At 69.5% G+C, this 230686-nt stretch carries 205 protein-coding genes, 5 pseudogenes and 2 riboswitches (2 of these 212 only partly in view); of the genes and pseudogenes, 104 read left to right on the forward strand and 106 right to left on the reverse strand.

Features of this window, described 5'->3' with window-relative positions; all coding sequences use genetic code 11:
• A protein-coding gene (gene ileS / locus ACFY10_RS02045; RefSeq protein WP_390663085.1) for an isoleucine--tRNA ligase crosses the window boundary here: on the forward strand, positions 1-2540 show its 3' portion. Its footprint begins 598 nt before the window's first position; the window shows 2540 of its 3138 coding nt (coding positions 599-3138); the start codon falls outside the window, past its left edge; it ends in the stop codon at positions 2538-2540.
• A 180-nt stretch (positions 2541-2720) separates the two neighbouring features.
• On the opposite strand, the gene ACFY10_RS02050 is transcribed toward ileS, so the two are convergent.
• The 16 genes from ACFY10_RS02050 to rsmH all read right to left on the reverse strand — a co-directional run bounded on the left by ACFY10_RS02050 (position 2721) and on the right by rsmH (position 20420).
• Positions 2721-3881, reverse strand: coding sequence for a DivIVA domain-containing protein (locus ACFY10_RS02050; RefSeq protein WP_390663086.1), 1161 nt, complete (start codon positions 3879-3881; stop codon positions 2721-2723).
• A 56-nt stretch (positions 3882-3937) separates the two neighbouring features.
• Positions 3938-4222, reverse strand: a complete 285-nt coding sequence (locus ACFY10_RS02055; protein ID WP_016435858.1) for a YggT family protein — start codon at positions 4220-4222, stop codon at positions 3938-3940.
• A gap of 72 nt (positions 4223-4294) precedes the next feature.
• Positions 4295-4936, reverse strand: a complete 642-nt coding sequence (locus ACFY10_RS02060) for a cell division protein SepF (protein ID WP_390663087.1) — start codon at positions 4934-4936, stop codon at positions 4295-4297.
• Between the two features lie 128 nt (positions 4937-5064).
• Positions 5065-5784, reverse strand: coding sequence for a YggS family pyridoxal phosphate-dependent enzyme (locus ACFY10_RS02065; protein WP_390663088.1), 720 nt, complete (start codon positions 5782-5784; stop codon positions 5065-5067).
• A 5-nt stretch (positions 5785-5789) separates the two neighbouring features.
• The gene (gene pgeF / locus ACFY10_RS02070) at positions 5790-6497 is read right to left on the reverse strand and encodes a peptidoglycan editing factor PgeF (protein WP_390663089.1); all 708 of its coding nucleotides are present in this window, start codon (positions 6495-6497) and stop codon (positions 5790-5792) included.
• A gap of 26 nt (positions 6498-6523) precedes the next feature.
• On the reverse strand, positions 6524-7720 hold the full coding sequence (gene ftsZ / locus ACFY10_RS02075) for a cell division protein FtsZ (RefSeq protein WP_390663090.1): 1197 nt from the start codon (positions 7718-7720) through the stop codon (positions 6524-6526).
• A 277-nt stretch (positions 7721-7997) separates the two neighbouring features.
• Positions 7998-8792 carry a cell division protein FtsQ/DivIB gene (locus ACFY10_RS02080; protein WP_390663091.1) on the reverse strand — a complete coding sequence of 265 codons (795 nt, stop codon included), beginning with the start codon at positions 8790-8792 and terminating at the stop codon, positions 7998-8000.
• A gap of 35 nt (positions 8793-8827) precedes the next feature.
• The gene (gene murG, locus ACFY10_RS02085; RefSeq protein WP_390663092.1) at positions 8828-9925 is read right to left on the reverse strand and encodes an undecaprenyldiphospho-muramoylpentapeptide beta-N-acetylglucosaminyltransferase; all 1098 of its coding nucleotides are present in this window, start codon (positions 9923-9925) and stop codon (positions 8828-8830) included.
• A 6-nt stretch (positions 9926-9931) separates the two neighbouring features.
• A complete protein-coding gene (gene ftsW / locus ACFY10_RS02090) occupies positions 9932-11293 on the reverse strand; it encodes a putative lipid II flippase FtsW (RefSeq protein ID WP_390663093.1) in 1362 nt (453 codons plus the stop codon).
• Between the two features lie 75 nt (positions 11294-11368).
• Positions 11369-12787: a UDP-N-acetylmuramoyl-L-alanine--D-glutamate ligase gene (gene murD, locus ACFY10_RS02095; RefSeq protein ID WP_390663094.1), complete on the reverse strand. Its 1419-nt coding sequence runs from the start codon at positions 12785-12787 to the stop codon at positions 11369-11371.
• Complete coding sequence (mraY, locus tag ACFY10_RS02100; protein ID WP_390664112.1) at positions 12769-13839, reverse strand: phospho-N-acetylmuramoyl-pentapeptide-transferase; 1071 nt, start codon at positions 13837-13839, stop codon at positions 12769-12771. Before mraY ends, murD begins: the two co-directional genes overlap by 19 nt.
• Positions 13839-15245 carry a UDP-N-acetylmuramoyl-tripeptide--D-alanyl-D-alanine ligase gene (murF, locus tag ACFY10_RS02105; RefSeq protein WP_390663095.1) on the reverse strand — a complete coding sequence of 469 codons (1407 nt, stop codon included), beginning with the start codon at positions 15243-15245 and terminating at the stop codon, positions 13839-13841. Before murF ends, mraY begins: the two co-directional genes overlap by 1 nt.
• Positions 15246-15249: 4 nt before the next feature.
• On the reverse strand, positions 15250-16770 hold the full coding sequence (locus tag ACFY10_RS02110; protein ID WP_390663096.1) for a UDP-N-acetylmuramoyl-L-alanyl-D-glutamate--2,6-diaminopimelate ligase: 1521 nt from the start codon (positions 16768-16770) through the stop codon (positions 15250-15252).
• Positions 16771-16931: 161 nt separating this feature from the next.
• A complete protein-coding gene (locus ACFY10_RS02115; RefSeq protein ID WP_390663097.1) occupies positions 16932-18887 on the reverse strand; it encodes a peptidoglycan D,D-transpeptidase FtsI family protein in 1956 nt (651 codons plus the stop codon).
• Between the two features lie 5 nt (positions 18888-18892).
• Entirely contained in the window at positions 18893-19405 is a 513-nt protein-coding gene (locus ACFY10_RS02120; RefSeq protein WP_390663098.1) for a septum formation initiator family protein, read from the reverse strand.
• 58 nt (positions 19406-19463) lie between these two features.
• Positions 19464-20420 carry a 16S rRNA (cytosine(1402)-N(4))-methyltransferase RsmH gene (rsmH, locus tag ACFY10_RS02125; protein WP_390663099.1) on the reverse strand — a complete coding sequence of 319 codons (957 nt, stop codon included), beginning with the start codon at positions 20418-20420 and terminating at the stop codon, positions 19464-19466.
• Between the two features lie 421 nt (positions 20421-20841).
• On the opposite strand from rsmH, the gene ACFY10_RS02130 reads away from it, so the two are divergent.
• From ACFY10_RS02130 to ACFY10_RS02145, 4 genes are all read left to right on the forward strand, one after another.
• The gene (locus ACFY10_RS02130) at positions 20842-21390 is read left to right on the forward strand and encodes a beta-class carbonic anhydrase (RefSeq protein ID WP_390663100.1); all 549 of its coding nucleotides are present in this window, start codon (positions 20842-20844) and stop codon (positions 21388-21390) included.
• 240 nt (positions 21391-21630) lie between these two features.
• Positions 21631-22671, forward strand: a complete 1041-nt coding sequence (locus tag ACFY10_RS02135; protein WP_390663101.1) for an AAA family ATPase — start codon at positions 21631-21633, stop codon at positions 22669-22671.
• Positions 22671-24044, forward strand: a complete 1374-nt coding sequence (locus tag ACFY10_RS02140) for a DUF58 domain-containing protein (protein WP_390663102.1) — start codon at positions 22671-22673, stop codon at positions 24042-24044. The genes ACFY10_RS02135 and ACFY10_RS02140 overlap by 1 nt, the downstream gene beginning before the upstream one ends.
• The gene (locus ACFY10_RS02145; protein WP_390663103.1) at positions 24041-26545 is read left to right on the forward strand and encodes a DUF3488 and DUF4129 domain-containing transglutaminase family protein; all 2505 of its coding nucleotides are present in this window, start codon (positions 24041-24043) and stop codon (positions 26543-26545) included. Before ACFY10_RS02140 ends, ACFY10_RS02145 begins: the two co-directional genes overlap by 4 nt.
• Positions 26546-26673: 128 nt before the next feature.
• Here ACFY10_RS02145 and ACFY10_RS02150 read toward each other — a convergent pair whose 3' ends face one another.
• The 3 genes from ACFY10_RS02150 to ACFY10_RS02160 form a co-directional block, all read right to left on the reverse strand.
• Positions 26674-27069, reverse strand: a complete 396-nt coding sequence (locus ACFY10_RS02150) for a DUF3040 domain-containing protein (protein WP_390663104.1) — start codon at positions 27067-27069, stop codon at positions 26674-26676.
• 277 nt (positions 27070-27346) lie between these two features.
• A complete protein-coding gene (locus ACFY10_RS02155) occupies positions 27347-28117 on the reverse strand; it encodes a methyltransferase (protein ID WP_390663105.1) in 771 nt (256 codons plus the stop codon).
• Positions 28118-28290: 173 nt separating this feature from the next.
• The gene (locus tag ACFY10_RS02160; protein ID WP_390663106.1) at positions 28291-28857 is read right to left on the reverse strand and encodes an SAV_6107 family HEPN domain-containing protein; all 567 of its coding nucleotides are present in this window, start codon (positions 28855-28857) and stop codon (positions 28291-28293) included.
• A 174-nt stretch (positions 28858-29031) separates the two neighbouring features.
• On the opposite strand from ACFY10_RS02160, the gene ACFY10_RS02165 reads away from it, so the two are divergent.
• The 4 genes from ACFY10_RS02165 to ACFY10_RS02180 all read left to right on the forward strand — a co-directional run bounded on the left by ACFY10_RS02165 (position 29032) and on the right by ACFY10_RS02180 (position 34532).
• Entirely contained in the window at positions 29032-29757 is a 726-nt protein-coding gene (locus ACFY10_RS02165; RefSeq protein ID WP_390663107.1) for an ATP-binding cassette domain-containing protein, read from the forward strand.
• Complete coding sequence (locus ACFY10_RS02170; protein ID WP_390663108.1) at positions 29729-31813, forward strand: YhgE/Pip family protein; 2085 nt, start codon at positions 29729-29731, stop codon at positions 31811-31813. Before ACFY10_RS02165 ends, ACFY10_RS02170 begins: the two co-directional genes overlap by 29 nt.
• Positions 31814-31860: 47 nt before the next feature.
• Positions 31861-32496: a TetR/AcrR family transcriptional regulator gene (locus ACFY10_RS02175; RefSeq protein WP_390663109.1), complete on the forward strand. Its 636-nt coding sequence runs from the start codon at positions 31861-31863 to the stop codon at positions 32494-32496.
• Positions 32497-32993: 497 nt separating this feature from the next.
• Positions 32994-34532, forward strand: a complete 1539-nt coding sequence (locus tag ACFY10_RS02180; protein WP_390663110.1) for a phytoene desaturase family protein — start codon at positions 32994-32996, stop codon at positions 34530-34532.
• A 21-nt stretch (positions 34533-34553) separates the two neighbouring features.
• On the opposite strand, the gene ACFY10_RS02185 is transcribed toward ACFY10_RS02180, so the two are convergent.
• From ACFY10_RS02185 to ACFY10_RS02210, 6 genes are all read right to left on the reverse strand, one after another.
• Positions 34554-35519, reverse strand: a complete 966-nt coding sequence (locus ACFY10_RS02185) for a hypothetical protein (protein WP_390663111.1) — start codon at positions 35517-35519, stop codon at positions 34554-34556.
• A gap of 56 nt (positions 35520-35575) precedes the next feature.
• Positions 35576-36499 (reverse strand): methylenetetrahydrofolate reductase [NAD(P)H], encoded by a 924-nt coding sequence (metF, locus tag ACFY10_RS02190; protein WP_390663113.1) that lies wholly within the window; start codon positions 36497-36499, stop codon positions 35576-35578.
• 191 nt (positions 36500-36690) lie between these two features.
• The gene (thiE, locus tag ACFY10_RS02195; protein WP_390663114.1) at positions 36691-37347 is read right to left on the reverse strand and encodes a thiamine phosphate synthase; all 657 of its coding nucleotides are present in this window, start codon (positions 37345-37347) and stop codon (positions 36691-36693) included.
• A 160-nt stretch (positions 37348-37507) separates the two neighbouring features.
• Positions 37508-37879: an Rv2175c family DNA-binding protein gene (locus tag ACFY10_RS02200; RefSeq protein ID WP_390663115.1), complete on the reverse strand. Its 372-nt coding sequence runs from the start codon at positions 37877-37879 to the stop codon at positions 37508-37510.
• 91 nt (positions 37880-37970) lie between these two features.
• Positions 37971-39212 (reverse strand): NAD(P)/FAD-dependent oxidoreductase, encoded by a 1242-nt coding sequence (locus ACFY10_RS02205; protein ID WP_390663116.1) that lies wholly within the window; start codon positions 39210-39212, stop codon positions 37971-37973.
• A 45-nt stretch (positions 39213-39257) separates the two neighbouring features.
• The gene (locus ACFY10_RS02210) at positions 39258-39599 is read right to left on the reverse strand and encodes a hypothetical protein (RefSeq protein ID WP_390663117.1); all 342 of its coding nucleotides are present in this window, start codon (positions 39597-39599) and stop codon (positions 39258-39260) included.
• Between the two features lie 53 nt (positions 39600-39652).
• Positions 39653-39764: riboswitch (TPP riboswitch) on the forward strand.
• Between ACFY10_RS02210 and thiO the strand changes: the two genes are divergently transcribed.
• The 6 genes from thiO (at position 39762) to ACFY10_RS02240 (ending at position 45438) form a co-directional block, all read left to right on the forward strand.
• Positions 39762-40916 carry a glycine oxidase ThiO gene (gene thiO / locus ACFY10_RS02215; RefSeq protein ID WP_390663118.1) on the forward strand — a complete coding sequence of 385 codons (1155 nt, stop codon included), beginning with the start codon at positions 39762-39764 and terminating at the stop codon, positions 40914-40916. It overlaps the preceding riboswitch by 3 nt.
• A complete protein-coding gene (thiS, locus tag ACFY10_RS02220; RefSeq protein ID WP_390663119.1) occupies positions 40913-41113 on the forward strand; it encodes a sulfur carrier protein ThiS in 201 nt (66 codons plus the stop codon). The genes thiO and thiS overlap by 4 nt, the downstream gene beginning before the upstream one ends.
• Positions 41114-41116: 3 nt before the next feature.
• Positions 41117-41911 (forward strand): thiazole synthase, encoded by a 795-nt coding sequence (locus tag ACFY10_RS02225; RefSeq protein WP_390663120.1) that lies wholly within the window; start codon positions 41117-41119, stop codon positions 41909-41911.
• A gap of 118 nt (positions 41912-42029) precedes the next feature.
• Entirely contained in the window at positions 42030-43955 is a 1926-nt protein-coding gene (gene pknB, locus ACFY10_RS02230) for a Stk1 family PASTA domain-containing Ser/Thr kinase (RefSeq protein WP_390663121.1), read from the forward strand.
• A gap of 34 nt (positions 43956-43989) precedes the next feature.
• The gene (locus tag ACFY10_RS02235) at positions 43990-44859 is read left to right on the forward strand and encodes a deoxyribonuclease IV (RefSeq protein ID WP_390663122.1); all 870 of its coding nucleotides are present in this window, start codon (positions 43990-43992) and stop codon (positions 44857-44859) included.
• A gap of 84 nt (positions 44860-44943) precedes the next feature.
• A complete protein-coding gene (locus tag ACFY10_RS02240; RefSeq protein WP_390663123.1) occupies positions 44944-45438 on the forward strand; it encodes a DUF4396 domain-containing protein in 495 nt (164 codons plus the stop codon).
• A 22-nt stretch (positions 45439-45460) separates the two neighbouring features.
• On the opposite strand, the gene ACFY10_RS02245 is transcribed toward ACFY10_RS02240, so the two are convergent.
• Positions 45461-46108 (reverse strand): sulfite oxidase-like oxidoreductase, encoded by a 648-nt coding sequence (locus ACFY10_RS02245; RefSeq protein WP_390663124.1) that lies wholly within the window; start codon positions 46106-46108, stop codon positions 45461-45463.
• Between the two features lie 174 nt (positions 46109-46282).
• Between ACFY10_RS02245 and bfr the strand changes: the two genes are divergently transcribed.
• A complete protein-coding gene (bfr, locus tag ACFY10_RS02250) occupies positions 46283-46762 on the forward strand; it encodes a bacterioferritin (protein ID WP_390663125.1) in 480 nt (159 codons plus the stop codon).
• Here bfr and ACFY10_RS02255 read toward each other — a convergent pair.
• Entirely contained in the window at positions 46759-47001 is a 243-nt protein-coding gene (locus ACFY10_RS02255; protein ID WP_390663126.1) for a bacterioferritin-associated ferredoxin, read from the reverse strand. The two genes, bfr and ACFY10_RS02255, sit on opposite strands and share 4 nt — an antisense overlap.
• Positions 47002-47166: 165 nt before the next feature.
• On the reverse strand, positions 47167-48519 hold the full coding sequence (locus ACFY10_RS02260) for a class II 3-deoxy-7-phosphoheptulonate synthase (RefSeq protein WP_390663127.1): 1353 nt from the start codon (positions 48517-48519) through the stop codon (positions 47167-47169).
• 267 nt (positions 48520-48786) lie between these two features.
• Between ACFY10_RS02260 and ACFY10_RS02265 the strand changes: the two genes are divergently transcribed.
• The 3 genes from ACFY10_RS02265 to ACFY10_RS02275 all read left to right on the forward strand — a co-directional run bounded on the left by ACFY10_RS02265 (position 48787) and on the right by ACFY10_RS02275 (position 51619).
• The gene (locus ACFY10_RS02265) at positions 48787-49557 is read left to right on the forward strand and encodes a helix-hairpin-helix domain-containing protein (protein WP_390663128.1); all 771 of its coding nucleotides are present in this window, start codon (positions 48787-48789) and stop codon (positions 49555-49557) included.
• Positions 49558-49567: 10 nt separating this feature from the next.
• Entirely contained in the window at positions 49568-49624 is a 57-nt protein-coding gene (locus ACFY10_RS02270; protein WP_078912442.1) for a trp operon leader peptide, read from the forward strand.
• Positions 49625-49729: 105 nt separating this feature from the next.
• Entirely contained in the window at positions 49730-51619 is a 1890-nt protein-coding gene (locus ACFY10_RS02275) for an anthranilate synthase family protein (RefSeq protein ID WP_390663129.1), read from the forward strand.
• On the opposite strand, the gene ACFY10_RS02280 is transcribed toward ACFY10_RS02275, so the two are convergent.
• The 5 genes from ACFY10_RS02280 to ACFY10_RS02300 all read right to left on the reverse strand — a co-directional run bounded on the left by ACFY10_RS02280 (position 51571) and on the right by ACFY10_RS02300 (position 56450).
• Positions 51571-52566: a 2-hydroxyacid dehydrogenase gene (locus ACFY10_RS02280; protein WP_390663130.1), complete on the reverse strand. Its 996-nt coding sequence runs from the start codon at positions 52564-52566 to the stop codon at positions 51571-51573. The genes ACFY10_RS02275 and ACFY10_RS02280 overlap by 49 nt on opposite strands.
• A gap of 72 nt (positions 52567-52638) precedes the next feature.
• Positions 52639-53667, reverse strand: a complete 1029-nt coding sequence (locus ACFY10_RS02285) for a 6-phosphofructokinase (protein WP_390663131.1) — start codon at positions 53665-53667, stop codon at positions 52639-52641.
• 109 nt (positions 53668-53776) lie between these two features.
• Entirely contained in the window at positions 53777-54466 is a 690-nt protein-coding gene (locus ACFY10_RS02290; RefSeq protein WP_390663132.1) for a response regulator, read from the reverse strand.
• A complete protein-coding gene (gene macS / locus ACFY10_RS02295) occupies positions 54463-55692 on the reverse strand; it encodes a MacS family sensor histidine kinase (protein ID WP_390663133.1) in 1230 nt (409 codons plus the stop codon). The genes ACFY10_RS02290 and macS overlap by 4 nt, the downstream gene beginning before the upstream one ends.
• A 26-nt stretch (positions 55693-55718) precedes the next feature.
• Positions 55719-56450, reverse strand: coding sequence for a lysophospholipid acyltransferase family protein (locus ACFY10_RS02300; protein WP_390663134.1), 732 nt, complete (start codon positions 56448-56450; stop codon positions 55719-55721).
• A gap of 155 nt (positions 56451-56605) precedes the next feature.
• On the opposite strand from ACFY10_RS02300, the gene ACFY10_RS02305 reads away from it, so the two are divergent.
• Together ACFY10_RS02305 and ACFY10_RS02310 are read left to right on the forward strand one after the other, a co-directional pair.
• Entirely contained in the window at positions 56606-57385 is a 780-nt protein-coding gene (locus ACFY10_RS02305; RefSeq protein WP_390663135.1) for an alpha/beta hydrolase, read from the forward strand.
• The gene (locus ACFY10_RS02310; protein WP_390663136.1) at positions 57378-57944 is read left to right on the forward strand and encodes a hypothetical protein; all 567 of its coding nucleotides are present in this window, start codon (positions 57378-57380) and stop codon (positions 57942-57944) included. Before ACFY10_RS02305 ends, ACFY10_RS02310 begins: the two co-directional genes overlap by 8 nt.
• Here the strand turns inward: ACFY10_RS02310 and ACFY10_RS02315 are convergent.
• The 6 genes from ACFY10_RS02315 to ACFY10_RS02340 all read right to left on the reverse strand — a co-directional run bounded on the left by ACFY10_RS02315 (position 57941) and on the right by ACFY10_RS02340 (position 63100).
• The gene (locus tag ACFY10_RS02315; RefSeq protein ID WP_390663137.1) at positions 57941-58702 is read right to left on the reverse strand and encodes an endonuclease/exonuclease/phosphatase family protein; all 762 of its coding nucleotides are present in this window, start codon (positions 58700-58702) and stop codon (positions 57941-57943) included. The two genes, ACFY10_RS02310 and ACFY10_RS02315, sit on opposite strands and share 4 nt — an antisense overlap.
• 152 nt (positions 58703-58854) lie before the next feature.
• Complete coding sequence (locus tag ACFY10_RS02320; protein ID WP_390663138.1) at positions 58855-59808, reverse strand: ROK family glucokinase; 954 nt, start codon at positions 59806-59808, stop codon at positions 58855-58857.
• A gap of 142 nt (positions 59809-59950) precedes the next feature.
• Positions 59951-60451 carry a DUF5304 domain-containing protein gene (locus tag ACFY10_RS02325; RefSeq protein ID WP_390663139.1) on the reverse strand — a complete coding sequence of 167 codons (501 nt, stop codon included), beginning with the start codon at positions 60449-60451 and terminating at the stop codon, positions 59951-59953.
• Between the two features lie 57 nt (positions 60452-60508).
• Entirely contained in the window at positions 60509-61684 is a 1176-nt protein-coding gene (locus ACFY10_RS02330) for an ArsA family ATPase (protein WP_390663140.1), read from the reverse strand.
• A 104-nt stretch (positions 61685-61788) separates the two neighbouring features.
• The gene (locus ACFY10_RS02335) at positions 61789-62232 is read right to left on the reverse strand and encodes an SRPBCC family protein (protein ID WP_390663141.1); all 444 of its coding nucleotides are present in this window, start codon (positions 62230-62232) and stop codon (positions 61789-61791) included.
• Positions 62233-62344: 112 nt separating this feature from the next.
• Complete coding sequence (locus ACFY10_RS02340; protein WP_390664113.1) at positions 62345-63100, reverse strand: metallophosphoesterase; 756 nt, start codon at positions 63098-63100, stop codon at positions 62345-62347.
• Between the two features lie 337 nt (positions 63101-63437).
• On the opposite strand from ACFY10_RS02340, the gene ACFY10_RS02345 reads away from it, so the two are divergent.
• Complete coding sequence (locus tag ACFY10_RS02345; protein WP_390663142.1) at positions 63438-65234, forward strand: AMP-dependent synthetase/ligase; 1797 nt, start codon at positions 63438-63440, stop codon at positions 65232-65234.
• A gap of 19 nt (positions 65235-65253) precedes the next feature.
• Here the strand turns inward: ACFY10_RS02345 and ACFY10_RS02350 are convergent, their stop codons facing one another.
• Both ACFY10_RS02350 and ACFY10_RS02355 read right to left on the reverse strand, forming a co-directional pair.
• Positions 65254-66840 (reverse strand): GMC oxidoreductase, encoded by a 1587-nt coding sequence (locus ACFY10_RS02350; RefSeq protein WP_390664114.1) that lies wholly within the window; start codon positions 66838-66840, stop codon positions 65254-65256.
• A gap of 222 nt (positions 66841-67062) precedes the next feature.
• On the reverse strand, positions 67063-68205 hold the full coding sequence (locus tag ACFY10_RS02355; RefSeq protein ID WP_390663143.1) for a glycosyltransferase family 4 protein: 1143 nt from the start codon (positions 68203-68205) through the stop codon (positions 67063-67065).
• A 127-nt stretch (positions 68206-68332) separates the two neighbouring features.
• Between ACFY10_RS02355 and ACFY10_RS02360 the strand changes: the two genes are divergently transcribed.
• A complete protein-coding gene (locus ACFY10_RS02360) occupies positions 68333-69568 on the forward strand; it encodes a glycosyltransferase 87 family protein (protein ID WP_390663144.1) in 1236 nt (411 codons plus the stop codon).
• Here the strand turns inward: ACFY10_RS02360 and ACFY10_RS02365 are convergent.
• A pseudogene (locus ACFY10_RS02365) lies at positions 69529-69941 on the reverse strand (MATE family efflux transporter); the annotation flags it as partial. The gene ACFY10_RS02360 and the pseudogene ACFY10_RS02365 overlap by 40 nt on opposite strands.
• Between ACFY10_RS02365 and ACFY10_RS02370 the strand changes: the two are divergent.
• Positions 69941-70202: pseudogene (locus tag ACFY10_RS02370) on the forward strand (PadR family transcriptional regulator); the annotation flags it as partial. The pseudogenes ACFY10_RS02365 and ACFY10_RS02370 overlap by 1 nt on opposite strands.
• Here the strand turns inward: ACFY10_RS02370 and ACFY10_RS02375 are convergent.
• The 5 genes from ACFY10_RS02375 to ACFY10_RS02395 all read right to left on the reverse strand — a co-directional run bounded on the left by ACFY10_RS02375 (position 70190) and on the right by ACFY10_RS02395 (position 75559).
• Positions 70190-71380 (reverse strand): hypothetical protein, encoded by a 1191-nt coding sequence (locus ACFY10_RS02375; protein WP_390663145.1) that lies wholly within the window; start codon positions 71378-71380, stop codon positions 70190-70192. The pseudogene ACFY10_RS02370 and the gene ACFY10_RS02375 overlap by 13 nt on opposite strands.
• Positions 71381-71411: 31 nt before the next feature.
• Complete coding sequence (locus ACFY10_RS02380) at positions 71412-72431, reverse strand: NlpC/P60 family protein (RefSeq protein ID WP_390663146.1); 1020 nt, start codon at positions 72429-72431, stop codon at positions 71412-71414.
• A 240-nt stretch (positions 72432-72671) separates the two neighbouring features.
• Complete coding sequence (locus ACFY10_RS02385) at positions 72672-73706, reverse strand: NlpC/P60 family protein (protein WP_390663147.1); 1035 nt, start codon at positions 73704-73706, stop codon at positions 72672-72674.
• A gap of 235 nt (positions 73707-73941) precedes the next feature.
• A complete protein-coding gene (locus tag ACFY10_RS02390; RefSeq protein ID WP_390663148.1) occupies positions 73942-75285 on the reverse strand; it encodes an NYN domain-containing protein in 1344 nt (447 codons plus the stop codon).
• Between the two features lie 34 nt (positions 75286-75319).
• On the reverse strand, positions 75320-75559 hold the full coding sequence (locus ACFY10_RS02395) for a hypothetical protein (RefSeq protein WP_009309707.1): 240 nt from the start codon (positions 75557-75559) through the stop codon (positions 75320-75322).
• Between the two features lie 165 nt (positions 75560-75724).
• On the opposite strand from ACFY10_RS02395, the gene ACFY10_RS02400 reads away from it, so the two are divergent.
• The gene (locus ACFY10_RS02400) at positions 75725-76459 is read left to right on the forward strand and encodes a rhomboid family intramembrane serine protease (RefSeq protein WP_390663149.1); all 735 of its coding nucleotides are present in this window, start codon (positions 75725-75727) and stop codon (positions 76457-76459) included.
• Positions 76456-76737, forward strand: a complete 282-nt coding sequence (locus ACFY10_RS02405) for an Lrp/AsnC family transcriptional regulator (protein WP_099928230.1) — start codon at positions 76456-76458, stop codon at positions 76735-76737. The genes ACFY10_RS02400 and ACFY10_RS02405 overlap by 4 nt, the downstream gene beginning before the upstream one ends.
• 124 nt (positions 76738-76861) lie before the next feature.
• Here ACFY10_RS02405 and ACFY10_RS02410 read toward each other — a convergent pair whose 3' ends face one another.
• From ACFY10_RS02410 to ACFY10_RS02435, 6 genes are all read right to left on the reverse strand, one after another.
• Positions 76862-78223 (reverse strand): aminotransferase class V-fold PLP-dependent enzyme, encoded by a 1362-nt coding sequence (locus tag ACFY10_RS02410; protein ID WP_390663150.1) that lies wholly within the window; start codon positions 78221-78223, stop codon positions 76862-76864.
• A gap of 164 nt (positions 78224-78387) precedes the next feature.
• Positions 78388-78504, reverse strand: a riboswitch (SAM riboswitch).
• Between the two features lie 71 nt (positions 78505-78575).
• Positions 78576-79640, reverse strand: coding sequence for an anthranilate phosphoribosyltransferase (trpD, locus tag ACFY10_RS02415; protein WP_390663151.1), 1065 nt, complete (start codon positions 79638-79640; stop codon positions 78576-78578).
• 156 nt (positions 79641-79796) lie between these two features.
• Positions 79797-81440, reverse strand: a complete 1644-nt coding sequence (locus ACFY10_RS02420; protein WP_390663152.1) for a cytochrome bc complex cytochrome b subunit — start codon at positions 81438-81440, stop codon at positions 79797-79799.
• Entirely contained in the window at positions 81437-82492 is a 1056-nt protein-coding gene (locus ACFY10_RS02425) for a Rieske 2Fe-2S domain-containing protein (RefSeq protein ID WP_390663153.1), read from the reverse strand. Before ACFY10_RS02425 ends, ACFY10_RS02420 begins: the two co-directional genes overlap by 4 nt.
• Positions 82489-83298 carry a c-type cytochrome gene (locus ACFY10_RS02430; protein WP_390663154.1) on the reverse strand — a complete coding sequence of 270 codons (810 nt, stop codon included), beginning with the start codon at positions 83296-83298 and terminating at the stop codon, positions 82489-82491. The genes ACFY10_RS02425 and ACFY10_RS02430 overlap by 4 nt, the downstream gene beginning before the upstream one ends.
• A 78-nt stretch (positions 83299-83376) precedes the next feature.
• The gene (locus tag ACFY10_RS02435) at positions 83377-83997 is read right to left on the reverse strand and encodes a heme-copper oxidase subunit III (RefSeq protein ID WP_390663155.1); all 621 of its coding nucleotides are present in this window, start codon (positions 83995-83997) and stop codon (positions 83377-83379) included.
• Positions 83998-84142: 145 nt separating this feature from the next.
• Between ACFY10_RS02435 and ACFY10_RS02440 the strand changes: the two genes are divergently transcribed.
• Positions 84143-84547: a hypothetical protein gene (locus tag ACFY10_RS02440; protein WP_390663156.1), complete on the forward strand. Its 405-nt coding sequence runs from the start codon at positions 84143-84145 to the stop codon at positions 84545-84547.
• Positions 84548-84624: 77 nt separating this feature from the next.
• Here the strand turns inward: ACFY10_RS02440 and ACFY10_RS02445 are convergent, their stop codons facing one another.
• From ACFY10_RS02445 to coxB, 4 genes are all read right to left on the reverse strand, one after another.
• The gene (locus tag ACFY10_RS02445; RefSeq protein WP_390663157.1) at positions 84625-85884 is read right to left on the reverse strand and encodes an Ig-like domain-containing protein; all 1260 of its coding nucleotides are present in this window, start codon (positions 85882-85884) and stop codon (positions 84625-84627) included.
• 132 nt (positions 85885-86016) lie between these two features.
• Positions 86017-86415 carry a cytochrome c oxidase subunit 4 gene (locus ACFY10_RS02450; protein ID WP_390663159.1) on the reverse strand — a complete coding sequence of 133 codons (399 nt, stop codon included), beginning with the start codon at positions 86413-86415 and terminating at the stop codon, positions 86017-86019.
• Entirely contained in the window at positions 86412-88145 is a 1734-nt protein-coding gene (gene ctaD, locus ACFY10_RS02455; RefSeq protein ID WP_390663160.1) for a cytochrome c oxidase subunit I, read from the reverse strand. Before ctaD ends, ACFY10_RS02450 begins: the two co-directional genes overlap by 4 nt.
• Complete coding sequence (gene coxB / locus ACFY10_RS02460; protein ID WP_390663161.1) at positions 88142-89110, reverse strand: cytochrome c oxidase subunit II; 969 nt, start codon at positions 89108-89110, stop codon at positions 88142-88144. Before coxB ends, ctaD begins: the two co-directional genes overlap by 4 nt.
• A gap of 260 nt (positions 89111-89370) precedes the next feature.
• On the opposite strand from coxB, the gene ACFY10_RS02465 reads away from it, so the two are divergent.
• Positions 89371-90747: a cysteine desulfurase/sulfurtransferase TusA family protein gene (locus ACFY10_RS02465; RefSeq protein ID WP_390663162.1), complete on the forward strand. Its 1377-nt coding sequence runs from the start codon at positions 89371-89373 to the stop codon at positions 90745-90747.
• Positions 90748-90759: 12 nt separating this feature from the next.
• On the opposite strand, the gene ACFY10_RS02470 is transcribed toward ACFY10_RS02465, so the two are convergent.
• Positions 90760-91734 carry a carbohydrate kinase family protein gene (locus ACFY10_RS02470; RefSeq protein WP_390663163.1) on the reverse strand — a complete coding sequence of 325 codons (975 nt, stop codon included), beginning with the start codon at positions 91732-91734 and terminating at the stop codon, positions 90760-90762.
• Between the two features lie 137 nt (positions 91735-91871).
• Between ACFY10_RS02470 and ACFY10_RS02475 the strand changes: the two genes are divergently transcribed.
• On the forward strand, positions 91872-92081 hold the full coding sequence (locus ACFY10_RS02475; protein WP_390663164.1) for a hypothetical protein: 210 nt from the start codon (positions 91872-91874) through the stop codon (positions 92079-92081).
• A 188-nt stretch (positions 92082-92269) separates the two neighbouring features.
• Positions 92270-94072, forward strand: coding sequence for a hypothetical protein (locus ACFY10_RS02480; protein WP_390663165.1), 1803 nt, complete (start codon positions 92270-92272; stop codon positions 94070-94072).
• A gap of 84 nt (positions 94073-94156) precedes the next feature.
• On the opposite strand, the gene ACFY10_RS02485 is transcribed toward ACFY10_RS02480, so the two are convergent.
• Complete coding sequence (locus ACFY10_RS02485) at positions 94157-94513, reverse strand: iron-sulfur cluster assembly accessory protein (RefSeq protein ID WP_030582488.1); 357 nt, start codon at positions 94511-94513, stop codon at positions 94157-94159.
• A 317-nt stretch (positions 94514-94830) separates the two neighbouring features.
• On the opposite strand from ACFY10_RS02485, the gene nadA reads away from it, so the two are divergent.
• Positions 94831-96015 (forward strand): quinolinate synthase NadA, encoded by a 1185-nt coding sequence (nadA, locus tag ACFY10_RS02490; RefSeq protein ID WP_390663166.1) that lies wholly within the window; start codon positions 94831-94833, stop codon positions 96013-96015.
• A 15-nt stretch (positions 96016-96030) separates the two neighbouring features.
• Here nadA and ACFY10_RS02495 read toward each other — a convergent pair whose 3' ends face one another.
• Positions 96031-98283: a protein kinase gene (locus ACFY10_RS02495; protein WP_390663167.1), complete on the reverse strand. Its 2253-nt coding sequence runs from the start codon at positions 98281-98283 to the stop codon at positions 96031-96033.
• A gap of 214 nt (positions 98284-98497) precedes the next feature.
• On the opposite strand from ACFY10_RS02495, the gene ACFY10_RS02500 reads away from it, so the two are divergent.
• Genes ACFY10_RS02500 through ACFY10_RS02515 form a run of 4 tightly spaced genes read left to right on the forward strand, consistent with a single transcriptional unit; the run spans position 98498 to position 104751 of the window.
• Positions 98498-98890: an SseB family protein gene (locus ACFY10_RS02500; RefSeq protein ID WP_390663168.1), complete on the forward strand. Its 393-nt coding sequence runs from the start codon at positions 98498-98500 to the stop codon at positions 98888-98890.
• Positions 98887-99519 (forward strand): hypothetical protein, encoded by a 633-nt coding sequence (locus ACFY10_RS02505; protein ID WP_390663169.1) that lies wholly within the window; start codon positions 98887-98889, stop codon positions 99517-99519. Before ACFY10_RS02500 ends, ACFY10_RS02505 begins: the two co-directional genes overlap by 4 nt.
• Positions 99519-104291: a putative T7SS-secreted protein gene (locus tag ACFY10_RS02510; RefSeq protein ID WP_390663170.1), complete on the forward strand. Its 4773-nt coding sequence runs from the start codon at positions 99519-99521 to the stop codon at positions 104289-104291. Before ACFY10_RS02505 ends, ACFY10_RS02510 begins: the two co-directional genes overlap by 1 nt.
• A 13-nt stretch (positions 104292-104304) precedes the next feature.
• On the forward strand, positions 104305-104751 hold the full coding sequence (locus tag ACFY10_RS02515) for a hypothetical protein (RefSeq protein WP_390663171.1): 447 nt from the start codon (positions 104305-104307) through the stop codon (positions 104749-104751).
• A gap of 96 nt (positions 104752-104847) precedes the next feature.
• Here the strand turns inward: ACFY10_RS02515 and ACFY10_RS02520 are convergent, their stop codons facing one another.
• The 6 genes from ACFY10_RS02520 to ACFY10_RS02545 form a co-directional block, all read right to left on the reverse strand.
• Complete coding sequence (locus ACFY10_RS02520) at positions 104848-105036, reverse strand: type II toxin-antitoxin system VapB family antitoxin (protein ID WP_390663172.1); 189 nt, start codon at positions 105034-105036, stop codon at positions 104848-104850.
• 110 nt (positions 105037-105146) lie between these two features.
• Complete coding sequence (locus ACFY10_RS02525; protein WP_390663174.1) at positions 105147-108299, reverse strand: efflux RND transporter permease subunit; 3153 nt, start codon at positions 108297-108299, stop codon at positions 105147-105149.
• Between the two features lie 164 nt (positions 108300-108463).
• Positions 108464-109144: a response regulator gene (locus ACFY10_RS02530; protein WP_390663175.1), complete on the reverse strand. Its 681-nt coding sequence runs from the start codon at positions 109142-109144 to the stop codon at positions 108464-108466.
• Positions 109141-110376 (reverse strand): sensor histidine kinase, encoded by a 1236-nt coding sequence (locus ACFY10_RS02535; RefSeq protein WP_390663176.1) that lies wholly within the window; start codon positions 110374-110376, stop codon positions 109141-109143. Before ACFY10_RS02535 ends, ACFY10_RS02530 begins: the two co-directional genes overlap by 4 nt.
• Positions 110377-110519: 143 nt before the next feature.
• A complete protein-coding gene (locus ACFY10_RS02540) occupies positions 110520-110798 on the reverse strand; it encodes a hypothetical protein (protein ID WP_390664115.1) in 279 nt (92 codons plus the stop codon).
• A gap of 41 nt (positions 110799-110839) precedes the next feature.
• Positions 110840-111604, reverse strand: a complete 765-nt coding sequence (locus tag ACFY10_RS02545) for a PspA/IM30 family protein (protein WP_390664116.1) — start codon at positions 111602-111604, stop codon at positions 110840-110842.
• A gap of 251 nt (positions 111605-111855) precedes the next feature.
• On the opposite strand from ACFY10_RS02545, the gene ACFY10_RS02550 reads away from it, so the two are divergent.
• From ACFY10_RS02550 to ACFY10_RS02560, 3 genes are all read left to right on the forward strand, one after another.
• Complete coding sequence (locus ACFY10_RS02550; protein WP_390663177.1) at positions 111856-112530, forward strand: DUF3043 domain-containing protein; 675 nt, start codon at positions 111856-111858, stop codon at positions 112528-112530.
• 83 nt (positions 112531-112613) lie between these two features.
• Positions 112614-113315: a class I SAM-dependent methyltransferase gene (locus ACFY10_RS02555; protein WP_390664117.1), complete on the forward strand. Its 702-nt coding sequence runs from the start codon at positions 112614-112616 to the stop codon at positions 113313-113315.
• A 228-nt stretch (positions 113316-113543) separates the two neighbouring features.
• Complete coding sequence (locus ACFY10_RS02560; protein ID WP_390663178.1) at positions 113544-114632, forward strand: S1C family serine protease; 1089 nt, start codon at positions 113544-113546, stop codon at positions 114630-114632.
• A 60-nt stretch (positions 114633-114692) separates the two neighbouring features.
• Here ACFY10_RS02560 and ACFY10_RS02565 read toward each other — a convergent pair whose 3' ends face one another.
• Entirely contained in the window at positions 114693-114905 is a 213-nt protein-coding gene (locus tag ACFY10_RS02565) for a hypothetical protein (protein WP_232648276.1), read from the reverse strand.
• Positions 114906-115018: 113 nt separating this feature from the next.
• On the opposite strand from ACFY10_RS02565, the gene ACFY10_RS02570 reads away from it, so the two are divergent.
• Complete coding sequence (locus ACFY10_RS02570; protein WP_390663179.1) at positions 115019-116230, forward strand: bifunctional adenosylcobinamide kinase/adenosylcobinamide-phosphate guanylyltransferase; 1212 nt, start codon at positions 115019-115021, stop codon at positions 116228-116230.
• Here the strand turns inward: ACFY10_RS02570 and ACFY10_RS02575 are convergent.
• Positions 116219-116737, reverse strand: coding sequence for a methyltransferase domain-containing protein (locus tag ACFY10_RS02575; protein ID WP_390663180.1), 519 nt, complete (start codon positions 116735-116737; stop codon positions 116219-116221). The genes ACFY10_RS02570 and ACFY10_RS02575 overlap by 12 nt on opposite strands.
• A 137-nt stretch (positions 116738-116874) precedes the next feature.
• Here ACFY10_RS02575 and cobT point away from each other — a divergent pair, with 137 nt between their 5' ends.
• From cobT to ACFY10_RS02590, 3 genes are all read left to right on the forward strand, one after another.
• A complete protein-coding gene (gene cobT / locus ACFY10_RS02580; RefSeq protein ID WP_390663181.1) occupies positions 116875-118011 on the forward strand; it encodes a nicotinate-nucleotide--dimethylbenzimidazole phosphoribosyltransferase in 1137 nt (378 codons plus the stop codon).
• An 84-nt stretch (positions 118012-118095) separates the two neighbouring features.
• Positions 118096-119832, forward strand: a complete 1737-nt coding sequence (locus ACFY10_RS02585; RefSeq protein WP_390663182.1) for a phosphatidylglycerol lysyltransferase domain-containing protein — start codon at positions 118096-118098, stop codon at positions 119830-119832.
• Between the two features lie 10 nt (positions 119833-119842).
• The gene (locus ACFY10_RS02590) at positions 119843-120544 is read left to right on the forward strand and encodes a hypothetical protein (RefSeq protein ID WP_390663183.1); all 702 of its coding nucleotides are present in this window, start codon (positions 119843-119845) and stop codon (positions 120542-120544) included.
• A gap of 185 nt (positions 120545-120729) precedes the next feature.
• Here ACFY10_RS02590 and ACFY10_RS02595 read toward each other — a convergent pair whose 3' ends face one another.
• Positions 120730-121491 carry a hypothetical protein gene (locus ACFY10_RS02595; protein WP_390663184.1) on the reverse strand — a complete coding sequence of 254 codons (762 nt, stop codon included), beginning with the start codon at positions 121489-121491 and terminating at the stop codon, positions 120730-120732.
• Positions 121492-121551: 60 nt separating this feature from the next.
• On the opposite strand from ACFY10_RS02595, the gene ACFY10_RS02600 reads away from it, so the two are divergent.
• Both ACFY10_RS02600 and ACFY10_RS02605 read left to right on the forward strand, forming a co-directional pair.
• On the forward strand, positions 121552-122346 hold the full coding sequence (locus ACFY10_RS02600; protein ID WP_390663185.1) for an adenosylcobinamide-GDP ribazoletransferase: 795 nt from the start codon (positions 121552-121554) through the stop codon (positions 122344-122346).
• Between the two features lie 46 nt (positions 122347-122392).
• Positions 122393-122998, forward strand: a complete 606-nt coding sequence (locus ACFY10_RS02605) for an RDD family protein (protein ID WP_390663186.1) — start codon at positions 122393-122395, stop codon at positions 122996-122998.
• On the opposite strand, the gene ACFY10_RS02610 is transcribed toward ACFY10_RS02605, so the two are convergent.
• Positions 122958-123737, reverse strand: coding sequence for an endo alpha-1,4 polygalactosaminidase (locus ACFY10_RS02610; RefSeq protein WP_390663187.1), 780 nt, complete (start codon positions 123735-123737; stop codon positions 122958-122960). The two genes, ACFY10_RS02605 and ACFY10_RS02610, sit on opposite strands and share 41 nt — an antisense overlap.
• Positions 123738-124023: 286 nt before the next feature.
• Between ACFY10_RS02610 and ACFY10_RS02615 the strand changes: the two genes are divergently transcribed.
• From ACFY10_RS02615 to sucB, 3 genes are all read left to right on the forward strand, one after another.
• A complete protein-coding gene (locus ACFY10_RS02615; RefSeq protein ID WP_390663188.1) occupies positions 124024-125559 on the forward strand; it encodes a leucyl aminopeptidase in 1536 nt (511 codons plus the stop codon).
• A gap of 252 nt (positions 125560-125811) precedes the next feature.
• A complete protein-coding gene (gene lpdA, locus ACFY10_RS02620) occupies positions 125812-127200 on the forward strand; it encodes a dihydrolipoyl dehydrogenase (RefSeq protein ID WP_390663189.1) in 1389 nt (462 codons plus the stop codon).
• Between the two features lie 60 nt (positions 127201-127260).
• A complete protein-coding gene (gene sucB, locus ACFY10_RS02625; RefSeq protein WP_390663190.1) occupies positions 127261-129054 on the forward strand; it encodes a 2-oxoglutarate dehydrogenase, E2 component, dihydrolipoamide succinyltransferase in 1794 nt (597 codons plus the stop codon).
• A 64-nt stretch (positions 129055-129118) separates the two neighbouring features.
• Here the strand turns inward: sucB and ACFY10_RS02630 are convergent, their stop codons facing one another.
• Positions 129119-129835, reverse strand: a complete 717-nt coding sequence (locus tag ACFY10_RS02630; RefSeq protein ID WP_390663191.1) for a hypothetical protein — start codon at positions 129833-129835, stop codon at positions 129119-129121.
• A 283-nt stretch (positions 129836-130118) separates the two neighbouring features.
• On the opposite strand from ACFY10_RS02630, the gene ACFY10_RS02635 reads away from it, so the two are divergent.
• The 6 genes from ACFY10_RS02635 (at position 130119) to ACFY10_RS02660 (ending at position 136941) form a co-directional block, all read left to right on the forward strand.
• Complete coding sequence (locus ACFY10_RS02635) at positions 130119-130742, forward strand: GntR family transcriptional regulator (protein ID WP_361256638.1); 624 nt, start codon at positions 130119-130121, stop codon at positions 130740-130742.
• Positions 130743-131011: 269 nt separating this feature from the next.
• Positions 131012-133714: a pyruvate dehydrogenase (acetyl-transferring), homodimeric type gene (gene aceE / locus ACFY10_RS02640; protein WP_390663192.1), complete on the forward strand. Its 2703-nt coding sequence runs from the start codon at positions 131012-131014 to the stop codon at positions 133712-133714.
• Between the two features lie 201 nt (positions 133715-133915).
• The gene (locus ACFY10_RS02645; RefSeq protein WP_390663193.1) at positions 133916-134746 is read left to right on the forward strand and encodes a hypothetical protein; all 831 of its coding nucleotides are present in this window, start codon (positions 133916-133918) and stop codon (positions 134744-134746) included.
• Between the two features lie 59 nt (positions 134747-134805).
• Positions 134806-135798, forward strand: coding sequence for a helix-turn-helix transcriptional regulator (locus tag ACFY10_RS02650; protein WP_390663194.1), 993 nt, complete (start codon positions 134806-134808; stop codon positions 135796-135798).
• 56 nt (positions 135799-135854) lie between these two features.
• Positions 135855-136373 carry a DUF4240 domain-containing protein gene (locus tag ACFY10_RS02655; protein ID WP_390664118.1) on the forward strand — a complete coding sequence of 173 codons (519 nt, stop codon included), beginning with the start codon at positions 135855-135857 and terminating at the stop codon, positions 136371-136373.
• A 28-nt stretch (positions 136374-136401) separates the two neighbouring features.
• Positions 136402-136941, forward strand: coding sequence for a carboxymuconolactone decarboxylase family protein (locus tag ACFY10_RS02660; protein WP_390663195.1), 540 nt, complete (start codon positions 136402-136404; stop codon positions 136939-136941).
• Between the two features lie 3 nt (positions 136942-136944).
• Here ACFY10_RS02660 and ACFY10_RS02665 read toward each other — a convergent pair whose 3' ends face one another.
• Positions 136945-137169, reverse strand: a complete 225-nt coding sequence (locus ACFY10_RS02665; RefSeq protein ID WP_390663196.1) for a hypothetical protein — start codon at positions 137167-137169, stop codon at positions 136945-136947.
• 92 nt (positions 137170-137261) lie between these two features.
• Here ACFY10_RS02665 and ACFY10_RS02670 point away from each other — a divergent pair, with 92 nt between their 5' ends.
• Positions 137262-138389 carry a lipid II:glycine glycyltransferase FemX gene (locus tag ACFY10_RS02670; RefSeq protein WP_390663197.1) on the forward strand — a complete coding sequence of 376 codons (1128 nt, stop codon included), beginning with the start codon at positions 137262-137264 and terminating at the stop codon, positions 138387-138389.
• A gap of 26 nt (positions 138390-138415) precedes the next feature.
• Here the strand turns inward: ACFY10_RS02670 and ACFY10_RS02675 are convergent, their stop codons facing one another.
• Positions 138416-139246 (reverse strand): peptidoglycan recognition protein, encoded by an 831-nt coding sequence (locus tag ACFY10_RS02675; protein WP_390663198.1) that lies wholly within the window; start codon positions 139244-139246, stop codon positions 138416-138418.
• A 200-nt stretch (positions 139247-139446) separates the two neighbouring features.
• Here ACFY10_RS02675 and ACFY10_RS02680 point away from each other — a divergent pair, with 200 nt between their 5' ends.
• Positions 139447-140631 carry a MarP family serine protease gene (locus tag ACFY10_RS02680; protein WP_390663200.1) on the forward strand — a complete coding sequence of 395 codons (1185 nt, stop codon included), beginning with the start codon at positions 139447-139449 and terminating at the stop codon, positions 140629-140631.
• Between the two features lie 6 nt (positions 140632-140637).
• On the opposite strand, the gene ACFY10_RS02685 is transcribed toward ACFY10_RS02680, so the two are convergent.
• Complete coding sequence (locus ACFY10_RS02685; RefSeq protein ID WP_390663201.1) at positions 140638-141126, reverse strand: GNAT family N-acetyltransferase; 489 nt, start codon at positions 141124-141126, stop codon at positions 140638-140640.
• A gap of 86 nt (positions 141127-141212) precedes the next feature.
• Between ACFY10_RS02685 and ACFY10_RS02690 the strand changes: the two genes are divergently transcribed.
• Positions 141213-142109, forward strand: a complete 897-nt coding sequence (locus ACFY10_RS02690) for a TIGR01777 family oxidoreductase (RefSeq protein ID WP_390663202.1) — start codon at positions 141213-141215, stop codon at positions 142107-142109.
• Positions 142110-142258: 149 nt separating this feature from the next.
• The gene (locus ACFY10_RS02695) at positions 142259-143602 is read left to right on the forward strand and encodes an NAD(P)/FAD-dependent oxidoreductase (protein WP_390663203.1); all 1344 of its coding nucleotides are present in this window, start codon (positions 142259-142261) and stop codon (positions 143600-143602) included.
• 92 nt (positions 143603-143694) lie between these two features.
• On the opposite strand, the gene ACFY10_RS02700 is transcribed toward ACFY10_RS02695, so the two are convergent.
• Entirely contained in the window at positions 143695-145131 is a 1437-nt protein-coding gene (locus ACFY10_RS02700; RefSeq protein WP_390663204.1) for a regulator, read from the reverse strand.
• 254 nt (positions 145132-145385) lie between these two features.
• Here ACFY10_RS02700 and lipB point away from each other — a divergent pair, with 254 nt between their 5' ends.
• From lipB to ACFY10_RS02720, 4 genes are all read left to right on the forward strand, one after another.
• Positions 145386-146183: a lipoyl(octanoyl) transferase LipB gene (gene lipB / locus ACFY10_RS02705; protein WP_390663205.1), complete on the forward strand. Its 798-nt coding sequence runs from the start codon at positions 145386-145388 to the stop codon at positions 146181-146183.
• A gap of 152 nt (positions 146184-146335) precedes the next feature.
• Entirely contained in the window at positions 146336-147301 is a 966-nt protein-coding gene (gene lipA / locus ACFY10_RS02710) for a lipoyl synthase (RefSeq protein WP_390663206.1), read from the forward strand.
• Between the two features lie 277 nt (positions 147302-147578).
• Positions 147579-147779, forward strand: a complete 201-nt coding sequence (locus ACFY10_RS02715; RefSeq protein ID WP_390663207.1) for a hypothetical protein — start codon at positions 147579-147581, stop codon at positions 147777-147779.
• Between the two features lie 60 nt (positions 147780-147839).
• A complete protein-coding gene (locus tag ACFY10_RS02720; protein ID WP_390663208.1) occupies positions 147840-148541 on the forward strand; it encodes a DUF4191 domain-containing protein in 702 nt (233 codons plus the stop codon).
• 66 nt (positions 148542-148607) lie between these two features.
• Here the strand turns inward: ACFY10_RS02720 and ACFY10_RS02725 are convergent, their stop codons facing one another.
• Positions 148608-149075, reverse strand: coding sequence for an RDD family protein (locus ACFY10_RS02725; protein ID WP_390663209.1), 468 nt, complete (start codon positions 149073-149075; stop codon positions 148608-148610).
• Positions 149076-149272: 197 nt separating this feature from the next.
• Here ACFY10_RS02725 and glnA point away from each other — a divergent pair, with 197 nt between their 5' ends.
• From glnA to ACFY10_RS02745, 4 genes are all read left to right on the forward strand, one after another.
• A complete protein-coding gene (glnA, locus tag ACFY10_RS02730; protein ID WP_390663210.1) occupies positions 149273-150682 on the forward strand; it encodes a type I glutamate--ammonia ligase in 1410 nt (469 codons plus the stop codon).
• A 107-nt stretch (positions 150683-150789) separates the two neighbouring features.
• Positions 150790-151053 carry a hypothetical protein gene (locus tag ACFY10_RS02735; protein WP_390663211.1) on the forward strand — a complete coding sequence of 88 codons (264 nt, stop codon included), beginning with the start codon at positions 150790-150792 and terminating at the stop codon, positions 151051-151053.
• Between the two features lie 138 nt (positions 151054-151191).
• On the forward strand, positions 151192-152109 hold the full coding sequence (gene htpX / locus ACFY10_RS02740) for a zinc metalloprotease HtpX (RefSeq protein WP_390663212.1): 918 nt from the start codon (positions 151192-151194) through the stop codon (positions 152107-152109).
• Between the two features lies 1 nt (position 152110).
• The gene (locus ACFY10_RS02745) at positions 152111-152695 is read left to right on the forward strand and encodes a hypothetical protein (protein ID WP_390663214.1); all 585 of its coding nucleotides are present in this window, start codon (positions 152111-152113) and stop codon (positions 152693-152695) included.
• Between the two features lie 31 nt (positions 152696-152726).
• Here ACFY10_RS02745 and ACFY10_RS02750 read toward each other — a convergent pair whose 3' ends face one another.
• The 6 genes from ACFY10_RS02750 to ACFY10_RS02775 all read right to left on the reverse strand — a co-directional run bounded on the left by ACFY10_RS02750 (position 152727) and on the right by ACFY10_RS02775 (position 158771).
• Positions 152727-153023: a hypothetical protein gene (locus ACFY10_RS02750; protein WP_390663215.1), complete on the reverse strand. Its 297-nt coding sequence runs from the start codon at positions 153021-153023 to the stop codon at positions 152727-152729.
• Between the two features lie 216 nt (positions 153024-153239).
• Complete coding sequence (locus tag ACFY10_RS02755) at positions 153240-153971, reverse strand: GAF and ANTAR domain-containing protein (protein WP_390663216.1); 732 nt, start codon at positions 153969-153971, stop codon at positions 153240-153242.
• A 58-nt stretch (positions 153972-154029) separates the two neighbouring features.
• Complete coding sequence (locus tag ACFY10_RS02760; RefSeq protein WP_390663217.1) at positions 154030-154893, reverse strand: ANTAR domain-containing protein; 864 nt, start codon at positions 154891-154893, stop codon at positions 154030-154032.
• Positions 154894-154917: 24 nt separating this feature from the next.
• Positions 154918-156786 (reverse strand): CheR family methyltransferase, encoded by a 1869-nt coding sequence (locus tag ACFY10_RS02765; RefSeq protein ID WP_390663218.1) that lies wholly within the window; start codon positions 156784-156786, stop codon positions 154918-154920.
• A 19-nt stretch (positions 156787-156805) separates the two neighbouring features.
• Positions 156806-157408: a chemotaxis protein CheB gene (locus ACFY10_RS02770; RefSeq protein WP_390663219.1), complete on the reverse strand. Its 603-nt coding sequence runs from the start codon at positions 157406-157408 to the stop codon at positions 156806-156808.
• Positions 157409-157430: 22 nt separating this feature from the next.
• Positions 157431-158771, reverse strand: coding sequence for a DUF2252 domain-containing protein (locus ACFY10_RS02775; RefSeq protein ID WP_390663220.1), 1341 nt, complete (start codon positions 158769-158771; stop codon positions 157431-157433).
• Positions 158772-159198: 427 nt separating this feature from the next.
• Here ACFY10_RS02775 and ACFY10_RS02780 point away from each other — a divergent pair, with 427 nt between their 5' ends.
• Positions 159199-160389 (forward strand): winged helix DNA-binding domain-containing protein, encoded by a 1191-nt coding sequence (locus ACFY10_RS02780; RefSeq protein WP_390663221.1) that lies wholly within the window; start codon positions 159199-159201, stop codon positions 160387-160389.
• A gap of 162 nt (positions 160390-160551) precedes the next feature.
• On the opposite strand, the gene ACFY10_RS02785 is transcribed toward ACFY10_RS02780, so the two are convergent.
• Positions 160552-160860 (reverse strand): hypothetical protein, encoded by a 309-nt coding sequence (locus ACFY10_RS02785; protein ID WP_390663222.1) that lies wholly within the window; start codon positions 160858-160860, stop codon positions 160552-160554.
• A 151-nt stretch (positions 160861-161011) separates the two neighbouring features.
• Here ACFY10_RS02785 and ACFY10_RS02790 point away from each other — a divergent pair, with 151 nt between their 5' ends.
• Positions 161012-161371, forward strand: a complete 360-nt coding sequence (locus tag ACFY10_RS02790; protein ID WP_390663223.1) for an arsenate reductase family protein — start codon at positions 161012-161014, stop codon at positions 161369-161371.
• A gap of 107 nt (positions 161372-161478) precedes the next feature.
• Positions 161479-162189: a hypothetical protein gene (locus ACFY10_RS02795; protein ID WP_390663225.1), complete on the forward strand. Its 711-nt coding sequence runs from the start codon at positions 161479-161481 to the stop codon at positions 162187-162189.
• Between the two features lie 3 nt (positions 162190-162192).
• Here ACFY10_RS02795 and ACFY10_RS02800 read toward each other — a convergent pair whose 3' ends face one another.
• Positions 162193-163059 (reverse strand): alpha/beta fold hydrolase, encoded by an 867-nt coding sequence (locus tag ACFY10_RS02800; protein WP_390663226.1) that lies wholly within the window; start codon positions 163057-163059, stop codon positions 162193-162195.
• Between the two features lie 91 nt (positions 163060-163150).
• On the opposite strand from ACFY10_RS02800, the gene ACFY10_RS02805 reads away from it, so the two are divergent.
• The 7 genes from ACFY10_RS02805 (at position 163151) to ACFY10_RS02835 (ending at position 170637) form a co-directional block, all read left to right on the forward strand.
• The gene (locus ACFY10_RS02805) at positions 163151-163573 is read left to right on the forward strand and encodes a MarR family transcriptional regulator (RefSeq protein ID WP_390664119.1); all 423 of its coding nucleotides are present in this window, start codon (positions 163151-163153) and stop codon (positions 163571-163573) included.
• 275 nt (positions 163574-163848) lie between these two features.
• Entirely contained in the window at positions 163849-164877 is a 1029-nt protein-coding gene (gene glnII / locus ACFY10_RS02810) for a glutamine synthetase (protein ID WP_275771617.1), read from the forward strand.
• 360 nt (positions 164878-165237) lie between these two features.
• Positions 165238-165789: a winged helix-turn-helix domain-containing protein gene (locus ACFY10_RS02815; RefSeq protein ID WP_390663227.1), complete on the forward strand. Its 552-nt coding sequence runs from the start codon at positions 165238-165240 to the stop codon at positions 165787-165789.
• Positions 165790-165913: 124 nt separating this feature from the next.
• Complete coding sequence (locus ACFY10_RS02820; protein ID WP_390663228.1) at positions 165914-166906, forward strand: SDR family oxidoreductase; 993 nt, start codon at positions 165914-165916, stop codon at positions 166904-166906.
• A 96-nt stretch (positions 166907-167002) separates the two neighbouring features.
• Positions 167003-168271, forward strand: a complete 1269-nt coding sequence (locus ACFY10_RS02825) for a sensor histidine kinase (protein ID WP_390663229.1) — start codon at positions 167003-167005, stop codon at positions 168269-168271.
• On the forward strand, positions 168256-168909 hold the full coding sequence (locus ACFY10_RS02830) for a LuxR C-terminal-related transcriptional regulator (protein ID WP_390663230.1): 654 nt from the start codon (positions 168256-168258) through the stop codon (positions 168907-168909). The genes ACFY10_RS02825 and ACFY10_RS02830 overlap by 16 nt, the downstream gene beginning before the upstream one ends.
• Positions 168910-169098: 189 nt before the next feature.
• A complete protein-coding gene (locus ACFY10_RS02835; RefSeq protein WP_390663231.1) occupies positions 169099-170637 on the forward strand; it encodes a DUF1996 domain-containing protein in 1539 nt (512 codons plus the stop codon).
• A 111-nt stretch (positions 170638-170748) separates the two neighbouring features.
• Here ACFY10_RS02835 and ACFY10_RS02840 read toward each other — a convergent pair whose 3' ends face one another.
• Positions 170749-171165 carry a hypothetical protein gene (locus ACFY10_RS02840; RefSeq protein WP_390663232.1) on the reverse strand — a complete coding sequence of 139 codons (417 nt, stop codon included), beginning with the start codon at positions 171163-171165 and terminating at the stop codon, positions 170749-170751.
• Positions 171166-171264: 99 nt separating this feature from the next.
• Here ACFY10_RS02840 and ACFY10_RS02845 point away from each other — a divergent pair, with 99 nt between their 5' ends.
• The 5 genes from ACFY10_RS02845 to ACFY10_RS02865 all read left to right on the forward strand — a co-directional run bounded on the left by ACFY10_RS02845 (position 171265) and on the right by ACFY10_RS02865 (position 176546).
• Entirely contained in the window at positions 171265-171792 is a 528-nt protein-coding gene (locus ACFY10_RS02845) for a tetratricopeptide repeat protein (protein WP_390664120.1), read from the forward strand.
• 49 nt (positions 171793-171841) lie between these two features.
• Positions 171842-173797: a hypothetical protein gene (locus ACFY10_RS02850; RefSeq protein ID WP_390663233.1), complete on the forward strand. Its 1956-nt coding sequence runs from the start codon at positions 171842-171844 to the stop codon at positions 173795-173797.
• 69 nt (positions 173798-173866) lie between these two features.
• Entirely contained in the window at positions 173867-174760 is an 894-nt protein-coding gene (locus tag ACFY10_RS02855; protein WP_390663234.1) for a metal-dependent hydrolase, read from the forward strand.
• Positions 174760-175800, forward strand: a complete 1041-nt coding sequence (locus ACFY10_RS02860) for a PDR/VanB family oxidoreductase (protein ID WP_390663235.1) — start codon at positions 174760-174762, stop codon at positions 175798-175800. The genes ACFY10_RS02855 and ACFY10_RS02860 overlap by 1 nt, the downstream gene beginning before the upstream one ends.
• A gap of 56 nt (positions 175801-175856) precedes the next feature.
• Positions 175857-176546 carry a TetR/AcrR family transcriptional regulator gene (locus ACFY10_RS02865; RefSeq protein WP_390663236.1) on the forward strand — a complete coding sequence of 230 codons (690 nt, stop codon included), beginning with the start codon at positions 175857-175859 and terminating at the stop codon, positions 176544-176546.
• 63 nt (positions 176547-176609) lie between these two features.
• On the opposite strand, the gene ACFY10_RS02870 is transcribed toward ACFY10_RS02865, so the two are convergent.
• The 3 genes from ACFY10_RS02870 to pulA form a co-directional block, all read right to left on the reverse strand.
• A complete protein-coding gene (locus ACFY10_RS02870; protein WP_390663237.1) occupies positions 176610-176969 on the reverse strand; it encodes a 5-carboxymethyl-2-hydroxymuconate Delta-isomerase in 360 nt (119 codons plus the stop codon).
• Positions 176970-177007: 38 nt separating this feature from the next.
• Positions 177008-178630 carry a SpoIIE family protein phosphatase gene (locus ACFY10_RS02875; RefSeq protein ID WP_390663238.1) on the reverse strand — a complete coding sequence of 541 codons (1623 nt, stop codon included), beginning with the start codon at positions 178628-178630 and terminating at the stop codon, positions 177008-177010.
• A gap of 72 nt (positions 178631-178702) precedes the next feature.
• Positions 178703-184114, reverse strand: a complete 5412-nt coding sequence (pulA, locus tag ACFY10_RS02880; protein WP_390663239.1) for a pullulanase-type alpha-1,6-glucosidase — start codon at positions 184112-184114, stop codon at positions 178703-178705.
• A gap of 252 nt (positions 184115-184366) precedes the next feature.
• Between pulA and ACFY10_RS02885 the strand changes: the two genes are divergently transcribed.
• The 3 genes and pseudogenes from ACFY10_RS02885 to ACFY10_RS02895 form a co-directional block, all read left to right on the forward strand.
• Complete coding sequence (locus ACFY10_RS02885) at positions 184367-186439, forward strand: carbohydrate-binding module family 20 domain-containing protein (RefSeq protein ID WP_390663241.1); 2073 nt, start codon at positions 184367-184369, stop codon at positions 186437-186439.
• 114 nt (positions 186440-186553) lie between these two features.
• A complete protein-coding gene (locus ACFY10_RS02890; RefSeq protein ID WP_390663242.1) occupies positions 186554-186904 on the forward strand; it encodes a helix-turn-helix domain-containing protein in 351 nt (116 codons plus the stop codon).
• Between the two features lie 42 nt (positions 186905-186946).
• Positions 186947-187861 (forward strand): annotated as a pseudogene (locus ACFY10_RS02895) (RNA-guided endonuclease InsQ/TnpB family protein); the annotation flags it as partial.
• 37 nt (positions 187862-187898) lie between these two features.
• On the opposite strand, the gene ACFY10_RS02900 reads toward ACFY10_RS02895, so the two are convergent.
• The 5 genes from ACFY10_RS02900 to ACFY10_RS02920 all read right to left on the reverse strand — a co-directional run bounded on the left by ACFY10_RS02900 (position 187899) and on the right by ACFY10_RS02920 (position 194598).
• The gene (locus tag ACFY10_RS02900; RefSeq protein ID WP_390663243.1) at positions 187899-189272 is read right to left on the reverse strand and encodes an alpha-amylase family protein; all 1374 of its coding nucleotides are present in this window, start codon (positions 189270-189272) and stop codon (positions 187899-187901) included.
• 123 nt (positions 189273-189395) lie between these two features.
• The gene (locus tag ACFY10_RS02905; RefSeq protein WP_390663244.1) at positions 189396-191066 is read right to left on the reverse strand and encodes a glycoside hydrolase family 13 protein; all 1671 of its coding nucleotides are present in this window, start codon (positions 191064-191066) and stop codon (positions 189396-189398) included.
• A gap of 218 nt (positions 191067-191284) precedes the next feature.
• Complete coding sequence (locus ACFY10_RS02910; RefSeq protein ID WP_390663245.1) at positions 191285-192196, reverse strand: sugar ABC transporter permease; 912 nt, start codon at positions 192194-192196, stop codon at positions 191285-191287.
• A 13-nt stretch (positions 192197-192209) separates the two neighbouring features.
• Positions 192210-193214, reverse strand: a complete 1005-nt coding sequence (locus ACFY10_RS02915; RefSeq protein ID WP_390663246.1) for a carbohydrate ABC transporter permease — start codon at positions 193212-193214, stop codon at positions 192210-192212.
• A gap of 109 nt (positions 193215-193323) precedes the next feature.
• On the reverse strand, positions 193324-194598 hold the full coding sequence (locus tag ACFY10_RS02920) for an extracellular solute-binding protein (RefSeq protein ID WP_390663247.1): 1275 nt from the start codon (positions 194596-194598) through the stop codon (positions 193324-193326).
• 393 nt (positions 194599-194991) lie between these two features.
• On the opposite strand from ACFY10_RS02920, the gene ACFY10_RS02925 reads away from it, so the two are divergent.
• Together ACFY10_RS02925 and ACFY10_RS02930 are read left to right on the forward strand one after the other, a co-directional pair.
• Complete coding sequence (locus ACFY10_RS02925) at positions 194992-196026, forward strand: LacI family DNA-binding transcriptional regulator (RefSeq protein ID WP_390663248.1); 1035 nt, start codon at positions 194992-194994, stop codon at positions 196024-196026.
• Between the two features lie 131 nt (positions 196027-196157).
• Entirely contained in the window at positions 196158-197003 is an 846-nt protein-coding gene (locus ACFY10_RS02930; RefSeq protein WP_390663249.1) for a phosphatase PAP2 family protein, read from the forward strand.
• A gap of 190 nt (positions 197004-197193) precedes the next feature.
• On the opposite strand, the gene ACFY10_RS02935 is transcribed toward ACFY10_RS02930, so the two are convergent.
• Positions 197194-200190 carry a bifunctional [glutamine synthetase] adenylyltransferase/[glutamine synthetase]-adenylyl-L-tyrosine phosphorylase gene (locus ACFY10_RS02935; RefSeq protein ID WP_390663250.1) on the reverse strand — a complete coding sequence of 999 codons (2997 nt, stop codon included), beginning with the start codon at positions 200188-200190 and terminating at the stop codon, positions 197194-197196.
• Between the two features lie 78 nt (positions 200191-200268).
• On the opposite strand from ACFY10_RS02935, the pseudogene ACFY10_RS02940 reads away from it, so the two are divergent.
• From ACFY10_RS02940 to ACFY10_RS02970, 7 genes and pseudogenes are all read left to right on the forward strand, one after another.
• Positions 200269-200352, forward strand: a pseudogene (locus ACFY10_RS02940) (pyridoxamine 5'-phosphate oxidase family protein); the annotation flags it as partial.
• A gap of 52 nt (positions 200353-200404) precedes the next feature.
• Complete coding sequence (locus ACFY10_RS02945) at positions 200405-200842, forward strand: VOC family protein (protein WP_390663251.1); 438 nt, start codon at positions 200405-200407, stop codon at positions 200840-200842.
• Positions 200843-201012: 170 nt separating this feature from the next.
• The gene (locus ACFY10_RS02950; protein WP_390663252.1) at positions 201013-201858 is read left to right on the forward strand and encodes an alkaline phosphatase family protein; all 846 of its coding nucleotides are present in this window, start codon (positions 201013-201015) and stop codon (positions 201856-201858) included.
• A 92-nt stretch (positions 201859-201950) separates the two neighbouring features.
• On the forward strand, positions 201951-202082 hold the full coding sequence (locus tag ACFY10_RS02955) for a hypothetical protein (RefSeq protein ID WP_390663253.1): 132 nt from the start codon (positions 201951-201953) through the stop codon (positions 202080-202082).
• Between the two features lie 419 nt (positions 202083-202501).
• Positions 202502-203392 (forward strand): helix-turn-helix domain-containing protein, encoded by an 891-nt coding sequence (locus ACFY10_RS02960; RefSeq protein WP_390663254.1) that lies wholly within the window; start codon positions 202502-202504, stop codon positions 203390-203392.
• A 79-nt stretch (positions 203393-203471) separates the two neighbouring features.
• Positions 203472-203741 carry a CopG family transcriptional regulator gene (locus ACFY10_RS02965; RefSeq protein ID WP_390663255.1) on the forward strand — a complete coding sequence of 90 codons (270 nt, stop codon included), beginning with the start codon at positions 203472-203474 and terminating at the stop codon, positions 203739-203741.
• Complete coding sequence (locus ACFY10_RS02970) at positions 203738-204175, forward strand: type II toxin-antitoxin system VapC family toxin (protein ID WP_390663256.1); 438 nt, start codon at positions 203738-203740, stop codon at positions 204173-204175. The genes ACFY10_RS02965 and ACFY10_RS02970 overlap by 4 nt, the downstream gene beginning before the upstream one ends.
• Before the next feature lie 292 nt (positions 204176-204467).
• On the opposite strand, the gene ACFY10_RS02975 is transcribed toward ACFY10_RS02970, so the two are convergent.
• A complete protein-coding gene (locus tag ACFY10_RS02975) occupies positions 204468-204596 on the reverse strand; it encodes a hypothetical protein (RefSeq protein ID WP_390663258.1) in 129 nt (42 codons plus the stop codon).
• Complete coding sequence (locus tag ACFY10_RS02980) at positions 204593-205255, reverse strand: hypothetical protein (protein ID WP_390663259.1); 663 nt, start codon at positions 205253-205255, stop codon at positions 204593-204595. The genes ACFY10_RS02975 and ACFY10_RS02980 overlap by 4 nt, the downstream gene beginning before the upstream one ends.
• Positions 205256-205718: 463 nt before the next feature.
• Between ACFY10_RS02980 and ACFY10_RS02985 the strand changes: the two genes are divergently transcribed.
• Positions 205719-206453: a DUF6928 family protein gene (locus ACFY10_RS02985; RefSeq protein ID WP_390663260.1), complete on the forward strand. Its 735-nt coding sequence runs from the start codon at positions 205719-205721 to the stop codon at positions 206451-206453.
• A 250-nt stretch (positions 206454-206703) separates the two neighbouring features.
• On the opposite strand, the gene ACFY10_RS02990 is transcribed toward ACFY10_RS02985, so the two are convergent.
• The gene (locus tag ACFY10_RS02990) at positions 206704-207951 is read right to left on the reverse strand and encodes an SLATT domain-containing protein (protein ID WP_390663261.1); all 1248 of its coding nucleotides are present in this window, start codon (positions 207949-207951) and stop codon (positions 206704-206706) included.
• A 955-nt stretch (positions 207952-208906) separates the two neighbouring features.
• On the opposite strand from ACFY10_RS02990, the gene ACFY10_RS02995 reads away from it, so the two are divergent.
• A complete protein-coding gene (locus ACFY10_RS02995) occupies positions 208907-210565 on the forward strand; it encodes a P-loop ATPase, Sll1717 family (RefSeq protein ID WP_390663262.1) in 1659 nt (552 codons plus the stop codon).
• 95 nt (positions 210566-210660) lie between these two features.
• On the opposite strand, the gene ACFY10_RS03000 is transcribed toward ACFY10_RS02995, so the two are convergent.
• From ACFY10_RS03000 to ACFY10_RS03020, 5 genes are all read right to left on the reverse strand, one after another.
• Complete coding sequence (locus tag ACFY10_RS03000) at positions 210661-211152, reverse strand: hypothetical protein (protein ID WP_390663263.1); 492 nt, start codon at positions 211150-211152, stop codon at positions 210661-210663.
• 10 nt (positions 211153-211162) lie between these two features.
• Positions 211163-211513: a hypothetical protein gene (locus ACFY10_RS03005; RefSeq protein WP_390663264.1), complete on the reverse strand. Its 351-nt coding sequence runs from the start codon at positions 211511-211513 to the stop codon at positions 211163-211165.
• Between the two features lie 638 nt (positions 211514-212151).
• Complete coding sequence (locus ACFY10_RS03010) at positions 212152-213174, reverse strand: SDR family oxidoreductase (protein ID WP_390663265.1); 1023 nt, start codon at positions 213172-213174, stop codon at positions 212152-212154.
• An 11-nt stretch (positions 213175-213185) separates the two neighbouring features.
• Positions 213186-213905: a DUF998 domain-containing protein gene (locus tag ACFY10_RS03015; protein WP_390663266.1), complete on the reverse strand. Its 720-nt coding sequence runs from the start codon at positions 213903-213905 to the stop codon at positions 213186-213188.
• The gene (locus ACFY10_RS03020) at positions 213902-214951 is read right to left on the reverse strand and encodes an aldo/keto reductase (protein ID WP_390663267.1); all 1050 of its coding nucleotides are present in this window, start codon (positions 214949-214951) and stop codon (positions 213902-213904) included. Before ACFY10_RS03020 ends, ACFY10_RS03015 begins: the two co-directional genes overlap by 4 nt.
• A gap of 75 nt (positions 214952-215026) precedes the next feature.
• On the opposite strand from ACFY10_RS03020, the gene ACFY10_RS03025 reads away from it, so the two are divergent.
• Complete coding sequence (locus ACFY10_RS03025; protein ID WP_390663269.1) at positions 215027-215563, forward strand: TetR/AcrR family transcriptional regulator; 537 nt, start codon at positions 215027-215029, stop codon at positions 215561-215563.
• Positions 215564-215572: 9 nt separating this feature from the next.
• Here ACFY10_RS03025 and ACFY10_RS03030 read toward each other — a convergent pair whose 3' ends face one another.
• Positions 215573-215827, reverse strand: a complete 255-nt coding sequence (locus ACFY10_RS03030; protein ID WP_390663270.1) for a hypothetical protein — start codon at positions 215825-215827, stop codon at positions 215573-215575.
• On the opposite strand from ACFY10_RS03030, the pseudogene ACFY10_RS03035 reads away from it, so the two are divergent.
• Positions 215821-216195, forward strand: a pseudogene (locus ACFY10_RS03035) (Ku protein); the annotation flags it as partial. The gene ACFY10_RS03030 and the pseudogene ACFY10_RS03035 overlap by 7 nt on opposite strands.
• A gap of 187 nt (positions 216196-216382) precedes the next feature.
• On the opposite strand, the gene ACFY10_RS03040 reads toward ACFY10_RS03035, so the two are convergent.
• On the reverse strand, positions 216383-217744 hold the full coding sequence (locus ACFY10_RS03040; protein ID WP_275771667.1) for a glutamine synthetase family protein: 1362 nt from the start codon (positions 217742-217744) through the stop codon (positions 216383-216385).
• Positions 217745-218100: 356 nt separating this feature from the next.
• On the opposite strand from ACFY10_RS03040, the gene ACFY10_RS03045 reads away from it, so the two are divergent.
• The 4 genes from ACFY10_RS03045 to ACFY10_RS03060 all read left to right on the forward strand — a co-directional run bounded on the left by ACFY10_RS03045 (position 218101) and on the right by ACFY10_RS03060 (position 223739).
• Positions 218101-218775, forward strand: a complete 675-nt coding sequence (locus ACFY10_RS03045) for a DUF3105 domain-containing protein (RefSeq protein WP_390663271.1) — start codon at positions 218101-218103, stop codon at positions 218773-218775.
• A gap of 1 nt (position 218776) precedes the next feature.
• On the forward strand, positions 218777-219409 hold the full coding sequence (locus ACFY10_RS03050) for a DUF305 domain-containing protein (protein WP_390663272.1): 633 nt from the start codon (positions 218777-218779) through the stop codon (positions 219407-219409).
• Positions 219410-219634: 225 nt separating this feature from the next.
• A complete protein-coding gene (locus ACFY10_RS03055) occupies positions 219635-221572 on the forward strand; it encodes a protease pro-enzyme activation domain-containing protein (protein WP_390663273.1) in 1938 nt (645 codons plus the stop codon).
• 127 nt (positions 221573-221699) lie between these two features.
• Entirely contained in the window at positions 221700-223739 is a 2040-nt protein-coding gene (locus tag ACFY10_RS03060; protein WP_390663274.1) for an NAD(+) synthase, read from the forward strand.
• Positions 223740-223777: 38 nt separating this feature from the next.
• Here ACFY10_RS03060 and ACFY10_RS03065 read toward each other — a convergent pair whose 3' ends face one another.
• Positions 223778-224056, reverse strand: coding sequence for a DUF397 domain-containing protein (locus tag ACFY10_RS03065; RefSeq protein WP_390663275.1), 279 nt, complete (start codon positions 224054-224056; stop codon positions 223778-223780).
• The gene (locus ACFY10_RS03070; RefSeq protein ID WP_390663276.1) at positions 224037-224888 is read right to left on the reverse strand and encodes a Scr1 family TA system antitoxin-like transcriptional regulator; all 852 of its coding nucleotides are present in this window, start codon (positions 224886-224888) and stop codon (positions 224037-224039) included. The genes ACFY10_RS03065 and ACFY10_RS03070 overlap by 20 nt, the downstream gene beginning before the upstream one ends.
• Before the next feature lie 116 nt (positions 224889-225004).
• Here ACFY10_RS03070 and ACFY10_RS03075 point away from each other — a divergent pair, with 116 nt between their 5' ends.
• The 4 genes from ACFY10_RS03075 to ACFY10_RS03090 all read left to right on the forward strand — a co-directional run.
• A complete protein-coding gene (locus ACFY10_RS03075) occupies positions 225005-225229 on the forward strand; it encodes a hypothetical protein (RefSeq protein WP_390663277.1) in 225 nt (74 codons plus the stop codon).
• Positions 225226-225585, forward strand: coding sequence for an ATP-binding protein (locus ACFY10_RS03080; protein ID WP_390663278.1), 360 nt, complete (start codon positions 225226-225228; stop codon positions 225583-225585). The genes ACFY10_RS03075 and ACFY10_RS03080 overlap by 4 nt, the downstream gene beginning before the upstream one ends.
• A gap of 422 nt (positions 225586-226007) precedes the next feature.
• Complete coding sequence (locus tag ACFY10_RS03085) at positions 226008-230429, forward strand: RICIN domain-containing protein (RefSeq protein WP_390663279.1); 4422 nt, start codon at positions 226008-226010, stop codon at positions 230427-230429.
• A gap of 76 nt (positions 230430-230505) precedes the next feature.
• Positions 230506-230686, forward strand: the start of a protein-coding gene (locus ACFY10_RS03090) for a hypothetical protein (RefSeq protein WP_390663280.1). It continues 245 nt past the right edge of the window; the window shows 181 of its 426 coding nt (coding positions 1-181); the start codon lies at positions 230506-230508; its stop codon lies off the right edge, out of view.

The raw sequence follows: 230686 nt of genomic DNA on the forward strand, positions 1-230686 counted from the left end.
AGGGCTATGAGACGGTCGTCGACCCGTCCGTGTACGTCCGTTTCCCCCTCACCTCCGGTCCGCTGGCCGGCGAAGCCGCGCTCCTGGTGTGGACGACGACCCCGTGGACGCTGGTCTCCAACACCGCCGTCGCCGCCCACCCCGAGGTCACCTACGTCGTCGCGACCGACGGCGAGGAGAAGCTCGTCGTCGCCGAACCGCTCGTAGGCAAGGCGCTCGGCGAGGGCTGGGAGACCACCGGCCAGTCCTTCACCGGCGCCGAAATGGAGCGCTGGACGTATCAACGACCGTTCGAGCTCGTCGAGTTCCCGGAACCGGCACATTTCGTCGTCAACGCCGAGTACGTCACGACCGAGGACGGTACGGGTCTGGTCCACCAGTCCCCCGCCTTCGGTGAGGACGACCTCAAGGTCTGCCGCGCCTACGGCCTGCCCGTCGTGAACCCGGTGCGCCCGGACGGCACCTTCGAGGAGGACGTCCCGCTGGTCGGCGGCGTCTTCTTCAAGAAGGCGGACGAAAAGCTCACCGAGGACCTCCAGCAGCGCGGCCTCCTCTTCAAGCACATCCCGTACGAGCACAGCTACCCGCACTGCTGGCGCTGCCACACCGCGCTCCTCTACTACGCGCAGCCGTCCTGGTACATCCGCACCACGGCCGTCAAGGACCGCCTCCTCCAGGAGAACGAGAACACCAACTGGTTCCCGGACACGGTCAAGCACGGCCGGTACGGCGACTGGCTGAACAACAACATCGACTGGGCGCTGTCCCGCAACCGCTACTGGGGCACCCCGCTGCCCATCTGGCGCTGCGAGGACGACCACCTCACCGTGGTCGGCTCCCGCGCGGAGCTCACCGAGCTGACGGGCACCGACCAGTCCGAACTCGACCCGCACCGCCCGTACATCGACGACGTCACCTTCGCGTGCCCCAAGTGCCAGAAGACGGCCACGCGCGTGCCGGAGGTCATCGACGCCTGGTACGACTCGGGTTCGATGCCGTTCGCGCAGTGGGGATACCCGTACAAGAACAAGGAGTTGTTCGAGAGCCGCTACCCGGCGCAGTTCATCTCCGAGGCCATCGACCAGACCCGCGGCTGGTTCTACACGCTGATGGCGGTCGGCACCCTGGTCTTCGACAAGTCCTCGTACGAGAACGTGGTCTGCCTCGGCCACATCCTCGCCGAGGACGGCCGCAAGATGTCCAAGCACCTGGGCAACATCCTGCAGCCGATCCCGCTGATGGACCAGCACGGCGCCGACGCGGTGCGCTGGTTCATGGCGGCCGGCGGCTCCCCGTGGGCGGCACGCCGCGTGGGCCACGGCACCATCCAGGAGGTCGTCCGCAAGACGCTCCTCACGTACTGGAACACGGTCGCCTTCCAGGCCCTGTATGCCCGCACCTCCAACTGGGCGCCCAGCGCGGCCGATCCGGCCCCGGCCGACCGCCCGGTCCTGGACCGCTGGCTGCTGTCCGAACTCCACGCCCTGACCGACCAGGTGACGCAGGCTCTGGAGGCGTACGACACCCAGCGCGCCGGCAAGCTCCTGTCGGCGTTCGTCGACGACCTCTCCAACTGGTACGTCCGCCGCTCGCGCCGCCGCTTCTGGCAGGGCGACAAGGCGGCGCTGCGCACCCTGCACGAGGTCGTCGAGACGGTCACGAAGCTGATGGCCCCGCTGACCCCGTTCATCACCGAGCGGGTCTGGCAGGACCTGATCGTGCCGGTGACCCCGGGCGCCCCGGAGTCGGTACACCTGTCCTCCTGGCCGAAGGCGGACCTGACGGCGATCGACCCCGAGCTGTCGAAGCAGATGGTCCTCGTCCGCCGTCTCGTCGAGCTGGGCCGTGCCACGCGCGCGGAGTCGGGCGTGAAGACCCGCCAGCCGCTGTCCCGTGCGCTCATCGCCGCGACCGGCTTCGCCGCCCTCGACCGTGAGCTGCACACGCAGATCACGGAAGAGCTGAACGTCACATCCCTGGCATCGCTCAGCGAGGTCGGCGGCAGCCTCGTCGACACGACCGCGAAGGCCAACTTCCGCGCCCTGGGCAAGCGGTTCGGCAAGCGCGTCCAGGACGTGGCGAAGGCCGTCGCGAACGCCGACGCGGCCGCGCTCTCCCTCGCCCTGCGCGAGGGCACGGCGTCGGTCGAGGTCGACGGCGAAACGATCACCCTCGCCCCCGACGAGGTGATCATCACGGAGACCCCGCGCGAGGGCTGGTCGGTGGCCTCCGACTCCGGTGCCACCGTCGCCCTCGACCTGGAGATCACGGAGGAGCTGCGTCAGGCGGGCCTGGCCCGTGACGCGATCCGCCTGATCCAGGAGGCCCGCAAGAACAGCGGCCTCGACGTGGCCGACCGTATTGCCCTGTGCTGGACGTCCACGGACCCGGCGGTCATCGCGGCCCTCACCGAGCACGCGGCCCTGATCGCCGACGAGGTCCTGGCCACGGACTTCAGCCAGGGCGAGGCGGACGACACCTACGGCGAGCCGTTCACCGACGAGGGCCTGTCCCTCACCTTCCGCCTGCGCAAGGCGTAAGCGAACACACCAGGGCCCGGTCTCCCCGCGAGGGAGGCCGGGCCCTTGGCTTCGGCGGGTGCTGCTGACATGGACGGCCGCCCGCCCATGGCCGTCAACACGCGTAAAAAGGGCGGGCCCCGGATCGAGATCCGGGGCCCGCCCTGAACGCTGCCGACGCCTAAGACGTACTACTGTCCGTCAGTTGTCGTCCTCGTCGATGAGGAACCCGCGCATCGGCGAGGGAGCCTGACCCATCGGCGACGGGCCCTGCGGCCGCACCGGTGCCATCGGCTGGGTCATCGCCGGGGACATCTGCTGCTGACCGCCGTAGGACGGAGCAGCGGGAGCCGGGGCGCCACCCATGGTCGGGTTGCCGCCGTACGACGGGGCGCTCGCGCCGGCCGGTGCCATGGAGGGCGCCGGGGACGGCGGAAGCGACGCGGCCGCCGGGGTACGCGGCGGGGCCAGCGAGTCGTCGGCCTGGGTCTCCAGCTGACGCAGCTGGGACTCGAGGTACGACTTCAGGCGCGTGCGGTACTCGCGCTCGAAGCCGCGCAGGTCCTCGACCTTGCGCTCCAGCGTGGCGCGGGCGGACTCCAGGGAGCCCATCGCGACGCGGTGCTTCTCCTGCGCGTCCCGCTCCAGCGCGTCGGCCTTGGCGCGGGCGTCACGCTCGAGACCCTCGGCGCGGCTGCGGGCCTCGCCGACGATCTTGTTGGCTTCGGAGCGGGCCTCGGCGATCGCCTGGTCGGCGGTCTGCTGGGCCAGCGAGAGGACACGGGCGGCGCTGTCGCCACCAGGGCCCTGACCGGGGCCGCCCATCGGACCGCCCATGGGGCCGCCCATCGGACCACCCATCTGCTGCTGCATGGGAGGCTGGCCGCCCATCGGGCCCTGACCCATGGGGCCGGGACCCATCGGACCCTGGCCCATCGGACCGGGACCCTGGGGACCACCCTGACCGCCGCCGGGACCGGCGGGCAGCTGCGGGGCACCGCTCGGCAGCTGGGGCGGACCACCCATGGGGCCACCCATCTGCTGCTGCGGCGGGCCCGATATGCCGGCGGGTACGGGAGCACCCGGACCGCGCATCCCCTGCGGAGGCATGCCCTGCTGCTGGTCCTGCGGACCGGGGCCGCCGGGACCCTCCGGGGGCTTGCGCATGTTCTGCTGGTTCTGGGCAGCAGCGCGCGTGGCCGCGGCCAGTTTGGCCCGCAGGTCCTCGTTCTCGCGGAGCAGGCGGGTCAGTTCGGCTTCGACCTCATCGAGGAAGGCATCGACCTCGTCCTCGTCATAGCCTTCTCGGAGGCGGACGGTCGTGAACTGCTTGTTCCGCACGTCCTCGGGGGTCAACGGCATCTCTTCACCTCAACGTAGTCGTCGGCATTCGGCAAGACGGTAGGTCACATCGCTCATCACAGCCGGCTCACGATCGAGATCAGGATGTAGACGATGATCATCAGTACGAAGAAGGACAGGTCGAGCGCCACGCCCCCGAGGCGCAGCGGCGGGATGAACCGCCGCAGAAGCTTGAGCGGTGGGTCGGTGACAGTGTAGGTGGCCTCCAGAACGACCACCATCGCCTTGCCGGGTTGCCATGAGCGGGCGAACTGGAAGACGTAGTCCATGACCAACCGGAAGATGAGCACGATGAGGAAGCACATCAGCGCGATGTAGATGACATCCAGGACCACGCTCATTGCTGGTGCTTCCCTCTCCCCTGTTTCCGTGCTGCTGGGTACTACTTGTACTGCTGTTTCCGGTCGTGCGTCTCAGCTCTGGTTGAAGAACCCGCCCTCTGCGATGCGGGCCTTGTCCTCCGCCGTGACATCGACGTTAGCAGGCGACAACAGGAACACCTTCTGCGTCACCCGCTCGATGCTGCCGTGAAGACCAAACACCAAACCGGCCGCAAAGTCGACAAGTCGCTTCGCGTCTGTGTCATCCATCTCAGTCAGATTCATGATCACCGGGGTGCCCTCACGGAAGTGTTCCCCGATGGTACGGGCCTCGTTGTAGGTCCGCGGGTGGAGTGTGGTGATCCGGTAAGGCTCTCGTTCCGACACGACCTTGGGCATGATCACCGGTGCGTTCTTCTCCAGGCTTGCGCGTTCTTGTGTGATGGACGCCACGGGCGCGATACGCGCCGGACGGCCGGATTCCGCGGGTAGCGAAGTGGAACGGGCCACCGGTTCGCGTGACGCGGGCGGTTGCACGATTCGCACCTCTTCGTCCCTTTGGGACTGATGTGCTACGTGGGACTGGTGGGACGGCTCGTGCCTCCGGTGGTCCCGTTCGGGTTCGGGGTCCAGTTCGGGCTCGAAGTCGTCATCGGGGTCGAATCCCCGGCCGTCGTACCCATCGTCCTCCACGAGGCCGAGGTAGACCGCCATCTTGCGCATCGCGCCGGCCATGCTCTGAGTCCTCCGCTCTGTGGTGGATCGGCTGACGACTGCCAAGTGCCCGCGATCCACGAGGTCGTTGCGCCCACCTTCGGTGGCACTGACCATATTTTCTGCTGTGGTCCGACTTCCTGGCGACGTTACCCGAGCCTGGGGCGGACTCCGAGTACCGCGGTACCGACGCGTACATGTGTCGCCCCGGCGGCCACGGCCTGTTCGAGGTCCGCACTCATTCCTGCCGAGACCATGTTCGCAGCCGGATGGGCTCGGCGCAGGTCCGTCGACAAATCCATCAACCGCTCGAACGCCGCCCGTTCGCGCCCTGCGTAGGGGCCGGTGAGCGGCGCGACGGTCATCAGACCGTCCAGCCGCAGACCCGGCGCCCGCGCGACCAGCTCGCCCAACTCTTCGATTCCGCCGGGCCCGACGCCCCCGCGCTCCCCGCGTCCGCTCTCGTCGGCATCGAGCGCGACCTGGACCAGACACCCGAGCTCGCGCTCCTGTCGCACCGCCTCCTTCGAGAGCGCCGTGACGAGCCGAGCACGGTCCACGGACTGCACCAGGCCGGCATAACCGACCACGGAACGCACCTTGTTGGTCTGCAATTGACCCACAAAATGCCAAGTCAGGGGCAGATCCGAGCAGGCCGCGGCCTTGGGTGCCGCGTCCTGGTCGCGGTTCTCGGCCACGTGTCGCACACCGAGTTCCGACAGAATCCGCACATCGCCGGCCGGATACGTCTTGGTGACCACGATCAGGGTCACCTCCTCGCGCTTGCGCCCGGCGTCCGTACAGGCGGCAGCGATACGACGCTCCACCTTCGCCAGGTTTTCGGCGAGTTCGTCCTTACGGTCCCTCATGTCCCTCAGTCCAGCCACACATATCCCGCGAGTCGCCCCGTGGTTCGATCGCGGCGGTACGAGAAGTGGTCTCCCGACTCGATCGTGCACACCGGCGACTGCTCCCAGTCGCGCACCCCGAGCCGCTCGAGCTGCGCGTGCACTCCGGCGGTCACGTCGACCGCAGGAGTGCCCCAACTCGTCTCGGCGTACGCCGCCGGCTCGACGGCGGCCACGTCGGCGCGCATCTCGTCCGGCACTTCGTAGCACCGGCCGCAGACGGCGGGTCCGGTACGGGCGACGATCCGGCCCGGCTCGGCGCCGAGTTCCGTCATGGCCCGTACGGCGGCGGGGACGACCCCGGCGACCATGCCGGGCCGCCCCGCGTGGGCCGCGGCGACGATCCCGGCGACGGGGTCGGCGAGCAGAACGGGCGTGCAGTCGGCGGTGAGGACGGCGAGGGCGAGACCCCGCTGCACCGTGACGATTGCGTCGACCTCGGGCACCGGACGATCACCCCACGGCCCGTCGACCACCGCCACGTCCGCCCCGTGCACCTGGTTCATCCAGACCACCCGAGCCGGTTCCAGGCCAAGGGACTTGGCCGCCAGCTCACGGTTGGTCCGTACGGCGTCGGGGTCGTCGCCGACGGCTCCGCCGAGGTTGAGCTCCTCGTACGGAACGGCGCTCACCCCGCCCCACCGGTCGGTGAAGGCGAAGTGCGCGCCGTTCACTGTGCTCGTTCCGGAGCGCCGTCCTATCACTTCAGGAAGTCCGGCACGTCCAGTTCCTCGGCCGCGCTGTCCGTGTAGGACCGCGACGGCGGGACCGGCGGGGTGGCGGAAATGTCGTTCGCCGGCTCCGGTGCGGGCTCCGGGTCCTCCTTCGGCGTGACGCTGCCGAGCGAGCCGAAGGACGGGCGGCTCTCGGGCTGCCGTACCGGAGTGGGCTCGTCACGGCGGGCCGAGGACGAGGACGAGCCCATGACGGTCTCCCGGCGGGCGGGAGGCTGGCCCCCGTCGAAACCGGCCGCGATCACGGTGACCCGGACCTCGTCGCCGAGGGCGTCGTCGATGACCGCGCCGAAGATGATGTTGGCCTCGGGGTGGGCGGCCTCGCTGACCAGCTGGGCCGCCTCGTTGATCTCGAACAGGCCGAGGTCGGAGCCGCCGGAGATCGAGAGCAGCACGCCCCGGGCGCCGTCGATGGACGCCTCGAGCAGCGGCGAGGAGATCGCCATCTCGGCCGCGGCCACCGCGCGGTCGTCGCCGCGGGCCGAGCCGATGCCCATGAGGGCCGAACCGGCCTCGGACATCACGGACTTGACGTCGGCGAAGTCGAGGTTGATCAGACCCGGGGTGGTGATGAGGTCGGTGATGCCCTGGACACCGGAGAGCAGGACCTGGTCGGCCGACTTGAACGCGTCCAGGACCGAGACCTGGCGGTCCGAGATGGACAGCAGCCGGTCGTTCGGAATGACGATGAGGGTGTCGACCTCTTCGCGGAGTTCGGCGATGCCGTCCTCGGCCTGGTTGGCGCGGCGCCGTCCCTCGAAGGTGAACGGGCGCGTGACCACGCCGATGGTGAGGGCGCCCAGGGAGCGGGCGATGTTGGCCACGACGGGCGCGCCGCCGGTGCCGGTGCCGCCGCCTTCACCGGCCGTCACGAAGACCATGTCGGCCCCCTTGAGGACCTCTTCGATCTCCTCGCGGTGATCCTCGGCGGCCTTACGGCCGACGGCCGGGTTGGCTCCGGCGCCGAGTCCGCGGGTGAGTTCGCGGCCGACGTCGAGCTTGACGTCGGCGTCGCTCATCAACAGCGCCTGCGCGTCGGTGTTGATGGCGATGAACTCGACGCCCTTGAGACCGACCTCGATCATCCGGTTGATGGCATTGACACCACCGCCGCCGACACCGATGACTTTGATGACTGCGAGGTAGTTCTGCGGTGCTGCCACGTCGAAGGCCTCTCGCCTCGAGTTACGTGTCGCCGCTTCGCAGAGGATGCGATCCGGCGACTGATGCCGAATGGGACGGTCCGTTACGCCGACCCGAACCCTAACGTTGAAGTTTAGGGTTACCAGTGTGACTGTTCGCTGGAGTCTTCCGAACAGGACACTAAGTCGACAAGTGGCGCACGTTCAACGAACACGCCGAACCTCCCGTTTTTCTTTTCACCCTATGTGATCAGCCATAGCGCTGCCCAACCAGGGTGCTGGCCTGCGCGGATGTGCGTCAACTCCCCGATGACGCAGGGGCGGTGGGAACCGAGACGTCGAAGTGCCGCGCATCCGGCGCCGCTTTCATGAGTGCGGTGAGCGTACGGGCCTTCGCGGCGCCCTTCTCACTGCTCCCCCAGAGGACGTTCCGGCCGTCGCCCAACTCCAGCGAGATGTCGTCGTACGAACGGACCTTGACGGTCTCGGTGTCGCGCGCGACGGCGGCCGGAATGGCACGGGCGACGAGCGCCGCCTGCGCCACCAACCGGTCCTCGCCGAAGCGCCGCAGGCTCGCGGCGGACGACTCCGAGGAGGAGGTGGTCAATTCCAGCGCGGGAATGCCTTTCGGGGCTTGGGAAACCGTGGCGAAACGGACACCCTTGCGGTCCACTTCGACGAACTTTCCACCCTTTTGCACAATCAGAACCGGAGTGCGCTCACTCACTTTCAGCCCGATTCCATGGGGCCAGGAACGGACTACGTCAACCGTGTCAATTCGGGGCAGTTTCCGGCGCAGTCTCGTCTCAATCACATGGGTGTCGACGGAAATCATCGGCGCCCCGACCGGGACTTGGGCGGCCTCGCGCACCTGCGCGGGGGTCAGCACCCGGGTACCGGAGATCGATACGCGCTCCACGCGCACCCATTGCGAGCCGTACAACAGCCAGACCGTGCCCGCTCCGAGAAGGACGAGCAGGACGGCAAGGATGATGATCGTACGAAGGCGGCGCAGCCTCAACCGCCGTGCCGGAGGCGGGCCGGACGACTCCTGCTGGCGTTCACCGCGCTCGGCGGTGGTCGGTCCGGCCACGCTTCCTGCCCTTCACCTACATGGGAAATACAGTCCTATCGGTGTGCACGCTTGGCGGCGATCGCCTCGTACACCATGCCGACGAGCAGGTCGTCGGCGTCCCGGCGGCCGAACTCGGCGGCGGCGCGGGACATCTCGTACAGCCGGTGCGGGTCGGCGAGCACGGGCAGGACGTTGCCCCGTACCCAGTCGGGCGTCAGTTCCGCGTCGTCGACCAGCAGTCCGCCGCCGGCCTTGACCACCGGCTGGGCGTTCAGCCGCTGTTCGCCGTTGCCGATGGGCAGCGGGACGTAGGCGGCCGGCAGTCCGACGGCGGAGAGTTCGGCGACGGTCATCGCGCCCGCACGGCAGAGCATCATGTCGGCCGCGGCGTACGCGAGGTCCATCCGGTCCAAGTAACTTACCGGGATATAGGGGGGCATTCCCGGCATCTGCTGTACATGCGGCAGTTCGTTCTTCGGGCCGACCGCGTGCAGGATCTGGATGCCGGCCTGCTGCAGCCAGGGTGCGACCTGCTGGACGACCTCGTTGAGGCGGCGGGCGCCCTGCGAGCCGCCCGAGACCAGCAGCGTGGGCAGGTTGGGGTCGAGGCCGAACGCCGCGCGGGCCTCGGGGCGGGTGGCAGCCCGGTCGAGGGTGGCGATGGTGCGGCGCAGCGGGATGCCGATGTAGCGGGCGTCGCGCAGCTTGCTGTCCGGGGTGGAGACGGCGACCCTGGCGGCGTAGCGCGAGCCGATCTTGTTGGCGAGGCCGGGGCGGGCGTTGGCCTCGTGGATGACGATCGGCACGCCCAGGCGCTTGGCGGCGAGGTAGCCGGGCAGCGCGACGTAGCCGCCGAAGCCGACGACCGCGTCCGCCTTGGTGCGCTCCAGGATCTGCTCGGTCGCCTTGATCGTGCCGCGCAGCCGGCCCGGGACGGTGATCAGTTCGGGGGTCGGCTTACGTGGCAGCGGTACCGCCGGGATCAGCGCGAGCTCGTAGCCCCGCTGCGGAACGAGCGTGGTCTCAAGGCCTCGCTCCGTGCCCAGGGCCGTGATCCCCACGGTGGGGTCCTGCCTGCGCAGGGCATCCGCGAGGGCGAGCGCGGGCTCGATGTGGCCGGCGGTCCCCCCACCGGCGAGTACGACATGCACCGAAATTCACCGCTCTCCGGACGAGCGCGCCGCCGAGGCACGCCGTCGCATCGTGTTCCATCTCCGAGGCCCCCGGTCCCGCACGGCGCCTCCCGCCCGCTTTCTACCAAAGCGGGATTGCCGCATGGAAAGCGCCGCCCGCGCAGCAGGCTCGTCACGCGCGAACGCGATCAGCAGCCCGATGGCGAACATGGTCGGCAGCAGGGCGGATCCTCCGTAGGAGAACAGCGGGAGGGGGACTCCGGCGATCGGCAGCAGGCCTAGCACCGCACCGATGTTGATCACGGCCTGGGCCGTGATCCAGGTGGTCACGCCTCCCGCGGCATACCTGACGAAGGGGTCCTCCGTACGTCCGGCCACGCGGATACCCGCATAGCCTAGAGCCGCGAAGAGGGCGAGCACCGACAGCGTCCCCGCCAGGCCCAGTTCCTCACCGGTGACGGCGAAGATGAAGTCCGTGTGCGCTTCCGGGAGTTGGCCCCATTTTTCCACACTCGCACCGAGCCCGGATCCGAAGATTCCGCCTGATGCGAGCGCGTAGATGCCGTGCACGGCCTGCCAGCAGTCGGCGACCCCGGACTTCGGCTCGGTGGCGCCGATGCAGGCGAGCCGGGCCATGCGGTTCGGGCTGGTCTTGATGAGGATCACACCGATGGCGGCCGCGACCGACAGCACACCGACGAACAGGCGGGTTGGCGCCCCGGCCAGCCACAGCAGGCCGAAAAGGATCGCCGTCAGGATGATCGCCGTACCCATGTCGCCGCCGAGCATGATCAGCCCGAGCAGCATGAAGGCGACCGGAACGAGCGGCACCAGCATGTGCTTCCACTGGTTGAGCAGCTTCTTGTCCTGCTTGCGGGCCAGCAGGTCCGCGCCCCACAGCACCAGCGCCAGCTTGCCGAACTCGCTGGGCTGGATCTGGAAGGAACCGCCGAGCGAGATCCAGTTCTGGTTGCCGTTGACCGACATCCCTATCCCCGGCACCTGCACCAGCGCCATCAGGAAGACCGCGCCCGCGAGGATCGGATAGGCCAGCGCCCGGTGCAGCTTCACCGGCATCACCGCGGCGATCAGCAGCAGGACACCGCCGATGACGGCGGCGAGCAGCTGCTTGCGGAAGAAGTACGAGCCCGGCAGGGACATCTGCAGCGCCGTGATCTGGGAGGCCGAGTAGACCATCACCAGACCGAGCACGGTGATCAGCAGACTCCCGCCCATGATCAGGTAGTAGGCGGTCAGCGGCCGGTCCCAGGCGCGCTTGGCGTTGAGGTAGAAGCGACGTGCGGCGTTGTCGCGGGCCGGCCTGGCTGCGGCGGGCCGCCTGACGGCCCCCTGCACGGGCGGACGTCCGGTCCGGCTACCGGGCATCGGGTCCTCCGCTGTACGGCGTCCTCGACGATCCCACGCGTCCCTCCCAAGGTCGCCCGGCTGCAGGCGGCCGGGTCAGGCGCCGAGTTCGCGGACCGCTGCTGCGAACGCGTCGCCGCGCTTGTTGTAGTTGGCGAACATGTCCATCGAGGCGCAGGCCGGGGCCAGCAGCACCGTGTCGCCTGCGGCCGCGAGCCGCTGGGCCTCCTGGACAGCCGCGAGCATCGCCCCAGTGTCGGTCCGGTCGAGGTCGACGACGGGTACTTCGGGCGCGTGTCGCGCGAGGGCTTCACGGATGAGGGCGCGGTCCTGGCCGATGAGGACGACGCCGCGAAGTCGCTTTGCCGACTTGGCGACCAGTTCGTCGAAGGTCGCGCCCTTGGCGAGCCCGCCCGCGATCCACACGATGGATTCGTACGCCGCCAACGAGGCCTCCGCCGCATGGGTGTTGGTGGCCTTGGAGTCGTCGATGTACGCGACCCCGGCCACGTCGGCCACATGCGCGATGCGGTGCGCGTCCGGGGTGAAGTTCCTGAGGCCGTCGCGTACGGCCGCGGCGGGCACCCCGAAGGCGCGCGCGAGGGCCGCCGCCGCAAGGGCATTGGCGATGTTGTGCGGGGCCGGCGGGTTGACGTCGGAGACCTCGGCGAGCTCCTGGGCGTTCTTCTGCCGGTTCTCCACGAAGGCGCGGTCGACCAGGATGCCGTCGACGACGCCGAGTTGGGAGGGTCCGGGCGTGCCGAGGGTGAAGCCGACGGCCCGGCAGCCCTCCTCGACGTCGGCCTCGCGCACCAGGTCCTCGGTGGCCTTGTCGGCGACGTTGTAGACGCAGGCGACGCGATTGCCCTCGTAGATACGGCCCTTGTCGGCGGCGTACGCCTCCATGGAGCCGTGCCAGTCGAGGTGGTCGGGTGCCAGGTTCAGGACGGCGGCGGAGTGGGCGCGCAGGGAGGGCGCCCAGTGGAGCTGGTAGCTGGACAACTCCACGGCCAGGGCGTCGTACTGCTCCTCGCCGAGTACGACGTCGAGGAGCGAGACGCCGATGTTGCCGACGGCCGCGGTGCGCAGCCCGGCGGCCTTCAGGATCGACGCCAGCATCTGGACGGTGGTGGTCTTGCCGTTGGTGCCGGTGACGGCCAGCCAGGGGGCCGCGTCGGGGCCCCGGAGCCGCCAGGCGAGCTCCACGTCCCCCCAGATCTCCAGGCCGGCCGCACGGGCCGCCGCGAACAGCGGCTTGTCCGGCTTCCAGCCGGGCGTGGTGACGACGAGCTCGGTGCCCTCCGGCAGGGTCGCACCGTCACCGAGACGCACCGTGATGCCCAGGGCCTCCAGTTCGGCGGCCTGCTCACGCGCGCGTGCGTCGTCGCCGTCGTTGACGACCGTGACGATCGCCCCGCGCGCGTGCAGCACCCTGGCCGCCGGGATACCGGAGACGCCGAGCCCGGCGACGGTGACGTGCTTGCCCTGCCAGTCGGTCACTTGTCCGCTGCCCATCCCGCGTAGAAGAGGCCCAGTCCTACGATCACGCAGATGCCCTGAATGATCCAGAAGCGGACCACGACAAGGACTTCGGACCAGCCCTTGAGTTCGAAGTGATGCTGGAGTGGCGCCATCCGGAAGACGCGCCTGCCGGTGAGGCGGAAGGAGCCGACCTGGATGACCACCGACATGGTGATGAGGACGAACAGGCCGCCCATGATGGCCACCAGCAGCTCCGTGCGGGAGAGGATGGCCAGGCCCGTGAGGACACCGCCGAGGGCGAGCGAACCGGTGTCGCCCATGAAGATCTTGGCCGGCGAGGTGTTCCACCACAGGAAGCCCAGGCAGGCGCCCATCAGTGCGGAGGCGATGACCGCGAGGTCGAGCGGGTCGCGCACCTCGTAGCAGGCGCCCGGGTTGGTGAGGGTCTGGTCGTTGGCGCAGGACTCCTGGAACTGCCAGACGCCGATGAAGGTGTAGGCACCGAAGACGAGGACGGAGGCGCCGGTCGCCAGACCGTCCAGACCGTCCGTCAGGTTCACGCCGTTCGACATCGCGAGGATCATGAACAGCGCCCAGACCACGAACAGCACCGGGCCGATCGACCAGCCGAAGTCCGTGATGAACGACAGCTTCGTCGAGGCCGGGGTGTTGCCGCGGGCGTCCTGGAACTGCAGCGCGAGCACCGCGAAGCTGATGCCGACGATCAGCTGGCCGGCCATCTTCGCCTTGGCCCTGAGGCCCAGCGAACGCCGCTTGACGATCTTGATGTAGTCGTCGAGGAAGCCGACCAGACCCATGCCGACCATCAGGCCGAGCACCAGCAGACCCGAGTAGCTGGGGGCGTAGCCGGTGATCACCTTGGAAAGGAAGTACGCGGCCACCGTCGCCAGGATGAAGGCGATGCCGCCCATGGTCGGCGTACCGCGCTTGCTGGCGTGCTCGCGCGGGCCGTCGTCCCGGATGTACTGGCCGTAGCCCTTGCGGGCCAGCAGCTTGATCAGCAGCGGGGTGCCGACCAGCGTCAGGAAGAGGCCAATGACTCCCGAGAACAGGATCTGCTTCATCATCGGGCGGCAACCTCACCCTCGGCACCGGTCTCAAGCAGCGCCTGGGCGACGCTCTCGAGGCCGACCGAACGGGACGCCTTCACGAGCACGACGTCCCCCGGGCGCAACTCGCTGCGCAACAGGTCGACCGCCGCCTGTGCGTCGGACACGTGCACCGACTCCTCACCCCACGAACCCTCGTTATATGCGCCCAGTTGCAGCCAGGACGCTTCCCTGCCCCCGACCGCGACGAGCTTGCCGACATTGAGCCGGACGGCGAGCCGTCCGACCGCGTCGTGCTCGGCGAGCGCCTCGTCCCCGAGCTCGGCCATCTTGCCGAGCACCGCCCAGGTCCGCCGCCCGTTGCCCATGGCCGCGAGCGCGCGCAGGGCGGCTCGCATGGACTCGGGGTTCGCGTTGTAGGCGTCGTTGACGATGGTCACGCCGTCCGGTCGCTCGGTGACCTCCATGCGCCAGCGGGAGAGGGAGCCCGCCTCGGAGAGCGCGGTGGCGATCTCTTCCGCGGACATGCCCAGCTCATGGGCGACGGCGGCCGCGGCGAGCGCGTTCGACACGTGGTGCTCACCGTACAGGCGCATGGTCACATCGCTTGCACCGGAGGGTGTGTGGAGCCTGAAGGCAGGCTGTCCAGTGTCCGTGAGTCGCACGTTCTCGGCGCGTACGTCCGCTTCGCCGGACTCTCCGAAAAGGATCACCTTCGCCTTCGTTCGGGATGCCATGGCCCGTACGAGGGGGTCGTCCGCGTTGAGGATCGCGGCACCGTCCTCCGGAAGGGACTCCACCAGTTCGCCCTTGGCCTGCGCAATCTGCTCGCGGCCGCCGAACTCGCCGATGTGGGCGGTGCCGACGTTGAGGACGAGGCCGATCTTCGGGGGCGTCAGGTCGGCGAGGTAGCGGATGTGGCCGATGCCGCGGGCGCCCATCTCGAGGACGAGGAACTTCGTCTCCTCGGTGGCGCTGAGCGCGGTGAGGGGCAGCCCGATCTCGTTGTTGAGCGAGCCGGGCGTGAACACCGTCGGCGCCTTGCGCTGCAGGACCTGGGCGATCAGGTCCTTGGTGCTGGTCTTGCCCGCGGAGCCGGTGAGGGCCACGAGGGTCGCACCGAGGCGTCGTACGACATGGCGGGCGAGGGCTCCGAGGGCACTCTGGACGTCCTCGACGACGATCGCGGGCACGCCGACGGGGCGCGATGCCAGTACGGCGACCGCGCCCGCTTCGACGACCTGAGCTGCGAAGTCGTGGCCGTCCACGCGTTCGCCGACGAAGGCGGCGAAGAGGCTGCCGGGCCGCACCTCGCGGGAGTCCCGGACGACCGGAGCCGTGACCTGGACGGACGGATCCGGTATGTCGTACGTCTGCCCGCCGACGACTACTGCGATCTCGGCGAGAGAGAGGGCGATCACAAGTTCATCCCTGGGTCTTCTGGATAGCTTCGCGAAGCACCTGGCGGTCGTCGAAGGGACGGACCACCCCGGCGATGTCCTGGCCCTGCTCGTGGCCCTTGCCCGCGACCAGCACGGTGTCTCCGGGCCGTGCTCGGGCGACGGCTGCGGCGATCGCGGCGGCCCGGTCCTCGAAGACCTGGACCTCGCCGCGCTCGTGTGCTGGTACGGACGCCGCGCCCTCGAGCATGGTTGCAAGGATCGCGAGGGGGTCCTCGGAGCGGGGGTTGTCGGAGGTCAGTACGGCGGTGTCGGCGAGGCGGGCCGCGGCGGCACCCATCGGCGCGCGTTTCGTCCTGTCCCGGTCGCCGCCGCAGCCGAGCACGACGTGCAGCTTGCCCTCGGTGACCTTGCGCAGGGCGCGCAGGACCGATTCGACGGCGTCGGTCTTGTGGGCGTAGTCGACGACCGCGAGATACGGCTGCCCGGCGTCCACCCGCTCCAGGCGGCCCGGCACGCCCGGCACGGCGGCGATGCCGTCGGCGGCGGTCTGCGGGTCGAGGCCCGCGGCGGCGAGGGCGACGATCGCGGCGAGGGTGTTGGCGACGTTGAACGGTCCGGCGATCGGCGACTTGGCGGCGATCCGCTCGCCCTGGGGGCCGACCACGGTGAACGTCGAGTCCATGGAGCCGATTTCGACGTCCTCCGCGCGCCAGTCGGCGTCGGGGTGGCCCTCGGCGGAGAAGGTGACGACCGCAACGGTGGCTTCCTTGGCCAGCCGGCGGCCGTACTCGTCGTCGAGGTTGACGACGCCGAGCCTGCTGCGTTTCGGGGTGAACAGCTGCGCCTTGGCCCGGAAGTAGTCCTCCATGTCGGAGTGGAACTCCATGTGTTCCGGGCTGAGGTTGGTGAAGACGGCGATGTCGAAGACGCAGGCGTCGACCCGACCGAGGACCAGCGCATGGCTGGAGACCTCCATGGCGACCGCCTCGACGCCGCGCTCGCGCATGACCGCGAACAGGGCCTGCAGATCGGTGGCTTCGGGGGTGGTGCGCTCGGACTTGATGCGCTCGTCGCCGATGCGCATCTCGACGGTGCCGATGAGACCGGTGTTGCTCTTGGTCTTCAGACCGCCCTCGACGAGATAGGCGGTGGTGGTCTTGCCGGAGGTGCCGGTGATGCCGATCTGGAGCAGATCGCGGCCGGGGTGGCCGTAGATCGTGGCCGCCAGCTCGCCCATCTGCCCACGCGGGTCGTCCGCCACCAGGACCGGCAGGCCGGTCGCGGCGGCGCGCTCGGCGCCGGTCGGGTCGGTCAGCACGGCGACCGCGCCGAGGCCGGCGGCCTGGGTGACGAAGTCGGCGCCGTGCAGGCGGGCGCCCGGGAGGGCGGCGTACAGGTCGCCGGGGCGGACGGCGCGCGAGTCATGGGTGATGCCCGTGACCTCTGCGGCACCCTCCGGCGCGGTGGCACCCAGCTGATCGGCGAGTTCCGCGAGGGGTGTGGCGGAGACCTGCACCGGCCTGGGCGGCCCCGGGTATGTCACGGATGCGCCCTTCTGGGTGGTTTGGGACTGATCAGCGTGTGGCACGGCGGTGAGCGTACCGGGCGCACCCGCTTGCGGGCGAAGTGAGGGCGCGGGCAAAGGACGGTTCCCGGGATCGGGAGTGATCATGGTCACGGAGCGTTCCTGGCTGGTTGCACTGATCAGAAGGTGACGGGCAGGTTCGCGGCCCGGGCCCCCGTGGGCGGGACCTGGAGGGTCTTCAGTGCGAACTCCATCACCTCCTTGTAGATGGGTCCGCAGATCTGGCCGCCGAAGTAACTCCCGCTCGTGGCGTTCTGGATGGCGCAGTAGACGGTGATGCGGGGGTTGTCCGCGGGTGCGAATCCGGCGAACGACGAGGTGTAGCCGCGGTACTGGCCGGTGGCCGGATCCACGCGGTTGGCCGTGCCCGTCTTGCCCGCGACCCGGTAGCCGGGGATGCGTGCCTTGTTGCCGGTTCCCTCCCGGTCGTCGACGACCGACTCCAGCATCTGGGCGAGGGTCTTCGCCGTCTTCGCGCTGACGACCCTTGTCTTCTTGGGCTTCGCGGTCGGGGTGAAGCGCCCGTCGGGTCCCTTTGTGCCGCGCACGAGTGTGGGCTGGATGCGTACGCCGCCGTTGGCGATGGTCGAGTAGACGGACGCCGCCTGCAGTGCGGAGACGGACACGCCCTGGCCGAAAGGAATCGTGTACTGCTGCGACGTCGACCACTTCTCGGGCGGCGCGAGGATGCCCTTGGTCTCGCCGGGGAGGCCGAGTCCGGTGTAGCTGCCGATGCCGAACTTGCGCAGGTACGAGTAGAGGACCTTGTTGGCCTGCGCCTGTGTCCTGCCCAGCTGGCCGGTGGCCAGGATGGTGCCGATGTTGCTGGACTTGGCGAGCACGCCGTTGAGCGTGAGGTTCCAGGTCTCGTGGTCGATGTCGTCCTTGAAGAGCCGGTCGCCGCGGTGCAGCCGGTTCGGCACGACGACATGCGTCAGCGGTGTGGCGACGTTCTCCTGCAGTACGGCGGCCATCGACATGATCTTGGCGGTGGAGCCGGGCTCGTAGGCGTCCTCGACGGCCCAGTTGTGCAGGGCGTTCGGGTTCGCCTTGGAGAGGTCGCCCGGGTCGAAGCCGGGCGCGTTGGCCATCGCCAGGATCTCGCCGGTCCGGGTGTCCTGCACTATCACGTACCCGCGGTCCGCCCCGGACTTCCTCACCTGCTCGCTGATCGCGTTCTGCGCGGCCCACTGGATGTCGCGGTCGAGGGTGAGCTCGACATCGCTGCCGGGCACCGCAGGGGTCTCGGTGGAGCCGGCGGTGGGCACCAGGCGGCCGCCGGACTGGGCGTAGCGGATCTTGCCGTCCTTGCCGGCCAGCTCCTTGTTGAGCTCCTGCTCGACGCCTCCGCCGCCCTGGCCCTGGTCGTTGACCCAGCCCAGTATCCCGGCAGCGAGGTCTCCGTTGGGGTAGATGCGCTTGCTGCTGGGGTCGGCGAAGATTCCGGCGAGGACGTTGACCGTGGACTTGTCCTTCTCCCCCTTGGCGGTGAGCGCGGTCTTCAGGTCCTTGATCTGCTTCCAGACCTGCGGGGTCTGGCGGCGGGCGAGCAGGACGTAGCGCAGCTTCTTGTTCTTGGGGCGGAGCTTCTGGACGAGAGTGTCCTGCTCCATGCCGAGGATCGGCGCGAGGAGCGCGGCCGCCTGCTCGGGTCCGTCGTCGACCTTCAGCTGTTCGCGGGTGAACATCGTGGGGTCGGCCGTGAGGTCGTAGGCGTCCACGCTGGCCGCGAGGGCCACGCCGCTGCGGTCGAGGATGCCGCCGCGCTCGGCGGTCAGGACATGGCCGACGTAGCGGTTCTGGTCGGCCTTGGCGGCGTACGCGCTCGCGTCGACGGCCTGCACCTGCAGCAGCCGTACGACGAAGGCGATCAGCACCAGGGTGAGCGCCAGGCTGACCATGCGCAGCCGGGGGCGGGGGCTGCCCAGCCGCAGGGCGCCCGGGGCCGCGGGGCGGGCCGGTGCCGGGCGGCGGGCGGGGCGGGCGCCGGGGCCCGGGCGGCGCCCGCCGGCGGCCGGGCGGTCGGGGCGCGCGGGGCCGGGCACGCGGCGGCGCGGCGGTTCCCTGTCGGACACTTCCGTCACCTGCCGGGGGTCGTGGTCGTCTGGGCGGGGGTGGCTGCCGGTGTGGGGGGCGTGCTGGGGGGCGCGGCAGGCTCCGGCGGGAGCAGGACGAGCGGCATCTGCACCGCGGACTGCTCGACGGCCCGGTTGACGGACTGCTCGCCGGCGACCGAGGGGACGCCCTTGACGACGCCGTCGGGACTCAGGAACACGGGGTCTCCGCCGGGGATCATGCCGAGCTCGCGGGCGCGCTGCTGAAGGGCCTCCGGGGCGGAGTAGGAGTCGATGTCCCGCTGGAGCCCCTGTTCCTCGTCGGTGAGGCTCTTGGTGTCCTTCTGGAGGTCGTCGAGCTTGAACGAGCCTTCGCTGAGTGCCGAATTCAGCACCAGGAGCGCGATCAGGCCACCGCCGAGGAGGAGCACGACGAGGAGGACGAAGGGGGTGCGGGCCGCCTGAGCGCGGCTTCCCGGTCCGGGGAAGAGGCGTGCGAGACGAGCGGCCCGCCCCCTCAGTTCGGGTTTCCTACTCACGGGGCCTCCAGTGAGTCCGGTTCCCCAACCCACTCACTCGCCAACTCGTTCACGCCCCTCATTCGATGGACTCCCTGATGCGCTGGGCTCCGCGCAGCCGCGCGGGCGCCGCCCGCCGGTTCTCGGCGACCTCTTCCTCGGTGGGAAGTTCGGCACCGCGCGTGAGCAGCTTGAGCCGGGGCTGGTACTGCTCGGGGACGACCGGCAGCCCGGGGGGCGCGGTGTTGGCGGCGCCGGCCGCGAACACCTGTTTGACCAGGCGGTCCTCGAGCGAGTGGTACGACAGGACGGCGATCCGTCCGCCCACGTCGAGCGCCTTCACGGCGGCGGGGATGGCCCGCTCCAGGACGGAGAGCTCGCCGTTGACCTCGATGCGCAGGGCCTGGAAGGTGCGCTTGGCCGGGTTGCCTCCGGTGCGCTTGGCGGCCTGCGGCAGCGCGTCCCGGATCAGCTCGACGAGCCGCGCGCTGTTGCCGAACGGCTCCTTCGCACGCTCGCGCACGATGGCGGCCACGATCCGCTTGGCCTGCTTCTCCTCGCCGTAGGCCCGCAGGATCCGGACGAGTTCGCCCGGCGGGTAGGTGTTGAGGACCTCGGCGGCGCTCATGCCGGTCGTCTGGTCCATGCGCATGTCGAGGGGGGCGTCCTGGGCGTAGGCGAAGCCGCGGTCGGCCTCGTCGAGCTGCATGGAGGAGACGCCGAGGTCGAACAGGACGCCCTGCACGCGCGGGGTGCCGAGCCGGTCCAGTACGTCCGGGAGCTCGTCGTAGACGGCGTGCACCAGGGTGGCTCGCTCGCCGAAGGGTGCGAGCCGCTCGCCGGACAGGCGCAGCGCCTCCTTGTCGCGGTCCAGGGCGATCAGCCGGGCCTCGGGGAACTGCGTCAGGAGGGCCTCGCTGTGGCCGCCGAGGCCGAGAGTGCAGTCGACGACCACCGCTCCCGGGCGCTGCAGGGCGGGGGCCAACAGGTCCAGGCACCGCTGGAGCATCACCGGGACGTGTCGACTCTGGCTCAAGGGGCCCTCTCAGATCCGGCGCGGGCCTACGCACCGCCGGGTCCCCGCCCGCTCGTGAAGGGGAGGCCTGCCGGCGCCAGGAGCGTCAGCCGACCGGGAGCGGGAGGAGGCCGAGCCGTACGTACGCGCCGCGCACGTGGGGAGACCGTCCGTGCGCGAGCCGGGGTCTCCGGGATTTCAGTCCAGCAGGGAGAGCCTCGCCTCCCGCTTCGCGTCACTTTAGTCCACGGTGTCTCGCGGTCAATCAACCGGCCTGCGCGTCGCGGAACAGTGTGAGTGTGAAGCGGCAAATCCGGGAAAATCACCCGTACGGCTTCACCTCCGCCACCCATGTGGGTTACCTCACAAGAGGACTGTGATGACGCTCTTCTCCCGCTCTCACACCAAGACCGGACCGCATGTGACCAGTACCGTCATAGCTATGACGACTTCTGCATCGGTACCCGCAGGACCCGAAGGCGCCATATCCGGCGGCGAGACCGTCACCGACCGCCTCGTCGAGGCGAACGAACGGTACGCCCATGCGTTCACCGACCCGGGTATGGACGCCCACCCGGTGCTGCACGTCGCCATCGTGGCCTGCATGGACGCCCGCCTCGACCTGCACGCCGCGCTCGGCCTGGAGCTCGGCGACTGCCACACCATCCGCAACGCGGGCGGCGTCGTCACCGACGACGTGATCCGCTCCCTGACCATCAGCCAGCGCGCGCTCGGCACCCGCAGCATCGTCCTCATCCACCACACCGGCTGTGGCCTGGAGACCCTCACCGAGGAATTCCGGCACGACCTGGAGATGGAGGTCGGCCAGCGTCCGGCCTGGGCGGTGGAGTCCTTCCGGGACGTCGACCAGGACGTACGGCAGTCCATGCAGCGGGTGCGGACCTCGCCGTTCCTGCTGCACACCGACGACGTGAGGGGCTTCGTCTTCGACGTGAAGACGGGTCTGCTGCGCGAGATCGACCCCGCGTGACGGCCCCCGGCCCTTCTCGTTTTTCGCAAATCCCGCGCATGCTGGAGCCCAAGCGTCGTAAAACCCGACATACCGCAGCCAGTTGTCCACAGTCGAGTGACACGAATCGGTAACGGCAGCAAGAATGCGGGGTGTGGCGTCACGCGGAACTATTCACGCGTGGTGTCCGTGTTTCGGGGTGGGCCGGTCCGCATCGCAGAGCGCGACGGCCCGGAGAAAGAACGGGCCGAGGAGGGCCGGGTGACGACCTATGACGATCGAGCGAGCCTTACAGATCTGACTGCCACTGTGGAGCGGGTCCGCAGTTCGGTGGAAGGAGTGATCGAGGGCAAGCCCGAGGTCGTACGGCTTTCGCTGACCGTACTGCTCGCCGAGGGACATCTTCTGATCGAGGATGTGCCGGGCGTGGGCAAGACCATGCTCGCCAAGGCGCTGGCGAAGTCCATCGACTGTTCGGTGCGGCGGATCCAGTTCACGCCCGACCTGCTGCCCTCGGACATCACGGGTGTGTCCATCTGGGACCAGCAACGCCGGGACTTCGAGTTCAAGCCGGGCGCGATCTTCGCGCAGATCGTGATCGGCGACGAGATCAACCGCGCCTCGCCCAAGACGCAGTCCGCGCTCCTGGAGTCGATGGAGGAGCGCCAGGTCACCATCGACGGGCAGACCTACGAGCTGCCCAGCCCCTTCATGGTGGTGGCCACCCAGAACCCGGTCGAGATGGAGGGCACCTACCCGCTGCCCGAGGCCCAGCGCGACCGCTTCATGGCCCGGGTCTCCATCGGCTACCCCAGCGCGGACGCCGAGCTGCAGATGCTCGACATCCACGGCGGGGTGAACCCGCTGGACGACCTGCAGCCGGTGGCGCACGCGCACGACATCGTGAAGCTGGTCGAGGCCGTCCGCGGCGTCCACGTCGCCGACGCGGTCCGGCGGTACGCGGTGGACCTGGTCTCCGCCACGCGCACCCACCCCGACCTCAGACTCGGCGCCTCCCCGCGCGCGACGCTGCACCTGCTGCGCGCGGCGAAGGCCTCCGCCGCCCTGAGCGGCCGGGAGTACGCCCTGCCGGACGACGTGCAGGCGCTCGCCGTCGCCGTCCTGGCCCACCGTCTGCTGCCCACCGCCCAGGCGCAGCTCAACCGCCGCACCTCGGAGCAGGTCGTGCAGGAGATCCTGCAGCGCACCCCGGTACCCGCGGCGCCCCAGCAGCAGCCGGGCTTCGGCGGCCTCGGCCGCGGCACGCCCGCGTACCCCCAGCAGCCGCCGCGGAGGCTGTGATGACCACCGGGGGAACGGGGCACCCGGACACCGGACACAACGAGAAGGGCGGCGTCCGCACCGCTCTGGCGGGCCTGACCACCCGCGGACGCTCCTTCCTGGCCGCCGGCATCGCGGCCGCCATCTGCGCCTACGTCCTGGGACAGAGCGACCTGCTGCGGGTCGGTCTGCTGCTCGCCGCGCTGCCCCTGATCTGCGCGCTGTTCCTCTACCGCACGCGCTACCGGGTGGCCGGCAGCCGCCGGCTCTCCCCCGCGCGCGTGCCCGCCGGCAGCGAGGCCCGCGTCCATCTGCGGATGGACAACGTCTCGCGGCTGCCCACGGGCCTGCTGATGCTCCAGGACCGGGTGCCCTACGTGCTCGGCCCGCGCCCCCGCTTCGTACTGGACCGGGTGGAGCCGGGCGGCCGCCGCGAGGTGTCCTACCGGGTCCGCTCCGACCTGCGCGGCCGCTACCCGCTGGGCCCGCTGCAGCTGCGCCTGACCGACCCGTTCGGGATGTGCGAGCTGACCCGGTCCTTCTCGACCTACGACACCCTGACCGTGATCCCGCGCGTGGAGGCGCTGCCTCCGGTGCGCCTCAGCGGGGAGTCGAAGGGGTACGGCGACGGGCGGCAGCGCTCGCTGGCCCTGGCCGGCGAGGACGACGTGATCCCGCGCGGATACCGCTACGGCGACGATCTGCGCCGCGTCCACTGGCGCTCCACCGCCCGCTACGGCGAGCTGATGGTGCGCCGCGAGGAGCAGCCCCAGCGCGCCCGCTGCACGGTGCTGCTCGACACCCGGGGCCTCGCCTTCCAGGGCGCGGGCCCCGACTCGGCCTTTGAATGGGCGGTCTCGGGCACGGCATCCGTCCTGGTGCACATGCTCGAACGGGGCTTTTCCGTACGGCTGTTGACCGACACCGGCAACTCGGTGCCCGGCGAGGGCGCCGACGGGTTCGCCGGCGCCAGCCAGGAGACGGCGGACGCGGCCGGGCTGATGATGGACACCCTCGCGGTGGTCGACCACTCGGACGGCGCGGGCCTGTCGCGGGCGTACGACGTGCTGCGCGGCGGGAACGAGGGGCTGCTGGTGGCCTTCTTCGGCGACCTCGACGAGGAGCAGGCGGCGGTGGTCGCCAAGATGCGGCAGCGCAGCGGAGGCGCGGTCGCCTTCCTGCTGGACAGCAACGTCTGGGTGCGGGAACCGAGCGATGTGCCCGGTCCGTCGGACAGGAGCGAGGAACGGCTGCGGATGCTGCGGGAGGCGGGCTGGACGGCCCTCAAGGTGCCGCGGGCCGCATCGCTCCCGGAACTGTGGCGTCAGGCGGACCGCGAGCGCACGGGACTCGCCGTGACGAGCGGGACGAGCGGTGAGGGGACGGGCTCATGAGCGGGCGGGCACGACTGGCGCTGTGCGCCTGGGCGGCCACCCTGATGGCGTCCTGCTCCCTGCTGCCACTGGTCTCGCCGGCGACCTGGATCCTGCAGGTGGCCGTCATGCTCGGCGTGCAGACGGGCGTGGGCGCGGCCACCCGGCGGGTGCCGCTGGCGCGGCCGCTGACGGTGGCGGCGCAGGCGCTGGTCACGCTGATGATGCTGACCCTGGTCTTCGCCCGGCAGCAGGCCCTCATAGGCATCGTCCCCGGCCCTGACGCGTTCCGTCACTTCGCGGACCTGCTGCAGCAGGGGAGCAACGACATCGCGCGGTATGCGATCCCGGCGCCTCTGGAGTCCGAGGGCATCCGGTTGATGATCCTCGGCGGGGTCATGGTGATCGGCCTCGCGGTGGACACCCTCGCGGTGACCTTCCGCAGCGCGGCCCCGGCCGGTCTGCCGCTGCTCGCGCTGTACTCCGTCGCCGCGGGGCTGTCCGAAGGCGGCGCCGACTGGCTGTGGTTCCTGGTCGCGGCGGGCGGCTATCTGATGCTGCTCCTGGCCGAGGGACGCGAGCGGCTCTCGCAGTGGGGCCGGGTCTTCGGCGGGGCGGCCCGCAGCCCGGGCGGGGAGCCCGGCGCGGTGGCGCCGGTGCGCACCGGGCGCCGTATCGGGGTGGTCGCGCTGGGTGTCGCCCTGGTGGTGCCGATAGCCCTGCCCGCGATGAACGGCGGTCTGCTGGACGCGGCGGGGAGGGGCGTGGGCGGCGGTAACGGAAGCGGCGGCACGATCTCCGCGGTGAACCCGCTGGTGTCCCTGCGCGACAGTCTGAACGTGGACGAGGACCGCCAGGTCATGTCCCTGAAGACCAACAGCAACGACATCTCCAATCTGTACCTGCGGATCGTGTCCCTGGACGACTTCGACGGCAGCACCTGGAAACCGTCCAAGCGGCACGTCACCGGCGTACCCGACAAGTTCCCGACCCCGATCGGCCTGGGCGCGGACGTCAAGCGGGCGGAGATAGAGACGCGTATCTCGGCCGCCGACTGGTACGCCCAGGACTGGCTGCCGATGCCTTACCCGCCGAGCGGCGTGGACGTCGGCGGCAAATGGCGCTACGAACCGGTGGGCATGACGCTGGTCGGCGACCACGGCGAGAACACCCGGGGGAAGACCTATCTGGTCAGGAGCCTCGATGTGCAGCCGACGGCGGAGCAGCTCGCCGACGCTCCGGAGCCGCCCGCGTCCCTGAAGCGCGACTACACCAAGCTGCCGGACTCGCTGCCCGCGGTGGTGGCCAGGACCGCCCGCAAGGTCACCGACGGTGCGACCAGCCACTACGAGCAGGCGGTCAAGCTCCAGGACTACTTCGCCCTGAACGGCGGCTTCCAGTACAGCACCCAGGTGCAGGTCGGCAGCGGCTCCCAGGCGATCGCCCGCTTCCTGAAGGACAAGCAGGGCTTCTGCGTCCACTTCTCCTTCGCGATGGCGGCGATGGCCCGCAGCCTGGGCATACCGGCCCGGGTCGCGGTGGGCTTCGCCCCGGGTACGCCGCAGGCGGACGGCTCGGTGTCGGTGGGGCTGAAGGACGCGCACGCCTGGCCCGAGCTGTACTTCGAGGGCGTGGGCTGGACCCGCTTCGAGCCGACCCCGAACCGGGGCGTGACCCCCTCGTACACGCAGTCGGACACGCCGGGCAACAGTCTCCCCGACGTGCCTCGCTCCTCGCAGTCGGCGGGTTCGTCCGCGTCGGCGGCGCCGTCGGCGAGCACGAGCTGCTCGGCGCAGCAGAAGAAGCTCGATGCATGCGCCGCCGCGCTCCCGCTGGACACGGCCAAGCCGGGCGACGGCGGCCTCCCCTGGTACAAGATCGCCGGATGGTCTCTGCTGGGGCTCCTGGCGGTCGCCGTGCCGCTGCTGCCCATGCTGTGGCGCCTGCGGCGGCGCTCGGTGCGGCTGGCCTCGGCCCAGCACGCCGTCTCCGGCCCGGCGCTGAGCCGGGAGGGCCGCAAGGCACGGAGCGCGGACGCGGGGACCACGGACGACGTCGACGTTTCGGCGCTGCCGGTCGAGGCCGATGCGCGGTACGCCGCGGAGGTGGCCGCGGGCCACGTCCTGGCCGTCTGGCGGGAACTCACCGACACGGCCTGGGACTACGGCATCGTGCCGGACGACGCACTGACCCCGCGCAAGGCGGCCGCGCGCATCGTGCGGCTCGGGCAGCTGGACCCGGCGACGGCCGAGTCGGTGCACCGGGTGGCGAGTGCGGTCGAGCAGGTGCTGTTCGCACCGGAGCCGCGGGACGTGCCCGGACTGGCCGACCAGGTGCGCAGGCTGCGGGCGGCGCTGCGGTCCAAGGTCAGCTGGACCACCCGGGTGCGGGCCGTCGTGGCGCCCCGGTCGGCGATCCGCGCGGTGTGGGACCTCACGGACCGCTGGACGGCCTTCAAGGCCCGCTGTGCCGGCCGCTGGTCGACGCTGGTACGACGGCCGACCGGGCAGCAGAGCGGCTGACGGCGCAGAGCGGCCGACCGCACCGCGCCGGTCTTCCGGGCATGTGTGAGGGGGTGACCACCCGGCGGGTGGTCACCCCCTCACTTGTGTCTGAGAGGCACCGTCCGAGATGAACGGTGGGAGAGGAACTAGTGGCCGCCCTGTTCGTCGCGGCGGCGCTGCCAGCGCTGCTCGATGCGGTCCATCACGGAGCGCTTCTGCCGTGCCTGACGGCGCGCGTGCGGGGCACCGGCTGCGGGCTGTTCGCCCGGCTTCGGGGCCTTGCGCCAGCCGGTCACGGCAAGCACGGCACACCCCAGCATGACCAGGAAGCCCACCACGCTGAGCCAGACCTGCTTGGCGACCATTCCAGCCATGAGGAGCGCGATACCCACGAGGAAGCCCGCGACCGCCTGGTAGACCCGCCGCCGGGTGTACGTACGCAGCCCGCTTCCCTCAAGCGCCGACGCGAACTTGGGATCTTCGGCGTACAGCGCTCGCTCCATCTGCTCGAGCATGCGCTGCTCGTGCTCCGAGAGCGGCACGGAGTCCTCCTCATCGTGCAGTCGCCGGGGCGACCCGGGGGGTCCCTTCAGGATAGGCAGGGAATCGCCCCCGTGAAACCCGCCCCTCTGCGCCAATTGGCCAACCGGAATCCGCCATGGACGTCCCGGCTCGTTGAAGCTTGCATTCCCCAACGGCCGACCCGTCATGCCGGACGGTCTCCCTCGATCATACGGCGCTGAACGCCCGATCGGGGGGCCTGTGGCGTACTCCATGTGCGGCCAAGTCCCTGATCAGCGGCGCACCTCAGGAGGCGGCTCAGGCCTCGGCGGCCCCCTGCGTCTCGCCGAGCACGTGGAGCTGGGTGGCCACGGAGTGGAAGGCGGGGAGTTCGGCCGCCGCCTCCTCCAGCTTCAGCAGCGCCTCCAGGGCGCCGGGCTCGGTGTCCACGAGGACGCCCGGGACGAGGTCGGCGAAGACCCGCACGCCGTGCACGGCGCCGACCCTGAGGCCCGCGCCCTCGACCAGCTCGGTGAGCTGGTCGGCGGTGAAGCGGCGCGGCACGGGGTCGCCCGCGCCCCAGCGGCCGTTCGGGTCGGCGAGGGCCTGCCTCGCCTCCTTGAAGTGGCCGGCGAGGGCGCGCGCGAGCACGGCGCCGCCGAGGCCCGCGGCGAGGAGACTGAGAACGCCCTCGGAGCGCAGGGCGGCCACGGCGTTGCGCACGCCCTCGGCCGGGTCGTCGACGTACTCCAGGACGCCGTGGCACAGCACCACGTCGTAACCGCCGCGCTCGACCACGTCGAAGAGGCCGTGGGCGTCGCCCTGGACGCCCTTCACACGGTCGGCGACGCCGGCCTCGGCAGTGCGGCGCTCCAGTGCGAACAGCGCGTTGGGGCTGGGGTCGACGACGGTGACCCGATGGCCGAGGCTGGCGACGGGCACCGCGAACTTGCCGCTGCCGCCCCCGGTGTCGAGAACGTCAAGGGACTCCCGCCCGGTGGCCTTCACCCGGCGTTCGAGGGCGTCCTGGAGGACCTCCCAGACCACGGCGGTACGGAGGGAGGCGCGGGGGCGGCTCGGGTCCGACACGGCAGTTGACTCCTCGGCGCGGCACCGCCCATTGCACGGCGGAGCGAACGGGGCGCCTCCCCTGCCGGGGTACGGGAGGGAAGGCTTCAGGCGCCCTCCACCCTATTGCCTCCACTGCCCCAGCTGGTCACCGCAAAGGCACACCCGCCGAACGTCTCGTAAGGCGGACTCGCTCATCCCGTGTCCGGGAAGCCGCGGTCGCTCTCCGCGTCGGCCTGCGGGTGGTCGGCGTCCTGGCGCGGCTGCGGCAGGACCGGCTGGAGGACGAGCATCCGCTCGACGAGGCGCAGGAACATCGCCACGTCGCGTATCAGGTCGTCGGCGTCCCGGCGGTTGGCCGCGCCCTGGATACCCGCCTCGGCCAGGGCGCGGCGCCGTGCCCCGGAGGCGAACAGCGCGCTCCACTCGGTCAGTTCGGGCGCGATTTCGGGGAGCACTTCCCAGGCGCTCCTGATGCGGGCGCGGCGTCGGGAGGTGGGCTCGGGGCGGCCTCGCGCGGCGAGCACGGCGGCGGCCGTGCGCAGGGCGGCGAGGTGGGCGGTGGCATAGCGCTCGTTGGGCGTTTCGAGGACGGCCGCCTCGTCCAGTCCGGCGCGGGCCTGGGCGAGCAGGTCGAGGGCGGCGGGCGGGGCCGTGGTCCGGCGGAGCACCGGGTGGACGTCGCTCGCCGGGCCGGTCAGTGAGGGGGCAGGGCCGGTGGCACGGCGCCGGCGGGCGGCGGCTGCGTGGTAGGTGGCCATGACGAACCTCCTGTCGTCTGCGTGACGGCATGCCCTGAAACGGGGTGCCGTATGTGCCCATCGTGCGGTATGCCACTGACAATCCGTTCTGACCTGCGCTTTTGCTTCGATCGAAGGTTCGGGATAGTTTTTGCACTGACCAGTCAGTTCAATTTCAGGGGATGGGGGGAAACCGTGCCCGGAATCGGTGTCACGGCCCGCGGCCTCGGACTCAGGGGCCCTCGCGGCTGGGCCTTCCGCGACGTCACGTTCGACGCGGAGCCCGGCGCGCTGATCGCGATCGAGGGACCGTCCGGGTCCGGCCGCACCTGCCTGCTGCTCGCGCTCACGGGACGGATGAAGCCCACCGCGGGAGCGGCCGCGGTGGGCGAGTGGAAGCTGCCCAAGCAGATGGCGGCCGTGCGCCGAGTCAGCGGGCTCGCGCACGTCGCCGGGGTCACCGACCTCGAGCCGGCCCTGACCGTGGGCGAGCATCTGCTCGAACGGGCGCTGCTGCAGCGGCGGTTCGGCGACTCGCTGCGCGCGCTGCTGCGCCCGCGTGCCGAGCGCACGGCCGAGGCCAAGCTGCGCATCGACACCGCGCTGACCGCCGCCGGGCTGGACCGGGAGGCCCTGCCCAAGGGCTCCCGGACGGTCGTACGCGATCTGGAGCGGCTGGAGGCGCTGCGGCTGTCCATCGCGCTCGCCCTGCTCGGCCGGCCCCGGCTGCTCGCCGTCGACGACACCGACCTGAAGCTCTCGGACGCCGAACGGGGCCAGGTCTGGACGCTGTTGAGGTCGATCGCCGAAGCCGGAACGACCGTCGTGGCGGTGTGCAGCGAGGCTCCGCAGGACACCGTCGTCGTGGCCACCACAGGGAAGGAGAAGGCCGATGCGCTCGCCGAAACTGGCCGCTCTTGAGCTCAGGCGCTTCCGCAGGGGCAAGCTGCCGCGAGCCGCCATGGTGGCGCTGCTGGTGCTGCCGCTGCTGTACGGCGCCCTGTACCTGTGGTCGTTCTGGGACCCGTACGGCCGCCTGGACCGCATCCCCGTGGCGCTCGTCAACGACGACAAGGGGGCGAGTGCCGACGGGAAGAAGATCGCCGCGGGCGACGCCATCACCGAGGGGCTGCGCGAGAGCGACACCTTCGACTGGCACGAGGTGAGTGCCGACGAGGCACGCGCGGGCGTGGAGGACGGCACGTACTACCTGTCGCTGACCATGCCGTCCGACTTCAGCAGGCGGATCGCGTCCAGCGCGGGCGCCTCCCCGGAGACGGGCGCGCTCCAGGTGCGTACGAACGACGCGAACAACTACATCGTCGGGCAGATCTCCCGGACGGTGTTCAGCGAGGTGCGCCAGGCCGCGTCCACGAAGGCGTCGCGATCCTTCCTGGACAAGATCTTCATCTCGTTCTCCGACATCCACGGCGCGACGGTGAAGGCCGCGAACGGCGCCGACAAGCTCAACGGCGGCATCGGGCAGGCCGAGCAGGGCTCCAAGGACCTCGCCGACGGGCTGAAGGCCGCCAAGGACGGCAGCGGCAAGCTGTCCCAGGGCCTGAAAAAGCTCGACACGGGCGCGGGCGACCTGGCGGACGGCTCGAAGCAGGTCGCCGCGGGCACGCAGACGCTCGCCGACAAGGTCAACGGGATCGACAAGAAGGCGGGCCCGTTCCTCAAGGACAACGAGAAGACCATCGGGGACACCGCCCGGCTCGTCGCCGACTCCTCGAAGGCGATCCGCGACAACCTCGACACCCTGGTCAGGACGGCCCCGGTCGCCGCCAAGGGCGCCCACGCGGCCTCCAACGCACTGAACGACGTCTACAGGGCGCGCTGCGAGGATCCCGTGCTGCCGGACCCGGCCTGCTCCGACCTGAAGAAGGCGAAGGACGCGGCCGCCGACGTGGCGACGATCGCCGACGACCTGAACACGCTGATCGGCGACCAGCACGGCGACCTGAAGAAGCTCGACAGCAACCTGGCCACTCTCCAGACGCAGGCCCAGGCGCTCGCCGACCGGGCGCCGCACCTGTCCGAGGACCTCGACGACGCCGTCTCCAAGATCAACAAGCTGAACGAGGGCGCCGGGAAGGTCGCCGCCGGCGCGCAGAAACTGCACCAGGGGCTCGGTACCGCCAAGAGCGGCGCCGGAGATCTGGACGAGGGCGTCGGCAAGCTCAAGACCGGGGCCGAGACCCTCAACGGCGGCATGTACAAGCTCGTCGACGGCTCCGGGAAGCTCGCGGGCGGACTGCACGACGGCGCCGGAAAGATTCCCGACTACGACAAACAGGATCGCAACCAGCGCACCGACGTGATGGCCGACCCCGTCAAGCTGGTCTCCAAGGACCTGCACAAGGCGCCCAACTACGGCACCGGGTTCGCCCCGTACTTCATCCCGCTTTCCCTGTGGGTGGGCGCGATGGTGGCGTACATGCTGATCCCACCGATGAACCGGCGCGCGCTCGCGACGGGCGCCCCGGCGTGGCGCATCGCGCTGGCGGGCTGGCTGCCGGTGGTGGCGATCGGCGCACTGCAGACGGTGTCCCTGATGTCGGTGCTGCACTGGGCGATCGGCCTGCAGATGACCCGGGCGGCCGGAACGGTCGGCTTCCTGTTCCTGGTGGCGGCATGCTTCGGGGCGATCGTGCAGTGGCTGAACGCACGCTTCGGCGCGGCGGGCCGGATCCTCGTCCTCGCCCTGCTGATGCTCCAGTTGACGTCCGCGGGCGGCACGTACCCCGTGCAGACCAGCCCCGGCTTCTTCAACGCGATCCATCCCTTCCTGCCGATGAGCTACATCGTGGAGGCCCTGAGGAGGCTCATCACGGGCGGCGGCCTGGGACCGGTGTGGCACGCGTGCGTGGTGCTCGTAGCGTTCACCGCGGGCGCCCTCGCGCTGACCGCGCTGTCGGCCCGCCGCCGGCAGGTGTGGACCCTGGACCGGCTGCACCCGGAGCTGAGCCTGTGAGCCCGGAGGTGACATCTCGAGGCGCGGCTCCTGTGACAATCAGGTCCATGGAAAGCAGCAGTGCCACGTCGGGCGGCAGCGCCCGACGCGAGGCCACCCGGCAGAAGCTCTACGAGGCCGCCGTCACGCTCATCGCCGAGCAGGGCTTCTCCGCCACCACGGTGGACGAGATCGCCGAGCGGGCCGGGGTCGCGAAGGGCACGGTCTACTACAACTTCGCGAGCAAGTCGGTCCTCTTCGAGGAGCTGCTGCGGCACGGCGTGGGACTCCTCGCCGCCTCCCTGCGGGAGGCGGCCGAGCGCACGGCCAGGGACGGCGGCAGCAAGGTGGACGCCCTGGACGCGATGATCCGGGCCGGTCTCGTCTTCATCGAACGCTATCCGGCCTTCACGCAGCTGTACGTGGCCGAGCTGTGGCGCACCAACAGGACCTGGCAGTCCACGCTGATGGTGGTCAGGCAGCAGGCGGTCGCGGTCGTCGAGGGCGTGCTGCGCGAGGGCGTGGCGGCAGGCGAGTTCAGCGACGAGATCGATGTGCCGCTGACCGCGTCGGCGCTGGTCGGCATGGTCCTGGTAGCCGCCCTGGACTGGCAGTCCTTCCAGCCGGAGCGCTCCCTGGACGACGTCCACGCAGCGCTGTCCCGGCTGCTCCAGGGGCGCGTCAGCGGTCGCAGCGGGAACTGAGCACAAGGGAGCTGAGCACAAGGGAGCTGAGCACATACGAAAAGCGCCGGTCCGATGTGGCCGCGTCCCCCGCGGGCCACCTCGAACCGGCGCTCCTTCGTACTCCCCCGTTGTGCTCCCCCGGTTTTCCCCCGTTGGGCCCCCGTTTCGGTCGTTCCCCCGGGTTCCCCCGTGCCTCGCTCCCGCCGACCTCGGCCGGCGGAAGGAGCGGATCCGGGGCGGCTCCGTTCCGGCGCCCCGTGTCGCCGGTGCCGGAGCCGTGCCCCTTTCCGTGTCTCCACTCTCTCGTTCGCGCAGGTCGGGCCCCATCCGCGCGCGTACTCATCTCACCCCCTAGGTACGGATACTCAGACCTGCGCACTCATGCCCAGAACACTCCGTTGCCGACTGGTTACGATCGCGTCCGTGTCCGTACTCCCCCGGGCCCGGGGTCTGCGCGTTTGTCCGGCGGACCGCCCGTGCCGTGACTGTCAGTGGCGGTCGATAAAGTCGCAGGCATGGGACGGATTGCGGTGATCGGCGCCGGGATGGGCGCGATGGCGGCCGCCGCCCGGCTGGCCGTCGCGGGCCACCGGGTGGCGGTGTACGAGCGTGCGGAGACGTACGGCGGAGCGGTGCGCCGCTTCGAGCGGGACGGGTTCGGCTTCGACACCGGTCCCGGGCTGCTGACACTGCCCGCGGTCTGGCGCGATCTGTTCATCAAGACCGGCAAGGAGCCGCTGGAGGCGTGCGTCGAGCTGATCCAGGTCGACCCGTCCTCGCGGCACGTCTTCGCGGACGGCACCGAGGTCGCCCTGCCGAACGCCTCGCGCGCGGGCGTCGTGGCCGCCCTGGACGAGGCGCTCGGGGCGGGCGCGGGCGGGCGCTGGGGCGACTTCCTGGTGCGGGCCCGCGAGGCCTGGGACCGCACCCGCCGGCCGCTGCTGGAGGAGCCCCTGTGGCCCAACTGGTCGGTGCTGGCCGACCGCGAGCCGTACCCGGCGGTCCCGCACAAGCGGCTGCTGCGCACCCGCCGCGCCGCCACGCTCGCCGAGGTCGGCGCCTGGGAGCTGCGCGACCCGCGCCTCGCGGCGCTGCTTGACGGCTACGCCCTCGCACACGGCGTCGACCCCGGCACCGCTCCGGCGAGCGCGGCCGTGCTGCCGTACATGGAGCATGCCTTCGGCACCTGGTATGTGCGGGGCGGCATACGGGAGCTGGCGCGAGCGGTGTACGAGCGGTGCCTGGCGCGGAAGGTCGAGTTCGTCTTCGGCGCGGAGGTCACCCGGGTCCTGGAGAAGGACGGTCGCGCGGCGGGCGTGGAGCTGGCTGGGGGCACCTCCCAGGCTTTCGGCACTGGGGGAGGGACGGTGGCCGAGGCGGACGCGGTCGTCGGTACGGGTCCCTGGCGGCTGGGCGGCCTCGTGCCGGGCCGGAAGCTCTACGGGGCGGAGGACGTCGAGCCCGGCGCCGAAGGTCTGCACCCGGGCAGGGTGGTGGTGTGCCTCGCGCTGCGGGGCGCGCGGGAGCCGGATGCCGTGCACCGTACGGTGGTGCACTCACCGGATGCGGCGGACGAGCTGTCCCTGTTCGGGCCCGGGGCAACGCCCGAGCGGCCCACGGTACGGATCGACCGCCCGGACGACCCGGCCCTGCGCCCCGACGAGGAGCACGAGTGCGTGGTGCTGACGGCGACGGTGCCGTCCGGGACGGGGTACGACTGGTCCGCGCCTGGGGCAGCCGATGCCTTCGCGGATCGCATGGTCGCCGCCGCCGAGCGTGCGGTGCCGGGGCTGCGTGAGCGGACCCTGTGGCGCGAGGTCCGCACACCCGTGCACACCGAGCAGGAGACGGGGGCAGAGGGCGGCGCCGTCCCGCCGCCGTCGCTGGCGTCCGCGGAGGGAACCCTGCACCCGTCCAACAGCACGGCAGTACCGGGACTGTTCACCGCCGGAGGCTGGTCGCACCCCGGCGGGGGCCTGCCGCACGCGGGCATGTCGGGCGCGCTGGTGGCCGGGCTGATCGTGGAGGGCCCGGAGTTCCGGGGTTCTCAGTGAGCGCCCCGGCCTGAGGGGCCCTCAGAAACGGTACTGCTCGTCGTATCCGTTGCCCTGAGCCTGTCCCTGCCCCTGGCTGTTGTCCTGGTAGGGGTAGGGCTGCTCCTGCGGCAGTTCGCCGCCGTAGGCCTCGTCGGTGCGCTGCTGCGGGACCCACACCCCGCCGGCCGGGGTGGTCTCGCTGCCGTAGGTGCCGGTGGCGTACTGGTCCTGGCCGTAGCCCTGCTGGCTGTACTGACCGTAGGCGTCGTAGCCGCCGCCGTAGGTCTGGGTGCCGATGTACGGGTCGGAGTAGGCGGCGTACTGCTGCTGGCCCGTGGTGTCGTACCCGTACTGCTGCTGGTTGTAGCCGGAGTAGTCGTACCCGTAGGACTGGTCGGCGCCCTGGGCGGCCGTCGCGTACTGGTCCTGGGCCTGGCCGGTGTTCGCGTAGGACTGGTCGGCGGTGGCGTATGCAGAGTCGCTGTATATGCCGTAGGAGCCGGTGTCGTCAGGCAGGGGCTGCGGCTCGTAGACCGCGGTGGTCTCAGCGGGCATCGGCTGGCCGGAGCGCGCGGGGGTGAAGACGTCGTCGCGGTCGTAGTCGTCCTCGTTGCCATAGGACAGGCCGTCGCGGTTGTAGGCGCCCTGGTCGCCGTGGCCGCCGTCACCCGGCTCGAGGTCGGAGACCTCCAGGGTCGGGTCCTGGTGGTCCGGTTCGCCGCGGCGGCGCTTGCTGACGCCCCCGATGCCCGTCCGGCTGACCGCCCAGCCGGACGCGAAGCCGCGGCGGAACGACAGCGTGACGTAGGTCTGGCCGACGGCGAACGCGGCAGCGCCGAGACCGATGACGATCACGGAGGGGATCAGCACCCCGAGCACGACGCCGAGGAAGCCGGCGAAGGCGAGCAGCCGCCAGCGCAGGCGCGCCTTGTACTGCAGCAGCACCTCGCCCAGCAGCCACAGCGCCACAATTCCGAACGCGATGTAGAGGACCGTCCAGCCCATGTACGCCCCTCTCCGAGTCGCCGCTACGCAGTGTGTCGTATACCCGTGCGGCCGGTCTAGGCCTGCGGGGGGTGGTGCAGGCCCAGGTTTTCGTAGATTTCCAGCGTCGCCGTGGAGTTGTTGAGCGTGATGAAGTGCAGTCCGGGCACTCCCTCGGCCAGCAGCCGCGCGCAGAACTCCGTGGCGAATTCGATGCCAATGGAGCGTACAGCGGTCGGATCGTCTTTTGCTGTGAGGATCCGCTCTTTCAGGGCGGAGGGGATGGCGGCGTTGCTGAGCTGCGGCAGCCGCTCCAGCATCTTCACGCTGGTCACCGGCATGACCTCGGGGATGACGGGGGTGTCGCAGCCGGCCGCGGCAACCCGGTCACGCAGCCGAAGATATGACTCCGGCTGAAAGAACATCTGTGTGATGGCGTAGTCGGCGCCGGCCCGGCACTTGTCGACGAAGTGGGCGACATCCGTGTCCCAGTCGCCGGAGCGCGGGTGCATCTCAGGGAAGGCCGCGACGCCGACGCAGAAGTCGCCCGACTCCTTGATGAGCTGGACGAGTTCGGCGGCGTAGGTCAGGCCCGTCGGGTGCGGCACCCAGTCGCCCATGGGGTCGCCGGGCGGGTCGCCGCGCACCGCGAGCATGTTGCGGATCCCGGCGTCGGCGTACTGGCCGATGATGTTGCGCAGCTCCGCGATGGAGTGGTTGACCGCGGTGAGGTGGGCGACCGGGGTGAGCGTGGTGTCGGCGGCGATCTGCTCCGTCGCCTTCACCGTGCCCGCGCGGGTGGAGCCGCCCGCCCCGTACGTCACGGAGACGAAGCTGGGGGCCACGGCCTCGACCCTGCGGAGCGCGTTCCAAAGGTTCCGTTCGCCCTTCTCCGTCTTCGGAGCCCAGAACTCGAACGAGAACGTCGTCTTGCCGGTCGCGAGCATGTCACGCACAGTGCGTGCGTGGTCAGTCCTGGTGGATGCGGTTCCGAGGGCCATACCCGCAGGTTAGTCAGGGGGCGGCGGTCCCCCAACCGGATGCGGGACATTTGCCTGATTTGTCGATTTGTTGTCCACCTATCGGACAACCAGCCGGACATTCGTCGGACAACCCGCCGGACCTCCCGTCGGACAATCCGCCTGACGCCCATCGGACAATCCGCCGGGCACAGGACCCGATCGGGCCTGCGCTACACGCTTCGCAGCCGCTTCGCGAACTCCGCCGCCGCCGCGCCCGGATCGTCGGCCTCCGTGATCGCGCGGACGACCACGACGCGGCGGGCGCCGGCCTCGAGCACCTCGTCGAGGTTGCCGAGGTCGATGCCGCCGATGGCGAACCAGGGGCGCTCGGTGCCCAGGGAGGCGGTGTACCGGACCAGGTCGAGGCCGGGTGCGTGGCGGCCGGGCTTGGTGGGGGTCGGCCAGCAGGGACCGGTGCAGAAGTAGTCGACGCCCTCCTGGACGGCGGCCGCGGCGGCCTCGGACTCGGCATGGGTGGAGCGGCCTATGAGGACGTCCTCGCCGAGGACCGCGCGGGCCGCGGGCACCGGGAGGTCGCCCTGGCCCAGATGGAGCACGTCGGCGCCGGCGGCGTGCGCGACGTCCGCGCGGTCGTTGACGGCGAGGAGCCTGCCGTGGCGGGCGCAGGCGTCGGCGAAGACCTTCAGGTGCTCCAGCTCCTCGGCCGCCTCCATGCCCTTGTCGCGCAGCTGCACGATGTCGACGCCGCCCGCCAGGACGGCGTCCAGGAACTCGGGCAGGTCGCCCTGGCGCCTGCGGGCGTCCGTGCAGAGGTAGACGCGGGCGTCGGCGAGCTCGGCGTGTGCGCTGGTGGCGGTGTCGGGCATACGAGGGTCCCCCGTGGGTGTCGTTCCTGGTCGGCGGCGTACGGGCTGCGGGCCGGCCGTGGCCGCCTGCTTCTGCGGGCCGCAGTGAACCACGGCCGCGGCCTTGCCTGCGCGGACCTCGGCCCGTACGCCGGACGGTGTTCGGTTCAGCCTGTTCGGATCAGACGGCGAGCGCCTGGGCCCGGCGCTTCACCTCCGTGCCGCGATTCTCGCTCAGGGCCTGCGCGGGGGTGCCGGGCAGGCTGTCGTCGGGAGTGAAGAGCCACTCGATCATCTCTTCGTCGGTGAAGCCGTCGTCCCGCAGGAGCGTCAAGGTGCCGGTCAGGCCCTTGACGACCTTCTGCTCGCTCCCGTCGATGAAGGCGGCGGGGACGTGCAGCGCGCGGTTCTCACCTCGGCGTACGGCGATGAGCTGGCCCTCCTTGACCAGCTGCCGCACACGCGTCACCTCGACATCGAGCATCTCTGCGATGTCGGGGAGGGTGAGCCAGGCGGGGACGAGAGCATCGATCTTTGCGTCAATCTCGGTCACGGCATCAAGCCTGCCATCCCGCACTGACAGTCGGAAGCCAGAACGGTCCGACCTGGGGTTCTACACTCCGCCGTGGCCGCCGTCCCGCGTACTACGCCGTGGCCGCCTTCATGGGCCGCGCCGGATCCGCGAGCAGCTCCGGGTCCATCGGGGTGCCCCCCTCGATCAGCCGTCTGCCCTGCGCCAGATCCCTCGGCCTGCCCACCGCCAACAGGGCGACCAGCCGGTTCTCGCGCAGCCAGCAGACCGACCAGGCGGAGCCCGAGGGGTCGCCGCGCCACAGGGTCGTGTCGGCGGAGGTGTGGTGGCCGGCGTACTGGACGAAGCGGCCGAACTGCTCGGACCAGAAGTACGGGACCGGGTCGTAGACCGCGGGGGGCTCGCCGGTGGTCTTGCCGATGATGTTCGCGGCCACCGTGCGCGGGCCCTGGAGGGCGTTGTCCCAGTGGTGGACCAGCAGGCGCTCGCCATACCTTCCCGAAGGGAAGGAGGCGCAGTCGCCGACGGCGTAGACGTCCGGTGCCGAGGTGCGCAGGTGGGCGTCGGCGACCACTTCGCGGTGCACGCCGAGCTCGATGCCGGCGCCTGCCAGCCAGGCCGTGGCGGGGCGCGCGCCGATGCCGACCACGACCGCGCCCGCGGGCAGCCGGGAGCCGTCGTCGAGGACGACCGCGCCGGGCTCGATGCGCTCCACGCGTGCGTGCGTACGGAGCTCGGCGCCCGCGTCGGCGTACCAGCCGGCCATCGGGGCGGCCACCTCGGCGGGCAGCGCGCCGGCGAGCGGCCGGTCCGCGGCCTCGACGACCGTCACCGCGCAGCCCGCCTCGCGCGCGGCGGTGGCGAACTCGGCGCCGATCCAGCCCGCGCCGACGACCACGATGTCGTGCTGCCGGGCGAGCACGGGCCGCAGCCGCTCGGCGTCGTCCAGGGTGCGCAGCAGATGCACTCCGGGCACACCCTCGGTGCCCGGCAGCGTGATCGGTTCGGCGCCGGTGGCGAGGACCAGGACGTCGTACGGCACGGGCCCGCTCTCGGTGTCCAGCTCGTGCTCGCCGGGGCGGACGCCGAGCACTTCGCGCCCCAGCTGCAGTTCGATGCCGAGCGCCTCGAAGTCGACGTCGAAGGCGGAGCCCTCGGACTTGCCGAGCAGCACCGCCTTGGACAGCGGCGGCCGGTCGTACGGCTGGTGGGGTTCGGCGCCGATCAGCGTCACGGTGCCGGTGAAGCCCTGTTCGCGCAGGGCGACCGCGGTCTGGACACCGGCCATGCCCGCACCGACGACGACCACGCGCCGCAGTGGCGACCCGCCCGTTTCCTGCGTCTGCTCGCTCACCTGATCACCATAGACAACTGACTATTTGTCAGTCAGCCGTCGTGCTCACTCAGTGACCTGCTCCACAACACTCGTTCCGCTGCCGGGCTGCGACTCCCACTGCCACGTCTCCTCCAGCCGCACCCGCCCGTCCGGCAGCTGCACGACCATCGAGACGCAGTGCCCCGAGGACGTCGTCCCGTCATGCCCCAGCTGGACGTACCGGAAGTCCAGCCGGTCACCTGACCGAGTACCCACCAGATGGCCGCGCACGACGTCGCCGCCCGCGTACTCGGCCCAGATCTCGCCGTCCTTCTCGTGGTACGCGAACCGGGTGCGCGTACCCACCTGACCTGGGGCCTGGTCGGCGACGGGAGCGAGGACGAGGCCGTCCAGCGAGCGGGGCATGGCGGAAGGCTCCCTTACAGAGGCGCGGAGGGTCGGGCTAGGGTGGCCAACGTACAAGCACTCGCGGGAGCCCGGACGCACCGGGCTGAGAGGGAGGCTGGCGGCCTCCGACCGTACGAACCTGATCCGGGTCATGCCGGCGAAGGGAGGGGCTGGACGCCCATGTCGTCACGTACGTCAGACGTCCTCGTCATCGGGGGCGGAATCATCGGCCTGGTCACGGCCTGGCGTGCCGCGCAGCGCGGTTTCGCCACGGCCGTGGTGGACCCCGAACCGGGCGGCGGGGCCGCCCAGGTGGCCGCCGGCATGCTGGCCGCGGTCACGGAGCTGCACTACGGCGAGCAGACCCTGCTCGGCCTGAACCTCGCCTCGGCCCGCCGCTACCCGGACTTCGCCGCCGAGCTCACCGACCTCACGGGTCACGACCTCGGCTACCGCCAGTGCGGCACGCTCGCCGTCGCCCTGGACGCCGACGACCGCGCCCACCTGCGCGAACTGCACGCCCTGCAGCGGGAGTCGGGCCTGGAGTCGGAGTGGCTGTCGGGCCGCGACTGCCGGCGCCTGGAGCCGATGCTCGCGCCGGGCGTGCGCGGTGGCCTCCGGGTGGACGGCGACCACCAGATCGACCCCCGGCGGCTGGCACGCGCGCTGGTGGCCGCGTGCGAACGGGCGGGCGTGGTCTTCCACCGGGTGTGGGCCGAGCGCTTCCACGTCGTACGGGAGCGGGCCGCCGGGGTCACGACCGCGGACGGCACCGAGCTGGGCGCGGGGCAGGTCGTGCTGGCCGGCGGCAGCCTCAGCGGGCGGCTCGCGGGCGTCCCGGACGAGGTGCTGCCGCCCGTGCGGCCGGTGAAGGGGCAGGTGCTGCGGCTGACCGTGCCCAAGCGGTACGCGCCGTTCCTGAACCGCACCGTGCGTGCCGTCGTCCGCGGCAGCCATGTCTACCTGGTGCCGCGCGAGAGCGGCGAGCTGGTCATCGGCGCGACCAGCGAGGAGCTGGGCTGGGACACGACGGTCACCGCGGGCGGGGTGTACGAGCTGCTGCGCGACGCGCACGAGCTGGTCCCCGGGATCACGGAACTGCCGCTGACCGAGACGCGTGCGGGACTGCGCCCCGGCTCCCCGGACAACGCACCCCTCCTCGGCCCGACACAGCTCCCCGGACTGCTGCTGGCCACCGGCCACTACCGCAACGGCGTGCTGCTCACCCCGGTCACCGGCGACGCCATGGCGCACGCCCTGGCCACCGGTGAACTCCCGGACGAGGCCCGCCCGTTCACCCCCAAGCGTTTCGCGCTCCTGGAGCAGCCCGCATGAACATCTCCGTCAACGGAGAGCCCCGGGAGTTCGCTTCCGGCACTGCTCTCGACACCGTCGTACGCGCGCTGACCCCGGCCCCCTCCGGAGTGGCCGCCGCCCTCAACGAAACCGTCGTCCCGCGCGTGCAGTGGCCGTCGACGTCCCTGAGCGAGGGGGACCGCGTCGAGGTCCTCACCGCCGTCCAAGGAGGCTGAACCATGGCCGACGACCCCTTTGTCATCGGCGGTACGTCCTTCGCGTCCCGCCTGATCATGGGCACCGGCGGCGCCCCCAGCCTCGACGTGCTGGAGCGGGCGCTGGTGGCTTCCGGCACGGAGCTGACGACGGTTGCCATGCGGCGCGTGGACCCCTCTGTGCACGGTTCCGTGCTCTCCGTCCTGGAGAAGCTCGGCATCCGCGTGCTGCCGAACACGGCGGGCTGCTTCACCGCCGGCGAGGCCGTCCTCACCGCCCGCCTCGCGCGCGAGGCGCTCGGCACCGATCTGATCAAACTCGAGGTCATCGCCGACGAGCGCACCCTGCTGCCCGACCCGATCGAACTGCTCGACGCGGCCGAGACCCTCGTCGACGACGGCTTCACCGTGCTGCCGTACACCAACGACGACCCCGTGCTGGCCCGCAAGCTGGAGGACGTCGGCTGCGCGGCGATCATGCCGCTCGGCTCGCCCATCGGCTCCGGGCTCGGCATCCGTAACCCGCACAACTTCCAGCTGATCACCGAGCACGCGCGCGTACCGGTGATCCTGGACGCGGGCGCCGGTACGGCCTCGGACGCCGCGCTCGCGATGGAGCTGGGGTGCGCGGGTGTGATGCTCGCCTCAGCGGTGACGCGGGCGCAGGAGCCGCAGCTGATGGCGGAGGCCATGAAGCACGCGGTGGACGCGGGCAGGCTCGCGTACCGGGCCGGCCGCATTCCGCGCCGCCACTTCGCGGAGGCGTCCTCGCCCCACGAGGGGCGCGCACACCTGGATCCCGAACGCCCCGCATTCTGAACGCGCGTTCGACAAGATCCGAGCGTCGGTGCGACGTCCGTCACAGCTCGGCTGCAGTACCGCCCCGATCCTGACGGATCCGGCAGCCCTGTCAGTCGCGGCTCGTACACTCACCTGCGTGGACACGACCCTTCAGGACCCACTGGTCGGGCAGGTGCTCGACGGGCGCTATCGCGTGGACGCGCGCATCGCGGTCGGCGGGATGGCCACGGTCTACCGGGCCGTGGACACCCGCCTCGACCGCGTGCTCGCGCTCAAGGTGATGCACCCCACGCTCGCGGCCGACGGCTCCTTCGTCGAGCGGTTCATCCGCGAGGCGAAGTCCGTCGCAAGGCTCGCGCACCCGAACGTGGTGCAGGTCTTCGACCAGGGCACCGACGGGTCGTACGTCTACCTGGCCATGGAGTACATCGCCGGGTGCACCCTGCGCGACGTGCTGCGCGAGCGCGGGGCACTGCAGCCGCGCGCCGCCCTGGACATCCTGGAGCCGGTGCTCGCCGCGCTCGGCGCCGCGCACCGCGCCGGGTTCGTGCACCGGGACATGAAGCCGGAGAACGTGCTGATAGGGGACGACGGCCGGGTCAAGGTCGCCGACTTCGGGCTGGTGCGGTCCGTGGACACGGTCACCAACACGACCGGAACCGTCCTCGGCACCGTCTCCTACCTCGCTCCCGAGCAGATAGAGCACGGCACGGCCGACACCCGGGTCGACGTGTACGCGTGCGGTGTCGTCCTGTACGAGATGCTGACCGGCGACCGCCCGCACAGCGGGGACTCCCCGGCCACCGTCCTCTACAAGCACATCCACGAGGACGTCCCGCCCCCGTCGGCCGCCGTGCCGGGGCTGGCGTACCCCCTGGACCGGCTGGTCGCGTCGGCGACCGCGCGCGTCCCCGACCTGCGTCCGCAGGACGCGGTGGCGCTGCTCGCGCAGGCTCGCGAGGTGCGCGCCGCGCTCGGCCAGGACCAGCTGGACGCGGTGCCGCCGCAGGCCGTCGCCGCGGACCACCGCAACATCTCCGAGGACCGTACGAGCGTGATCCCGCGCGCGCTGACCGTGCCGCGCCCGCTGCCGGTGAACGAGGACGAGGACGGGATCCACCGCACCAGCCTGCTGGAGACACCCCCGCCGCTGCCGTCGCGGCGCCGCGGCGCACGCTCCCGGCGCGGTCCGCTCGCGGTCGTCGTCGCCGTGCTGCTGATCCTCGGGGTGGGCACGGGCGTCTGGTACATCAACTCCGGCCAGTTCACCAAGGTCCCGCCGGTGCTGTCGAAGACCCAGGTCGAGGCCCGCAAGCAGCTGAGCGCCGCCGGGCTGGACCTCGGAAAGATCAAGCACGCCTACAGCGACACCGTGAAGCGGGGCACGGTCATCACCTCGGACCCCGCGCCCGGCACCCGCATCCGCGACAACTCGTCCGTGGCGCTGACCATCTCCGACGGTCCGCAGACCGTGCAGGTGCCCGACCTGCCGGGCCGGCCGCTCGCCGAGGCGAGGGCCCTGCTGAAGAAGGCCGGGCTCGAGCCGGGCATGGTCACCCGGGAGTTCAGCGACGACGTCCCCAAGGGCTCCGTGATCTCCACGGCTCCGGAGGCGGGCACCAAGCGGCACGCGGGTTCGGCGATCGCGCTGGTCGTCAGCAAGGGCAGCCCGGTGGACGTCCCGGACGTCACGGGTGAGGACCTGCAGGATGCGACGGCCGACCTGGAAGACGCCGGCCTGACGGTGAAGGTCGCCTCCGAGCGGATCAACTCCGAGTACGACAAGGGCCAGGTCGCCGCGCAGACGCCCGCGGGCGAGAGCCAGGCCGCCGACGGCGACACGGTGACGCTGACCCTGTCCAAGGGCCCGGAGATGATCGAGGTCCCGGACGTCACCGGCGACAGCGTGGACGACGCGCACAAGGCGCTCGAGGGCGCCGGCTTCAAGGTCGACGAGGACCGCGGTCTGCTCGGCCTGTTCGGCGACACCGTCAAGAACCAGTCCGTGAAGGGCGGCCAGACGGCACCCAAGGGGTCGACGATCACCATCAAGATCCGGTGACGGAGCGGGTCGTACCGCATGACACCCTGAACGGGTGAAAAGTCAGCTGTCCCGCAACCCCGTCGGCGGCCACGTCCCCGTGGCCGGTGGTCTCCACTCCGTCGGCCTGTCCTACGCCCACGACCTGAAGGCCGAGACCGTGCAGGTCTTCGTCGCCAACCCGCGCGGCTGGGCCACGCCCGCCGGCAATCCGCGGCAGGACGAGGAGTTCCGCGAGGTGTGCGCGGCCGAGTCGATCCCGGCGTACGTCCACGCCCCGTACCTGATCAACTTCGGCTCGCACACCGAGGCGACCGTGGAGAAGTCCGTGGAGTCGATGCGGCACTCCCTGCGGCGCGGGCGGGAGATCGGGGCGCTCGGCGTGGTCGTGCACACGGGCAGCGCGACGGGCGGCCGGGACCGGTCCGTGGCCCTGAAGCAGGTACGGGAGCACCTCCTGCCGCTGCTGGACGAGCTCACCCACGACGACGATCCGTTCCTGCTGCTGGAGTCGACGGCCGGGCAGGGCGCCTCGCTCTGCTCGCGGACCTGGGACTTCGGGCCGTACTTCGAGGCCCTGGACGCCCATCCGAAGCTGGGCGTCTGCCTGGACACCTGCCACATCTTCGCGGCCGGCCACGACCTGACCGGCCCGAGCGGCATGCACCAGACCCTCGATCTGCTGGTGGACACGGTCGGCGAGGGCCGGCTGAAGCTGATCCACGCCAATGACTCCAAGGACGTGGTGGGCGCGCACAAGGACCGGCACGAGAACATCGGCGCCGGCCACATCGGCGAGGACCCTTTCCGGGCGCTGATGACCCACCCCGCGACCGAGGGCGTACCGCTGATCATCGAGACGCCCGGCGGCAAGGAGGGGCACGCGGCGGACGTGGAGCGCCTGAAGAAACTGCGTGATTCATAGCCCGCCGACCCGTCCCGGAATACCCCGAGGGGGTATACGGTTCCTGCTCGGTGCAGGAACCGTTACCTGACAGTGGGGGCAGTCATGCAGCACGAGGCACAGGCAGAAGCACACACGCACGCACACGCACACCATCACCCGCCGGCCGCCACCTGGAGCATGGCCGCCCAGGCGACCCTCCACTGCCTCACCGGCTGCGCCATCGGCGAGGTGCTGGGCATGGTGATCGGCACGGCGTTCGGCTGGGCAAACGTCCCGACGACGATCCTCGCCATCGTCCTGGCGTTCTTCTTCGGCTACTCGCTCACGCTGCGCGGAGTGCTGCGGGCCGGCGTCGGCTTCCGTACGGCCTTCCGGGTGGCGCTGGCCGCCGACACCCTGTCCATCGCCGTGATGGAGCTGATCGACAACGGCGTGATCGTCCTGTGGCCGGACGCGATGGACGCCCAACTCTCCGACCTGCTCTTCTGGGGCTCACTCGCGATCTCGCTCGCGCTCGCCTTCGTGGTGACGACGCCCGTCAACAAGTGGATGATCGGACGCGGCGCGGGCCATGCGGTGGTGCACCAGTACCACTGACGTGCACGAAAGACGCCGGGAGTCAGAGCTCGGGGCCGTCCCCGGGCTCCTCCTGGTAGGAGTAGCGCTGTTCCTTCCACGGGTCGCCGACGTTGTGGTAGCCGCGTTCCTCCCAGAAGCCACGGCGGTCGGCGGTCATGTACTCCACGCCGCGCACCCACTTGGGGCCCTTCCAGGCGTACAGATGGGGCACGACGAGACGCAGCGGGAAGCCGTGTTCCGCCGTCAGCAGCTCGCCGTCCTTGTGGGTGGCGAAGATGGTCCGCTCGGACGCGAAATCCGCCAGGCGGAGGTTCGAACTGAATCCGTATTCGGCCCACACCATCACATGGGTGACCGCGGGTGCGGGCGGCGCGATCTGCAGGATCGTACGGGCCGGAATGCCGCCCCACTCGGCGCCGAGCATGCTGAACTTCGTGACGCAGTGCAGGTCGGCGACGACGGTGGTGTACGGCAGAGCCGTGAACTCCTCATGGGTCCAGCAGTGCTTCTCGCCGTCCGCGGTGGCGCCGAAGACCCTGAACTCCCAGCGCTCCGGGCGGAACTTGGGGACGGGTCCGTAATGCGTGACCGGCCAGCCGCGCTGCAGACGCTGCCCCGGGGGAAGCTCGGACTGTACTGCTCCTCCTGAATCGCGTTCTCCCGATTCACGCTCCACCGGCTGACCCATGACTCCATCCTGACAGACCTCGGACGGTGCACTTGACCAGCCCCGTCAAACCGGGGCAATCACCACTAAGCATGCACTTACTTACTAAGCGAAGACTTACTGGACGATCTTCGCCGCCGGTGCAATCATGCGGCGCAACCTGCCAGTTCCCCCCGCTTGGAAGGAGCCTCTGCGATGCAGGGCGACCCCGAGGTCATCGAATTCCTCAACGAGCAGCTCACCGGCGAGCTGACCGCGATCAACCAGTACTTTCTGCACGCGAAGATGCAGGAGAACTTCGGCTGGACGAAGCTCGCCAAGTACACGCGGCACGAGTCGTTCGACGAGATGAAGCACGCGGAGGTGCTCACCGACCGCATTCTCTTCCTGGAGGGGCTCCCGAACTACCAGCGGCTCTTCCACGTGCGCGTGGGACAGACCGTCAAGGAGATGTTCGAGGCCGACCGGCAGATCGAGGTCGAGGCGATCGACCGGCTCAAGCGCGGCATCGACGTCATGCGCACGAAGGGCGACGTCACGTCCGCGAACATCTTCGAGTCGATCCTCGAGGACGAGGAGCACCACATCGACTACCTCGACACCCAGCTGGAACTGGTCGAGAAGCTCGGCGAGGCGCTCTACATCGCGCAGCTGATCGAGCAGCCGGAGAGCTAAGCGGCTTCATCGAGGTCCGCGATCTCCGAGAGCACCGGCTTGCCCCGGTCGGCCAGTTCCCGGCGCGGGCACGCATCCCTGCCGAGCAGCGCCTGAATCCTGCGTACGCACGAACCGCAGTCCGTGCCCGCCTTGCAGGCGGACGCTATCTGGCGGGGGGTGCAGGCACCGTCCTCCGCGTGCTTCTTGACCTGCTGCTCTGTAATGCCGAAGCAACTACAGACGAACACGCGGTTCACCTCCCGCCGGGATCGATAAGTCGTGCCGTACCGATTTACCGAGTGTCCTCTTGATCGGTGAGGCTAACCTAACCTTACCCGTCGCTCGGGAGCCGCAAAAGTGGAGCGGGGCGCGGATCGTATGTGATCCGCGCCCCATTCACGTTCCTGTAACAGGTGCCCCCGTCACTGGTCCCTGTACATCTCCGCGACGAGGAACGCCAGGTCAAGGGACTGGCTGCGGTTCAGGCGAGGGTCGCAGGCCGTCTCGTAGCGCTGGTGCAGGTCGTCGACGAAGATCTCGTCGCCGCCGCCCACGCACTCGGTGACATCGTCACCGGTGAGCTCGACGTGGATGCCACCCGGGTGGGTGCCCAGGCCCTTGTGGACCTCGAAGAAGCCCTTGACCTCGTCCAGCACGTCGTCGAAACGGCGGGTCTTGTGGCCGGAGGCCGCCTCGAAGGTGTTGCCGTGCATCGGGTCGGTCACCCAGGCCACGGTGGCGCCGGAGGCGGTGACCTTCTCGACCAGCTCGGGGAGCTTGTCGCGGACCTTGTCGGCGCCCATGCGGACGATGAAGGTCAGCCGGCCCGGCTCACGGTCGGGGTCGAGACGCTCGATGTACTGCAGCGCATCCTCGGCCGTCGTCGTCGGGCCGAGCTTGATGCCGATCGGGTTGCGGATCTTCGAGGCGAACTCGATGTGCGCGCCGTCCAGCTGCCGGGTGCGCTCGCCGATCCACACCATGTGCGCGGAGACGTCGTACAGCTGCCCGGTGCGGGAGTCCACGCGGGTCAGCGCCGACTCGTAGTCGAGCAGCAGCGCCTCGTGCGAGGAGTAGAACTCGACGGTCTTGAACTCCTCCGGGTCGGTGCCGCAGGCCCGCATGAAGTTCAGCGCGTTGTCGATCTCGCGGGCCAGCTGCTCGTAGCGCTGACCGGACGGGGAGGACTTCACGAAGTCCTGGTTCCAGGCGTGCACCTGGCGCAGGTCCGCGTACCCACCGGTGGTGAAGGCGCGCACCAGGTTGAGCGTGGAGGCGGACGCGTTGTACATCCGCTTCAGGCGCTCGGGGTCCGGGACCCGGGCCTTCTCGTTGAAGTCGAAGCCGTTGACCGAGTCGCCGCGGTACGTCGGCAGCGTCACGCCGTCGCGCGTCTCGGTGCCCTTGGAACGCGGCTTGGAGTACTGGCCGGCGATCCGGCCGACCTTCACGACCGGCACCGAGGCGGCGTACGTCAGCACGGCGCCCATCTGCAGCAGGGTCTTGAGCTTGTTGCGGATGTGGTCGGCGGACACCGCGTCGAAGGCCTCGGCGCAGTCGCCGCCCTGGAGGAGGAACGCCTCTCCCTTGGCGACGGCCGCCATCCGGGCGCGCAGCTGGTCACACTCGCCCGCGAAGACGAGCGGCGGATACGACTCGAGGTCCGCGATCACTGCGCGCAGAGCCTCGGTGTCGGGGTACTCGGGCTGCTGCGCCGCGGGCAGGTCTCGCCAGGTGTTGCCAGCGCTCGCGCTGGTCTTAGCGTTCACGGTCACCCCGTAAACATTACGGGGTCGTGTCCGCGGCATGACCCGCCGCCCAGCAAGTGAGACGGCCGGTGAGCCGTGAGGGACGACCGGTGGGGCCGTGAGGCCGGGACGGGAATCGGCCAATTTACCGAGGTACCGCAACGGATGTTGCCGAAACGATCCCGCGGGGCGCGTTCCGTACCGAAATCCGGCCTTCAACTTTCCTGCACGAATTCCCGACTTCTGCGATTCGAGGGCGGGCGCTACATTCCCCGCACCAAACATCGGCTCCCCATGGTCGCGAAGGGAACACGGGTGAAAAAGCGGAGCGTGGAATTCTGGGACGTCGTCCGGTACTTGAGCCAGGACGGCCGCTGGTATTTCCTCGTCACCATCCCGTTCGGCTGGCTGCTGGGTGCAATTCCGGTATTCCATGCGGCCCGGGTGCTGGGGTGGCGGCGGTTGCGCCGGGAGGGTGCGGCGTTCGCCGCTGCGGGGGTCGCCGGCTTCTTCGCCGTCGTCTTCGCGCCCGTCGGGGAGCTGCGATGGAGCGTGATCCTGCTGGGCCTGGCGGTCTCGACGGGGCGGGCGGCGCGGCTGCGCGATCTCGCGTACACACAGCGCCGGCTCGGGACCGAGGAATTCAAGCATCGCAACAAATGGGAACAGCGTTACAACGTCCGGAAACTGGTGGCTCTGAAACCCCAGACAGCCCATCAAATGCATGTCGAACAACTCGAGCCTCGGCACAACACCATGACGGACCCGCCGGACGGCGGGCTGGTCGACCTCAACAAGGCATCAGCGGAACTGATTGCACACTGGTGCGACGTTTCCCTAGTCACCGCAAATTCGATCGTCGAGGCGCGCAAACAGGTGGGAATTTTCGCAAGCATGCAGGAAGTGGTGACGTGGGCCGACCTACGGGGCTTCGACGAGGTCCATGTGCGTGAGCACGGTCTCATCTACCCCGACCACCCCAATGTCGAGAAGTGGCGTACCGACTGGCGTTCCCGGCTGCGCCGCTGGCTGCGCTGGCACCTCCGGCACCACCGCATCGGGTAGGGTGCCTGCCATGTTCGCGCTTTCGACCCAGAACTGGTGGTGGACCGCTCATCCGGCGGCCCACTGACTGCGCGTACGCAAGACTTCGCGAAGGCCGCCCGAGGGGCGGCCTTCGGCGTTTCCGGGGTCGTTCCTCACCAATACCGATGTCGACATCGACGGAAGAGGAACCATGGATCTCGTACGGCTCCTGCACGACCCCCGCCCCTTCGCCCTGCTCCGCCGCCGCACCTCCGGCCACGACGAGCACACGGTCGAGCTGCTCCTCGGCCCGGTCACGACGTACGACCGCCTCGCCGACCTCCCCGACGAGGGCCTCGCGCTCGTCCCCTTCCGCCAGATCCGCGAACGCGGCTTCGATGTCCGCGACGACGGGACGCCACTGACCTTCCTCACCCCCGAGGAGTCGTACGAGATCCCGCTCGCCGATGCCCTCGCGCAGCTCCCGGCGCACGACGTGCGCGTGGAGGGCGGCGGATTCGACGTCGACGACGAGGAGTACGGCGAGATCGTCGGGCGGGTGCTGCGGGAGGAGATCGGGCGGGGCGAGGGCGCCAACTTCGTGATCCGGCGGACGTACGAGGGCGGGATCCCGGGGTTCTCCCGCAGGGACGCCCTCGCGCTGTTCCGGCGGCTGCTGGAGGGCGAGCGGGGGGCGTACTGGACGTTCGTCGTGCACACCGGGGAGCGGACCCTGGTCGGTGCCAGCCCCGAGGTGCACGTCCGGATGTCCGGCGGCACTGTCGTCATGAACCCGATCAGCGGGACGTACCGATATCCCGCCGAGGGGCCGACCGCCGATCACCTGCTCGACTTTCTCGCCGACGGCAAGGAGATCGAGGAGTTGTCGATGGTCGTCGACGAGGAGCTCAAGATGATGTGCACCGTCGGCGACATGGGCGGGGTCGTCGTCGGCCCGCGGCTGAAGGAGATGGCCCATCTCGCGCACACCGAGTACGAGTTGCGCGGGAAGTCCACGCTCGATGTGCGGGAGGTGCTGAAGGAGACCATGTTCGCGGCCACCGTCACCGGCTCGCCCGTGCAGAACGCCTGCCGGGTCATCGAGCGGCACGAGGTCGGCGGGCGCGGCTACTACGCCGGCGCTCTGGCGCTCCTCGGCCGGGACTCCGGCGGCGCACAGACCCTCGACTCCCCCATCCTCATCCGCACCGCCGACATCGCCGCGGACGGGCGGCTGCGGGTGCCGGTCGGCGCCACCCTGGTGCGCGGCTCGGACCCGGCGAGCGAGGTCGCGGAGACGCATGCGAAGGCGGCGGGTGTGCTGGCGGCCCTGGGCGTACGTCCGTCACGGCCGCGCGAGGAGCACGCGCGCGTGCGTCTCGCCGACGACCCACGCGTGCGTGCAGCGCTCGACGGGCGCCGGGCCTCGCTGGCCCCCTTCTGGCTGCGGATGCAGGAAGCCCCCAAAAAGGGTGCGGAGCTCACCGGACACGCCCTGGTCGTCGACGGGGAGGACACCTTCACCGCGATGCTCGCGCATGTACTGCGGTCGAGCGGGCTCGAGGTGACCGTCAGGCGCTACGACGAACCCGGGCTGCGGGAGGCCGTGCTCGCACACGAGGGGCCAGTCGTCCTGGGCCCCGGCCCCGGGGACCCGTCCGACCTGGACGACCCCAAGATGCGGTTCCTGCGGGACCTCACGGCGCGGGTCATCCGTGAGCACCGGCACGGCGTCCTCGGTGTCTGCCTCGGGCACGAGCTGATCGCGGCCGAGCTGGGCTTGGAGATCGTGCGCAAGGAAGTGCCGTACCAGGGAGCGCAGACGACGATCGAGCTGTTCGGACGGACGGAGACCGTCGGCTTCTACAACAGCTTCGTGGCGCGCTGCGACGACGAGGCGGCCGGGGAGCTGGCCGCGCACGACGTCGAGATCTGCCGGGCCGGCAACGGCGAGGTCCATGCCGTGCGGGGCCCCGGCTTCGTCGGCGTGCAGTTCCACCCGGAGTCGGTCCTGACGCTCAACGGCGCTGACGTCGTACGGGAGTTGGTGGGTCAGCTGCGCGGGACGAGCACGTTCTCGGAGCGGCGGCCGGTCTTGTAGTCGAGGACGTTCTTGACCGTGGCGTCGATGATCTGGCCGACGGCGTCCTCGGTGTAGTACGCCTGGTGGGAGCTGACCAGGACGTTCGGGAAGGTGACCAGACGGGCCAGGGTGTCGTCCTCGATCGCCTCCAGGGACCGGTCGACGTAGAAGAGCCCCGCCTCCGCCTCGTAGACATCCAGTCCGACACCCGTGAAGCGGCCCTCGCGCAGTTCGGCGACGAGGGCCGCGGTGTCGATCAGGCCGCCGCGGCTGGAGTTGACCAGGATCGCGTCGTCCTTCATCGACTTGAGGGCGTCGGCGTCGATGAGGTGCTGGGTCTGCGGCATCAGCGGGACGTGCAGGGTGACCAGGTCGGACTCGGCGAGCAACTGCTCCTTGGGGACGTACTTCATGCCGAGTTCCATACAGACGGGGTTCTCTGCGACGTCCCAGCCGAGCAGCCGCATGCCGAAGCCGTGGGCGATCCGGGTGAACGCCTCGCCGATCTTGCCGGTGCCGAGCACGCCGGCGGTGCGGCCGTGCATGTCGCGGCCCATCAGGCCGTCGAGGCGGAAGTCGAAGTCACGCGTGCGCGTGGAGGCGCGCACGATGCGGCGGTTGACGGCCATGGCAAGGGTCCAGGCGAACTCGGCGACCGAGTACGGCGAGTAGTACGAGACCCGGGCGACCGTCATGCCGAGGCGCTCGGCTGCCTTGAGGTCGATGTTGTTGAAGCCGGTGGAACGCTGGGCGATCATCCGCGTGCCGCCCGCCGAGAGGACCTCCAGGACGCGCGCGCCGAGTTCGGCGTTGACGCTGGTGGAGAGGCACTCGTAGCCGGCCGCGATGGGGGCGGTGTCCTCGTTGAGGAAGACGTCCAGGCAGCGGACCTCGTGGTGGCCGCGGAAGGCACGCTCGATCAGGGGCTGCTCGTCCGCCTGCACGCCGAAGGCCAGGATTTCCACGAAACGGCTCCCGTTCTGTTGGGTTATGGGCCGAATATACGGCCCATAACCCGCGCGCCGGTGCGGATCCCGTCAGCCGAAGAAGACCCCGACCTCCTCGTACAGCTCCGGATCCACCGTCTTCAGCTTGGCCGTGGCCTCCGCGATCGGGACACGGACGATGTCGGTGCCGCGCAGGGCGACCATCTTGCCGAAGTCGCCGTCGTGGACTGCCTCGATGGCGTGCAGGCCGAAGCGGGTGGCGAGCCAGCGGTCGAAGGCGCTGGGGGTGCCGCCGCGCTGGATGTGGCCGAGGACGGTCGTGCGGGCCTCCTTGCCGGTGCGCTTCTCGATCTCCTTCGCCAGCCATTCGCCGACGCCGGACAGGCGCACGTGCCCGAAGGAGTCCAGCGACTCGTCCTTGAGGACCACGTCGCCGTCCTTCGGCATGGCGCCCTCCGCCACGACCACGATCGGGGCGTACGAGGCCTTGAAGCGGGAGGTGATCCAGGCGCACACCTGGTCCAGGTCGAAGCGCTGCTCGGGAATGAGGATGACGTTGGCGCCGCCCGCGAGGCCGGAGTGGAGGGCGATCCAGCCGGCGTGCCGGCCCATCACCTCGCAGACCAGGACGCGCATGTGCGACTCGGCGGTGGTGTGCAGGCGGTCGATGGCCTCCGTGGCGATGCCGACCGCGGTGTCGAAGCCGAAGGTGTAGTCGGTGGCGGACAGGTCGTTGTCGATGGTCTTCGGTACGCCGACGACCGGGACGCCGTACTCGTCGGTGAGGCGTGCCGCCACGCCCAGGGTGTCCTCGCCGCCGATCGCGATGAGCGCCTCGACCTCCTGCTTGGCGAGGTTCTCCTTGATACGGCGGATGCCGTTCTCCTGCTTCAGCGGATTCGTGCGCGAGGAGCCGAGGATGGTGCCGCCGCGGGGCAGGATGCCGCGCACCGCGGGGATGTCGAGGCGCACGGTGTCGCCTTCGAGCGGTCCGCGCCAGCCGTCCCGGTAGCCGACGAAGTCGTAGCCGTACTCCTGCACGCCCTTGCGGACGATGCCCCGGATGACGGCGTTGAGTCCGGGGCAGTCGCCGCCTCCGGTCAGTACTCCGACCCGCATGGAAATGTCCCTTCGCCGCAGTTGCCTGGTGACAGCCACGCTAATGGTGATCCAGGTCACAGAGGGATGGGCGGGAAGGGCAATTCCGGTGAATCAGCGGGCGGTTGGTTTACTCGTCGTCAAGTCCGCGCTCTATGGCGTACCGGACGAGCTCCACCCTGTTGTGCAGCTGGAGCTTGCCCAGGGTGTTCTGGACGTGGTTCTGGACCGTGCGGTGGGAGATGACCAGGCGTTCGGCGATCTGCTTGTAGCTCAGGCCCTTGGCGACCAGCCGCAGCACCTCGGTCTCGCGGTCGGTGAGCTGCGGGGCGCCCGGCTGGTCGGTGTCCGGGGCGGGCGCGGGCTCGGAGGCGAGGCGGCGGTACTCGCCGAGGACCAGTCCGGCCAGGCCCGGCGTGAACACCGGGTCGCCGACGGCCGTGCGGCGCACCGCGTCCAGCAGCTCGTCGGTGGACGCCGACTTCAGCAGATAGCCGGTGGCTCCGGACTTCACGGCCTCCAGGACGTCGGCGTGCTCCCCGCTCGCCGACAGCACGAGGACGCGCAGCGCAGGGTTGTGGCCGACGAGCTCCTTGCAGACCTGGACGCCGGGCTTGGCGGGCAGGTTGAGGTCGAGGACGAGCACGTCGGGGGCGGCGGCCTTGGCGCGGCGCACGGCCTGGTCGCCGTCGCCCGCGGTGGCGACCACGTCGAAGCCGGACTCGGCCAGGTCGCGGGCGACGGCGTCGCGCCACATGGGATGGTCGTCGACCACCATGACCTTGATCCGCCCCTGCTGCTCGATGGTGGAATCCGTCATCGTCGCCCCGCCTTGCCCCGTGGGTCCTTCGCGTCCTTCGGTACTTTCAGTTCGACCTCCGTGCCCTGCCCGGGCACCGAGATCAGTTCCGCACTGCCGCCGAGCTCGCGCAGCCGGCCCCGGATCGACAGGGCGACACCGAGCCGCCCCTCCCCCTCGGCCTGCGCGAGCCGCCCCTCGGGGATGCCGGGGCCGTCGTCCCGTACGGTCACCACGACCTCGCCCGGCTCGTCCTCGACGAGGATCCACGCGCGCGCGTGCTCGCCGCCGTGCTTGCGCACGTTGTCCAGGGCGGCGCCGACGGCCGCGGCCAGCTCCTTCGCGGCGGCCCTGGGCAGCAGTACGGCGGCTCCCGGTTCGGCGAAGCTCACCTTCGCGGAGGCGTACGGGGCGAGCAGCGCCCGCAGGTCCACCGGCCCGTCCTCGTCGTACGACGGCTCCTCCACGGCCCGTACGACCGCTCCCTCGGCGGCGTCCTCCGACACCCGGGAGACCGGCACCAGCCCGCCGGAGACCAGGGTGCGCAGCGCGACCTCCTGCTCGCCGGCCATCCGGCCCAGCTCGGCCGCCTCGCCGCCGAGAACCGCGCCCCGCCGCTGCACCATGGCCAGCACCTGCAGCACACCGTCGTGGATGTCGCGGGCCAGCCGCTCCCGCTCCCTGGTCGCGGCCTCGATCTCCAGGGCGCGGGCGAGGGTGCGCTCGGAGGCGCGGGCGACCTCGACGACGTAGCCGATGGCGATGGAGGCGACCCAGACGAGGATCACGTTGTGGACGGTGTCGCGGGCCGGGTGGCCGCGCTCGATCAGGTTGGCGGCGGCAACCGGCGTGGACGCGAACGCGGCCCAGCGCCAGCCGCCCTTGATGGCGTACGCGAGGACCGAGCCTGCGGTCCATATCGACGGCAGGGTGGGGCCGCCGCTCTGGATGTGCTGGTCGTTGGCGGCCAGCGGGGTGAGGAGGACGCCGGTGAGCGCGATGGCGAGGTCGACGGCGAGGAAGCGCTTGGTACAGGCGACCGCGCTCTGGACGCGGGGCAGGGTGGCGAGCGTCCACACGAACAGGACGACGTAGTAGACGATGGCGATGCCCGCATGGTCGTACTCGTCGTAGGCGGTGGCGAACAGGCCGACCGCGTACAGCATCGTGAGCACCCGGTACGCGGTGAGCGCACGCCACAGCGGCTGCTCGACCGACATCCTGATGACACGCTCGCGCTTGGGCATGTCCCCCACCCCCCTCGACCGAGAGCCTAGGCCCCGGACTTCTCCTTCTTGGCCTGTTCCTTCTTGGCCTGTTCCTTCTCGGCCTTCGCCGCCTCCGCGATCTGCCGCTTGGCCGCGGTCGCGTAGATGTCGACGTACTCCTGGCCGGAGAGCTTCATGATCTCGTACATGACCTCGTCGGTGACCGCGCGGAGCACGAAGCGGTCGTGCTCCATGCCCTGGTAGCGGCCGAAGTCGAGGGCCTTGCCGATACGGATGCCTGGGCGCATCAGCTTGGGCATGACCTTCCCCGGCGGCTGGATCTTCTCCGTGTCGATCATCGCGACCGGGATGACCGGGGCGCCGGTGGCGAGCGCCACGCGCGCGAGGCCGCCGGGCTTGCCGCGGTAGAGGCGGCCGTCGGGCGAGCGCGTGCCCTCCGGGTAGATGCCGAACAGCTCACCGCGCTCGAGGACTTCCATGCCGCTCTTGATCGCCGCCTCGCCCGCGCCGCGCGCACCGGAGCGGTCCACCGGGAGCTGGCCGACGCCCTTGAAGAAGGCGGCCGTCAGACGGCCTTTCACGCCGGGCGTGGTGAAGTACTCGGCCTTGGCGATGAACGTGACCTTGCGGTCGAGGACCGCGGGCAGGAAGAACGAGTCGGAGAAGGAGAGATGATTGCTCGCCAGGATGGCGGCGCCCTCCGCCGGAATGTTCTCGAGGCCTTCCACCCAGGGCCTGAAGGCGACCTTCAGCGGTCCCCCGATGGCAACCTTCATCGTGCCGTACAACAACCGAGTGCCTCCTGTTTCCGTCGATCAGACCTTAACCCGGAGCACTGTCAAAGGAGCCGACGACCCTGGTCGGTGTCAGTGCCGTCGCGTACGGTGAAGCACCTGGACTTCACGTCACTCTCATGAACAGGAGACCGAAGGTGCCGGTCCTTCCTGGAGCCGAGCCGTACCGCCATGAGGGCGGGGAGGTCGGCGTCCTCCTCTGCCACGGCTTCACCGGTTCCCCCCAGTCGCTGCGCCCCTGGGCCGAGTATCTCGCCGCGCACGGTCTCACGGTGTCGCTGCCGCTGCTGCCCGGGCACGGCACCCGCTGGGAGGACATGCAGGTCACCGGCTGGCAGGACTGGTACGCCGAGGTGGACCGCGAGCTGCGGTCCCTGCGCGAGCGCTGCAGCGAGGTGTTCGTGGCCGGCCTGTCCATGGGCGCCACTCTGGCGCTGCGCCTGGCGGCGAAGCACGGGGAGGCGGTCGGCGGCGTGGTGGTCGTCAACCCGGCGAACCGCATGCACGGCTTTTCCCCGTACGCCCTTCCGGTGGCCCGCCATCTCGTGCGGACGACGAAGGGGATCGCCAGCGACATCGCGAAGGAGGGCAGCGCCGAGCTGGGCTACGACCGGGTGCCGCTGCACGCGGCGCACTCCCTGCGCACCTTCTTCCGGCTGGTCGACGGCGAACTGCCGCAGGTCACACAGCCGCTGCTGGTCCTGCGCAGCCCGCAGGACCACGTCGTGCCGCCGGCCGACTCGGCGCGGATCCTCGGCCGGGTCTCGTCGAGGGACGTGACGGAGATCCTGCTGGAACAGAGCTACCACGTGGCGACGTTGGACCACGATGCGAACCGGATTTTCGAAGAGAGCCTCGCGTTCATCGGCCGGCTCGCACCCAGTGTCGGCAAGGAAGGGACGGCCGCAGGTGGCTGAGCACGACTCGGACCGCGAGGACCGCGAGCCGGAGGAGCAGGGCGTCCCCTTCGACGAGGACGCCGCGTGGGCCGCGATCGTCGCCGGTTACGGCGACGAGCCGAAGGACCCGCCGGGCACCAAGCCCTTCAAGTCGGTCGAGGACCTGGCGCTGCCCGAGCCGGAGACCAACGACGACTCCGAGGGTGACGCGCCGAAGCAGGAGAAGCCCAAGGGGCCCCTGGGCGGCTCCGTCTCCTTCGCGCCCGGCGTCGGCCCGCGCGACTACGCGGCCGCCGAGCCGTCCGAGGACGACTTCGACGAGGACGACGAGGGCCACTTCGTACCGCCGGAGCCGCCGCCGCTGCCCACCGCCGACGCGACGGCGAAGTTCGCCTGGCTGGGGGTGATCGGCGGCCCGATCCTGCTCCTGCTTGCGGTGCTGCTCAGCTGGGACATGACCTGGTGGCTGGCCACGCTCGGCATCGGCGGCTTCCTGGGCGGTTTCGCCACGCTGGTGATGCGGATGAAGACGGACGACGAGGACGACGACGATCCGGGGCGCGGAGCCGTCGTCTAACCGGCAGGGATGTCGCCGGCAGGGATCTTGAGGGCGGCCAGGACCGGAAAGTGGTCCGTGGCCGCCCTCAGGTCTGCCTCCGTCACCCCGGGATGGCCGAGCGGGACGCCGCAGCCGAGCACCTCGATGTCCTTGGTGGCGAAGATCGCGTCGATCCGCTGGTACGGGTTCGGGGGCGTCCAGGTGTACTCGCTGCCCCAGGGGGCCGTGGCCCGGCAGTCCTGCAGCCCGTCGGCGAGGCGGCTGAAGGTGCGGCCCGTGGGGCGGTCGTTGAGGTCGCCGCCCGCGATCGCGTGCTCCACCCCGAGGCCGGCCAGGCGGTCGAGGAGCATGCCGCCCTGTTCGTACCGCTCGTCCGCCTGCAGGGAGAGGTGGCAGCTGAGCACGCCGAGGCGGGCGCCGCCGAAACCGACCACTGCGGTGGCGAAGCCGCGGCGGTGCAGGCCGGGGGTGAGCGGGAGGAGGACGTCCTCGGTCCGCTCGACGGTTGCCCGGAGGGTGCAGAGGATCGCCGGGCCCGAGGCCGTGGCGCCGCCGGTGAGGATCACTTGGCCGGAGGCCGCTGCCAGACGGGAGAGTTTCTTGCGCCAGCGGAAGAAGCGGGGGGCTTCCTGGATGAGGACCAGGTCGGGGGCGCAGGCGGTGATCACCCTGGCCAGGGCCTGAGTGTCGTCCCGCATTGAGCGGATGTTGTAGCTGAGGACTCGGATGACGGCGGAACCGTCCGGTTCCGTGCGGGAGTTGGGGAGCGGCTCCATGTGGATCAATCTACGCCCAATGGACAGGGGCGCGAGGCTCGTGTGCGACTGCCGGTCCGTCGTGGCTTGTCGCGCCCACGCGGCGGAGCCGCATATTTACAGAGCCCCGCGCCCCTGAAAGCGTGCAGTGACCGCACCTCGGAAGGCGAACCTCACATGATGGGGTCCGGCTCTCGGGCCAGGTCCGCCGCGCCGACCAGTCCCGCCTTGTTGCCCAGCTGGGCGGCGATGACCTCGGCCACCGGGCGCCAGTTGCCGCCGACCAGCCAGCGCTTGTAGGACTTGCGGATCGGGTCGAGGACCAGTTCGCCCTCGTCCGAGAGGCCGCCGCCGACGATGAAGGCGGAGGGGTCGAAGAGGGAGGCCAGGTCGGCGAGGCCCGCGCCGGCCCAGCGGGCGAGCTCGCGGTAGGAGTCGACGGCGACCGGGTCGCCCTGGCGGGCGGCCATGGAGATGTGCTTGCCCTCGATGCCTTCGGGGCTGCCGTCGCCGAGGCCGAGGAGGATGTCGGCGGCCTCGGGGGTGGCGTTGGCGCGCTGCTTGGCGTATCTGACGAGGGCGCGCCCGGAGGCGTACTGCTCCCAGCAGCCCTGGCTGCCGCAGCCGCACAGCAGGCCGTCCGGCACCATGCGGATGTGGCCGAACTCGGCGGCCACGCCGTAGTGCCCGCGGCGCAGCTTGTTGCCGATGATGATGCCGCCGCCGAGGCCGGTGCCGAGGGTGATGCAGATGACGTTGCGGTGGCCCTTGCCGGCGCCGAACTTGTACTCGCCCCATGCGGCCGCGTTGGCGTCGTTCTCCACGACGACCGGCAGGCCCACGCGGGCCTCGACCTTCTCCTTCAGCGGCTCGTTGCGCCAGTCGATGTTGGGCGCGAAGTAGACCTCCGAGCGCTGACGGTTGACGTAACCGGCCGCACCGATGCCCACGCCGACGATCTCGTGCCCGGCGCGTGCGCCCTCAACGGCGGAGGCGATGGCATCCACGATCGCCTCGGGCGTGCCCGGGGTCGGCACCTTGTGCGTCGAGAGGATGTTGCCTTCCTCATCGACCACGCCGGCCGCGATCTTCGTGCCGCCGATATCGACGCCGATGGTGAGTCCCATGAATCCCTCAGTTTCGGTCGAGCCCCGCTACGGCCAACCGTACCCGAGGCCCGTGCGCCAAGGCCTCGGCGTCCACTCGGCGGGCAGGCGGGAAACGGACGGGGCCGGGGGAAGGGCGTGAGGGAGGGGTCCTGGGGAGGAGTCAGTCCAGGTCGATGCGTTGCCCAGGTCCGGTGCCGCCCTCGTCGCCGTCCCGGCGCTCGTCGAGATCCTTCTGCAGGTCCGTCGTGCGGGTCGTCCAGCGCTGTTCCTGGGCCTGGACCGCGGAGCGGTAGGCGGCGAGCAGTTCGTTGCCCGCGGCCGCGAGGTGGTCGAAGACGTCCGGATTGCGTTCGATGACGGGCTCGACCGCGGCCTTCGCCTGCTGGACGACCTGCTTCACCACCTGCTGGGCGGCCGGTCCGGCGACGGAGCCGAGCAGCGGCGACTGGATCGACGACAGCTTCTCCGAGACGGCATCGACGAGCTTGCGCAGTTCCTCGGCGGCCGAGCCCGGCGGCGGGCCGTACTCGGCGCGGCGGCGGGCCTTCTCCGCCGCGAGGTCCTCGGCACACGCCTTCGCCCAGGCGTCGGCGTCGGTCGCCCGCACCTCGTCGATCACCTCGTGCTGACCGGCGTCGGACGGGGGGAGCTCTTCGCTCATGACGACCTCCTGACTACGGTTCGTCTCTACGACGTTACCCGAATGGGCGTACGTGGTTCACGGCCTCTCCGGCCACAGATCCGGGTCGGGCACGAACCGGATGCGCAGCTCGCCCTCGCGCAGCGCGGCCCCGTCCACGGTGCAGCGGCGCAGGGCGGACGGAAGCGGGACGATACGGCGGAACTGGCCTGCCGCGACGACGAGTTCGTCGCCGCGCCGGATGAGGTCCAGGTCGTCGCGTATGGCGCCGGGCAGGGGGATGTGCCAGACGAGCACGCCGTCGTCGGCGAGCCGGTCGACGACGGGCCACTCGACGGTGGAGGTCGTGTCGTTGACGTCCAGGCCACCGGGGACGGCGAGCGCGGCGAGGTCGTCCGTGCCGCGCGGGTCGCGGCCGAGGTGGGAGACCGGCCGGATGCCGTACGACTCCTGCCACTCCTCCAGGACCTTGCGCTGCTGGGCGACGAGCCCGGAGAGCCAGCCGCCGGAGGCCTCGGGCAGCACCCGGTTGGCGACCAGGGCGTCGGGGCGCAGGCCGCGCAGGGCGAGGGCGAGCCCGGCGGAGCGTACGGCGTCGGCCCCGGCCGGCCCCGGTTCGGCGACCAGCCGTACGACGGTGTCCCGGTCGGCGAGGACCGCCTCGACGGCGCCGAGCTCGGTGTCCCAGCGGGCGGCCGTCTCGTACAGCCATTCCGAGGGCATGGGGACACCGGCCAGCCGCCCGAGAACGGGACGCAGGGCGCGGGCCGCCTGCCGCTCGGGCGGAAGCAGTCGGCGCAGATAGCGGCGCAGCTCTTCGGGCAGGGCGAGGAGGGCGAGCGCCTGCGAGGTCGGCGGGAGGTCGACGACCAGGAGGTCGTGGGCCTCCGCGAGGGCCGCGTCCCGGAGGGCACGCAGGAGAGTGAGCTCCTCGGCACCGGGGAGGGGGGTGACCTCCTCGGCGTCCAGTCGGGAGGCGCCGAGAAGATCGAGGACGTTGGCTGCGCGTTCCTGGAAGGCGCTGAGATCGTCCCGGAACCCGGCGGTCGCGTCTGGGCGCCAGGCGGTGAGGTTCGGGGCGACGCGGGTGGGCGCCGGGCCTGTCGTCGCGCCGAGGGCCGCACCCAGGGTGTCCGTGCGGTCGGCGCTGAGAACGAGAGTCCGAATGCCGTCGCGGGCGGCGGCCAGAGCGGTGGCAGCAGCAACTGTGGTACGGCCGCTGCCGCCAGGACCGGTGATCAGGATGGTGCGCATGAGGCTGAACGGTAACCGAGACCCCCTCAGGGGCGCGGGGAACTGCGCGACCAGCCACAACGAACCCGCACCCGGCGCCCCACAGGCACCCCCGCGGCGAAACCCTACTTCTCCCCCGACTCCACCCGCTTCTTCAGCCCCGCCAACGCCCGGTCGATAATGACCTTCTCGGCCTTCCGCTTGATCATCCCCAGCATCGGAATCTTGACGTCCACGGTCAGCTGGTAGGTGACCTCGGTAGCCCCCGCACCCGCCGCCTTCAAGATGTACGAGCCGTCGAGCGACCGCAGCATCTGCGACTTGACCAGGGTCCAGGAGACCTCGTTCTCGCCGGTCCAGGTGTACGCCAGCACCTGGTCGTCCTTGATCGCGCCCGCGTCCATGACGAGGCGGACCTGCTCGGCGCGGCCCTGGGTGTCCGTCTCGAGGACCTCCGCCTCCTTCACCTCGCCGGTCCAGTCCGGATAGCGGGCGAAGTCTGCGATCACCCCCATGACGTCGGCCGGTGCCGCCTCGATCGTGATGCTCGAGCTGGTGTGTTCCGCCATCGCTGTGGCTCCTCCAGATGCGGGCCGGTACTCAGGTCGTGGTGCGCACGTGTGTGCAGCGTGAAGGCTACCGCGCACGTGAGCGCCCGCCTTCACCCCCACCTGCGTTCATTCACCATTCAAGCGCCCAGGGCTTCCCGGTCCCCGCGAAGTGCCCTACGTTCACGCACTCCGTGACCCCGATCCGCATCCGCCGCACCAGCGGCTGGTGGACGTGGCCGAACAGCGCGTACCGGGGGCGGGTGCGGCGGATCGCGTCCAGCAGCGCACGGCTGCCCCGTTCGAAACGGCGGGCCACCGTGTCGTAGACCAGCTCGGGCACCTCCGGCGGGATGTGTGTGCACAGCACGTCCACCTCGCCCACGGCCTCGATCTTCGCCGCGTACTCCTCGTCGCTGATCTCGTACGGGGTGCGCATGGGGGATTTGAGGCCGCCGCCGACGAAGCCGAAGGTGCGGCCGCCGATCTCCACGCGCTCGCCGTCGAGCACGGTCGTCCCCGGACCGGCGTACTCCGGCCACAGTGGCGGCATGTCGACGTTGCCGTAGGTGGCGTACGTCGGTGTCGGGAACGCGGCGAACATCTCGGCGTACTGCTTGCGCACCGCCTGCTCGATCGCGGCGGCCCGGTCCGCGCCGATGCCGCCCCACAGCCGGGCCCCGAACTCCCGTGCCTCCTCGAAGCGGCGGGCGGTGCGCAGCTCGACGATGCGGTCGGCGTTCTCCTGGCCGAACAGGTCGGGGAAGATCCCGCGCGAGTGGTCGGCGTAGTCGAGAAAGAGGACCAGGTCGCCCAGGCAGATCAAGGCATCGGCACCCTCGCCGGCTCGGGCCAGGTCACGGGCGTTGCCGTGCACGTCGCTGACCACATGGACACGCGTCCTGCGGTTGCCGGGTGGTGTGGATGCCATGGCGATCAAGGGTAAGCGTGTGGGGTGTACGTGAACAGTGGCGGCCGGTCCTGCCGTTACTGGCCGGTCAGTTAGCGGGTGGACTACCGTACGCGTAGGAACACCAACCTGTGTGACGCAGCGAACATCTCGCCGGGACCCCCTGTCGAAGAAGCCATACCGGCGGGTAACGTCCGGGCAGTCCAGTCGTGCTCAGTATTTCAACCACTGAATCTCTGAGTACCTGCCCGAGCCTTGGACCCACCGTCGCATCACACAACGTCGTGGCGCCGGCGCCTTATTAGGAGCAGCAGTCTTGCGCGAGTTCAGCCTTCCGGCTTTGTACGAGGTCCCTGCGGACGGCAACCTCACCGACATCGTCCGTAGAAACGCCGCGCAGCATCCCGACGTGGCCGTGATCGCCCGCAAGGTGGGCGGCCAGTGGCAGGACGTGACGGCCACGACCTTCCTGGCCGAGGTGCACGCGGCCGCCAAGGGGCTCATCGCCTCCGGCGTCCAGCCCGGCGACCGGGTCGGCCTGATGTCCCGCACCCGTTACGAGTGGACGCTGCTGGACTTCGCGATCTGGAGCGCGGGCGCGGTCACCGTGCCGGTGTACGAGACCAGCTCGCCGGAGCAGGTGCAGTGGATCCTGTCCGACTCGGGCGCGACCGCCATGATCGTCGAGCTGGACAACCACACGGCCGCCGTCGAGTCGGTGCGCGAGTCGCTGCCCGCCCTCAAGCACGTGTGGCAGATCGAGGCCGGCGCGCTCGAGGAGCTGGGCAACCTCGGCAAGGACGTCACTGACGCGATGGTCGAGGACCGCAGCTCGCTGGCGCGGGCCGACGACCCGGCGACGATCGTCTACACCTCCGGCACCACAGGCCGCCCCAAGGGCTGTGTGCTCACCCACCGCAGCTTCTTCGCCGAGTGCGGCAACATCGTGGAGCGGCTGCGCCCGCTGTTCCGCACCGGCGACTGCTCCGTGCTGCTCTTCCTGCCGCTCGCGCACGTCTTCGGCCGGCTGGTGCAGATCGCGCCGATGATGGCGCCGATCAAGCTGGGCCTGGTCCCGGACATCAAGAACCTCACCGACGAACTGGCCTCCTTCCGGCCGACGTTGATCCTCGGTGTGCCGCGCGTCTTCGAGAAGGTGTACAACAGCGCACGCGCCAAGGCGCAGGCGGACGGCAAGGGCAAGATCTTCGACAAGGCGGCGGACACGGCGATCGCGTACAGCCGCGCGCTGGACACCCCGGCGGGCCCGTCGCTCGGTCTGAAGATCAAGTACAAGACGTTCGACAAGCTCGTCTACAGCAAGCTGCGCGCGGTGCTCGGCGGCCGCGGCGAGTACGCCATCTCCGGCGGCGCCCCGCTGGGCGAGCGCCTGGGCCACTTCTTCCGCGGCATCGGCTTCTCGGTCCTGGAGGGCTACGGCCTGACCGAGTCCTGTGCCGCCACCGCCTTCAACCCCTGGGACCGCCAGAAGATCGGTACGGTCGGGCAGCCGCTGCCCGGTTCGGTGATCCGTATCGCGGACGACGGCGAGGTGCTGCTGCACGGCGAGCACCTGTTCAAGGGGTACTGGAACAACGAGGCGGCGACCGCGGAGGCGCTGGCCGACGGCTGGTTCCACACCGGTGACATCGGCACCCTCGACGAGGACGGCTACCTCAGGATCACCGGCCGCAAGAAGGAGATCATCGTCACCGCGGGCGGCAAGAACGTCGCCCCGGCCGTGATCGAGGACCGCATCCGGGCGCATGCGCTGGTGGCCGAGTGCATGGTGGTGGGCGACGGGCGGCCGTTCGTGGGCGCGCTGGTCACCATCGACGAGGAGTTCCTGGGCCGCTGGGCCGACGAGCACGGCAAGCCGGCGGGCTCCACCGCGGCGTCGCTGCGCGAGGACGCGGACCTGCAGGCCGCGATCCAGTCGGCAATCGACGACGGCAACGCCGCGGTGTCGAAGGCGGAATCGGTGCGGAAGTTCCGCATTCTGTCCTCCCAGTTCACGGAGGAGTCGGGCCACCTCACGCCGTCCCTGAAGCTCAAGCGCAATGTGGTGGCGAAGGACTACGCGGCCGAGATCGAGGCCATCTACGCGAAGTAGCGGGCCCCTTGACGGATCGTCATGGCGCGGTGTCCTCGGCGAGGACCCGCGCCATCGTCCGTTCGGCGAGCGCGGTGATCGTCACGAACGGGTTCACGCCGATCGACCCGGGCACGAGCGAGCCATCGGTGACGTACAGCTTCGAATACCCCTTCACCCGGCCGTAGTTGTCGGTCGCCCTGCCGAGCACGCAGCCGCCCAGCGGGTGGTAGCAGAAGTCGTCGGCGAAGATCTTGCTCGACGAGCCGAACAGGTCGTAGCGGTAGATCGTGGCGTTGGCCGAGTTGATCCGGTCGAACAGCTTCTTGGCCATGGCGACGGAGACTGCGCTCTGGGCGGCGCTCCAGCCGAGCTTGACCCCGTCGCTCGCCGAGTCGTAGCTGAACCTCGCCCGCTCGGGGTTCTTGGTGATCGCCAGGTACAGGCTGACCCAGGTCTCGAACCCGATGGGCAGCGGGGCGATCTCCGCGAAGACCGGGTTGTCGGTGTTGGCCCAGTCGTCGATGCCCATGACCGGCATGGTCGACTGGTTGGCACCGGTGGTGTCCCAGATGTGGTTGGCGCGTCCGAGCATGGTGTTGCCGTTGGTCCCCCAGCCGGCGCCGACGCTGGCGTCCAGCGCGGGCAGGGTGCCCGTCTCCCTTGCCCGGACGAGGAGTTCGGTGGTGCCGAGGCTGCCGCCGCCGAGGAAGAGGTACGTGCAGCTGTACTGCTTGGTCTCGACGACCGCGCCGGTGTTGTCGATCCGGTCGGCGGTCAGGGTCCAGCTCCCGTCGCTCGCCCGACTGACGGCCTTGACCCGCTCCAGGGTGTGGATGGTGACGTTCCCGGTGCCGAGCGCGGAGGCCAGGTACGTCTTGTCGAGGCTCCGCTTGCCGTAGTTGTTGCCGTAGATGACCTCCTGCGCGAGCGCGGACTTGGTCGCCGTACCGGCCGCCTCGCGCTGCATGTAGTCGAAGTCGTAGACGTTGGGCACGAAGGTGGTCTTCAGGCCGGTGTTGGCCGCGGCCTTACGGGAGGTCCGGGTGAACTGGTACCACTCGGTCGACTCGAACCACGTGGGGTCGACGGTGTTGACGCCCAGCATGGAACGGGCGCGCGGGAAGTACGTGTTGTACATCTCGGCCGCGTCCACGGTGGGGAACTGCTCGGCGAAGTACGACTGGAGCGGGGTGACCGCCATGCCGCCGTTGACCAGCGAGCCGCCGCCGACTCCGCGCCCGACGTACACGGACATGTTGTCGAAGTGCACGCGGTCCAGGGCGCCGGGATACGGGGTGATGTTCTTGTTGACGACGTCCAGCCACAGGAACGTGGCCAGGGGCGCCTCGGTGCGGCTGCGGAACCACATGGAGCGCTGGTCCGGGTTGGCGGTGTTGCAGAAGACCTTGCCGTCGGAGCCGGGGGCGTTCCAGAGGCGGCCCATCTCGAGGACGACGGTGCGGATGCCGGCCTGGCCGAGGCGGAGGGCGGCGACGGCGCCGCCGTAGCCGGAACCGACCACGATGGCGGGGGAGGATTCGACTGCGTCGGGCTCGGCCGCGTGGGCGGACTGGAGGCCGATACGGGTCAGGCCGGCCGCGGCCGCCGTCTGCAGGGCAACCATGCCCAGGATTTGACGTCTCGTCAGCTGACGCTGCATCAGGTTTGCTGTCATGCGCGCAGCATGTGCGGATTATTCGGTTCCGCCAATAGGATCCGCCGGTTTTGGGGCGCCTACCGGGGTGCCTCGTGCTCAGTCTGGCGACTGCGGGCCGTATGTGGTTGATCGCGCCCACGCGGCGGAGCCGCATATCGATACAGCCCCGCGCCCCTTTGGGGCGCGGTCCTACAGGAGCTCCTTCAGTCGCTCCGCCAACAGATCCCACCGCCATCTTTCCTCGACCCACTCCCGGCCCCGCTCCCCCATCCTGCGCCGCAGTTCCGCGTCCCCGAGAAGCACCACGATCCGGTCGGCTGCCTCCTCGGCGGAGCCGCCCCGCACCACCCACCCGGTCTCCCCATCCAGTACGGCGTCGGGGGCGCCGCCCGAGTCGCCCGCCACGACCGGCAGGCCGGTGGCGGAGGCCTCCAGGTAGACGATGCCGAGGCCCTCCACGTCGAGGCCGCCCCGCCGCGTCCGGCACGGCATCGCGAAGACGTCCCCGGCGCCGTAGTGGGCGGGCAGCTCGGACCAGGGCACGGCGCCCGTGAAGTGCACGGAGTCGGCGACCCCGGTGTCCTGCGCCAGCTTGCGCAGGTCCATCTCGTACGGGCCGCCGCCGACGATCAGCAGCACCGCGTCCGGCTCGGCGGCCAGGATGCGGGGCATGGCAAGGATGAGGGTGTCCTGGCCCTTGCGCGGCACCAGCCGGGACACGCACACGACCACCGGCCGGTCCGTCAGGCCGAGCCGCGCCCGGACCGCGTCGCCGCCCGACTCCGGATGGAAGGTCTTCTCGTCGACGCCCGGCGGCAGCTGCACCATCCGACCGGCCGCCTCCGGTGTCAGCGCGGCGGCGATCCGCGAGCGCGTGTACTCCCCGAGGTAGGTGATCGTGTCCGTCGACTCCCCGATCCGGCGCAGCAGCTGCCGCGCGGCGGGCAGCTGGGCCCACCCGGCCTCGTGCCCGTGGGTCGTGGCCACCAGCCGCTGGGCACCGGCTTTCCTGAGTGCCGGGGCCATCAGACCGAGCGGCGCCGCCGCCCCGAACCATACCGACGTACACCCGTGCTCACGCAGCAGCCCGACCGCCCGCCGGGTCGCGCCCGGCGTGGGCAGCAGCATCGTCGTGGCGTCGCGTACGACGGTGAAGGGCTGCTCGGCGTCGAAGGCGGCCGTAGCCTCGATCCCCTCCTTGCTGCGCTTCCAGGTGGACGCGTAGACGACGAGACGCTCGGGGTCGAGGCGCAGTGCCATGTTGTGCAGGAACGCCTGGATACCGCCCGGGCGGGGCGGGAAGTCGTTCGTCACGATCAGGGTCTTGTGCATCGCCGCCGACCTTATCCAACGGGCCCGCACAGCTCGGCACGGCCACGTTTATGGCAAGCACACAGCTGCGCAGGACATCATGTTCCCCTCAAGACCGGAACGGGAAGCGGACTGAAACGGGGCTCCGGTGGACATTGCGGGCGGAAGGCGCTCCCTCGCGGGACTGCTGGTGACCTGGGGCCTGACCAGGCTCGTGCTGCTGCTGTTCGTCCTCAAGGTGTTCGTCTTCCCCGGCCCGGACGTCACGACCGACGTGTCCGTGATCTACCAGGGCTGGTACGAGACCCTGCGCCACGGCACCTTCCCGCTGGACGACGTCACCTGGCAGTACCCGCCGGCCGCCGCGCTCCCGATACTCTCCCCCGCGCTGCTGGGCTTCCTCGACTATGCGACCGCCTTCTTCGTCCTCGCGTTCCTGGCGGACCTGGTCGTCCTGACGCTGCTCCTGTACGCGGGACTGCGCCCCGGCAAGACCGTGCGCGGCGCCTGGGTGTGGGTGCTGGGCGTACCGCTGCTCGGGCCGACCGTGTACGCGCGCTACGACGTGATGGTCACCGCGGTGGCCGTGGCCGGGCTGCTCGCCGGCGCCCGGCATCCGCGCGTGATGGGGATGCTCGTGGGCTTCGGGGCGATGCTGAAGGTATGGCCGGCGCTGCTGCTGCTCGGCGCCCGCAAGCGCGGCACCTGGGCGTGGGCGGTGGCGACCGTGGCCGCGCTGGCGGCGCTGTTCTCGGTGACCATGCCCGGCGCGTTCGCCTTTCTGACCTTCCAGCGCAACCGCGGCACCGAGGTGGAGTCGCTGGGCTCCCTCGTCTTCCACATCGCCCGGCAGTTCGGCTGGAACGGCCAGGTGCTGCTCAACTACGGCTCGATCGAGTTCCTCGGCCCGTATGTCGGCCTGGTCAGCTCTGTCGCCCTGTTCCTGACGGGCGTCGCGTTCGGCTGGCTGCTGCTGTGGCGGCTGATGGCGACGCGGTTCCTGCCGAACACGCTCGCCGACGCGGCCTTCGTGGCGGTGCTGATGTTCACGGTCACCAGCCGGGTGATCAGCCCGCAGTACATGGTGTGGCTGGTCGGTCTGGCGGCCGTCTGCCTGTGCTTCCGGAGCAGCCGGATGAAGGTGCCCGTGGCTCTGGTCCTCGCGGCCGCCTTCGTGACGGTGCTGGAGTTCCCCCTCTGGTTCCAGCACGTCGTCATGAGCGACACCCTCGGCGTCAGCCTCCTCGTCGTCCGCAACGGCCTGCTGGTCATCGCCGCCCTGCTCGGGGCCGTGGAACTGTGGCAGTCGACGGTCTCCCGCGAGCCCGTACCGCCCCTCCCCACTCAGGCGACCCGCACCAGGGAGACCTCGACCTCTCCCTGACGCCGGGCCCGCCGGAACAACACCGCCACCGCCACACACTGCACCGCCATGGCGAGCGCCGGCGCCAGGCACACCCATGGCAGGCCGAGCCCCGACAGGCCGTACGCCGGCGGGAGTTGGACCACGGTGCCGAGCAGCGTCACCCGCAGCAGCACCGGCGCTCCCTCGCTCCCTCGAAGACCCCGCCGAGCGCGATGAAGCAGGCCATCAGGAGCAGGTAGGGCCCGATGCAGCGCGGGAACAGAACACCGGCGTGGGCGACGCCGGGTCCCGCGCCGAAGGCGGCCATGATCCAGTGGGCGGTGACGAACAGGGCCGCGGCCGCCCCGAGCCCGACCGTGCCGGACACGAGCATCGCCTGCCGCCCGATGGACGGACCAGGTCCGCTTCAACACGGTCCTGGCCTTCCTGCGGTACCTGCCGGACCCCCGTGAACAGTCCGCGGTACTCCGCCGCCGCCTGGAGTTCCTCGAGACGCCCTCGAGCTTCTTCTACGACGCCTGAAAACCCGTGCGCGCGGAGGAGGCGGACGACCTGTTTCCGGCAGGGCATGCTGCGGGTCGCGCGGGCCACGGGCGAGGCCGAGCGTGCCTGGCTCAGGGAGGCCGTCGCCCGGCTGGATCAGCCGAGTTGAGCCCGGAGATAGTCCCGCCACTGCCCGGTGAACTTCTCCGGCGTCGTCCCGAGCACCTTCTTCATCGCTCCCTCGACCGAGCCCGCCCGCTGCTGATGGTCGCCGACCGCCCGGTAGAACTGCCCGAGCCGCTCCAGCCCCCACTGCTGCGCGATCAGCCGGCAGGCCATCCAGCCGCCCTCGTAGGCCTGCGCCAGCTTCGTCGCGGCGCCGCTGAAGCCGAAGTCCTTGTCGCTGGGCAGGTGTTCCGGCGCCCGCCCCTCGGTGACCGCGCGTGCCAGCTCGGGCGCGGCCTCGGCCGGGGTGCGGCCGGTGCCGAGGTAGCCGATCCAGTCGGCGTACCCCTCGGACAGCCACAGCGGGGTGGCGGCGTTGGTGTGGGCCCGGGTCGCGACATGGGTGGTCTCGTGGGTGAGCACGACCTGCTTGCCCAGCGGGCCGAGGAGGGCGTACGCGTCCGGGTTGACGATGATGCGGTCCGCGGGCGCGGTCGGCGGGCCGCCCACCTCGCCCGTGGTGACCGCCGCGATCCCGCGGTACTGGGAGGCGGGCGAGCCGAGCAGCCCCGCCATGCCCTCCACCGATCCCGGTACGAGCACCACCACATGCCCGCTCCAGTGGGTGCCCCAGGCCCCGGACACGGCCGGCACCGCACGGTCCGCGAGGTCCGCGTACGAGTGCAGCGCCTCGCTGGACTGTCCGGTGCCGAGCACGATGCTGTGGCTGCCGCGTACGACGGTCACCTCGCCCTGGTCCCACAGCTGCTGGGCGGACTTCTTGGCGGGCGTGTCCGCGTCCACGTGCCACTGCCCGTCGGTCTCCCGGGAGAGGGTCAGGGTGCGGCCGACGGTGACGGGTGCGTTGTCGTATCCCTCGATGCGGTAGCGCAGTTCGGCGTCGGCGGTGGCCTCGTCGCCGGTGCGGTGCAGGGCGGTGACGCGGTACGCCCAGGCCGCCAGCGGCACCCCGCGCAGGTTCTCGAACCAGCTCAGCGCGCCCGTCTTCAGGAAGGCCGCCCGGTCGCGGTCGAGGACGGCGGTGGACCGCCGGTCGAGGACCCGCTGCAGATCGACCTTGGCGCTGCCGCCGGCGGACTGCCCGCCGCACGCCACCAGAGAGACGAGCAGCAGCACCAGCGCCACCACGGAGAATCTCGACGCCCGCCCACGACCAGCCACTTTCCGATCGTAAGGCCGACAGGGCGGTTGGTCAGACCCTCGTGACGGAGGACACCGGCAGCATGTCCACCGGGTCGTAGCGCACGGGCGCGCCGGGGTAGGGGGCGTGGATCACCTGGCCGTTGCCCATGTACATCCCGACATGGCTGGCGTCGGACCGGTAGATGACCAGGTCGCCGGGGCGCGCCTCGGAGAGCGGGATCTGCCGGCCGGCGTACGCCTGCTCCTGCGAGGTGCGCGGCAGCTGGACTCCGGCCTGCGCGTACGACCACTGCATCAGGCCCGAACAGTCGAAGCCGTAGGGGCCGGTGGCGCCCCAGACGTACGGCATGCCGAGCGCGGAGCGGGCGGCGGCCATCGCGGCGGCCGCGCGGGCCGAGGCCGGGAGGGCGCTGCCGAAGTCGGGGAAGAGGTCGCCGCGGTCGTCCCGGGAGGCGCGGTCGTAGGCGGCACGCTCCTCGTACGGCAGGGAGTTGAGCAGCCGGCGCGCCTCGGCGAGCTTCCGCTCGACGATCTTCTTGTGGACGGCGACGGACTTGCGGCTCTTCTCCAGCTCGGCGAGCTTGCCGACCGCCTCGGCGCGCTCCTGGGCGACGTTGCGCATCGCGGACTGGAGGTCCTTGAGTTCGCCGGTCTGCTCGGCGGTGATCCGGTCGAGCACGGAGGCCTTGTCGAGGTAGTCGGCGGGATTGTCGGAGAAGAGCAGGGCGAGGGTCGGATCCAGGCCACCGGAGCGGTACTGGGCGCCGGCCAGCGAACCGAGCGACTCCCGCATGCTGTTGATGCGGTCCTGCTGCCGGGCGATCAGGTCCTGCGCGTCGCTCACCTGCCGGCGCAGTGTGTCGGCGTGCTCGTCGGCCTTGTTGTAGGCCTCGGTCTCCTTCTCGGCCTCCGTGTAGAGGCGGTCCACCTCGGCCCGGGTGTGGTCGTGCGGAGCGGCGTCGGCCGGGACGGCGCCGAGGGCGGAGGCCGCGGCGGACAGCACACAAAGGGCGGTGCCGGCGCCCCGGTTGAACCCGGACGTCGGTACAAGGCGGCGATGAGACCCCACGGGAAGCCGCACTCCTTCCGCTGGCGACAAGGACTGCCTCCCCGCCGCAGCAGGGAAACGCGGCAGACAGTAGCCCCGCGGTGGGGCAGCGGCCAAAGACCTCCGTGGCAACGCAACGTGACGCCCCGCCTCTGACGCAGGTCATCGGCGGGGCGTGGGGTCAGTGCGGGTTCAGGTAATTCGCCCGTTCGGGCGGCACGGTGTCCTGATCTTGAAACGGAATCCCCGGGGGGGCGCGTGTCAGATCCGGACGCCGAACTGGAACGGCATGTCGCTGATCGCCTCGTAGCGCACGACGGTGCCGGTGCGCGGGGCGTGGATCACCTGGCCGTTGCCCGCGTAGAGGCCGACGTGGTGCAGGTCGCCGTAGAAGATGACGAGGTCGCCGACCCTGAGCTGGCTCTCGGAGTAGATCCGCGTACCGAAGTTGGCCTGCGCCTGCGAGGTGCGCGGTATCGAGACGCCGGCCTGGGCGTAGGCCCAGGAGGTCAGGCCCGAGCAGTCGTAGGAGGCGGTGCCGGTGGCGCCGTAGACGTACGGCTTGCCGAGCTGGGTCTGGGCGGCCTGGAAGGCGGCGGCGGCCCGGCCGTTGGCGGCGGTCGAGTTGCCGAGGTCCACGCGGCTGGCGGAGGAGCGGCTGGCACGGGCGTCGGCGGCGGCGAGCGCCGCGCGCTCCGCGGCCGTCAGCGAGTTGAGCAGCTTCTGCGCCTCGGCGAGCTTGCCCTGGATGTCCTGCTTCTTCTTGCCCAGTTCGGTGCGGGTGGAAGCGAGGTCCTTGAGCTTGTCGGAGGCCTCGGCGCGCTCCTGGGCGAGTTCGCGCTGCTTCTCCTGGATCTTCTTCAGCGCCTCGACCTGCTGGGCGCTGAGCTGGTCGGCGGTGGACGCCTTGTCCAGGTAGTCGTCGGGGTTCGACGACAGGAAGAGCTGGAGGGAGGAGTCGATGCTGCCGGTGCGGTACTGCGCGGCGGCCGCCAGGCCCATGGAGTCACGCAGCCCGTTGAGCTCCTCCTGGCCGCGGGCGACGTTGTCCTGGATGGTGGAGATCTCCTTCTGGAGCTTCTCCTGCTTCTCCTTGGCGCCGTTGTACTTCTCGGTGGCCTGCTCGGCCGCCTCGTACAGCTTGTCGACCTTCGCCTTGACCTCGTCCTTGGACGGCTTCTCGCTCGGCGCGGCGTTCGCGGCCTGGGCGCTGATGGCAACGGCGGCAGCAGCGGCGGTGGTGAGTACGGTCACTCGAGCCCGGCTCGGCTGCTTCGGTCGACGGTGGGACGCCACGGACGCGGGCTCCTTCATGTGAGTGATCACCCGTTCGGAGGTTCGAGGCCAGACCCTAGTGACCTTCCTGTGATCAGATCAAATCCTCGCGTGAAAAATCTTAGTGACGCAATGCATTCTTTGCACATAACCCACGTGCGGTGACGCCAGGTTGACGCTACGTTGCGTGACGATTCCGCCAATTCGGGCATTGAACCTGGAAGGTTGACCTTCGGGACAGCAGCCCGGAAACGGCTCAGGACAGGCGCTTCAGGAGCATCGCCGAAGCGACCGGGCGCGCGCCCGCGCGCGCCACTCCGTCGGCCACCTCGCGGTCCGTGGAGGCGACGATGACCGGCCTCCCGGGCGGCTCCGCCCGCACCAGCTGGCGGATCAACTCGTCCGCGGTGACGCCCGGTTTGGAGAACAGCACCCGCACTCCGCGCGGCGGCGCGAGCAGCACCGGGGCGGCCAGCTCGGCCCCGTCGAAGACGCAGGTGACCTCGGCGCCGGTCTGTGCGGCGAGTTGCGAGAGCTGACCGAGGAGCCTCAACCGCTGCTTCTCCAGAGGCATTTGGGGATAACCCGTTTTGGTGACGTTGTAACCGTCGACGACCAGATGCGCCTGCGGCAGCTCCAGCAGCTGGTCCAGGATCGCGGGGTCGTGTTCGGACAAGGCGCGCGCGGCGATGTCCTTCGGGGTCATTCGTCCCGGTTCGACCGCATCGACGGTCTCCGCCGGCCGTACGGACACGGGCGGTAGCGCCAGCTCCCGGCGCAGCCCCTGGGCCGCGTCCAGGACGGTGTCCAGAAGCAGGCGCACGCGCATGTCCTCGACACTGCGCCCCTCGCGCGCTGCTTTGCGCGTGGCCTCCAGGGCGGCCTCCGCCTCGCCGAGCCGCGACTTCAGACGCCGGGACTCGCTCTCGGCGGCGGACACCTGTGTCTGCGCCTCGGCGCGTACGGCCTCGATCTCGCCCTGGATCTTGCGCAGGGCGGCCTCGCCCCGCTTCACGTCACTGAGGGCCGCACGCAGCTTGCGGTGCAGCGAGTCGGCCTCCTTCTTGGCGGCGTCCAGCTCGCCGCGCAGCCGCTCGGTGTCGGCCCGGGTCTGCTCACGGGCCCGGTCGAGTTCCTCGCGCAGCCGCTCCAGCTCGGCCCGGCTCTCCTCGTCGGCGCGCTCGGCGTCGGCCCGCTGGGCCTCCTCGCCGGCCGCGGTCACGAGCTTCACCCAGCCCGTGGGCCGCAGAACATAGGCCGCGGCCGCCACGTCGAGCGGATCCGCGGCCGGGGTCGGCGAGCCGGAGTCGAGAGCGCCGGCGAGTTCCGGCTGGGCCTCTCTCAGTTTCTCCCCGATGCGCTGCCGGAACAGCGGATCGGTCTCCAGTGCGGCCGCCATCGCGTTGCCGGCGAACTTGGCCCGCCGGTTCGGTGCGAAACGGGCGTACTGCTTGAGCTGTGAGGGCAGTTCGGCGACGGTCAGCCTGCCGAAGCCGTCCGAGACGATCTGGACGACCCTGCGGCGCACTCCGTCGGGCAGCGGACGGTCAAGCACCTCGGCGGTGCCGTCGCCCGGCCCCCCGCCTGTGGTCTCCACCATCCGTCACACCCCATTACCTGTGGGGCCGCTCCGCTCAGGAGTCGGCGCCCGGCCTGTCCACGAGTTCCACCTGATCCACCGCGTTGCACCACCGGCAGCGCACCGACTCGATGGTCTCACTGACCACCTCGCGCTCCTCGACCTTGGGCTCACCGGCCAGATCGAGGTGGACGTACTCGACGACCTTCGACGAGCGGGTCACGTCGAAACGCGTGAGGTTGCCGCAGAGGGTGCAGCGCCACCGCGTCGTGGCGGTCGGCAGGGGAACCGTCATCGTGCCTGTGCTCTTTCCTTCTAGGCCTTCTATTGTCAGTGACGCCCCAGCTTCCCGGGCCGTGTGGCTCGTAACCCTACGGCCTGGTGCGGACTCGCCGCCCGCCCGTCCACGGCGGCGAGGCGGTCTGTGCGACTGCGTCCCGTTACGTCATGCTCTGTGTTCATGATCGGCAAGTGGAGCGCGACCGTCGGCAGAGCGATCCGGCGCCCTTCGGCGCCCATGACATACACGCTGATCACCCTGTGCTGCCTGCTCTTCGTGACCGGCCCGGCGGCGGGTCTCAATCCGGTCCACGGCTCCGGCGACACGCTGCTCGCCGCCCAGCGCGCCTATTTCCACCGCTGGGGCGTGGTCCCGGCCGAGCTGTTCCAGGGCTCCCCCAGGGCCGCCCTGACCCCCGCCACGGCCCTGTTCGTCCATGGCAGCTGGGTGCACCTGCTCGGCAACATGCTCTTCCTCTACGTCTTCGGGGTGATGACCGAGGAACGGATGGGCCGCGTCCAGTTCACGCTCTTCTACGTCGGCTGCGGCTACCTCGCGCTGCTGGGGTACGCGGCGGCCAATTCGACGTCCCAGCAGTCCCTGGTCGGCGCCTCCGGGGCGATCTCGGCGGTACTGGGCGCTTTCCTGTACCTGTTCCCCGGGGCCAGGGTGACCAGCCTTCTGCCGTTCCTGTTCTTCCTCCCCCTGCGCTTCCCCGCATGGATCGTGCTGCCCTTCTGGGCGGCCCTGCAGTGGCTGGCGGCCGGGCATGCGGCGACGGGACCGGGGGTGGCCTATCTGGCCCACCTGGTGGGCTTCGGCCTGGGCTTCGTCTACGCCTGGGTCCGATTCGGCCGTACGACTAGAGTGAGATCCGCCCCAGCTCCGGCCCCCGAGGGAGAGAACCAGCCGTGATCACCGCGATCGTCCTCATCAAGACCAGCGTGGACCGGATCCCCGAGATCGCGGAGCGGATCGCTTCGCTGGAGAGCGTGAGTGAAGTCTTTTCCGTCACCGGTACGTATGACCTGATCGCCATGGTGCGGGTGAAGCAGCACGAGGATCTTGCTGACGTGATTCCCGGCAGTATCAGCAAGATCCCCGGGGTCGAGGCGACGGACACGCATGTCGCTTTCCGGACGTACTCGCAGCATGACCTCGAGGCTGCGTTTGCCATTGGGCTGGATTCGTGATCGGCGCCTAGGCGTTTGCGGGGCGCGGAGCGTTTGCGGCAACCGGTCCGTTGTGGCTGGTCGCGCCCACGCGGCGGAGCCGCATGTCGATACAGCCCCGCGCCCCTGAAGAAGGGGCAGCTACTCAGACCGCGGGGACGCAGCGGCCGTCCTCCGTGCGGTACTGCCACTTCGCGCCGCTGCGCACGAGCTCCTTCACCGCGTTGACGAAGCGCTCGACGTGCTCGTCCGGCGTCCCTGCTCCGAAGCTGACGCGGATCGCGTTGAGGGACTTCTCGCCGGGGGCGGCCTCGGGGGCGCCGCACTCGCCCTGGGTCTGCGGGTCGCTGCCCAGGAGGGTGCGGACGAGGGGGTGGGCGCAGAAGAGGCCGTCGCGGACGCCGATGCCGTACTCGGCGGAGAGGGCCGCGGCGAAGTGGGAGCTGTTCCAGCCCTCGACGACGAAGGAGATCACGCCGACCCGGGGGGCGTCGTCGCCGAAGAGCGAGAGGACCCGCACCTCGGGCACCTCGGCGAGGCCCGCCCGGACGGTGTCGATCAGGTGCTGCTCGCGGGCGACGAGGGTGTCGAAGCCGGCCTCGGTGAGCGCCTTGCAGGCCGACGCGATGGAGTAGGCGCCGATCACGTTCGGGGAGCCGGCCTCGTGGCGGGCCGCGCTCTCGTGCCACTCCACGTCCACTCCCCCGTCCTCGCGCCGCGTGACCTTGCGGCTGGCGCCGCCGCCCGCGAGGTAGGGGTCGGCGGCCTGCAGCCAGTCGGCACGGCCGGCCAGCACGCCGGAGCCGAACGGGGCGTACAGCTTGTGGCCGGAGAAGGCGACCCAGTCGACGTCGAGGTCCTGCACGGAGACCGGGTGGTGCGGGGCGAGCTGGGCGGCGTCCAGGACGATGCGGGCGCCGTGCGCGTGGGCCGCGGCGGCCAGCTCGCGGACCGGCCACAGCTCGCCGGTGACGTTCGAGGCGCCGGTGACACAGACCAGGGCCGGGCCGTACGGGTCGCGGTCGGCGAGGGCCTTCTCCAGGGTCTCCACCGCCTGCGCCGGGGTGCGCGGGGCGTTGAGGTAGGTGACCCGGGCGTCCTTCCAGGGCAGCAGGCTCGCGTGGTGCTCGGTCTCGAAGACGAAGACCTGGCAGTCGGCAGGGAGGGCCTGCGCGAGGAGGTTTAGGGAGTCCGTCGTCGAGCGGGTGAAGATCAGCTGGTCGTCGGTGCGGCAGTCCAGGAACTCGGCGACCGTCTTGCGGGCGTTCTCGAACAGGTCGGTGGAGAGCTGCGAGAGGTAGCCGGCGCCGCGGTGGACGCTGCCGTAGTACGGGGCGTAGGCCGCCACGTCGTCCCAGACGCGCTGCAGGGCGGGGGCGCTGGCCGCGTAGTCGAGCGCGGCGTAGGTGACTTCGCCGCCCGTGACGAGCGGGACGGTGACATCCCGGCCCAGAACGGGCAGCGGGGCACAAATGGCGGTGGCGACGGCAGCGGTGGAGACAGACATGGCGAACTCCTGTGAGGGGTAAGCGGAATCGCCGTACCGGACGGTGCGTCGACGGCACGGGAGAAGGTGAAGGGGGTATGCGGAGGCGGGGCTCGGCGCCCTATCGCATTCGCTTGCTCACAGAAGGCTCCCTCGATGACCAGGACCCCTGGTGTCTTTCGAGGGGCCCGCGCTTGCCGTAGACCTCGCTGCCTACGGCCTGGTCTTCACCCGGGGCACCCCGCCACGGACGGAGGGTTGCCGGACAGTCGGCCGGGGCCTCATGACTGTCACTCATGACCTGGAAAGGAACGTACGTGAAGTGATCGCGGTCCCGCAACTCGTGTCCGAACTACGGGACCGCGGTCCTCTGCTACGCGTTGCTGGCCGCCACCCAGCGCTCCAGCGCCCGCTTGGCCGCGCCGGAGTCGATCGACTCCGCCGCCTTGTCCATGCCGGCCCGGATCTGCTCGGCCAGCGTCCCGGGGCCCGGGTCGAGAGCCACGAGCGCAGCCGCCGAGTTCAGCAGTACGGCGTCACGTACGGGGCCGGTCTCGCCGTCGAGGAGGCGGCGGGCGACCTCCGCGTTGTACGACGGGTCGGCACCGCGCAGGGCCTCCACCGGGACCAGCTCGAGGCCGACGTCGCGGGGGTCGAACGACTCCTCGGTGACCTTGCCGTCGCGCACGATCCAGACGTGGGAGGTGGCCGTCGTCGTCAGCTCGTCCAGGCCGTCGTCGCCGCGGAAGACGAGGGAGGAGTTGCCTCGTTCGGCCAGGACGCCCGCGATCATCGGCGCGATGCGCGGGTCGGCTACACCGACTGCCTGTGCCTTCACCTTCGCCGGGTTGGTCAGCGGGCCGAGGGCGTTGAAGACCGTCCGGATGCCCAACTGGCCGCGAGCGGCGGCGACATGGCGCAGCGCCGGGTGGAACTTGACCGCGAAGCAGAAGGTGATGCCCGCCTCCTCCGCGACCTCGGCCACCCGCTTCGGCGTGAGGTCGAGGTTGACGCCGAGCTTCTCCAGGACGTCCGAGGCGCCCGACGCCGACGAGGCCGCGCGGTTGCCGTGCTTGACGACCTTGGCGCCGGTTCCGGCCACCACGATCGCCGACATCGTGGAGATGTTCACCGTCTTCGCGCCGTCGCCGCCCGTGCCGACGATGTCGACGGTGCGGCCCGACACCTCGATCACATTGGCGTGCTCGTACATCGCGCGGACCACGCCGGTGATCTCCTCGACGGTCTCGCCCTTGGCCCGCAGGGCGACCACGAAGCCCGCGATCTGGGCGTCCGTCGCCTCGCCGCGCATGATCCGGTCCATCGCCCAGGCCGTCGCGTCGGCGCTCTGGTCGCGGCCGGACAGCAGCGCGTTCAGTACCTCGGGCCAGGAACGGCCCGCCGCGGTGTCGCCTCCAGCGGGGGTCACAGCGCTCATAAGGCCGCTCCTGGGTGTCGTAGAAGAGTGTGAAGAAGCATGTGAACTCGTCGAAGAGTTCCGACACCCACCCTATCCAGCCCGAAGGCAAGGCGAAGGGCCCCGTCCGAACACCGGACGGGGCCCTTCTACCGTGGCTGTGGCGAGCCGCAGCGATCAGTGGTGGCCGTGGCCGCTCGTGATCTCCTTGTACTCCTCGACGGTCGGCTTCGGAATCTGGGCCTCCTCGCCGAAGTACGCCTCGCTGAGCTTGGCGCGCAGCCGCTCGGAGCCCTTGACCTTGCGCTCGACGCCGTTCTCGTCGACCGTCGGGCCGATCTCGGCCGGCTTGTACTGCTCGTGCGCCGTGAGCGTGTGCAGCGCGTCCTGGCTGAGCGGCTCGTGGACCTCGATGAACTCACCGTGCGGCAGGCGCTTGATGATGCCCGACTCGCGGCCGTGCAGCACCTTGTCCTTGTCCCGGCGCTGGAGGCCGAGGCAGATCCGCTTGGTGGCGATGAACGTGAGGACCGGCACGACGAAGAAGCCGACGCGCACGAACCAGGTGATCGCGTTGATCGACAGGTGGAAGTGCGTGGCCCACAGGTCGTTGCCGCCACCGACCATCAGCACGAAGTACCAGGAGATCCACGCGGCACCGAACGCGGTACGCGTCGGGGCGTTGCGCGGACGGTCCAGGATGTGGTGCTCGCGCTTGTCGCCGGTGACCCAGGACTCGATGAACGGGTAGACCGCGATCGCGACCAGGACCAGCGGGAAGATCACCAGCGGGATGAACACGCCCAGGACGAGCGTGTGGCCCCAGAGATTGATCTCCCAGCCCGGCATCGTACGGATCAGGCCCTCGGAGAAGCCCATGTACCAGTCGGGCTGGGCGCCGGTGGACACCTGGTCCGGACGGTAGGGGCCCATGGCCCAGATCGGGTTGATCGAGGCGATCGCCGCGATGGCCGTGATGACGCCGAAGACCAGGAAGAAGAAGCCGCCGGCCTTCGCCATGTACACGGGCAGCAGGGGCATGCCGACGACGTTGTTGTTCGTCTTTCCGGGACCCGCGAACTGCGTGTGCTTGTGGTAGAAGACCAGGATCAGGTGGCCCACCATCAGGCCCAGCATGATGCCCGGCAGCAGCAGGATGTGGACCGAGTAGAACCGGGCCACGAAGTCGCCGCCCGGGAACTCGCCGCCGAAGAGGAACATCGACAGGTACGTGCCCACGACCGGCACGGACAGGACCGCGCCCTCCATGAAGCGGACACCGGTGCCGGAGAGCAGGTCGTCCGGGAGCGAGTAACCGGTGAAGCCGGTGAACATGCCCAGGACGAGCAGCAGGAAGCCGAACAGCCAGTTGACCTCACGCGGCTTGCGGAACGCGCCGGTGAAGAACACACGCATCATGTGCACGAACATGCCCGCGAGGAAGATCAGCGCGGCCCAGTGGTGGATCTGCCGGATCAGCAGACCACCGCGCACATCGAAGGAGATGTGCAGGGTCGAGTTGAACGCCTCGGACATCATCTGACCCTGCAGCGGGATGTAGCTGCCGTGGTACTCCACCTCGTTCATCGACGGGTGGAAGAACAGCGTCAGATACACGCCCGTGAGGATGAGGATGATGAAGCTGTACATGCACACTTCGCCCAACATGAACGACCAGTGGTCGGGGAAGATCTTGCGCATGTTGGTCTTGGCCAGGGAGTAGATCCCCAGCCGGCCGTCGGCCCAGTCGGCGACGCGCTCGCCGGCCGGCGCTTTGCCGCGCCGGGCGGCGTTGCTCTCGGTGCTCTCGTTGGTGCTCATCCGCGCTCCCAGAATGCAGGACCGACGGGCTCTTCGAAGTCGCCGAGCGCCTCGAGATAGCCCTGGTCGTTCACGCCGATGCGCAGCTGCGGCAGGGCGTGACCGGCGGGGCCGAAGATCACCCGGGCACCGTCGGAGAGGTCGAAGGTGGACTGGTGGCAGGGGCACAGCACGTGGTGCGTCTGCTGCTCGTACAGGGAGATCGGGCAACCGACGTGGGTGCAGATCTTCGAGTACGCGACGATGCCCTCGTGCGACCACTCGAGCTCGCGCTTGTCCTTGATGTTGTCCGGCTGGATCCGGACGATCATCAGGGCCGCCTTGGCGATCTCGGTCTGGAAGTCCTCGTCGTGCTCCTCCAGGCCCTCGGGCTTGGCGAAGGTGAGCGAGCCGACCGCGACGTCCGAGGCGCGCAGCGGCTCGTTCGTGTTCATGTTGACGAGCAGCTTGCCCTTGGACCACAGCGTGTGGCGGAGCTTGGTCCCCGGCAGCGGTCCGAGGTCGCGCAGCAGCATGACGCCGGAGAGCGGGAACAGGGCCAGCGCACCGAACATCGTGTTGCGGATGAGCTTGCGGCGGCCGAGCGCGGACTCCTTGGCGCCCTCCTTGAAGTCGGCCATGACCTTGGCCTTGACCTCGGGGGACGCCTCGATCGGGTGCCGCTCGTCGGCGATCTCCACGTCGGACATCAGGGTGCGGGCCCAGTGGACCGCGCCCGCGCCGATCGCGAAGAGGGCAAGACCGAGGGTCAGGCCCAGCGCGAAGTTCAGCGCGTTGATGTGGCCGATCGGGAACACGTAGATCGACTTGTCGTGCGGGATCGCCACGTACGAGGCGATGAAGCCGACCGTGGCCAGCATCGAGACCGTGAACAGCATGGCCACCACACGCTCGGACCGCTTGGCGGCCCGCTCGTCGATGTCCTGCACCCGGTGCTCGTGGGGCGGCAGACCGGGGTCGGCGAACGGGTTCTTCTCGTCCGCGACGCTTACGGCGCCGTGCGCGTCCTGCTCAGCGGGCAGGTTCTCTTCTGGAATGTCTTGGCTACTCATGACTTCTTGGCCTTTGCGGTCCGAGCGGCGACCCAGACGGCAACCGCGATCAGCGCGCCGAGTCCGAAGATCCAGGCGAACAGGCCCTCGGAGACCGGGCCGAGACCGCCCAGCTCAAGGCCACCGTTGCTCACGGTCTCGTCGCCGTTGACCGCGTTCAGGTACGCGATGATGTCCTTCTTGTTCTGCTCCGACATCGTGGTGTCGGGGAACGACGGCATGTTCTGCGGGCCGGTCTGCATGGCCTCGTAGATGTGCTTCGGGTCGACGCCCTCGAGGCTCGGCGCGTACTTGCCGTGCGTCAGCGCACCGCCCTTGCCGGTGAAATTGTGGCACTGGGCGCAGTTGGTGCGGAACAGCTCGCCACCCTTGGCGATGTCGGCACCGTCCGGGCCGTACTGCGCCTTCGTCGGGATGGACGGGCCGGCGCCCAGGGAGGCGATGTACGCGGCGAGCTGGTCGATCTCGGCCTGCGTGTAGATGACCTTCTTCTTCGGGACCTGCGCGCCCGGCTGCTGGGCCGGCATACGGCCGGTGCCGACCTGGAAGTCGACGGCCGAGGCGCCCACGCCCACGAGGCTCGGACCGTCGGAGGTGCCCTGACCGCCGGTGCCGTGGCAACTGGCGCAGCCCACGGAGTAGAGCTTCTTGCCCTCGTCGATGGCGAGAGACTGGGCGGTGTCAGCGGCCTGCGCCTTGCTCGCGGGCGCGAACGCGGCGTACAGCCCCCCGGTGCATGCCAGCGCGAGGAGTAGGACGACGAGCGCCGCCATGGGATGGCGTCGTCGTGCGGAGAGCTTTTTCACGGATTACCCCGGTGTCAGGATCTTCTGCGTCGATGCTTGGGATGTGCGCCTGCGGGGCGCACGCGGGAACGGGCCCGGCTACTTGATCAGGTAGATCGTGGCGAAGAGGCCGATCCACACGACATCGACGAAGTGCCAGTAGTAGGACACGACGATGGCCGCGGTCGCCTGCTCGTGGGTGAACCTCTTGGCCGCGTAGGTGCGGCCGAGAACGAACAGGAAGGCGATGAGGCCGCCCGTCACGTGCATGCCGTGGAACCCGGTGGTCAGGTAGAACACCGAGCCGTACGGGTCGGAGGAGAGCGAGAGCCCGTCCTTCGTCACCAGCTCCGTGTACTCGAAGATCTGACCGCCGATGAAGATCGCACCCATCACGAACGTGATGATGAACCAGCCCCGGAGCTTCTTCACATCCCCGCGCTCGGCGGCGAACACGCCGAGCTGGCAGGTGAGGGAGGAGAGCACCAGGATCGTGGTGTTGGTCGCGGAGAACGGAAGGTTGAGATGGTCGGCCATCTCCTTCCAGTGATCCGGACCGGTCACCGATCGCAGGGTGAAGTACATCGCGAAGAGGGCCGCGAAGAACATCAGCTCGGAACTCAGCCAGATGATGGTTCCGACGCTGGTGAGGTTCGGCCGGTTGACCGACGGGTGCGCGTGCCCGGTTTCTACTGTCGTTGCTGTCGCCACGACCGACATTATGTCGGTCGCTTATCCCGCCCTCACTCCGGGGGGTGCCGTTCGGAGTGTTGCTGCCGTCCATACCGGTGTTGACGTGGTGTTGAACGGAGTAACATCCGCCGCAACGGGCCTTTCCGTACGACGCTGACGTCTCGGAGGAACAATGCAGCCGACCGCCACGGTGCTGGTCTACAGCGACGACTCCAACACCCGCGAACAGGTGCGGCTCGCGACCGGGCGCAGGCCCGCTCCCGACGTTCCGGTCGTCGAGTTCCTGGAGTGTGCGACGCCGGCCGCCGTCATCAAGGAGCTGGACCGGGGCGGGATCGACGTCTGCGTCCTGGACGGCGAGGCCGTGCCCATGGGTGGCATGGGGCTGTGCCGGCAGATCAAGGACGAGGTGTTCAACTGCCCGCCGGTGCTTCTGCTTATTGGCCGGCCCCAGGATGCGTGGCTGGCCACGTGGAGCCGGGCTGATGCGGCTGTGACGTTGCCTGTGGAGCCTGTGGAGTTCGCTGCCGCCCTGGCCTCGCTGTTGCGGCAGAAGGCGCTTCAGCAGAGCGCCTGAGAGCTCGGGGGTCTGGGAATCTGGCGACTGCGGGTCCGTTGTGGCTTGTCGCGCAGTTCCCCGCGCCCCTAGGGGGGTCACACCGCTGTCGGCCTGAGTCGCGCCGCATCGTCAGGGCTGGGTCCATCAGGGGTTCCGCCCACCAGGGCGCTGCCTGTGCGCCAGTTCTTCCAGGTGAGGTTCCAGTCGCCGAAGCCGTTGCCGAAGGGCTCCATGGTGTCGCCGTTGGAGTTGATGACCTTCACCACGTCGCCCTCGTGGACGGTGTTGAAGAACCACTCGGCGTTGCCGGTGCTCATGCCGGTGCAGCCGTGGCTGACGTTGGCGTAACCCTGGGAGCCCACGGACCAGGGGGCGGCGTGCACGTACTCGCCGCTCCAGGTGAGGCGGGTGGCGTAGTAGACGGGCAGGTCGTAGGAGTCGGAGCTGCCTTCGGCGATGCCCACGGTGGCACTGCGCATGCGTACGAAGGACTGCTTGCCCAGGACGACCTTGACGCCGTTGCGGGTCTCGAAGCCGGGCTTGCCGGTGGTGACGGGGAGATCCTTGATGTCCTCGCCGTTCTTGTACACCGTCATGGAGTGCGCTGACGCGTCGGTGACGGCGACGATGCTGTCGCCGATGGTGAGCCTCAGCGGCTTGCTCTTCGTGCCCCACAGGCGGTCGCCGACCTTGATGCCGTCCAGGTTGCTGTGCACCTGGACGGCGGCGTGGGCCGGCCAGTAGTCCTTGGGGCGGTAGTGGAGTTCCTTGTCGTCCACCCAGTGCCAGGCGCCCTGGACCGCGGGCACGGAGTCCACCCGCAGCGCCCGTTCGACGATGGCGCGCTGCGCCTCGTCCTTGACGGGCTGGTCCAGTACTGCGGTGACGGGCTGGCCGACGCCGTAATCGCCGGAGTCGGGCCCGAACTTCACGCCCAGGCGCTTCTTGGTGGTGGGGTTGCTGGTGTCGAAGGTGAGGACCTTGCGGCCCGGCGCCCCGTCCCCGTCCTCCGTGCTCACCCGCACCGTGTAGTGCGCGTTGGCGGCGAGCGGGGAGGTGCTGTGCCAGCGGGTGCCGTCGGCGGAGAGTTCGCCCGTCACATAGCGGCCTGCGGCGTCCGTGGCCGTGACGTCCGTGATGCGGTTGTCGTCCTCGGCGGTGACCTCGAGGGGCTTGTCCGGGTCGGCTTTCTTCCCGTCGCCCGTGACGCCGTTGAAGGAGAGCTGGTCCGTCGCGTCGTACGGCTTGTCGGCCAGCGGGTTGCCGCCGCCGCTGCAAGCGGTGCCGCCCGCGCCGAGGGCGATCACCAGCAGGGTGCAGCTGACGACGGTGCGGGTGCGCGGAGAGTGGTTCATGAGTCTGACGCTATGGACGTTCGTCAAGGACGGCGCGCCGGGTAACACGTACGAAGGAACGGTATTGCGGCAAACGCAGGAGCCCGGACGCTCCTGACGGAGTGTCCGGGCCCCGGATGCGCTCTGCGCGTGCTACTGGGTGCGGTTCTCACCGCGGTAGTACTCGAAGACCCAGCCGTACAGGCCGATCATGATGATCGGCGCCGAGAAGTACAGCAGCCACCAGCCGATCGCGATCGACAGGAAGGCGAGTGCGCCACCGAGCCCGAGGGCGAGCGGCTGCCAGCTGTGCGGGCTGAAGAACCCGACCTCGCCGGCGTCGTCCGCGACGTCCGCCTCCTTGTTGTCCATGGCACCCGCGTCGACCCGCTTGGCCGTGAAGCCAAGGTAGAAGCCGACCATGATGCACAGACCGAAGGCCAGGAAAAGCGCCGTGGTACCGGCCGGCTCCTTCGACCACACGCCATAGACAACCGCCATGGCGAGGACGAAGACGCTCAGCCACATGAACATCTTGCCCTGAACCTTCACTTGCCGGCCTCCTTGCCACCAGCCAGAGCCTTCTCACCGTGAGGCGCGTTCTCGAGCTGGTCGAGAGCGGCGATCTCAGGGTGGTGCAGGTCGAACGCCGGGGATTCGCTGCGGATCCGCGGCAGGGTGAGGAAGTTGTGCCGCGGCGGCGGGCAGGACGTCGCCCACTCGAGCGAGCGGCCGTAGCCCCACGGGTCGTCGACCTCGACCTTCTTGCCGTACTTGGCCGTCTTCCACACGTTGTAGAGGAACGGCAGGATCGACATGCCGAGCAGGAACGAGCTGATCGTCGAGATCGTGTTCAGGGCGGTGAAGCCGTCGGCCGCGAGGTAGTCCGCGTAACGACGCGGCATGCCCTCGGCACCCAGCCAGTGCTGGACCAGGAAGGTGCCGTGGAAGCCGATGAACAGCGTCCAGAAGGTGATCTTGCCGAGGCGCTCGTCGAGCATCTTGCCGGTCATCTTCGGCCACCAGAAGTGGAAGCCGGAGAACATCGCGAAGACGACGGTGCCGAAGACGACGTAGTGGAAGTGCGCCACCACGAAGTACGAGTCGGAGACGTGGAAGTCCATCGGCGGCGAGGCCAGGATGACGCCGGTCAGACCGCCGAAGGTGAAGGTGACCAGGAAGCCGGTCGCCCAGAGCATCGGGGTCTCGAAGGACAGGGACCCCTTCCACATCGTTCCGATCCAGTTGAAGAACTTCACGCCGGTCGGTACGGCGATGAGGAACGTCATGAAGGAGAAGAACGGGAGCAGTACACCGCCGGTGACGTACATGTGGTGGGCCCACACCGTCACGGACAGACCCGCGATGGCGATCGTCGCACCGATCAGGCCCATGTAGCCGAACATCGGCTTGCGGGAGAAGACCGGGATGACCTCGGAGATGATGCCGAAGAACGGCAGCGCGATGATGTACACCTCTGGATGGCCGAAGAACCAGAAGAGGTGTTGCCACAGCAGGGCGCCGCCATTGGCCGCGTCGAAGACGTGCGCACCGAATTTACGGTCCGCCTCCAGGGCGAACAGCGCAGCCGCGAGGACCGGGAAGGCGAGCAGGACCAGCACCGCGGTCAGCAGCACGTTCCACACGAAGATCGGCATGCGGAACATGGTCATGCCGGGTGCGCGCATGCAGATGATGGTGGTGATGAAGTTGACCGAGCCGAGGATCGTGCCGAAGCCGGAGAAGGCCAGACCCATGATCCACAGGTCGCCGCCGATGCCCGGCGAGTTGACCGCGCTGGACAGCGGGGAGTACGCGAACCAGCCGAAGTCGGCCGCGCCCGACGGGGTGAGGAAGCCGCCCACCGCGATCAGCGAGCCGAACAGGTACAGCCAGTAGGCGAACATGTTCAGCCGCGGGAACGCCACGTCGGGCGCGCCGATCTGCAACGGCACGATCCAGTTCGTGAAACCGGCGAACAGCGGCGTCGCGAACATCAGCAGCATGATCGTGCCGTGCATCGTGAACGCCTGGTTGAACTGCTCGTTCGACATGATCTGCAGACCAGGCCGGGCGAGTTCGGCGCGCATCAGCAGCGCCATCACGCCGCCGATCAGGAAGAACGCGAACGACGTGACGAGGTACAGCGTTCCGATCGTCTTGTGGTCAGTGGTCGTCAGCCACTTGATCACGACGTTGCCGGGCTGCTTGCGCCGGACCGGCAGCTCGTCCGCGTAGTGGGACTCTGCCGCGGCACCCTGGGGTTCGTTGAGGATGCTCACAGGTTGTTCGTCTCCCGGTTCTTCTCGTGGCTCGTCTGCGCGATGCCGGCGGGAACGTAACCGGTCTGCCCCTTCTTGGCGAGGTCCTGGAGGTGCTTCTCGTAGCGGTCCGGGGAGACGACCTTCACGTTGAACAGCATCCGGGAGTGGTCGACGCCGCAGAGCTCGGCGCACTTGCCGAGGAAGGTGCCCTGCTTGTTGGGGGTCACCTGGAAGGCATTGGTGTGGCCCGGGATGACGTCCATCTTCATCAGGAACGGCACCACCCAGAAGGAGTGGATGACGTCACGCGAGGTGAGGATGAAGCGGACGGTCTTGCCCTCGGGCAGCCACAGGGTCGGGCCCGGGTTGCCGGTCTGCGGGTTCTTCGTGGCCGGCGTACCGACGTCGTAGACACCGCCGGCGTTCGCCGGGAACTCGTTCTTGAACCGGTCCGGAATGGCGGCCAGGTTCTTGTCGGTCTTCGCGTTACCGGTGGAACCGCCGACGGGCGCGATGTAGTTGAAGCCCCAGCTCCACTGGAAGCCGACGACGTTCACCGTGACGTCGGGCTTCTTGTCGGTGAGACTGAGCAGCTTCGACTCGTCGCGGGCCGTGAAGTAGAACAGCACCGAGACGATGACGAGCGGAACCACGGTGTACAGCGCCTCGATCGGCATGTTGTACCGGGTCTGCGGGGGAACCTCGACCTTGGTGCGACTGCGCCGGTGGAACATCGCGCTCCACAGGATCAGGCCCCACACCAGCACGCCGGTGGCCAGCGCGGCAGCCCAGGACCCCTGCCACAGCGAGAGGATCCGCGGAGCCTCTTCCGTGGTCGGGGTGGGCATACCAAGGCGGGGGAAGTCTTCCCAGTTGTACGAGCAACCGGTGGCTGTCGCCAGGACCAGGCCCGCAGTCATTGCCTGCAGCAGCTTCCGCCGCATCGGGCGCCGCGGCGAGCGGTCGGAGCCGTTGGGACTCACGTAGCGCCTTCCCGAGAGTCTCGCCCGCGCGTATTGGCTGCGGCCTTCTCGCTGGTCGGTCGCCGCCCTGCGTCGGGCAGGGGTTTGGATGTTTATGCGGACCAAACCCTAGCCGACGCCCTCCGGGGGGTCGCGGGGAGGGGTGCCTAGTCACTCCGTGGGTTCGCTGGATTGGCGGCTGCGGGTAGGTGGGGGCTGGTCGCGCAGTTCCCCGCGCCCCTTGAGGTCTGCTGCACTCCCCCAAGTCTTACCGTTGCCGTGTGTCCTACTTTGACGCTGCATCTGCTGCTCCTCTCCATCCCGTCGCTCGTCAGGCGCTGTTGGCCTCGTTGGATGAGGGGTGGGCCGACCCTGCACGCCTGTATCGGGAGGGTCGGCGGGCTCGGATGTTGCTGGATGCTGCGCGGGAGGCAGCTGCCGAGGCCGTGGGGTGTCGGGCCGACGAGTTGGTTTTCACCTCGTCCGGGACCCGGGCCGTGCATGCAGGAATCGCGGGGGCGTTGGCCGGGCGTCACCGGATTGGACGTCACCTGATCGTGTCGGCAATCGAACACTCTTCGGTGCTCCATGCGGCTGACGCGCACGAGGCCGGCGGCGGGAGCGTCACGCAGATCGAGGTGGACCGGCAGGGCAGGGTGACACCGGCGGCATACGCCGCAGCCCTCCGCCCCGACACCGCTCTGGCATGCCTCCAGTCCGCCAACCACGAGGTCGGCACCGTGCAGCCGGTGGCGGAGGTGGCCACGGTGTGCCGGGAGGCCGGGGTGCCGTTGTTCGTGGATGCGGCGCAGTCGTTGGGGTGGGGGTCGGTCGAAGGGGACTGGTCCGTGTTGGCCGCCAGTGCGCACAAATGGGGCGGGCCCTCGGGGGTCGGGCTGCTCGTCGTGCGGAAAGGGGTGCGGTTCGCTGCCCAAGGGCCTGCGGACGAGCGGGAGTCCGGGCGGGCGGCCGGGTTCGAGAACCTGCCCGCCATCGTCGCGGCCGCGGCCTCGCTGCGAGCCGTGCGGGCGGAGGCGGAGCAAGAGGCGGTACGACTGCGGGAGCTGACGGAGCGGATCCGGGTGCGGGTGGCCCGGTCGGTGCCGGACGTGGAGGTGGTCGGGGATCCGGAGCGGCGGCTGCCGGGGATCGTCACCTTCTCCTGTCTCTATGTCGACGGGGAGACATTGCTGCATGAGCTGGACCGGGAGGGTTTCTCCGTTTCCTCCGGGTCGTCCTGCACCAGCAGCACGCTGACGCCCAGCCATGTGCTGAAGGCGATGGGTGTGCTGAGTGAGGGGAATGTGCGGGTTTCGCTGCCGACGGGGACGGCGGAGGAGGACGTCGAGCGGTTCCTGGCGGTGCTGCCGGGGGCAGTGGCAGGGGTGCGGGAGAAGCTGGGGGCGCCGGTTCCGGCGGCGAGCGTGCAGCAGGACGTCCTGGTCGTCGACGCCCTCGGCAAGCGCTGCCCGATCCCCGTCATCGAGCTGGCCAAGGTCATCGGGGACGTGCCGGTGGGCGGCACGGTGCGGGTCCTGTCCGACGACGAGGCGGCTCGGCTGGACATCCCGGCATGGTGCGAGATGCGGGGACAGGAGTACGTGGGTGAGGAGCCGGCGGACCGGGGCTCGGCCTATACGGTCCGCCGGGTGTCGTAAACCCTCGGAGCGTTACGCCAGGTGCTTCTGGACCTCCGCGGCGGCCTCATCGCCGTACGCCTTGGTGAAGCGGTCCATGAAGTGGGCGCGGCGCAGCTGGTACTCCTGGGTGCCGACCGTCTCGATGACCAGGGTGGCGAGCATGCAGCCGACCTGGGCGGCGCGCTCCAGGCTGACGCCCCAGGCGAGGCCGGAGAGGAAGCCGGCGCGGAAGGCGTCGCCGACACCCGTGGGGTCGGCCTTGCGCTCCTCCTCGGCACAGCCGACCTCGATCGGGTCCTCGCCGTCCCGCTCGATACGGACGCCGCGGGCGCCGAGGGTGGTGACGCGGTGGCCGACCTTGGCGAGGATCTCGGTGTCGGACCAGCCGGTCTTGGACTCGATGAGTCCCTTCTCGTACTCGTTCGAGAAGAGGTAGGTGGCGCCCTCCAGCAGTATCCGGATCTCGTCGCCGTTCATCCGGGCGATCTGCTGGGAGAAGTCGGCGGCGAAGGGGATCTGCCGGGAGCGGCACTCCTCGGTGTGGCGGAGCATCGCCTCGGGGTCGTCGGCGCCGATCAGGACCAGGTCGAGGCCGCCGACGCGGTCCGCGACGGTCTTCAGCTCGATCTGGCGGGCCTCGCTCATCGCGCCCGTGTAGAAGGAGCCGATCTGGTTGTGGTCGGCGTCCGTGGTGCACACGAAGCGCGCGGTGTGCAGGGTCTCGGAGATACGGACCGAGTCGGTGTCGACGCCGTGCCGGTCCAGCCAGGCGCGGTACTCGTCGAAGTCGAAGCCGGCGGCGCCGACCAGGATCGGGGTCGTGCCGAGCTGACCCATGCCGAAGGCGATGTTCGCGCCGACGCCGCCCCGGCGTACGTCGAGGTTGTCGACCAGGAAGGAGAGCGAGACCGTGTGCAGCTGGTCCGCGACGAGCTGGTCGGCGAAACGGCCGGGGAAGGTCATGAGGTGGTCGGTGGCGATGGAGCCGGTGACTGCGATGCGCACGGCGGGGACTCTCCTGTGGGAGACGGGAGGGCGGGTTGACAGTTCACGCTACCGGGTCGTAGCCGGGCTCTGAAGTGGCCAAAACTACCTGATAGTAGATCTTTCTTCGTGGGCTTCCGCGTGCATACGGTTCCGGTATGACGAACCTGAAGGTCCATGCCCCGGTCCCGGTCGACCTGGAAGGCGACCTTGCGTCGCTGCGCGGCGACTGCGCCCGGATGGTCCCCCACTGGGCCGCTCCCGACCGCATCACTTCCCAGCCGGTCTCCCCGTCACTCATCCACGGCGTGACCGTGCCGCCGAAGTCGGCCCGTCTGCTGGACTCGATGTCGGACTACGGCGACTGAGTACGGCTCTGCACTCCCGTACGGCCCGGTAGCCCGGGTCCGCGCATTCGAAGGGAACCGCGCGCTCCCCCGCTGCGTCCCATCGCCGTCCCCCGTGAAGGGGATGTGCGATACGACCCTCCAGCAGCCCGTTTTGACAGGGCCGGGTCAGGGTCACAGGACAGCTGTGCAGCCGAAGGAGCGATGCGGTGAACACCGAGCGACCCGACAACGACGCCCCGTACGAGGACGGGGCCGCCGGCGCCGCCGGTTCTGCCGGTTCCGCCGAGGGGCAGGGTGCCGTGGGCGCCGAGGCTCCGGGCGCCACGGAGAGCGATGCGGACGCTCCTGGGACGGAAGCGGGCGCGGAGAGCACCGGTGGGGAGGGGGAGGCCCCCGAGGTCGAGGAGACCACTGAGGTCGAGGAGACCCCCGTGGTCGACTTGACCCCCGTGGCCGAGGAGACCGAGGTCGTCGAGGCCTCGGCGGCCGACGGGGGCGACCCCGAGGTTCCCGACGCCACCCCCGATCCGGACGCCGAGCAGCCCCGGCCCGCCCGCCGCCGCTCCCCCGTGCTCATCGCCTCCGTCGCCGCTGCCGTGCTGCTGGTGGGAGGCGGCGGGGCGTACCTCGCCGCTTCCGCCTCCGGCGGGTCCGGTGGCCGTACCGACTCCGGGGCCTCCGGCGACGGCACCACTCCCCCGCCGCTTGCGCTCGACGGTTACTCCGAGGGTGGTACGAACGGGATCGCGCCCGGGGAGCCCAACCCGTACGGCGTGAAGTACAAGGCCGACGGCGCCCTGCCCGACGGGCCGGACGCGGCGCCCGTGTACCGGGCGGCCGGCGAGGTCACCAAGGACGAGGTGGCGCGGCTGGCCAAGGCCCTCGGGCTGGAGGGGACGCCGGTGGCGCAGGGGCAGGCCTGGCAGGTCGGGCCGGGCAAGGACGGATCCGGGCCGAGCCTCGTGGTGGACAAGCAGGCGCCGGGTACGTGGACGTTCCACCGGTACGCGGCCGGCACCGACGCCTGTCAGAGCGTCACCGCGTGTACGAAGGATCCCGCGAACCCGGCCGGCGCCACGGTGAGCGAGGCGGCCGCGAAGAAGGCCGCGGCGCCGGTGCTGAAGGCGGTCGGCCAGGACGACGCGAAGGTGGACGCGAGCCAGGTCATGGGCGCCCAGCGGGTCGTGAACGCGAATCCCCTGGTCGGCGGGTTGCCCACGTACGGCTGGGCGACCGGGCTGACCGTCGGCTCCCAGGGCGAAGTGGTCGGTGGCAGCGGGCAGTTGAAGGCGCCGGTGAAGGGCGACACATATCCCGTGCTGGGCGCGCAGAAGACGCTGGACCTGATGAACTCGGCGCCCACGACCGACCACCGCATGGGCATCGGCGGCTGCGCCAGCCCCGTACCGCTGAAGGACCGGCTGGAGGCGCCGTGCGGGCAGTCGACGTCCGGGGCGAGCGCGTCGCCGGCGCAGCAGACCGTCACCGTCGACGGCGCGGTCTTCGGGCTGGCCGTGCATGCGGTGAACGGACGGCAGGCGCTGGTGCCGTCCTGGCTGTTCCAGGTGAAGGGCGCGGGCGCTCAGAACGGCTTCACGGTGACGTATCCGGCCGTCGACCCGCAGTACCTGGCCTCGAACTCGCCCTCCGGGGAGCCCACCCCGTCGGCGAGCGCGCCGAGCGACGGGCCGACCTCGGCGCCGGCCACCCGTGACGTCAAAGTGGACTTCTACACGGCCGACGGCAAGGAGCTGACCGTGGGCTTCACGGGCGGTGTGTGCGCCGACTACGAGGCGACGGCGAGCGAGAGCTCCGACAAGGTGACCGTGAAGGTGACCGAGACGCCGTGGAAGGGCAAGATCTGCATCATGATCGCCAAGGCGATCGACAAGACGGTCCGACTGGACCAACCGCTGGGCGACCGGAAGGTCGTGGGCACCGACGGCAAGGAGATTCTGCTGCCGAACCCGGGGCAGGGGATGCTGGGAAGGACGGCCGGGGTGCAGTAGGCCGCCGGATGCGCGAAGGCGGCGGCCCTGTCGGAGGGGGCCGCCGCCTTCGGTCTGTTCAGTTGTCCAGCAAGCCGAGAGGGCTTAGCTGAAGGAGTCGCCGCAGGCGCAGGAGCCCGTCGCGTTCGGGTTGTCGATCGTGAAGCCCTGCTTCTCGATGGTGTCGACGAAGTCGATGGACGCGCCGCCCAGGTACGGGGCGCTCATACGGTCGGTGACGACCTTGACGCCGCCGAAGTCCTTGACCACGTCTCCGTCGAGGGAGCGCTCGTCGAAGAAGAGCTGGTAGCGCAGGCCCGAGCAGCCGCCGGGCTGAACGGCGACACGCAGGGCCAGGTCGTCACGGCCTTCCTGGTCGAGCAGGGCCTTGACCTTCGCCGCGGCGGCGTCGGACAGGATGATGCCGTCGGTGACGGTGCTGGTCTCGTCCGATACGGACATCTACATCTCTCCCGGGTTGTACGGAGACTGCTTGCCGACGGTTGCAACCGCCGGGGCCGCGGATTCATTCCGGGCCGAGCAACTTGTCTTTTCGCCTGTTCTTCTCGCCTGTCCTTTCATGCTCGCACACGCGCGGCGCAGCGAACAGCGGCTCAGGCGTCGCCCGGCGGCCACCCGCCGTTGTGGCACCGGGATTCATGTCACATCGACGTTATGACCATCGTCAAACTGACGTGAACCGGGTTATGATAGATAACGTCAGTTCGACGAAAAGCACTCCCGCAGAGAATATCCGCAGAACAGAAAGGGTGCGTGTCGTGACCACCGCCCAGACCCCGGAGCTCGACGTACAGCCGACTCCTCTTGCCCTGCTGCTCCTCGGCCGTGAGGCCGACCCGAAGAGCGAGCGCGGGGTCGAGTGTCCCGGTGACCTGCCCTCGCCGTCCGATCCGGACCTGGTGGCACGTGCCCGCGCGGCCAAGGAGAAGCTCGGCGACAAGGTCTTCGTGCTCGGCCACCACTACCAGCGCGACGAAGTCATCCAGTTCGCCGACGTCACGGGTGACTCCTTCAAGCTGGCCCGGGACGCGGCGGCGCGTCCGGAGGCCGAGTACATCGTGTTCTGTGGTGTGCACTTCATGGCCGAGTCGGCGGACATCCTGACGGCCGACGACCAGAAGGTGGTCCTGCCCGACCTCGCCGCCGGCTGCTCGATGGCCGACATGGCGACGGCCGAGCAGGTCGCCGAGTGCTGGGACGTGCTGACCGAGGCCGGCATAGCCGAGCAGGTCGTGCCCGTCTCGTACATGAACTCCTCCGCGGACATCAAGGCGTTCACGGGCAAGCACGGCGGCACGATCTGCACCTCGTCCAATGCAAAGAAGGCCCTGGACTGGGCCTTCGAGCAGGGCGAGAAGGTGCTGTTCCTGCCCGACCAGCACCTGGGCCGCAACACCGCCGTCCGCGACATGGGCATGTCCCTCGAGGACTGCGTCGTCTACAACCCGCACAAGCCGAACGGCGGGCTGACCGCGGACCAGCTGCGCGCCGCGAAGATGATCCTGTGGCGCGGCCACTGCTCGGTGCACGGCCGGTTCTCGCTGGACTCGGTGAACGACGTGCGCGAGCGCATTCCGGGCGTGAATGTGCTGGTCCACCCGGAGTGCAAGCACGAGGTCGTGGCCGCGGCCGACTACGTCGGCTCGACGGAGTACATCATCAAGGCCCTGGAGGCGGCGCCCGCCGGTTCCAAGTGGGCCATCGGCACGGAGCTCAATCTCGTACGACGGCTCGCCAACCGTTTCGCGCCCGAGGACAAGGAGATCGTCTTCCTCGACAAGACGGTCTGCTTCTGCTCGACCATGAACCGCATCGACCTGCCGCACCTGGTCTGGGCGCTGGAGTCGCTGGCCGAGGGCAACCTGGTCAACCGGATCGAGGTCGACAAGGAGACCGAGGCGTTCGCGAAGCTGGCGCTGGAGCGCATGCTGGCGCTGCCGTAGCCGTATGCCCCGCTGTCACCCCGATGCGGACTTCCGCTCGGGGTGCGCGGGGTCGAGGGAGAAGACCGTGCCGTCCGGCGTGCTCACGACCAGTGCGCCGCCGTACAGCAGCACCTTCGACTTGGTCACGTCGCCGCTCGCGAGCTGGTCGGCGTGTGCGCCGGTTTCCCGCAGCAGCTTGCCCGTGCGGGTGTCGAGCGCCGCGACCCGGCCGCTGGTGCTGGCCAGGTAGAGGGTGCGGGTGCGGGGGTCGTACGTGGGCTGTCCCGAGCCCTCGACGCCGGTCCGGGTCTGCCACAGCTGTTTGCCGGTCAGCGGGGACACGGCGGTCACCTGGCCGTTGGCCCCGGTGATCCACAGGGTGTCGGCGGCCAGCCGCACCGAGCCGTCGTACGTCTTTGCCAGCTTCGTCGTGGTGACGGCGCCGGTGTCCGGGTCGAGCAGCCAGATCTCGCCGAACTTCAGCTCCTCGGGGCGCACCGGGCCGCTGTCGCCGCCGACCACGAAGGCCAGTCGGCCGCCGACGGTGCCGAGCAGGCCGCTCGCGTTCGGGGTGTTCAGACGCCGGAGCACCGCTCCGTTGGTTTTGTTCAGCTCCAGGAGTACGGCGTCCTTGCTCTCGTCGTCCGGGAAGCAGTGCGCGTACAGGCGGGAGCCTTCCGTCGCGAACTGGCAGTAGTCGCCGGAGGGAAGCTGCGTGGTCCAGTGGTCGGTGCCGGTGCGCGGGGAACGGGCCGTCACCAGTCGGCCGCTGGTGTCGGGGGTCAGGACGAGGTCGCCGGACACGATCTGGTCGACGGTCACGTTGTTCCGCCGGCGGGCCCACAGCTGCTCGCCGCTCTGGGTGTCGAGGGCGACGATGCTGGTCTTCGTGCCTCCGTCGGCCCCGTAGACGTCGTGCTGGAGGAGCATCGCGTCGTCCCGCAGCCCGAGGAGTTCGAAGTTGTCCCGCGCCGAGTCCGCGCCCTCGGCGGAGGTCGCGAGGGCGGAGCGCCACACGGTCTTACCGGTACGGCCGTCCAGGCGGACCGGGAGGATGTTGTTGCCCGCGCAGTAGACCGCGTTCTCGTACGTCTGGCAGGTGGCGTCGCCCGCGTCTGCCCCGTCCTTCGTCAGCGGGTTGACCTCGCCCCGCGCTGCCGTCTTGAACATCGTCGTCTGCCAGGGCTGCCAGCCGGTGGGCACGGCCGCCCAGCGGGAGTCCGCGGGCGCGGCGGAACTCGCCGCCGGGGCATCGTCCGGGAAGCCCGGCCCGAACCGTATGTACCACCCCGTCCCCAGGGCCAGTACGCCCATCGTGCAGGCCACCGCCAGCCATGGGCGGACCCTGCGGCCTCGCGTGCGCCCGGACCGAGTGGCCTTTCCGGGGGCCGCGTGGCCGGTCCCGGCGTAGGTCTCCTCAAAGCTCCCCAGGTCGGCCAGGCGGAGGGTCGTGGTGTCCGGGTCCATGGGGTCGGGCTCGGGCAGGGCCTCGGCGAACTCCTTGGCCAGTACGTCCAGTTGGGGCCGGTCGGCGGCGTCCTTGACCAGACAGCGCTCCAGGACCGCGCGCAACGGCCCCGGTACGCCGTCCAGTCCGGGCGCCTCGTGGACGACCCGGAAGGCGGTCAGGTACGGGCTGTCGGCGTCGAAGGGGCCGCGTCCGGTGGCCGAGAAGACCAGGAGCGCGGCGAGCGAGAAGACGTCCGAGGCGGGTCCGACCGTGCGGGCGTCGGTGAACTGTTCCGGTGACATGAAGGGCGGGGTGCCGATCATCTGGCCGGTCTCGGTGAGGGTTTGATGGTTCTCGGCGGCGCGGGATATGCCGAAGTCGATGACGCGGGGACCGTCCTCGGCCATCAGGACGTTGGCGGGCTTGAGGTCCCGGTGCACCACTCCGGCCCGGTGGATGTCCTGCAGCGCCTCCACCAACCCCAGGGCCAGCCGCCGCAGTTCGGTGCCCTTGAGGGCGCCGTGGTCGCGGATCCGTTCGGCGAGGGAGCTGCCCGGGACGTACTGGGTCGCCATCCAGGGCCGTATCGCCTCCGGGTCGGCGTCCACCACGGGCGCGGTGAAGGCACCGCTGACCTTGCGGACGGACTCGATCTCCTGCCGGAAGCGGGCGCGGAAGACCTTGTCCTCCGCGTACTGGGCGTGCACCACTTTGACGGCGACGTCACGCCCGGAGCGGGATCTGCCCCAGTAGACGACGCCCATGCCTCCGGAGCCCAGCCGGTCGACCAGCTTGTACCCGCCGACCGATTTCGGGTCGTCCTTGTGCAGTGGCACCGCCCGGATTCCTTCCGCTGCAGAGCAGTTCGAGCCCACAGGATACGTACGGGGCATCCGCGGCCGGTGGGACACCTGCGCGGTCCGGTCCAGCCCGTCGTGGCCGACACGCCACTGCTGGCACCCCTTGAACTCGCTCGCATAGCATGATCGTTCACTTGTGCGATGAGCAATGAGAATCTGCGACCTCCACGAAATCTACGAAGGGGCTGACGTGAGCGCCGATGCCTTGCGGCTGCGACTGGCGGATCTGGCAGCGACCGGGCAGGGCGATCTGCGGGCGGTGGTCGGGGAGTTCCGGCGCAGTGAGGTGCTGGTGCCGGTGATGGACGGCTCGCTGGTGTCGGCCGAAGCGGGCGGCATCCGATGGCTGTTCGCATTCACCGATGACGCGGCGCTGGCGCGGTTCGCCGCTGCGCGTGGTGAGGCGGTGCCCGAGCGGGTGGCGGTGCACGGGGCGCTGCTCCTGGATCAGGTGGTGCCGGAGGTGGGCGGGCCGGTGGGGATCGCGGTGGATGCGGGCAGTGCGGCGGGCATGGTGCTGCCTCCGGTGACGGGGATCGTGCCGGACGCGGTGGCCGTGGACGCGGCGGGGGCGGAGATATGAGCGGCGGCGGGGGCTATCAGGTTGATCCGGAGGCGCTGGAGCGGATCACCCGCGGCATCAACCAGGCGATGGACGAGCTGAAGGACTTCGGCTTCGACATCGAGGCGAATCTGGGGCGCGGTTTCGGCGATCTGGAACTGGAAGGCCTGGAGGTCGGGGATGCGGGCTTGGATCAGATCTTCGCCGACTTCTGCGAGCGGTGGGGCTGGGGGGTGCGCTCGCTGATGCAGGACGCCAACGGGTTCGCGCGGCGGCTGAATCTGTCGGCGGGGCTGTACCACGAGCAGGAGCAGTACGCGTCGAACACGCTGAAGGGGGTGTGGAGCGCGGCGGCGGGCGACCCCTATCTGACCCCGGAGCAGGTCGAGCAGCGCTCCTGGTCGGAGACGTTCAAGGACAACGCCGTCTCCCAGATCGCGGACGCGGATTACAGCGCGGCGTCGTTCACCGAGGGCGGGGAGGCGGCCGTGCAGGCCTGGTCGCAGGCGGAGGAGGACGTCCAGACGTCGACGGTGACCCCGGACGCGCTGTTCGATCCGCGTACGGACTGGCAGTGGGGCGGCCCGCCGCAGCCCGGGAGCGAATCGTTCCAGCCCAAGGCCGACACGTCCGGCGAGGCTGAGCGCTGATGGGTCTGGGGGATTGGGTCGACAAGGCCGGTGACGGCCTGGAGAGCGCTGCCGAGAGCGTGAACAAGGGCGTCGGCAAGGCCGTCAACTGGACCGCGGACCAGGGAGCGGACGTCCTGTCGGCGGTCGGCGCGGACGGTCTGGCCGAGGGGGTGCGTGACCTCGGTGAGGGCATCAACAACCGGCTGGGCGGCGAGGTCGCCGAGCGCTCGCTGGGCGAGAGCGAGGATCCCAGGGAGCTGGTGCACGGCAGTGCGGGGGCGCTGGAGGCACGGGCGAGACATCTGCAGAAGTTCTCCCAGGCGTTCGAGAACGTCGGCCAGGGCATGCGGTCGCTGGACGCCGGCGAGTGGCAGGGCGAGGCCGGGGATGCCTTCCGTGCGAAGTTCGAGGTGCATCCCAAGCAGTGGCTGACGGCCGCCGATGCGTGCGAGGCGGCGGCCAAGGCGCTGGACGCGTACGCGGGCACGGTGCGCTGGGCGCAGGATCAGGCGCAGCTGGCGATCGACGCCTACCGCCACGCGCAGGAGGTCAGCAGGCAGGCGGCGGATGAGCACGAAGCCAGGGTGCAGGCGTACGGCCGGGCGGCCGAGCAGTACGACGCGAAGCTCCTGGCGGGCCAGGACCCCGGCCCGAAACCGGCCGAGCCGGGCGCCTTCACCGACCCTGGGACACCGGGCCGGCAGGAGGCGGAGGACATCCTGGACCACGCACGCCGCCAGCGCACCGATGCCGCCCGCGATGCCCAGAGCCGGATCGCCGACGCGCTGGAACTGGCCCCGCCGAAGCCGGAGTTCACCGACCGCCTCGGCGCCGACGCCAAGGACGGCTTCGTGGGCATGCAGCTGAACTCGGTCCATGTCGCGGGCGGTTTCCTCAGGGGCGGCGCGGACATGCTGAAGCTGGCCCGCACGGCCAACCCGCTGGACGTCTACAACCTCACCCACCCCGGTGAGTGGATGAAGAACTCCAACATGGTGCTGGCCGGGCTGGTGGGCACCGCCGCCCATCCCGAACGCCTGCCCATGTCGCTGCTGGGCACCGGCTGGAAGAGCGACCCGGGCGACGCAGCCGGATATCTCATCTCGAACCTGATCGGCGGCAAGGGCGCGGGCGGCGTGGCCCGGGCGGCGGCCGGTGATGCCGCCCGGGTGGCGGTTCGCGATGCGGCGCGAGCGGCCGCGAAGGACGCCGCGGAGCAAGGGGCGCGCCAGAGCGTCGGCGAACAGCTCAAGGGCTTCGCCAGGCAGGTCCGGTGCAAGTTGTTCGGCGACCCCGTCGACATGGCCACCGGCCGTATGGTGCTGCCGCAGACGGACGTGACCCTGCCCGCCAAGCTGCCCCTGGTCTTCACCCGGCAGTTCGAGTCCTGGTACCGGGCGGGCCGCTGGTTCGGCCCGAGCTGGGCGTCCACCGCCGACCAGCGCCTGGAGATCGACGCCGAGGGCGTCATCTTCATCCGCGACAACGGCTCACTGCTGGCCTACCCGCACCCGGCACCGGGCGTCCCGACGCTGCCGCTGGAGGGCGGCCGCCACCCCCTGACCGTCGACGCCTACGGCGACTACACCATCACCGACCCCGACTCCGGTCTGGCCTGGTACTTCGCAGGCCCGGGCGGCGACGGCAACGGCATCGCCCTGCTGGCACAGATCACCGACCGTTCCGGACAGTGGCTCACCTTCGAGTACGACGACGAAGCCGCCCCCACCGGGATCGTGCACTCGGCCGGCTACCACCTCAAGATCGAGACGGCCGGAAAGCGGATCACGGCCCTGCACCTGGCCGACGCCAGCGCAGAGGGTGGTGACGTCGAGCTGGTGCGCTTCGCCTACGACGAGCACGGCCACCTGGCCGCGGTGACGAACTCGTCCGGCACCCCGACCCGTTTCACCAACGACTCCGCCGGCCGCATCACCGCCTGGACGGACACGAACAACTCGTCGTACCACTATGTCTACGACGACGAGGGCCGCTGCACCTCCCAGTCGGGCGAAGCGGGCCACCTGCGCAACACGTTCGCCTACGGCGACGTGGACCCGGACACCGGCCACCGGCTCATCACGGCGACCAACTCCCTGGGCCACAGCACCCGTTACCAGGTCAACGGCGATCTGCAGGTGGTGGCGGAGACCGGCCCCGACGGCGCAACGACCCACACGACGTACGACCGCTACGACCGCCCACTGACAGTCACCGACCCCTTGGGCCGGACACTGAGCTACGCCTACGACGGGGCGGGCCGCATGGTGATGGCCGTTCGCCCGGACGGTCGCTACACCAGCATCGGCTACGACGACCAGGGCCTGCCGATCTCCATATCCGGCGCCGACGGCACGCGCACAAGCCAGCAGTTCGACGAGTTCGGCAACCGCACGCAGGTGACCGACGCCACCGGGGCGACAACCCGCTTCGCATACGACGCCCTCGGCCACCTCTCAGCAATAACGGACGCGACGGGCGCAACGACGGCGGTCCGCTGCAGCCCCGCGGGCCTCCCTCTGGAGATCACGAACCCCCTGGGCGCCGTGACCCGCTACGAACGAGACACCTTCGGCCGCCCCGTCACCATCACGGACCCGACCGGTGCGGTGACCCGCCTGGAGTGGACGGTCGAGGGCCGCCTGGCACGCCGTACAGCCGCCGACGGCACCACGGAATCCTGGACGTACGACGGCGAGGGCAACTGCACCACCCACACCGACGCCATGGGTGCCGTCTCCTGCTACGAATACACCCACTTCGACCTGATGTCGGCCCGCACCGGCCCGGACGGCGTGCGCTACACCTTCGACCACGACACGGAACTCCACCTGACGAAGGTCACCAACCCGCAGGGCCTGACCTGGAGTTACGAGTACGACGCGACCGGACGCCTGATCGCGGAGACGGACTTCGACGACCGCGCGGTCACGTACGAGCACGACACGGCCGGCCAACTGACCGCCAGCACCACGGCCTCCGGCCAGACCATCCGCTTCGAACGAGACGTCCTGGGCCGTGTGATGCGGAAGGACGCGGCCGGAGCGGTCACGACGTACGCGTACGACGCGACAGGCGGCCTGGCCCGGGCGACCAGCCCGGACGCGGTCTTGGAGTTGCGGCGGGACGAGACGGGCCGCCTGCTGTCGGAGACGGTCAACGGCCGCTCGCTCACGTACACCTACGACGTCCTCGGCCGCCGCACCGGCCGCACCACACCGACCGGCGCGACCAGCACCTGGACCTACGACGCAGCCGGCAACCGCACCGAACTGACGACCTGCGGCCACACCCTCACCTTCACGCACGACGCGGCGGGCCGCGAAACCACCCGTCACCTCGGCGAGAATCTGACCCTGACCAACGTCTTCGACCCCCTGGGCCGCCTGACGAAACAGGAACTCATCGGTCCAGCCGACAGACGCGTCCAGCACCGCGCCTATACGTACCGCGCGGACGGCAACCTGACCGGCATCGACGACCACTTGAACGGCCCCCGCCGCTTCGAACTGGACCCCGCCGGGAGGGTCACCGCAGTCCAGGCCGCCAACTGGACCGAGACCTACGCCTACGACGCAGCAGGCAACCAGACCCAGGCCACCTGGCCGACCTCCATGCCGGGCCAGGAGGCAACCGGCGACCGCACCTACACAGGCACCCGCATCACCAGCGCGGGCAACGTCCGCTACGAACACGACGAAGCCGGCCGCATCACCCTGCGCCAGAAAACCCGCCTGTCCCGCAAACCGGACACCTGGCGCTACACCTGGGACGCCGAAGACCGCCTCAGGTCGGTGGTCACTCCCGACGGCACGACGTGGCGCTACCGCTACGACCCCCTGGGCCGCCGAATCGCCAAACAGCGCCTCGCCACGGACGGCGAAACGGTCCTGGAACAGGTGGACTTCACCTGGGACGGCACCACCCTGTGCGAACAAACCACGCACACTCCCGGCACCACCCAGCCCGCTGTCACCCTCACCTGGGACCACCAAGGCATACGCCCCCTGACCCAAACCGAACGCAAGACGACCGCGGCTGACGCGTCGCAGGAGGAGATCGACTCCCGCTTCTACGCCATCGTCACCGACCTCATCGGCACCCCCACCGAACTCGTCGACGAACACGGCGACATCGCCTGGCGCACCCGCACCACCCTCTGGGGCACCACCACCTGGAACCGCACCGCCACCGCCTACACCCCTCTGCGCTTCCCAGGCCAGTACCACGACCCCGAAACGGGCCTGCGCTACAACTACTTCCGCCACTACGACCCGGAGACGGCGCGATATGCCAGTCCGGATCCGTTGGGCCTTTCCCCCGCCCCCAACCCCGCTACCTACGTCCACAACCCCCACGTCTGGTCCGACCCCCTAGGGCTTTCTCCGTGTCACGAATTCCATACAGTGCAAAGCCGAGAGGACGCCGCGCGCCTGCGCAGCGGCGGAGAGCCCTGGCCCACGGAGGACATCAGAGGTCAATATGGGGAGGGCGTCTACTCATGGGGTTCTGAGGAAGAGGCGCTGAGGTACGCGGAACGCCTCCGCAGCCGAGGGGCCGATGTGGAAATTCTTAAGTTTAAAATCACGGGCAGCGACTTCGATGGACTACGCAAGGGAGATATTGTCAGCATGTCTCCAGGTGACGCCGAGGCCTTCGTGGATCGTCACAGCAGGCTGTATGGCGCCGGAGAACCCCATGACTATGATTACATACGGGGGCATACCGGAATGGGAAATGAGCACTTTTTCAGCAGGAGAGTTTTCCATCTGCTCGAAATTCTGAACTAAGGGGTATCCGTTGATGAAGACATTCCGCTACAGAAAGCGCAGCCCGCTCGGCGGGCTGGCCGCCGACATCACCGCCGAGGCCAACACATCCGGGACCGTCCCGCGGTGGGCTGTGCAGATCAGCAGGAAGCTTTGGCTGGTGCTGCCGGATTCTCCCCTGCACTGGCGCGACGTTGCATGGATGATGTACGGCCTGTCTCTGCATTCGGAGAGCCTGAACACGCTGCACCCGCAGGGCCTCACCGTGCGGGTACAGAATCTCTCATTCCCAGCGAGCGACTATGTTCCCGAGGTAGCTGCTTTCGCCATGGAGGGATGGGTGCGAGAGAATTTTAATCTGAGCCCTTCAGACATCAGCGTCGAATATGATATCGCCAATTCCGGCTACACTTTCTCCTGGAGTGACAGGATGCCATTCTCTGACGAGGCGTCGGGCATTACTGTTTACCATAAACATTGAGACGCCACTCATGGGACGGAGCGCAACTAAGAGTGTGCAACTTCGCCTGACAAAAAGGGCGAAGGCTGGGGCAACCCACCCGCAGACGGGACATCGCTAGTCAGGGCCGTCTACCAGTGGCGCCGCGCAACCGTCGCTGGTGCAGCTCGCAGGCATCCTCACCTCCAGCGCCGCCGCCACCGCGGCCGTCTTGGTCCGATGGCCGCCCAGGCGTTTGGCTGTTTCCAGGATTTCGTCGTCGATATCGATGTGGGTGAGTGACACCGCGACCTCCTGGATGTACATGGCGCCCCTTCAAGGGAGGTCAATATTGACATCACTCCTGCATCGCCGGCTGGTCAGACGGAAGGGGCACCCCGCGACATACGAGGTGCCCCTTGTCGTCCGTACGGCTGTCAGACCTGCGCGGGCTCCGGGTCACCGGACTCGATGTCCGTGTCCGGTGTCGCCTGGGGCGGGACGCCGGCATTCTGCGCCCTCTTCACCGCCCGCTTCTTAGCCCGCCGCTCCTTGCGAAGCTCCAGCATCGCGTACAGCGTCGGGACAAGGAGGAGAGTCAAGAGCGTCGACGTGATCAGGCCGCCGATCACGACCACCGCCAGGGGCTGGGCGATGAAGCCGCCCTCGCCCGTGACGCCCAGGGCCATGGGGAGGAGGGCGAAGATCGTCGCCAGCGCCGTCATCAAGATCGGCCGCAACCGGTGGCGGCCGCCTTCCACCACGGCCTCCACGACGCCGTAACCCTGCTTGCGGTACTGGTTGATCAGATCGATCAGCACGATCGCGTTCGTCACCACGATGCCGATCAGCATCAGCATGCCGATCATCGCGGGGACGCCCATCGGGGTGCCGGTGGCGATCAGGAGGCCGATCGCGCCGGTCGCCGCGAAGGGGATGGAGACCAGCAGGATCAGGGGCTGGGCCAGGGAGCGGAAGGTCGCCACCAGCAGCATGAAGACGATCGCGATCGCCGCCAGCATGGCCAGGCCCAGGTTCTTGAACGCGCTGTCCTGGTCGGACGTGACACCGCCGATCTCGGCCGTGGCGCCCGCCGGGAGCTTCAGGGCCTTGATCTTGGACTGCAGCTTGGTGCTCACCGCGCCCGTGTTGTCACCCGTCGGCTTTGCGGTGATGGTGGCGGCTCGTTGGCCGTCGATGCGGGTCATGGACACCGGGGCGTCGACCAGCTGCACCGTTGCGATGTCGGCCAGTTTCACCGGGCCGAGCTGCAACTTCTTCAGCTGGTCCAACGTCGTCGCCGGCTTCGCCGACTTGATGACGACGTCGCGCTCGGTGTCGTCCAGGATCGCCTTGGCGGCCGTGGTGCCCTTGACTGCTTGGGCTACCGCCGCGCCGAGGGTCTGGTCGTTGAAACCGGCCGCCGCGGCGCGGGAGTTGGCCTTCACCGAGATGCGCGGCACGCTCTGCGAGAGGTCACTGGTGACGTCCGTGACGTGGTCGAGGCCCGCGACCGCGGCGCGTACCTGCTCCGAGGCCTTGCGCAGGACTGCCCCGTCGGCCGCCTTCACGACCACGCTCAGGTCCTGGTTGCCGAATCCGTCACCGGCCGAGACCGTGGTCGTACCGATGCCGGAGAGCTTCTTCAGGCCCGACTCGATGTCGTCCTGGACCTGCGTGGCCGACGCGTCGTCCTTCAGCATCACCTGGTACGACGCGTGGTTGGTGTCCGTGCTGCCGCCGAAGGCCGCCATGAAGCCGGACGAGCCGACCGTCACCTGGTAGTCCTTGACGCCCTTCACCGAGGCGAGCAGTTGCTCTACCTTCTTCGCCTGCTCGTCGGTCGCCGCCAGGCTGGTGCCGGGCTTCAACTCCTGCTTGACGGTGAGGACTTCCTGCTCGCCCTGGTCGAAGAAGTTCGTCTTGAGGAGGGGCGCCATACCGAAGGTGCCCACCAGGATCACGACCGCCAGCAGCACGCTGGTCAGACGGCGGCGGGTGGCGAAGCGCAGGACAGGGACGTAGAAGCGCTGGAGACGGCTGCTCGCCTCCTTCTGCTCCGCCTTGCGGCGGGCCTCTTCCGCATCGTCCGGCGTGCCCTTCGGGGCTCGCAGGAACCAGTACGACAGGACCGGTACGACCGTCAGGGAGACGAGGAGCGACGCCAGCAGGGCCGCCGTCACCGTCAGGCTGAACGGGCCGAACAGCTGGCCCACCATGCCGCCGACCAGGCCGATCGGCAGGAAGACGGCGACCGTGGTGAGGGTCGAGGACGTCACCGCGCCGGCCACCTCGCGGACGGCGTTCAGGATCGCTGCCTGGCGCTCCTCGCCGTAGCCGAGGTGGCGCTTGATGTTCTCCAGGACGACGATCGAGTCGTCCACGACCCGGCCGATGGCTATGGTCAGGGCGCCGAGCGTCAGCATGTTGAGGGACAGGTCCCTGGTCCACAGCACGATCAGGGCCAGGACGACCGAGAGCGGGATGCTCACCGCCGTGACGAGGGTCGAGCGGATCGAGGCCAGGAAGACCAGGATGACCAGGACCGCGAAGAGCAGGCCGAGGCTGCCCTCCGTGGTCAGGCCGCTGATGGCCTTGGAGACCGCCGGGCCCTGGTCGCTGACGACCGTGATCTTCGTGCCGGAGCCCAAGTCCCCCCGGAGGTCCGGGAGTTTGTCCTTGACCGCCTTCGAGATGGCGACCGCGCTGCCGTCGTGGTCCATGGTGACCGTGACGGCGAGGGAGGGCTTGCCGTCGGTGCGCGTGATGGAGTCGGCGGTGGCCTGCTGCTGCTTGACGGTGGCCACGTCACCCAGGCGGACCGGCTTCTTCGCCGCAGCCGTAGTGCCCTCGCCCGTGACCATCAGGTCCTCGATCTGGGCGAGCGAGGTGAAGCCGCCGCCGACCTGGACGGTGCGGTTGTGGCCGCTCTCGTCGAAGGAGCCGGCCGGGACGGTCGCGCCGCCCGCCTCCAGGGCCTGGCTCAACGAGGCACCGCTGAGGCCCGCCTTCGCCAGCTTCTTGTCGTCCGGCGTGACGGTGACCTGCAGGTCCCGTACGCCGTCGACCGTGACCTGGCCAACGCCGTCGATGTCCTTCAGGTTCGGTACGACGGTCTTGTCGAGCTGGTCGGCGAGGGCCTGCTGGTCCTTGCCGGAGGTGACGGCGAGGACGACGGTGGGGATGTCGTCGGTCGAGCCGGCGACGACCTGCGGGTCGACGCCGTCCGGGAGCTGGGTGCGGGCCCGGTTGACGGCCTGCTGGACATCGGCGACGAGCTGCTTGGTGTCGTTGCCGTAGTCGAAGGACGCCATGAGGACGGCGTTGCCCTCACTGGCGGTGGAGGTGACGCCCGAAATGCCGTCCACGGCCTGGAGGTTGTTCTCGATGGGCTCCACGACCTGCTTCTCGACCACGTCCGGAGACGCGCCCTGATAGGGCGCCAGGACGGACACGACGGGCAGTTCGATGGAGGGCAGCAGCTGCTGCTTGAGCTGGGGTATCGCAATCGCCCCGAAGGCGATCGCGATGATGGACATCAGCCCGATCAGGGCCCGTTGCGCGAGGCTGAATCTCGACAGCCAGGACATGGATGAGGGGTCTCTTTCTTCTGTGAGCGGCAGAAGTTCACACGCCGACGCACATGTGAGCGCCCGCCCCTACACACTGAGCCATCGGCACTCGGTGATCCGTAGGCCCCAGGTCCAGTTCCTTATACGGCGCATACTCCGGGCGCAGTACGGCCGGGTTGAGGTCACTCCACCCTTGGACGTACCAGCCCGGACTCGTAAGCGATCACGACCAGCTGCGCCCGGTCGCGGGCGCCCAGTTTGGCCATGGCCCGGTTGACGTGGGTCTTCACGGTGAGCGGGCTGACCTCGAGGCGTTCGGCGATCTCGTCGTTGGAGTGGCCGCCGGCGACCTGGACGAGGACCTCGCGCTCGCGGACGGTGAGCGCCTCGAGGCGTTCGGTGCGGGCGGGGTCGCGGCCGTCGTCCGCGTCGCCCTGGGCGAGGAAGCGGGCGATCAGGCCCTTGGTGGCGGCCGGGGAGAGCAGCGCCTCGCCGCCGGCCGCGATCCGGATCGCGTTGAGCAGTTCGTCCGGTTCGCTGCCCTTGCCGAGGAAGCCGGAGGCGCCGGCCCGCAGGGACTGCACGACGTAGTCGTCGACCTCGAAGGTGGTGAGGATGACGATGCGGACATGGGCGAGGCTGGGGTCGGTGCTGATCATGCGGGTGGCGGCGAGGCCGTCGGTGCCGGGCATGCGGATGTCCATCAGCACGACGTCGGCCCGCTCCTCCTTGGCCAGCCGTACCGCCTCCGCACCGTCGGACGCCTCGCCGACGACCTGCATGTCGGGCTCGGAGTCGACGAGTACGCGGAAGGCGCTGCGCAGCAGGGCCTGGTCGTCGGCGAGCAGGACGCGGATGGTCATGCACTTACCCCCGGGGTGGCCGTACGGGTCTTGACCGGCAGGATCGCATGGACGCGGAAGCCGCCGCCGTAGCGGGGGCCGGTGGTGAGGGTGCCGCGCACCGCGGTGACGCGCTCGCGCATGCCGAGCAGGCCGTGGCCGCCGCCGTTGTCGGGTTCGCTGTCGGGGGCGGAGTCCTCGCCGGTGCCGTTGTCGAGGACCGTGACCTCGATGTTCGGGCCGACACGGACGACGCTGACCTCGGCCTTCGCCTCCGTACCGGCGTGTTTCTGGACGTTGGTGAGGGCTTCCTGGATGACGCGGTAGGCGGCCAGGTCGACGGCGGCGGGGAGGGTGGTGCCGTTGTCAGCGCGGGCGACCTCGACATGCAGGCCGGCGCTGCGGAACGTGCCGACGAGTTCGTCGAGGCGGTCGAGGCCGGGGGCGGGTTCGGTGGGGGCCTCCGGGTCGCCGGACTGGCGCAACAGGCCGACGGTGGCGCGGAGTTCGTTCAGCGCGGAGCGGCTGGCCTCGCGGACGTGGGCGAGGGCTTCCTTGGCCTGGTCGGGGCGCTTGTCCATGACGTGCGCGGCGACGCCCGCCTGGACGTTGACCAGGGCGATGTGGTGGGCGACGACGTCGTGCAGGTCGCGGGCGATGCGGAGGCGCTCTTCGGCGACCCGGCGGCGGGCCTCCTCCTCGCGGGTGCGTTCGGCCCGCTCGGCGCGTTCGCGGATGGCCTGGACGACGGCGCGGCGGCTGCGGACGGCATCGCCGGCGGTGGCGCCGATGCCGGTCCAGGCGAAGACGCCGAGGTTCTCCTGGGCGTACCAGGGGAGCGGGCCGAAGAGCATGGAGGCGCCGGTGAGGACCGTCATGGTGAGCAGGCCCAGGCGCCAGGTGGTGGGGCGGTCGGTGGTGGCGGCGACGGTGTAGAGGGCGATGACCGCGGACATGGCGACGGGAGCCCGGGGGTCACCGACGACGCACTCGACGAGGGCGACGGTGCCGGTGAGGGCGAGGACCGTTCTGGGGGCGCGGCGGCGGAAGACCAGGGCGAGAGCGCCGAGGACCATGAGTACGAGGGCAAGGGCGTCGGGGGTGCGGACGCCCCAGGTGACGCCGTTCTTCCCGTGCGGGTCGACGAAGGAGCCGGCCACCATGCAGGCGAGTACGCCGGCCGCCAGGGTCGCGTCCAGCGCGAGGGGGTGCGCCGTCAGCCGGCATCTGGTGCGTTCTAGCTTGCCGCTCACGTTTGAACAGTACGGGGCGGTTGTCCCGGCCGGAACTGGTGGTGGCCGTACTTGCCGTGCCGCCCCCTGGGGGCTGCCGCCCCCAGCCCCCCGCTTCGGCCCTTAAAGGGCCTCGTCCTCAAACGCCGGACAGGCTGGGATGCCTACCCGGGAATCAAACCGTCGTCGCTCAGCAGGTCCCGGACCTCCTCCAGGGTCGCGTCCGCCGACGGCAGGATCAGCTCCGACGGTTCCAGGGAGTCGTCCGGCAACGGGTCGCCCAGTTCCCTGACCTTGGCCAGGAGGGCCCCGAGGGTGTGGTGGAAGCCGGGGCCGTCGCCCTTCTCCATTTCCTGGAGGAGTTCGTCGTCCAGCTTGTTGAGTTCGGTGAGGTGGCTGTCGGCCAGCCTCACCTGCCCCTCCCCCATGATCCTTACGATCATGTCGCCCATGTAGGCCTCCTAGGCGTGGCCCCTGCTGCTTGTCACTGCTTGTCGAAGCGAGGGGTGTCCTGCGGCTGCTGCTGGGACTGCGACTGGCCGGTGCCGCCTTCGATCGCCTGCTGGGGCGACCCTCCGGCGAGCTCAGCCTTCATGCGCTGCAGTTCCAGCTCTACATCCGTACCACCGGAGATCCGGTCCAGCTCGGCCTGGATTTCGTCCTTGTGCATGCCGGACTGGTCGTCCAGGGCGCCCGAGGCGAGCAGTTCGTCGATGGCGCCCGCCCTGGCCTGGAGCTGCGCCGTCTTGTCCTCGGCGCGCTGGATGGCCAGGCCCACGTCGCCCATTTCCTCCGAGATGCCGGAGAAGGCCTCGCCGATGCGGGTCTGGGCCTGGGCGGCCGTGTACGTCGCCTTGATCGTCTCCTTCTTGGTGCGGAAGGCGTCGACCTTCGCCTGCAGCCGCTGGGCCGCCAGGGTGAGCTTCTCCTCCTCGCCCTGGAGCGTGGCGTGCTGCGTCTCGAGGTCGGTGACCTGCTGCTGGAGGGCGGCACGGCGGGACAGCGCCTCGCGGGCCAGGTCCTCACGGCCCAGCGCGAGCGCCTTGCGGCCCTGGTCCTCCAGCTTGGTGGACTGCGACTGCAGCTGGTTCAGCTGAAGCTCCAGGCGCTTGCGGGACGTCGCCACGTCGGCCACGCCTCGGCGCACCTTCTGGAGCAGCTCCAGCTGCTTCTGGTACGAGTAATCGAGGGTTTCGCGCGGGTCCTCGGCCCGGTCAAGGGCCTTGTTCGCCTTCGCGCGGAAGATCATCCCCATACGCTTCATGACACCGCTCATGGGCTTCGCGCGCCCCCTTCTGACGGACTTCCAGCTCCAGCTCTGCGACAGAACCCACAGTACGGGCCCTGCATCCATTGACGCACTGTTCGGGGACGGATGCGCTCATCCCCAAGGACGACTGCAACCGCTCCCGCTCCGGCGTAGGGAGTAGGTGTCCCCCCAAGGAGACCCCCGTGGACTCCGGGGCCGGAAGCACGTGCAACGTCCCCTCTGTCCCTTACATGACGACTGGTGTTGCCGGATCGTTCCCCGCGGGGCTGGGGTCCAACCCCGGGCACCCCGTACCCTTGGGTTTTGTGTTCCGTAGCCGTGCCAAGGATGAGAAGGCCGCAGTCGCCGACAAGGCGTCGCTGACCGACTCCAAGCAGCCCCGTGACCCGCAGGCCAAGAAGGGTCGGCCCACGCCCAAGCGCAGTGAGGCCCAGTCCCAGCGCCGCAGCGTCGCCAACACCACGATGACGCGCAAGGACGCCTCCAAGCGCCAGCGCGAGGAGCGCCGTGCGCAGCTCGAGCGGCAGCGCCAGGCGCTGGCCGGCGGCGACGAGCGGTATCTGCCCGCCCGCGACAAGGGGCCGGTGCGGAAGTTCGCGCGCGACTGGATCGACTCCCGCTTCAACGTGGCGGAGTTCTTCCTGCCGATGGCGGTGGTCATCCTCGTGCTGAGCATGGTGCGGGTGGGCTCACTGCAGAGCATTGCGCTGCTGCTGTGGCTCGTCGTGATCGTGCTGATCGTGCTCGACGCGATCGTCAGCGCCTTCCGGCTGAGGAAGGCGCTCGCCGAGCGCTTCCCGGACCAGAACACCAAGGGCGCCACCCGGTACGCCCTGATGCGCTCCCTCCAGATGCGCCGGCTCCGGCTGCCGAAGCCGCAGGTCAAGCGCGGAGAGCGGCCCTGAGCACGACGTCGTTCTCCGGGGGTGCGGCGGATTCCTGGCTGGCCAAGGTGGGCGGTCTGCGTGATGTCGTACGGCAGGAGCTGGTGGCCCGGCAGCTCGACGAGCAGATAGCCGGGCGGTTCCCGGTCGGACAGCGGCTGCGGGTGCTCGATGTGGGCATGGGCCAGGGCACGCAGGCCCTGAGGCTGGCCCGGGCCGGGCACCAGGTGACCGGGCTTGAGCAGGACTCCACCATGGTCGCGGCCGCGCGGGAGGCCCTTGCCGGTGAGCCCGAGGGCATCCGCGAGCGGGTGCGGATCATCGAGGGCGACGGCCGGGACACCGGGGTGCACTTCCTGCCGGGCAGCTTCGACGTGGTGCTGTGCCACGGGGTGCTGATGTACGTGGAGGAGCCGGATCCGCTGCTGGCCGGGCTGGCCCGGATGCTCGCCCACGGCGGGCTGCTGTCGCTGCTCGTACGCAACGGCGACGCGCTGGCGATGCGGCCGGGACTGTCCGGGGACTGGGCCGGTGCGCTGGGCGCCTTCGACACGGTGTCCTACACGAACAGGCTGGGGCTCGACGTACGGGCCGACCGGCTTCAGACGCTGACCGCGACCCTCGCCGGGATCGCCGCGCCACTGCACGCCTGGTACGGAGTGCGGGTGTTCACGGACACCGCGGCGGACGGGGCGGAGATCCCCGCCGACGTGGAGACCTTGCTCGCGGTCGAGGAGCGGGCCGGGCGGACGGATCCCTACCGCGGGGTGGCGGCGTTGCTGCATCTGTGCGGGGTGCGCGGCTGAGCGCCGCGGGCTGTACTGATTTGCGGCTGCGCCGCGGGGCCGCCGTTTTCGCTGTGGGCTCGTCGTGGCTGGTCGCGCCCCGCCGCGGAGCCGCTGATGTCACGGCCCCGCGCCCCTTCGGGGCGCTGGCGAACCGCACGGACTTCGCTGAGGGCGCCCAGCACAAACCGCAGCCCGTTCGGGTGCATACCGCAAGCCGGATATTCACCCCGAAGTGAGACTCGGGGCATGGACATTGCCCGTACCCGTGTCTTCCGGCTGCTCGTTCCCGTCGCCGCGCTCTGCTTTTCGCTCGCGCTCGTCTCTGGCTGCTCGGGCGAAGGTTCCTCCGGGCAGCAGGAGAGGTCGACCGCGCAGGCCGCACAGGCCGCGCAGACCGTCGCGCCCATGTCGGGCAACGACCTGCAGAGCGCCTACCAGAAGGTGATCAAGAACGTTCTGCCGTCGGTCGTGCAGATCCAGGCCGGCAGCGATCTGGGCTCGGGGATCGTGTACGACGACAAGGGGCGCATCGTCACCAACGCGCATGTCGTCGGGGACTCGAAGACCTTCAAGGTGACGACCGCCAACAGCGAGGACGCGCTGACCGCCGGGCTCGTCTACTCCTACCCGGACCAGGACCTCGCCGTCATCAAGCTGGACAGGGTGCCGAGCGGGCTGAAGGCGGCCGCCTTCGCGGACTCCTCGAAGGTGGCGGTCGGGCAGATCGTGCTGGCGATGGGCTCGCCGCTCGGGCTGTCGTCCAGCGTGACGCAGGGCATCGTGTCGGCGACCGGGCGGACCGTGAGCGAGGGCCGTACCGGCGGGGGCACGGGCGCGACCATCGCCAACATGGTGCAGACGTCCGCGGCCATCAACCCGGGCAACAGCGGCGGCGCCCTCGTCAACCTCGACGGACAGGTCATCGGGATTCCGACGCTGGCCGCCACCGACCCCGCCCTCGGGAACAGTGCGGCGCCCGGCATCGGGTTCGCGATCCCCTCGTCGATGGTGAAGACGATCGCCGGCCAGATCATCAAGAGCGGCAAGGTCACCGACTCGGGGCGGGCCGCGCTCGGCATCACGGGCCGTACGGTCGTCGACGGCAGCTACCGGGCCGCCGGGGTCGCAGTGGTCGCCGTGAAAAGCGGCGGGGCGGCCCAGAAGGCCGGCATCCGGCCCGGGGACGTCATCACCGAACTGGGCGACGCGGACATCACCACCATCACATCTCTGTCCGAGGCTCTGGCGGCTCAGCAGCCGGGTGACAGGACGTCGGTGACGCTCACCCGCAACGGGAGTCAGCAGAAGGTCGATGTGACGCTGGGCGAGCAGTGAGAAGGGGGCGGCCGGATCGCGGCCGCCCCCTTGCTTCCGTACCCTCTACGTCCGTACCGCCTATGCCTCTTCGGCGTGCAGGCTCATCGGCCCGTAGATCTCCGCGGAGTCCTCGAACAGCCGCACCTGGTCGGCGCCGCCGTCCTGCAGGGCCTTCCAGTGCTCCCCGATCCAGGACTCGGCGTCCCCCTGCGTGGTGAACTCCTCGGGCTGGACCGCCGGCTGGACCTCCGCCCCGTCGGTCTTCTCGAACCGCCACGTCCATGACGCCATGTACGCCTCCCGTGTCTGAACACCTGCAAGCCAGAAGGCGGATCTTGGTCCGCCTCCTGTCCGAAGCCTAGTCGGACGGGCAGCACCTGCGCAGACACGCGAAAATCACTTCCGTGGAACTGACTCTGCTCGGCACCGGTGCCCCCGCGGGCCTGCCCCGCCCCGACTGTCCCTGCGCCGTCTGCGCGACCGCGCTCGGCGCGGATGCCCGCGCGGCGACCGCGGTGCTCGTGGACGGAACCCTGCTGCTCGATCTGACGCCGGGCGCGGCGTTCGCGGCGGCGCGGGCCGGGCATTCGCTCGGCGGCGTACGGCAGGTGCTGTTGTCGCACCCGCACGACGGGCCCGTGGTCGAGGTGCCGGCGGGGCTGCCGCAGCCCGGGCGGGTGCCGGACGGGCGGGAGTTGGCGCTGCTGACGGGGCATCGGGTGCGGGCGGTGGCGATGGACGGGCCGGGCACGGGGTACGCGGTGACCGGGCCGAACGGGCAGCGGCTGCTGTATCTGCCGCCGGGGGGTGCGCCGGCCGGGCTGGGGAACAACGGGGCCAACGGCGCTGTGGTATGTGACATGGTACTGGCCGATGTCGTGGGGCGGCCGGACGCGCTGGCCAAGCTGCGGGCGGTCGGCATCCTCGGCCCGACCACGGATGTCGTCGCCGTACATCTCGACCATGACGTGCCGCCGGGGCCCGAGTTGCGGCGGCGGCTCGCGGCCGCGGGGGCGCGGGCCGTGCCGGACGGGGCGACGCTGACCGTGGGGGTGTACGAGGACGTGCCCGATGTGCCGCGGCGGACGCTGGTGCTGGGCGGGGCGCGGTCCGGGAAATCGGTGGAGGCCGAGCGGCGTCTGGAGGCCTTTCCGGATGTGCTGTACGTGGCGACGGGCGGCTCGCGGAACGGGGACACGGAGTGGGCGTCCCGGGTGGCCGTCCACCGGGAGCGGCGGCCGGGGTCCTGGCGGACGACCGAGACCTGCGATCTGGTCCCGTTGCTGGCGGTCGACGGGCCGCCGCTGCTCATCGACTGTCTGTCGCTGTGGCTGACGGACGCGATGGACTCCGTCGGGGCGTGGGACGACGCCCAGTGGGCCGACGGCGGGGAACGTGCCCTGCGGGAGCGGGTGCGGGAGCTGACGGACGCGGTGCGGGCGACCCGGCGGACCGTGGTCGCCGTATCCAATGAAGTCGGCTCGGGGATCGTGCCGGCCACCGCTTCCGGGCGCCGGTACCGCGACGAACTCGGGCGGCTGAACGCGGCGTTCGCCGGGGAGTGCGAGCAGGTGCTGCTGGTGGTGGCGGGGCAGGCGCTGGTGCTACGAGGCTGAACTTGCCCGTCGTCCGATACGGCGCGCCACGATCCGGCGCGTGTACGGGAACTGGCCGAGCAGGTGACGGCTCGTCTCGACGGTCGTGCAGCCGTGGAAGTCGAGTTGGGTGCGCAGGGCGCGCGACTGTGAAGGGGGAGCGTCCACGAGCAGGAGGCCGCCGCGGCGGACGAGCGTGAGGGCGGCGCGGAGTTCGGCGCGGTGGTCCGGGACGGGTGAGCGGTGCCGCATGAGCGTGACGACGTCGTAGCGGGAGCGCAGGAGCGTGGTGATGTGAGGGTCCGTCACATCACCCACGAAGGCCTCCTCGATGCGCTCGGCATGGCGGGCGTACGACACGCGCGGGGTGGGGTCGAGGCCGTCGAAGGAGGTGTAGGGGAAGAACTCGCGTGCCGTCTCGGGGAAGTGGGCGTCGCCCGTGCCCACGTCCAGCCAGCTCTCCGGTTCGGGAAGGAGCCGCAGGATCGTGCGCGCCGTCGAACGGTGGTGCCGTTGCAGGCGTGTCATGGCGGCTCCCGGAGGCATAGGACAATCCGCATCAAAACGGAACGTATGGGATCACTGCCCCGGGAGCAAAGACGTCACGCGCGCGTGGTGACCATGTGGCGCTGTTCCGTTCGACCGGTGCCGGTACTGTTCGGCGAATGAGCTCGCTTAATCTCGACGACTTCACCGATCTGATCGAGCGCCCCGACGGCGGGGTGCGGCGCGACGCCGAGGCGCGCAGGGAGCGTCAGATCGTGCCGCCCGGGGCGCTGGGCCGCCTCGACGACCTGGGTGAGTGGCTGTCGGCGGCACAGTCCGCCGTGCCGGTGCGGCCGATCGAACGGCCCCGGGTGGTGCTCTTCGCCGGTGACCACGGAGTCGCCGAACTGGGCGTCTCGGCAGGGCCCGCGGGCGGTGCCCAGCAGTTGGTGCGGGAGGTCCTGGAGGGCGGCCGTCCGGTGTCGGTGCTGGCCCGGCGGCTCGGCGTGCCGGTGCGGATCGTCGACATGGCGCTGGACTGCGACCCCGAGTCGCTGCCCGACGAGGTCGTACGGCACCGGGTGCGGCGCGGCAGCGGACGTATCGACCGCGAGGACGCGCTGACCGCCGAGGAGGCGGAGGCCGCGTTCCGCGCCGGCGTCGCGGTGGCCGACGAGGAGGCCGACTCCGGTACGGATCTGGTGGTGCTCGGCGATGTGAGCGTGGGCGGGACGACCGCGGCCGGCGTGCTGATCGCCGCACTGTGCGGGACCGACGCCTCCGTCGTCACCGGGCGCGGCGGGCTCGCCATCGACGACCTGGCATGGATGCGCAAGTGCGCGGCGATCCGGGACGCGCTGCGCCGGGCCCGGCCCGTGCTGGGCGACCAGCTGCAGCTGCTGGCCACCGTGGGCGGGGCCGACCTCGCCGCGATCACGGGCTTCCTGCTGCAGAGCGCGGTGCGGAAGATGCCGGTGATCCTGGACGGGGTCGTGACGGCCGCCTGCGCCCTGGTGGGGCAGCGGATCGCGTTCCGGGCGCCGGACTGGTGGCTGGCCGCGCACGACAGCGGGGAGCCGGGGCAGGCGAAGGCGCTGGACCGGATGGCGCTGGAGCCGCTGCTCTCGCACGGGGTGACCGTGGGCGAGGGTGCGGGGGCGCTGCTGGCGCTGCCTCTGGTGCAGGCCGCGGCGGCACTGGCCGCGGAGCTGCCGGAGAAGCCGCAGGTCTCCGAGGTACCTGAGAAGGAGGAACCTGAGGAGGGACCTTCCGAGGAGGCCGACACGGAGGTCGACACCAAGGAGGAGACCGAGTAGGCCTCAGGAGGGGCCTAAAGTCGACAGAACCGCAGACCAAAGATGGATGGGTTCATCAAGGCATCGCCCATATGATCCTCACTCATGGGAGATGCCCGAATTGCCTCGCGGCGAGCCGCCGCATTCGCCGTCTGGTATTTGCGGGCCGTCGCGTTCGTCAATTTCCTCAGTGCCGTCTGGGTCTCTCTGGGGCAGGACGTGCGGCGGCACAACCAGGAGAACTTCTTCACCCCGTATCTGCTGACCGCGGGCTTCGCCTCCGGGGTGTTCACGGCGTTCCTCGCCATCACCATGCGGCGCCGCAAGCGCGCCGCATGGATCCTCAACCTCGCCCTGGCCGGCTCGTTCCTTGCACTGTTCGCCTTTGCGATGGCGTTCCCGGAGATCCGGCAATACGTCCAGAACTGGATCTCGCTCGCCCTCACGGCCCTCTTCGTCGTCGCCCTGCTGGCCGGGCGGCGGGAGTTCTACGCCAAGGGCGACCGCTCGAACCCGAAGCTCGCCGCCGCCGTCGCGGTGGGCGGCACACTGCTCGCCTCGCTGCTGGCCGCGCTGCTGGTGACGGTCACCAACCAGGCGCCGGACGCGGCCAGTTCGACGTTCCTCGAGCGCTGGCGCTACGGCACCCTCCGCCTCGTCTCCGTCGCCGTCGACGAGTCCCGCTTCCCCGGCATCGACGCGCCGAACTGGGTCAACGTCGCCATCAACGTGCTCAGCACGATCCTCGTCCTCGCCGTCTTCTACGCCGCCTTCCGCTCCCGGCGGGCCGTGGACCCGCTCACCGAGGACGACGAGAAGCAGCTGCGGGAGCTGCTGGAGCGGCAGGGCGAGCGGGACTCGCTCGGGTACTTCGCGCTGCGGCGGGAGAAGAGCGTCGTGTGGTCGCCGACCGGCAAGGCGGCCGTCGCGTACCGGGTCGTCGGGGGCGTCTCGCTGGCGTCCGGTGATCCCATCGGCGACCCGGAGGCCTGGCCCGGCGCCATCGAGCCGTGGCTCGCCGAGGCGCGCGCACACGGGTGGATCCCGGCCGTGATGGGGGCGAGCGAGGAGGCGGGGACCGTGTACGCGCGGCACGGCCTGGACGCCCTGGAGCTCGGCGACGAGGCCCTGGTGGAGGTCGCGGACTTCACCCTCGAAGGGCGCGCCATGCGCACCGTGCGGCAGGCCTACAACCGGGTGAAGCGGGCCGGGTACACGGTACGCATCCGGCGGCACGAGGACATCCCGGCCGACGAGATGGCGTATCTGCTGAAGCGGGCGGACGACTGGCGCGACGGGGCCACCGAGCGCGGGTTCAGCATGGCGCTGGGGCGGCTCGGGGACCCGGAGGACGGGCGGTGCGTGATGCTCGAATGCTCCGACGGCAAGGGCGAGTTGAGGGCGCTGCTCTCCTTTGTGCCGTGGGGGCCGCACGGGCTCTCCCTCGACCTCATGCGGCGCGACCGCGACTCCGACAACGGCCTCATGGAGTTCATGGTCATCGAGCTCCTGCGCCGCGCCGGCGAGATCAGGATCACGCAGGTCTCACTCAACTTCGCGATGTTCCGTTCGGTCTTCGAACGTGGCGCGCGCCTTGGCGCCGGGCCGGTGCTGAGGCTGTGGCGCTCGCTGCTGAGCTTCTTCTCGCGCTGGTGGCAGATCGAGTCGCTGTACCGCGCCAACGCCAAGTACCGGCCCATCTGGGAGCCGCGGTTCCTGCTCTTCGAGAAGAGCGCGGACCTGCCGCGCATCGGCATCGCGTCCGCGCGGGCCGAGGGGTTCCTGGAGGCGCCGGGACTGCCGAAGTGGCTGCACCGCAAGCACCTGGAGACGCACAGATGAGGACCGCCGGATGAACAGGCTCGCCCGCTGGGCCCGTGCCGAATGGGGACTCCTGTACGTCACGGTGCGCGAGCCGCTGGTGAAGCGGCGCTGGCGGGCGATCCCGATGACTCTCGGGGCGGTGGTGCTGACGGCGGTCATACAGCTCGTGCAGAACCAGTCGTGGGGCTATCAGTTCGTGCAGAACATCGGGGCCGTGCGCGCCGAGGACCCGCTGTGGCTGTCGCTGCTGCGCACTCCCCTGTCGCTGTTCGTCCCGGCCCTCGACCTCCCGGTCTGGGGCGCGCTCGCGCAGATCCTCTTCGTCTTCGGCATCGCGGAGATCTGCCTCGGCCGGTGGCGCACGCTCGTCATCGCCTACGCCGCCACGCTCGCCGGGACCCTGTACGCCCGCCTGGGCATCTGGCTGGGCTTCGACAACGCGTTCGGGCTGCCCTCCTCGGACGCCCAGGTCGTGGACACCGGCCCGTCGGCGGCGGTGGTGGGCCTCGCGGTGTTCCTCGGGTGGCGTTACGGCGCGTACGTCACGGCGTGCGCGGTGACCGCGGCGATGGCGGTCGAAGTGCTGCTGAAGGGCAACCTGGCAGGCAAGGAGCACATGGCGGCGATCGCGGTGGTGGGGGTGCTGTGCTTCATCTCGGCGCTGCGGCACCGTCACCGGCCGCTGGCGCGGTTCGGCTCGGGGAAGGGATTTCCGCCGGCGAGATCTTGACATTCGCGGCAGGGGCGGCCCAGCGGCATCCGTTGTCGTCTGTTCCGCTGCGGTTCCCCGCGCCCCAAAGGGGCGCGGGGCTGTATCGATGTGCGGCTCCGCCGCGCGGGCGCGACCAGCCACGATGGCGCCGCAGACGATCGACGGCACATCGCCATCGCCGCACAGCCCGCGCCGCGGAAACCTCAGCGGCCAAGGACGCGGTCCGGCGCCGGATCGGGCTTGCCGCCGAGCAGATCCTGAAATCTGCGGCGGGGCCCTGCCCACCGGCGGTCGTGGTGGTAGGCCCGCAGGGTGGCCTTGGCCCGGGCGCGCGGGCGGCGGCGGTAGAAGCGCCTGGCCCAGGGCGAGCCGGGGCGGGCGAGGCGGACCAGGCCGATCAGGCCGATGAACGGGACGATCACGCTGAAGATCGCCATCCGCGCCTTGCCCTTGCTGAGGACGGCCAGCGAGAACAGGAAGTTGACCACGACGGTCGAGATCACGCTGCCCCGGTCGTGCAGCTCCGTCTGGCTCATGTCGTTGACGCCGAACGGCGAGAACCCCGAGAGCACCAGCCCCACCAGGGCCGCCGTGAGGACGACGACCTCGACGCTCTTGCGGCCCTCCTCACTCCAGTACACGTCGTCGAGGTGCAGGATCAGCGCGAACTCGTCGAGGACCAGTCCCGCGCCCATGCCGAACAGGACCGCGAAGACGGCCGAGCCGAACCCGTACCGGCTGCTGGCCACCGCCCCGAAGCCGCCGACAATGGTGAGGACGACGCCGGGCACGACGTGATGGATGTGCAGCCCGCCCGCCTTGACGTTGCCGAAGGGCCCCTTGCCGGCCCGGATGAGACGGGTGACGACCCGGGTGATCAGGAACGTCAGAACAAATGCGGTGAGGGCGAGCAGCAGCGGCAGCTTGCCGGGCTCGATGATGTTGCGCTGCAGCCAATGTCCCATATGCGCACTTTAGCCACGGTCCCCGCACCTGCCCTCCCGACCGCCGGGTAACCTGCGCCGGTGCCCGAACCCTCCAAGACCCCCTGGCCGGACGGCCTTCGCTTCGCCTTCGGCACCCTCACCGTGCTCCCGGTGAAGGTGACCCGCTGGGACCGGGACGCCGCTCGCGGCGGCATGCTCTGCGCCCCGCTCGCCGGGCTGGTCGTCGGCGGGTGCGCGGCCCTGGCCGGCGTGGTGCTGCTGGCGCTGGGCGCGGGTGCGCTGCTCGCCGCCGTCGCCTCCGCCGCCGTACCCGCCGCCCTCACCCGCGGTCTGCACCTGGACGGGCTCGCGGACACCGCGGACGGGCTCGGCAGCGGCAAGCCCGCCGAGGACGCGCTGCGGATCATGAAGCAGTCGGACATCGGGCCGTTCGGGGTGATCACGCTCGTCTTCGTCCTGCTCGCGCAGGTGGCCGCGCTGGCTCAGGCGTACGGCGACTCGTGGGGCCGGGGCGCGCTCGCCGCCGTCGTCTCGGCGACGGCCGCCCGGCTGGCGCTCACCCTGGCCGCGCGGACGGGGGTACCGGCCGCCCGGCCCGAGGGGCTGGGGGCGGCGGTCGCGGGCGTGGTGCCGGTACGAGCGGCGGTGGTCGCGGCGGCCGTGGTGACCGGGGCGGCCGCCGCCGCGGGTGCGCTCGTCGGGACGTACGACGTGATCCGTGCGGCGGCCGCGGTCATCGCTTCCCTCGCCGTCGCCGAACTCCTGCTCCGCCACTGCACGCGCCGCTTCGGCGGGGTCACCGGCGATGTGTTCGGGGGGCTGGCAGAGACGGCTGCGACGGTGTCGCTCGTGGTGTTGTCACTGGGGCAGTAGTCTCTTCCGCCGTACACGGACAAGTGATCGTGATCGGGGGATGTTCGTGCCGAAGCTTCGTCGTGCCGTGGCCTGGTTCATCGACTTCGCGCTGGTGCTGACGCTGGCGTCCCTGCTCGGCGTCCTGACCTTCCACCGGATAGCCGCGCTGGTCACCGACGTCCCCGGCCTCGCCATCCACGGCGGCTTCGACCTGCTGACCTCGCGCGGCAATGTCGTCGGCGCGTCGGAGCAGCTCGGGCTGTCGCTGTGGGACAAGGCGGTCCTCGACGTCGAGGAGGCCTTCGGGGTGCTGATCGTGGCGACGTTCCTCTACCAGTGGGGCTGTCTCGCCCTCGCCGGACGGACCGTCGGCAAGGGGCTGCTCGGGCTCAAGGTCACCCCGAGCGCCCCCCGCCGGACCGCGGTGCGCGCCGCGGTCACCACGGCCGCCGACATCGCCGTCTACGCGGTGGCCTGCATGCTGCTGATCGAGGGCCACTTCGTGCTGTCGGTGCTGGTGTGGGCGGTGGCCGTCGTCGTCTTTCTCCTCAACGCGCTGCCGGTCCTCTCCCCCACCCGCCGCTCCCTCGCCGACCGGCTGGCCGGCACGGCGGTCACCGCACTCGGGGTCAGCACGCCCGGCGCCACACCCCCAGTTCGTACTTTTTGAGCATCGAGCTGAGCTTCAGCCGGCGCGACTGTGCGCAGAAGCGGCTGGTCGGCAGCTCGTACTCGACGTGGAAGACCGCCTTGTCCGCCTTGATGAAGGGCTTCATCGCGGCGCATTCGCCGTACTGGGCGCACTGCTCGTTGACCGCGAAGTCGAAGTCCCGCACCAGTGCCGGGATTTGGTCCAGGTCGTTCTTCAGGCCGACCGCCATGCCCCGGTCGTGGGCCAGCTTCGCGATCAGGCGGTTGTAGCGGAGCTGGTCGGCGGCCTTGAGGGGGAAGCCGGTGCGGTTCTTGTAGCCGTCCATGTTGTCGGGCTCCACCGCGTCGAAGCCCTTCTTGCGGCACATGTCGAAGCGGGCCCCCATCAGGGGCTTCAGGACGTCGGTGCGGCGGATGTCCAGCCAGCGCTCGCCCTTCCAGCCGTTGCCCTTGCCGAGCACCGACCTGGGGAACTTCTTCGCATCGGGGCGCCAGTCCTCCCAGGCGCCGGTGGAGATGTAGCAGATGACCTTGCGGCCCTTGCCGTGCAGGGCGGTGACCGTCGCCTTGGGCTGGTCGAAGCCGTCGATGTCGTAGACCGGCGCATCGACGGAGGTGTCGACGCGGCCGCTGAGCTGCCACTGCCAGGCCACGCCGGGGCGCGGCTGCCAGCGTTCGCCGGACGGCTCGGAGTCGGGCACGGTGCTGCAGCCCGCCAGGAGCAGAAGCAGGGTGAGCAGGAGGGTCGGGCGTCTCAACGTGCGGGCTCCAGGATGTGAGGAAACGTTCCTCACGGATGATCTCCGATGCCGCGGGGCAGCGGTGACGGGGATCGAGAAATGGCCGCAACGCCACCCGCAGGTGAACGGCCGCAGGAATGAGCGAACGCGTACACGCGCGTAGGCTCATCCCGAGTGTTCGCCGTACCGGGGAAGGCCCCGCTGAGACCGCACCCTGAGGCCGGTTCTAGGGTCGGCTGTCGGGCCCGGTCGACCCACACGATCGACCACAGCAACTTCACATTGGAAGCGAGAATTCACCACCGTGACTGCTCTCACTCTCAGCACCGCCGCGGCGCCCGGTCTTCGGGCCGACGCGATCGTGATCGGTGTGGCCAAGGGCGCGAAGGGCCCGGTCGTCGCACCGGGCGCCGAGGCCGTGGACAAGGCCTACGACGGCAGGCTGGCCGGCGTCCTGGAAACTCTCGGTGCCTCCGGCGCCGAGGGCGAGGTGACGAAGCTGCCGTCGCCGTCCGGCTTCAAGGCCCCGCTCGTGGTGGCGGTGGGCCTGGGCGCGGAGCCCGAGAAGGACTCCGGATATGACGGCGAGGCGCTGCGCAAGGCCGCCGGTGCCGCGGCCCGTACCCTCGCCGGCGCCAAGAAGGCCGCCTTCGCACTGCCCGTAGGGGACGCCGCCGACGTCGGCGCGATCGGCGAGGGCGTGCTGCTCGGCGCGTACTCCTTCGACGCCTACAAGGGCACCGCTCCTTCGGAAAACGCCGCCAAGGCCAAGAACGGCAAGGCGCCGCTCGCCGAGGCGTCCCTGCTGGGCGCCAAGCCCCGCGACAAGGAGCACAAGGCCGCCGTCGAGCGCGCCACCGCCGTCGCCGAGGAGCTCAACCGCGCCCGCGACCTGATCAACACCCCGCCGAACGACCTCGACCCGGAGGCGTTCGCCGCCGTCGCGACGGCCGCGGCCAAGGAGCACGGCATCAAGGTACAGGTGCTCGACGTGAAGGCCCTGGAGAAGGGCGGCTACGGCGGCATCCTCGGCGTCGGCGCCGGTTCGGCGGCGGGTCCGCGGCTGGTGAAGCTGTCGTACACCTCCGCCAAGGCGAAGAAGCACCTCGCGCTCGTCGGCAAGGGCATCACTTACGACTCGGGCGGCATCTCGCTCAAGCCGGCGGGCCACAACGAGACGATGAAGTGCGACATGAGCGGTGCGGCGGCGGTCTTCGCCGCCGTGGTCGCCGCCGCGCGCCTCGGCCTCGAGGTCAACGTGACCGGGTGGCTGGCGCTGGCGGAGAACATGCCGTCGGGTTCCGCGACCCGTCCCGGTGACGTGCTGCGCATGTACAGCGGCAAGACGGTCGAGGTCCTCAACACCGACGCCGAGGGCCGCCTGGTTCTTGCCGACGCCCTGTGGGCCGCCTCCCAGGAGAAGCCGGACGCCATCGTGGACGTCGCGACCCTCACCGGCGCGATGATGCTGGCGCTGGGCAGCCGGACGTTCGGGATCATGGCCAACGACGACGCGTTCCGCTCCGCGGTGCACGAGGCCGCCGAGGAGGTCGGCGAGCCGGCCTGGCCGATGCCGCTGCCGGAGCACCTGCGCAAGGGCATGGACTCCCCCACCGCCGACATCGCGAACATGGGTGAGCGGATGGGCGGCGGCCTGGTCGCCGGTCTCTTCCTGCGCGAGTTCGTCGGCGAGGGGATCACCTGGGCGCACCTCGACATCGCGGGGCCGGCCTTCAACGAAGGCGGACCGTTCGGGTACACGCCGAAGGGTGGTACGGGAACGGCCGTGCGGACGCTGGTGCGGCTCGCGGAACTCACGGCCGCGGGCGACCTGGGCTGAGGTCTGCACCGAGTCAGGGGGCTCCGCACGCGGGTAGGGCGGAGCCCCCTTTTCCATGCGCTCTTTCCCGCGCTCAACTGAACGTGGGACGTCTCACACACCGGCCCGGCGTCTCGTTCACCCTCGACAGGTGCGAAGATGGGGCTCGGCAGGACAGGGCCCCCACCACAGGGCCGAAGAAAGAGCGGCCGGACACCAGCCGCCGACCGGTCACGGACGACCGGCGTGGCGCACATGCATGGAGGACGTGACGTGGCGAACGACGCCAGCACCGTTTTCGACCTAGTGATCCTCGGCGGTGGTAGTGGCGGTTACGCCGCGGCCCTGCGCGGGGCGCAGCTGGGCCTGGACGTCGCCCTGATCGAGAAGGACAAGGTCGGCGGTACCTGCCTGCACCGGGGGTGCATCCCCACCAAGGCCCTGCTGCACGCGGGCGAGATCGCCGACCAGGCCCGCGAGAGCGAGCAGTTCGGCGTCAAGGCCACCTTCGAGGGCATCGACGTACCGGCTGTCCACAAGTACAAGGACGGCGTGATCTCCGGCCTGTACAAGGGTCTGCAGGGTCTCATCGCATCCCGCAAGGTGACGTACATCGAGGGTGAGGGCCGTCTCTCCTCCCCCACCTCCGTCGACGTGAACGGCCGGCGCGTCCAGGGCCGCCACGTGCTCCTCGCGACCGGCTCCGTGCCGAAGTCGCTGCCGGGCCTGGAGATCGACGGCAACCGCATCATCTCCTCGGACCACGCCCTCGTCCTGGACCGCGTGCCGAAGTCGGCGATCATCCTCGGCGGCGGCGTCATCGGCGTCGAGTTCGCCTCCGCCTGGAAGTCCTTCGGGTCGGACGTCACCGTCATCGAGGGCCTCAAGCACCTCGTCCCGGTCGAGGACGAGAACTCCTCCAAGCTTCTTGAGCGCGCGTTCCGCAAGCGCGGCATCAAGTTCAACCTGGGCACCTTCTTCTCGAAGGCCGAGTACACCGCCGACGGCGTCAAGGTCACCCTCGCCGACGGCAAGGAGTTCGAGGCCGAGGTGCTGCTGGTCGCGGTCGGCCGCGGCCCGGTCTCGCAGGGTCTCGGTTACGAGGAGCAGGGCGTCGCGATCGACCGCGGCTACGTCCTCGTCGACGAGTACATGCGGACCAACGTCCCGACCATCTCCGCCGTCGGTGACCTGGTCCCGACGCTCCAGCTCGCGCACGTCGGCTTCGCCGAGGGCATCCTGGTGGCGGAGCGTCTGGCCGGTCTGAAGACCGTCCCGATCGACTACGACGGTGTGCCGCGGGTGACGTACTGCCACCCCGAGGTCGCCTCCGTGGGGATCACCGAGGCCAAGGCCAAGGAGATCTACGGTGCGGACAAGGTCGTCGCTCTGAAGTACAACCTCGCGGGCAACGGCAAGAGCAAGATCCTGCAGACCGCGGGCGAGATCAAGCTCGTCCAGGTCAAGGACGGTGCCGTGGTCGGCGTCCACATGGTCGGCGACCGCATGGGCGAGCAGGTCGGCGAGGCCCAGCTGATCTACAACTGGGAAGCGCTGCCCGCCGAGGTCGCCCAGCTCATCCACGCCCACCCGACGCAGAACGAGGCGCTCGGCGAGGCCCACCTGGCCCTGGCCGGCAAGCCGCTGCACTCGCACGACTGACCCTCGGTCGACGCAAGCGACGACTCAGACTTCCGCAATTCGTAAGGAGCAACCGAAACCATGGCGGTTTCCGTAACCCTTCCGGCGCTCGGCGAGAGCGTCACCGAGGGCACTGTCACCCGCTGGCTGAAGGCCGAGGGAGAGCGCGTCGAGGCCGACGAGCCGCTGCTCGAGGTGTCGACCGACAAGGTCGACACCGAGATCCCCTCGCCCGCCGCCGGTGTCCTCGCCTCCATCAAGGTCGCCGAGGACGAGACGGTCGAGGTCGGCGCCGAGCTGGCCGTGATCGACGACGGCACGGGCGCGCCTGCCGCCGCCCCGGCCCCCGCCGCTGCCGAGGCTCCGGCTCCGGCTCCCGTCGCGGAGGCTCCGGCCGCCCCGGCGCCGGTCGCCGAGGCCCCGGCCCCCGCGCCTGCCGCCGCCCCCGCCGCTCCGGCCGGTGCCGCGTCCGGCACGGACGTGGTCCTCCCGGCGCTCGGCGAGTCCGTCACCGAGGGCACCGTCACCCGCTGGCTGAAGTCGGTCGGCGACTCCGTCGAGGCCGACGAGCCGCTGCTCGAGGTCTCCACGGACAAGGTCGACACCGAGATCCCGGCGCCCACCTCCGGTGTGCTGCTGGAGATCACGGTCGCCGAGGACGAGACCGCCGAGGTCGGCGCCAAGCTCGCTGTCATCGGCGCCCCGGGTGCCGCTCCTGCGGCTGCCCCGGCCCCGGCTGCTCCGGCTCCGGCGCCTGTCGCCGCTGCCCCGGCTCCGGCTGCCCCGGCCGCCCCCGTGGCTCCGCCCGCCCCGGCTCCGGCGCCTGCCGCTCCGGCTCCTGCGCCCGCCCCGGTCGCCGCTGCTCCGGCCCCCGCGCCGGTCGCTCCGGCCCCGGTCACCCCGGCTCCGGCTGCTCCGGCTCCCGCCGCGCAGGCCACCGACGAGGGCGCCTACGTCACCCCGCTGGTGCGCAAGCTCGCCGCCGAGAACGGCGTCGACCTGGCCGGCGTCAAGGGCACCGGCGTCGGCGGCCGTATCCGCAAGCAGGACGTCATCGCCGCCGCCGAGGCCTCGAAGGCCGCCGCCGCTGCTCCGGCCCCTGCCGCTGCCGCTCCGGCCGCCGCGAAGAAGGCGCCGACCCTGGAGGCCTCTCCCCTCCGTGGCCAGACCGTCAAGATGCCGCGCATCCGCAAGGTCATCGGCGACAACATGGTCAAGGCGCTGCACGAGCAGGCGCAGCTGTCGTCGGTCGTCGAGGTCGACGTCACGCGTCTGATGAAGCTGCGCGCCCGGGCGAAGGACTCCTTCGCGGCCCGCGAGGGCGTCAAGCTCTCCCCGATGCCGTTCTTCGTCAAGGCCGCGGCCCAGGCGCTGAAGGCGCACGCGCCCATCAACGCCAAGATCAACGAGGCCGAGGGGACCATCACCTACTTCGACACCGAGAACATCGGTATCGCGGTGGACTCCGAGAAGGGCCTGATGACCCCGGTCATCAAGCACGCCGGTGACCTCAACATCGCCGGTATCGCCAAGGCCACGGCCGACCTGGCGGGCAAGGTCCGCGCCAACAAGATCACCCCGGACGAGCTGTCCGGCGCGACCTTCACCATCTCCAACACCGGTTCGCGCGGTGCGCTCTTCGACACGATCATCGTGCCGCCGGGCCAGGTCGCGATCCTCGGCATCGGTGCCACGGTCAAGCGCCCGGCGGTCATCGAGACCGAGGAGGGCACGGTCATCGGCGTCCGCGACATGACCTACCTGACCCTCTCCTACGACCACCGTCTGGTGGACGGCGCCGACGCGGCCCGCTACCTGACCGCGGTCAAGGCGATCCTGGAGGCGGGCGAGTTCGAGGTCGAGCTCGGCCTGTAAGGCTCGTTTCCCGTACGACGGTGCCCCCGTCCGGAATCTCCGGACGGGGGCACCGTCGTATGCGCTACCGGGGCGTCAGCGTGCGGTCGCTCCAGTCCCACAGCGTCTCCACCCACACGTTGGGGATGTCCAGATGCGGCGCGTACGTCAGGTCCCGCGTCCGGTAGGCGTGCAGGACGTCGTACGTGGCGTCGAGGCAGTCCCGGGAGGTCAGTTCGCCGGTCTTCCGGTCGAAGCCGACGAGGAAGCCGCGGCTCTCGACGGTGCGGATCATCGCCCAGGCGTTGTTCACGTCGCTGGTCGAGGAGGAGACGCAGCGGTAACGGCTGTAAGGGTGCGTGGACTTGCCCGGGTAGTGGGTGTCGTGTGACATATCACTGAGCATGCGGGCGTACGAGCCCTGCGCATGCCAGGCGCCGATGTAGCCGCCCGGCGGCGTGTACAGCTTGTTCGTCGGGTTCTCGACGGCGCCGTAGACCCACCGGTTCGTGCCGGTGACCCGGAAGCCCCAGCCGACGTGCCCGAACTTCTGTGCCCCGTCCGGCTTGACGAAGACGCAGGCCCCGCCGGGTCCGGCGGGCTGCTTAGCGGACGCGAGCGAACCCGCCATGCCCTGGATCTCCGTACCGCTGCTCCCGGACGGCCCGCCGGCCGCCGCCTTGCTGGGCGCGTCCGATGCCGCCGTGGGCATCTGCCGGCACCCCGTCACACCTATGACCGCGACCGCGGCCGCCGCCGCGACCGTCCAGCCGAGCCTGCCGCGCCGTACCCCTGTGTTCATACCGTCGTCCCCCTGATGGTGCAGGGGCGCCCCGCTCGGGTACCCCTTGCCGACCGCGACGGCATGGGCGGCTCGGGGGTTCTCGCCGTGACACGGCGGTGACGACTCCGCGGCGGGTCCGGTACGGGTCTTTACAGGCGGCGGTGGTCTGCGGGGCGTGTAAGTCTCGTCTCACCTGCATGAAAGCGCCCCCGTGCGCCCCTCCCCAAGGCGCCTGCGGCCTTATTGTCTAAACGTCAAACGCCCCAGGGGCCGATGGGCGGCCCCTCCCTAAGGAGCCCTCATGACCGCGCCCGTCGTCCACTCGCTGCGCGAACAGATCCGCGAGCACATCGTGGAGGGGATCGTCAGCGGGCGCTGGAAGCCGGGCGAGCGGATCGTGGAGCGACGGATCGCGACCGAGCTGGAGGTCAGCCAGACGCCGGTGCGGGAGGCGCTGCGCGAGCTGGAGTCGCTGCGGCTGATCGAGTCGGCGCCGAACAAGGGCGTACGGGTACGGAACCTGACGGCGGCCGACCTGGAGGAGAGCTACCCGGTCCGGGCCGGCCTGGAGGCGATCGCGGCGGAGCTGGCGGCCGAGAGGCTGGCAGAGGACTGCTCGGCGCTGGAGCCGCACGTCGTCGCCCTGTACGAGGCCGACCGCAACGCCGACGGCACGGGCCAGGTGCGGCACACGGTCGCCTTCCACCGCGAACTGGTCCGCGCGGCGGGCAACTCCGTACTGCTGCACACCTGGGAGGGCCTGGGCATCGAGGTGTTCACGGCACTGTCGATCCGCTGGCTGGGGACGGTTCAGCAGTCGTACGCGGAGGAGCACGAGGAGCTCGTTCAGGCGTTCCGGCGCCGGGACCCTCGTATCGCCGAGTTGGTGAAGGCGCACGTGCTGGGCTGCGCGCCGCGCGCCTGAGCCCTGAGCGAGGAGGCGCTCAAACGTGCCTCCGACCTGCGAAAACCTTCGAAAATCACGGCACCCGGTGCCTGCCCGAAAGGCACCCCGTGCCTACTTTCTCGCGATCAAGATATTTTGCCCGCAACCCTTTGATCGATCATCGATCAGGGAGTTAGAGTCGCCGACGGGCCTTCACAAGGGCCCTCGCCCTGTCCTGCCAAAGACAAAGGGCACCCCCGATCCCCTTACCGATGAGGGAACCCCCTTCGACTGAGGAAGGCGGCGACATGACCGACCCCAACGCCATCCAGCCGAGCGAGCTCGACCAGCTCCCGGACCGGGACCCCGAGGAGACCGCCGAATGGCAGGCCTCCCTGGACGCGGTCGCCAAGGCGGCGGGCCCGCACCGTGCCGCGTATCTGATGCGCCGCACGCTGGAGCGCGCGGAGGGCAACGGCATCGCGCTGCCCAAGCTGCTCGAGACCGACTACGTCAACACCATCCCCACCGCCGCCGAGCCGGGTGTGCCCGGTGACGAGGAGATGGAGCGCCGTATCACCGCGTGGAACCGCTGGAACGCGGCCGCGATGGTGTCCCGGGGCAGCAAATACGGCGTCGGCGGCCACATCGCCACCTTCGCCTCCGCGGCCTGGCTGTACGAGACCGGCTTCAACCACTTCTTCAAGGGCAAGGAGGCCGACGGCTCGGGCGACCAGCTCTATATCCAGGGCCACGCCTCCCCCGGCATCTACGCCCGCGCCTTCCTGGACGGCCGCCTGACCGAGGCCCACCTCGACAACTTCCGCCAGGAAGCGGGCGGGAGCGGTCTCCCGTCGTACCCGCACCCGCGGCGCCTGCCCTGGCTCTGGGAGTTCCCGACCGTCTCCATGGGCCTCGGCCCGCTGTCGGCGATCTACCAGGCCCGCTTCAACCGCTACCTCACCAACCGCGGCATCAAGGACGTCTCCTCGTCCCACGTGTGGGCGTTCCTCGGCGACGGCGAGATGGACGAGCCGGAGTCGACGGCGGCACTCGCACTCGCGAGCCGCGAGGGCCTGGACAATCTCACCTTCGTCATCAACTGCAACCTGCAGCGCCTCGACGGCCCGGTCCGCGCGAACTTCAAGATCGTGCAGGAGCTGGAGGCCCAGTTCCGCGGCGCCGGCTGGAACGTCGTGAAGTCGCTGTGGGGCTCCGCCTGGGACGAGCTGTTCCAGCTCGACACCACGGGCGCGCTCGTACGCCGCCTGCGTGAGGTACCCGACGCCCAGGTGCAGACGTACCAGACGCGCGACGCGGCCTATATCCGCGAGGACTTCTTCGGCAAGGACCCGGCGCTCGTCGAGATGGCGAAGCTGCTGAGCGACGACAAGATCCTCGAGTGCTTCCACCTCTCGCGCGGTGGCCACGAGGCCCGCAAGGTCTACGCCGCCTACAAGGCCGCGCTCGACCACAAGGGCGCCCCGACCGTCATCCTGGCCCAGACCGTCAAGGGCTTCACCCTCGGTGAGGGCTTCGCGTCGAAGAACGCCAACCACCAGATGAAGAAGCTGACGGTGGACGAGTTCAAGAAGATGCGTGACCTTCTTGAACTGCCCATCTCCGACAGCCAGTTCGTCGACGGCCAGGTGCCCTACGGCCACCCCGGCGCCGACTCCCCCGAGGTCCGCTACCTCCAGGAGCGCCGCGCGGCTCTCGGCGGCCCCGCCCCGGCCCGCCGTACGCACGCGCTCGCGCCGCTGCCCGCCCCCGCCGAGAAGGCCTTCGCCTCCTTCGACAAGGGCTCCGGCTCCCAGAACGTGGCGACGACGATGGCCTTCGTCCGCCTCATCAAGGACCTGGTCCGCGACAAGGAGACCGGCAAGCGCTGGGTGCCGATCGTCCCGGACGAGGCACGCACCTTCGGCATGGAGTCGCTGTTCCCGTCCCTCGGGATCTACTCCCCCAAGGGCCAGACGTACGAGCCGGTCGACCGCGACCAGCTGATGTACTACAAGGAGGCCAAGAACGGCCAGATCCTCAACGAGGGGATCACCGAGGCCGGTTCGATGGCCGACTTCATCGCCGCGTCCACCGCGTACTCCACGCACGGCGAAGCGATGATCCCGTTCTACATCTTCTACTCGATGTTCGGCTGGCAGCGCACGGCCGACCAGATGTGGCAGCTCGGCGACCAGCTCGGCCGCGGCTTCCTCGTCGGCGCCACGGCCGGCCGTACCACGCTGACGGGCGAGGGCCTGCAGCACGCCGACGGCCACTCGCCGGTGATCGCCGCGACCAACCCGGCGGCGCTGACGTACGACCCGGCGTTCGCATACGAGGTGGCGACGATCGTCAAGGACGGTCTGCGCCGGATGTACGGCGAGTCGGCGCCGGGCGAGGACCCGAACGTCTTCTACTACCTCACCGTCTACAACGAGCCGCTCCCGCAGCCCGCGAAGCCGGCCGGCCTGGGCATCGACGAGGGCATCGTCAAGGGCCTGTACCGCTTCAACACGGCGGAGTCGGCGGGCCTTTCACCGGTGGCCAACGCGCCGCGGATCCAGCTGCTGGGCTCCGGCACGGCGATCCACTGGGTGCTCGAGGCGCAGAAGCTGCTCGCCGAGGAGTGGGGCGTGGCCGCGGATGTCTGGTCGGCGACCTCCTGGACGGAGCTGCGCCGTGACGCCCTGGAGGCCGACGCGGCCCTGCTGCGCGGCGAGGAGCGTGTCCCGTACGTCCGTCAGGCGCTGCACGGCGCCGAGGGCCCGGTCCTCGCGGTCTCCGACTACATGCGCCAGGTCCCGGACCAGATCGCGCAGTGGGTCGAGCAGGACTACTCCTCGCTCGGTGCCGACGGCTTCGGTCTGTCGGACACCCGTGAGGCGGCCCGCCGCCACTTCGGCGTCGACGCCCAGTCGATCGTCGTCGCGACCCTGGCCCAGCTCGCCAGGCGCGGCGAGGTCAAGGCGACGGCGGTGAAGGAAGCGCGGGAGAAGTACGGGCTGTAAGCAAGCCGTTGCGGCGGGCAGGAGGGCGCACACGCCTTCCTGCCCGCCGTTTGCGTTTTTCGGCCAGTTGCCCCTGGTCCTGCCGACGCGTCCGGGTTGGACGGTCTGGTCGACATGTTCCGCCTCCAGTACCTTGTGCTGATTCCTGAGGAAAAGGTGGTGGGGGCCTTGACCGAAGAGCAGCCGCATACGCCCCGGGTGATGACCCGGTTGCAGCTGGACAACGCGGCCCGGCATGTCCTGAGGACGGCCAGGGAGGCGCAGGCGATGGTGCGGGGTGAGTACGGGACAGAGGACATCGAGGGGATCCTCGCCGAGTTGCTCCTGGACTTCGCGGCGCTGACGGGCCGCCCCGACCTGCGCCGGCCCGCCGTCCGGACGCCCGACCAGGCGGAGGAACTGATCCGGCTCGCGATGGAGGCGGCTGTCTTCGTCCGGGCACACAACTGGCACGCGTCCGACCTGCAGGCGATCCTGCACGAGGCGGGGGCACCACAGGAGGGGCCCCGTGCCGGTGAACGCCTCGTGGAGGAGTTCCTGGACGGCCTGGGCACGCTCACACTGGCCAGGTCCGACGACGGCGCCAACTGGGAGTTCCGGTTGCTCAAGGAGGCGGCAGCCGGGGACGAAAGCCTGACGACGGCCGTGAAAGTGGCGCGCTACCTCCTGGACCCGTCGTTTCTGATGCTCTTCGGGGACACCACGGAGCTGCTCGGGGAAGCCGTCTACACGACGAACGTCAAGCGATTCACCGAGTGCGTGGCCGGCATCGAGGCGCTCACCAGCCCATCGGAATCCGATGTGCTGCGGGAGCTCGGTCTGGAGACTGAGGAGCCGGATGATGCCGCCTCCGTCGAAGACCGCGGCCTGACTGCACACCCACGCCCGCGCCGTACCCGAAGGCGGGTGGTGAACGGACTGCCGGACGAGCAGAAGCCGGACGTCCCTCGCCCGAAACCGGAAGCCCCTGGCCCGGACTCGCCCGGAGAGCTTCGCAGACGGCCGGACGAAGGGCTGTCGCTGGATCTGTAGGCGCCGCCGGGCGTCGCCCTCGGCCCTGCTCTGTCAGTGGCCCCCTGCATCATGTCGGTATGCGCGCTGCCCGCCTCATCAAGATGGTGCTGCTCCTCCAGGGCCGGCCCTCCATGACCGCCGCCGAGCTGGCGCGCGAGTTGGAGGTGTCCGAGCGGACGGTGACGCGGGATGCGCAGGCGCTGTCGGAGGCCGGGGTTCCGGTGTACGCGGACCGCGGCCGGGCAGGCGGTTACCGGCTCATCGGCGGGTATCGCACCCGGCTGACCGGGCTGGCGCGCAGTGAGGCCGAGGCGCTGTTCCTGTCCGGTGTGCCGGGGGCGCTGCGGGAGATGGGGCTGGAGGACGCGGCCTCCGCGGCCCGGCTGAAGGTGTCGGCGGCTCTCCTGCCCTCCCTGCAGGACGCCTCCCGTACGGCAGCGCAGCGCTTCCACCTGGACGCGCCGAACTGGTTCACGGAGCCGAAGGCACCCGCGCTGCTGCCCGCCTTCGCGGACGCGGTGTGGGACGACCGGCGGGTCACGGCCCGCTACCGCAGGGGGGACGGCGAGGTCGAGCGGGAGCTGGAGCCGTACGGGCTCGTGCTCAAGGCCGGGGTCTGGTACCTGTGCGCGCGGGTCGCCGAACCGGACCGTGGGTCGTACCGCGTCTACCGCATCGACCGGTTCACGGCGGTGGACGTCTGGGCGGAGCGCTTCTCACGGGACGAGGAGTTCGGCCTTCCCGCCTTCTGGGAGGAGCAGGCCGAGCAGTTCGCGCGGTCGATCCTGCGGGCCGAGGTGGTCGTACGGCTGTCGGCGGACGGCGTCCGAGGGCTTCCGTACGCCGTCGATCCGGCTTCCGCACGGGAGGCATTGGCGGCCGCGGGGTCCCCGGACGAGGACGGATGGCTGACGGTGACGCTCCCCGTGGAGTCCGAGCAGGTCGCCCACGGGCAGCTCACGGGGCTCGGCCCGGAGGTGGAGGTGCTGGCGCCGGAGAGCCTGCGCAGGCGTTTCGCGGACGATGCGGCACGGCTGGCCGCGTTGTACGACCGGCTGAACGGGACATAACAATCCGCCGCACTCCACGTGCGCCCCACCCGCCCAGGGCCGATGCTGGACCCGTGATGGAAGAGTCGGAGTTCTGGGAGCTGGTGGACGCCGCCCGCGAGGCCGCCGAGGGCGACCCCGAGGAGCAGGCGGACCTGCTCGTGGAGCGGCTTCTGGAGCTCGACCCGGAGACGGTCCTGGACTTCTCCCGTCACTTCGAGTCCCGCTACAACCGGGCGTACAGCTGGGATCTGTGGGGTGCCGCCTGGGTCCTGCTCGACGGGGCGAGCGACGACGCCTTCGACTTCTTCCGGTGCTGGCTGATCGGGCAGGGGCGGGAGGTCTACGAGGGAGCCGTGCACCACCCGGACTCCATGGCCGACCTCCTGGACGACTTCGACGAGGAGATCGACGGGGACGGGGAGGAACTGGGCTACGCGGCGGACGAGGCCTACGAGCAGCTCACCGGGACCGTCGCCCCCGACCTGGGCATCCCGGCCGCGGCCTCCGAGCCGGAGGGCACACCGATCGACTTCGAGAACGAGCGGGTGCTGGCGGAGCGCTACCCCAAGCTGTGGGAGCGGTTCCGGGAGTGACGTTCACATCCGTGCAATGAGGGGGACCATGGCTCGAATCCCGTACCCGGAGCGGCCGTCCGACGCCGTCGCCCGGCTGCCCGTGCCGCTCAACGCCTTCCGCATGCTCTCGCACGCGCCGCCGCTGACCGGCCCGACGATCGAGCTGGGCCTGGCCGTGCTGCGTGAGTCGACCCTTCCGGTCCGGTTGCGCGAGCTGGTCGTGATGGCGGTCGCGACCGGTACGCAGTGCGAGTACGAGTCCGTCCAGCACCACCCGATCGCCCTGGACGCGGGGGCGACGCCCGCCCAACTGGCGGCGATCGCCGAACGGCGCACCGCCGGGCGGGAGTTCGACGACCCGGAGTCGGCGGCGGTGACCGCGGCGTTCGAGCTCGCGTCCCGGCACACCCTGTCCGAGGGCACGCTGGCGGCTCTCCGCGCCTGCTTCACCGACCGGCAGGTGATCGAGATCGTCACCACGACCGGCTACTACGTCATGCTGGCGGGCCTCATGAACGGACTCGGCGTGGATGTCGACCCGTCCGGTGAGCAGTTCCTGGGACTCGTCAACGGCGATCCCGACTGAGGATCAGGCCGTCCGCCGGCGCCCGGTGTCCGACGGGATGTACGCCTGCGCCTGGTCGGCCTTCACCGCGTGGTACATCGGCGCGGCGTTGGCCTGGTCGAGCGCGGACGCAGTGACGGCGGCCGGGCCCAGGACGACGGCTGCGGCCGCGCAGAGCGCCGCCCAGGGACCGCGGGCGGTCCGGGGCCGGCCCTCGGTCTTGTGCGTGGTGCTGTCGTGACTGTTCACTTCTTCCCCACCTCCAGTCAGTGCGTGTGCATGACGATAGGGAGAGCGCCTCAGGAAGATCCGTGAGGCGGCTGAGAGAAACCTGTGAGGCCATGACCAGCCCGTACGTAAGGGAGATCACGCGCGAGGAACACCTTGCCCACCTGCGGCAGTACCCCGACGCGAGCCACCTGCAGATCCCCGAGTGGGGCGATGTGAAGCCCGACTGGCAGGCGGAGAGCGTCGGTTGGTTCGAGGGCAGAGCGATGGTCGCGGCGGCCCTCGTGCTGTACCGGCCGCTGCCCGGCACCCGGCGCTGCCTCGCCTACGTCCCCGACGGGCCCGCGGTCGACTGGCACAACCCTCGCCTGGAACGCCTGCTGGACCCGCTCGTCGCCCACGTCGAGGAGCGCGGGGCGTTCTCGCTCCGGATCGGACCGCCCCTCGTCGTGCGCCACTGGGAGGCGGCCGGAGTGGCGGCGGGCATCGCCGACCCCGACGTACGCCATCTGCACGATCTGCCGGCGGACGGCCTCGACGGGTACGCGCTGGACGTCGCGGAGCGGCTGGGGCGGCTCGGGTGGCGGCGGTGCGAGGAGGACGAGGGCAGCGGCTTCGGGCTGGGCCAGCCGCGCTACGGCTGCCACATACCGCTCGCAGGACGCTCGGTGGACGATCTGCGCGGGGCGCTGGCACCGCACTGGGAGCAGTCGCTGCGTACGTCCGAGCTGGCGGGCGTGCGCGTCGGCTGGGGTGCGGCCGCCGACCTGCCCGAGTTCCACCGCCTGTACACCGCGACGGCCGCCCGCGACGGCTTCAAGTCCCGCCCGCTGGACTACTTCCGGCGCATGTGGAAGGCGCTGAACGCCGAGGACGACGACCGGCTGCGGCTGTATCTCGCCGAGTACGACGGCGAGGTGCTCTCCGCGGCGCTCATGATCAACGTCGGCTCCCGCGCCTGGCACTCGTACGCCGCGTCCGGCCGCCGGGGGCGCGAACTGCGGCCCAGCAGCGCGCTGTTGTGGCGGATGCTGTGCGACGCGCGGGCGGCGGGGGCCGAGACGTACGACCTGCGCTCAGTCACCCCGGTCCTGACCGAGGACCGTCTGCTGAACCGGCTCCGTTTCAAGACGGGCGCGGGCGGCCGGGCGGTGGAGTACCTCGGGGAGTGGAAGCTGCCGGTGGGCAGCCAGGGCAAGGTGCTGCAGCGGGCGTTGGGGGCGTATCTCGGGCGCAGGTGAGGACGCGTACCTGCGCCCCCGTGCCACTACGGCGTCCGGCCCTGCAGCCGCGCCGCCAGCTGTCTGATCCCGGGAAGGCCGGCGATGAGGGCCATGCCGGGACAGTTGGTCATGTACGCGTCCTTGTGGCCGGCGAGGGCGGGGAGGGTGGCGGTGGTGCCGGACCGGTAGCGGCTGAGGCTGTTGCTGGAGACCAGGCGCGCCTCGGCCCGCGGGTCGATGTCGGCGAGTCCGAGTTTCCAGGCGGCGAGGGCGGCTATCGCGTCGGTCATGGCCTTCGGGACGGTGACGCCCGCGGTGAAGGTGCCCAGGGCGGCGATGCCGGCCGTGCGGTGGTTGAAGCCCTGGGTGTGGGCGCCGGTGACGGGGCGGTCGACGCCGCCCGCGCGGCCCTCGTAGATGGTGCCGCAGCGGTCGACGAGGAAGTTGTAGCCGATGTCGTCCCACTGGCGGGCGCCGGTCTGGCCCGCGTAGAGGTAGCGGATGATGCGGGGCGCGTCGGCGCAGTCGTAGCCGTTGGGCGAGTCGGTGTGGTGGACGAAGACGGCGACGACCTTGTCGTCGTAGCGCGGGGGCGGCTGGGCGTGCCGGGCGAGGGAGTCCAGCCAGGCCGACCGGGGCACGATGTGCGGCCTGGCCGCGGTGTGCCGCGCGGCGGGGCGGGCCGCGACCGGCGGCCGGGGCTTCGCGGCCGGATGCCCGATGCCGTCCGCGCACAGGACCAGTCCGAGGGCGGCGGCCAGTCCGGGCAGGCAGGCGAGCAGCACACGCGGGGCGCGGGGCCGTATCGATGTGCGGCTCCGCCGCGCGGGCGCGCCCCGCACGTGCCGTGGTCCTCGCGATCTTCGGACACGCATGCCCCCACTCTCGGCCGGATCCGCTCCGTCCGCGATGTGTGCTGTGCCACCCGGTGGAACCATCGTCCTGGTCCGAGACGTTTCTCCTGGTGCACGCATGCGTGGCCGGATCGGGGCTCCACGCGTGCGTGCCTGATCCGCGTGGCTGATCACTGAGCCCGTCCCGCGCGTAATAAGGGTGCTGAGAGAAAGGCGGCTCCGTGGACCTGCTCGACATCCTGCTGTTGCTGGTGGTGGTGGCTTACGCGGCATCGGGCTACCGGCGCGGACTGGTGGCCGGCTGTGTCTCGCTCGCCGGGTTCGTCGGCGGCGCGGTGCTCGGCGTGTGGATCCTGCCGTGGATGATGGACCTGGTGACCGCGGGGACGACCCGGGCGACGGTGACCGCGGTGCTGACCGTGCTGCTCCCGGCCGTGGTGGGGCACGAGCTGGCGGGGCGCCTCGCGCTGCGGCTGCGCCGGGAGCTGGACCAGGGGCCGCTCAGGGTGGCCGACGGGGTCGGCGGAGCCGTGGCCAACTCGATCGCCGTGCTGATCGTGGCGTGGGTCGCCGCGAGTGTCCTGGGCGCCTCCTCGTCGCCGCTGGTCACGACCGCGATCCGGGACTCGGCGCTGCTCGGTGCCGTACAGGACTCCATGCCGGACACCACGCCCACCTGGTTCTCCCGGGCCACCTCGGCGCTCACCCAGGCGGGCTTCCCGCAGGTCTTCAACCCGTTCGAGAACGAGTCGACGGCCCAGGTCGCCAAGCCCACCGGCGACAGCGTCACGGCGAGCGCCACGAACGCGGCCAAGCGCAGCACGGTGAAGATCGAGGGCGTCTCCGGCAACCAGGGGCGCGAGGGCAGCGGGTTCGTGTACGCGCGCGACCATGTGATGACCAACGCGCACGTGGTGGCCGGCATCGACGACCCGAGCGTGCGCATCGGCGGCGTCGGGCGGTCGTACGAGTCACGGGTGGTGCTCTTCGACCCCGACAAGGACGTGGCAGTGCTGTACGTGCCCGGGCTGGCCGCGCCGGTCCTGAAGTTCGACGACGGCGCCGCACGCGGTGACTCGGCGGTCGTGGCCGGCTATCCGCAGGACGGCGACCTCAACCTCCAGGCGGCGACGGTCGCGAACCGGGTCCGGGCGACCGGCCAGAACATCTACAGCGACGCCACCGTGACCCGCGAGATCTACTCGATCCGCTCGACCGTCCGCCCCGGCAACTCCGGCGGCCCGCTGCTGACGACCGGCGGCCGGGTCTACGGCGTCGTCTTCGCCCGCTCGACGTCCGACAACGAGACGGGCTACGTCCTGACGGCGGCCGAGGTCGCCTCCGACGCCGAGCGCGCGGCGAACGCGACGGCGGCGGTGGACACGGGCGACCTGGTCACGTCATGACGCGGGTCAGAGGCTGCACCCCATGAGCACGTCGTCGACGTACTCGCCCGCCAGCAGGAACTCGCCGGGCAGGATCCCCTCGACGGCGAATCCCTCGGCCTCGTAGAGCTTGCGCGCCGGGGTGTTGTGCCCGAGCACGCGCAGGGTGAGACGGCGCGCCCCGTGCCGCCGCGCCTCGTCCCGCACGGCCCGCAGCAGCGCCCGCCCGACTCCGGCGCCGCGCGCCTCCTCGGCGACGGCGAGCCCCTGGATCTGACGGACATGGGAGTTGCACGCGAGGGGCGTCGGATGGCCGAGCCGGACGTAGCCGACGACCACGCCGTCGAGCTCGGCGACCAGATGGTCCCGGGGCCCGAACCGCTCGTTGTAGAAGGGCTCGTACGGCGGCTGGGGACGCGGCTGCACGCTGTGCAACGGGGACCAGGTGACACGGTCGAGAAGGCCCAGCGCCTCCTCGTCGTCGAGGGTTGCGTGGCGTATGTACGGAACGGGCATGACCGCCACCCTACGGCGGCCATGGGAGAAACCCGACCGGGGACATGGCACCGGCTCGTGCGCCCCCGCAGCGCAGAATGAAGGGCATGGAACGTTCCCGAATCGCGGTGGCCGGTGCGTCCGGGCTCATCGGTGGCGCCTTGGTGCGGTCCCTGACCGCCGACGGGCACGAGGTGGTGCGGCTGGTGCGCCGGGCGCCCCGGTCGAGGGACGAGGTCCGGTGGGACCCGGAGGGCGGGAGCGTGGACACGGCGGGGCTCGCCGGGTGCGACGCCGTGGTCAACTTCGCGGGCGCCGGCGTGGGCGACCGCCGCTGGACGGACGCGTACAAGACGCGGATCCGGTGCAGCCGGGTGCTCGGCACCGCGGCGCTGGCCGAGGCGATCGCCGCGCTGGACGAGAAGCCGCGGGTGTTCGTGAACGGCAGCGCGATGGGTTACTACGGCGAGACCGGCGACCGGGCGGTCGACGAGAGCGCGCCGCCCGGGACCGGGTTCCTGCCCGAGCTGTGCGTGGAGTGGGAGGGCGCCGCGGCACCCGCGCAGGAGGCAGGCGTACGGACCGTGTTCACCCGGACGGGTCTGGTGGTGGCCCGCGGCGGTGGCGCCTGGGGCAGGCTGTTCCCGCTGTTCAGGGCGGGCCTCGGCGGACGTATGGGCGACGGCCGTCAGTACTGGTCGTACATCGCGCTGCACGACGAGGTGGCCGCGATCCGCCATCTCATCGACACCGACGGCCTGTCCGGGCCGTTCAACCTCACTGCCCCGAACCCGCTGACGAACCGTGAGATCACCGCGGCCATGGGACGGGTGCTGCACCGGCCGACGCTGTTCACCGTGCCCGCGCCCGTGCTGCGGACCGTGCTCGGCGAGATGGCCGGGGACGTGCTCGGCAGCGCGCGGGTGGTGCCGAAGCGGCTGCTGGAGTCCGGCTTCACGTTCGCCTTCCCGGACATCGAGGGAGCACTCAAGGCCGCACTCTGACCGTATGCGACCGTCGTGCGACCGTGCTCTGTTCATGCGCGACTGTCCTTGACCGATCACAGCCCTAACCTCGACCCGAACTCGGGTATTCCCAGAGCCTGTTGGGGGCATGACGTCTCCACCGCCCGCGCAACCTCGAGGAGGGGCACGTGCTTGAGCCCGCGTACCAGGCGGACGTCGTGATCGTGGGAGCCGGGGTCGCCGGGCTCTCCGCGGCGCACCGGCTGACCAGCGCAGGAGTGACGACCGCGGTCCTGGAGGCCGCCCCTTGCGTGGGGGGCCGCATGTCGACGGAGAAGGTCGACGGGTTCCGGCTCGACCGGATCGGCCAGCTGCTGTCCACGGCGTATCCCGAGCTACGGCTGACCCCCGGGCTGGACGCGCTGGTGCTGCGCCCCTTCGCGCCGGGCGTCCTGCTGCACAGCGACGGACGCCACCACCGCGCGGGCGCTCAGCCGGGCGCAGGGGGCGCAAGGGGCGCACTCCATGCAGTACGCGCCCTGGCGAGCGCCCCCACCAAGAGCGCCCCCCGGGCCACCGCCCCACTCGGCACCGCCGTGGACCAGGCCCGCCTGGCCACCGCACTGTCCCGGCTCGCCACGACACCCGTCGAACGCCTGCTGTCCCGCCCGGAGTTGCCCGCCGCTCAGTCCCTCGCCGCGCGCGGCGCCCCCGCCCGCACGATCGACAGCTTCCTGCGCCCGCTGCTCGCCGCCCTGCTGTGCGACCCGGACCTGACCACCTCCAGCCGGTGCGCCGACCTCGCCCTGCGCGCCTTCGCATGCGGGCGCCTGTGTCTGCCCGAGGGCGGCGCCGAAATGCTCCCGGAGCTGCTCGCACGAGCGCTGCCTCCGGGTACGGTCCACACCGGCGTCCGCGTCACCTCGGTCTCGACCAGCGCGGTCACGACCGCCGAACACGGCGAGATCCACTGCAGGGCCGTACTCCTGGCGACGGACGCACGCGCCGCAGCCGGCTTACTGCCCGGCCTGCGCGTACCGGACTTCCACCCCCTCACCGTCCTGCACCACACAACGGACGAGCCCCCGACAACAGGCGCGTCCCTCCTCCTGGACGCCGACCGCAGCGGCCCGGTCGCCCACACGGCGGTCGTCAGCGCAGTAGACCCCAGCCGCGCCCCCGCAGGCCGCGCCCTCATCTCTTCCACGGTCCTCGGCCCACCCCCACCGGAACTGGACACCGCCGTACGCATGCACCTCTCCCGCCTCTACGGCACCTCGACCACCCGCTGGGAAACCCTCACCGTCCACCACACCCCCGAGGCAGTCCCCGCCATGCGCCCCCCACACGACCTACGCCGCCCCGTAAGGCTGTTGGCGGGCCTGTACGTCTGCGGCGACCACCGCGACACCAGCACGGTCCAGGGCGCCCTGCACTCGGCCCACCGCGCCGCAACGGCAATCCTGACGGACCTCGGGGCGGCGGGTTCGATGCACAGGGCAGACCCCCTCCCCACAACAAAGGCTGCCTGAAGCGGCTTTTGCCTTTAGGGGCGCGGGGAACTGCGCGACCAGCCACGACGACGCCGCACCAGACATCCGACGGTCGGAGTTACGGCGAACAACTACCCCAGTGCCGCGACCTTGTCGCGATACCCCCGCACAGGCGCCGCATCCTTGTACGGCTCCAACCGCCGCTCAAAGTCCCGCACATACTCAACCGCCCGCACCGACCGCATCTCAGCCGCAGCCCCCGCCGCCTCCGCCCCCAACGCACAGGCCTGATCAAGCTCCCCCAGGCCCAGGCGGGCGGAGGCAAGAACCACCCGGCAGAACAACCGACTCCGCGCATACGCAGGCGCACGCAACTGCAGCGACCGCTCCGCATGCTGCGCAGCCGCACGGAACTGCTGCAGATCCCGATGGGCATGCCCGAACTCGTCGGCAAGCTGCGCCTCGTCGAAGAACCGCGCCCAGTACGGGACTTCATCGCCAGGACGTGCCGCCTCAAGGGCGCGCTCCGCCCGCACCAGCGAGGCGGTGCAGTTGCGCACCTCGCCGAGCACCCCGTGTCCGCGCGCCTCGGCCGAGTGCAGCAGCGCCTGCACGACGGGCGGGGCATTGGTCCCGACCCCCTGCTGGGCCACCCGCGCGAGCTGGACGGCCTCCCGCCCGTGCCCGAGATAGACAGCCTGCCGGCTCATGGTGACGAGCACGTAAGAGCCGTACGCCCGGTCCCCCGCCGCTTGGGAGAGCCGCAGCGCCTGCACGAAGTACCGCTGGGCAAGCCCGTGCGCGGCGATGTCGTACGACGTCCAGCCCGCGAGCCTGGTCAGGTCGGCGGCCGCACCGAACAGCCGGCGTCCCGTCTGCTCGCCGTAGGTGCCGCGCAGCATCGGCTCGCACTCGTGCTCCAGGTAGCGCACGAGGGCCTGGCGGGCGTGGCCGCCGCCGTACTTGTCGTCGAGGGTGCGGAACAGCTCGCCGACGGAGCGGAGTGCGGCGATGTCACCGGCGGTGACCTTCTGGCCGGGGCCGCGTTCGGCCTGGCCGCGCTGGCGGGGCACCACCGGGCGGCCCTGGACGGGGACGCGGGCGGGCTGTTCACCGCGGGCGACCTTGTCGTCGGCACGGCCGATCAGCCAGTCGCGGCTGGGCACGACCAGACCGGCGGGCGTGAACGCGATCTTGCGGAGCTCGGCGTGCGAACCGGAGTCCTTGCGCCACAGGCCGCCGACGATGTCGACGGCCTCCTCGGGGGCCGCGGCGAACTCGAGCCCGGCGTACACCGGCGCACAGGCGTCGAGGCCCAGGTCCTGGGCGGTGAGGCGGCGGCCGAGGCGGCGGGTGAACACCTCGGCGATGAGGGCAGGAGTGGTGCCGCGGGGCTGCTGACCACGCAGCCACCTGGTCACGGACGTCTTGTCGTATCTCAGATCAAGCCCGTGTTCGAGGCCGAGCTGGTCGACTCGACGGGCGAGACCCGCGTTGGAGAACCCGGCTTCTGCGATGAGCGCGGCGAGCTGACGGTTGGGAGTGCGCTGCGCGGGTCGTTCCGTCATCTGCGGTGCGGTCTCCTGCCTTTCGGGCCCCCAGGGACCACTGGCGGCCCTGCTGTGCCCGGATTGCCTGTGAGCAGCCCTTATGGCCTCTGTGAACGGCGCGAATGTAGCGGAGAGTGAGCGAGTGGTAGCACACTTCGCCATTCGTTCATCCGATCGTGTGAGGATTGGCCGCGGGGCTGACGCAAGACGGTCGGTCGTACAGTGGCGTAGGCGCGTTTCGTGCCTTACGACCTTCTAGGGAGGCGCTTGCCGTGAGTGAGCTGCGGTTCGTCCGCATGGGATTCGGTGCCGAGGCCGTCGACTACCAGGCGGCGTGGGACGAGCAACGCCGGGTGCACGCGGCGCGCTTCGCCGACGAGATCCCCGACACCGTGCTGCTGCTCGAACACCCTCCGGTGTATACGGCAGGACGGCGCACGGCGGACAACGAGCGGCCCCTGGACGGCACCCCCGTCATCGACGTGGACCGCGGCGGCAAGATCACCTGGCACGGCCCGGGCCAGCTGGTGGGCTACCCCATCCAGAAGCTCCCGCGCCCGGTGGACGTGGTGGCCCATGTCCGGCGCCTGGAGGACGCCCTGATCCGCACGTGCGCGGAGTTCGGGGTGGAGACCAGCCGGGTCGAGGGCCGCAGCGGCGTCTGGATCCTCGGCGACCCGGTCGAGCAGCGCCCGGCACTCGGCGGCCTCTCCCTCGACTTCGACCCCCGTCTGCACGACGAGGAGTTCGACCCGCGCATGAACGGCCCCGAGTACGCCCCCTCCAACGCCGGCCAGCGCCGCGAGGACCGCAAGATCGCGGCGATCGGCATCCGCGTGGCCAAGGGCGTCACGATGCACGGCTTCGCACTGAACGTGAACCCGGACAACAAGTGGTTCGACCGCATCATCCCGTGCGGGATCCGGGACGCGGGCGTCGCCTCCCTGGCCGGTGAACTCGGCCGGGACGTGACGATCGCCGAGGTGCTGCCGGTCGCGGAGCGGCACTTGCAGGACGTACTGGAGAACGCGGAACTGAAGCCGCGCCTCATTGAGAACGCGCCGGCATAACTCAGCCCGTCCGGCGTTTGAGGGCGAGGCCGTTCAGGCCGAAGCGGGGGTCTGGGGGCGGAGCCCCCAGAGGGCCAGCACCGACGCCGGGCTTTCAAATCAACGGGCGTACCCTTGAGGTCGCCGAGGAATCAATCGCTAGGGAGCCCATCGTGTCCGCAGTCGCACCCGACGGACGCAAGATGCTGCGCCTGGAGGTCCGCAACAGCCAGACCCCCATCGAGCGCAAGCCCGAGTGGATCAAGACCCGGGCGAAAATGGGTCCCGAGTACACGAAGATGCAGAACCTCGTGAAGAGCGAGGGCCTGCACACGGTCTGCCAGGAAGCCGGCTGCCCCAACATCTACGAGTGCTGGGAGGACCGCGAGGCGACCTTCCTCATCGGCGGCGACCAGTGCACCCGGCGCTGCGACTTCTGCCAGATCGACACCGGCAAGCCCGAGGCGCTGGACCGTGACGAGCCGCGCCGCGTCGGTGAGTCCGTGGTCACCATGGACCTGAACTACGCCACCATCACCGGCGTCGCCCGCGACGACCTGGAGGACGGCGGAGCCTGGCTGTACGCGGAGACGGTCCGCCAGATCCACGCGCAGACGGCGGAGCGCGAGGCCGGGCGGACGAAGGTGGAGCTGCTCGCCCCCGACTTCAACGCCGTACCCGAGCAGCTCGAAGAGGTCTTCTCCTCCCGCCCCGAGGTCTTCGCGCACAACGTCGAGACCGTGCCCCGGATCTTCAAGCGCATCCGCCCCGGCTTCCGCTACGAGCGCTCGCTGAAGGTCATCACGGCCGCCCGCGACTACGGGCTCGTCACCAAGTCGAACCTCATCCTCGGCATGGGCGAGACCCGCGAGGAGGTCAGCGACGCACTCCGGCAGCTGCACGAGGCCGGCTGCGAGCTGGTCACCATCACGCAGTACCTGCGCCCCTCCGTGCGCCACCACCCCGTCGAGCGCTGGGTCAAGCCGCACGAGTTCGTGGAGCTGAAGGAGGAGGCCGAGCAGATCGGCTTCTCGGGGGTCATGTCCGGTCCGCTGGTGCGCTCCTCGTACCGCGCGGGGCGCCTGTACCAGATGGCCGTGGAGAAGCGAGGCGCGTACGTCGCCTCGCAGGCCGTCTGACGATTGCACCGGCCGCCTCCGATGGCACGGAGTGCCACCTCTCCGTGTGAATCTGAGCACAAGAAACTACTCGCTGGTAACGGCCGATTCGACGCGGTCCTGACAGTCCTCGCAGCTGAGGGCACCGTCAGGGCCGCGTCAGCGTTTTCGCCCACCGCATCAAGGCTTCATTGGTGTTTGACCGGTCGGTCACGCCCTGGTAACACCAATCAGTGACGCTGGACTCACGCCACGTACACCCACACCAAGCGCCCGTACCCGAGGGGGGACCTCCACCATGCAGGCCGCGCCGGTTCGCGCCACCGCAATCCCGTCGTTCACCACTGCACTGCGTGCAGTCGAGTCGCTGCTCATGAGCAGCGGTCAGCGCACCGCCCGCCGCAACGCCTGGACCTCCGTCCTGGAGGACCGCCGCCGCGCCAAGGACCGGGTCGAGGCCCAGCGCGTCATGGAACAGACCCTCGTCGCCCGCCCCTGAACCCGTCCCTCAGGGCACTGCCGTCGTACGGCGCTGCCGGGGCCACGTAGACTTCGTGGCATGGCGAGGAAGGAACCTGCAGCGGACGCTGCGAACCCCGGGCGACTGAAGCAGATCGCTCTGACCTACAAGATGACCCGCAAGGCCGACAAGAAGATCGGTCTTGTACTCGCGGCTGTCGGCATCAGTGTCTTGGGTGTCTTCCTCGCGATCGGTTTCTTGATCGGTCACCCCATCTATCTCGGCATCCTGGGCCTGTTCCTCGCCTTCCTCACGGCGGCGATCGTGTTCGGGCGCCGGGCCGAGCGGGCGGCCTTCGGGCAGATGGAGGGCCAGCCGGGCGCAGCCGCGGCGGTGCTCGACAACGTCGGCCGGGGCTGGACGACGACGCCCGCGGTGGCCATGAACCGCAGCCAGGACGTGGTGCACCGGGCCGTCGGCAAGGCCGGCATCGTCCTGGTCGCCGAGGGCAACCCGAACCGGGTGAAGAGCCTGCTGGCCGCCGAGAAGAAGAAGATGAACCGCATCGTCGCGGACGTACCGGTGCACGACATCATGGTCGGCACGGGCGACGGCCAGGTCGAGCTGAAGAAGCTCCGGACCACGATGCTCAAGCTTCCGCGTGTGCTGACCGGTCCGCAGGTGACGGCCACCAATGACCGGCTGCGCGCCATGGGCGACCTGATGAGCAACATGCCGCTGCCGAAGGGGCCGATGCCGAAGGGCATGAAGCTGCCGAAGGGCGGGCCGAAGGCCCGTTGATTCCCCCTCCTACGAGAAAGGGGCGCCCAGATCTGATCGATCTGGGCGCCCCTTTCTCGTAGAGCGTCAGACGCGGACCTCGACCGTGCGTGCCAGCCGGTCGTGCAGGCCCCTGCCGTCGCGGTCCCAGATCAGAGCCGGGATCGCGATGCACAGAAGGGCCGTGCGGAGGACGGCGCGCAGGGGGCTGGGGCGGCCGGTGTCCAGGGCGACCACCCGGAGGCCGAAGAGGCGCTTACCGGGGGTGAAGCCGATCGTGCCGACCGTCAGGACGCCGAGCAGGAAGAAGATGAGCAGGGCCCAGTTGCCGGTCGCCTGGTCGTAGCCGTGTGTGATCAGGCCGTATGCGATCAAGAGGCACAGGCCCCAGTCGACGGCCAGGGCGCCGAACCGGCGGCCCGGGCGGGCGATCGAGCCGGGCCCCTCCTCGGGCAGACCGAGCTGCTCGCCGCGGTATCCGAAGTCGATACCGGCTTCCTCTGCGGCCGCGCGGGGGCCCGAGAGCCACGAGCCGATTGCATCCCTGTTGTCCACCCGTCCACCGTACTGCGCCCGTTTCGCGATACGGACGGGTGGGGTCAACCGGGCCGGGTCCGGTTAACTTGTGCGAAACAAATGGGTCACGCCCGAGAAATCACGCGTCCCTAGTGTCGAGGACAGCGTGTGCCACCGCACTGGCCGCACGAACGAACTACCACCCCGGCAGGACGGTCGGGAGTAGGAGGAGCTGGATGTTCCAGAACGCCGACGAGGCCAAGAAGTTCATCGCGGACGAGGACGTCAAGTTCATCGACGTCCGCTTCTGCGACCTGCCTGGCGTGATGCAGCACTTCACGGTGCCGGCAGAGGCCTTCGACCCGGCCGAGGAGCTCGCCTTCGACGGCTCCTCGATCCGCGGCTTCCAGGCCATCCACGAGTCCGACATGGCGCTCCGCGCCGACCTGTCCACCGCGCGCGTCGACCCCTTCCGCCGCGACAAGACGGTCAACATCAACTTCTTCATCCACGACCCGATCACGGGCGAGCAGTACTCCCGTGACCCGCGCAACGTGGCGAAGAAGGCGGAGGCCTACCTGGCGTCCACCGGTATCGCCGACACCGCGTACTTCGGCCCCGAGGCCGAGTTCTACGTCTTCGACAGCGTGCGCTTCCAGACCTCCGCGAACGAGGCCTTCTACCACATCGACTCCGAGGCCGGCGCCTGGAACACCGGTGCCCTCGAGGACAACCGTGGTTACAAGGTCCGCTACAAGGGCGGCTACTTCCCGACCCCGCCGGTCGACCACTTCGCCGACCTGCGTGCGGAGATCTCCCTGGAGCTAGCCGCGTCCGGCCTCCAGGTCGAGCGCCAGCACCACGAGGTGGGCACCGCCGGCCAGGCCGAGATCAACTACAAGTTCAACACGCTGCTCGCCGCCGCCGACGACCTCCAGCTCTTCAAGTACATCGTGAAGAACGTGGCCTGGCGCAACGGCAAGACCGCGACCTTCATGCCGAAGCCGATCTTCGGCGACAACGGCTCGGGCATGCACGTGCACCAGTCGCTGTGGGCCAACGGCGACCCGCTGTTCTACGACGAGGCCGGTTACGCGGGTCTGTCGGACACCGCCCGCTTCTACATCGGCGGCATCCTCAAGCACGCCCCGTCGCTGCTCGCCTTCACCAACCCGACGGTGAACTCCTACCACCGTCTGGTCCCGGGCTTCGAGGCGCCGGTCAACCTGGTGTACTCGCAGCGCAACCGCTCCGCGGCCATGCGTATCCCGATCACGGGCTCCAACCCGAAGGCCAAGCGCGTCGAGTTCCGTGCGCCCGACTCCTCCGGCAACCCGTACCTGGCCTTCTCGGCGCTGCTGCTCGCGGGCCTGGACGGCATCAAGAACAAGATCGAGCCGGCCGAGCCGATCGACAAGGACCTCTACGAGCTGGCCCCCGAGGAGCACGCGGGCGTCCCGCAGGTCCCGACCTCGCTCCCGGCGGTCCTGGACCGTCTCGAGTCCGACCACGAGTTCCTGCTCGCCGGTGACGTCTTCACGTCCGACCTGATCGAGACGTGGATCGACTACAAGCGCGCGAACGAGATCGCTCCGCTGCAGCTGCGTCCGCACCCGCACGAGTTCGAGCTCTACTTCGACGTGTGATCGACGCCTGCCCCAGGCACTGCGCCCGCGCCCCCGCTGTCGTACCGACAGCGGGGGCGCGGGCGTATGTTCTATTCTGCCGATGACACGACACGGGGGTGGACGGGATGCCGGAACACGAACACGACGACCACGAGCGCGAGTTCGACCTGAGGTGGGCGGACGACGCCGAGCACAAGGAGCCCTCGGCGCGGGCCCGGATGCTGGCCGCGCGGTGGAAGGAGAACCCGCCCGGGCCGCAGCCGTTCCGTGCGGATCCCGAGCCGGCGGCGCCGCGCCGGTCCTCGTGGGTGTCGACGGCCATCGTGCTGGGCAGCGTCGCCGCGATCATCCTGCTGCTGGGGTACGCGCAGTTCCGGGCGCCGTACTAGCAGCTTTGCCGAGCTGTGGCCGTTCACAGGGACACACAGGGACGTTTTGCAGCTCCTAGGGCCGATCGGAACCACCTCATGGGCCCGGCCGGGTGCACACTTGCAGTGGGACGAGTGCCTGACTGCGGGGTGAGGCAGATGCAGAGCCGCTTCCGGAGCGACCGGCGGTTGACCGTGCGGATGACGGTCACGATGTTCCTGCTCGGGTTGCTGTACGTGGCGTTCGTCGCCGCGTTGATCGTGTTGCTGAAGTCGTGGCTGCTGGTCGTGGTACTGGTGGCGGCGATGTTCGTCGCGCAGTTCTGGTTCTCCGACCGGATCGCGATGTTCGCCATGCGCGGGCGGGTCGTGGAGCGCGAGGAGTATCCCGAGCTGCATGCCGTCGTGGACCGGCTGTGTGCCATCGCCGACATGCCCAAGCCCGTCGTCGCCGTGTCCGAGATGGACATGCCGAACGCCTTCGCGACCGGGCGCAATCCCGACCATGCGGTGGTGTGTGTGACGACCGGGCTGCTGCGGCGGCTGGAGCCCGCGGAGCTGGAGGGCGTGCTCGCGCACGAGCTGTCGCATGTGGCGCACAAGGATGTCGCCGTGATCACGATCGCGTCGTTCCTCGGCGTGATCGCGGGGCTGATCGTGCGGTTCGCCTTCTACAGCCAGCTGTTCGGCGGGGGACGGCGGGATCAGAACACCGCTGCCGTCTTCGCCGCGGTGATGGCTGTGTCGGCAGCCGTGTACGCGATCAGCTTCCTGCTGATCAGGGCGCTGTCCCGGTACCGGGAGCTGGCCGCGGACCGGGCGGCGGCGCTGCTCACCGGGCGGCCCTCGGCGCTGGCCTCCGCGCTGACCAAGGTCTCCGGCGACATCGCCAGGATCCCGACCAAGGACCTGCGGACGGCGCAGGCCTTCAACGCCTTCTACTTCACCCCGGCGACCGGCAAGGAGCCCGGCATCGAGCGGTACTTCTCCACGCACCCGAGCCTGGAGCAGCGGCTCGACCAACTGGGGCGGATCTCCGCCGAGTTGGGTGAGGCGACAACTCCCGGAAAGGGGTGACATGGGGCTCCTGGACATTCTGCTCGGCCGTACAAAACCGGTCCTGCCCGATCTCGACCGGCTCTTCGCGCTGCCGTCGGCGGCCGTGACCCTCGAGGCCGCGGCCGGTTTCACGCCGACCGGCACCGGCGCGGTGTGCTTCGCCACGGTCGAGGGCTCGGCCTTCGAGCAGACGCACCGGGAGGTCCAGGCCCTGCTGGACGCGGACGCCGACCGGGACGGCCCTCCGGTGGAGCTCAAGCAGGACGAGTTCGGCTACTCCTGGCTGCTCTCCCGCCGCTCCCCCGAGCAGTTGTCCGAGCTGGTCAACGATCTGCACGCGGTGAACAGCTCGATGGAGGTCAACGGCTTCGGGCCGCAGCTGCTGTGCTCCCTGGCCGGTTTCCAGGGCGAGGGGGGCAGGCGGCTCGCGCTGGTCTATCTCTACAAGCGCGGCACGTTCTACCCGTTCGCGCCGCTGCCCGGCGGTGGGCAGCGGCGCGACAACGCGCTGGAACTGCAGGTGAAGGCGGCGCTCGCCGACGACCTGCGGATGGAGCAGGACCTGAGCCGCTGGTTCCCGGTGTGGGGCGCGCCGGGACTGTGACCGGCGGCGCCTACCAGCGGTTCAGGTCGTCTCAGTTGCTCTTCTCGCGCTCCTGGCGGCGCGACTCCAGGGGGCGCTCGCGGCGGTAGCGGCGGTCCCACTTCGCCTGCTTGTCACGGCGGTCGCGGTAGGCCTTGTACGTGGTCGGCATGGACCCCGACGAGGATCCCCCCGACGACGGGGGCTGCGAGGCAGAGCCGCCGCCGGCGCCGCTGCGCCCGTACTGCAGGTACAGGAAGAGCACGGCGACCGCGGCCAGCCACCAGACGTGGTTTCCGATTCCTAAGAGCACCAGGACGGCGGTCCCGGCTATGACGATGGTGCCCATGACGGGCCTCCGTGTGGCGTGGATGAATGAGCGGTGATGGTGTGTCGTCCCGACGGGGCGCTGGGGGATGGGCGTCCGTCCGTCGGTGCGTAGAGAGTAGCCCCGAGTCCGCAGGGTGATGCCTGTCCTGCGGAAAGCGGTGGTGGGCAGCTCCGCAACGTGTGTCCAGAGTACGGACGCGATCACTCACCGTGCATCTGATTTTCCGCGCCCCGTCTACTCCGCGGGCACCTCCAGTCGCCGCTCCACCACCTCGCGGGCCACCTCCGTCAGGCGGCGGCGATGCGAGCGGGCGTGGGAGCGCAGCAGGCGGAAGGCTTCGTCGACCGAGATCGAGAGGCGGGCGGCGAGCGTGCCCTTGGCCTGTTCGATGACGATACGGCTGGTCAGGGCATGCCCCAGCTGCTCGGCCAGGGCGCGGCTCTGGTACAGCCGGCGCGCCCGCTCCAGGGTCCAGCCGGCCACGTCGGTGAGGGCCTGGCCCAGCTCCAGGAGTTCGGGGCGCAGCTGTGTGCCGCCGGGCCCCAGCAGCACCAGGGCGCCCAGGGTGTCGTCGCCGACGTGCAGGGGCAGGGCGGCGGCCCGTCCGTAGCCCAGCTCCACGGCCCGGGCCGTGTAGCGCGGCCAGTCCCGGCGGGCTCGCTCACCGTCAAGGGCGGTGTCCGACACCGGGCGCCCGGTGCGGCGGGCTTCCAGGCCCGGGCCCTCGCCCCAGTCCGCGGCGTCGCGCGCCAGCAGCATCAGTTCCTCGCCGGTGCCGGCCACCTGGGTCGGGGTGCGCTCGTCGGGGGCGTACAGCACGATCACGGAGCAGTCGTCGAGCAGCACGGATCCGTGGGCCGCGAGGTCCGCGAGGAGTCCTGTCGGATCGGCAGGGTCGGTGACCACGCTCGCGGCGAGGTCGACGAACGCGTTCGCCAGCTGTTGCTGTGACGCGGTCCTGGTCATGAGCTTTCCTCACCTCTCGGACCTCGGCCTCTCGGACATAGGTCTCGGTTACCCCGCCTCAGCCGAGGCGTAGCTCACCGCGCAGGATTCGCTCTGCCACGGCGTGTGCCGAAGTGCCCTCGGTGAAGGCACGTGCCTTGATCAGTTCCAGTGCGTCGGCCACCGGGCAGTCGAGTTGCACGGAAACCATGCCCGCGGCCTGGTGCACCATGGCGCGCAGGTCGGTGCCGCCGTACAGCTCGGGGTCGCCTTCCGGGTTGAGGATCATGGTGCGGGTCAGGACGTCGGCGACCTCGGCGAAGGTGTCCGAGCCGGCGAGGCGCGGCGCCGGATCGAAGATCGTGAGGGCGCCGACGCAGGTACCCGACATGCTCAGCGGTACGGCCGTCACCTCATCGATGCCGAGCTCGGTCACCGCAGGTCCGTAGCCGGGCCAGCGGTCGGTCAGCGCCGAGCCGACCGCCGTCACCGCACGGGCCTGGCTGGTCGCGTCCCGGGCCGGGCCCTCGCCGAGCAGGAACTCCAGCTCCTGAGCGGCACGGGACGGTTCGTCGGAAGCGGCCAGGGAGAGCTGGTCGAAGGTCGCTCCGACCAGCGTCAGGGCGGCGCTCCTGGTGCCGCAGGCCGCCGCGACGCCCGTCATGAACAGGGGCCGCGGAGTGTTCGTCGCGCCGGCCCAGCCCGCGAGCCGTATCGCGTAGTCCTCGTGGAGCCGGGCCGCGGCCGTGTGACAGGCTGCCGTGGAACGGTGGACGGCGGCCATCCGCAGGTGGACGTCCCTGCCCACTTCGGTGGCCGCACCTTTGGCGAGGGCCTCGTGCTGATCGGCGCTGCTCGTCTCGTGCGCGGAACGGGCGCGCGCCGCAGCGGCTCTGCGCTCCGCGGAAGCCGTGGGGTCCGAGGACCCGCCTCCGGTGGCCATACCGGAAGCCTACGCCCCGGCCTGTCACCGGGAGCTGTTGTTCCGGCCTTCTTCCATGAGGAGCACGACGCCGCCGTTGCGGGCGTCGAAGGGGCTGCACTGCACCAGGCATGTGATGGCCCGGCCCAGCCGGTTGACGGCTGCCACGGGCACCTGCTCTGTTCGCACTCCGGTATCGACGCAGCGCTGGATGGTCTCGCGCAGCTTCTCGGTGGGCAGCCCGAAGTCGAGACTGTAGAAGGGCTGGTCGAGGACCTCGTCGGGGCGCAGGCCCCACAGGTCGACGGCGCCGCGGTTCCAGCTCTTGACCTTCAGGCCCTGGTCGAGGACGACGACTCCGGCGGCGATGGAGGTCAGCACGGCCTCCAGGAAGGTGCGGGCCTCATCCAGCTCCTCGCTGCGGACCCGCATCTCCTCGTTCATGGTCTCCAGTTCCTCGTTGCCCGACTGGAGTTCCTCGTTGGTCGTCTCCAACTCCTCGTTCGTGGACTGGAGTTCCTCGTTCGTGGTTTCCAGTTCCTCAATGCTGGACTGGAGTTCCTCGTTGGTCGTCTCCAACTCCTCATTTGTGGACTGGAGTTCCTCGTACGCGGTCTCCAGATCCTCGCGTACGCGCTTGATCTCGGCCTTGAGCTGGGTGGTGACCGTGACGTCGCTGAAGGTGATGTTGGTGGCGGCGGTCAGTCCGTCGAAACCGTTCAGGGGCTGGACGAGGATGTCGAAGTACTGGACGTCGTCGCCGGTCCGGCGCTCGGCGCCGTTGACGCGCAGGGTGCGACGCTCGTGCGTGGCCTGTTCGATCAGGGAGCGCAGTTCCACGGGGCGGTAGGAGATCTCCAGGTCCTGGAAGGGGCGCCCGATGTCGTTGGCGGTGAGGCCGAACTGCACGCGCGCGTGGCTGTTGATGAGCAGGACGGAGCCGTCGGAGTCGACGGCCACGGCGGCGCTCGGGCTCGCGTCGAGGATGAGGTCGCGCAGCTGCCGGTGGCGGGCCACCGAGTGGAGTTCGCCGCTCATACCCGTCCTGATCTTCACCGGAGCGGGCTGATACGGCGGCGCGGCCTCGCCCGGCCGGCGCCGGAACACCCGCTGTCGCATGCTCATGACCGAGAACCGTTCGGCGTCGTTGAGCAGCATCTCGGCCTTGCCGAGGAAGAGGAAGCCGCCCTCGCCGAGCGCGAAGTGGAAGCGGTCGACGATCTGCGTCTGCGCCTCGACGTTGAAGTACATCAGCGTGTTGCGGCAGACGAGCAGGTCGAGGCGGGAGATCGGGGCGTCGCGGGTGATGTCGTGACGGCCGAAGATGACCCGGCGGCGCAGGTCGGGGCGGAACCCGAAACGGGCGCCGTTCTGCTCGAAGTACTTGTCGCGCAGGTCGGGCTCGAGCGACGCGAGCGCCTTCGCCGCGTACAGGCCGGACCGGGCGTCGCGCAGCGCCTCGTCGTCCACGTCCGTGCCGTAGATCTTCACCCGCTCCAGGGTCTCGTCAAGGCCCAGCGCCTCGGCGAACATGATCGCCAGCGAGTAGGCCTCCTCGCCGCTGGAGCAGCCCGCGCTCCAGACCCTGATCTCCTCGTCGGACCCGCCCCGGGCAAGCAGTTCGGGCAGCACCTCACGCTGCAGGAAGGTCCAGGCGTCCGGGTCGCGGAAGAACGACGTGACGTTGATCAGGATGGTGTTGAACAGGGCGTTGAATTCATCCGCATTCGCCTCCAGGCGGTCGCGGTAGTCGCCGTACGTCAGCACCTGTACGTCCGCCATGCGCTTGCGGATACGGCGGCCCAGCGAGGACCGCTTGTAGCCGGTGAAGTCGAAGCCGCGGGCGTCCCGGAGAAAACCGAGGAGTTCCTCCAGTTCCTCGTCGGTCTCCAGGTCCGGCTGTCCGTCACCCATAGCTGCCGCCACTTCTCTGCTACTGCCTCTTGGTCTCGACCAACCCGCGGATCACCGCGGCGATCTCCTCCAGAGGTAGCACGAAGTCCACTGTGCCCGTACCCACCGCCGCCTCCGGCATGCCACTGAACTCCGCTGTGGCCGGATCCTGCACGATCACGGTGCCGCCCCGCGACTTGACCGCGTCCACACCCATCGCACCGTCCCGCCCGGTCCCGGTGAGCACGCAGGCGATGGCCCGTGGCCCGTACGCCCCCGCGACCGACTCGAACAGCAGGTCGGCGGAGGGCCGGACGAAGTGGACCAACTCGCTGTCGGTGAGGGCGAGCCTGCCGCCGGGGCGGACGAGCAGGTGCCGGTCGGGGGGCGCGATGTAGACCGTGCCGGGCCGGGTCCGCTCGTGGTCCGCCGCGAGCTTCACCGGCAGCGGCGTACGGCGGCCCAGGACCTCCGCGATGACGGTGCGGTGGCGGGGGTCCAGGTGCTGGACGACCAGGACCGGCACCGGCAGGTCGGCGTCCAGGGCGCCGAGCACGGTGACCAGGCCGGTGATACCGCCGGCCGAGGAGGCGACGGCGACGGCCTCGAAGCCGTCGGCGGGAGGGGCGGTGGCAGGCTCCACTCGCTCAGCGTAGGCCCGGAAGTCACACTTCGGGTGCCGCCGCGACCACACCGGCGGCGACCGCGGCGCCCAGGGCCGCGTGGTCCCGCACCGTCTGGTCGGCGTAGCCGAGGGCGAAGTCGGTGACGGCCTGCTCGAAGGTGTCGGCGCCGCCCAGATAGGCGGCGATGGCGATACGGTCGCCGGAGCGGGCGTGGGCGCGGGCCAGGGCGGTGCCGCACAGCCGGGCGTAGCCGAGGAGGTCGGCCGGGCTCATCCCCGCCACATCCGCGGAGCCCTTCATGTCGCGCAGCTGCCGCCAGTAGAAGGCCCGCCCCTGCGGCCCGCTCATCCACCCCAGGAAGATGTCACTCGCCGCCTGCAGCAGCCGCTGACCTGCGACGACGCGATGCCCGGGATGGACGTACGGCCCGGTCGGCAGATGTTCCTCCAGTACGGACCTGCGCGCCTCCTTGATCTGCAGGAACAGGGGGTCGCCCTGGTCCCGCCCGGCGAGCAGCACGACGAAGCAGCGCATGCCGACGCTGCCGACGCCGACGACCTTGCGGGCGGCGTCCACGAAGCGGTAGCGGTCCAGGAGCAGACGGCGCTCCTCGGAGAGGGTGGAACGGTAATCGCTGAAGATCTTGCGCAGGGAGGCCATGTCGGAGGCGCCCGCGGGTTCGAGAAGCGGCGGGTCGTGGATGATCCGGCGGCGCCCGTCGACCACCTCCGTGAGCTTGCCGACGGCCTGCAGGCTGGTGCGGCGGCGGGCCCGGGTGAGGCTGTACTCGACCTGTCCGCGACGGCGGGCGGAGCGGACGAGGGGCAGCAGGCTCTCGGCGTCGATGCGCTCGTACCAGACGGCGAGCTCGCCGTGCCGGGCCAGCCGCCGCATCGCGGTCCGGTACGCGGCCACTGCCTCCAGCGTGGCGCGGCGCACCTTCGCGTCGGCGTGCCCGTTCGCACGGCCGGCCACGGCGACGGAGGCGGCCAGCCGTTCGACGTCCCACTCGAAGGGGCCGGGGAACGTCTCGTCGAAGTCGTTGAGATCGAAGAGAAGGGCCCGCTCCGGGGAGGCGTACAGGCCGAAGTTGAGCAGGTGGGCGTCGCCGCACAGCTGCACGGTCAGCCCGGTGTGCGGCCGGGCCGCGAGGTCGGCGGCCATCACGGCGGCGGCGCCGCGCAGGAACGCGAACGGCGACGCGGCCATCCGCCCGTACCGGATCGGCAGCAGCTCCGGCAGCCGGTCACGGCCCTGCCGCTCCAGTACGGCAACGGGATCGGGCCGGTCGACGGGCGGGATCCAGTGGCCGTGGGCGGAACGGGGCATGCGTTTGCGAGCGGCCTTGCCGACCTCGGCACGGGCCACGGGCGTGGTCATCGCTTCCACCGACCCGTGCCGCAACTGCCCATGACGCCTCCCGCTGCCGACCGTGCCCGACTGGGCGGCCCGGTTCCACCGCCTCGAATCCCCCGCCCGGCTCCCACCGCCTCTTGCTCGCAGTGAAGGCGCGCGAGTGAGGACGCGCATGCCGGGGGCAGCGATCGGGTGACGGGCGCGTCGGGGGCATGTCCGGCGGGCCGGGCTGGTGGGGAAGGGCGCGCCTTGCAGGCGGGGCCCGCGGGGGCGTCGGGGCTGTTCGGCGGGTCGGGCGATGCGGGCGCGGCCCTGGCACGCCGGTCGGGCGACGGCAGGGCAGGGCGCCTTGCGGGCGGGCGAGCGGGTCCGCGGGAGATCTCGCTCGGCGGTCCGTTGTCAGTGGGGTCCTGCAAGATGGGGTCACGGGTGGTGTGACGGGGAGGTCGGGATGGTCGATGAGGTGCGGTACGTCGGGGTCGCGGAGCGGCGGGCGCGGCTTGCGCTGCGGCAGCGGCTGGCTCCGGTGGCGCGGGCGGGGAGCCCGGAGGAGGTCGCAGGCACGCTGGTCGCGCTGCACGGGTCGGATCCGGCGACGGTGCATCTGGCCGTGGGCGCGCGGCTCGCGGACGCGGCGAAGACGGTGCCGGAGACCGAGCGGGCGCTGTACCGGGACCGGTCGCTGGTGCGTATGCACGGCATGCGGCACACCGTGTTCGTGTTCCCGACGGACCTGACCGCCGTCGTGCACGCCTCGACCGGGCTCACGGTCGCCGGACGCGAACGGGCCTCGCTGCTCAAGGACATGGCGAAGGCCGGGGCACCGGACGCGGCCTGGCTGAAGGACGTCGAGGAGTCCGCGCTCGCCGCCCTGGAGCGGCGCGGGCAGGCCACCGCGGCCGAACTCGCCGAGGACGAACCGCGGTTGAGAGAACAGTGGGTGTACGCGGCCGGGAAGAGCTACGAGGGCATGCACACCGTCTCGACCCGGCTGCTGAGGGTGCTGGGCGTGGAGGGCAAGGTCGTACGGGGGCGGCCGCTCGGCTCGTGGACGTCCAGCCAGTTCCGCTGGGCCGTGGCGCCGCCGCACCCCGAACTCGACGTGGCCGAGGCGCAGTCGGCGCTGCTCGGCCGCTGGCTCGCGGTGTGCGGACCGGCCACGGAGGCCGACCTGAAGTGGTGGACGGGCTGGAAGGTCACGGACGTACGGCGTGCGCTGGCCGCGATCGGCGCGCAGGCGGTGTCGCTGGACGAAGGCACGGGGTACGTCGTCGACGGTGACGTCGAGCCGGTGGCCGGGCCCGACCGGCCGTGGGCCGCGCTGTTGCCCGCGCTGGATCCGACGGCGATGGGCTGGCGGGAGCGGGACTGGTATCTCGCACCGGAGTTGCGCCCGCCGCTGTTCGACTACAGCGGGAACGTGGGGCCGACGGTGTGGTGGAACGGCCGGGTGGTCGGCGGGTGGGCCCAGCGCCCCGACGGCGAGATCGCCTGGCGGCTGCTCGACACGGACGGTGTGGGGCGGGAGGCGGAGGCGGCGATCGCGGTGGAGGCGGAGCGGCTGCGGGCGTGGATAGGGGCGACCAAGGTGACGCCACGGTTCAGGACGCCGCTGGAGAAGGAGTTGGCGGGGGTAGTTTGAGTTGGCGGGGCCATTTTCAGCGCCGGTCCGGCACCTCAGCCCGTCCGGCGTTTGAGGACGAGGCCCCTTAAGGGCCGAAGCGGGGGTATGGGGGCGGCAGCCCCCATACGACGGCAACGACAACGCCGGGCGCCGCACAAGAGACGGCACCCGGCGCCACGCTCACCGCGTATACCGCATGAGCGCCCGCACCATGTGGCACGTCGTGTCCGACGGCGGATGGACCCCGATCACCTCCGCCGTGCTCCGTATTGTCTCGTTGCGGGCCTGGTTCGGCATGTACACCCCCAAGTCGAGCAGCGCGATGGCTAGCCGCATCGCCTTCAGGCGGCGGTTGTGGGTGACGTACCACTCGCGCGGCCGGCCCGGCGGCAGCGGACGCTTCTCGACGGGGTCGTACGGCAGGTCGAGCAGGACGGGGTGCTTGGCGGTGGACTGGGTCGGCTTCGGCTTCAGTGCGGCAGCGGGCACAGGCATCCTCCTGTCGCGGTGAGGGCGTTGGAACGGGGGCTTCGGCTACCCCCCAACACCCTCGAACACTTCTTCTAGTGTACCGCCCGGCACTGACAATCGCCCCTGGCCACAAGGCCTTTCGGGGACTCCCAGGGGTACCGTGGGCCACATGGAAATCTGGATCAACCCGGCCTGTTCGAAGTGCCGCAGCGCCATCAGCCTGCTCGACGCCGAGGGCGCCGACTACACCGTCCGCCGCTACCTGGAGGACGTACCGAGCGAGGACGAGATCAGGGACGTACTCGACCGTCTCGGCCTCGAGCCCTGGGACATCACGCGCACTCAGGAGGCCGCCGCCAAGGAGCTCGGCCTCAAGGAGTGGGCGCGGGACGAGACTTCGCGCGACCGGTGGATCAAGGCCCTGTCCGAGCACCCCAAGCTGATCCAGCGCCCGATCATCACGGCGGAGGACGGCACGGCGGTGGTCGGGCGGTCGGAGGAGGCCGTGCGGGATGCCCTCTCCCGGTAACACCCGTGTGACGTACGTTACTTCAGTGACTCCTGTAACCGCTGAGTAACCTCGTTCGGTATCTCGTACATAGCGGCGTACGCTCCCCTACCTCTCAGGAGGCGCGCATGTCGCGTAGGAGAAGTCTCGGTACGAAGAAGAAGATCGCGCTGCTGGTGAGCGCGGCGGCGGTGGCGGGAGGCGGGGCCTTCGTCATGGCGAGCACCTCGAACGCCGCGCAGAGTCCGGGGCCCAAGACCCTGTCCGCCGCGGACTCGAACGTGTGCCAGGGCCTCGCCACCGCCCTCGGCAACAACCAGAAGTTCATCGACGGGCAGAAGGCCAGTCCCGACGCCCAGTCCGCGGCGCGGATCGCCAACCGCGAGGCGGTCATCGCGCAGATCAAGGTCCAGCAGAAGGCGTCCGGTTGCGCCGTTGGGGAGTCGGCTCAGGACTCCCAGGCGACGCAGCCGGCGCAGAACGGTGCCGGACAGCAGGCGGGGGGCGCGCAGCAGTCCGCGCAGCCCTCGCAGGCGGCCTCGGCACCCGCGGGAAACGCGAACGGGAACGCCGGTGGCGCTGCCGCCTCGGGTCAGCAGGTGTGCAACGGCTCCACCGTCACTCTCTCCGGCGAGGGCGGCGCGCCTGCCGCCTCCAGCAACCAGTTCCCGGCGGGGACGACGCTGAAGGTCACCAACCTGGACAACAACAAGTCCACGACGGTGAAGGTCACTTCGGTCTCCGGCAGTTGCGCCCTGCTCAACAACGCGGCCTTCGAACAGGTCCGGGAGCCCGGCAAGTTCCTGATCCGCCATGCACTGATCGAGAAGGTGGGGTGAGGCTCAAGGGCTCAAGAACTCCGTGAGGCGGCGGGCCAGTTCGGGGGGTGCGGCCTGCGGCAGCGCGTGGTGCGAGACGTAGGGGACCACGTCCGTTACCGCGCACGGCAGCAGCGCACCCGCCCGCGCCGCCACCTCGTACGTGTCATGTGTCCTGCTGTTCCCGGCCAGGAGCAGCAGGACCGGCATGTTCAGCCCGCGCAGTGCGTCCGGCGCCGGGCGCGGACCGGTCACCGGCTTCGAGACGGAGGGGAAGCCGGCGGCCGCCTCCTGGAGGCGGAGCCAGTCGGGGTCGAGGGGTGCTCCCCCGGTCTCCCATTCCAGGAAGGCACGGACGCGGCGGGGCGTCGGCCGCAGCAGCATCAGCAGGGCGTGCAGGAGATACGCCGGCCGGTAGCCGGCGAAGCACTGGGTGGGGTCGAGGAGGAAGAGGCGCCGCACGCGTGCGCGTGCGTGCACCGCGTAGTGCAGGGCGATCCAGCCTCCGTAGGAGTGTCCGCCCATGTCCGTCTGGACCAGGCCGAGGTCGTCGAGGACCGCGTCCAGCCAGGCCACCAGGTCGGCGACCGTGCGGGGGTGACGGTCGCCGGCCGGGGTGTTGCGGCCGGGGGCGCCGATCAGGTCGACGGCGAAGACGCGGTGAGTGCGGGCGAGTTCGGCGGCCTGGGCGTACCAGGACGCGGAGGTGGCTCCTCCACCGCCGGGCAGGAGGACGACCGGGGGGCCGTGGAGCGGGCCGCAGACGTTGACATGCGTCGCGCCGAAGGGCGTCGGCACGGTCACCGCCTCCCGCTCGGCGGGCCACTTGGCCATGACCTTGTCGTACGCGGCGAGGAAGCCGTCCATGTCGTAGGCGCTGCGAGCACACATCGCAACCTCCGTTATTATCTCGTTGAGCGAGATACTCGGTCAGCGAGATACTAGTCGGAGGCAGCTCGTGCCGAACCCTCAGGGCCCCGAGATGGAGGTCGTCCACCTGCTGCGCGCGGCGACCGTCGAACTCGCCCTGCACAGCGCCCGGTTCGCATCCCGCAACGACATGCATCCCACGGACGTCCGCGCCCTGATCGCCCTCATGGACGCCTCCCGCGCGGGTGAGGAGACGACGGCGGGACGGCTCGGGGCCGCGCTCGGACTCAACTCGGCGGGGACCACCGCGCTGGTCGACCGGCTGGAGCGGGCCGGGCATGTACGGCGGGTCCGTGACGCACGGGACCGGCGCAAGGTGGTGATCGAGGTGGACGAGCGGGCGGTCGAGCTCGGGTGGTCCTTCTTCGGGCCGCTGATCGAGCGGACGGTGGAGCTGCTGCAGGGGTACGACGAGCGGGAGGTGGCCGCGATCAAGGGGTTCCTCACCGGGGTGCGGGACGCGGCCGGCGGCTGACCGTCCGGTCTCCTGCGCAACCCCATCGCATACGAGCCGCCGCACGACAGCCCGTCCGGGTCCGCCGGCCGCGTCGACCTGTCGACTTGCTGTGCCCCACCCGCCCTCACACCGTGAATCGCGCCACACGAACGCCAGGTAACGCGGGGTTCACATTCGAGCAATGGCCGGGAAATCGCCTGTTGACAGGCTCGCGGGCATCCACCGCGGCGCCCCAGTGCCGCAGCGCCGCAGCACCCGCAAGTGCGTAGACACATCCCCGAAGGAAGTGGCCCGTGACCTTCAAGGCTGAGTACATCTGGATCGACGGCACCCAGCCGACCGCCAAGCTCCGTTCCAAGACGAAGATCCTCGCGGACGACGCCAAGGGTGCCGAGCTGCCGATCTGGGGCTTCGACGGGTCCTCCACGAACCAGGCCGAGGGGCACTCCTCGGACCGTGTCCTCAAGCCGGTCTTCTCCTGCCCGGACCCGATCCGCGGCGGCGACGACCTCCTCGTCCTGTGCGAGGTCCTCAACATCGACATGACGCCGCACGAGTCCAACACCCGTGCCGCGCTGACCGAGGTCGCCGAGAAGTTCGCCGCTCAGGAGCCGATCTTCGGCATCGAGCAGGAGTACACGTTCTTCCAGGACGGCTACCCGCTGGGCTTCCCCAAGGGCGGCTTCCCGGCCCCGCAGGGCGGCTACTACTGCGGTGTCGGCGCCGACGAGATCTTCGGCCGTGACATCGTCGAGGCCCACCTCGAGAACTGCCTCGCCGCCGGTCTCGCCATCTCCGGCATCAACGCCGAGGTCATGCCCGGCCAGTGGGAGTTCCAGGTCGGTCCGGTCTCCCCGCTGGAGGTCTCCGACCACCTGTGGGTCGCCCGCTGGCTGCTCTACCGCACCGCCGAGGACTTCGGTGTCGCCGCGACGCTGGACCCGAAGCCGGTGAAGGGCGACTGGAACGGCGCGGGTGCGCACACCAACTTCTCCACCAAGGCGATGCGCGAGGGCTACGACGCGATCATCACCGCCGCCGAGTCGCTCGGTGAGGGCTCCAAGCCGCTCGACCACGTCAAGAACTACGGCGCCGGCATCGACGACCGCCTGACCGGTCTGCACGAGACCGCCCCGTGGAACGAGTACTCGTACGGTGTCTCCAACCGTGGCGCCTCGGTCCGTATCCCGTGGCAGGTCGAGAAGGACGGCAAGGGCTACATCGAGGACCGCCGTCCGAACGCCAACGTCGACCCGTACGTGGTGACGCGTCTGCTGGTCGACACGTGCTGCTCCGCGCTGGAGAAGGCCGGCCAGGTCTGAGTTCCGGTTCCTCGGAAGGGGCGTTCACCGTTCGCGGTGGGCGCCTCTTTCGCGTTGTCGTGATCGTGTTGTCGGCAACTTCACTCCGCGGAAGCGTCCAAGCAGTGAGAGAAGGCTCCTCGTCAGGGCCGGTGTCTGCTTCAATGGGCCCATGGCCAGCTTCCAGAACCACACCGCGACGGGTCGCCATGACCTCGAGCCGTTCTGGCCTTCCCGTCAGCACCACGACTTCGACCGGGTGTGTTGTCGCGCGATGAACGCGCCGGCCCTCTAAAGCCGTACCCACCCATTCGGCCTTCCGCCGGCGCGAAACGGCGTACGTCCCTCGACGAACCTCTCGCGCGAAAGAGCTGACCTCTCATGGCGAACATTCGTTCTCTGCCCACCGCCACGCTCGACACCCCCTCCCTGAACGGCTCACGCCACCGGCTGCGCGCCGTGGGCCGGGACGAGGTGATCGACGTCTCGGAGTTCCTGCCCCCGGGCGCCACCTGGCTGCCCGCACCCCCGCACACCCTGCCCACGTTGCCGGGACAGCCCCCGATGGTCGGATACCTCGTCCTGATCCCGGCCGACCGCCCGCACCTCGCCGAGACCCCCGCACCCGACGGCGCCGGCAACCCCCTCGTCCTGATCGACTCCGTGCAGCGCACCGCCGAGGTGGACGGGCGCGAACTCGACCTCACCTACCTGGAGTTCGAGCTGCTCGCGCATCTCGTCGCGCATCCGCACCGGGTGCACACCCGCGACCAGCTGGTCACCACGGTGTGGGGGTACGGGCACGTGGGCGACGGCCGCACCGTCGACGTCCACATCGCCCGCCTGCGCCGCAAGCTGGGCGCCGAGCACCGCGGGACGATCCAGACGGTGCGGCGGGTCGGGTACAAGTACGCGCCGCCGACGGGCCGTTGATCGGCCGCTGGTTGATCGGCCGCTGGTTGATCGGCCGCTGGTTGATCGACCATTGACGGCCGGGTCTTCTGCTGATGGCAGATTGCCGTTCCGTCCCGCGGGCCGACCGGGCAGGCTCAACGGCATGAGACTTCTGGTGCTGGGTGGGACGGAGTTCGCGGGACGGGCCGTCGTGGAGGCGGCCCTGGGGCGCGGCTGGGAGGTGACCGTCCTCAACCGGGGGCGACACCGACTCCCGGACGGTGTACGGGCGTTGCGGGGCGACCGCACCGCGCCCGACGGGCTCGCCGCCATCGCCGAGGGCGAGTGGGATGTCGTCGTCGACACCTGGTCGGCGGCGCCCCGGGCCGTACACGAGTCGGCGCGGCTGCTGCGGGGTCGCGCCGGGCGGTATGTGTACGTGTCGAGCTGCTCGGTGTATGCGTGGCCCTCTCCGGCCGGGTACACCGAGGACGCGCCGCTGGTCGAGGGCGCCGAGCCCGACGCCGACAAGACCGACTACGCACGCGACAAGCGGGGTGCGGAGATCGCCGCGGTCGAGGCCTTCGGTGCGGACCGCTCCGTGCTCGTACGGGCCGGGCTGATCCTCGGCCCGTACGAGAACATCGGGCGGTTGCCGTGGTGGCTGGGGCGGATCGCGCGGGGTGGGCCCGTGCTGGCGCCGGGGCCGCGGGAGCTGCCGCTGCAGTACATCGATGTGCGGGACATGGCCGAGTGGATTCTCGGGGCTGCCGAGCGGGAGTTGAGCGGGCCGTACAACCTGGTCAGCCCGCAGGGGCACGCGACGATGGGCAGCCTGCTCGATGCGTGCGTGGAGGTCACCGGCTCGGCGGCCGAGCTGCGGTGGACCGCGCCCGAGGTGATCCTCGACGCGGGCATCGAGCCGTGGATGCAGTTGCCGGTGTGGGTGCCGGCGGGGAGCGATATGCATGATTCGCTGCACAGCGGGGATGTTTCGCGGGCGGTGGGGACGGGGCTGACCTGCCGGCCGGTCGAGGAGACCGTTGCCGACACCTGGGAGTGGCTGCAGGGCATCGGTGGCACGGCACCGCAACGGCCGGACCGGCCCCTGTTGGGACTGGATCCGGCGGTGGAGGCGAAGGTGTTGGGGTTGTGATCTGAAAAACACGCCCCGGGGGTGTACCTGGCACCACCCCCCGACCCGGGGGCTCGGCCCCGTGACCCCCCGTGTCCGCTCGGTCAGACTGCTGGCATGAACACCAACACGAAGAATGGCTCTCTTGCCACGAGGGCCCGGGCCGTCGCGCTTGCGGCGGGGCGGGGGTTCGTGCTGGCTCTGGTGACCCTTCCCGGAGCGGTCCTCGGGTTCACGCTGTCGCTTGTGTCCATCGCGCTCGTCCCGATCGGCGTCGGGGTCGTCACCACGCCGTGGGTGCTGACCCGGGTGCGGGCCTTCGCCGACAGGCGGCGGGTGCTCGCGGCGCAGTGGTGCGGGGTGCAGATCCCGTCGGCGTACCGGCCGATACCCGAGGGTGCCAACCCCTGGGCGCGGACGTACGCCCTGCTGCGCGACCCGGCGGTCTGGCGGGATCTGCGCTGGCTGCAGGTGGACATGACGGCGGGGTTCGTCACCGCGCTGCTGCCGGCGGTGCTGTTCTTCTACCCGCTCGAAGGGTTCGCGGTCGCGGCCGGGCTGTGGCGGCCGCTCTCCGAGTCCGGCGGGTACTGGTACGGCTTTGTGCACGTCACCGACCAGGGCTCGGCGCTCGGCGCCGGTGCTCTGGCCGTTGCGCTCCTCGCCCTGACCCCGTTCGCCCCGCGGCTGCTGACCGCCCACTTCCGGCTCACCCGGGCCGTTCTCGGCGCGAGTCAGGGCGAGTTGGCCGAGCGTGTCCGGGTCCTGACCGAGACCCGCCGCGACGCCGTCGACACCTCCGCCGCCGAACTGCGCCGTATCGAGCGGGACCTGCACGACGGGGCGCAGGCCCGGCTGGTGGCCATGGGCATGGATCTGGGCACCATCGAGATGCTTCTCGACAAGGACCCGGAGAAAGCCAGGCAGCTCCTCGCCCAGACCCGGCAGTCCTCCGTCGACGCGCTCGCCGAGCTGCGTGACCTGGTGCGCGGCATCCATCCGCCGGTGCTGGCGGAACGCGGACTCGGAGACGCGGTAAGGGCGTTGGCGCTGCGGCTGCCGCTGCCCACCGAGGTGAACGTCGAGCTGGAGGGCCGTGCGGACGCACCGGTGGAGTCGGCCGCGTACTTCGCGGTCAGCGAGGTGCTCACCAACGCGGTGAAGCACTCCGGCGCCGACCGCATCTGGATCGATCTGCACCACGGCGAGGGACGGCTGCGCGTCACCGTCACCGACAACGGCAAGGGCGGCGCCACGATCGGAGCCGGTTCCGGACTCTCCGGCATCGAGCGGCGCCTGGGTACATTCGACGGCGTCCTGGCCGTCAGCAGCCCAGCGGGCGGTCCCACCATGGTCACCATGGAGATCCCTTGCGCGTTGTCCTAGCCGAAGACCTCTTCCTGCTGCGCGACGGCCTGGTCCGGCTCCTCGAGGCCCACGACTTCGAGATCGCCGCGGCCGTCGAGTCCGGCCCCGAGCTCGCCCAGGCGCTGGCCGAGCTGGAGCCGGACGTCGCCGTGGTCGACGTACGCCTGCCGCCGACGCACACCGACGAGGGGCTGCAGTGCGCGCTGCAGGCCCGCCGGGACAGACCCGGGCTTCCGGTGCTGGTGCTCTCGCAGCACGTGGAGCAGTTGTACGCGCGCGAGCTGCTCGCCGACGGGAGCGGCGGGGTCGGGTATCTGCTGAAGGACCGGGTGTTCGACGCGGAGCAGTTCGTGGATGCCGTGCGGAGGGTCGCGGCCGGGGGAACGGCCATGGATCCTCAGGTGATCCAGCAGCTGCTGTCCCGGCGGGCCGCCGACGACCGTCCGCTCGGGCGGCTGACGCCCCGTGAGCGTGAGGTGCTGGAGCTGATGGCGCAGGGCCGCTCCAACGCGGCGATCGCCGGGCAGCTGGTGGTCACAGAACGGGCCATTGCCAAGCACACCTCCAACATCTTCACCAAACTGGACCTGGAGGTGTCGGACGACGACAATCGTCGCGTTCTGGCGGTCCTCGCCTATCTGGACCAGGACCGGTAAGCGGTTGCTGATTCTCCGTAACTTGCGCTGCTCAAGCGGCTGTTGAGATCCGGTGGCCGCTCAATCCTCTGATTTGTTTGTGGGGCTGCTGAACACCCCTGGGACCGCGTCCGTATGAGATGGAGCCGCTTCACTCCTGTCGGGCGCCTCGATGCCCCGCCAAGCCCGCAAGGAAGTCAGAGGAGTTCCATGGGACGCAACAATCGAAAACGCCGTACGCCGCTGGCCACCAAGGCCATAGCCGCATCGGCGGCTCTAGCGCTCGGTGGGGGCGGGCTGATCTGGGCGAACTTCTACGCCTCGGCGCACGAGTCGAACAACTGGGGATCGAACCAGACCAAGGCCGCCACCGGCCAGGTCGCCACGATCGCCTGCCCCGACGTCCAGCAGAAGCTGACGAACGTGCCGGCCAGGGCCCAGCAGGGCGTGGCGACCGAGCTGGCGAACCTCGACAAGCAGATCACCGAGGCCTACGCCCGGCTCGCCTCCACGCGCCAGGCGCAGACGCAGGACGCCAGCTTCGTGCAGAACGCGATCGTCGGCCCCCTCAAGGAGAAGCGGTCCGCGACCCTCGACCGGATCCGGATCGACATCCAGCGAGTGGGCGGCCAGGTCGACGCGGCCGGGCTGAGCGCGCTCGCCGCCTGTACGACGCAGACCGCCAACCAGACCAACGCCGGTGGCCAGCAGCAGAACGGCGGTCAGCAGCAGAACGGTGGCCAGCAGCAGGGCGGCCAGAACAACGGCGGCCAGGCCTCTGCCAACCCGAGTGCGAGCGCCGGTGCCGGTCAGAACATCGGCGGTCAGGCCGGCAACGGCCCCGTGGCGGCCGACTTCGTGGACATCACCAAGGTCCAGCCGAACGTCGCCGCGAAGCCGCAGAAGAACGGCAACGCCTCGACCGGCACCTTCATCACCCGCTGCGGTGTGAACGCGAACAAGAACCACAACACCGACAACGTCATCGTGGCGCCCGGCGTGACCAACGGCGCGCACCACCTGCACGACTACGTCGGCAACCAGAAGGTCGACGCGTTCGCCAACAACAACACGCTGATCGCGGACCAGACCAGCTGCCAGAACCAGAGCGACCTGTCGGCGTACTACTGGCCGGTGGTCCGTATCCAGGACGGCACGCAGGACTTCGACCAGAACGCGGACGGCGGCGGCAAGGAAGGCAACGTCGGCAAGATCCTGACGCCGGTCCAGGCGCAGATCAAGTACGTCGGCAGCCCGACCAGCAAGGTCACGGCGATGCCGCAGTTCCTGCGCATCATCACCGGTGACGCCAAGACCACCACCAACGGTCTGGCGAACGCCAACGCGCACTGGAGCTGCACCGGCTTCGAGAACAAGGTCCAGCTGACGACGCAGTACCCGATCTGCCCGCAGGGCAGCAACGTGGTCCGCACGTTCGCCTTCCAGTCCTGCTGGGACGGCAAGAACATCGACAGCGCCAACCACCGCACGCACGTCGCGTTCGCCGACGCGGCCGGCAACTGCGCCAACGGCTTCAAGGCCATCCCGCAGCTGACGATGCGCCTGGTGTACAAGATCAACCCGCCGACCCTGCAGAACGGTCAGGTGAAGAACGCCTACGCGGTGGACGGCTTCCCCGAGCAGCTGCACAAGTCGGCCACCGACCACGACGACTTCATCGCGGTCTTCAAGAACAACCTGGCGAACAAGATCGCCAACTGCATCAACGCCGGACAGAAGTGCCAGTGACACACTGAGCCGGTGACCCACCGAAGAAGGCCGGTGGCGGGATCTCCCGCCACCGGCCTTCTGGTGTGTGTACGACGGTGCGTGTACGACAGTGTGTGCCGTACGAGGTGTTCAGCCGCCGTGGCCGCTGTGCGCGCTGTGGTTGGTGCCGATCTCCTCGTTACCGCCCAGCGTGCCCTGCAGCGCCTTGACCACCTTGTCCTCGCCGACGGCGACCCACTTGCGGCCGACGAGGTAGAAACCGCCGTAGTCCTTCGCGTCGTTGATCCACTCGCGCTGGCCGCGGTCGGTGGCGAAGGTCGCGAAGACGTACTTGCCGTCGGAGGTCTTGCAGATGGCCTGGCGGACCTCGTCGGAGTCGATCTGCATGTCCGGCTTGCACTTCACCTTGGCCGCCAGGCTCTCCAGGCTGCCGGTGGCGGCGGTCGGCACCTTGGCGGCCGCGTCGCTGTTTCCGGTTCCGCAGCCCGCCAGCGCCAGGACGGCCGCGCCTGTGGCCACGGCGAGCATCGGTCGGGTCAACCTCATCTGTTCCTCCGGGTCGCTTTCCTGGCCCTTGGGCCCGTCCCCTTCGATACGGCTGTGAATGCCGGCGTGCTCAAAAATACGGCCGTCTCCCGTGCACACGTGTGCGAGGGTGGTCCGGTGAATCAAGACTGGGAAGATCGCGTGACCGCCGCCTGGGCCACCCTCGACGAGTATCCGGAGGAGAAGGCGGCCGATTTCCGGGCCGTGATCGACGCTCTGGCCGCCGAGTTGCCCGACGGCAGCCCGCTCGGCCTCTTCGAGCAGGCCTCCGCCTGGGACTCGACCGGCCACTCGGACAAGGCCGAGCCGCTGTACCGGGAGGCGCTGGAGCGCGGGCTGAGCGAGGCCAGCCAGTACAAGGGCCGCAGGGCCAAGATCCAGATGTCGAGTTCGCTGCGGAACATCGGCCGGGCCGAGGAGGGCGTCAAGCTGCTGACACCCGAACTGGACGCCCCCTCCGACGAGTTGGACGACGCGGTACGGGCGTGTCTGGCGCTGTGCCTGTCCAGCCTCGGCCGGGACCGCGAGGGACTCTCCCTGGTTCTGGGCGCCCTGGCACCCCATCTCCCCCGCTACCAGCGCTCGATGGGGAACTATGCCCGGGCGCTCGTCGAGCCCGAGGGGTAAGTCACGCAGGTGGCGGTGACTATCCGACGATTCGCTCGTTTTGCTGAACGTGCAGTCACAGGATGTCGCCCCGCGCCCCGCACCGTCCCCTTCCGACCTGGCCGTCGACGTCGAGCAGGCCGAGGCCGCGCTCGTCGAGCACTACCCGCGGCTGGTCAGGATCGCCTACCTGGTGCTGCCGCCGAGCCTCGGCCGCAACCGGCGCGTGGTGACCGCACACGCCCTCACCCAGCGCGCCCTGCCCAGGGGCCGCACGCAGGCGCCCGCGATCCCGGCCCGGTCGACGGGCCGTGACGGCGACCCCGGGTACGCCTTCGTCCGCCTCCAGGTGCTGCGTACGGCACTGGAGGCGGGCCGGCCGCTGAAGCGCACGGCGCTCCCCAAGCGGTCCCAGCTGCCGCCGCTGCTTCCCCAGGTGTGGGGCCTGCGTCTCTTCCCGCGCTCGGGCGGCGCCGACGAACTCGCCCTGGACCAGCGCCTGTCCGCCCTGTCCGGCCCCGCCCGCGCCGCCTACGTCCTGCGCGGCCTGGAGAAGCTCCCCGACGGCGACGTATGCAAGGTGCTGACCGCCGCCGGCTGCGAGGAGCCCCAGGAAGCGCTCCGGGAGGCCGCCGACATCCCCGAGCAGTACGCGCTGCTCGACTCCCCCGAGTTCGACCCCTGCTCACTGCACGCCCGGCCCACCGATCTGATGCGGCGCAGACAGCACACCAAGGCCGCGCTCGCCGCCGCCGCGGCGGTCGCCGTGTGCGGGGTGCTGCTCGGCCTGCCCGGCGACGGCTGGGCCCCCGACGGCGCCGCCGCGCCCGCGTATGCGCAGAACCCGGCCGCCGAAGCCGCCCTCGACCCGGCCAAACTGCTGCGGGTCGCCCCCACCGCCTGGGAGGCCGCCGCGCGCACCGACTTCTCCGTCTGGCCGGCCCGCGGCGACCTCACCGGCGACAAGGCCCTGCTGCGCCGCGCCCTCGCCGTCTGGGCCCGCCCCGGCGAGAGCGTCCAGGTCTCCGCGACCCCCGGCACCCCGTCCGGCGGCCCGTCCGGCCCGCCCCAGCTCCTGTACGCCGGGACCATCGACAGCGCACGCGTGGTGATGCTCTACGACGGTCTGCGCATCGCCCGGTACGCCGAGCCGAGGAACAGCACGAAGGGCGCCGCCCTCGACTTCGCCCGGGTCGACGGCGCCGACCGGTCGGAGGCGAACGCACTGGTCCTGGACCGCGCCGACGGCAACGTCCGCTATCTGACGGCACCTTGGGTGAAGCAGGCCGCCGAGCGTGACCTGCTCAAGCCGCGCACCGGCACAACGGCCCTCGCCCTGACCGACGGCGTCACAGCACCGCTGGCCAGTCCCGCCGCCCAGACCGGCGACTGCGCATCATGGAAGGTGCTGCAGCTGACGGTCCCCCAGTCTCAACTTCGTTCGACCGGGGGCGCCCCCATCAACGGCACCCGCCTGAGCACCGACCTCGGCGAGCTCATCCCCGCCCACCTCACCATCGGACGCCCCGGCGCCACCCACGAGGTCACCGGCCCGCAGGCGCTGCGCACCTGGGCGCCGTACGCCTGCTCGCTGGGCTCGATGCGCTCGGCGGGTGTGCGCACGGTCAACGCCTGGGCGTACGGCCGCCAGCCGCTGCCCGACGGAAGCGGTTCGGCGGACTGGCTGTGCACGCGGGCCGACACCTGGCGGGGCGGCGGGACGCGAGTGCTGGCGCAGTTCCACACACCGGGCGGGACGTACGGGGCGGTCGCGGCGAAGGCGGAGAACGTGCCGGCGTGCGGGGAGAAGGACCCGCATGTGCTCGCCGGGGTGCTGTGGAAGTCGGAGGCGGGGAACTGGTACCTGCTCGCGGCAGGCAGCCAGGGGACGTCGTCGATCACCACGACGGGAGGAGTCAGCACCTCCGCCCAGGGCAGCCTGCTGGCCGTACGGGCCAGGCAGGGGGTTCGGGCCGAGCTGGCGGGGACCCTGGAGGACGGCCGGCCGATCAGCGGACTGCGCTAGCTGACGCCGGCGTCAACAAGTGGCTGCAGAAGGGTTTCCCTCGGACTTACCCGTCAGTACATTGACGCCATGTCTAACACGCAGGCCTCGGAGCGGGTCGCCCTCAAGGCGCGGAAGGTGTCCTTCTCGTGGGAGGAGACGCCACTGCACTGGGTGCCTGGGGATCCGTTCACCACGCACACCATCAATGTGCTGCATCTGCTGCTGCCCGCCGGTGAGCGGTGGTTCGTGCACGTCTACAAGCAGGTGCTGCCGTACATCCGGGACGACCGGCTGCGCGAGGACGTCATCGGGTTCATCGGGCAGGAGGCGATGCACTCGCAGGCCCACGACGAGGTCCTGCCGCACCTGAAGGAGCTCGGGCTCGATCCGACGCCGTACACCGCACAGGTCGACTGGTTCTTCGAGAAGCTGCTCGGCGACCGGACACTGCCGCCCGGCAGGGCGCGCAAGTGGTGGCTGATGGAGCGGGTCGCGATCATCGCGGCGATCGAGCACTACACCGCGTTCCTCGGCAACTGGGTCCTCAATGCGGAGGAGCTGGACCGGCGGGGCGCCGACCCCACCATGCTGGACCTGCTGCGCTGGCACGGCGCCGAGGAGGTCGAGCACCGGTCCGTCGCCTTCGACCTGTTCATGCATGTCGACGGCGGCTACCGGCGGCGCGTGCGCACCTGGGCCACCGCGTTCGCGGCGATCGTGTTCCTGTGGCAGCGCGGGGCGCGCTTCTTCATGGAGAACGATCCGACGCTGATCGACGGCCACGCGAGCTTCAAGGACTTCTACGTGCGCGGCAGGCGGGGCACCCTGCCCACGACCGGCGACATGATCAAGTCCATCCCGCGATACCTCAGCCGCTCCTACCACCCCTCCCAGGAGGGCTCCACCGAACAGGCCGTCGCCTATCTCGCCTCCTCCCCCGCCGCGGTCGCGGCCCTCGCGGCGGAGAAGGGAGCCGCGTGATGCCGAAGCTGCGCACGGTCGTGGTCGTCGCGGGCGCCGCGGTGCTGGTCAGGCGGGCGATGCGGCGCCGCATCCAGACCTCGCCGCTGTGGCCGATGCCCGCCCTGGAGAACCCGACCTCGGGCCGGCCCCGGTCGCGGGCGCTCAGGCTGCTGGTCGCCTCGCGCGAGACGGTCGCCGACGGCGTCGTACAACTGCGCCTGGAAGGAAGGGACTTGCCGCGCTGGGAGCCCGGGGCGCATCTCGACCTCGTGCTGCCTTCGGGGCTGGTGCGGCAGTACTCGCTGTGCGGCGACCCGGAGGACACCTCGTCGTACACCATCGCCACGCGGCTGATCGAGGACGGGCGGGGCGGCTCGCGCGAGGTGCACGAGCAGGTGCGGGAGGGGATGGAGCTGGAGGTGCGCGGGCCGCGGAACCGCTTCCCGCTGATCGAGGCTCCTTCGTACGTCTTCGTCGTGGGCGGCATCGGGATCACTCCCGTGCTGCCGATGCTGCGGGCACTCGGGGAGGGCACGGAGTGGCGGCTGGTGTACGGCGGGCGGACGCGGGCCTCGATGCCGTTCCTGGAGGAGATCGAGAAGCTGGGCGGCGACCGGGTGACCGTCGTCGCCGAGGACGAGGACGGACTGCCGAATCTCGACGGCCTGTTGGCGGACACGGCCGAGGGCGCCGCCGTGTACTGCTGCGGGCCGGAGGGGCTCATCGCGGCGGTGGAGGAGCGGTTCCCGCAGGTCCGCCTCGAACGGTTCACACCCCGTACGTCGGCCGACGGCAACAGCACCTTCGAGGTCGAACTCCGGCGCACCGGACGGACGTTGACCGTCCCGGCCGACTCGACCGTGCTGGCCGCCGTGCGCGCGCAGTTGCCGGACACCGCCTACTCCTGCGAGCAGGGCTTCTGCGGAACCTGCCAACAGCGGGTCCTGGAGGGCGAGGTGGAGCACCGGGACGAACTGCTGACGGACGCCGAGCGTGCCGACTCGATGCTGATCTGCGTTTCGCGGGCACGAAGTGAGCGTCTCGTGCTTGATATGTGAACACCCGTGGCCGGTCCGGTCCGTTCTGGGCCGGATCCGATCGGTAAGGTGTTCGCATGACTACCGGGGTACGCCGCAGAATGGGAGTGGAAGAGCGGCGGCAGCAGTTGATCGGCGTCGCCCTCGAACTGTTCAGCCAACGCTCTCCCGACGACGTCTCCATCGACGAGATAGCCTCCGCCGCGGGCATCTCGCGTCCGCTGGTGTACCACTACTTCCCCGGCAAACTCAGCCTGTACGAGGCCGCGTTGAGGCGTGCGGCGGACGATCTGGCGGGCCGGTTCAAGGAGCCGCAGGAGGGCCCGCTGGGCGCGCGGCTACTGCGGGCGATGCGCCGGTTCTTCGACTTCGTCGACGACCACGGGCCCGGTTTCTCGGCACTGATGCGCGGCGGCCCGGCCGTCGGCTCGTCGGCGACCAACGCGCTCATCGACTCCGTACGGCAGGCCGCGTACGAACAGATCCTGTCGCATCTGGACGTCCAGGATCCGCCCGCACGCCTGGAACTGGTCGTACGCTCCTGGATCTCCCTCGCCGAGTCGACCGCCCTGCTCTGGCTCGACGGCCGCCGCATCCCACGCACCGAGCTCGAGTCTCAGCTCGTCCACGACTTCGCCGCCCTGGCCGCCGTGAGCGCCGCCTACGACGAGGAAATGGGCGCACTGATACGCCGCATACTCAAGGACGAACCTCCGGACGGCCCGTTTGCGGACCTGGTCGCCCGGTTGCTCTCACTGGCGTCCTGAGGAGCGCCCTTTAGGGGCGCGGGGAACTGCGCGACCAGCCACAACGGATCCGCAGACGAACCTTCAGCGTTCAAACTTCCGGTACGACGCATCAAGGTCCCGCACCTCCGCAGAGGCATGCAGGACAGCGTGGCCATCGTCCTCGACGTGCTGCTTCAGCAGCCCCAGCACGGCCTCGGTGAGCTTCGCCTTCGTCTCGTCGGTGCGGCCGGCGAGCAGTCCGATCATGACGTGGACCACGGCGTGCCCCTGGTCCAGCGGGTCCTCGTAGCCGAACGCGGTGACCTCCGACGCGCGGAACTGCGTCTTGCAGGCCTCCGGCTTGGCGGCCGCGATCTCGACGAGCGCGGTGTGCAGGTCGTGGGCGAAGGCCTCCCGGTCGAAGCTGATCGCCTTCGAGTGGTCGACGGTGATCTGCGGCATGAGCACTCCTGTTCCAGGACGGCAGCGACGGGCTCAGCCTAATTCCTCAGCTGGAGGGCGAGCATCGCGATGTCGTCCTCGCGGTCGTGCCCGAAGCAGGCCAGCAGGGTGTCGCACAGGGCGTCCAGGCCGGGCAGGGCGCCGACGGCCGCCGAGCGGAGCTGCTCCATCGAGAGGGTCAGGTCCATGCCCCGGGTCTCGATCAGGCCGTCGGTGACCATGAGGAGCCGGTCGGCGGGCTCCAGGAACAGCTCGGTGGGCGGCGGGTGGGGCAGGCCCAGGCCGAGCAGCGGGCCGTCGGCCTTGGCGTACTCGGCGTCGCCGGTGGTGCGCAGGATCAGCGGCGGTATGTGGCCCGCGTTGGCGATCCGGGTGCGTCCGGTCTCGGGGTCGATCAGGACCAGGCAGACGGTCGCCGTGACTTCGGGGTGGTAGTGCTGCAGCATCCGGTCGAGGCGCTCGGCGAGCACGGCCGGGTCGCTCTCCTCCACGCAGTAGGCGCGCAGCGCGTGCCGGATCTCGACCATGACGGTGGCCGCCTCCAGAGAGTGCCCGACGACGTCGCCGACCGCGGTGAGCACACCCTCGCCGGTGCGCACGGCCGCGTAGAAGTCGCCGCCGATCTCGGTCTCCCGGGACGCGGGCACATAGCGGACCCCGACGTCGATGCCGGGCAGTTCGGGCAGCCGGTGCGGCTGGGGCAGGAAGCTGTGCTGGAGGGTGAGAGCGACATGCCGCTCGACCTGGTACATCAGCAGCGGCTCGGCGGCGAGCGCGGTGGCCTGCGCCAGCTGGGCCAGCAGGGCCTCGCCCTCGGGGCTGACCCGGCGCACCCCGCGGGTGGGCGTGGCCAGACACACGGGGGCCTGGCCGTCCTGGGTGAGGACCAGCGCCAGCCGGGCGTCGTGCTGCATGCCGGGCCGGAAGAACCCGGCGGGCCACAGCGGCGCGGGCACCGTGGTGATCTGCACCCCGGCCTGCCCGCGGGTGAGCCGCCGCAGCAGACCGGCCACGGTCCGGTGGGCGCCCGCGTCCGGCAGGGCGAGGGAGGTGCGGTCCCGGGAGATACCGCGGTACAGCTCGTCGTCCGGGCCGAGGACGAAGACGGCGGCGGGACCGCCGATGAGCCGCGCGGTGCCGTCGGCGGCGGCGTCGGCGAGTTCCTGCAGGGAGCGCGCCGACTGGATGGTCACGATCGCCTGGGACAGCAGTGTCAGCCGCCGTACCAGCGCCTGGTCGTCGGCCCGCAGCCTGGCGGTGCGCACCGCGGCCCGGATCACCGCCTCGATCTCCTCGGGCTCGGCGGGCACCGTCAGGTACGTCTCGGCGCCGGCATCCAGCCACTGGCAGCGGTCGCCCGGGGGCACGGCGGCGGCCGAGAAGTGCACTACGGGAAGGCCCGCCATGTGCGGCCGCTCCTTGAGCCGCCGGCACAGTTCGAAGCCGCTCATGTCCGGCAGGTCGACGTCGACGAGGGCCACGTCGGGCAGGATGCCCTTGCGCAGCCGTACGTCGAGTTCGACGAGCGCCTGCTGGCCGGTGGCGACCGGTACGACCTGGTGTCCGGCCCGGCGCAGCACGGTCCCCATCGCGTACCGGCTGGCCGCGACGTCGTCCACGACCAGCACGGTCGTGTCTGTCAGCTTGCCGTTGAGGTCCATCTTTCAGCCCTTGGACAACGCCGATGGGGCAGACCGGGGTTCGCGGTCTGCCCCACCAAAGTAATGCCCCTATCAGGAGATCCGGGAGAATATTGCGACACTGCGCCCCGGAACGGCGAACGTGCCCGATTCCCGCTCATAGGAAGAGGACTTGACGATAGGGTCGGCGCCCGCCGCCTGCACCGGGTGCAGGCGGTAGCCGGTACCGGCCAGGGACTCGACGCGCTGCTCCTGCCGGCCCGGCGTCGCATTGAATACGACGACCAGGTCACCGAGCTGCATGGTGATCACGCCGGGCGTCTCGTCCTTCCCGGACAGCGGGAAGGACAGCTTGGACTGCACCTGGTCGGCCGTGTCCAGCGAGAACGCCTTCTCGGCCGTACGGATCTTCAGCAGGTCCTGGTAGGCGCCCGATGCACCCTCGATCTGCGGGCAGGCCACCTTCACCGCCCCCAACAGGGGCTTGGCGTACGACCACTTGGACTGGTTGTCGGCCGCCATCGGCAGCCCCCGCCCGAAGCCGTTGCCGTCCGCGCAGTTCCAGTGGATGGCGTTGAACCAGTCGCCGCTGTCGAACGAGTTGCGGTCCAGGGACTTGGAACGCAGCAGGTCGGAGCCCGCCTGCGAGAGGGACGGCCCCTGCGAGAGGGTGGCCGTCGCCATCGCGAGGACCTGCATCCGGGCCCGGTCCGCCGCACTCGTCGAGGCGGGCAGCTTGTAGGTGAGGGCGTCGAAGAGGGACTCGTTGTCGTGCGCGTCGGCATACGCGACGGCGTCGCCGGGCGCGTCCGCGTAACCGGCCGGCTGACCGTTGTAGTCCACCTCCGCGCCGGTGACCTCCTTGCCGTCGGTGTCGGTGAAGCGGTACTTGGCGAGGTTGCCGGACAGACCCACCTTGATCAGGTCCTGGTAGTGCAGCAGACGGGCCTTCTGCTCGGCCGAAGTCCCATTGGCGGCGGACGAGTTGGGGTCGGTGTACAGCCCGGACGCGAAGCCCTGGACCCCGGGGTCGGAGTCGAAGGGGCTGCCGCCGCGCACGGCGTCCCGCGCCCGGTCGGAGAAGGTCGCGATCCCGGTCCCCGACATGTTCTTCTGCGTAGCCTGTACGAAGCGGGCGTCGTCGGCGACCTCGCCGAAGTTCCAGCCCTCTCCGTACATGATGATCTTCTTGCCGTCGACGCCGTCCTTCGCGAGGGTCAGCGCGTCGAGGGCCTTGCGGACCGCGAGGATGTTGGCCTTCGGCTGGTGTCCCATCAGGTCGAAGCGGAACCCGTCGACCTTGTACTCCTTGGCCCAGGTGACGACCGAGTCGACGACCAGCTTGCCCATCATGGAGTTCTCGGTGGCCGTGTTCGCACAGCACGTGCTGTTCGCCACCGAGCCGTCCGCGAGGAGCCGCTGGTAGTAGCCGGGCACCACCTTGTCGAGAACGCTGGTGTCCGCCTGACCGGCGGCCGCCGTGTGGTTGTAGACGACGTCCATGACGACCCGAAGACCGTCCTCGTTCAGCCCCTTCACCATCCTGCGGAACTCGACCGTACGGCCCGTCCCGTCCGGGTCGCTCGCGTACGAGCCCTCGGGGACCGTGTAGTGGAACGGGTCGTAGCCCCAGTTGTAGGCGTCCTTGGCGGCGATCTTCGCGACGCACTCCTGCTGCTTGTCGGAGTCGGCCGCGTAGGAGGCGAGGTCGCAGTCCGTCGTCGCCTGGTCCGCCTTCTTCTCGGGGACGGTCGCGAAGTCGAAGGCGGGCAGCAGATGGACGTACGACGTCCCCGACTTCGCCAGCCGGCGCAGATGCTTCGAGCCGTCGCTGTTCTTGTCGGTGAAGGCGAGGTAGGTGCCCTGATCCTTCGCAGGTACGGTCTTGTCCGCGACGGAGAAGTCCCGGATGTGCAGCTCCTGGATCTGGGCGTCCTTCAGCGGTACGGCCTTGGGCTTGGTGTACGTCGACCAGCCGCCCGGCGCCAGGGACTTGTCGTCGAGGTCGGCGACGAGGCTGCGCCCGGAGTCCGCGGTGAGGGCGAGGGAGTAGGGGTCGGTGACCTTGTTGGTGACGACCTTCTGCACGGTCGGCGCCCACACCTTGACGACGTACCGGTAGGGCTTGCCCTTCCAGGACGCCGGGCCGGTGACGGACCAGACTCCGGTGGAGTCGTCACGCTTCATCTTCTTGACCGAGCCGTCGAGCTCCAGTGACACGCTCTGCGCGGTCGGGGCCCAGACGGCAAGCGTGGGACGGCCGTTGTGGAACGTCGGCCCCAGGCCGGCCTTGGTCGCACTCGCGTACACGTCGTCGAGTACGCCGGCGATCTGGACGCCGGTCGCCGCCAGCACGGCGCCGTTCGCGGCTCGCTGGGAGGCGACGATCTGTCCGTCGAGGGCCTCGCGCACCCGGTCGCGGTCGCGCGGGTCGACGGACCAGGCGGCATAGTCCTTCAGATGCGGGAACTTCGCCTTCTGGGCGTCGGTGAGCGTGGTCTTCTCCAGCCGCAGCCAGCGCTCGTCGTCGCTGGTCAGCGCGCCGTCCTTCACGGCGATCGAGCCGTCGTGGGAGTACAGCAGCTGGGTGGAGGCGGCGGCGTCGGAGCCGTTGAAGGCGACGGTGTCGCGGTCGATCCAGATCGCCTTTGAGGTGGTCAGGTCCAGGGCCGCGGCGGAACCAGCGGGCTGCGGCAGCAGGTACTTCTCCTGGCCGTTCAACAGCCACACCTCGTAGCCGCCCGCCTTGAGATCGAGCGACTGGTCGGCCGGGAGGTCCTTCTCGTCGCCCTTGTGGATGATGTAACTGAGGCTGGTGGCACCGGCGCCCAGCGGCACCTCGAAGACCGCACCATACGCGTCAGTCTTCACCGGCTTCAGCGGGCTCGACCAGTCCGTGGGGTTCGCGGCGCCCGTCCAGACGTGCAGTCCCCAGCCGTCGTAGTTCCCGTCGGCACGGTGGTAGTGGATGACCGCCTTGGTCTTGTCCTGCGCCGGGTAGTCGGGGCGCGTGGTCTGCACGGCCTCCTTGCCCTGCTCGATCCAGACCTCGCCGGTCTTGGTGACGTCGATCGTGCGGTCGGCGGAGACGTCCTTGTTGCCGTCCTTGTCGACGACCAGGAAGCCGACGCTGGAGGCGCCCGGCTTCAGCTTGACGTAGGCGAAGGCGCCGTACGCGTCCCGTCCGACGAAGGGGTGCCCGGCCGGCCAGGTGGTCGACTCGCCGTCGGCGAGGTCGCCCCAGGCGTACAGGCCCCAGTTGTCGTAGTCGCCGTCGGTGCGCTTGTAGTGGACGACCGCGTAGTCGCGGGAGGAGGCGGTGGGGGTGTCCTCGGCGGGCGGGGTGCCGGCGGTACTCTGTGCGGTCGCGCTTGACGTCCGTCCGGCGGAATCGATGACAACTGCCTTGTAGCGCAAGGCAGTTCCGGCCGGTACGTCCTTTCCGATGGCCTGCGTGACCTTGTACGGGGCGTGGTCGGCGGAGCCGAGGACCTGCCACTTGCCGTTGCCGACCTGGGCGGCGAAGACCACGCGGTTGAGCTGGCCGCCGTCGACGTCCGCGGAGATCTCCACCGTGCCGGTGACTCCCGCGTCGGGGGCCTTGAGGGTGAGGGTCGGTGCGGTGGTCGGCTTGGCGAGCTTGCCGTCCGCCTTGAAGACGACGGCGGACCCGGCCGGGACGGTGACGGTGACCTTCTTGTCGGCGTCGGAGGTGACATCGGCCGAAGTCCCGTAGATACCGCGGAACTTCATGCCCGCCGAGCCGGTCGCGAAGGTCGCCGTCTTCGCCTCGTCGGCGTTGTTGAGGGCGACGACGTACTCCTGGCCGGTCTTGGCGTCGGTGCGGGAGAAGGCGTAGATGCCCGAGCCGTCGGCCCCGTACCGCTGAGTCTGGACGCCGTCCGTGAGGGCGGGGTTGTCCTTGCGCAGCTTGCTGAGAGCAGAGATCTGCTTGTAGAGCGGGGCAGTTGTGTCGTACGAGTCGCTCGCGTGCGTGCGGTCGGTGCCGATCTCGTCGTCGTCGAGATAGTCGGCGACCTTCGAGGCGAACATCGTCTGGCGGGCGTCCTTGTCGCCGCCGGAGCCGGTGAAGCCCTGCTCGTCGCCGTAGTAGACGACCGGGTTGCCGCGGCTGAGGAACATCAGCTCGTTGGCGAGCTTGTCCTTGCCCAGCAGCTCGGCGTCGTTGGCCTTCGGGTTGTCCTGCTTCAGGAAGTACCCGATACGGCCCATGTCGTGGTTGCCGGTGAAGGTGACCTGCTCGTACGCGTTGGCCTTGTCGGTCGTGTACTTGTAGTCGTCACCGAAGACCGATGCCAGCTTCTGTGCGCTGCCGCCCTGGGAGGCGTAGGTGCGGGCCGCGTCCTGGAAGGGGAAGTCGAGGGTGGCGTCGAGGCGGCCCTGGGTGACGTACGGCGAAGTGATCGAGGTGTCGGCGGAGTAGACCTCGCCGAACATGAAGAAGTTCTTGCGCCCCTGCTTGGCCGCGTATGCGTCGAGCGCGGTCGCCCACTGGGTCCAGAAGTCCATGTCGACGTGCTTGACGGTGTCGATCCGGAAGCCGTCGATGTCGAAGTCGCGCACCCAGCGCTCGTAGATCTTCTCCATGCCCTGCACGACCTCGGGACGTTCGGTCCACAGGTCGTCGAGGCCGCCGAAGTCGCCGTAGGTGGCGTTCTCTCCGGCGAAGGTGGAGTCACCGCGGTTGTGGTACATCGTCGGGTCGTTGAGCCAGGAGGGGACCTTGGCGTTCTTGCCCGCGGCGGCGACGGTCGGGGTGCGGGGGAAGGAGTCGGTGTCGACGGCGGGGAACTTCTTGCTGCCGTCCGCGTAGTCGGCGTCGTCGAAGGGCCGGCCGTCCTTGGTCAGGTAGGGGAAGGCGCCCTTGGAGAGGTAGTCGTAGGACTTCTCCTTGTAGTCGACGACATCCGCGGTGTGGTTGGTGATGACGTCGAAGAAGACCTTCATGCCCTTGGCGTGGGCCTTGGAGATGAGGGTTTCCAGGTCCTTGTTGGTCCCGAAGTGCGGGTCGACCTGGGTGAAGTCGGTGATCCAGTAGCCGTGGTAGCCGGCGGAGGCGTTGCTCCCCGTTCCCTGGACGGGACGGTTCTTGAAGATCGGGGCCATCCAGATGGCGGTGGTGCCGAGGCCCTTGATGTAGTCGAGCTTCTTGGTCAGGCCCTTGAGGTCGCCGCCCTGGTAGAAGCCCTTGTCGGTGGGGTCGTAGCCGGTGGACAGGCGCGAACCGGTCAGCCCTCCCTCGTCATTGGAGGTGTCGCCATTGGCGAAACGGTCCGGCATGACGAAGTAGAACTGCTCGCGGGTGTCGTCGTGCCGGGCGGGAGCGGCGGCGAGCTTGGCGTCGGAGGGCGGCGGGGGCGGGGAGTCCGCATGCGCCGCGAGCGGCTGGATCAGGGCTGCGGCGAGCGCGGCGACGGTGACGGCCGCGACCCGTCTGGCATGGGCGGTACGGCGCGTCGGGGGCGCCGGCCATCTCGGTATCACAGGCGTGAACTCCTTGCGAGTACGGCTGGAACGGGTCCGACCCCTGCACCGCGGCGACGACTCCGAGTTCCGGTTCGGCTTCGTCGCCGGGCGCCCGCGCGACCGTATCGCTAACGAAAGGTTTACAGCAAGAGTCTTGAAACTCATAGCAAGAACTTTCACGAGCAACCTTGACGCGCCCTCCCAACGGCCCCACTCTCACCACTGGTTGACCACTGGTTGAAACCCAAACACCTTTCATCGGAGCCGCACATGACCAGACACCGACCTCCGGGTGTCTTCCGGCGCACGGCCAGTGCCGTGGCCGCCGGCGCGCTGGCGCTCGCGGGCGCGGTTGCACTGCCCGCCGCCTCCGCGCACGCGGACACCACCGCAAAGGGCGACGTGATCGCGAACCTGTGGGAGTGGAACTGGGACTCCATCGCCTCGGAGTGCACGAACGTGCTGGGCCCGGCGGGCTACGGCGCCGTCCAGGTCGCCCCGCCCGCCGAGTCGCTCAAACAGACCAACTACTACTGGTGGGACGTCTATCAGCCCTACTCCTACAACCTGAACAGCCGCTTCGGTACGGCGGCCAAGTTCGCGTCGATGATCACCGCTTGCCACAACGCCGGCATCAAGGTCTACACGGACGCGGTGATCAACCACACCGCCGCCCAGACCGGCACCGGCTACAACGGCACGACGATCACCAGCAAGTACGACACCCCGGAGTGGGACCGGAGCGACTATCACGACTCCAGCAGCTGCCCGACCTCCGACCTCACCATCCAGGACTACTCGAACCTCACCCAGGTCCAGAACTGCGAACTGCTGGGCCTGCCCGACCTGAAGACCGGCACGGACCACGTCCGCACGGGCCTCGCCGACTACCTCAACTCCCAGCTGGCACTGGGCGTGGACGGCTTCCGCGTCGACGCGGCCAAGCACATCCCCGAGACCGACCTCGCGGCGATCGAGTCGAAGCTGACGAACACGACGTCGGGGACGGCGCCGTACGTCTTCCAGGAGATCTACCCGGGCTCGACTCCGCAGCCGAGCGACTACTACTCCTCCGGCGACGTCCTCGACTTCACGTACGCGAGCAAGTTGAAGTCGGCGTTCCAGGGGAACGTCTCCGACCTGGAGTCCCTGTCGTCGTCCGGCATCCTCCCGGCCGCCAACTCGGTGTCCTTCGTGACCAACCACGACACCGAGCGCAACGGCCTGCACATGTCCTACAAGGACGGCGACACCTACAAGCTCGCCAACCTCTTCCAGCTCGCCTACAAGTGGTCGACCCCGACGGTCTACGCCAGCTGGGAGTGGACCCAGAGCGACCAGGCGCCGCCGAACTCCTCCGGCTTCGTCACGAACACCGACTGCTCCAGCGGCTCCTGGTACTGCCTGGACCGTGACACGGCGGTTGTCGGGATGGTGGCGTGGCACAACGCCGTCGACACGGCGGCGGTCTCCAACTGGCAGACCAAGTCGTCGAGCGTGATCGGTTTCGGCCGCTCGGGCGCGGGCTTCTTCGCGCTCAACAACGGTTCCTCGTCCGCCACTTACAGCTTCACGACCGGAATGGCCGACGGGACGTACAGCAACGTCATCGACGGCGGCGCGACCAAGGTGACCGTGTCGGGCGGCAGCGCGTCCCTCACCGTCCCCGCGAAGAGCGCGGTCGCCTTCTACAACTCCTCCTACACCTGCACGGTCGGCTGCGACGACACGGGCGGCGGCTCGTCGGGCTCGACGGTGAGCGCGACCTTCCACGAGTACGCGTCGACGACGAGCGGCACGAATGTGTACGTGGTGGGGTCCATCTCGGCGCTGGGCAGCTGGGACACGTCGAAGGCGATCCAGCTGTCGTCGTCCGGGTACCCGATCTGGTCGGGCGAGGTGAGCGTACCGACCAACACGTCCTTCACCTTCAAGTACCTCAAGAAAGACTCATCCGGAAACGTGACTTGGGAGTCGAACGCCAACAGGTCGGCCACCACGACGACTTCGGCAATCACCTTGAACAACTCCTGGAACGTGGCCAACGCCGACGCCACCGACGTCACCTTCAACGAGTACGCGACGACCGACTACGGCACCAACGTCTACGTCGTCGGCTCCGTCGCCTCCCTCGGCTCCTGGAACACGAGCGACGCGATCCCTCTGTCGTCCGCGTCCTACCCGACCTGGAGCAAGCTGGTCATCGTCCCCAAGAGCACGGCCTTCGAGTACAAGTTCCTGAAAAAGGACAGCTCCGGGAACGTGACCTGGGAGTCGGGGAGCAACCGTTCCTACACAACGGGCACGTCGTCCGGCTACACCACCAGTGATAGCTGGAAGTAGCCAAACGGCTCCCGGCGAACGGGCTGTCATCGAGGCGTCCTCGGTGACAGCCCGTTCCCTTTTTCGCGACTCGAAACCGTGACCGATCTCGACGAGCGTCGTTGATCCGGTCGTATGAAAGCCGACACTGGACGCAAGTACCGCCTGTACCCCACCCGCGGGCAGGAGGAGGTCCTTACCAAGTGGGGTCACTCAGCACGGGCCTTGTGGAACCTGGCATTGGAACAGCGTCAGTACGTTTACAAGCAGCGAGGCGTGACCATGCGGGCCGTGGAGCAATGCCTGCATCTCACAGCTGCGAGGGGCGAGATCGACTGGCTCGCAGAGCTTCCGGCAGCCGCGGGGCAGCAGGTGCTACGTCACCTGGACCGGGCATTCGACAACTTCTTCAACCCTTCACACCCAGCCACGTATCCGAAGTTCAAGAAGCGCGGCCATCAGCTGAAGGTGTCCTTCCCAGGATAGAACGTCAAGGTACGCAAACTCAGTCGCCGCTGGGCGGAGGTACGCCTGCTCAAGATCGGCTGGGTGCGATTCCGTCTCTCCCGCGCCCTGGGTGGAACTCTTCGCAATGCCACGATCAGCAAGGACGGCACCGGCTGGCACGTCTCGTTCGGCGTAGCCACGGGAATCAAGCCCGTGCCACGACTCGACAAGCCGGGATGCGGGGTGGACTTCGGCGTTGCGGCCTCCGCCTTCGTCTCCACCGAAGACAAGCCCAGGCGAATGCCGGAGACGCTCACCAAAGCGGAGAAGGCCCGGCTCAAGCATCTTGAGCAGAAGAAGGCTCGGCAACTCACCTACGCCAAGAAGCATCAAGGCGGCCGCTACAGCAAGCGACTGGGCCGGACCATCGAGCAAATCGCGAAGCTCAAGTCCCGTCAGGCCAACCGACGGCGAGACTTCACGCACAAGCTCACCACCGACCTCGCCAAGAACCACGGCTACGTCGGCATCGAAGACCTGCGCGTGAACAACATGACCAAGAGCGCCAAAGGAACCGTTGATCGCCCAGGCGTGAACGTCAAGGCCAAGACTGCACTGAATCGCGCGATCCTGGACAACTGCCCTGGCAAACGACGTCGACAGCTTGAGTACAAATGCCCCAAGTACGGGTCGGAACTGCGGCTGGTTCCTGCCTTTCACAGCTCCAACACCTGCGGGAATCCCGACTGCGGAAAGGTCGATCCGGAGTCACGGCCGGGATGTGGCCGGCTGTTCGTCTGCGTGCACTGTGGGCACGAGGACGACGCCGACCACAACGCTGCCGTCGAGATTCACGCCCGAGCCCGCCGGACGGGTGGCTCGGTCACCAACAGCACGCGCAGGCGCCAATCGGCGCCGAGTCCCGGGGAGCCCCGGAGGCGGTTGCGTGAAGCCCAGCCCGCCGTCCAGGGTGGCAACGGGAATCGCGGCCGGTGAACGGCAGCGAGAATCGTCAATGCAATGTGCAGAACAGCTAACAGCTCGACTTCCCCGAATAGATCGCCAGCGCAGTATTGGCACCCAAGGTGGCGGTGAACTGACCACTGGAGTTCACCGCCACCTGCGTGCTGCTCTGAACGTCGCAGTAGGTACCGGCGGGCAGCGAGGTCTGGTACGTACGGGTCAAGGTCGAGGACTCGTGGTTGATGGCCACGTACCCCGTGCTGCCCCGCCCGAAGCCGATCGCGTTGTTGCCGTTGTCCCACCAGTTGGTCACCGACTGGCCGCGGGTCGCGTTGCGGAAGGCGACCATGCGGATGATCTCCGGCCAGGCGTGCTGGCACTTCCAGCCGTCCTGCCAGCAGGCGTTGACCGTGCCGCCGTTGGGCGGGCCCGCGTCCGCGTCGGACCACTCGTAGCCGGAGTTGATGTCCGGGGCGCCGTAGGGATAGGCGAGCATGAAGACGTTGGCGAGGGTGTAGTTCGCCCCGTTCTTGTAGTTCAACGTGCTGCCGTTGCGCTCGGTGTCGTGGTTGTCGACGAAGACACCGGCGACCGAGCTGTTCATGTAGCCCCAGCCCTCGCCGTAGTTCTTCAGGTAAGCGAGGTTCTCGTTGTTGAAGACCCGCTTGAGGTCGTACGCGTAACGGAACTCCTGCACATCCCCGTTGCCGGTGTACTCGGTCGGCTGGACGGCCTCTCCGGCGCCGTAGATGACCTCCTGCTTCCAGTACACGCTCGAATTGCTCAGCCGGGACTTGATGTTCGCGAGGTCGGTCGCCGGGATGTGCTTGGCCGCGTCGATGCGGAAGCCGTCGGCGCCGTATCCGAGGAGGCTGTTCATGTAGCCGGCGATGGTGGCGCGGACGTACTCCTCGCCCGTGTCCAGGTCAGCGAGGCCGACGAGTTCGCAGTTCTGGACGTTGGCGCGGTTGGTGTAGTCGCTGACCGTGGACGTGCAGTCGTCCATGTCGGCCGAGGAGTACAGGCCCGGGTAGTTGTACTTCGTGTACGACGAGCCGCCCGTGCCGGTGCCGCTGCCCGCGGACATGTGGTTGATGACCGTGTCGACGACGACCTTCACACCGGCCGAATGACAGGTGTTGATCATGTTCTTGAAGGCCGTTGCGTCCCCGAGCCTGCCTGCGATCTTGTAGCTCACCGGCTGGTACGAGGTCCACCACTGCGAGCCCTGTATGTGCTCGGCGGGTGGGCTGACCTGGACGTAGCCGTAGCCCGCGGGGCCCAGGGTGTTGGTGCACTCCTTGGCGACGGAGGCGAAGTTCCACTCGAAGAGGACGGCAGTGACATCCTTGGTGCCGGGCGGGGAGGCGTGCGCGGAGGACGGGGTCATGACAAGGGCGGCCGCTGTGAGGGCGACGGTCGCCGAGAGGGTTCTGCGGGCCATGTGGGGGCTCCTTCACCGTTGAAGGTCCTTGCTGAAACTTTCCAGCAAACTTGCGGTGACGGAGATGTTAAAGGCCCGCCGCCTGAAAAGGCAGCGGGCCGTGTGAAGTTGATGCAAGAACTTTCAGGCGGTGGTGAACCACACCGTCGTGTCCGCCGGCACCTTCGTCTCGCCGTCCGCCTCGGTCACCTCGCCGCTGGTGAGCAGGACGCGGCCGTACGCCGGAGTCGTCACCGACTCGCCGCTCGTGTTCGCGACGCACACGAACTCCCCGCGCCGGAAGGCGAGTACGCCCTCGGGGGCGCGCAGCCACTCGACGGAGTCGCCCGCACCGAGGTCGGGCTGTTCGCGGCGGACGGCGAGGGCGGAGCGGTACAGCTCAAGGGTCGAGCCGGGCACGCCGGTCTGCGCTTCCACGCTCAACTCGCCCCAGCCCTCCGGCTGCGGCAGCCAGCTCCCGCCGTCCCCGAAGCCGTACGACGATCCGTCCCGCGTCCAGGGGATCGGCACCCGGCAGCCGTCGCGAAAGCCGTCCTGGCCGGCGCCGCGGAAGTACGCGGGGTCCTGGCGGACTTCGTCCGGGAGGTCGACGACGTCCGGGAGGCCGAGTTCCTCGCCCTGGTAGACGTATGCCGATCCCGGCAGCGCGAGCATCAGCAGCGTCGCCGCGCGCGCCCGGCGCAGGCCGAGTTCGCGGTCGCCGGCCAGGCGGATCTGGGTGCCGAGGCCGGGCTCGTTGGCGAAGCGGGTGGCGTGGCGGGTGACGTCGTGGTTGGAGAGCACCCACGTGGCGGGGGCACCCACCGGGCGCATCGCATCCAGCGTCCGGTCGACGACCTTGCGGAGTTCGTCCGCGTTCCAATCCGTCGACAGGTACTGGAAGTTGAAGGCCTGGTGGAGCTCGTCCGGGCGGACGTAGTTGGCGGTGCGCTCCACGGTCGGCGTCCACGCCTCGGCCACGAAGATGCGCTCGCCGGAGTACTCGTCGAGGATGCGGCGCCACTGGCGGTAGATCTCGTGCACGCCGTCCTGGTCGAAGAACGGCATGACATCGTTGCCCAGCAGCTTGAGTTGCTCGTGGGAGCCGAGGTCGGGCAGGCCCTCCGCCTTCACCAGGCCGTGGGCCACGTCGATGCGGAAGCCGTCGACGCCCATGTCGAGCCAGAAGCGCAGGATCGAGCGGAACTCGTCGCCCACCGCCGGGTGTTCCCAGTTGAAGTCGGGCTGCTCGGGGGCGAAGAGGTGGAGGTACCACTCGCCGTCCGGCACCCTGGTCCAGGCCGGGCCGCCGAAGATCGACTCCCAGTCGTTGGGCGGGAGTTCGCCGTCCTCGCCCTTGCCGGGGCGGAAGTGGTAGCGGTCGCGCAGGGGCGATCCGGGGCCTTCCCGCAGCGCCCGCTTGAACCACTCGTGCTGGTCGGAGGAGTGGTTGGGGACGAGGTCGACGATGATCCTGAGGCCCAGGTCGCGGGCGTCGCGGATCAGTGCGTCGGCGTCGAGGAGGTTGCCGAACATGGCGTCCACGGCCCGGTAGTCGGCGACGTCGTAGCCGGCGTCGGCCTGCGGGGAGGCGTAGAAGGGGCTGAGCCACACGGCGTCCACGCCGAGGTCGCGCAGATACGGGAGTCGGGAGCGTACGCCTTCCAGATCGCCCATGCCGTCGCCGTTGCTGTCGGCGAAGCTGCGCGGATAGACCTGGTAGATCACCGCGTCCCGCCACCAGTCGCGGCGTCTGGCGACGGTGGCCGTGGCGGTCGTCGGGGCCGGGTCGACTGCGGAGTGCTGCTGGCTCATGGCGTCCTATACGTAACGGAGTCATCGGGTCAGAGGTGGATACGGCGGCGGGGTGACGAGGCGGCCGCGGTCACAGCGGGGTCGGATGGTGACCGCGGCCGCCTCGGGTCTAAGGGGGGCTTGGGGGGGGCAACGCCCCCCAAAGGGGCGCGGGGAACTGCGCGACCAGCCACGACGGCGCCGCACACAACGACGACCCCTCGCGGCCAAACCGGCGGTCAGCCCTTCGTGCCGCCCGCGGTAAGACCGGTCACCAAGTTCTTCTGCACGAGATAGAAGAACGCGGAAACAGGTATCGCGATCAGTACCGCCGTCGCGGCCATCAGGTTGCGCTGGGCGTCATGCTCACTCACAAAGGTCTGCAGACCGACCGCGAAGGTGTACTTCGTGTCGGACAACATGAACGTCGAGGCGAACGCGACCTCGCCGAAGGCCGTGAGGAAGCTGTAGAAGGCCGCGACCGCCAGGCCCGGCTTGGCGAGCGGCAGGATCAGTCGCGCGAACGTGCCGAAGGGGGTCAGCCCGTCGACGCGTCCGGCCTCGTCGATCTCGAACGGGATCGTGTCGAAGTAGCCCTTCAGCAGCCAGGCGCAGTAGGGCACCGCGGTCGAGCAGTAGACGAGGATGAGCCCAAGGTAGCTGTCGATGAGCTGCAGGTCCGACAGGATCTGGTACATCGGCACCATGAGTACGGCTACCGGGAACATCTGGGTGACCAGTAGCACCCACATGAACTTCCGGTAGCCCGGGAAGCGCATGCGGGAGACCGCGTAGCCGGTGGTGGCGGCGATCAGCACGCCGATGACCGTCGTACCCAGCGACACGATCAGCGAGCTCTTCAGCCAGTCGAAGAACTCCGTGTGCTGCAGCACGAAGGAGTAGTTGGCGAAGGAGATCTTGGCCCAGATGCCGCCGGGGTGCAGGTAGTCGTCCTTGTCCGGGCCCAGGGAGAGGTAGATCAGCCAGGCGACCGGGAAGAAGGCGATCAGGCTCGCAACGGTCAGGATGCCGTGCGAGACGAGGGACGCCGTACGGCTGCGCTCGCCGCGGCCGCGCACCTTGCCGGGGCCGGCCTGCGCGGCGCTCTGACCGGCCGCCGCGGCGGAGGTCTCAACAGTGGTCGTGCTCATGGGGACTCCTGCCTCAGATCGCGAGCTGCTGCTCATTGCGGTTCAGCCAGCGGCGGTAGAAGGAGGTGAAGACGATCAGGATGGCCAGCAGCAGGATGCCGTAGGCGGCGGACTGTGCGAAGTCGCGCGGCTGCTGTCCGAAGCCGAGGTAGTAGGCCCAGGTGACGAGGATCTGCGCGTCGGGGGCGGTGTTGCCGAACAGCAGGAAGATCACGGCGAACTGGTTGAAGGTCCAGATGATGCCGAGCAGTACGACGGTGGAGCTGACGGACCTCAGACCCGGCAGGGTGACATAGCGGAAGCGCTGCCAGGCGGTGGCGCCGTCCATCTCGGCGGCCTCGTAGAGGGAGGCGTCGATGGACTGCAGTCCGCCGAGCAGGGAGACCATCATGAACGGCACACCGCACCAGGTGTTGACCATGATCGCGGCGAACCGCTGCCAGAAGGTGTCCTCGAGCCAGTCCGGTGTCGGCAGGTGCAGCGCGTCGAGCGCCAGATTGACGATGCCGCCGTCGGCGAGCATGAACCGCCAGCCGAAGACGGTGACGAAGGTCGGCACGGCCCACGGCAGGATGAGGACCAGCCGGTAGAAGGTGCGGCCGCGCAGCTTCTGGTTGAGCAGCAGCGCGAGGCCGAGACCGATCGTGTAGTGCAGGGCGACACAGAGTGCCGTCCAGACGATCGTCCAGATGAAGTGGGACCAGAAGCGGTCGTAGGCAGTCGGGCCGAACAGGATGTCCTTGTAGTTGTCGAGCCCGATGAACTTGTAGGTGGCGTCGATGTGGTTGACGCCGATCGTGCGCGCGGTGTTGAGGCTGTTGGCGTCCGTGAGCGTCAGGTACAGGCCGTAGACCAGCGGGTACAGGACGAGGACGCCGAGCACTACGGCCACGGGCGTGATCATGGCGTACGCGTACCAGTTCTTCTGGTAGCTGCGCTTCAGGCGTTGGCCCAGCCCGGGCCGCGGCGCGCGGTCACCGTGGCGTTTGCCGGTGGCGCGGTCGATGGCGACTGTCATGTTCGACACCTTCTGGAAGTTCTGCGGCTCTGAGAAGTGGCTGGGCACAGGCCGGTGACCGCCGGGTCCGTCCCCCCATGAAATGGCGGGCCCGACGGTCACTCGGGGCTTACTTGCTGAAGTCCGGCACCAGCTTGGCCATGGCGAGTTCGGCGTTGCTCAGGCCCTTGTCGAGGGACTCCTTGCCGCCGGCGATGGAGGTCAGCTCGGTGTCCAGCGGGGTCCACAGGGAGCTGTACTCGGGCAGTGCCGGGCGCGGCTGGGCGGCGGGCAGGACCGTCTGGAAGCCGGCGATGCCCGGGTCGGCCTTGACCGCGGCGGTGTAGGCGTCGTCGCGGGTCGGCAGCGTGGAGTTCTTCAGGGCGATCTCCGTCTGGGACTTCGCGGAGGTCATGAAGTTGACGAACTTGAGGGCCGCCTTCTGGTGGGCGGAGTCCGAACCGGCGTACACCGACAGGTTGTGGCCGCCGGTCGGGGCGCCCGCCTTGCCGGTGGAGCCGGCCGGGACGGTGGCGATGCCGAGGTTGGACTTGTCCTTGAAGGCCGAGCCCTTGTAGAAGTTCGTGATCTCCCAGGGGCCCTGGATGATCGAGGCGACCTTGCCGTTGACGAACGCGTCCTGGATGTGGGAGTAGGCGTCGGCGGTGGTGTCGGCCTTGTGCAGGCCCTGGCCCTTGAAGAGGCTCAGCCAGGTGCCGTAGGCCTTCTTCGCGGCATCCGAGTTCACGGTGATCTTCTTGGCGGAGGCGTCGACGGTGTCGGTGCCCTCGCCGTAGAGGAAGGTCTGCGCGTAGTAGGACTGGGTGGAGCCCCAGTAGCCGTAGACCTTGGCCTTGGAGTCGATCTTGGCGGCGTCGGCCTTGAGCTCGTCCCAGGTCTTGGGGGCCTCGGTGATGCCGGCCTTCTTGAAGATCGCCTTGTTGTAGACGAGGGCGAGGGTGTCGGTGACCAGCGGGACGCCGTAGGTCTTGCCGTCGTACTTGGCCTGCTCGATCAGGTTGGAGCGGAACTTGCTCTGGTCCGCGAGGGCCTCGGTGCCGTCCAGCGGCAGGAAGTAGCTCTTCTTGGCGAAGGCGGGGGTCCAGCCGACCTCGGAGCGCAGCACGTCCGGGGCGCCCTTGGAGCCGGCGGCCGTGTCGAACTTGTTCTGCGCCTCGCTGAAGGGGACGTTGACGTAGTTGACCTTGATGTTCTTGTTGGCGGCCTCGAACTCCTTGACCAAGGCCTTGTACGTCGGCGCCTCATTGGTGGCGTTGGAGGTGTCCCACCAGGTGATGGTGACCGGGCCGCTGCTCTTGTCGCTGCCGCTGTCACTTCCGCCGCAGGCCGTCGCCGCGAGGGCGAAGGACGCCACCAGCGCGGTGGCCGCTATGCCACGCCGCATGAGTTCTCCTTGAGGGTGAAAGCCCGTGTGATGCAAGGGCGGCCCCGTCTGCCGCTCCCGCCGTCTTGCCGACTGCGCCGTTGCGGCCGCCGGGCGTCGCCGAACGTAACAGCGTTGAAAGCTGCGCGAAAGGTCTTGCAGCAAAAAATTGCAAGGCGGCGCGAGAGTTACCCACCCGTGACCTCTCCTCGACCCCCGCGCAACCGAGTATTGAAGCCGCTGAGCGGGCCGTGCGAGTGTTGTGCAAGACTCTGCAAGCTCTTGCCGTACCAGGCGCCCACCAGAACACGAGGGACCGCGATGACGCAGCAACCCGCTCGGGGCCGTGCAACCGCTCGCGCCCGGCGCCCGATTGGTGTGCAAAGTGACAGTCGGCCGGTACAGTCCACCCCTGTGACCACACGGCTGGCAGACATCGCTGCTCAGGCGGGGGTGAGCGAAGCGACCGTCAGCCGCGTCCTCAACGGCAAGCCGGGCGTCGCCGCCACCACCCGCCAGTCCGTGCTCGCCGCACTGGACGTGCTCGGCTACGAGCGTCCCGTACGCCTGCGGCAGCGCAGCGAGGGCCTGGTGGGCCTGATCACCCCGGAGCTGGAGAACCCGATATTCCCGGCGCTGGCCCAGGTGATCGGCCAGGCCCTGACCCGGCAGGGCTACACCCCGGTGCTCGCCACCCAGACCCCGGGCGGATCCACCGAGGACGAGCTGACGGAGATGCTCGTCGACCGCGGGGTCGCCGGCATCATCTACGTCTCCGGACTGCACGCCGACACCACCGCCGACATGGAGCGCTACGAGCGACTGCGCGCGCAGGGCGTGCCGTACGTCCTGGTGGACGGCTTCTCGCCGAAGGTGCAGGCACCGTTCATCTCCCCCGACGACCGCGCGGCGATGACGCTGGCGGTCACGCACCTGGTGTCGCTGGGGCATTTGAGGATCGGTCTCGCCCTCGGCCCCAAGCGGTTCGTGCCGGTGCAGCGCAAGATCGAGGGCTTCGTGCGCGCGATGCAGGACCAGACCGGCCTGAGCGCGCAGACGATCGAGACGGAGCTCGTCCAGCACTCGCTCTACACCCTGGAGGGCGGCCAGGCCGCCGCCACCGCGCTGATCGGCCGTGACTGCACGGCGGTGGTGTGCGCGAGCGACATGATGGCGCTCGGCGCGATACGCGCGGCCCGTCAGCTCGGCCTGGAAGTCCCGCGGGACGTCTCGGTGGTGGGCTTCGACGACTCCCCCTTGATCGCCTTCACCGACCCGCCGCTGACCACGATCCGCAAGCCGGTCCCGGCGATGGGCCAAGCCGCGGTACGTACGTTGCTGGAGGAGATCGGCGGGACGCCTGCGCCCCACAGTGAGTTCGTGTTCATGCCGGAACTGGTGGTGCGTGGATCGACCGCTTCGGCGCCTGGGGACCGGAATCGTCCTTAGGGCGGAGAATTCTCGAATTCGTGCAGTGCGTCGGGAGTAGGCGCGCACGTCTGTGTGTTGTAGAACATGCGGCCCGAACCCGACCGCGGGATGATCGGTCGCAGAAGGCATTTCTGGCAGACTTTGTGCCCATGGGTGACTCGACGGTGACCAGTCTGGACGACCGTGAGCAGACGCAGACGGCCGTTCTCGACTCCCCCACGGCCGCAAACGGGCCGGGTCTCCTGCGCCGGCTGCGCACCCCGCGTCGTCCCCGTCTCTGGTTCGAGATCGTTCTGATCGCGGTGAGTTACTGGACCTACTCACTGATCCGCAACGCGGTTCCGGAACAGCGCGGCCAGGCGCTGCGCAACGCCGACTGGCTGTGGCGGATGGAGCACCACCTCGGCATCGCGGTCGAGGAGTCGGTCAACCACGCGGTGAACTCGGCGACTTGGCTGATCGTCGGCATGAACTACTACTACGCGACGCTGCACTTCGTGGTCACGCTGGGTGTCCTTGTGTGGCTCTACCGTAGTCATCCGGGCCGCTATGCGGCGACGCGTCTGGTGCTGTTCGCGACGACGGGTGTGGCTCTGGTCGGTTACTACCTGTATCCGCTGGCGCCGCCGAGGCTGATGCACGGCAGCACCTTCATCGACACGGTCATGGTCCACCAGACCTGGGGGTCGATGGCCTCCGGCGATCTGAAGCACATGTCGAACCAGTACGCCGCGATGCCGTCCATGCACATCGGCTGGTCCGTGTGGTGCGGGCTGACGATCTTTGCGCTGGCCAAGGTGCCGTGGGTCAGGGTGCTGGGTCTTCTTTATCCTTTGGCGACGCTGACGGTGATTGTCGCCACCGCGAACCACTTCTGGCTCGATGCGGTGGGTGGGTTGCTGTGCCTCGCGTTCGGGTTCGCGGTGGCTCGGGTCTGGTACGGGGCGTTGCCGTATGCGTTGCCGCGCGGCGCTCCGCGGGTTGTGCCGCGGTAGGTCGTTGTTTGTCTGCGGCGCCGTTGTGGCTGGTCGCGCAGTTCCCCGCGCCCCTTGGGGGGGAGTCGCCGCAGCGTTCTCAGCGCGGGCCGGCTGCCTTTTCAGCCCGTCCGGCGTTTGAGGACGAGGCCTTTCGGGCCGAAGCGGGGGTCTGGGGGCGCAGCCCCCAGGGACGTGCACCCCCACCGGCCTACGCCCCGTAGAACAACACCTCAACCACGGCCCTCGCCCGCCGCGCCGTACGGCGATACGCATCCAGCATGTCCCCGACATGCCCGTCCCCGTACCCCAAGTACCGCCCCACGGCGGCCAGTTCACGCCCGTCCGACGGGAAGGTGTCCCCCGCACGGCCGCGCACCAGCATCACGGCGTTGCGCACGCGTGTGGCCAGTACCCACGCCTCGTCCAGGATCGAGGCGTCCTCCGCCGAGATCAGCTCGGCGGCGCACGCCGCGGCCAGCGCCTCCCGGGTGCGGGTCGTGCGCAGACCCGGCTCGGCCCAGCCGTGCTGCAGCTGCAGCAGCTGCACGGTCCATTCGACGTCGGACAAGCCGCCGGGCCCGAGCTTGGTGTGCAGCTTGGGGTCGGCGCCGCGCGGCAGCCGCTCGGACTCCATGCGGGCCTTCAGGCGCCGGATCTCCCGTACGGCGTCGTCTCCGAGCCCCTCCGCCGGGTACCGCAGCGGATCGACCAGCTCGATGAAGGACCGCCCCAGCTCCTCGTCCCCGGCGACCGGCTCGGCCCGCAGCAGCGCCTGCGACTCCCAGACCAAGGACCAGCGGCGGTAGTAGGCCTCGTACGACTTCAGCGTCCGTACGAGCGGTCCGGACTTGCCCTCGGGGCGCAGGTCCGCGTCGATCAGCAGGGGCGGGTCCGCGCTGGGGATCTGCAGCAGGCGGCGCATCTCGGAGACGACCCGGTTCGCAGCCTCCGAAGCCTCCTGCTCGGCCACGCCCTCCCGCGGCTCGTGCACGAAGATCACGTCCGCGTCGGAGCCGTAGCCCAGTTCGTGCCCGCCGAAGCGGCCCATGCCGATGACGGCGAACCGGGTCGGCAGCGTGTCGCCCCAGCCCTCCCGCACCACCGCACGCAGCGTCCCGGCGAGCGTCGCCGCCGTCAGGTCGGACACCGCGCCACCGACCAGGTCCACCAGCGCGCCCTGGTCGGCCTCGGCGGGCTGGGTCTCGGTGCCGTAGGAGCCGACGATGTCGGCGGCGGCCGTACGGAAGAGCTCGCGGCGGCGGACGCCGCGGGCCGCGGTGACCGCCTGCTGCGCGTTCTCCGCGCGGCCGACGGCGGCCAGGATCTCCTGCTCCAGGTGGGCCCGCTCGCGCGGCTCCAGTCCCCCGCCGTCCCCGTCGCCGAGCAGGGCCACCGCCTCCGGGGCGCGCATCAGCAGGTCGGGGGCGAGGCGCCCGGCGGACAGCACGCGCGCGAGGTTCTCGGCCGCCGCGCCCTCGTCCCGCAGCAGCCGCAGATACCAGGGGGTCTTGCCGAGCGCGTCGGACACCTTGCGGAAGTTGAGCAGGCCCGCGTCCGGGTCGGCGGAGTCCGCGAACCAGCCGAGGAGCACGGGCAGCAGGGTCCGCTGGATGGCGGCCTTTCTCGTCACCCCGGAGGCCAGCGCCTCCAGGTGGCGCAGGGCGGCGGCCGGGTCGCCGTAGCCGAGCGCGACCAGCCGCTCCCGGGCCGCCTCGGGGCTCAACCGGGCCTCGCCGGGGGCGAGTTGGGCGACCGCGTCGAGCAGCGGGCGGTAGAAGAGCTTCTCGTGCAGGCGGCGTACGACCGCCGCGTGCCGCCGCCATTCGCGGTTCAGCTCGGCGACCGGGTCGGCGCGCAGGCCGAGCGATCGCCCGATGCGCCGCTGGTCGGCCTCGTCCTCGGGGACGAGGTGGGTGCGGCGCAGGCGGTAGAGCTGGATCCGGTGCTCCATGGAGCGCAGGAAGCGGTACGCCTCGTCGAGCTGCACGGCGTCGGTGCGCCCCACGTACCCGCCCGCCGCCAGCTCGTGCAACGCATCCAGGGTCGTGCCGCTGCGCAGCGCCGCGTCCGCCCGCCCGTGCACCAGCTGCAGCAGCTGTACGGCGAATTCGACGTCCCGGAGGCCTCCGGGGCCGAGCTTCAGCTCGCGGTCGATCTCGGCGGCGGGGATGTTCTCGACGACCCGGCGGCGCATCTTCTGGACGTCGGCGACGAAGTTCTCGCGCTCGGCGGCCTTCCAGACGAGGGGTTCGAGGGCGGCGACGTACTCCTCGCCGAGCTCGATGTCGCCGGCCACCGGGCGGGCCTTGAGCAGGGCCTGGAACTCCCAGGTCTTGGCCCAGCGCTGGTAGTAGGCGAGGTGGCTGGAGAGCGTGCGGACCAGCGGGCCGTTTCTGCCCTCGGGGCGCAGATTGGCGTCGACGGGCCAGATGGACCCCTCGACGGTGGTCTCCGAGCAGATCCGCATCATGTGCGAGGCGAGCCTGGTGGCGGATCGCAGGGCCTTGCCCTCGTCGGCCCCTTCGACGGCCTCGCCGACGAAGATCACGTCGACGTCGGACACGTAGTTCAGCTCATGGCCCCCGCACTTGCCCATCGCGATGACCGCGAGCCGGCACAGCGCGGCGTCCTCCGGCGCGGCGGCACGGGCGATGGCGAGGGCGGCGCGCAGGGTGGCGGTGGCGAGGTCGGCGAGCTCGGCGGCGGTCTCGGCGAGGTCGGTGGTGCCGCACACGTCGCGGGCGGCGATGGACAGCAGGCAGCGCCGGTAGGCCACACGGAGGGAGACGGGGTCGGTGGCCTCCGCGAGTCCCCGCTCGAACTCCTCCACCCCCGGGTGCAGGTCCCGCGGCTCGTAGGTGACCAGTGCCTCCCAGTCGCGCGGGTGCCGGGTCAGGTGGTCGGCGAGGGCGGCGGACGCGCCGAGCACGCCGAGCAGCCGGTCGCGCAGCGGCTTGGCCGCTATCAGCGTGTCGAGCAGTTCGCGGCGCGCGGTGGGGCCGGGCTGGGCCTCGAGGAGCCGTACCAGACCGAGCAGCGCCAGGTCCGGGTCGGCGGTCGCACCCAGCGCGTCGAGCAGCACCGGGTCGTCGCGCACGGGCATGAGCTCCACGCTGTCCAGGAGCCGCTCGGCGCCCGAGGGATCGGTGAAGCCGTGCCGCAGCAGCCGCGTGAAGGTACTGCTCCTGCGCCCGGGCACCGTCATCCCCGTCCTCCCGTCGGATCAAGGTCGTACTTGGCCCGAGCCTAACCGCAGACACTGACAGAAGCGCCGGGGCGGGATGGCGCCGCTTTCGGCTTCTCGGTGGCGCCCGGCACCGTTTTCGGCTTCGGTATGGGGGAGCCGTTCAGCCAGACACGGTGGCGATCCGCCCGACGTACGACAGATTCGCCCGACGTACGACACAAGGAGTCGTTCCATGGACATGAGCCTCGAAGTGATCCTGCTGCCGGTCTCCGACGTGGACCGGGCCAAGGAGTTCTACCGGGACAAGGTCGGCTTCCATGTGGACCTCGACGGCGAGGTGATGGAGGGGGTGCGGATCGTGCAGCTCACCCCGCCCGGGTCCGGGTGTTCGATCGCGCTGGTCGACGGGCTGCAGGTGCCCACGGGGACGCCGCAGCCGGGGACGTATCACGGGATGCAGCTGTGCGTGACGGACGCCAAGGCCGCGTACGAGGAGCTGACCGCGCGCGGGCTCGAGGTCAGCGAGCCGCAGCAGTTCGCGCCGCAGGACGGTGCCACGTTCATGTACTTCAAGGACCCGGACGGCAACGGCTGGGCGATCCAGGAGTACCGGCGCCGGGCGACGGAGCCGCTGCACAAGGTGCTGGCCGACCTGGCCGCCCGGCAGTAGTTCACCCGATCTTCATCCTCCGGGTTGGGTGAGGTGGGACGCGGGCATCTTGACGTGAGCATGCTCTGTCCGCACCGCCGCCCCCGTCCTTCCCCCCACCGGAGGTTGATGTGCCCGGCAGCAGTTCTGCCCGTGCCGTTCATTCGACGTCTCGCCGCAGCCGTACGGCCGTGGCGTCCGTGCTCGCCTTCACAGCCACGGCCATCGGGCTGTGGACCGGCCTCGGCGGCTCCTCGTCCGCCGCGTCCGGGGTGCCGACCCCGGACCATGTGGTCGTCGTGGTCATGGAGAACCACGCGTACAGCCAGGTGATCGGCTCTTCCAACGCCCCGTACATCAACTCGCTCAAGACCGGCGGCGCGAGCCTCACCCAGTCCTACGCCGAGACCCACCCGAGCCAGCCCAACTACTACGCGCTGTTCTCGGGCTCCACCCAGGGCGTCACCGACGACAGCTGTGTCACCCCGGGCTTCTCCTCGGCCGACAACCTCGCCTCCGAGCTGATCGACGCCGGCCGGACCTGGGCCAGCTACAACGAGTCACTGCCCAGCGAGGGCGACACGACCTGCAGCGACGGCGACTACGCGCAGAAGCACAATCCGTGGTTCGGCTTCAGCAACGTACCGACGTCGTCCGCGAAGACCTTCGACGACTTCCCGACGGACTACTCCACCCTCCCCGACGTCTCCTTCGTCACCCCCGACCTGTGCAGCGACATGCACGACTGCTCGGTGTCGACCGGCGACACCTGGATCAAGAACAACCTCGGCGCCTACGCCACCTGGGCGTCCACCCACAACAGCCTCCTCGTCATCACCTTCGACGAGGACAACCGGCTGTCCGGCAACCGCATCCCGACGGTCCTGTACGGCCAGCCGGTGACGACGGGCTCCAGCAGCTCCACCACCTACGACCACTACGACCTGCTCCGCACCCTGGAGGACTCCCAGGGCCTGACGGCCCACGCGGGCAACGCGGCCTCGGCGTCCGACATCACGGGGGTCTGGGCCTCCTGAGGTGTACGCGGCGGACAGCCGCGCAGGCTCTCCAGCTGCGCCGGCGTCCGCGGACGGCGCCGCCCGGCCCACCGCGGCCGGGCGGCCCTCGCGTGACCTCGGGGACCATCGTCTACGGCCTGCCGGGCGACTACGGCGCCGACCTCTACACGGTCCTGGCCGACGGCAAGGTAAAGCCGCGGCGCATCAGCACCGCGGCAGAGTCCCCTGCGTACTTCCCATAGCGGCGTATGCCACGAAGTGGGCCGAACTCGACCCCACCGGGTCGTGACCCACGACGGCCCGGCAGCCCCCGCCGCCAAAAGAAGAAAGAACCAGGAAAAGAACCAACCAAACCCGCCCCCACCCCCGGCACCGCCCGCTCACCCGTACGAGTGATCAACGCCAACTCGGCTGGCGATCAAGGAATTTGGTGAGGCAGGGTCGGCCGAGACACACCACGTGTGATCATCCAGTCGCGTAACCGCACAACAGCACCCACACATGCGACGGCCCCCGCCGGGACGGCAATCCCAATGCGAGGGCCTGACCACCGAGGAAGTAGGGCTTCCCGATGGCTGAGCAGCACTTTAGCGCGCCCACGCGCGCAAAGTTCGCCCGTTCCCACCGTTCACCCCACCGCTCCAGGAACGGAGTTGGTCACGTGGCCGCGCGCCACCCCGAGCAGTTCACCGTGGTCGGAAACCACCTCGCCCAACACCCTGAAATGTCCCTGACTGCGATCGGTCTCGCGACCCACATCCAGTCGCTGCCTGAAGGGACGCCGGTCGGCATCAAGGCGCTCGCGGCGAAGTTCCCCGAAGGGGAGACCCGTATTGCCGCCGCTCTGCGCGAACTGGAGGCGCACGGCTATCTGGCCCGGATCAAGGAACGCACGCCTTCCGGCCACATCGTGACCCGCACCATCTCTTACAACAATCCCCGCCTCAACCCAGCCGTCGCCGGACAGCCCGCCCCGGCCGCAGGCCCCCGCCGCGAACCGGCGCCCGAGCCCGAGGAGCCGGAACCAGCCGGGCCCGCAGCCGAGTCACCACCCACGACCACGCCACAGCCGCTCGCAGCCGAACGCGCCACCTCGGCCGGAACCGAGCATCCACACCCCGGAGGCCGCCCGAAATCCGACCGCGCCCCACTCCCAAAGCCCCGAGTCCCCGTCGAGGCCTCGCCATACGAGCACACGGCCGGCGCCCTGCTGGCAGCCCTCCGCTGCGACGACCCCCGCCTCGTCCTCTCGCCACGCGACATCGACCGCCTCACTCCGGCTGTCTGCACCTGGCTGGAGCGCGCCGTCGACCCTGCAGCCGTAAAGCGCGCCCTGACCGCTTCCCTCCCCCGCCCCCTGAACAACCCGGCCGGGCTCCTGGCCCACCGCCTCACGGAACTGCTTCCGCCACCCCTGCCCGCAACGCCAGTCGGTCCCACGCGGCCACCACGCCCGACCCCGTTCCAGACCTGCGACGGCTGCGAGCGAGCCTTCCGCGCCACCGAGCCGGGAATGTGTCGCGACTGCACCCCGCTCGTCACCGCCGCATAGCACCCAGCGGACCGACATGCGACCGACCCCGCCGAACCACGCCCGCACCAGGGTGGTACACATCCTGTACCTTGGAGATATGGCCCTGAAACGCACCAACGTCTACGCCGACGACAGCGACCTCGCCCTCATCAAGGACGCCGCCGCCCGTCTGGGCGTCTCCGAGGCCGAGATGATCCGCGAGGGCATTCACCGCATCGCCCTGGCGCACCGGATCTGGGACGAGCCGTTTGTCTCCGACGAGGAGACCTTCGACCTCGGTGGGCCGATCACCGAGGACGACGTCCGTACGGCTGTGTCCGAGGGCTATGAGGCGCGAGAACGCAGGAACGGGGGACACGCGGCGTGATCGCCGTAGCCGACACCTCCGGAATCCTCACACTCTTCAACCGCTCCGATCCCGACCACCAGGCCGCCAGAAAGGCGGCCGACCAGTGCGGCTTCCTCGTCGCCACGCCCATGGCGCTGACCGAGGTGCACCAGGTGGCCACCAGCCGGGCCGGGCGCGCCGCGGCTGACGCGATCCTCCGCTCGCTGACCGCACGAGTACGGCAGATGAGGCTGGTCCTGGCCCCACCCACGCCGGAGATCCTCGACGCCGCACTCACCGTACGAGCGCGGTACGCAACCCTCGACCTCGACCTCGTGGACGCACTGAACGTGGCCCTGGCCGCCCAGTACGGCACGGACGCCATCCTCACCCGCGACCTCCGCGACTTCCGAACCGTCCGACCACTGGGCGGCAGCCACACCCACTTCCGAATCCTCCCCGACGACCTCTGACTGTCACCACCCCACGGCGGACGGCGAAGTCGCCCTGGCCTCCGCCGCGTGCCCACAGCACGGCAGGTCCTTCCGCAGCTCGAACGCTCTCGCCTCGGAGCGGTATCCCTCCACTCCTGACGCTTGTTGCGCAGGAAGTGACGTCGCCCCGGAGCGACCTCGTACGATCGACGTTGGCGCAGCGCTGACCTGCAGCCGAACGGCCATCATTGGTCGTTGTTGGTCGCTGTGGGCCGCCCTTCGACGGCCCACGGACGGCCCGAGGGCGGCCCGTTGCACAGTGCTGGCAGATTCACAGCGGGCTCCGTTCACCCCATCCAGCCTGCGTCTTCTCCTGAACCTGCCACTGTTGGTGGACGTCTGGGGGAAGCAGCCGCTCGGCGGGCGCCACCACGGCGCCCTCGGCAGCCGTCACGGTCATGCCGTCTCCTTCTTCTTCCCAAGCGAGATCCGAGTGCCAGGCGGGGACGTGAGCGGACGCACGTCCCGCAGGCCCGCTTGCGGGTACACCGCATCGCCCAGGGTGCTCACCGCGTGGTCCTCGAAGACCTGGACGTCATACACGTAGGCGTCCTGGCCATCTCGCACGATGGTGCTCGCCTTGGCGTGTGATCGACCAGTCATGTCCCGGTAGTCGATGAGCAGTTGGGCCCGCTCCGGGAAGGCGACCTCTTCGAACCTGAGGCTTGCGGCCTCCCCCGGGGCGAGCGCACCGAGCGACCAGTTCACAGGGCGGTCCGCTCCGGGCTGCCCGGCCCGTTCCAACTGGACCCGCACGTGGAGGGCCGGCCCCCGGCCGCTATTCCAGACGCGGACGCGCAGGATTGCGTGCCTGCCGGTCCCGAAGTAGTTGGTTGAGCGATCTCGTTGGGCCTGCCCTCTCTGCCAATCCCCGGCGGGCAGCACCACAGGGCGCCATTGGGCCCGTTGGTCCGCGGCGGTCTCCCGGGCGAGTTGCCGGGTGCTCCAGGCGAGCCAGACGGTTACGGCGGCCAGGCCGAGGGTGCCGAGGGCGACGAGCATGTCCCAGCCGGAGGCCCAGGGGCCGGTCTCGGCGGCGGCTAGCGGAGTGGTTCCCACGGCCTGTCTCCTCTCAGATCCAGTTGCTCCAGTTCTCCACCGCTTGATGGGCCGGTGTCCAGGTGTTCTCCACGGCGGCATTCAACCGTTGCTGCACCAGCCCCGCCAACGCATTCCCCCGTCGCTGAGCGCCAATTGAGATGACTTGTTAGAGGCCAGGTTCGCCGGCGGGCTGTCAGCCCTCCACGGCAAGAAGCGCCCCATCTTGCCTGAGGTCCAGCCTTGGGTGGTAACCCGTTTGGTCGGGGGCTGTGACCTGGGGGTTCACTGCTGGCGGCGGTGGCCCGTCTGTGACTGTCGGTCGCCGTTGAGTGCCCTCGGGCGGCCTCGCACGGCCCAGAGACGGCCCAGCTTGGCAGCAAGGCAGAGGCGCCTCCTTTTGTCAGTGCGTGCAGCTATGGTGCGTCCGCCATCAAGGGCAACGCACTCGGGAGGGGCTTTGGGAGCCAAGACAGGACTGCTGGTGTACGCCGACGGCGACGTGCCGGAGCTGCTGCGACATGTGGGCGCGGCAGACCTTGCTCGGACGACCAGCATGATGCGGCAGCTCTACCCCGGCCGGGAGATCGAGGAGTGCGAGGGCTCGAATCTCTGGGACGGCGTCTACCCGCCGAAGGGAACGGCATACGCAGCCAGGTGGCCGGGCGTGGAGGTCATCGGTGATCAGAGGGTGATGATCGACGCCCCCTCCCAGCTCCCGGGACACCTCGTCGCGGCGAGTGCCGGCCGACGGCTTGTCCTGCACGCCATGCACAGCGTCGTGGACTGGCTGGCGTTCGCCGTATGGGAGGACGGGCGCCTCGTCCGCTCCTTGAGCCTGTCCCCGGACAGCGGCATCATCGAGAACATCGGCGAACCACTCCCCTTTGAGCTGCCCTACTGGGCCGGAGACCGCCCGGCCGACATCGTCCCGTGGCCCGGCGAGGAGGAAGAGCCATACTCCCTGCCCTTTCACCCCTTGGATCTGGGCGAAGACGCGCTGCGGGCACTCTGCGGCTTCATCCAGGAGGGCCGTCCCGAGCCGGATGACGTCGACGCGGACGCCATCGAGCTGTACGGATTCCATGTGCGAGACGCCCACGGGCCTGATCCTGCAGAACAGGAAGCAGAGCTGCGCAGGGCCGTGGAAGCGATGGATCCACCGCGCTTCTACACACTGGACCCTGATGGCTCACTCATCGAGCGCGACAGCCTATAGCTCACGACCTCTTCGTCCCGAAGCAATTTGGGGTGCCCACTGTCCTTGGGCTGCTGTGCCTGTCACCTGCACGGATGTCCGCTGACGTCCACGGTTGTTCGCGGGTGTGCGCCGTGGTTGTCACGCAGTTAGACACTCACCGGGGAGACAGGTGCGTGTTCGCTTAGCCCTGCCAACGCCTCCCATGTCCGCCTTGCACGAGGTGCCGCGTCGTTCGGGTTGGCCGTAATGACGGCCGTCCTACTGCCGGTCAGATGACGTCGGCCTGCCCCTGATGCGGCTGTTCCAACTGTTGTTCCCGCTTGCGCTGCTCCATCCGGAGCGTCTCCACGTTCTCCGCGAACCGCTCCAGGTTCACCGCCGCGTCCGCATCCGCGTACGGCGCAATCCCCAAATCGAAGGCCGTGGCGTGCTGCTCTACCTGGTCTGCGGTCTGCTGAAGGTTGTATGCCCGCTCACGGAATTTGAAATAGCCCGTCACTGCGGTGGCGAACGCCAGGAACGACCCCAGCACGATCAGGATCGTCTTACCCGGCTGCGGGGTATCCCAGAAAGCCGTAGTCGCCGTGGTCCCCACCGAAGCGAAGAACACCCCCCACTGAAACCAGTTGTGAATACGCCGGTAGAACCGTGTATCGCGCCGCAAGCGATCTATCACCCGGGGTATGTGCTCCCGGTAGCCGTCCCGCCGTTCCATCGTCGGGCGTGTCTTTGAGGCGTTGAGGGTCCACCGGTCATGGATGATCTCCAGATCCCTACGGAGCAGGAACACCGACCTGACACCGTGTTCCTCGTCCTTCACCCGCAGGAAGAAGCCGACCAGGAACACCACCACCAGGACCAGCATCACCGCGATGGTCACGATGTTGAACGTGCGCAGGTCCGGCACGTCTTCCGGCCACAGGTTTCCCCACCCGACCACTGCCAGAACCAGCGGCATCACCACAAGCGGCACCAGCCGGAGCCACCGCGACAGAAGAGCCCTGCGGATACGGCGTTCCGCAGTCGCGACGTCCCGCCGGTAGGTGATAACGCTGTTCGCGTACTCGTACTGTCTAGCGGGCTCTAGACTCCATCCATACTCTGGTTTTGGCTCATTGAGGAATTCAATGACCTCTTCAACTAGTTCGCCCCAGGTGGAATTCGAGTCTGCGGTGAACACGCTCCCAAGTAGCACGTAAGGTTTGTATCGGTCGGGTGACTCATAATTTCGGTGGAAGATGTATGCGCCGTCACTGGCGTATCTGACCTGTCGGGCTATTTGGACGTTTATGGTCCACTTGAGTTCTTCCCTATCGGTCTTCCAGGCGGCGGAGAGGATCGCGGCTACGCCCTCCCAGGTCAACACGAATTCCTCTGGGAGGGGGGTGTGTATGTCGGCCTCGGACAGCCGCTGACCTTCGTATGCGAGGTGATGCAGGACATCACCCACCCACGGCTGGTAACTGTCGGTGGTCTCGGGTTCAGGTTCGCGCGGCACGTCGGTAAGGCCGGACATCGCGGAGTGGCTCCCGGTCAAGGATGGCGGTGTGTGGTCGACGGCACGCTACCGCCGCCCTGCCTTCCACCAGTCGGTAACCCGCCTGCTAGGAAGTGGAGTTGACCACATCCGCTCCTAAGAAAGGATCTCAGACCTCGGCGAAACACGGTTCTGCCGGATCAAGAGCTGCCCCGGTGGGAGCACTCTGCTTCCCGGATTGCAGGCTGATGGGTCGCCGATCTTCAAGCTGAGGTCGGCGTAAGGGTTTTGGGCGGGAGCTGCTTTGGGGCGAGTGATCTTGGCCCCTTAAGCTTCCGGCGAGTCGGGCAGTCTGTGGACCTGCCCGTTAAAGCACGATGTCGGGGCCAAGATCTTAGAGGCTCGCCCCAAAGTGGCTGCCTAAAGCCGTGGAGCCGACCGCCCCAGCCACAGCGGGTTTCCCCTCCTTCGCGCGCCGCCGGGCGCGGCCGGCCGGTGGCGAAGACAAGGAGGCCGTCCGCGCCGCAGAGGCGGCGCGCGCCCGCGCCGTGCGCGGACCTTGATGCAGTAGGGCAAGTTCTACCGCGCAAGTTCGCAGCGGTTTTCAAGGCCGTTGCGGAACTCGGGGGCACAGGTGCCCTGACCAGCACGAACAGCTTTTGCGGTGCAAGCTGCAAGCGCGTTGGCCCACGCATAGCCCACCTAAGCCCGCTCCTCACCCGCCGGGCCCACAGCCAAGCCGACCCCTCAAGATCATCTGATTCCCGTCCGCGTCTCATCCTGATCTTGGAGAGCGCGAGACGCCCCTCCGTCTCGACATGGACGCACATGTAAGCGCCGCCAATGCCACCCACTGGCGGGTAGCGAAGAGATGGAGCGCGGCGTTGACCCTCGGGGCGCACAGAGGCGCGAACCACCCGAAGTTCGCCGAACAGGTAGTCAGCCACGCATACGGACTCCTACAGTGAGACGCTCATCACATCTAGGGGGTTGCGTGGCTGCACGTGGTTCAAACTTCAACATCGGTGGCGAGCAGGCGGAGGCAGATCCTCTATTGATGGAAGCCTTCTACCGATCTGACGATTTCGAGACCATCGCATCCAAAGACGACTCACGCTGCTTCCTGATCGCGCGTACTGGCAGCGGAAAGTCGGCAGTCCTCCAGCGCCTGGAAGAGGAAAATCCGACCCACGTTGTACGCATCGCCCCGGAAGATCTCTCTTTGAACTACATTACCAATCTCCGGGTGATGCACTACCTTGACGAGCTCAATGTTAGCCTCGACCCCCTATTTATTGCACTCTGGAAACATGTGCTCCTCGTCGAACTCATCAGGCATCGGTACAAGGTTGACTCTTACGACGCAAAGAAGAACTTTCTCCTTACGCTGCGGGAAAAAATCAAGCGCGACCCAGGAAAAAAGGCGGCACTAGACTACTTGGAACAATTTCAGGATCGCTTTTGGGTTGAGGCCGACGAGCGAGTCCGGGAAATAACTGAACGTTTCGAAGAGCGGATTCAGAACGAAGCAAAAGGCACGATTGGACTGCCAGGCACATCCCCCCTCAATGCCACGGCAACCCTAACTGGTGGAAGTATTGACAATTTCTCCACAGAGACTCGTCGTGAACTTACAGCGAGGTTCCAAAGAATCGTCAATGAAACCCAGATGGCACGCTTAAACAAAATGCTCAAGGTGTTGGATGAGGACATCCTCGACAGTAAACAAAACTTCACCTTTGTAGTCATTGACGACCTTGATCGTGACTGGGTTGACGAGAAGATCACTAACTCATTGATTCGCTGCCTATTCAGGGCAGTCCTAGATCTCCAGCGGGTGCAAAACCTGAAGGTGATCGTGGCCCTGCGGACCAACATCTTCGAGAATCTTGACTTCGGACACAGAAGTGGAGGCCAAGAAGAGAAGTTCCGGTCTCTCGCGATGCACATGCGGTGGAGTCCTGGCGAGTTACGAGATCTAGTGAACGATCGATTCCGGGTAGCTGCAGCCAAGCGCGGGATGCGGGAATCTTCACTCTCGTCTATCCTTCCACGTACGAACGCAACGCGCGGCGATGCCTTCGACTATATGCTCGACCGAACCTTGATGCGCCCACGAGACATCATCGCCTTTGTGAATGAATCGCTTACTGCATCAATGGGCAGTCAAAATATCTCGTGGGAGCACATCAAAACAGCCGAAGACGGATATTCGTACAAACGACTGCTTGCGCTGCGCGACGAGTGGAAAATGACTTACCCAGACATTGACCACGTATTCTCGCGGTTCGCTGGGTCAGTCATCCCCATGTCCCACGATGAATTCACGCATCGGATTGAGAACGTCGCCCTCCTGCCGGCAGAAAGTTGGTTCAGGGGACGGGACTGGCTATCCGAGCTTACTGGTGGAATGTGGGACAACCCGGCTGGGACTTGGGCAGACTGGTACGGTCCATTGGTTAGGATGCTTTACAATATTGGGTTTATCGGCTGCATTGCTGGACATGCCGCCACGGTTCGTTACGTCAGAACATTTCCCGAGTTCGCAGAACGTGCGAGCAACCTGGAAACGACTGTGGGATTCACCATCCATCCCGCCTTCCAAGCTGCCCTTGATGTGCGCCTGGACGGACTACGAGGCCCACACTCTTAAAGGTGCAGTTTGCCTGGCAGGCTTGTTATGTCCAGTTCAAGGTTCGCCGCGAGGGCTTCCTGATCGATCAACGCCATGCCGGGTCCCTACCGTATCTAGGTCCTGATCACGATCAGAAACACTGCAACGCTCATAGATGAGATACCAAACAGCTCCGCCGCAATTGCTGCCAGGAGTAGTTTCCCCTTGCGGCTTACTGCTCGGAGAACTAGCGCCCATGTGTTGAGCTGTTCTCTGGCTATCTCCTGCTTCGCTAGTGCATCTTCCGCATCCCAGTAGGGCCAGGTGATCATTTGAAGCAAGGAGGCGGGTTCAATCTCATGACCCCTGTTGGGCATGTTGGCAATCACGCCAAGTGCCGCAGCCGCGACAAAGCCAGAGAGGGAAATGAGTAAGAATGTTCGAATTGAAGTGGGTTTCACTGCCACCCGTGGAGCAACTGCTGTCACGAAGGCCAATTGGAGGGTCACGAGAGTGCCGCTGGTTGTTATCACCGCGACGGCTCGCCCCTCGATACCGACTCGTCGCTGCCGAAGAGACTCAAGCTCTCGGCCGATGAATTGAGCGATGATCTCCCCGGCAGCCACTGTGCCTAGCTCAGCTCACGTCACCTGATCCGAGGCCGCCCGTCACCTCGGTAGTGTTGGTACTGTCGATGTCGCCGGTATTGCTACCAATCACCTTCACATGAGTCATCTTCGGATAGTCGAATCGACTAACGGCTGGTTCCGAAAGGAAACTGGAAGTCCTCTGAAATCCCATTCCTCCAGAAATTCCCTTTTCCCCGTTGAACCATTTGACATCGCCCTGACTTACTTCGGCATAGGGGTCGACCTTAGCCGTCTCCGCTTCGGGTGACGCGGCTTGAGCGGTACCGCCCAGCAGTCCTTGGTACTCGCGCTGTCCCCCGCGAGGCTTCTTTTTCTTATTGTTGCTCTTCTTCCCCATTGGAGAGCCATCCTCTCTAGCGCTGTCACCATAGTTCAGCGACTCGACGCTTGATCGGTAGCCATCGCCCTCAGGCTGTGACGGGACTGTGACGGTGTGTGTAGACGCGCTGCTCGGGTCGCTGCGCTAAAACGTGCCCTTGGGACTCTGCTTGGGGATGTGGATAACCCTCCTCTGCCCGGATGCTGAGCTATGGGACGGCCCATAGGCTGGTTGTGCTCGGGGTCATCGCGGAGGTCGGTTATGCCCCGAACCATCTGGTCAGGCGCTATCAGCTTCGGCCTGGTCACTTCTCTGAACTGGCGCGTCTTCAAGCTCCGCTGACTCTGCGGACTGGCCTGCGGCAGGAGCGACGTGGATGAGGACGCTCGGCGGACACGCCCTGCCGATACGCAGAGCCACTTCTCTCTTCACCCACGACGCTGATGCCTTCACCGGCTAAGGGACGGGCGACTGCGGAACATGCCGGTTGCCATGCCAGTCCGGAGCCTCCCGTCCCCGCTCAACCACCGGGCAATCAGGCGGCCCGCACCGAACGCTGGCGCGGCCCCAGGACCAGCGGACACAGTCGCTCCGGGTCACCAGTCCAACGCACCTTCGGCGCCTCAAGGCTGCCGCGTCGGTCGGTTACGAGCCGGTCATTCCCCGACGCCGTGGGCGAGGAGGCTCTCGGCGGTCTCCGCGATGGTGTCCTCGATGGGACGAGCCCGCCATCCGAGGAGCTTCTCCGCCTTGGAGCTTGTGGCGTCGAGATCCCGGCCGAGCTGGTGCTTGAGCAGGCGCAGTTCCGGGTTCACGATGCCCAGTGTGCGGGCGACCCACACGGGCAGTTCACGGGTCGGGGCCTTCGCGGCGCGCTCACCGAGGCGGTCGTGCAGGATGCGTGCGATGTCGATGACGCGCAGGCTGTGCCCGGCGATGGCCAGGAAGCGTTCGCCGGCGGCTGCCGGATCGGTCATCGCGCGCAGGTGCAGGTCCGCGACGTCGCGCACGTCGACGAAGCCCATCCCGAAGGGAGGGCACGCGGGAACCTGTCCTTCGAGCATTCTGCGGACGAGACGCAGAGATGGCGGGTCGTCCAGGCCGAGCAGGGGTCCAAGGACCCCCACGGGATGAACCGCCGTCAGTTCCAGGCCACCGCCTTCGTCCTGGATGAACTGCCAGGCGGCGCGTTCGGCGAGTGTTTTGGACCGCTGGTAGGGCGGGATGTCGCTATCGACGTCTGTCCAGTCCTCCTCGGTGAAGGGGGTCGAGCGCGGGGGGTGCCCGATCCCGATGGCGCCGAAGGCGCTGGTCAGGACGACCCGGCGCACACCGGCGTTGCGGGCTGCGCGCAGCACCCGCAGGACACCCTCGCGCGCGGGGACCACCAGGTCGTCGTCGTTCGTCGGCGTGTGGCGCAGGGTCGGCGAGGCGACGTGGAGGACGAAGTCGCAGTCGGCGACAGCAGCGTCCCAGCTCTCGGAGTGTTCGAGGTCGGCGCGCACGACGGTGAGCCGGTCGTCGTCGAACGGTGTGGCCGCGTGCAGCCAGGAGCGCAGCGCCGGCTCGCGCCGCAGGTCGCGGACCGTGGTGCGGACGGTGTGCCCGGCATCCAGCAGGGCCTGGACGCACCAGCTCCCGATGAATCCGGTTCCTCCGGTGACCAGTACTCGTGTCATCTGTCTCTCCTTCAGCTCTCGGCTCGTGCGGTAAGGGGTGCCGGCGGGTGCGTCGCACGGTGGCGCTGGGTGGCGGCCACGCTGCTTCCGAGGAGGGCGTGGCCGATCATGATCGGGTAGATGACGGCGCGCTCGAACAGGCCGATGTTCCACATCCAGCCGGTGAACACATCGGTCATGAAGAGGGGGAATGCGATCAGTCCAGCGGTGCCGAGCGCGGTGCTCGCGATCGAGCGGCCCCTGGTGAGACCGATGCGGGTTCCGCCGGTTCCGACGGCGATCGCCATGATGTTGCCGGCGAGCATGACGCCCTGCGCGCCGACGGTGTGGAAGGCGATCAGGCCGTTGTCGACGTTGGCGTTGGAGCCCTGGAAGATGCCGACGAGCGAGACTCCGACACCGGCGAGGACGGCGAGGCTCACGATGACGATGGGGCGGGCGCCCTTGCGCGGGTCGAACACGAGAAACGTGCCGACGATCAGGAGGGTGCCGTAGATCACCCAGCCGGTGTCCATGACGGCACCGAGGGGGGAGTTGGCGACCTGCCCGAACGCGGTCTGCGGAGGGCCGGTCAGGCCGAGGTGGCTGACCCAGTTGTACAGGGGCGAGTACGGCGGGTCCTGCCATGCGGCGGCGGTGATGAACTCGGCGACCCAGGACACGAGCGGGCCGACAAGGATGAGGAGGGCTCCGGCGCGGGCAGCGGCGCCGGAGCGGACGATGGGGTTCATGCGAGAGCCATGCCGGGAACGCGCTTGCGGATGGCCTCCATCTCGGCCTCGTCGGATACGCCCTGCCAGTCGTGGCGGGGGGTGTACGGGGCCTCCAGGGCGCGCACATCCTCGTCGCTCAGTGCGATGTCGAGAGAGGCCACGGCCTCGTCGATTTGCCGGATCGAGCCGGCGCCGACCAGGGGTGCGGTGACGACCGGCTGGCGGCGCAGCCAGGCGAGCGCCACCTGTGCGCGGCTGACGCCGTGCGCGTCCGCGACCTGTCCGACCGCGTCGATGATGGCGTGGTTGGACGCCTCCTGCTCGGGCGAGTAGAGGGTGTCCGCGTACGCGCCGTCCGTCTCGGAGCGCGCCGTCGAGCGGGCATCGTCCCACGCGCGGGCGAGACGGCCGCGGGCCAGCGGCGACCAGATGATCGTGCCGACGCCCTCGTCCAGGCACAGCGGGATCATCTCCCGCTCCTCCTCGCGGGCGAGCAGGTTGTAGTGGTCCTGCATCGACACGAACCGTGCCCAGCCGTTCTGCTTCTGCAGGTGCAGCGCCTTCGCGAACTCCCAGGCGTGCATGGACGAGGCGCCGAGGTAGCGCACCTTGCCGGCCTTGACGAGGTCGCTGAGTGCCTCCAGCGTCTCCTCCCACGGGGTGGCGTGGTCGTTGCGGTGGATCTGGTAGAGGTCGATGTAGTCCGTGCCGAGGCGGCGCAGCGAGTGGTCGACCTCGGTCATGATCGCCTTGCGCGACAGGCCGCGGCCGTTCGGTCCCAGCCGCATCGGGTGGCGCAGCTTCGTGGCGATCACCACGGCATCGCGGTCGGCGAAGTCCTTGAGCGCGCGGCCGAGGATCTCCTCGCTGGAGCCGTTGGAGTACATGTTCGCGGTGTCGAAGAAGTTGATCCCCACCTCCAGTGCGTGCCTGATGAGCGGGCGCGCGTCCTCCTCGCCCTTCGACCAGACGGGGTGCCCGCGGTCGGGGTCGCCGTAGGTCATCGCACCGATCGCGATCGGGGACACGTCGAGGCCGGTCATGCCGAGCTTGATGTAATGCATGACGCTCCTTAAAGTATGTGGAGAGCTCTCCACATAACGTAGTGGAGAACTCTCCACTTAGCAACGTGAGGTCCCGTGGTCCGTTCAGACGCCCGTGAGAACAGGGCACGCATCCTCGCCGCCGCACGCGAAGCGCTCACCGCGGACGGCAGCACGTCGATGAACCAGATCGCCCAGCGCGCCGGAGTCGGCGCGGGCACCCTTTACCGCAACTTCCCCACGCGCGAGGCGCTCGTCCTGGCCGTCAACCAGGACGAGGTGGCACGCATCACCGGCACCGTGCCCGACCTACTGGCCCAGATGCCGCCATTGGAAGCCCTCCGACACTGGACGATGGACCTCGTCGAGGCCATGCGGCGAAAGCACGGCCTCGGCGACGCACTCACCCCGGGCGTGCACCAGGCGATCAGCGAGCAGAGTTACGGGCCGGTCATCGCCGCGATCACAGAACTCCTCGACGCCGGCAAGAAGGACGGAAGCATCCGTGTGGACGCCACACCTGGGGACTTCCTCCAGCTGACCGGCGCATTGTGGCGTGCCGCGTCCAGCCCCGTGGACCGGGCCCCCCACATGCTCGCGCTCATCCTCGACGGACTCCGCACGCACCGGTAGTGGAGGGCCTCACGGCTGCAGGGGTGCGCTGCCGTGCCGGCCGGCGATGTCGGGGAAGGTCGGGATGCCGAGGTCCACGGCGGTGCTGCGGCGGGCTTGTTCGGCATCCAACTGGGCGAGCTTGTCCTGGGCTCCCGCAAGGCTGACTTCAAGTCCTTCCAGCTCGCCAAGCCAGCCCTCGCGTTCGGCCTCGATGATGCGGGCGAGGAGGTTGTCGCGGATCTCGACCAGGCGGCCGCGCTGGTCGGGTTCGGGACAGCGCAACCGAGGACCACAGCATCCGCTTCCACCAGTACCACCTGGAGGACATGGGTCGGGTGCGGGTGAAGAAGGTGTGCGATCTGGAGGACCGTGAGGTCTCTCAGGATGAGATCGGCAAGGGCTACGAGTGGGTGAAGAAGAGCAGGGACGCGGACGAGGTGATCATCCCGATCGCGGACGAGGAACTGCGGCAGCTCCCCTTGCCGACCCCGCGGGCGATCGAGATCGGCGGCTTCGTGCCGCTGGCGTCCATCGACCCTCTCCGCATCGGCGATGGCTACTACCTGCAGCCGAGCGGTCAGGTCGCGGCCAAGCCGTACAAGCTGTTGGTCCAGGCGCTTGGCCGCTCCGCCAAGGTGACAGCACGCCGCTGCCGTCGAGCAACGCTGGATGGTTGTCCTAGACAGCCTGAGCCGACAGTGAAGGTGCCGATAGCGCGTTGCGGATTCGTTGTGACGGCCCATAGACGGCCCAGAGCCCGCGAGACGCAGCAGGGCCGACGGTCCGCGACCGTCGGCCCTACCAGCCATCAGCGGGAAGAACCGCCCTGACCTGCCCCTACAGCACCGGCAGGTTCTTCCGCAGCTCGAACGCCGTCACCTCGGAGCGGTACTCCTCCCACTCCTGCCGCTTGTTGCGCAGGAAGAAATCGAAGACGTGCTCGCCCAGGGTGTCGGCGACCAGGTCGCTGCGCTCCATCAGGGTCAGGGCCTCGCCGAGGTTCTGCGGGAGGGGTTCGATGCCCATGGCGCGGCGCTCGGCGTCCGAGAGGGCCCAGACGTCGTCCTCGGCGCCCGGCGGGAGCTCGTAGCCCTCCTCGATGCCCTTCAGGCCGGCGGCCAGGAGCACCGCGTACGCCAGGTACGGGTTCGCGCCCGAGTCCAGCGAGCGGACCTCGACCCGCGCGGAGCCGGTCTTGCCGGGCTTGTACATCGGGACGCGGACCAGGGCCGAGCGGTTGTTGTGGCCCCAGCAGATGTACGAGGGGGCCTCGCCGCCGGCGCCGGCCGTGCGCTCCGAGCCACCCCAGATGCGCTTGTAGGAGTTCACCCACTGGTTGGTGACCGCGGAGGTCTCCGCCGCGTGCTTCAGCAGGCCCGCGATGAAGGAGCGGCCGACCTTGGAGAGCTGGTACTCCGAGCCGGACTCGTAGAACGCGTTGCGGTCGCCCTCGAAGAGGGAGAGGTGCGTGTGCATGCCGGATCCCGGGTGTTCCGAGAACGGCTTCGGCATGAACGTCGCCTGGACGCCCTGCTCCAGCGCCACCTGCTTCATGACCAGGCGGAAGGTCATGATGTTGTCCGCCGTGGACAGCGCGTCGGCGTAGCGGAGGTCGATCTCCTGCTGGCCGGGTGCGCCCTCGTGGTGGGAGAACTCGACCGAGATGCCCATCGACTCCAGCATGGTGATCGCCTGGCGGCGGAAGTCCATGCCGATGTTCTGGGGGGTGTGGTCGAAGTAGCCCGAGTTGTCGGCCGGGGTCGGGCGCGTGCCGTCCAGCGGGCGGTCCTTCAGCAGGAAGAACTCGATCTCCGGGTGGGTGTAGAAGGTGAAGCCCAGGTCGGAGCCGCGGGTCAGGGCGCGCTTGAGGACGTAGCGCGGGTCGGCGAAGGACGGGGAGCCGTCCGGCATGAGGATGTCGCAGAACATGCGGGCGGTGCCGGGGGCCTCGGCGCGCCAGGGCAGGATCTGGAAGGTCGACGGGTCCGGCTTGGCGATCATGTCGGACTCGTAGACCCGGGCGAAGCCCTCGATCGCCGAGCCGTCGAAGCCGATGCCCTCGTCGAAGGCCTGCTCGAGCTCGGCCGGGGCCACGGCGACGGACTTGAGGAAGCCCAGCACGTCCGTGAACCACAGCCGTACGAACCGGATGTCGCGCTCCTCCAGTGTCCGGAGCACGAACTCCTGCTGCTTGTCCATCTTCCGCTTCCCCATCCTTGCTGGTCAGGCCGCCTGTCTCCCTGTCCCACAGGAGGCGGTCGGGCACCTGAGCATCACACCACAACAGCATTTCGTGCGCGTTGCCGACCATGATCGGCCGACCGACCTCGGTCTGAACGCCTCACCAACAGCGGGTGTACTGCTCACCGCCCATCTTGCCTGCTCGGACCGACATCCGTAATGGGAGACCCGTCAGAAGGCAATGAGCGCCTTCGCAGGGCCCGGCTTTCCCGTGCCCCGTCTGCAAAACGTCACCGGTCTCCCACTACGATCAGGCGACCCGCCCGACACTTTTTCTCCCACCCCCCACCCGATTCCCCCAGAAGGACACTTCCATGGCCACCGCCAAGAAGAGCAACAGCGCGGCACGCAAGGCGCGAATAGAGGAGATGCGGCGTGCCGAGCAGGCCCGCGAGCGGCGCAACCGGATCCTGACGATCGGCGCGAGCGTGCTGGTCGTCGCCGGTCTGGTGGTCGGCGGTGTCTTCGTCGTGAAGTCGCAGGACGGCAAGAAGAACGACTCTGCGAGCGACTCGAAGTCCTCGGGAGACGGCCCGGGGCACTTCGTGACCGGCAAGGACGGTGTGCGGACCTGGACGGGCAAGCTGGCCCGCACCCATGTCGCCGGGACCGTGAAGTACCCGATGCACCCGCCGGTCGGCGGCAACCACAACCAGGTCTGGCTGAACTGCAACGGCAACGTCTACACCAAGGCCGTGCACGACGAGAACGCCGTGCACGCGCTGGAGCACGGCGCGGTCTGGGTGACGTACACCGACAAGGCGAAGAAGTCCGACGTGGACACGCTGGCGGCGAAGGTGAAGCAGACGCCGTACTCGCTGATGAGCCCGTACCAGAACCAGACCTCCCCGATCGAGCTGTCGGCGTGGGGGCACCAGCTGAGCGTGACGAGCGCCGACGACCCGAAGGTCGCCAAGTTCTTCGAGACGTATGTGCAGGGCAAGCAGACCCCGGAGCCGGGTGCCTCGTGCACCGGCGGGACGATGTGACGTGAAGAAGCACATCGGCTGGATCGCGGGTACCGCGGCGGCGGCGCTCGTCGCGGCGGGTGCGATCACCTACGCGGTCGCCGAGGACGGCGGGTCGGACGCGAGCACGAGCACGCCGTCCGCCGACTCCGCGGACGCCGGGTTCGCGCGGGACATGGCGGTGCATCATCAGCAGGCCGTCGAGATGTCGTACATCGTGCGCGACCGCACGAAGAACGCGGACGTGCGGCGGCTTGCATACGACATCGCGCAGACGCAGGCCAACCAGCGCGGCATGCTGCTGGGCTGGCTGGACCTGTGGGGGCTGCCGAAGGTGTCGGCGGATCCGCCGATGACCTGGATGGGCATGGGCGACATGGCCTCCGGCAAGGACGGCGCGCTGATGCCCGGCATGGCGACCAACACGGAGCTGAAGAAACTCGGCACGCTCAGCGGCAAGCAGGCCGAGGTCTTCTATCTGCAGCTGATGACGGACCATCACAAGGGTGGCATCCACATGGCCGAGGGCTGTGTCGCCAAGTGCAAGGTGGGAGTGGAGAAGAGTCTTGCGCAGGGCATGGTCGACGCTCAGCAGTCGGAGATTCAACTGATGGCGGACATGCTCAGGGCGCGGGGGGCGAAAGCGCGTTCCTAGCAGCTCTCGTAACACTGCCGTAAGGACGAAAGCCTCAAATCGCCCTGCCTGACCGTTCCTTGGGCTTCTCTTGGCTTTAGCATTCCCCTGGCATGAACGGTTCATCGAAAGAGTGGCCCCCATCGCTTGATCCAATGCCCGCGCTTCCGCCGCGGCGCGGCTTGTCTACGCGGATCACTGCGACGACCGACCACACATGCGAAGAACCGCATCGCAGGGGGTTCTATGAGATCCAACCGCGCCAAACTGCGCCTCGTGAGCATGGCAGCAACTCTGCCCATGGTCGCGGGTGCGCTGGCGCTCGGCATACCCGCGGCGCACGCCGCGGACAATCCCGGCCGGGACGCACTCGCGGGCACCAAGCCCGTGTGGGCGACGGCCAAGGCGGACAAGGGCGCTGCCTCCGACAGCTCCCAGGTCTCCGCCCGGGTCTACTTCGCGGGCAAGGACGCGGCGGGCCTCGCCGCGTACGCGAAGGCCGTGTCCGACCCGAGCTCGGCCGCGTACGGCAAGTACCTGAGCGCCAAGCAGGCTGCGGCCCGCTACGGCGCGACCAAGGCCCAGGTGGCCGCGGTCAAGTCGTGGCTCAGGTCCGCGGGCCTGAAGGTCACGGGCGTCACGCAGCACTACGTCTCCGTCACCGGTGACGTGGCCGCCGCCGAGAAGGCGTTCGGCACCCAGCTGCACAACTACACCAAGGGGTCGAAGACCTACCGGGCGCCGGCGAAGACCGCCTCCGCTCCGGACAGCCTGAAGGGCGCCGTCCTGACCGTCACCGGCCTGGACAACGCGCCGCACAAGGCGACCCACGACGATCAACTGCCGCCGCCGGAGACCGTGTTCCGCAACTCCGGGCCGTTCTCCTCGTACTACGGCTCGAACATCGCGAGCACGCTGCCGGACGCGTACGGCTCGAAGATCCCGTACGCAGTCCAGGGCTACACCGGCAAGCAGCTGCGCGCCGCCTACGGTGCGGGCAAGTACACCGGCAAGGGTGTCCGCGTCGCCATCACGGACGCGTACGCCTCGCCGTCCATCGCCTTCGACGCGCAGACGTACGCGGGCAAGCACGGCGACGCCAAGTGGTCGACCGGGCAGCTGCACCAGGTGCTGCCCAAGAAGTACACGAACACCAAGGACTGCTCCGCCGCCGGCTGGTACGGCGAGGAGACCCTGGACGTCGAGGCCGTGCACGCGGTCGCGCCGGCCGCGGACGTCACGTACGTGGGCGCAGCCTCCTGCCTGGACAACGACCTGCTGGACTCGCTGAGCAAGGTGGTCGACAACCACCTCGCCGACATCGTGTCCAACTCGTGGGGCGACATCGAGGCCAACCAGACGCCGGACCTCGCTGCCGCCTACGACCAGGTGTTCCAGTTCGGTGCGGTCGAGGGCATCGGCTTCTACTTCTCCTCCGGTGACAACGGCGACGAGGTCGCCAACACCGGTACGAAGCAGGTCGACACCCCGGCCAACTCGGCGTGGGTGACGGCGGTCGGCGGTACCTCGCTGGCGGTCGGCAAGAACGACACCTACCAGTGGGAGACCGGCTGGGGTACCGAGAAGGCTCTGCTGTCCGCGGACGGCAAGAGCTGGACCAACTTCCCCGGCGCGTTCACCTCGGGTGCGGGTGGTGGCACCAGCAAGACGGTCGCCGCGCCCTACTACCAGAAGGGCATCGTCCCGAACGCGCTCGCCACGGCCAACAACGCCGCCGGCAACCGCGTCGTCCCGGACATCTCGGCGATCGCCGACCCGAACACCGGCTTCAAGGTCGGCCAGACGCAGACCCTGCCGGACGGGACGCTGGGCTACGACGAGTACCGCATCGGCGGCACCTCGCTCGCCGCTCCGGTGATCGCGGCCGTCCAGGCCCTGGCCCAGGAGGCACGGGGCGGCAAGGCCATCGGCTTCGCCAACCCGGAGATCTACGCCCGCTACGGCAAGGGTGTCTACCACGACGTCATCGACAAGCCGACGGGCAAGGACCTGGCGGTGGCACGCGTCGACTTCGTCAACGGCTACGACGCCACCGGCGGCCTGGCCACCTCGGTCCGCAGCCTCGGCAAGGACAGCTCGCTGTCCGCGGTGAAGGGTTACGACGACGTCACCGGCGTGGGCTCGCCCGCGACCGGGTACGTGGACTCGTACCACAAGCCCTGAGGCACGACCGGTAACAGCACCTGAGGGGGCGCGGGATGTGTTCATCCCGCGCCCCTTCGGCGTGCCCGGGGTCGCACACCACCCCCGCACCACCCATCGCGTCGCTCTGACGATTACACTGACGCTCGTGCCTGCCTTGAACTTCTGGTCGATCTATCAGCACGGCTTCGCACGCGTCGCAGCGTGTACGGGCCACACCGTCATCGCCGACCCGCATGCCAACGCCGAAGCGGTCCTGCGCCATGCACGCCGGTGCGCCGAGGAGGGGGTCGCCGTCGCCGTCTTCCCGGAGATGGTGCTGTGCGGCTACTCGATCGAGGACCTGCTGCTGCAGGACGCGCTGCTCGACCAGGTCGAGGAGGCGCTCGGGGAGGTGGTGGCCGGGTCGGCGGAACTGCTGCCGGTGCTGGTCGTCGGGGCCCCACTGCGGCACCGCAACCGGATCTACAACTGCGCGGTGATCGTGCACCGCGGCCGCGTCCTCGGTGTCGTACCGAAGTCGTATCCGCCGAACTACCGGGAGTTCTACGAGCGTCGGCAGATCGCCGACGGTGCGGATGAACGCGGCGGGTCGATCCGCGTCGGCGGCGAGGCGGTCCCCTTCGGCGTGGATCTGCTGTTCGCGGCGGACGACGTCCCCGGGCTCGTGCTGCACGCGGAGATCTGCGAGGACATGTGGGTGCCGGTGCCGCCCAGCGCGGAGGCGGCGCTCGCCGGAGCGACGCTCCTGGTCAACCTCTCCGGCAGCCCGATCACGGTCGGGCGGGCCGAGGACCGCAAGCTGCTGTGCCGCTCGGCGTCCGCCCGCTGCCTGGCCGCGTACGTCTACGCGGCGGCCGGGCTCGGCGAGTCGACCACCGACCTGTCCTGGGACGGCCAGGCCATGGTCTACGAGAACGGCGTGCTGCTCGCGGAGACCGAGCGGTTCCCGCTCGGCGACGAGTACGCGGTGGCCGACGTGGACCTCGACCTGCTGCGGCAGGAGCGGGCGCGGATGGGCACGTTCGACGACAACCGCCGTACGCACCGGGCGCGGACGAGTGACTTCCGGACGGTCGGGTTCGAGCTCGATCCGCCGGTCACTGATTTGGGGCTGCGTCGTCGCCTGGAGCGTTTCCCGTTCGTGCCGGCCGATGCCGAGCGGCTCGCGCTGGACTGCTTCGAGGCGTACAACATCCAGGTCGAGGGGCTTCAGCAGCGGCTGGCGTCCATCGGCGGGCCGAAGGTCGTCATCGGGGTGTCCGGTGGCCTCGACTCCACGCATGCGCTGATCGTCGCCGCGCGGGCGATGGACCGGGCGGGGCGCCCGCGCAGCGACATCCTGGCCTGGACGCTGCCCGGTTTCGCCACGAGTGACCACACGAAGGACAACGCGCATGCGTTGATGCGGTCTCTGGGTGTCACTGCGGCCGAGCTGGACATCACGCCGACGGCACGGCTGATGTTGCAGGAGATGGACCATCCGTTCGCGTCCGGTGAGCCGGTGTACGACGTCACCTTCGAGAACGTGCAGGCGGGTCTGCGGACGGACTATCTGTTCCGGCTGGCCAACCAGCGGGGCGGGATCGTGCTCGGCACGGGCGATCTGTCGGAGCTGGCGCTCGGCTGGTCCACGTACGGCGTGGGCGACCAGATGAGCCACTACAACGTCAACTCGGGTGTACCGAAGACGCTGATCCAGCACCTGATCCGGTGGGTCATCAGCAGCGGGCAGTTCGACGAGGAGACCGGGAAGATCCTGGCCGCGATTCTCGACACCGAGATCAGCCCGGAGCTGGTGCCGGGCGAGGAGATGCAGTCCACCGAGTCCAAGATCGGGCCGTACGCGCTGCACGACTTCACGCTCTTCCATGTGCTGCGGTACGGCTTCCGGCCGTCGAAGATCGCCTTCCTGGCGTGGCATGCGTGGCAGGACGTGGAGGGTGGGGCCTGGCCTCCCGGGTTCCCCGAGGCCAAGCGGGTGGCCTACGACCTGCCGGAGATCCGGCGCTGGCTGGAGGTGTTCTGCCGACGGTTCTTCGCGTTCGCGCAGTTCAAGCGGTCGGCGATGCCTAATGGGCCGAAGGTCTCGGCCGGGGGTTCGCTGTCGCCGCGGGGTGACTGGCGGGCGCCGTCGGACAGCTCGGCACGGGCCTGGTTGCGGGACCTTGAGCGCTTCGACCTTTGAGTAGTTAAAGCCCCGGGGGCTTAGCCCCCGGGCTCAGTTCAGCCCTTGAGCGAGGAGACGAAGGGCGCCCAGGCGGCGGCGGTGAGGATGAGGGCGGGGCCTTGGGGGGCCTTGGAGTCTCGGACGGGGACGAGTCCGGGGATGTTGTGGGCGACTTCGACGCAGGCGTCCTCGAAGTCGCTGCTGTAGATCGACTTGCGCCAGAGGGCGGCGCCTGGGAAGTCCTCAGCAACTTCGAGACAGTGCCCGCCATCACCATTGCTGTAGCTGCTCTTGCGCCACGTCACAGGGCCCAAGTCACGCAGGTTGCTTGCCATTTCGATAGTCCTCTGCTGCTTGCTCGATCAGCTTCAGGGACGCCTCGGACGGCAGCGCGGCGGCCCTGAGGCGTCCATACGCCTTGGCATACTGCCTCACGAGCCCGGGGTCATCGATCAGCTGGCCGCTGTACATTCCCTCGGTGTACATGACCGGCGGGGCGTCGGCGAAGGTCATGAACCTTGCAGTGCCCATCATGAAGGGATGCGCACCCGAGTTCCGCGGAAGGATCTGCGGAAATGACCGGCGCCTGCGGGCAACCTCCGCGATGTGGGCAAGCTGGTCGGCCATATCGTCAGGCGCAATGATCGGGTTCCGCAGAAGCGACTCGTGCAGCACGAGCCAGGTCTCGGGTGCCCGCTCGTCCTCGAAGAGCCATGCGCGTTCCCGTCGAGCCGCGACCTTCGCTGCCACCTCCGCCTCGGTGTGCGTTGGGTGGGCTGCCAGGACAACAGCTCTGATGTACGGCTCCAGTTGTAGCGGTCCCGGAATCAGGGATGGATCCCACTCCTCGATCTCCTGCGCACGCTTCTCCATCTCCAGGACGTCGACAAAGTACTCGGCGTGAGCCCCCTTGCGCGCCTTCCGCACGTCCTCGCAGTGCCGCTCGAAAAACCCGTCAGTCCCCAGCACCCGATCCGCATGCCGAGCCAGATCGATCGGCATCCTCCGCTCCCCGCGCTCGATGTCGCTGAGGAACGTCTTGCCGTAGAAGCTGCCCTCGAGCAGCGCCTCCAACGACAGCCCGGCGGCCTCCCTCTTCCACCTCAACTCCTTGCCGTAGAACGTCGGGACGCTCATCGAGCCGTCAATGTCCTTGCGTCGTGCCATCGTTCACCTTCCGCTGTCCCGCTCGCGAACGCGAAACCCCTTTCACGGTAGCGATCTCAACGACAACCTGTGAGGAGTTCGTCACGCAACGCACAGGAAGAGGAAGGCCCCACCCCATGCCCGACCACTCCCCCACGGCCTACGACGTGCCCCTCTGCGTGGAGGAACTCCGCACCTCCCTGGCCCTGCACGGCATCACGTTGCCCTCCCTGCGCGTGGACCTCCCGAGCTTCGCCGGTACGCACACACCGCCCGCCGGCCTCATCGCACTCGGGAACTGCAACACCGCGACGGCCCAGGCGCTGGCCACCGCTCTCCGGAAGACGGCAGCCGAGCAGTGACGTTCGAACTCAACCTGCTCGCGACCCCGAAGGCCGTACCGGAGCTGCGCCACCACCTCCGCACCCACGACTTCGAAGTCCGCCTGTGCGCAACGGAGTTGCTGACGAACGTCATCGACCACCTCGGCGAGGGCACACCCGTGACCGTCCGCGTCACCGGCACGGACCTCGGTCACACCCGTGTCGAGGTCACCGATCCGGACCCTCGCGCGCTGCCCACCCTCCTGTCCGCCTCTAAAGAGGCCGAGTCCGGCCGCGGCCTGATGCTGGTCGACGTACTCGCCCAGCGTTGGGGCGTCGATCAGGGAGCGGACCGCAAGACGGTCTGGTGCGAGCTGGCCGCACCGGGGCGGTAGTCGGTCAGCCACCCCCGCACACAGAAACCCCACAGAAACACCTGTACCAACACTTCTGTGTGTGTCTACAGTGATGCCGCGCGCCGACGGAGCCTGACCACTTCGTAGGCGCACATCAGTCAGCGACCGGGGGAACGCCGTCGCTCACGGGGAGGGTTGCACCGCCATGCCGTCGCAGTGGCCAGCCATGTGCGTAAGCCCGTCCAGGGACCTGCACTTCTGAAGTTCCAGTGAGCCCTTGAAATCCACTGCTCTGCGGAGCAGCGGCCGACCATCCGGCGCATACACGTTCTGAAGAAGAAAGTGATGCTCCGTTGCCTTTCCGATCACGAAGATCCTTCACACCAACCGTTGGAAAGACAGGGCTGGTTGCCCGAATCCTCGTTCTGCTGACCGCAGTCGCGGTCGTCGTCGGCCTTGCTGTGCGACCCGACCTCGCCGGTCTCTCGGACCACGATGACGCAAGCCTCGTAGGGGATTCCTACGACGGCTACGACACCAAGGCCGCTGAACAGCTGCGCGCGGACCAGTGCGTGGCGGTTGATGCCCTGCGCAAGGGCGGGCCGAACCTGTTCGGCCTGGCTCAGGGCGCCATCGGGCTGCCGTCCGATCAGCTCCATCAGAAGCTGAACCGGGACCTGAACGACGTCAGGACCCCGCTGCATCTGGCCTTCGATGCCGATGAGGACAACAGCGGCCAATGGCAGAAGAAGGTCGGAGACCAAGGACAGGCATGGACCAGCGCCGTCAGCGGCCTGGACTCATACCCCGGCGCGCCGCAGGACGCGAACAAGATCTACGACAAGATCGGGCTGCTTCCGTGGATCTACCAGACATGGGGCCGGGGCATCGATCTGTTCTCGCCCTTCTACGAACCGTCGCCCACTGCCGACGACAGCACGAAGGCTGCCGCGGTCGCGATCGGTGACCAGCTGTACGCCAGCGGGGGGACGCCGCAGGAGCAGCAGGCGTGGGCGCTGTGGAAGAAGAACTCCGGGAAGATCGAACCCAACCAGTTGTTCGTTCCCAGGGTGTTCGCCGATGACGCCCGCATCTTCCTGTCCTCGGGCGGCTTCCCCCGCACCGCTCCGACCCCGGACACCCCGGAGTTCCGCGTCGCGGTCGAGGACCTGAAGTCCCGCTTCGGCGCGTGCGCGTGGCACGACCCGATCGACCCGGACCGGGTCCTCGGCAAGGAAGTGGCCCAGGCGTCCGCCGAGTGGCAGCAGGAGATCGCTTCCCAGGCCACGCAGCGCCAGCAGATCCTGGCCTCCAACGTCACCGCCACGAAGGCGTTGCAGGACGGCACCTTCGCCCTGGGCAAGATCCTGGGCCAGTCGTGGATCGCGGACTACTCCACCCGCTGGCTGGACCACTACACCGAGGGCGGCCTCAACTGGATAGGTGACGCCCCGCTGGAGATCCAGGTGCCGGGGGCCGCCGGCAAGTGCCTTGAGGTCCAGGGAGCTGCCAAGACCAACGGCTCCCCGGTCCAGATCAACAGCTGCAACAACAGCAGCGCCCAGAGGTGGCAGTTGTGGGGTGTCTACGACGGCCACTACACCCTGCTGAACGTCAACGCGCAGAAATGCCTGGAGGTGCTGAACGGCGCCAACGCCAACGGCACGAAGATCCAGATCCGGGACTGCGGCAGCAGCAAGGCCCAGCAGTGGACGTTCAACGTCCGCGCCGCGGACGAGCTGCGCAACATCGCCACAGACAAGTGTCTGAACCTGGCCACGTTCGACAACGGCAAGGATGCCCTGCTCAACGCGTGCAACGGCTCCACCGCGCAGAAGCTCCGCATCGTCCCCAAGGGCCACACCGGCACCGCGCCGGCGAAGGCCGACGTGGACAAGGCCAAGGCGAACGTCACGAGTGCGCAGGCGGAGGCGAAGAAGCAGCTCGCCGCCGTCCAGGCACAGCTCGCCACGGCGCAGAAGGCCGCCACGACGTCGGACTCGGCCATCCAGGCCGCCTATGGCATCGCCGACACCAACGGCGCACCCAGGGGTCGCGGTCTGCTGGTCGGCCAGCAGAAGGACCAGGTGACCAAGGGTTCGGTCGCTGCTCTGCAGGCAATGGAGAAGGCCGCCGAGACCGCCGAGGCCGCCACCCGCGCCTCCGCCGGCGACACCCAGACCATCACACAGCGTGCCCTGGCCCAAGCCGCCCAGTCGAAGGCCGAGTTCCGCAAGGAGGCCGCCAAGGCGGCCGAGTGGCAGGCGAAGGCAGCCGCCGATGCGGCAAAGATCCACCGGGACAACGCGAAGAAGGACAAGGAGACCGCGGAGGCCAAGCTCACCGACGCCCTCAAGGCCGAGGGCGACGCCAAGGCAGCCGCCGCCGACGCACACGCCAAGCGGCTCGCCGCCGAGGCCGAGGAGAAGACGGCCAAGGCGGAGAAGGAGACCGCCGCAGCCAAGCAGGCCGAGGCCGCCGAGCACAAGAAGAACGCCGAGACCCAGGCGACCGCCGCGAAGGACGCCAAGGACAAGGCCGAGGCCGCCGAGAAGACCGCCGAAGGCAAGCGCGACGACGCGGTCAAGGCCCGCGACGACGCCAAGGACAAACGCGACGACGCCTGGGACGCCGAGCAGAAGGCCGCCGCCGCCCGCGCCAAGGCCGACGCCAAGGACGCCTACGCCGACTCCCTCGACTCCGATGACGCAGCGGACGCCGCCCGCACCGCCGCCAACGAGGCGGACGAACACGCCGACGACGCAGAAGCAGCAGCGACCAAGGCCCGTTCCGAGGCGGACGCGGCAACGAAGGCCGCAGCCGACGCCGACGCCGCGGCCACCCGCGCCGAGGCAGCCGCCAAACGGGCCCGCTCCGACGCGGACGCCGCGCAGGCGGACAAGCTGAAGGCGGACGCGGCGGTGAAGACCGCGACCAGCGCCGCAGCCGACGCCATCAAGGCATCCCAGGACGCAGCCACCGAAGCCAGGACCGCGGTGAAGCTGGCCGACGAGGCCGAGCAGCACGCCAAGGACGCCAAGACCCAGGCGGACGCCGCCAACAAGGAGGCCGGCAACGCCCTCGTCGCCTCCGCGAAGGCCGCGGGCTACGCCCACATCACCGCGCAGGCGGCCGTGGACGCGGGGGAAGCGGCCAAGCAGGTCGCCGACCCGGCCAACGACGCGATCCAGCTCGGATCCCCCTACGTCGACACCGACTCGGTGGCCGGCCTGGTGGTACTGACGGGGCAGGCGTCGAAGTCCATCGCCGACCAGCAGCAGGCCGTCGCCGACGCGCACGCCAAGAACGCCGCAGCCGAGGCCCAGGCGGCGAAGAACCTCGCCGACCAGGCCAAGGGTGACGCCAAGGAGGCCTACCAACACGCGGCCAACGCCGCCCAGTACGCCGCCGACGCCCGCACCTACTCCAAGGAGGCCCTCGGCTACGCGGCCGACGCCGCGAAGGCCGCCGCAGCAGCTTCCGCGTCCCTGGCCCGCACCATCGACTACGACAACCAGGCAGCCACCGACGCCGCAGCCGCCGACAAGGCCGCCGGCAACGCCGAGGGCTACGCCAAGGACGCCCGCGACAGCGCCGACGCCGCCGCACTCGACGCCGCAGCCGCCCGCACCGCCGCCACCCAGGCCGAACAGGACGCCAAGGACGCCCGCTCCGCCGCCGACCGCGCCGACGCGGCGGCAACCGAGGCCGAACAGGCCGCCAAGGACGCCGACAAGTACGCCAAGGAGGCCCAGGACGCGGCCGACCGGGCGGAAAGGGAGGAGGCCAACAAGGAGGCGTCCAAGGGGTCCGGTACAGGAATTCCCGGTGTGTTCGCCGTGCCGGACGAGTCCACCGTCCAGATCGTCAGCTCCAAGCAGATCGGCACCTGCCCCGGGATGCCGGATGCAGCCTTCCAGGGCTGCAACGCGACGTACGACCTTGTCGTCACCTACGAGGCCGACTTCTACCTGTGCACCGACGACCAGGCCCAGGCCACGGCCGACGGGTGCCCGAAGCCGGCGTGGCAGTTCCTCCAGCGGGCAACGCTGAAGAACGTCAAAATCGACGGCTGGACGCACCACTTCTCCGGCAAGGACATCGTCCGTGCCGGATGGCAGAGCCTCTTCGGCGACGTCCCCGGATCGATCCTGTTCTCCTTCTTCGCCGAAGACCTGATGGACTGCTGGCACGGCGACAAGTCCGCCTGCGCCTGGAGCCTCGCCACATATGTCCCGGTCGAAGGCCTCCTCGACCCGATCGTTCGTGCCGTCAAGGCCCTTGATGCCGCCGCCAGAACCGGAATCGGCTTTGAGGACGCCTACAAGGCGCTCCGCTCCCTCGACGGGCTCTCCGAGGCGGCCATCGTCAGCATCGGTAACAAGGCGCTCGACCTGCTGAAGAAGGGCTGTGCAGGCAAGGCCGTCCGCAGCGGTGTCGCTCGCGCAGGAGGCAGTGGTGGCTACTGCACATGGCTGGAGCTCGGCGGTCCCGGCACATGGATGGCGGAAACCGAGAACATGACGCAGGCTGACCGCGCCTACGAACAACTGGTGACCAACGGTGTCCCCTCAGGCATTTCCTACAAGGTCCCGGCGGACTGGAGGAAAAGCGGATACGTCAAGTTCGACGGCTATCAGAACGGCACTCTCATCGACGCCAAGAACCAGGCGCTGAACGACAGGATGTTCACATCCGACGGCAAGCTCCAGAAATGGGTCACCGAACCGGTCAAACAGGCGAAGGACCAGGCCCGGGCAGCAGGCGACGTGCCGATCATCTGGTATGTCTCTGACGAGAGGACCGCAACGGCCTTCAAGTACATGATGATCGACAACGACATCAAGGGCATCACGGTCATCTACCGAATCGGCCCCAAGTGACAAACCCCGGGGTGTCTCCCACGTGCATGCGGGAGACACCCCGGGGCCATCACCCCAGTGACGAAAGCGATTTCGTGTGAGCTACAGCCCTACGATCTACAAATTCGTGGAAGGCAGTGACGAGCCCGTCCCCTTGGACATGCACGTGGTCCAAGCCGTCCTCAGCCCCTACGACGTGGGCGACCCTGACCTCACCGTGATGGACGACGGACGTCTGCAGTACTGGGTCCGGGCCGCGGACGGCAGTGAGGCCGAGA

The sequence above is a fragment of the Streptomyces sp. NPDC001401 genome (genome assembly GCF_042895385.1).
Classification (GTDB): Bacteria; Actinomycetota; Actinomycetes; order Streptomycetales; family Streptomycetaceae; genus Streptomyces.

Coding starts and splice junctions, on each gene's coding strand:
- cobT (WP_390663181.1), top strand. CDS start 116,875: ATGAGCTCGCTTAATCTCGACGACTTCACCGATCTGATCGAGCGCCCC.
- ACFY10_RS02175 (WP_390663109.1), top strand. CDS start 31,861: ATGGAAAGCAGCAGTGCCACGTCGGGCGGCAGCGCCCGACGCGAGGCC.
- thiE (WP_390663114.1), bottom strand. CDS start 37,347: ATGCCCGACACCGCCACCAGCGCACACGCCGAGCTCGCCGACGCCCGC.
- ACFY10_RS02540 (WP_390664115.1), bottom strand. CDS start 110,798: ATGATCGTAAGGATCATGGGGGAGGGGCAGGTGAGGCTGGCCGACAGC.
- ACFY10_RS02805 (WP_390664119.1), top strand. CDS start 163,151: ATGGAGGTCGTCCACCTGCTGCGCGCGGCGACCGTCGAACTCGCCCTG.
- ACFY10_RS02735 (WP_390663211.1), top strand. CDS start 150,790: ATGCCGGAACACGAACACGACGACCACGAGCGCGAGTTCGACCTGAGG.
- macS (WP_390663133.1), bottom strand. CDS start 55,692: ATGCCCAAGCGCGAGCGTGTCATCAGGATGTCGGTCGAGCAGCCGCTG.
- ACFY10_RS02290 (WP_390663132.1), bottom strand. CDS start 54,466: ATGACGGATTCCACCATCGAGCAGCAGGGGCGGATCAAGGTCATGGTG.
- ACFY10_RS02410 (WP_390663150.1), bottom strand. CDS start 78,223: ATGTCTGTCTCCACCGCTGCCGTCGCCACCGCCATTTGTGCCCCGCTG.
- thiS (WP_390663119.1), top strand. CDS start 40,913: ATGAACATCTCCGTCAACGGAGAGCCCCGGGAGTTCGCTTCCGGCACT.
- ACFY10_RS02485 (WP_030582488.1), bottom strand. CDS start 94,513: ATGTCCGTATCGGACGAGACCAGCACCGTCACCGACGGCATCATCCTG.
- ACFY10_RS02815 (WP_390663227.1), top strand. CDS start 165,238: ATGGCGAACATTCGTTCTCTGCCCACCGCCACGCTCGACACCCCCTCC.
- ACFY10_RS02475 (WP_390663164.1), top strand. CDS start 91,872: ATGACGAACCTGAAGGTCCATGCCCCGGTCCCGGTCGACCTGGAAGGC.
- ACFY10_RS02550 (WP_390663177.1), top strand. CDS start 111,856: ATGACGACTGGTGTTGCCGGATCGTTCCCCGCGGGGCTGGGGTCCAAC.
- ACFY10_RS02920 (WP_390663247.1), bottom strand. CDS start 194,598: ATGCGGCGTGGCATAGCGGCCACCGCGCTGGTGGCGTCCTTCGCCCTC.
- ACFY10_RS02835 (WP_390663231.1), top strand. CDS start 169,099: ATGGGACGCAACAATCGAAAACGCCGTACGCCGCTGGCCACCAAGGCC.
- ACFY10_RS02160 (WP_390663106.1), bottom strand. CDS start 28,857: ATGGCCACCTACCACGCAGCCGCCGCCCGCCGGCGCCGTGCCACCGGC.
- htpX (WP_390663212.1), top strand. CDS start 151,192: ATGCAGAGCCGCTTCCGGAGCGACCGGCGGTTGACCGTGCGGATGACG.
- ACFY10_RS02240 (WP_390663123.1), top strand. CDS start 44,944: ATGCAGCACGAGGCACAGGCAGAAGCACACACGCACGCACACGCACAC.
- ACFY10_RS02945 (WP_390663251.1), top strand. CDS start 200,405: ATGGACATGAGCCTCGAAGTGATCCTGCTGCCGGTCTCCGACGTGGAC.
- ACFY10_RS02510 (WP_390663170.1), top strand. CDS start 99,519: ATGGGTCTGGGGGATTGGGTCGACAAGGCCGGTGACGGCCTGGAGAGC.
- ACFY10_RS02840 (WP_390663232.1), bottom strand. CDS start 171,165: ATGAGGTTGACCCGACCGATGCTCGCCGTGGCCACAGGCGCGGCCGTC.
- ACFY10_RS02675 (WP_390663198.1), bottom strand. CDS start 139,246: ATGCGTGTCCGAAGATCGCGAGGACCACGGCACGTGCGGGGCGCGCCC.
- ACFY10_RS02425 (WP_390663153.1), bottom strand. CDS start 82,492: ATGAGTAGCCAAGACATTCCAGAAGAGAACCTGCCCGCTGAGCAGGAC.
- ACFY10_RS02055 (WP_016435858.1), bottom strand. CDS start 4,222: ATGAGCGTGGTCCTGGATGTCATCTACATCGCGCTGATGTGCTTCCTC.
- ACFY10_RS02520 (WP_390663172.1), bottom strand. CDS start 105,036: ATGTACATCCAGGAGGTCGCGGTGTCACTCACCCACATCGATATCGAC.
- ACFY10_RS02395 (WP_009309707.1), bottom strand. CDS start 75,559: ATGACGGTTCCCCTGCCGACCGCCACGACGCGGTGGCGCTGCACCCTC.
- ACFY10_RS02050 (WP_390663086.1), bottom strand. CDS start 3,881: ATGCCGTTGACCCCCGAGGACGTGCGGAACAAGCAGTTCACGACCGTC.
- aceE (WP_390663192.1), top strand. CDS start 131,012: ATGACCGACCCCAACGCCATCCAGCCGAGCGAGCTCGACCAGCTCCCG.
- ACFY10_RS02865 (WP_390663236.1), top strand. CDS start 175,857: ATGACTACCGGGGTACGCCGCAGAATGGGAGTGGAAGAGCGGCGGCAG.
- ACFY10_RS02530 (WP_390663175.1), bottom strand. CDS start 109,144: ATGACCATCCGCGTCCTGCTCGCCGACGACCAGGCCCTGCTGCGCAGC.
- ACFY10_RS03005 (WP_390663264.1), bottom strand. CDS start 211,513: ATGGGGAAGAAGAGCAACAATAAGAAAAAGAAGCCTCGCGGGGGACAG.
- ACFY10_RS02325 (WP_390663139.1), bottom strand. CDS start 60,451: ATGAGCGAAGAGCTCCCCCCGTCCGACGCCGGTCAGCACGAGGTGATC.
- ACFY10_RS02515 (WP_390663171.1), top strand. CDS start 104,305: ATGAAGACATTCCGCTACAGAAAGCGCAGCCCGCTCGGCGGGCTGGCC.
- ACFY10_RS02590 (WP_390663183.1), top strand. CDS start 119,843: ATGAACAGGCTCGCCCGCTGGGCCCGTGCCGAATGGGGACTCCTGTAC.
- thiO (WP_390663118.1), top strand. CDS start 39,762: ATGTCGTCACGTACGTCAGACGTCCTCGTCATCGGGGGCGGAATCATC.
- ACFY10_RS02795 (WP_390663225.1), top strand. CDS start 161,479: ATGTCGCGTAGGAGAAGTCTCGGTACGAAGAAGAAGATCGCGCTGCTG.
- ACFY10_RS02905 (WP_390663244.1), bottom strand. CDS start 191,066: ATGAGCCAGCAGCACTCCGCAGTCGACCCGGCCCCGACGACCGCCACG.
- ACFY10_RS02915 (WP_390663246.1), bottom strand. CDS start 193,214: ATGACAGTCGCCATCGACCGCGCCACCGGCAAACGCCACGGTGACCGC.
- ACFY10_RS02595 (WP_390663184.1), bottom strand. CDS start 121,491: ATGGGACATTGGCTGCAGCGCAACATCATCGAGCCCGGCAAGCTGCCG.
- ACFY10_RS02185 (WP_390663111.1), bottom strand. CDS start 35,519: ATGGGCTGGACGGTCCTCTACATCGCGTTCGGAATTGTGGCGCTGTGG.
- ACFY10_RS02335 (WP_390663141.1), bottom strand. CDS start 62,232: ATGGCGGAACACACCAGCTCGAGCATCACGATCGAGGCGGCACCGGCC.
- ACFY10_RS02685 (WP_390663201.1), bottom strand. CDS start 141,126: ATGCCCGTTCCGTACATACGCCACGCAACCCTCGACGACGAGGAGGCG.
- bfr (WP_390663125.1), top strand. CDS start 46,283: ATGCAGGGCGACCCCGAGGTCATCGAATTCCTCAACGAGCAGCTCACC.
- glnA (WP_390663210.1), top strand. CDS start 149,273: ATGTTCCAGAACGCCGACGAGGCCAAGAAGTTCATCGCGGACGAGGAC.
- ACFY10_RS02885 (WP_390663241.1), top strand. CDS start 184,367: ATGACCAGACACCGACCTCCGGGTGTCTTCCGGCGCACGGCCAGTGCC.
- ACFY10_RS02765 (WP_390663218.1), bottom strand. CDS start 156,786: ATGGGTGACGGACAGCCGGACCTGGAGACCGACGAGGAACTGGAGGAA.
- ACFY10_RS02655 (WP_390664118.1), top strand. CDS start 135,855: ATGGAAGAGTCGGAGTTCTGGGAGCTGGTGGACGCCGCCCGCGAGGCC.
- ACFY10_RS02965 (WP_390663255.1), top strand. CDS start 203,472: ATGGCCCTGAAACGCACCAACGTCTACGCCGACGACAGCGACCTCGCC.
- ACFY10_RS03065 (WP_390663275.1), bottom strand. CDS start 224,056: ATGGCAAGCAACCTGCGTGACTTGGGCCCTGTGACGTGGCGCAAGAGC.
- ACFY10_RS02445 (WP_390663157.1), bottom strand. CDS start 85,884: ATGAACCACTCTCCGCGCACCCGCACCGTCGTCAGCTGCACCCTGCTG.
- ACFY10_RS02275 (WP_390663129.1), top strand. CDS start 49,730: ATGGATCTCGTACGGCTCCTGCACGACCCCCGCCCCTTCGCCCTGCTC.
- ACFY10_RS02910 (WP_390663245.1), bottom strand. CDS start 192,196: ATGAGCACGACCACTGTTGAGACCTCCGCCGCGGCGGCCGGTCAGAGC.
- ACFY10_RS02630 (WP_390663191.1), bottom strand. CDS start 129,835: ATGAACACAGGGGTACGGCGCGGCAGGCTCGGCTGGACGGTCGCGGCG.
- ACFY10_RS02860 (WP_390663235.1), top strand. CDS start 174,760: ATGCCGAAGCTGCGCACGGTCGTGGTCGTCGCGGGCGCCGCGGTGCTG.
- murD (WP_390663094.1), bottom strand. CDS start 12,787: ATGGGCAGCGGACAAGTGACCGACTGGCAGGGCAAGCACGTCACCGTC.
- ACFY10_RS02855 (WP_390663234.1), top strand. CDS start 173,867: ATGTCTAACACGCAGGCCTCGGAGCGGGTCGCCCTCAAGGCGCGGAAG.
- ACFY10_RS02780 (WP_390663221.1), top strand. CDS start 159,199: ATGGTCGATGAGGTGCGGTACGTCGGGGTCGCGGAGCGGCGGGCGCGG.
- ACFY10_RS02245 (WP_390663124.1), bottom strand. CDS start 46,108: ATGGGTCAGCCGGTGGAGCGTGAATCGGGAGAACGCGATTCAGGAGGA.
- ACFY10_RS02265 (WP_390663128.1), top strand. CDS start 48,787: ATGGTCGCGAAGGGAACACGGGTGAAAAAGCGGAGCGTGGAATTCTGG.
- ACFY10_RS02875 (WP_390663238.1), bottom strand. CDS start 178,630: ATGGACCTCAACGGCAAGCTGACAGACACGACCGTGCTGGTCGTGGAC.
- ACFY10_RS03010 (WP_390663265.1), bottom strand. CDS start 213,174: ATGACACGAGTACTGGTCACCGGAGGAACCGGATTCATCGGGAGCTGG.
- ACFY10_RS02330 (WP_390663140.1), bottom strand. CDS start 61,684: ATGCGCACCATCCTGATCACCGGTCCTGGCGGCAGCGGCCGTACCACA.
- ACFY10_RS02975 (WP_390663258.1), bottom strand. CDS start 204,596: ATGACCGTGACGGCTGCCGAGGGCGCCGTGGTGGCGCCCGCCGAGCGG.
- mraY (WP_390664112.1), bottom strand. CDS start 13,839: ATGAAGCAGATCCTGTTCTCGGGAGTCATTGGCCTCTTCCTGACGCTG.
- ACFY10_RS03015 (WP_390663266.1), bottom strand. CDS start 213,905: ATGAACCCCATCGTCCGCTCCGGCGCCGCTGCCCGCGCCGGAGCCCTC.
- ACFY10_RS02690 (WP_390663202.1), top strand. CDS start 141,213: ATGGAACGTTCCCGAATCGCGGTGGCCGGTGCGTCCGGGCTCATCGGT.
- ACFY10_RS02935 (WP_390663250.1), bottom strand. CDS start 200,190: ATGACGGTGCCCGGGCGCAGGAGCAGTACCTTCACGCGGCTGCTGCGG.
- ACFY10_RS02065 (WP_390663088.1), bottom strand. CDS start 5,784: ATGAGGGACCGTAAGGACGAACTCGCCGAAAACCTGGCGAAGGTGGAG.
- ftsW (WP_390663093.1), bottom strand. CDS start 11,293: ATGCCCGGTAGCCGGACCGGACGTCCGCCCGTGCAGGGGGCCGTCAGG.
- ACFY10_RS02700 (WP_390663204.1), bottom strand. CDS start 145,131: ATGACGGAACGACCCGCGCAGCGCACTCCCAACCGTCAGCTCGCCGCG.
- ACFY10_RS03070 (WP_390663276.1), bottom strand. CDS start 224,888: ATGGCACGACGCAAGGACATTGACGGCTCGATGAGCGTCCCGACGTTC.
- ACFY10_RS02750 (WP_390663215.1), bottom strand. CDS start 153,023: ATGGGCACCATCGTCATAGCCGGGACCGCCGTCCTGGTGCTCTTAGGA.
- ACFY10_RS02440 (WP_390663156.1), top strand. CDS start 84,143: ATGCAGCCGACCGCCACGGTGCTGGTCTACAGCGACGACTCCAACACC.
- ACFY10_RS02715 (WP_390663207.1), top strand. CDS start 147,579: ATGCAGGCCGCGCCGGTTCGCGCCACCGCAATCCCGTCGTTCACCACT.
- ACFY10_RS02300 (WP_390663134.1), bottom strand. CDS start 56,450: ATGAAGGTTGCCATCGGGGGACCGCTGAAGGTCGCCTTCAGGCCCTGG.
- ACFY10_RS02660 (WP_390663195.1), top strand. CDS start 136,402: ATGGCTCGAATCCCGTACCCGGAGCGGCCGTCCGACGCCGTCGCCCGG.
- ACFY10_RS02990 (WP_390663261.1), bottom strand. CDS start 207,951: ATGTCCGGCCTTACCGACGTGCCGCGCGAACCTGAACCCGAGACCACC.
- ACFY10_RS02285 (WP_390663131.1), bottom strand. CDS start 53,667: ATGCGGGTCGGAGTACTGACCGGAGGCGGCGACTGCCCCGGACTCAAC.
- ACFY10_RS02575 (WP_390663180.1), bottom strand. CDS start 116,737: ATGACACGCCTGCAACGGCACCACCGTTCGACGGCGCGCACGATCCTG.
- ACFY10_RS02745 (WP_390663214.1), top strand. CDS start 152,111: ATGGGGCTCCTGGACATTCTGCTCGGCCGTACAAAACCGGTCCTGCCC.
- ACFY10_RS02585 (WP_390663182.1), top strand. CDS start 118,096: ATGGGAGATGCCCGAATTGCCTCGCGGCGAGCCGCCGCATTCGCCGTC.
- ACFY10_RS02565 (WP_232648276.1), bottom strand. CDS start 114,905: ATGGCGTCATGGACGTGGCGGTTCGAGAAGACCGACGGGGCGGAGGTC.
- ACFY10_RS03045 (WP_390663271.1), top strand. CDS start 218,101: ATGGCCACCGCCAAGAAGAGCAACAGCGCGGCACGCAAGGCGCGAATA.
- ACFY10_RS02545 (WP_390664116.1), bottom strand. CDS start 111,604: ATGATCTTCCGCGCGAAGGCGAACAAGGCCCTTGACCGGGCCGAGGAC.
- ACFY10_RS03075 (WP_390663277.1), top strand. CDS start 225,005: ATGCCCGACCACTCCCCCACGGCCTACGACGTGCCCCTCTGCGTGGAG.
- ACFY10_RS02930 (WP_390663249.1), top strand. CDS start 196,158: ATGGGTGACTCGACGGTGACCAGTCTGGACGACCGTGAGCAGACGCAG.
- ACFY10_RS02140 (WP_390663102.1), top strand. CDS start 22,671: ATGACCACCGGGGGAACGGGGCACCCGGACACCGGACACAACGAGAAG.
- ACFY10_RS02635 (WP_361256638.1), top strand. CDS start 130,119: ATGACCGCGCCCGTCGTCCACTCGCTGCGCGAACAGATCCGCGAGCAC.
- ACFY10_RS02505 (WP_390663169.1), top strand. CDS start 98,887: ATGAGCGGCGGCGGGGGCTATCAGGTTGATCCGGAGGCGCTGGAGCGG.
- ACFY10_RS02210 (WP_390663117.1), bottom strand. CDS start 39,599: ATGCCCCGCTCGCTGGACGGCCTCGTCCTCGCTCCCGTCGCCGACCAG.
- ACFY10_RS02800 (WP_390663226.1), bottom strand. CDS start 163,059: ATGTGTGCTCGCAGCGCCTACGACATGGACGGCTTCCTCGCCGCGTAC.
- ACFY10_RS02670 (WP_390663197.1), top strand. CDS start 137,262: ATGACCAGCCCGTACGTAAGGGAGATCACGCGCGAGGAACACCTTGCC.
- ACFY10_RS02400 (WP_390663149.1), top strand. CDS start 75,725: ATGATCGGCAAGTGGAGCGCGACCGTCGGCAGAGCGATCCGGCGCCCT.
- ACFY10_RS02180 (WP_390663110.1), top strand. CDS start 32,994: ATGGGACGGATTGCGGTGATCGGCGCCGGGATGGGCGCGATGGCGGCC.
- ACFY10_RS02820 (WP_390663228.1), top strand. CDS start 165,914: ATGAGACTTCTGGTGCTGGGTGGGACGGAGTTCGCGGGACGGGCCGTC.
- ACFY10_RS02225 (WP_390663120.1), top strand. CDS start 41,117: ATGGCCGACGACCCCTTTGTCATCGGCGGTACGTCCTTCGCGTCCCGC.
- sucB (WP_390663190.1), top strand. CDS start 127,261: ATGGCGGTTTCCGTAACCCTTCCGGCGCTCGGCGAGAGCGTCACCGAG.
- ACFY10_RS02650 (WP_390663194.1), top strand. CDS start 134,806: ATGCGCGCTGCCCGCCTCATCAAGATGGTGCTGCTCCTCCAGGGCCGG.
- ACFY10_RS02645 (WP_390663193.1), top strand. CDS start 133,916: ATGACCCGGTTGCAGCTGGACAACGCGGCCCGGCATGTCCTGAGGACG.
- ACFY10_RS02130 (WP_390663100.1), top strand. CDS start 20,842: ATGACGACTTCTGCATCGGTACCCGCAGGACCCGAAGGCGCCATATCC.
- ACFY10_RS02890 (WP_390663242.1), top strand. CDS start 186,554: ATGAAAGCCGACACTGGACGCAAGTACCGCCTGTACCCCACCCGCGGG.
- ACFY10_RS02775 (WP_390663220.1), bottom strand. CDS start 158,771: ATGACCACGCCCGTGGCCCGTGCCGAGGTCGGCAAGGCCGCTCGCAAA.
- ACFY10_RS02825 (WP_390663229.1), top strand. CDS start 167,003: ATGAACACCAACACGAAGAATGGCTCTCTTGCCACGAGGGCCCGGGCC.
- ACFY10_RS03020 (WP_390663267.1), bottom strand. CDS start 214,951: ATGCATTACATCAAGCTCGGCATGACCGGCCTCGACGTGTCCCCGATC.
- trpD (WP_390663151.1), bottom strand. CDS start 79,640: ATGAGCGCTGTGACCCCCGCTGGAGGCGACACCGCGGCGGGCCGTTCC.
- ACFY10_RS02435 (WP_390663155.1), bottom strand. CDS start 83,997: ATGTCGGTCGTGGCGACAGCAACGACAGTAGAAACCGGGCACGCGCAC.
- ACFY10_RS02755 (WP_390663216.1), bottom strand. CDS start 153,971: ATGACCAGGACCGCGTCACAGCAACAGCTGGCGAACGCGTTCGTCGAC.
- ACFY10_RS02315 (WP_390663137.1), bottom strand. CDS start 58,702: ATGGAGCCGCTCCCCAACTCCCGCACGGAACCGGACGGTTCCGCCGTC.
- ACFY10_RS03055 (WP_390663273.1), top strand. CDS start 219,635: ATGAGATCCAACCGCGCCAAACTGCGCCTCGTGAGCATGGCAGCAACT.
- ACFY10_RS02420 (WP_390663152.1), bottom strand. CDS start 81,440: ATGAGCACCAACGAGAGCACCGAGAGCAACGCCGCCCGGCGCGGCAAA.
- ACFY10_RS02145 (WP_390663103.1), top strand. CDS start 24,041: ATGAGCGGGCGGGCACGACTGGCGCTGTGCGCCTGGGCGGCCACCCTG.
- ACFY10_RS03040 (WP_275771667.1), bottom strand. CDS start 217,744: ATGGACAAGCAGCAGGAGTTCGTGCTCCGGACACTGGAGGAGCGCGAC.
- ACFY10_RS02320 (WP_390663138.1), bottom strand. CDS start 59,808: ATGGGACTCACCATCGGCGTCGATATCGGCGGCACGAAGATCGCGGCC.
- ACFY10_RS02900 (WP_390663243.1), bottom strand. CDS start 189,272: ATGGCCCGCAGAACCCTCTCGGCGACCGTCGCCCTCACAGCGGCCGCC.
- ACFY10_RS02350 (WP_390664114.1), bottom strand. CDS start 66,840: ATGGTTGCCCTGCAGACGGCGGCCGCGGCCGGCCTGACCCGTATCGGC.
- ACFY10_RS02790 (WP_390663223.1), top strand. CDS start 161,012: ATGGAAATCTGGATCAACCCGGCCTGTTCGAAGTGCCGCAGCGCCATC.
- metF (WP_390663113.1), bottom strand. CDS start 36,499: ATGGCCCTCGGAACCGCATCCACCAGGACTGACCACGCACGCACTGTG.
- ACFY10_RS02560 (WP_390663178.1), top strand. CDS start 113,544: ATGGACATTGCCCGTACCCGTGTCTTCCGGCTGCTCGTTCCCGTCGCC.
- ACFY10_RS02525 (WP_390663174.1), bottom strand. CDS start 108,299: ATGTCCTGGCTGTCGAGATTCAGCCTCGCGCAACGGGCCCTGATCGGG.
- ACFY10_RS02355 (WP_390663143.1), bottom strand. CDS start 68,205: ATGCACAAGACCCTGATCGTGACGAACGACTTCCCGCCCCGCCCGGGC.
- ACFY10_RS02720 (WP_390663208.1), top strand. CDS start 147,840: ATGGCGAGGAAGGAACCTGCAGCGGACGCTGCGAACCCCGGGCGACTG.
- ACFY10_RS02170 (WP_390663108.1), top strand. CDS start 29,729: ATGCGCTCGCCGAAACTGGCCGCTCTTGAGCTCAGGCGCTTCCGCAGG.
- ACFY10_RS02060 (WP_390663087.1), bottom strand. CDS start 4,936: ATGGCCGGCGCGATGCGCAAGATGGCGGTCTACCTCGGCCTCGTGGAG.
- ACFY10_RS02760 (WP_390663217.1), bottom strand. CDS start 154,893: ATGGCCACCGGAGGCGGGTCCTCGGACCCCACGGCTTCCGCGGAGCGC.
- ACFY10_RS02870 (WP_390663237.1), bottom strand. CDS start 176,969: ATGCCGCAGATCACCGTCGACCACTCGAAGGCGATCAGCTTCGACCGG.
- ACFY10_RS02390 (WP_390663148.1), bottom strand. CDS start 75,285: ATGGTGGAGACCACAGGCGGGGGGCCGGGCGACGGCACCGCCGAGGTG.